General features: G+C 36.2%; 234 protein-coding genes, 6 riboswitches and 1 other annotated feature (2 of these 241 only partly in view). Of the genes, 70 read left to right on the top strand and 164 right to left on the bottom strand.

Going from position 1 to position 230,686, the window contains the following annotated elements:
* Both LCM23_RS02625 and LCM23_RS02620 read left to right on the top strand, forming a co-directional pair.
* Positions 1-1,700 carry the 3' portion of a DNA topoisomerase III gene (locus LCM23_RS02625; RefSeq protein WP_224935430.1) on the top strand. The gene continues 394 nt to the left of window position 1, outside the view, so the window shows 1,700 of its 2,094 coding nt (coding positions 395-2,094); its start codon lies off the left edge, out of view; the stop codon is at positions 1,698-1,700.
* Between the two features lie 199 nt (positions 1,701-1,899).
* On the top strand, positions 1,900-3,132 hold the full coding sequence (locus LCM23_RS02620; RefSeq protein WP_224935426.1) for an aminopeptidase: 1,233 nt from the start codon (positions 1,900-1,902) through the stop codon (positions 3,130-3,132).
* 192 nt (positions 3,133-3,324) lie between these two features.
* Here the strand turns inward: LCM23_RS02620 and LCM23_RS02615 are convergent, their stop codons facing one another.
* On the bottom strand, positions 3,325-4,245 hold the full coding sequence (locus tag LCM23_RS02615; RefSeq protein ID WP_224935423.1) for a hypothetical protein: 921 nt from the start codon (positions 4,243-4,245) through the stop codon (positions 3,325-3,327).
* A 65-nt stretch (positions 4,246-4,310) separates the two neighbouring features.
* Entirely contained in the window at positions 4,311-5,390 is a 1,080-nt protein-coding gene (locus tag LCM23_RS02610) for a hypothetical protein (protein ID WP_224935421.1), read from the bottom strand.
* A 295-nt stretch (positions 5,391-5,685) separates the two neighbouring features.
* Here LCM23_RS02610 and mscL point away from each other — a divergent pair, with 295 nt between their 5' ends.
* The 6 genes from mscL to tatC all read left to right on the top strand — a co-directional run bounded on the left by mscL (position 5,686) and on the right by tatC (position 10,461).
* On the top strand, positions 5,686-6,117 hold the full coding sequence (gene mscL / locus LCM23_RS02605) for a large conductance mechanosensitive channel protein MscL (protein WP_224935419.1): 432 nt from the start codon (positions 5,686-5,688) through the stop codon (positions 6,115-6,117).
* A 123-nt stretch (positions 6,118-6,240) separates the two neighbouring features.
* Positions 6,241-6,876 carry a Bax inhibitor-1/YccA family protein gene (locus LCM23_RS02600; protein WP_224935416.1) on the top strand — a complete coding sequence of 212 codons (636 nt, stop codon included), beginning with the start codon at positions 6,241-6,243 and terminating at the stop codon, positions 6,874-6,876.
* Positions 6,877-6,996: 120 nt separating this feature from the next.
* Positions 6,997-7,746, top strand: a complete 750-nt coding sequence (locus LCM23_RS02595; protein ID WP_224935411.1) for a gluconate 2-dehydrogenase subunit 3 family protein — start codon at positions 6,997-6,999, stop codon at positions 7,744-7,746.
* A 24-nt stretch (positions 7,747-7,770) separates the two neighbouring features.
* Positions 7,771-9,480, top strand: a complete 1,710-nt coding sequence (locus LCM23_RS02590) for a GMC family oxidoreductase (RefSeq protein ID WP_224935408.1) — start codon at positions 7,771-7,773, stop codon at positions 9,478-9,480.
* Positions 9,481-9,505: 25 nt separating this feature from the next.
* Positions 9,506-9,712, top strand: coding sequence for a twin-arginine translocase TatA/TatE family subunit (gene tatA, locus LCM23_RS02585; protein WP_224935406.1), 207 nt, complete (start codon positions 9,506-9,508; stop codon positions 9,710-9,712).
* A gap of 23 nt (positions 9,713-9,735) precedes the next feature.
* Complete coding sequence (gene tatC, locus LCM23_RS02580) at positions 9,736-10,461, top strand: twin-arginine translocase subunit TatC (RefSeq protein WP_224935404.1); 726 nt, start codon at positions 9,736-9,738, stop codon at positions 10,459-10,461.
* A gap of 112 nt (positions 10,462-10,573) precedes the next feature.
* Here the strand turns inward: tatC and LCM23_RS02575 are convergent, their stop codons facing one another.
* Together LCM23_RS02575 and cls are read right to left on the bottom strand one after the other, a co-directional pair.
* Complete coding sequence (locus LCM23_RS02575; RefSeq protein WP_224935400.1) at positions 10,574-10,858, bottom strand: hypothetical protein; 285 nt, start codon at positions 10,856-10,858, stop codon at positions 10,574-10,576.
* A 297-nt stretch (positions 10,859-11,155) separates the two neighbouring features.
* Positions 11,156-12,673, bottom strand: coding sequence for a cardiolipin synthase (gene cls, locus LCM23_RS02570; RefSeq protein ID WP_224935729.1), 1,518 nt, complete (start codon positions 12,671-12,673; stop codon positions 11,156-11,158).
* 105 nt (positions 12,674-12,778) lie between these two features.
* Between cls and LCM23_RS02565 the strand changes: the two genes are divergently transcribed.
* Positions 12,779-13,279, top strand: a complete 501-nt coding sequence (locus LCM23_RS02565; protein ID WP_224935397.1) for a GNAT family N-acetyltransferase — start codon at positions 12,779-12,781, stop codon at positions 13,277-13,279.
* Between the two features lie 47 nt (positions 13,280-13,326).
* Here the strand turns inward: LCM23_RS02565 and LCM23_RS02560 are convergent, their stop codons facing one another.
* From LCM23_RS02560 to LCM23_RS02550, 3 genes are all read right to left on the bottom strand, one after another.
* A complete protein-coding gene (locus LCM23_RS02560) occupies positions 13,327-13,659 on the bottom strand; it encodes an SCP2 sterol-binding domain-containing protein (protein ID WP_095370103.1) in 333 nt (110 codons plus the stop codon).
* A gap of 352 nt (positions 13,660-14,011) precedes the next feature.
* Entirely contained in the window at positions 14,012-14,530 is a 519-nt protein-coding gene (locus LCM23_RS02555; RefSeq protein WP_224935394.1) for an acyl-CoA thioesterase, read from the bottom strand.
* A gap of 61 nt (positions 14,531-14,591) precedes the next feature.
* On the bottom strand, positions 14,592-15,506 hold the full coding sequence (locus LCM23_RS02550; protein ID WP_224935392.1) for a magnesium transporter CorA family protein: 915 nt from the start codon (positions 15,504-15,506) through the stop codon (positions 14,592-14,594).
* Positions 15,507-15,638: 132 nt separating this feature from the next.
* Here LCM23_RS02550 and LCM23_RS02545 point away from each other — a divergent pair, with 132 nt between their 5' ends.
* Positions 15,639-15,896, top strand: a complete 258-nt coding sequence (locus tag LCM23_RS02545; protein ID WP_224935388.1) for a hypothetical protein — start codon at positions 15,639-15,641, stop codon at positions 15,894-15,896.
* A 20-nt stretch (positions 15,897-15,916) separates the two neighbouring features.
* Here the strand turns inward: LCM23_RS02545 and LCM23_RS02540 are convergent, their stop codons facing one another.
* The 9 genes from LCM23_RS02540 to LCM23_RS02500 all read right to left on the bottom strand — a co-directional run bounded on the left by LCM23_RS02540 (position 15,917) and on the right by LCM23_RS02500 (position 24,692).
* Positions 15,917-16,432 carry an RNA polymerase sigma factor gene (locus LCM23_RS02540; RefSeq protein WP_224935386.1) on the bottom strand — a complete coding sequence of 172 codons (516 nt, stop codon included), beginning with the start codon at positions 16,430-16,432 and terminating at the stop codon, positions 15,917-15,919.
* Positions 16,433-16,529: 97 nt separating this feature from the next.
* Positions 16,530-17,855, bottom strand: coding sequence for an oligosaccharide flippase family protein (locus LCM23_RS02535; protein WP_224935383.1), 1,326 nt, complete (start codon positions 17,853-17,855; stop codon positions 16,530-16,532).
* A gap of 608 nt (positions 17,856-18,463) precedes the next feature.
* On the bottom strand, positions 18,464-20,350 hold the full coding sequence (abc-f, locus tag LCM23_RS02530) for a ribosomal protection-like ABC-F family protein (RefSeq protein WP_224935380.1): 1,887 nt from the start codon (positions 20,348-20,350) through the stop codon (positions 18,464-18,466).
* 207 nt (positions 20,351-20,557) lie between these two features.
* The gene (locus LCM23_RS02525; protein ID WP_224935376.1) at positions 20,558-20,725 is read right to left on the bottom strand and encodes an RAxF-45 family protein; all 168 of its coding nucleotides are present in this window, start codon (positions 20,723-20,725) and stop codon (positions 20,558-20,560) included.
* A gap of 455 nt (positions 20,726-21,180) precedes the next feature.
* Positions 21,181-21,816: a response regulator transcription factor gene (locus LCM23_RS02520; protein WP_095370110.1), complete on the bottom strand. Its 636-nt coding sequence runs from the start codon at positions 21,814-21,816 to the stop codon at positions 21,181-21,183.
* Complete coding sequence (locus LCM23_RS02515; protein WP_224935374.1) at positions 21,813-22,856, bottom strand: sensor histidine kinase; 1,044 nt, start codon at positions 22,854-22,856, stop codon at positions 21,813-21,815. The genes LCM23_RS02520 and LCM23_RS02515 overlap by 4 nt, the downstream gene beginning before the upstream one ends.
* On the bottom strand, positions 22,853-23,584 hold the full coding sequence (gene liaF, locus LCM23_RS02510) for a cell wall-active antibiotics response protein LiaF (RefSeq protein WP_095370112.1): 732 nt from the start codon (positions 23,582-23,584) through the stop codon (positions 22,853-22,855). The genes LCM23_RS02515 and liaF overlap by 4 nt, the downstream gene beginning before the upstream one ends.
* Positions 23,585-23,682: 98 nt before the next feature.
* The gene (locus tag LCM23_RS02505; protein WP_224935371.1) at positions 23,683-24,327 is read right to left on the bottom strand and encodes a PspA/IM30 family protein; all 645 of its coding nucleotides are present in this window, start codon (positions 24,325-24,327) and stop codon (positions 23,683-23,685) included.
* Between the two features lie 26 nt (positions 24,328-24,353).
* Positions 24,354-24,692: a lmo0954 family membrane protein gene (locus LCM23_RS02500; protein ID WP_224935367.1), complete on the bottom strand. Its 339-nt coding sequence runs from the start codon at positions 24,690-24,692 to the stop codon at positions 24,354-24,356.
* 167 nt (positions 24,693-24,859) lie between these two features.
* On the opposite strand from LCM23_RS02500, the gene LCM23_RS02495 reads away from it, so the two are divergent.
* A complete protein-coding gene (locus LCM23_RS02495) occupies positions 24,860-25,774 on the top strand; it encodes a VanW family protein (protein ID WP_224935364.1) in 915 nt (304 codons plus the stop codon).
* 679 nt (positions 25,775-26,453) lie between these two features.
* Here the strand turns inward: LCM23_RS02495 and rraA are convergent.
* Both rraA and LCM23_RS02485 read right to left on the bottom strand, forming a co-directional pair.
* Positions 26,454-26,933, bottom strand: a complete 480-nt coding sequence (rraA, locus tag LCM23_RS02490; RefSeq protein ID WP_224935361.1) for a ribonuclease E activity regulator RraA — start codon at positions 26,931-26,933, stop codon at positions 26,454-26,456.
* Positions 26,934-27,243: 310 nt separating this feature from the next.
* Positions 27,244-28,386: a trans-sulfuration enzyme family protein gene (locus LCM23_RS02485; RefSeq protein WP_224935357.1), complete on the bottom strand. Its 1,143-nt coding sequence runs from the start codon at positions 28,384-28,386 to the stop codon at positions 27,244-27,246.
* 176 nt (positions 28,387-28,562) lie between these two features.
* Between LCM23_RS02485 and LCM23_RS02480 the strand changes: the two genes are divergently transcribed.
* Positions 28,563-30,086 carry an FAD-dependent oxidoreductase gene (locus tag LCM23_RS02480; RefSeq protein ID WP_224935354.1) on the top strand — a complete coding sequence of 508 codons (1,524 nt, stop codon included), beginning with the start codon at positions 28,563-28,565 and terminating at the stop codon, positions 30,084-30,086.
* Between the two features lie 389 nt (positions 30,087-30,475).
* Here the strand turns inward: LCM23_RS02480 and LCM23_RS02475 are convergent, their stop codons facing one another.
* Positions 30,476-31,627 (bottom strand): DEAD/DEAH box helicase, encoded by a 1,152-nt coding sequence (locus LCM23_RS02475; RefSeq protein ID WP_224935351.1) that lies wholly within the window; start codon positions 31,625-31,627, stop codon positions 30,476-30,478.
* A gap of 240 nt (positions 31,628-31,867) precedes the next feature.
* On the opposite strand from LCM23_RS02475, the gene LCM23_RS02470 reads away from it, so the two are divergent.
* Positions 31,868-33,088, top strand: coding sequence for an MFS transporter (locus tag LCM23_RS02470; RefSeq protein ID WP_224935348.1), 1,221 nt, complete (start codon positions 31,868-31,870; stop codon positions 33,086-33,088).
* Between the two features lie 48 nt (positions 33,089-33,136).
* Here LCM23_RS02470 and LCM23_RS02465 read toward each other — a convergent pair whose 3' ends face one another.
* From LCM23_RS02465 to LCM23_RS02450, 4 genes are all read right to left on the bottom strand, one after another.
* Positions 33,137-34,399 (bottom strand): S8 family peptidase, encoded by a 1,263-nt coding sequence (locus tag LCM23_RS02465; RefSeq protein WP_224935345.1) that lies wholly within the window; start codon positions 34,397-34,399, stop codon positions 33,137-33,139.
* A gap of 439 nt (positions 34,400-34,838) precedes the next feature.
* The gene (locus LCM23_RS02460) at positions 34,839-35,831 is read right to left on the bottom strand and encodes a zinc-binding dehydrogenase (RefSeq protein WP_224935341.1); all 993 of its coding nucleotides are present in this window, start codon (positions 35,829-35,831) and stop codon (positions 34,839-34,841) included.
* A 241-nt stretch (positions 35,832-36,072) separates the two neighbouring features.
* Positions 36,073-36,816, bottom strand: coding sequence for a type I methionyl aminopeptidase (map, locus tag LCM23_RS02455; protein ID WP_224935339.1), 744 nt, complete (start codon positions 36,814-36,816; stop codon positions 36,073-36,075).
* Between the two features lie 164 nt (positions 36,817-36,980).
* The gene (locus tag LCM23_RS02450; RefSeq protein WP_224935336.1) at positions 36,981-37,181 is read right to left on the bottom strand and encodes a cold-shock protein; all 201 of its coding nucleotides are present in this window, start codon (positions 37,179-37,181) and stop codon (positions 36,981-36,983) included.
* A gap of 240 nt (positions 37,182-37,421) precedes the next feature.
* Between LCM23_RS02450 and LCM23_RS02445 the strand changes: the two genes are divergently transcribed.
* The 3 genes from LCM23_RS02445 (at position 37,422) to LCM23_RS02435 (ending at position 41,511) form a co-directional block, all read left to right on the top strand.
* The gene (locus tag LCM23_RS02445) at positions 37,422-39,170 is read left to right on the top strand and encodes a sensor histidine kinase (protein WP_224935333.1); all 1,749 of its coding nucleotides are present in this window, start codon (positions 37,422-37,424) and stop codon (positions 39,168-39,170) included.
* Positions 39,154-39,885, top strand: coding sequence for a LytR/AlgR family response regulator transcription factor (locus LCM23_RS02440; protein WP_224935330.1), 732 nt, complete (start codon positions 39,154-39,156; stop codon positions 39,883-39,885). The genes LCM23_RS02445 and LCM23_RS02440 overlap by 17 nt, the downstream gene beginning before the upstream one ends.
* Positions 39,886-40,056: 171 nt before the next feature.
* Positions 40,057-41,511, top strand: a complete 1,455-nt coding sequence (locus LCM23_RS02435) for a carbon starvation CstA family protein (protein WP_224935328.1) — start codon at positions 40,057-40,059, stop codon at positions 41,509-41,511.
* A gap of 179 nt (positions 41,512-41,690) precedes the next feature.
* Here the strand turns inward: LCM23_RS02435 and LCM23_RS02430 are convergent, their stop codons facing one another.
* Positions 41,691-42,296, bottom strand: a complete 606-nt coding sequence (locus tag LCM23_RS02430; RefSeq protein WP_224935326.1) for an exonuclease domain-containing protein — start codon at positions 42,294-42,296, stop codon at positions 41,691-41,693.
* Between the two features lie 225 nt (positions 42,297-42,521).
* On the opposite strand from LCM23_RS02430, the gene LCM23_RS02425 reads away from it, so the two are divergent.
* Entirely contained in the window at positions 42,522-43,775 is a 1,254-nt protein-coding gene (locus tag LCM23_RS02425; protein ID WP_224935323.1) for a sensor histidine kinase, read from the top strand.
* An 85-nt stretch (positions 43,776-43,860) separates the two neighbouring features.
* On the opposite strand, the gene LCM23_RS02420 is transcribed toward LCM23_RS02425, so the two are convergent.
* The 14 genes from LCM23_RS02420 to LCM23_RS02355 all read right to left on the bottom strand — a co-directional run bounded on the left by LCM23_RS02420 (position 43,861) and on the right by LCM23_RS02355 (position 60,583).
* A complete protein-coding gene (locus LCM23_RS02420; protein ID WP_224935320.1) occupies positions 43,861-44,430 on the bottom strand; it encodes a TetR/AcrR family transcriptional regulator in 570 nt (189 codons plus the stop codon).
* A gap of 71 nt (positions 44,431-44,501) precedes the next feature.
* Positions 44,502-45,224: a DUF3888 domain-containing protein gene (locus tag LCM23_RS02415; protein WP_224935316.1), complete on the bottom strand. Its 723-nt coding sequence runs from the start codon at positions 45,222-45,224 to the stop codon at positions 44,502-44,504.
* Positions 45,225-45,476: 252 nt separating this feature from the next.
* Positions 45,477-46,658: an L-2-hydroxyglutarate oxidase gene (lhgO, locus tag LCM23_RS02410; RefSeq protein WP_224935315.1), complete on the bottom strand. Its 1,182-nt coding sequence runs from the start codon at positions 46,656-46,658 to the stop codon at positions 45,477-45,479.
* A 15-nt stretch (positions 46,659-46,673) separates the two neighbouring features.
* A complete protein-coding gene (locus tag LCM23_RS02405) occupies positions 46,674-47,936 on the bottom strand; it encodes a (Fe-S)-binding protein (protein WP_224935311.1) in 1,263 nt (420 codons plus the stop codon).
* Positions 47,929-49,344: an FAD-binding oxidoreductase gene (locus LCM23_RS02400; RefSeq protein ID WP_224935308.1), complete on the bottom strand. Its 1,416-nt coding sequence runs from the start codon at positions 49,342-49,344 to the stop codon at positions 47,929-47,931. The genes LCM23_RS02405 and LCM23_RS02400 overlap by 8 nt, the downstream gene beginning before the upstream one ends.
* A 17-nt stretch (positions 49,345-49,361) precedes the next feature.
* Positions 49,362-50,057 carry a FadR/GntR family transcriptional regulator gene (locus LCM23_RS02395; RefSeq protein ID WP_224935305.1) on the bottom strand — a complete coding sequence of 232 codons (696 nt, stop codon included), beginning with the start codon at positions 50,055-50,057 and terminating at the stop codon, positions 49,362-49,364.
* 13 nt (positions 50,058-50,070) lie between these two features.
* A complete protein-coding gene (locus LCM23_RS02390) occupies positions 50,071-52,044 on the bottom strand; it encodes a TRAP transporter permease (RefSeq protein WP_224935304.1) in 1,974 nt (657 codons plus the stop codon).
* Positions 52,045-52,056: 12 nt separating this feature from the next.
* Positions 52,057-53,073 (bottom strand): TAXI family TRAP transporter solute-binding subunit, encoded by a 1,017-nt coding sequence (locus tag LCM23_RS02385; RefSeq protein WP_224935301.1) that lies wholly within the window; start codon positions 53,071-53,073, stop codon positions 52,057-52,059.
* Between the two features lie 175 nt (positions 53,074-53,248).
* Complete coding sequence (locus LCM23_RS02380) at positions 53,249-54,427, bottom strand: class I SAM-dependent rRNA methyltransferase (RefSeq protein ID WP_224935299.1); 1,179 nt, start codon at positions 54,425-54,427, stop codon at positions 53,249-53,251.
* Positions 54,428-54,526: 99 nt separating this feature from the next.
* Positions 54,527-55,813, bottom strand: coding sequence for a C4-dicarboxylate transporter DctP (gene dctP / locus LCM23_RS02375; protein WP_224935296.1), 1,287 nt, complete (start codon positions 55,811-55,813; stop codon positions 54,527-54,529).
* Positions 55,814-56,118: 305 nt separating this feature from the next.
* Positions 56,119-56,634 (bottom strand): PadR family transcriptional regulator, encoded by a 516-nt coding sequence (locus tag LCM23_RS02370; RefSeq protein ID WP_224935293.1) that lies wholly within the window; start codon positions 56,632-56,634, stop codon positions 56,119-56,121.
* A 237-nt stretch (positions 56,635-56,871) separates the two neighbouring features.
* On the bottom strand, positions 56,872-58,098 hold the full coding sequence (locus LCM23_RS02365) for a cytochrome P450 (protein WP_224935290.1): 1,227 nt from the start codon (positions 58,096-58,098) through the stop codon (positions 56,872-56,874).
* Between the two features lie 214 nt (positions 58,099-58,312).
* Complete coding sequence (locus tag LCM23_RS02360) at positions 58,313-58,993, bottom strand: response regulator (protein WP_224935288.1); 681 nt, start codon at positions 58,991-58,993, stop codon at positions 58,313-58,315.
* 3 nt (positions 58,994-58,996) lie between these two features.
* Complete coding sequence (locus LCM23_RS02355; RefSeq protein WP_224935728.1) at positions 58,997-60,583, bottom strand: ATP-binding protein; 1,587 nt, start codon at positions 60,581-60,583, stop codon at positions 58,997-58,999.
* 73 nt (positions 60,584-60,656) lie between these two features.
* On the opposite strand from LCM23_RS02355, the gene LCM23_RS02350 reads away from it, so the two are divergent.
* Positions 60,657-61,733, top strand: coding sequence for a DctP family TRAP transporter solute-binding subunit (locus LCM23_RS02350; RefSeq protein ID WP_224935286.1), 1,077 nt, complete (start codon positions 60,657-60,659; stop codon positions 61,731-61,733).
* Positions 61,734-61,889: 156 nt separating this feature from the next.
* Positions 61,890-62,597: a hypothetical protein gene (locus LCM23_RS02345; RefSeq protein WP_224935283.1), complete on the top strand. Its 708-nt coding sequence runs from the start codon at positions 61,890-61,892 to the stop codon at positions 62,595-62,597.
* A gap of 88 nt (positions 62,598-62,685) precedes the next feature.
* On the opposite strand, the gene LCM23_RS02340 is transcribed toward LCM23_RS02345, so the two are convergent.
* From LCM23_RS02340 to LCM23_RS02260, 17 genes are all read right to left on the bottom strand, one after another.
* Complete coding sequence (locus LCM23_RS02340; protein WP_224935281.1) at positions 62,686-64,197, bottom strand: succinate CoA transferase; 1,512 nt, start codon at positions 64,195-64,197, stop codon at positions 62,686-62,688.
* A 191-nt stretch (positions 64,198-64,388) separates the two neighbouring features.
* A complete protein-coding gene (locus tag LCM23_RS02335) occupies positions 64,389-65,033 on the bottom strand; it encodes a LytTR family DNA-binding domain-containing protein (RefSeq protein ID WP_095370143.1) in 645 nt (214 codons plus the stop codon).
* Positions 65,034-65,143: 110 nt separating this feature from the next.
* A complete protein-coding gene (locus LCM23_RS02330; protein WP_224935279.1) occupies positions 65,144-66,454 on the bottom strand; it encodes a uracil/xanthine transporter in 1,311 nt (436 codons plus the stop codon).
* A 207-nt stretch (positions 66,455-66,661) separates the two neighbouring features.
* Complete coding sequence (locus LCM23_RS02325; protein WP_224935274.1) at positions 66,662-67,879, bottom strand: acyl-CoA dehydrogenase family protein; 1,218 nt, start codon at positions 67,877-67,879, stop codon at positions 66,662-66,664.
* A gap of 111 nt (positions 67,880-67,990) precedes the next feature.
* On the bottom strand, positions 67,991-68,656 hold the full coding sequence (locus tag LCM23_RS02320) for a methionine ABC transporter permease (protein ID WP_095370145.1): 666 nt from the start codon (positions 68,654-68,656) through the stop codon (positions 67,991-67,993).
* Positions 68,646-69,659, bottom strand: a complete 1,014-nt coding sequence (locus tag LCM23_RS02315) for a methionine ABC transporter ATP-binding protein (protein WP_224935272.1) — start codon at positions 69,657-69,659, stop codon at positions 68,646-68,648. Before LCM23_RS02315 ends, LCM23_RS02320 begins: the two co-directional genes overlap by 11 nt.
* 83 nt (positions 69,660-69,742) lie before the next feature.
* Positions 69,743-69,849: riboswitch (SAM riboswitch) on the bottom strand.
* 92 nt (positions 69,850-69,941) lie between these two features.
* Positions 69,942-71,681 carry a CotH kinase family protein gene (locus tag LCM23_RS02310; RefSeq protein WP_224935270.1) on the bottom strand — a complete coding sequence of 580 codons (1,740 nt, stop codon included), beginning with the start codon at positions 71,679-71,681 and terminating at the stop codon, positions 69,942-69,944.
* Between the two features lie 19 nt (positions 71,682-71,700).
* On the bottom strand, positions 71,701-72,384 hold the full coding sequence (locus LCM23_RS02305; protein ID WP_224935268.1) for a DUF4956 domain-containing protein: 684 nt from the start codon (positions 72,382-72,384) through the stop codon (positions 71,701-71,703).
* Between the two features lie 21 nt (positions 72,385-72,405).
* Positions 72,406-73,086 (bottom strand): polyphosphate polymerase domain-containing protein, encoded by a 681-nt coding sequence (locus tag LCM23_RS02300; protein WP_306470083.1) that lies wholly within the window; start codon positions 73,084-73,086, stop codon positions 72,406-72,408.
* A gap of 15 nt (positions 73,087-73,101) precedes the next feature.
* Positions 73,102-73,968: a peptidylprolyl isomerase gene (locus LCM23_RS02295; RefSeq protein ID WP_224935264.1), complete on the bottom strand. Its 867-nt coding sequence runs from the start codon at positions 73,966-73,968 to the stop codon at positions 73,102-73,104.
* Positions 73,955-75,193: a S1C family serine protease gene (locus LCM23_RS02290; RefSeq protein WP_224935262.1), complete on the bottom strand. Its 1,239-nt coding sequence runs from the start codon at positions 75,191-75,193 to the stop codon at positions 73,955-73,957. The genes LCM23_RS02295 and LCM23_RS02290 overlap by 14 nt, the downstream gene beginning before the upstream one ends.
* Positions 75,194-75,312: 119 nt before the next feature.
* Positions 75,313-75,606: a spore coat protein gene (locus LCM23_RS02285; RefSeq protein ID WP_224935260.1), complete on the bottom strand. Its 294-nt coding sequence runs from the start codon at positions 75,604-75,606 to the stop codon at positions 75,313-75,315.
* Positions 75,607-75,626: 20 nt separating this feature from the next.
* Entirely contained in the window at positions 75,627-75,830 is a 204-nt protein-coding gene (locus LCM23_RS02280) for a hypothetical protein (protein ID WP_224935257.1), read from the bottom strand.
* A 75-nt stretch (positions 75,831-75,905) separates the two neighbouring features.
* Complete coding sequence (locus tag LCM23_RS02275; protein ID WP_224935254.1) at positions 75,906-76,451, bottom strand: hypothetical protein; 546 nt, start codon at positions 76,449-76,451, stop codon at positions 75,906-75,908.
* Positions 76,452-76,702: 251 nt separating this feature from the next.
* Positions 76,703-77,548: a class I SAM-dependent methyltransferase gene (locus tag LCM23_RS02270; protein WP_224935251.1), complete on the bottom strand. Its 846-nt coding sequence runs from the start codon at positions 77,546-77,548 to the stop codon at positions 76,703-76,705.
* A 16-nt stretch (positions 77,549-77,564) separates the two neighbouring features.
* Positions 77,565-78,995 carry a HAMP domain-containing sensor histidine kinase gene (locus LCM23_RS02265; protein ID WP_224935248.1) on the bottom strand — a complete coding sequence of 477 codons (1,431 nt, stop codon included), beginning with the start codon at positions 78,993-78,995 and terminating at the stop codon, positions 77,565-77,567.
* Positions 78,988-79,659 (bottom strand): response regulator transcription factor, encoded by a 672-nt coding sequence (locus LCM23_RS02260; RefSeq protein ID WP_224935727.1) that lies wholly within the window; start codon positions 79,657-79,659, stop codon positions 78,988-78,990. Before LCM23_RS02260 ends, LCM23_RS02265 begins: the two co-directional genes overlap by 8 nt.
* A gap of 161 nt (positions 79,660-79,820) precedes the next feature.
* Here LCM23_RS02260 and LCM23_RS02255 point away from each other — a divergent pair, with 161 nt between their 5' ends.
* Positions 79,821-80,753, top strand: a complete 933-nt coding sequence (locus LCM23_RS02255) for an aldo/keto reductase (protein WP_224935246.1) — start codon at positions 79,821-79,823, stop codon at positions 80,751-80,753.
* 119 nt (positions 80,754-80,872) lie between these two features.
* On the opposite strand, the gene LCM23_RS02250 is transcribed toward LCM23_RS02255, so the two are convergent.
* The 4 genes from LCM23_RS02250 to LCM23_RS02235 form a co-directional block, all read right to left on the bottom strand.
* Positions 80,873-81,259, bottom strand: coding sequence for a hypothetical protein (locus LCM23_RS02250; protein ID WP_224935244.1), 387 nt, complete (start codon positions 81,257-81,259; stop codon positions 80,873-80,875).
* 127 nt (positions 81,260-81,386) lie between these two features.
* Positions 81,387-81,572 carry a hypothetical protein gene (locus LCM23_RS02245; protein ID WP_095370157.1) on the bottom strand — a complete coding sequence of 62 codons (186 nt, stop codon included), beginning with the start codon at positions 81,570-81,572 and terminating at the stop codon, positions 81,387-81,389.
* 44 nt (positions 81,573-81,616) lie between these two features.
* The gene (locus tag LCM23_RS02240; protein WP_224935242.1) at positions 81,617-82,783 is read right to left on the bottom strand and encodes a TraB/GumN family protein; all 1,167 of its coding nucleotides are present in this window, start codon (positions 82,781-82,783) and stop codon (positions 81,617-81,619) included.
* A 345-nt stretch (positions 82,784-83,128) separates the two neighbouring features.
* Positions 83,129-84,106: a ring-cleaving dioxygenase gene (locus LCM23_RS02235; RefSeq protein WP_224935240.1), complete on the bottom strand. Its 978-nt coding sequence runs from the start codon at positions 84,104-84,106 to the stop codon at positions 83,129-83,131.
* Positions 84,107-84,398: 292 nt separating this feature from the next.
* Here LCM23_RS02235 and LCM23_RS02230 point away from each other — a divergent pair, with 292 nt between their 5' ends.
* The gene (locus tag LCM23_RS02230) at positions 84,399-84,689 is read left to right on the top strand and encodes an AbrB/MazE/SpoVT family DNA-binding domain-containing protein (RefSeq protein WP_095370159.1); all 291 of its coding nucleotides are present in this window, start codon (positions 84,399-84,401) and stop codon (positions 84,687-84,689) included.
* 46 nt (positions 84,690-84,735) lie between these two features.
* On the opposite strand, the gene LCM23_RS02225 is transcribed toward LCM23_RS02230, so the two are convergent.
* From LCM23_RS02225 to LCM23_RS02170, 12 genes are all read right to left on the bottom strand, one after another.
* On the bottom strand, positions 84,736-85,191 hold the full coding sequence (locus LCM23_RS02225; RefSeq protein WP_224935237.1) for an NUDIX hydrolase: 456 nt from the start codon (positions 85,189-85,191) through the stop codon (positions 84,736-84,738).
* A gap of 26 nt (positions 85,192-85,217) precedes the next feature.
* Positions 85,218-86,354 carry a Ger(x)C family spore germination protein gene (locus tag LCM23_RS02220; RefSeq protein ID WP_224935233.1) on the bottom strand — a complete coding sequence of 379 codons (1,137 nt, stop codon included), beginning with the start codon at positions 86,352-86,354 and terminating at the stop codon, positions 85,218-85,220.
* Complete coding sequence (locus LCM23_RS02215) at positions 86,351-87,841, bottom strand: spore germination protein (protein WP_224935230.1); 1,491 nt, start codon at positions 87,839-87,841, stop codon at positions 86,351-86,353. Before LCM23_RS02215 ends, LCM23_RS02220 begins: the two co-directional genes overlap by 4 nt.
* Positions 87,819-88,919, bottom strand: a complete 1,101-nt coding sequence (locus tag LCM23_RS02210; protein ID WP_224935228.1) for an endospore germination permease — start codon at positions 88,917-88,919, stop codon at positions 87,819-87,821. The genes LCM23_RS02215 and LCM23_RS02210 overlap by 23 nt, the downstream gene beginning before the upstream one ends.
* Positions 88,920-89,050: 131 nt before the next feature.
* Positions 89,051-89,827, bottom strand: coding sequence for an alpha/beta hydrolase (locus LCM23_RS02205; RefSeq protein ID WP_224935223.1), 777 nt, complete (start codon positions 89,825-89,827; stop codon positions 89,051-89,053).
* Positions 89,828-89,844: 17 nt separating this feature from the next.
* Positions 89,845-90,852: a FecCD family ABC transporter permease gene (locus tag LCM23_RS02200; protein ID WP_224935220.1), complete on the bottom strand. Its 1,008-nt coding sequence runs from the start codon at positions 90,850-90,852 to the stop codon at positions 89,845-89,847.
* Positions 90,845-91,825, bottom strand: a complete 981-nt coding sequence (locus LCM23_RS02195; RefSeq protein ID WP_224935726.1) for a FecCD family ABC transporter permease — start codon at positions 91,823-91,825, stop codon at positions 90,845-90,847. Before LCM23_RS02195 ends, LCM23_RS02200 begins: the two co-directional genes overlap by 8 nt.
* Before the next feature lie 380 nt (positions 91,826-92,205).
* Positions 92,206-92,847, bottom strand: a complete 642-nt coding sequence (locus tag LCM23_RS02190) for a FusB/FusC family EF-G-binding protein (protein ID WP_224935217.1) — start codon at positions 92,845-92,847, stop codon at positions 92,206-92,208.
* 101 nt (positions 92,848-92,948) lie between these two features.
* A complete protein-coding gene (locus LCM23_RS02185) occupies positions 92,949-93,212 on the bottom strand; it encodes a CD3324 family protein (RefSeq protein WP_224935213.1) in 264 nt (87 codons plus the stop codon).
* A 222-nt stretch (positions 93,213-93,434) separates the two neighbouring features.
* Positions 93,435-94,154 carry a YebC/PmpR family DNA-binding transcriptional regulator gene (locus tag LCM23_RS02180; RefSeq protein WP_095370167.1) on the bottom strand — a complete coding sequence of 240 codons (720 nt, stop codon included), beginning with the start codon at positions 94,152-94,154 and terminating at the stop codon, positions 93,435-93,437.
* Between the two features lie 105 nt (positions 94,155-94,259).
* Positions 94,260-94,607, bottom strand: coding sequence for a DUF3147 family protein (locus LCM23_RS02175; RefSeq protein ID WP_224935210.1), 348 nt, complete (start codon positions 94,605-94,607; stop codon positions 94,260-94,262).
* On the bottom strand, positions 94,591-95,013 hold the full coding sequence (locus tag LCM23_RS02170; protein WP_224935207.1) for a MarR family winged helix-turn-helix transcriptional regulator: 423 nt from the start codon (positions 95,011-95,013) through the stop codon (positions 94,591-94,593). Before LCM23_RS02170 ends, LCM23_RS02175 begins: the two co-directional genes overlap by 17 nt.
* A 175-nt stretch (positions 95,014-95,188) precedes the next feature.
* Here LCM23_RS02170 and LCM23_RS02165 point away from each other — a divergent pair, with 175 nt between their 5' ends.
* Positions 95,189-95,698 (top strand): DUF6241 domain-containing protein, encoded by a 510-nt coding sequence (locus tag LCM23_RS02165; RefSeq protein ID WP_224935203.1) that lies wholly within the window; start codon positions 95,189-95,191, stop codon positions 95,696-95,698.
* 7 nt (positions 95,699-95,705) lie between these two features.
* Here the strand turns inward: LCM23_RS02165 and LCM23_RS02160 are convergent, their stop codons facing one another.
* Both LCM23_RS02160 and LCM23_RS02155 read right to left on the bottom strand, forming a co-directional pair.
* Entirely contained in the window at positions 95,706-95,972 is a 267-nt protein-coding gene (locus LCM23_RS02160; protein WP_224935200.1) for a hypothetical protein, read from the bottom strand.
* Between the two features lie 145 nt (positions 95,973-96,117).
* The gene (locus tag LCM23_RS02155) at positions 96,118-97,209 is read right to left on the bottom strand and encodes a citrate synthase/methylcitrate synthase (RefSeq protein ID WP_281202765.1); all 1,092 of its coding nucleotides are present in this window, start codon (positions 97,207-97,209) and stop codon (positions 96,118-96,120) included.
* Between the two features lie 105 nt (positions 97,210-97,314).
* On the opposite strand from LCM23_RS02155, the gene LCM23_RS02150 reads away from it, so the two are divergent.
* The 3 genes from LCM23_RS02150 (at position 97,315) to LCM23_RS26040 (ending at position 100,650) form a co-directional block, all read left to right on the top strand.
* Positions 97,315-98,193: a LysR family transcriptional regulator gene (locus LCM23_RS02150; protein ID WP_224935194.1), complete on the top strand. Its 879-nt coding sequence runs from the start codon at positions 97,315-97,317 to the stop codon at positions 98,191-98,193.
* Between the two features lie 125 nt (positions 98,194-98,318).
* Entirely contained in the window at positions 98,319-99,779 is a 1,461-nt protein-coding gene (locus tag LCM23_RS02145; RefSeq protein ID WP_224935191.1) for an aldehyde dehydrogenase family protein, read from the top strand.
* A 19-nt stretch (positions 99,780-99,798) separates the two neighbouring features.
* Positions 99,799-100,650 carry a methyl-accepting chemotaxis protein gene (locus LCM23_RS26040; protein WP_095370175.1) on the top strand — a complete coding sequence of 284 codons (852 nt, stop codon included), beginning with the start codon at positions 99,799-99,801 and terminating at the stop codon, positions 100,648-100,650.
* 85 nt (positions 100,651-100,735) lie between these two features.
* Here the strand turns inward: LCM23_RS26040 and aspS are convergent, their stop codons facing one another.
* From aspS to pruA, 7 genes are all read right to left on the bottom strand, one after another.
* A complete protein-coding gene (aspS, locus tag LCM23_RS02135; protein WP_373370946.1) occupies positions 100,736-102,052 on the bottom strand; it encodes an aspartate--tRNA(Asn) ligase in 1,317 nt (438 codons plus the stop codon).
* Positions 102,053-102,156: 104 nt separating this feature from the next.
* Positions 102,157-102,389, bottom strand: a binding site (T-box leader).
* Between the two features lie 37 nt (positions 102,390-102,426).
* Positions 102,427-103,149 (bottom strand): GNAT family N-acetyltransferase, encoded by a 723-nt coding sequence (locus LCM23_RS02130; RefSeq protein ID WP_373370945.1) that lies wholly within the window; start codon positions 103,147-103,149, stop codon positions 102,427-102,429.
* Between the two features lie 5 nt (positions 103,150-103,154).
* A complete protein-coding gene (locus LCM23_RS02125) occupies positions 103,155-104,270 on the bottom strand; it encodes a mandelate racemase/muconate lactonizing enzyme family protein (protein WP_224935189.1) in 1,116 nt (371 codons plus the stop codon).
* 67 nt (positions 104,271-104,337) lie between these two features.
* Entirely contained in the window at positions 104,338-105,765 is a 1,428-nt protein-coding gene (gene nhaC / locus LCM23_RS02120) for a Na+/H+ antiporter NhaC (protein WP_224935187.1), read from the bottom strand.
* Positions 105,766-105,797: 32 nt separating this feature from the next.
* Positions 105,798-106,886: an amidohydrolase gene (locus LCM23_RS02115; protein ID WP_224935185.1), complete on the bottom strand. Its 1,089-nt coding sequence runs from the start codon at positions 106,884-106,886 to the stop codon at positions 105,798-105,800.
* 405 nt (positions 106,887-107,291) lie between these two features.
* On the bottom strand, positions 107,292-108,491 hold the full coding sequence (locus LCM23_RS02110) for an ornithine--oxo-acid transaminase (protein WP_224935182.1): 1,200 nt from the start codon (positions 108,489-108,491) through the stop codon (positions 107,292-107,294).
* Between the two features lie 77 nt (positions 108,492-108,568).
* A complete protein-coding gene (gene pruA / locus LCM23_RS02105) occupies positions 108,569-110,116 on the bottom strand; it encodes an L-glutamate gamma-semialdehyde dehydrogenase (protein WP_224935178.1) in 1,548 nt (515 codons plus the stop codon).
* Positions 110,117-110,334: 218 nt separating this feature from the next.
* On the opposite strand from pruA, the gene LCM23_RS02100 reads away from it, so the two are divergent.
* Positions 110,335-111,738, top strand: a complete 1,404-nt coding sequence (locus LCM23_RS02100) for a sigma-54 interaction domain-containing protein (RefSeq protein WP_224935175.1) — start codon at positions 110,335-110,337, stop codon at positions 111,736-111,738.
* Positions 111,739-111,900: 162 nt separating this feature from the next.
* Here LCM23_RS02100 and LCM23_RS02095 read toward each other — a convergent pair whose 3' ends face one another.
* From LCM23_RS02095 to LCM23_RS02080, 4 genes are all read right to left on the bottom strand, one after another.
* On the bottom strand, positions 111,901-113,712 hold the full coding sequence (locus tag LCM23_RS02095; protein WP_224935172.1) for an ABC transporter ATP-binding protein: 1,812 nt from the start codon (positions 113,710-113,712) through the stop codon (positions 111,901-111,903).
* The gene (locus tag LCM23_RS02090; RefSeq protein ID WP_224935169.1) at positions 113,705-115,429 is read right to left on the bottom strand and encodes an ABC transporter ATP-binding protein; all 1,725 of its coding nucleotides are present in this window, start codon (positions 115,427-115,429) and stop codon (positions 113,705-113,707) included. Before LCM23_RS02090 ends, LCM23_RS02095 begins: the two co-directional genes overlap by 8 nt.
* Positions 115,430-115,587: 158 nt before the next feature.
* Complete coding sequence (locus LCM23_RS02085; RefSeq protein WP_224935166.1) at positions 115,588-116,478, bottom strand: cation diffusion facilitator family transporter; 891 nt, start codon at positions 116,476-116,478, stop codon at positions 115,588-115,590.
* A 578-nt stretch (positions 116,479-117,056) separates the two neighbouring features.
* Positions 117,057-117,353 carry a hypothetical protein gene (locus LCM23_RS02080; protein WP_095370186.1) on the bottom strand — a complete coding sequence of 99 codons (297 nt, stop codon included), beginning with the start codon at positions 117,351-117,353 and terminating at the stop codon, positions 117,057-117,059.
* Positions 117,354-117,404: 51 nt separating this feature from the next.
* On the opposite strand from LCM23_RS02080, the gene LCM23_RS02075 reads away from it, so the two are divergent.
* The 3 genes from LCM23_RS02075 to LCM23_RS02065 all read left to right on the top strand — a co-directional run bounded on the left by LCM23_RS02075 (position 117,405) and on the right by LCM23_RS02065 (position 120,106).
* Entirely contained in the window at positions 117,405-118,781 is a 1,377-nt protein-coding gene (locus LCM23_RS02075) for a HAMP domain-containing sensor histidine kinase (RefSeq protein ID WP_224935163.1), read from the top strand.
* Positions 118,756-119,427 (top strand): response regulator transcription factor, encoded by a 672-nt coding sequence (locus LCM23_RS02070; protein ID WP_095370188.1) that lies wholly within the window; start codon positions 118,756-118,758, stop codon positions 119,425-119,427. Before LCM23_RS02075 ends, LCM23_RS02070 begins: the two co-directional genes overlap by 26 nt.
* Before the next feature lie 100 nt (positions 119,428-119,527).
* On the top strand, positions 119,528-120,106 hold the full coding sequence (locus tag LCM23_RS02065; protein ID WP_224935160.1) for a YdhK family protein: 579 nt from the start codon (positions 119,528-119,530) through the stop codon (positions 120,104-120,106).
* Positions 120,107-120,375: 269 nt separating this feature from the next.
* Here LCM23_RS02065 and LCM23_RS02060 read toward each other — a convergent pair whose 3' ends face one another.
* On the bottom strand, positions 120,376-120,861 hold the full coding sequence (locus LCM23_RS02060; RefSeq protein WP_224935157.1) for a GNAT family N-acetyltransferase: 486 nt from the start codon (positions 120,859-120,861) through the stop codon (positions 120,376-120,378).
* A 27-nt stretch (positions 120,862-120,888) separates the two neighbouring features.
* Positions 120,889-121,512 carry a Type 1 glutamine amidotransferase-like domain-containing protein gene (locus LCM23_RS02055; RefSeq protein WP_224935154.1) on the bottom strand — a complete coding sequence of 208 codons (624 nt, stop codon included), beginning with the start codon at positions 121,510-121,512 and terminating at the stop codon, positions 120,889-120,891.
* A 168-nt stretch (positions 121,513-121,680) separates the two neighbouring features.
* Between LCM23_RS02055 and LCM23_RS02050 the strand changes: the two genes are divergently transcribed.
* The 4 genes from LCM23_RS02050 to LCM23_RS02035 all read left to right on the top strand — a co-directional run bounded on the left by LCM23_RS02050 (position 121,681) and on the right by LCM23_RS02035 (position 126,863).
* The gene (locus LCM23_RS02050) at positions 121,681-122,175 is read left to right on the top strand and encodes a sigma-70 family RNA polymerase sigma factor (RefSeq protein ID WP_095370192.1); all 495 of its coding nucleotides are present in this window, start codon (positions 121,681-121,683) and stop codon (positions 122,173-122,175) included.
* Positions 122,168-123,010: a DUF3298 and DUF4163 domain-containing protein gene (locus LCM23_RS02045; protein ID WP_224935150.1), complete on the top strand. Its 843-nt coding sequence runs from the start codon at positions 122,168-122,170 to the stop codon at positions 123,008-123,010. Before LCM23_RS02050 ends, LCM23_RS02045 begins: the two co-directional genes overlap by 8 nt.
* Positions 123,011-123,433: 423 nt before the next feature.
* On the top strand, positions 123,434-125,347 hold the full coding sequence (locus tag LCM23_RS02040; RefSeq protein ID WP_224935147.1) for an acyltransferase family protein: 1,914 nt from the start codon (positions 123,434-123,436) through the stop codon (positions 125,345-125,347).
* A 361-nt stretch (positions 125,348-125,708) separates the two neighbouring features.
* Positions 125,709-126,863 carry a hypothetical protein gene (locus LCM23_RS02035; RefSeq protein ID WP_224935144.1) on the top strand — a complete coding sequence of 385 codons (1,155 nt, stop codon included), beginning with the start codon at positions 125,709-125,711 and terminating at the stop codon, positions 126,861-126,863.
* Between the two features lie 105 nt (positions 126,864-126,968).
* On the opposite strand, the gene LCM23_RS02030 is transcribed toward LCM23_RS02035, so the two are convergent.
* From LCM23_RS02030 to mtnK, 5 genes are all read right to left on the bottom strand, one after another.
* Positions 126,969-127,967, bottom strand: coding sequence for an ABC transporter permease (locus tag LCM23_RS02030; protein ID WP_224935141.1), 999 nt, complete (start codon positions 127,965-127,967; stop codon positions 126,969-126,971).
* Complete coding sequence (locus LCM23_RS02025; RefSeq protein WP_224935139.1) at positions 127,936-129,474, bottom strand: sugar ABC transporter ATP-binding protein; 1,539 nt, start codon at positions 129,472-129,474, stop codon at positions 127,936-127,938. Before LCM23_RS02025 ends, LCM23_RS02030 begins: the two co-directional genes overlap by 32 nt.
* 74 nt (positions 129,475-129,548) lie before the next feature.
* Positions 129,549-130,625: a sugar ABC transporter substrate-binding protein gene (locus tag LCM23_RS02020; RefSeq protein WP_095370200.1), complete on the bottom strand. Its 1,077-nt coding sequence runs from the start codon at positions 130,623-130,625 to the stop codon at positions 129,549-129,551.
* A complete protein-coding gene (gene mtnA / locus LCM23_RS02015; RefSeq protein ID WP_224935136.1) occupies positions 130,622-131,674 on the bottom strand; it encodes an S-methyl-5-thioribose-1-phosphate isomerase in 1,053 nt (350 codons plus the stop codon). Before mtnA ends, LCM23_RS02020 begins: the two co-directional genes overlap by 4 nt.
* On the bottom strand, positions 131,671-132,855 hold the full coding sequence (gene mtnK / locus LCM23_RS02010) for an S-methyl-5-thioribose kinase (protein WP_224935134.1): 1,185 nt from the start codon (positions 132,853-132,855) through the stop codon (positions 131,671-131,673). Before mtnK ends, mtnA begins: the two co-directional genes overlap by 4 nt.
* A gap of 145 nt (positions 132,856-133,000) precedes the next feature.
* A riboswitch (SAM riboswitch) is annotated at positions 133,001-133,154 on the bottom strand.
* Between the two features lie 202 nt (positions 133,155-133,356).
* Positions 133,357-133,460: riboswitch (SAM riboswitch) on the top strand.
* Between the two features lie 98 nt (positions 133,461-133,558).
* On the opposite strand from mtnK, the gene LCM23_RS02005 reads away from it, so the two are divergent.
* From LCM23_RS02005 to LCM23_RS01990, 4 genes are read left to right on the top strand one after another with little or no spacing between them, the layout of a single operon-like run.
* Entirely contained in the window at positions 133,559-134,773 is a 1,215-nt protein-coding gene (locus LCM23_RS02005) for a 2,3-diketo-5-methylthiopentyl-1-phosphate enolase (RefSeq protein WP_224935132.1), read from the top strand.
* Between the two features lie 3 nt (positions 134,774-134,776).
* A complete protein-coding gene (locus tag LCM23_RS02000) occupies positions 134,777-135,442 on the top strand; it encodes a 2-hydroxy-3-keto-5-methylthiopentenyl-1-phosphate phosphatase (RefSeq protein ID WP_224935130.1) in 666 nt (221 codons plus the stop codon).
* Positions 135,439-136,068 (top strand): methylthioribulose 1-phosphate dehydratase, encoded by a 630-nt coding sequence (locus LCM23_RS01995; RefSeq protein ID WP_224935127.1) that lies wholly within the window; start codon positions 135,439-135,441, stop codon positions 136,066-136,068. The genes LCM23_RS02000 and LCM23_RS01995 overlap by 4 nt, the downstream gene beginning before the upstream one ends.
* Positions 136,055-136,588, top strand: coding sequence for a 1,2-dihydroxy-3-keto-5-methylthiopentene dioxygenase (locus LCM23_RS01990; RefSeq protein WP_224935125.1), 534 nt, complete (start codon positions 136,055-136,057; stop codon positions 136,586-136,588). Before LCM23_RS01995 ends, LCM23_RS01990 begins: the two co-directional genes overlap by 14 nt.
* Positions 136,589-136,623: 35 nt before the next feature.
* Here LCM23_RS01990 and LCM23_RS01985 read toward each other — a convergent pair whose 3' ends face one another.
* The 3 genes from LCM23_RS01985 to LCM23_RS01975 form a co-directional block, all read right to left on the bottom strand.
* A complete protein-coding gene (locus tag LCM23_RS01985) occupies positions 136,624-137,163 on the bottom strand; it encodes a GNAT family N-acetyltransferase (protein WP_224935122.1) in 540 nt (179 codons plus the stop codon).
* Positions 137,164-137,223: 60 nt separating this feature from the next.
* On the bottom strand, positions 137,224-138,210 hold the full coding sequence (locus LCM23_RS01980) for an acrylyl-CoA reductase family protein (protein ID WP_224935119.1): 987 nt from the start codon (positions 138,208-138,210) through the stop codon (positions 137,224-137,226).
* 389 nt (positions 138,211-138,599) lie between these two features.
* Positions 138,600-139,451 (bottom strand): SDR family oxidoreductase, encoded by an 852-nt coding sequence (locus LCM23_RS01975; protein ID WP_224935116.1) that lies wholly within the window; start codon positions 139,449-139,451, stop codon positions 138,600-138,602.
* A gap of 127 nt (positions 139,452-139,578) precedes the next feature.
* Between LCM23_RS01975 and LCM23_RS01970 the strand changes: the two genes are divergently transcribed.
* Positions 139,579-140,508: an AEC family transporter gene (locus LCM23_RS01970; protein ID WP_224935113.1), complete on the top strand. Its 930-nt coding sequence runs from the start codon at positions 139,579-139,581 to the stop codon at positions 140,506-140,508.
* 165 nt (positions 140,509-140,673) lie between these two features.
* Here the strand turns inward: LCM23_RS01970 and LCM23_RS01965 are convergent, their stop codons facing one another.
* The 7 genes from LCM23_RS01965 to LCM23_RS01935 form a co-directional block, all read right to left on the bottom strand.
* Positions 140,674-143,043, bottom strand: coding sequence for a penicillin acylase family protein (locus tag LCM23_RS01965; RefSeq protein ID WP_224935110.1), 2,370 nt, complete (start codon positions 143,041-143,043; stop codon positions 140,674-140,676).
* Positions 143,044-143,170: 127 nt separating this feature from the next.
* On the bottom strand, positions 143,171-143,710 hold the full coding sequence (locus tag LCM23_RS01960) for a GNAT family N-acetyltransferase (RefSeq protein ID WP_224935107.1): 540 nt from the start codon (positions 143,708-143,710) through the stop codon (positions 143,171-143,173).
* Positions 143,711-143,735: 25 nt separating this feature from the next.
* Positions 143,736-144,779 (bottom strand): ArsR/SmtB family transcription factor, encoded by a 1,044-nt coding sequence (locus LCM23_RS01955; protein ID WP_224935722.1) that lies wholly within the window; start codon positions 144,777-144,779, stop codon positions 143,736-143,738.
* A 197-nt stretch (positions 144,780-144,976) separates the two neighbouring features.
* Positions 144,977-145,429 carry a GNAT family N-acetyltransferase gene (locus LCM23_RS01950; protein WP_224935105.1) on the bottom strand — a complete coding sequence of 151 codons (453 nt, stop codon included), beginning with the start codon at positions 145,427-145,429 and terminating at the stop codon, positions 144,977-144,979.
* Positions 145,430-145,948, bottom strand: coding sequence for a YfiT family bacillithiol transferase (locus LCM23_RS01945; RefSeq protein ID WP_224935102.1), 519 nt, complete (start codon positions 145,946-145,948; stop codon positions 145,430-145,432).
* Positions 145,949-145,981: 33 nt separating this feature from the next.
* Positions 145,982-146,641 (bottom strand): HAD family hydrolase, encoded by a 660-nt coding sequence (locus LCM23_RS01940; RefSeq protein WP_224935099.1) that lies wholly within the window; start codon positions 146,639-146,641, stop codon positions 145,982-145,984.
* Between the two features lie 37 nt (positions 146,642-146,678).
* Entirely contained in the window at positions 146,679-146,843 is a 165-nt protein-coding gene (locus tag LCM23_RS01935) for a hypothetical protein (RefSeq protein ID WP_224935096.1), read from the bottom strand.
* A gap of 304 nt (positions 146,844-147,147) precedes the next feature.
* Between LCM23_RS01935 and LCM23_RS01930 the strand changes: the two genes are divergently transcribed.
* Both LCM23_RS01930 and LCM23_RS01925 read left to right on the top strand, forming a co-directional pair.
* The gene (locus LCM23_RS01930; RefSeq protein ID WP_224935093.1) at positions 147,148-147,774 is read left to right on the top strand and encodes a metal-dependent hydrolase; all 627 of its coding nucleotides are present in this window, start codon (positions 147,148-147,150) and stop codon (positions 147,772-147,774) included.
* A gap of 60 nt (positions 147,775-147,834) precedes the next feature.
* Positions 147,835-148,068, top strand: a complete 234-nt coding sequence (locus tag LCM23_RS01925; RefSeq protein WP_095370216.1) for a DUF2651 family protein — start codon at positions 147,835-147,837, stop codon at positions 148,066-148,068.
* A 123-nt stretch (positions 148,069-148,191) separates the two neighbouring features.
* Here the strand turns inward: LCM23_RS01925 and LCM23_RS01920 are convergent, their stop codons facing one another.
* From LCM23_RS01920 to LCM23_RS01895, 6 genes are all read right to left on the bottom strand, one after another.
* On the bottom strand, positions 148,192-148,584 hold the full coding sequence (locus LCM23_RS01920) for a thiol-disulfide oxidoreductase DCC family protein (protein WP_224935090.1): 393 nt from the start codon (positions 148,582-148,584) through the stop codon (positions 148,192-148,194).
* A gap of 75 nt (positions 148,585-148,659) precedes the next feature.
* Positions 148,660-148,986 carry a DnaJ family domain-containing protein gene (locus tag LCM23_RS01915; RefSeq protein WP_224935087.1) on the bottom strand — a complete coding sequence of 109 codons (327 nt, stop codon included), beginning with the start codon at positions 148,984-148,986 and terminating at the stop codon, positions 148,660-148,662.
* Positions 148,987-149,074: 88 nt separating this feature from the next.
* Positions 149,075-149,638, bottom strand: a complete 564-nt coding sequence (locus LCM23_RS01910) for a DJ-1/PfpI family protein (RefSeq protein WP_224935085.1) — start codon at positions 149,636-149,638, stop codon at positions 149,075-149,077.
* A 3-nt stretch (positions 149,639-149,641) separates the two neighbouring features.
* Positions 149,642-150,277 carry an HAD family hydrolase gene (locus tag LCM23_RS01905; RefSeq protein WP_224935082.1) on the bottom strand — a complete coding sequence of 212 codons (636 nt, stop codon included), beginning with the start codon at positions 150,275-150,277 and terminating at the stop codon, positions 149,642-149,644.
* Positions 150,278-150,283: 6 nt separating this feature from the next.
* Positions 150,284-150,634, bottom strand: coding sequence for a YunG family protein (locus LCM23_RS01900; RefSeq protein WP_224935080.1), 351 nt, complete (start codon positions 150,632-150,634; stop codon positions 150,284-150,286).
* 199 nt (positions 150,635-150,833) lie between these two features.
* On the bottom strand, positions 150,834-151,703 hold the full coding sequence (locus LCM23_RS01895; RefSeq protein WP_224935078.1) for a R2-like ligand-binding oxidase: 870 nt from the start codon (positions 151,701-151,703) through the stop codon (positions 150,834-150,836).
* 124 nt (positions 151,704-151,827) lie between these two features.
* On the opposite strand from LCM23_RS01895, the gene LCM23_RS01890 reads away from it, so the two are divergent.
* Positions 151,828-152,310 (top strand): GNAT family N-acetyltransferase, encoded by a 483-nt coding sequence (locus tag LCM23_RS01890; protein WP_224935076.1) that lies wholly within the window; start codon positions 151,828-151,830, stop codon positions 152,308-152,310.
* A gap of 192 nt (positions 152,311-152,502) precedes the next feature.
* Here the strand turns inward: LCM23_RS01890 and LCM23_RS01885 are convergent, their stop codons facing one another.
* The 3 genes from LCM23_RS01885 to LCM23_RS01875 form a co-directional block, all read right to left on the bottom strand.
* Complete coding sequence (locus tag LCM23_RS01885) at positions 152,503-152,790, bottom strand: hypothetical protein (RefSeq protein ID WP_224935074.1); 288 nt, start codon at positions 152,788-152,790, stop codon at positions 152,503-152,505.
* A 223-nt stretch (positions 152,791-153,013) separates the two neighbouring features.
* Complete coding sequence (locus LCM23_RS01880) at positions 153,014-153,187, bottom strand: hypothetical protein (protein ID WP_224935070.1); 174 nt, start codon at positions 153,185-153,187, stop codon at positions 153,014-153,016.
* A gap of 144 nt (positions 153,188-153,331) precedes the next feature.
* A complete protein-coding gene (locus LCM23_RS01875; protein ID WP_224935067.1) occupies positions 153,332-153,955 on the bottom strand; it encodes a DedA family protein in 624 nt (207 codons plus the stop codon).
* Between the two features lie 618 nt (positions 153,956-154,573).
* Here LCM23_RS01875 and LCM23_RS01870 point away from each other — a divergent pair.
* Both LCM23_RS01870 and LCM23_RS01865 read left to right on the top strand, forming a co-directional pair.
* Positions 154,574-156,112, top strand: coding sequence for an AbgT family transporter (locus tag LCM23_RS01870; protein WP_224935064.1), 1,539 nt, complete (start codon positions 154,574-154,576; stop codon positions 156,110-156,112).
* A 48-nt stretch (positions 156,113-156,160) separates the two neighbouring features.
* A complete protein-coding gene (locus tag LCM23_RS01865; RefSeq protein WP_224935061.1) occupies positions 156,161-157,369 on the top strand; it encodes a M20 family metallopeptidase in 1,209 nt (402 codons plus the stop codon).
* A 47-nt stretch (positions 157,370-157,416) separates the two neighbouring features.
* Here LCM23_RS01865 and LCM23_RS01860 read toward each other — a convergent pair whose 3' ends face one another.
* The 4 genes from LCM23_RS01860 to LCM23_RS01845 all read right to left on the bottom strand — a co-directional run bounded on the left by LCM23_RS01860 (position 157,417) and on the right by LCM23_RS01845 (position 160,459).
* Positions 157,417-157,791, bottom strand: coding sequence for a VOC family protein (locus LCM23_RS01860; protein WP_224935058.1), 375 nt, complete (start codon positions 157,789-157,791; stop codon positions 157,417-157,419).
* A gap of 51 nt (positions 157,792-157,842) precedes the next feature.
* Positions 157,843-158,076 (bottom strand): hypothetical protein, encoded by a 234-nt coding sequence (locus tag LCM23_RS01855; protein WP_224935055.1) that lies wholly within the window; start codon positions 158,074-158,076, stop codon positions 157,843-157,845.
* 350 nt (positions 158,077-158,426) lie between these two features.
* Positions 158,427-159,665, bottom strand: a complete 1,239-nt coding sequence (locus LCM23_RS01850; RefSeq protein WP_224935052.1) for an MFS transporter — start codon at positions 159,663-159,665, stop codon at positions 158,427-158,429.
* Positions 159,666-160,036: 371 nt separating this feature from the next.
* A complete protein-coding gene (locus tag LCM23_RS01845) occupies positions 160,037-160,459 on the bottom strand; it encodes an Lrp/AsnC family transcriptional regulator (RefSeq protein WP_224935049.1) in 423 nt (140 codons plus the stop codon).
* Between the two features lie 162 nt (positions 160,460-160,621).
* Here LCM23_RS01845 and LCM23_RS01840 point away from each other — a divergent pair, with 162 nt between their 5' ends.
* From LCM23_RS01840 to queE, 4 genes are all read left to right on the top strand, one after another.
* Positions 160,622-160,822, top strand: a complete 201-nt coding sequence (locus LCM23_RS01840) for a DUF1272 domain-containing protein (protein ID WP_224935046.1) — start codon at positions 160,622-160,624, stop codon at positions 160,820-160,822.
* A gap of 342 nt (positions 160,823-161,164) precedes the next feature.
* Positions 161,165-161,209, top strand: a riboswitch (PreQ1 riboswitch).
* Positions 161,210-161,261: 52 nt separating this feature from the next.
* Entirely contained in the window at positions 161,262-161,921 is a 660-nt protein-coding gene (gene queC / locus LCM23_RS01835) for a 7-cyano-7-deazaguanine synthase QueC (RefSeq protein WP_224935043.1), read from the top strand.
* Positions 161,918-162,394, top strand: coding sequence for a 6-carboxytetrahydropterin synthase QueD (gene queD, locus LCM23_RS01830; protein ID WP_224935040.1), 477 nt, complete (start codon positions 161,918-161,920; stop codon positions 162,392-162,394). The genes queC and queD overlap by 4 nt, the downstream gene beginning before the upstream one ends.
* Positions 162,387-163,103, top strand: coding sequence for a 7-carboxy-7-deazaguanine synthase QueE (queE, locus tag LCM23_RS01825; protein WP_224935038.1), 717 nt, complete (start codon positions 162,387-162,389; stop codon positions 163,101-163,103). The genes queD and queE overlap by 8 nt, the downstream gene beginning before the upstream one ends.
* Before the next feature lie 420 nt (positions 163,104-163,523).
* Here the strand turns inward: queE and LCM23_RS01820 are convergent, their stop codons facing one another.
* The gene (locus tag LCM23_RS01820; protein ID WP_224935036.1) at positions 163,524-165,266 is read right to left on the bottom strand and encodes a helix-turn-helix domain-containing protein; all 1,743 of its coding nucleotides are present in this window, start codon (positions 165,264-165,266) and stop codon (positions 163,524-163,526) included.
* 109 nt (positions 165,267-165,375) lie between these two features.
* On the opposite strand from LCM23_RS01820, the gene LCM23_RS01815 reads away from it, so the two are divergent.
* Entirely contained in the window at positions 165,376-165,987 is a 612-nt protein-coding gene (locus LCM23_RS01815) for a DUF3298 and DUF4163 domain-containing protein (RefSeq protein WP_224935034.1), read from the top strand.
* 69 nt (positions 165,988-166,056) lie between these two features.
* On the opposite strand, the gene LCM23_RS01810 is transcribed toward LCM23_RS01815, so the two are convergent.
* Positions 166,057-166,839, bottom strand: a complete 783-nt coding sequence (locus LCM23_RS01810) for a sulfotransferase family 2 domain-containing protein (protein WP_224935032.1) — start codon at positions 166,837-166,839, stop codon at positions 166,057-166,059.
* Between the two features lie 158 nt (positions 166,840-166,997).
* Here LCM23_RS01810 and cysC point away from each other — a divergent pair, with 158 nt between their 5' ends.
* Positions 166,998-167,594: an adenylyl-sulfate kinase gene (gene cysC / locus LCM23_RS01805; protein ID WP_224935030.1), complete on the top strand. Its 597-nt coding sequence runs from the start codon at positions 166,998-167,000 to the stop codon at positions 167,592-167,594.
* 16 nt (positions 167,595-167,610) lie between these two features.
* Entirely contained in the window at positions 167,611-168,753 is a 1,143-nt protein-coding gene (sat, locus tag LCM23_RS01800) for a sulfate adenylyltransferase (RefSeq protein ID WP_224935028.1), read from the top strand.
* A 243-nt stretch (positions 168,754-168,996) separates the two neighbouring features.
* Here sat and LCM23_RS01795 read toward each other — a convergent pair whose 3' ends face one another.
* The gene (locus LCM23_RS01795; protein WP_224935026.1) at positions 168,997-169,917 is read right to left on the bottom strand and encodes a LysR family transcriptional regulator; all 921 of its coding nucleotides are present in this window, start codon (positions 169,915-169,917) and stop codon (positions 168,997-168,999) included.
* 128 nt (positions 169,918-170,045) lie between these two features.
* Here LCM23_RS01795 and LCM23_RS01790 point away from each other — a divergent pair, with 128 nt between their 5' ends.
* Together LCM23_RS01790 and LCM23_RS01785 are read left to right on the top strand one after the other, a co-directional pair.
* Positions 170,046-171,092 carry a 2,3-butanediol dehydrogenase gene (locus tag LCM23_RS01790; protein ID WP_224935024.1) on the top strand — a complete coding sequence of 349 codons (1,047 nt, stop codon included), beginning with the start codon at positions 170,046-170,048 and terminating at the stop codon, positions 171,090-171,092.
* A gap of 199 nt (positions 171,093-171,291) precedes the next feature.
* Positions 171,292-172,158 carry a sulfite exporter TauE/SafE family protein gene (locus tag LCM23_RS01785; RefSeq protein ID WP_224935022.1) on the top strand — a complete coding sequence of 289 codons (867 nt, stop codon included), beginning with the start codon at positions 171,292-171,294 and terminating at the stop codon, positions 172,156-172,158.
* Positions 172,159-172,205: 47 nt separating this feature from the next.
* Here the strand turns inward: LCM23_RS01785 and LCM23_RS01780 are convergent, their stop codons facing one another.
* Positions 172,206-172,967, bottom strand: a complete 762-nt coding sequence (locus LCM23_RS01780; protein WP_095370241.1) for a kanamycin nucleotidyltransferase C-terminal domain-containing protein — start codon at positions 172,965-172,967, stop codon at positions 172,206-172,208.
* A 667-nt stretch (positions 172,968-173,634) separates the two neighbouring features.
* On the opposite strand from LCM23_RS01780, the gene erm reads away from it, so the two are divergent.
* Positions 173,635-174,492: a 23S ribosomal RNA methyltransferase Erm gene (gene erm / locus LCM23_RS01775; RefSeq protein WP_224935020.1), complete on the top strand. Its 858-nt coding sequence runs from the start codon at positions 173,635-173,637 to the stop codon at positions 174,490-174,492.
* 266 nt (positions 174,493-174,758) lie between these two features.
* Here erm and LCM23_RS25810 read toward each other — a convergent pair whose 3' ends face one another.
* From LCM23_RS25810 to LCM23_RS01745, 7 genes are all read right to left on the bottom strand, one after another.
* Positions 174,759-174,887, bottom strand: a complete 129-nt coding sequence (locus tag LCM23_RS25810) for a hypothetical protein (protein ID WP_263624095.1) — start codon at positions 174,885-174,887, stop codon at positions 174,759-174,761.
* Between the two features lie 87 nt (positions 174,888-174,974).
* Positions 174,975-175,430, bottom strand: coding sequence for an N-acetyltransferase (locus tag LCM23_RS01770; RefSeq protein WP_224935017.1), 456 nt, complete (start codon positions 175,428-175,430; stop codon positions 174,975-174,977).
* Positions 175,431-175,566: 136 nt separating this feature from the next.
* Complete coding sequence (locus LCM23_RS01765) at positions 175,567-176,022, bottom strand: DinB family protein (RefSeq protein ID WP_224935015.1); 456 nt, start codon at positions 176,020-176,022, stop codon at positions 175,567-175,569.
* Positions 176,023-176,048: 26 nt separating this feature from the next.
* Positions 176,049-176,744, bottom strand: a complete 696-nt coding sequence (locus LCM23_RS01760) for a DsbA family oxidoreductase (protein WP_224935013.1) — start codon at positions 176,742-176,744, stop codon at positions 176,049-176,051.
* Between the two features lie 15 nt (positions 176,745-176,759).
* Positions 176,760-177,341: a TetR/AcrR family transcriptional regulator gene (locus LCM23_RS01755; protein ID WP_224935011.1), complete on the bottom strand. Its 582-nt coding sequence runs from the start codon at positions 177,339-177,341 to the stop codon at positions 176,760-176,762.
* Positions 177,342-177,586: 245 nt separating this feature from the next.
* Positions 177,587-178,513, bottom strand: coding sequence for an AEC family transporter (locus LCM23_RS01750; protein ID WP_224935008.1), 927 nt, complete (start codon positions 178,511-178,513; stop codon positions 177,587-177,589).
* A gap of 88 nt (positions 178,514-178,601) precedes the next feature.
* Complete coding sequence (locus LCM23_RS01745; protein WP_095370250.1) at positions 178,602-179,498, bottom strand: LysR family transcriptional regulator; 897 nt, start codon at positions 179,496-179,498, stop codon at positions 178,602-178,604.
* A gap of 124 nt (positions 179,499-179,622) precedes the next feature.
* Between LCM23_RS01745 and LCM23_RS01740 the strand changes: the two genes are divergently transcribed.
* Positions 179,623-180,303, top strand: a complete 681-nt coding sequence (locus LCM23_RS01740) for an O-methyltransferase (protein WP_224935006.1) — start codon at positions 179,623-179,625, stop codon at positions 180,301-180,303.
* A 66-nt stretch (positions 180,304-180,369) separates the two neighbouring features.
* Here LCM23_RS01740 and coaA read toward each other — a convergent pair whose 3' ends face one another.
* From coaA to LCM23_RS01710, 6 genes are all read right to left on the bottom strand, one after another.
* Positions 180,370-181,320, bottom strand: a complete 951-nt coding sequence (gene coaA / locus LCM23_RS01735) for a type I pantothenate kinase (protein WP_224935004.1) — start codon at positions 181,318-181,320, stop codon at positions 180,370-180,372.
* Between the two features lie 356 nt (positions 181,321-181,676).
* The gene (locus tag LCM23_RS01730) at positions 181,677-182,393 is read right to left on the bottom strand and encodes a hypothetical protein (RefSeq protein ID WP_224935002.1); all 717 of its coding nucleotides are present in this window, start codon (positions 182,391-182,393) and stop codon (positions 181,677-181,679) included.
* A gap of 1 nt (position 182,394) precedes the next feature.
* On the bottom strand, positions 182,395-183,270 hold the full coding sequence (locus LCM23_RS01725) for an ABC transporter ATP-binding protein (RefSeq protein WP_224935000.1): 876 nt from the start codon (positions 183,268-183,270) through the stop codon (positions 182,395-182,397).
* Positions 183,263-183,631 carry a GntR family transcriptional regulator gene (locus tag LCM23_RS01720; protein ID WP_224934998.1) on the bottom strand — a complete coding sequence of 123 codons (369 nt, stop codon included), beginning with the start codon at positions 183,629-183,631 and terminating at the stop codon, positions 183,263-183,265. Before LCM23_RS01720 ends, LCM23_RS01725 begins: the two co-directional genes overlap by 8 nt.
* Before the next feature lie 176 nt (positions 183,632-183,807).
* The gene (locus tag LCM23_RS01715; RefSeq protein WP_224934996.1) at positions 183,808-184,245 is read right to left on the bottom strand and encodes a CotD family spore coat protein; all 438 of its coding nucleotides are present in this window, start codon (positions 184,243-184,245) and stop codon (positions 183,808-183,810) included.
* 108 nt (positions 184,246-184,353) lie between these two features.
* Positions 184,354-185,184, bottom strand: a complete 831-nt coding sequence (locus tag LCM23_RS01710) for a class I SAM-dependent methyltransferase (protein WP_224934994.1) — start codon at positions 185,182-185,184, stop codon at positions 184,354-184,356.
* Positions 185,185-185,272: 88 nt separating this feature from the next.
* Here LCM23_RS01710 and LCM23_RS01705 point away from each other — a divergent pair, with 88 nt between their 5' ends.
* Positions 185,273-185,854: an LOG family protein gene (locus LCM23_RS01705; RefSeq protein ID WP_224934992.1), complete on the top strand. Its 582-nt coding sequence runs from the start codon at positions 185,273-185,275 to the stop codon at positions 185,852-185,854.
* A gap of 99 nt (positions 185,855-185,953) precedes the next feature.
* The gene (locus LCM23_RS01700) at positions 185,954-186,388 is read left to right on the top strand and encodes an organic hydroperoxide resistance protein (protein WP_224934991.1); all 435 of its coding nucleotides are present in this window, start codon (positions 185,954-185,956) and stop codon (positions 186,386-186,388) included.
* A gap of 36 nt (positions 186,389-186,424) precedes the next feature.
* On the opposite strand, the gene LCM23_RS01695 is transcribed toward LCM23_RS01700, so the two are convergent.
* From LCM23_RS01695 to LCM23_RS01685, 3 genes are all read right to left on the bottom strand, one after another.
* Entirely contained in the window at positions 186,425-187,870 is a 1,446-nt protein-coding gene (locus LCM23_RS01695) for an MDR family MFS transporter (RefSeq protein WP_224934989.1), read from the bottom strand.
* A gap of 345 nt (positions 187,871-188,215) precedes the next feature.
* Complete coding sequence (locus tag LCM23_RS01690) at positions 188,216-189,055, bottom strand: YitT family protein (protein WP_224934987.1); 840 nt, start codon at positions 189,053-189,055, stop codon at positions 188,216-188,218.
* Positions 189,056-189,305: 250 nt separating this feature from the next.
* Positions 189,306-190,763 (bottom strand): SulP family inorganic anion transporter, encoded by a 1,458-nt coding sequence (locus LCM23_RS01685; RefSeq protein WP_224934985.1) that lies wholly within the window; start codon positions 190,761-190,763, stop codon positions 189,306-189,308.
* Between the two features lie 121 nt (positions 190,764-190,884).
* Here LCM23_RS01685 and LCM23_RS01680 point away from each other — a divergent pair, with 121 nt between their 5' ends.
* Both LCM23_RS01680 and LCM23_RS01675 read left to right on the top strand, forming a co-directional pair.
* On the top strand, positions 190,885-191,493 hold the full coding sequence (locus LCM23_RS01680; RefSeq protein ID WP_224934983.1) for a recombinase family protein: 609 nt from the start codon (positions 190,885-190,887) through the stop codon (positions 191,491-191,493).
* Positions 191,494-191,573: 80 nt separating this feature from the next.
* Positions 191,574-191,900 carry a hydrolase gene (locus LCM23_RS01675; protein ID WP_224934981.1) on the top strand — a complete coding sequence of 109 codons (327 nt, stop codon included), beginning with the start codon at positions 191,574-191,576 and terminating at the stop codon, positions 191,898-191,900.
* Positions 191,901-191,939: 39 nt separating this feature from the next.
* Here the strand turns inward: LCM23_RS01675 and LCM23_RS01670 are convergent, their stop codons facing one another.
* The 3 genes from LCM23_RS01670 to LCM23_RS01660 are packed head-to-tail and all read right to left on the bottom strand — an operon-like array spanning position 191,940 to position 194,415.
* Entirely contained in the window at positions 191,940-193,016 is a 1,077-nt protein-coding gene (locus tag LCM23_RS01670) for an LLM class flavin-dependent oxidoreductase (RefSeq protein ID WP_224934979.1), read from the bottom strand.
* Positions 193,016-193,960 (bottom strand): ring-cleaving dioxygenase, encoded by a 945-nt coding sequence (locus LCM23_RS01665; RefSeq protein WP_224934977.1) that lies wholly within the window; start codon positions 193,958-193,960, stop codon positions 193,016-193,018. Before LCM23_RS01665 ends, LCM23_RS01670 begins: the two co-directional genes overlap by 1 nt.
* 11 nt (positions 193,961-193,971) lie before the next feature.
* On the bottom strand, positions 193,972-194,415 hold the full coding sequence (locus LCM23_RS01660; RefSeq protein WP_224934975.1) for a MarR family winged helix-turn-helix transcriptional regulator: 444 nt from the start codon (positions 194,413-194,415) through the stop codon (positions 193,972-193,974).
* Positions 194,416-194,568: 153 nt separating this feature from the next.
* On the opposite strand from LCM23_RS01660, the gene LCM23_RS01655 reads away from it, so the two are divergent.
* The gene (locus LCM23_RS01655; protein ID WP_224934973.1) at positions 194,569-195,456 is read left to right on the top strand and encodes a diacylglycerol/lipid kinase family protein; all 888 of its coding nucleotides are present in this window, start codon (positions 194,569-194,571) and stop codon (positions 195,454-195,456) included.
* A gap of 70 nt (positions 195,457-195,526) precedes the next feature.
* Here the strand turns inward: LCM23_RS01655 and LCM23_RS01650 are convergent, their stop codons facing one another.
* Positions 195,527-196,123, bottom strand: a complete 597-nt coding sequence (locus LCM23_RS01650; RefSeq protein ID WP_224934971.1) for an isochorismatase family protein — start codon at positions 196,121-196,123, stop codon at positions 195,527-195,529.
* A gap of 270 nt (positions 196,124-196,393) precedes the next feature.
* Here LCM23_RS01650 and LCM23_RS01645 point away from each other — a divergent pair, with 270 nt between their 5' ends.
* On the top strand, positions 196,394-196,555 hold the full coding sequence (locus tag LCM23_RS01645) for a hypothetical protein (RefSeq protein ID WP_224934970.1): 162 nt from the start codon (positions 196,394-196,396) through the stop codon (positions 196,553-196,555).
* 393 nt (positions 196,556-196,948) lie between these two features.
* Here the strand turns inward: LCM23_RS01645 and LCM23_RS01640 are convergent, their stop codons facing one another.
* From LCM23_RS01640 to LCM23_RS01625, 4 genes are all read right to left on the bottom strand, one after another.
* Positions 196,949-198,163 (bottom strand): Bcr/CflA family efflux MFS transporter, encoded by a 1,215-nt coding sequence (locus LCM23_RS01640; RefSeq protein WP_224934968.1) that lies wholly within the window; start codon positions 198,161-198,163, stop codon positions 196,949-196,951.
* A complete protein-coding gene (locus LCM23_RS01635) occupies positions 198,153-198,860 on the bottom strand; it encodes a YjjG family noncanonical pyrimidine nucleotidase (RefSeq protein WP_224934966.1) in 708 nt (235 codons plus the stop codon). Before LCM23_RS01635 ends, LCM23_RS01640 begins: the two co-directional genes overlap by 11 nt.
* A 20-nt stretch (positions 198,861-198,880) precedes the next feature.
* The gene (locus LCM23_RS01630; protein WP_224935721.1) at positions 198,881-199,567 is read right to left on the bottom strand and encodes a Crp/Fnr family transcriptional regulator; all 687 of its coding nucleotides are present in this window, start codon (positions 199,565-199,567) and stop codon (positions 198,881-198,883) included.
* A gap of 210 nt (positions 199,568-199,777) precedes the next feature.
* Positions 199,778-200,677 (bottom strand): NAD(P)/FAD-dependent oxidoreductase, encoded by a 900-nt coding sequence (locus LCM23_RS01625; RefSeq protein WP_224934964.1) that lies wholly within the window; start codon positions 200,675-200,677, stop codon positions 199,778-199,780.
* Positions 200,678-201,094: 417 nt separating this feature from the next.
* On the opposite strand from LCM23_RS01625, the gene LCM23_RS01620 reads away from it, so the two are divergent.
* Together LCM23_RS01620 and LCM23_RS01615 are read left to right on the top strand one after the other, a co-directional pair.
* Positions 201,095-203,059 (top strand): bifunctional 2',3'-cyclic-nucleotide 2'-phosphodiesterase/3'-nucleotidase, encoded by a 1,965-nt coding sequence (locus LCM23_RS01620; RefSeq protein WP_224934962.1) that lies wholly within the window; start codon positions 201,095-201,097, stop codon positions 203,057-203,059.
* 91 nt (positions 203,060-203,150) lie between these two features.
* Entirely contained in the window at positions 203,151-204,203 is a 1,053-nt protein-coding gene (locus LCM23_RS01615; RefSeq protein WP_224934960.1) for an ATP-binding protein, read from the top strand.
* Between the two features lie 37 nt (positions 204,204-204,240).
* Here the strand turns inward: LCM23_RS01615 and LCM23_RS01610 are convergent, their stop codons facing one another.
* From LCM23_RS01610 to LCM23_RS01590, 5 genes are all read right to left on the bottom strand, one after another.
* Positions 204,241-204,537, bottom strand: coding sequence for a MazG-like family protein (locus LCM23_RS01610; RefSeq protein ID WP_224934958.1), 297 nt, complete (start codon positions 204,535-204,537; stop codon positions 204,241-204,243).
* 11 nt (positions 204,538-204,548) lie between these two features.
* A complete protein-coding gene (locus LCM23_RS01605) occupies positions 204,549-205,031 on the bottom strand; it encodes a tetratricopeptide repeat protein (protein WP_224934956.1) in 483 nt (160 codons plus the stop codon).
* 83 nt (positions 205,032-205,114) lie between these two features.
* Complete coding sequence (locus LCM23_RS01600; protein ID WP_263624093.1) at positions 205,115-205,972, bottom strand: putative RNA methyltransferase; 858 nt, start codon at positions 205,970-205,972, stop codon at positions 205,115-205,117.
* A 35-nt stretch (positions 205,973-206,007) separates the two neighbouring features.
* Positions 206,008-206,640, bottom strand: a complete 633-nt coding sequence (locus LCM23_RS01595) for a class I SAM-dependent methyltransferase (protein ID WP_224934952.1) — start codon at positions 206,638-206,640, stop codon at positions 206,008-206,010.
* 396 nt (positions 206,641-207,036) lie between these two features.
* Complete coding sequence (locus LCM23_RS01590) at positions 207,037-207,798, bottom strand: SDR family oxidoreductase (RefSeq protein ID WP_224934950.1); 762 nt, start codon at positions 207,796-207,798, stop codon at positions 207,037-207,039.
* Between the two features lie 189 nt (positions 207,799-207,987).
* Between LCM23_RS01590 and LCM23_RS01585 the strand changes: the two genes are divergently transcribed.
* Positions 207,988-208,593 (top strand): TetR/AcrR family transcriptional regulator, encoded by a 606-nt coding sequence (locus LCM23_RS01585; protein WP_224934948.1) that lies wholly within the window; start codon positions 207,988-207,990, stop codon positions 208,591-208,593.
* A 973-nt stretch (positions 208,594-209,566) separates the two neighbouring features.
* On the opposite strand, the gene cyoE is transcribed toward LCM23_RS01585, so the two are convergent.
* On the bottom strand, positions 209,567-210,487 hold the full coding sequence (gene cyoE, locus LCM23_RS01580; protein ID WP_224934946.1) for a heme o synthase: 921 nt from the start codon (positions 210,485-210,487) through the stop codon (positions 209,567-209,569).
* Positions 210,488-210,719: 232 nt separating this feature from the next.
* On the opposite strand from cyoE, the gene LCM23_RS01575 reads away from it, so the two are divergent.
* Both LCM23_RS01575 and LCM23_RS01570 read left to right on the top strand, forming a co-directional pair.
* The gene (locus LCM23_RS01575; protein WP_191815185.1) at positions 210,720-210,911 is read left to right on the top strand and encodes a hypothetical protein; all 192 of its coding nucleotides are present in this window, start codon (positions 210,720-210,722) and stop codon (positions 210,909-210,911) included.
* 23 nt (positions 210,912-210,934) lie between these two features.
* Positions 210,935-212,119, top strand: a complete 1,185-nt coding sequence (locus LCM23_RS01570) for a hypothetical protein (protein ID WP_224934944.1) — start codon at positions 210,935-210,937, stop codon at positions 212,117-212,119.
* Positions 212,120-212,496: 377 nt separating this feature from the next.
* On the opposite strand, the gene LCM23_RS01565 is transcribed toward LCM23_RS01570, so the two are convergent.
* From LCM23_RS01565 to LCM23_RS01555, 3 genes are all read right to left on the bottom strand, one after another.
* Positions 212,497-213,597, bottom strand: coding sequence for an NAD(P)/FAD-dependent oxidoreductase (locus LCM23_RS01565; RefSeq protein ID WP_318247522.1), 1,101 nt, complete (start codon positions 213,595-213,597; stop codon positions 212,497-212,499).
* A gap of 399 nt (positions 213,598-213,996) precedes the next feature.
* The gene (locus tag LCM23_RS01560) at positions 213,997-215,067 is read right to left on the bottom strand and encodes a threonine aldolase family protein (protein ID WP_224934942.1); all 1,071 of its coding nucleotides are present in this window, start codon (positions 215,065-215,067) and stop codon (positions 213,997-213,999) included.
* A gap of 132 nt (positions 215,068-215,199) precedes the next feature.
* Positions 215,200-216,153, bottom strand: coding sequence for an NADP-dependent oxidoreductase (locus LCM23_RS01555; protein ID WP_224934940.1), 954 nt, complete (start codon positions 216,151-216,153; stop codon positions 215,200-215,202).
* A gap of 100 nt (positions 216,154-216,253) precedes the next feature.
* On the opposite strand from LCM23_RS01555, the gene LCM23_RS01550 reads away from it, so the two are divergent.
* A complete protein-coding gene (locus LCM23_RS01550) occupies positions 216,254-216,757 on the top strand; it encodes a hypothetical protein (RefSeq protein ID WP_224934938.1) in 504 nt (167 codons plus the stop codon).
* 30 nt (positions 216,758-216,787) lie between these two features.
* Here the strand turns inward: LCM23_RS01550 and LCM23_RS01545 are convergent, their stop codons facing one another.
* From LCM23_RS01545 to LCM23_RS01525, 5 genes are all read right to left on the bottom strand, one after another.
* Entirely contained in the window at positions 216,788-217,198 is a 411-nt protein-coding gene (locus tag LCM23_RS01545) for a MarR family transcriptional regulator (protein ID WP_224934937.1), read from the bottom strand.
* An 82-nt stretch (positions 217,199-217,280) separates the two neighbouring features.
* The gene (gene prpB / locus LCM23_RS01540) at positions 217,281-218,186 is read right to left on the bottom strand and encodes a methylisocitrate lyase (protein WP_224934934.1); all 906 of its coding nucleotides are present in this window, start codon (positions 218,184-218,186) and stop codon (positions 217,281-217,283) included.
* Positions 218,187-218,199: 13 nt separating this feature from the next.
* Complete coding sequence (gene prpD, locus LCM23_RS01535) at positions 218,200-219,639, bottom strand: 2-methylcitrate dehydratase (protein WP_224934932.1); 1,440 nt, start codon at positions 219,637-219,639, stop codon at positions 218,200-218,202.
* 16 nt (positions 219,640-219,655) lie between these two features.
* Positions 219,656-220,777: a citrate synthase gene (gene mmgD, locus LCM23_RS01530; RefSeq protein WP_224935719.1), complete on the bottom strand. Its 1,122-nt coding sequence runs from the start codon at positions 220,775-220,777 to the stop codon at positions 219,656-219,658.
* A complete protein-coding gene (locus tag LCM23_RS01525) occupies positions 220,722-220,997 on the bottom strand; it encodes a hypothetical protein (RefSeq protein WP_095370286.1) in 276 nt (91 codons plus the stop codon). Before LCM23_RS01525 ends, mmgD begins: the two co-directional genes overlap by 56 nt.
* A gap of 163 nt (positions 220,998-221,160) precedes the next feature.
* A riboswitch (cobalamin riboswitch) is annotated at positions 221,161-221,363 on the bottom strand.
* 242 nt (positions 221,364-221,605) lie between these two features.
* On the opposite strand from LCM23_RS01525, the gene LCM23_RS01520 reads away from it, so the two are divergent.
* Both LCM23_RS01520 and LCM23_RS01515 read left to right on the top strand, forming a co-directional pair.
* On the top strand, positions 221,606-222,049 hold the full coding sequence (locus LCM23_RS01520; protein ID WP_224934930.1) for a MarR family winged helix-turn-helix transcriptional regulator: 444 nt from the start codon (positions 221,606-221,608) through the stop codon (positions 222,047-222,049).
* Between the two features lie 17 nt (positions 222,050-222,066).
* A complete protein-coding gene (locus LCM23_RS01515) occupies positions 222,067-223,278 on the top strand; it encodes an MFS transporter (RefSeq protein WP_224934928.1) in 1,212 nt (403 codons plus the stop codon).
* A gap of 59 nt (positions 223,279-223,337) precedes the next feature.
* Here the strand turns inward: LCM23_RS01515 and LCM23_RS01510 are convergent, their stop codons facing one another.
* The gene (locus tag LCM23_RS01510; protein ID WP_224934926.1) at positions 223,338-223,523 is read right to left on the bottom strand and encodes a hypothetical protein; all 186 of its coding nucleotides are present in this window, start codon (positions 223,521-223,523) and stop codon (positions 223,338-223,340) included.
* Positions 223,524-223,612: 89 nt separating this feature from the next.
* Between LCM23_RS01510 and LCM23_RS01505 the strand changes: the two genes are divergently transcribed.
* The gene (locus LCM23_RS01505) at positions 223,613-224,482 is read left to right on the top strand and encodes an aminoglycoside phosphotransferase family protein (protein ID WP_224934924.1); all 870 of its coding nucleotides are present in this window, start codon (positions 223,613-223,615) and stop codon (positions 224,480-224,482) included.
* A 76-nt stretch (positions 224,483-224,558) separates the two neighbouring features.
* On the opposite strand, the gene LCM23_RS01500 is transcribed toward LCM23_RS01505, so the two are convergent.
* A complete protein-coding gene (locus LCM23_RS01500; protein ID WP_224934922.1) occupies positions 224,559-225,383 on the bottom strand; it encodes a MetQ/NlpA family ABC transporter substrate-binding protein in 825 nt (274 codons plus the stop codon).
* Positions 225,384-225,472: 89 nt separating this feature from the next.
* A riboswitch (SAM riboswitch) is annotated at positions 225,473-225,582 on the bottom strand.
* A 241-nt stretch (positions 225,583-225,823) separates the two neighbouring features.
* Here LCM23_RS01500 and LCM23_RS01495 point away from each other — a divergent pair.
* Positions 225,824-226,987 carry a pyridoxal phosphate-dependent aminotransferase gene (locus tag LCM23_RS01495; RefSeq protein ID WP_224934920.1) on the top strand — a complete coding sequence of 388 codons (1,164 nt, stop codon included), beginning with the start codon at positions 225,824-225,826 and terminating at the stop codon, positions 226,985-226,987.
* 278 nt (positions 226,988-227,265) lie between these two features.
* Here the strand turns inward: LCM23_RS01495 and LCM23_RS01490 are convergent, their stop codons facing one another.
* From LCM23_RS01490 to LCM23_RS01465, 6 genes are all read right to left on the bottom strand, one after another.
* A complete protein-coding gene (locus tag LCM23_RS01490) occupies positions 227,266-228,039 on the bottom strand; it encodes an STAS domain-containing protein (RefSeq protein ID WP_224934918.1) in 774 nt (257 codons plus the stop codon).
* The gene (locus LCM23_RS26035) at positions 228,026-228,676 is read right to left on the bottom strand and encodes a cobalamin B12-binding domain-containing protein (protein ID WP_224934916.1); all 651 of its coding nucleotides are present in this window, start codon (positions 228,674-228,676) and stop codon (positions 228,026-228,028) included. Before LCM23_RS26035 ends, LCM23_RS01490 begins: the two co-directional genes overlap by 14 nt.
* Positions 228,673-229,044, bottom strand: a complete 372-nt coding sequence (locus LCM23_RS01480; protein ID WP_224934914.1) for a hypothetical protein — start codon at positions 229,042-229,044, stop codon at positions 228,673-228,675. Before LCM23_RS01480 ends, LCM23_RS26035 begins: the two co-directional genes overlap by 4 nt.
* The gene (locus tag LCM23_RS01475) at positions 229,041-229,346 is read right to left on the bottom strand and encodes an antibiotic biosynthesis monooxygenase family protein (protein ID WP_224934911.1); all 306 of its coding nucleotides are present in this window, start codon (positions 229,344-229,346) and stop codon (positions 229,041-229,043) included. Before LCM23_RS01475 ends, LCM23_RS01480 begins: the two co-directional genes overlap by 4 nt.
* 9 nt (positions 229,347-229,355) lie before the next feature.
* Positions 229,356-229,853, bottom strand: a complete 498-nt coding sequence (locus LCM23_RS01470) for a GNAT family N-acetyltransferase (RefSeq protein ID WP_224934908.1) — start codon at positions 229,851-229,853, stop codon at positions 229,356-229,358.
* Positions 229,854-230,416: 563 nt separating this feature from the next.
* Positions 230,417-230,686, bottom strand: partial view of a TetR/AcrR family transcriptional regulator gene (locus LCM23_RS01465; protein WP_224934906.1) — the 3' portion only. 336 nt of this gene lie beyond the right edge of the window; the window shows 270 of its 606 coding nt (coding positions 337-606); the start codon falls outside the window, past its right edge — the gene reads right to left on this strand; it ends in the stop codon at positions 230,417-230,419.

Genomic DNA, 230,686 nt, shown 5'->3' with positions numbered 1-230,686 from the left:
CATCTGTCACCGATCGAGCAATACAACAAGGATTTAAAAACCTTAAACCAGGGAAAGACTTTTTAAATTTATATGATTCTGCTGTTTGCAGAGCTGAAGCAGATTGGCTCATTGGATTAAATATTTCACGTGCATTAACAACGAAGTATCAAGAACCTCTTTCTGCTGGTAGAGTGCAAACTCCAACGCTTTCCCTTATTATGGATCGTGAGAAGCAAATCCAGAAATTCACCCCACAGGATTATTGGATGATTCATGCAAAAGTAGGCGTATTAGAAACAGAATGGGAAAACAATGGTGAGAAACGAATTTTTCATAGTGATCAAGCTGAAACGATTAAAAAACAAACAACAAAAGCCAAAGCAACAGTGCAATCGATTACTCGGAAAGAAAGAAGTGAAGCACAACCACTTCCATATGATTTAACTGAGCTACAACGTGATGCCAATAAAAAATTCGGCTTCTCAGCTAAAAAAACATCATCTGTACTGCAAAAATTGTACGAACAACATAAAATCGTAACGTATCCACGTACAGACTCTCGTTATTTAACAAGCGATATGGAAAGTACAATGATGGAAAGATTAGAGGCAATTGCTGGTGCTTATAGTACAGAAGTAAAACCTTTGCTTGCGAAAAAGGGTAAGGTACTTGCCAAAAAGGTATTTAATAATAGTAAAGTGACGGATCATCATGCTATCATACCAACAGAACAAAGAGTACATCTCAGTGATTTATCAACAGATGAGAAAAAATTATTTGATATCATTGCTAAGCGATTCCTTGCTTTATTTTATCCGCCATATCAATATGAGAGTATACTATTAAAGTTAGATATAGCTGGTGAAACGTTCGTAGCTAAAGAAACCCATATCATTGACTTAGGGTTTAAAACGCTCCATTCATCTACGAATGAACAAAATTCAAAGACTGCGTTGAATCAGTTACAACAAGGGAAACAGCTGCAAGTTCATACAGTCGAGACGGTAAAAAAATTAACAGAGCCCCCTGCTCGCTTAAGTGAAGCCGATCTGTTACAAGGGATGGAGAAATTCGGTTTAGGTACACCTGCAACGCGTGCCGAAATTATCGAAAGGCTTATCTCATCAGAAGTAGTGGAAAGACAAAACGGGCGCTTTCATTCCACCCAAAAAGGAAAGCAGTTAATGGATCTTGTAAATGATGAATTAACATCCCCAGCATTAACAGCTAAATGGGAAAAAGAACTTGAAGCAATCGCACATGGAAAAGCAAAACGTGATGACTTTCTAAAGAAAATTAGACAACAAACGAAGCAAATTGTATCCGAAGTAAAGAAAAGTGATAAGTCTTACCGCGCCCATAACTTAACCGGATCGAAATGTCCTGAATGCGGCTCTTTCTTAAAAGAACGGAATACGAAAGATGGAAAAATCCTCGTTTGTTCGAGTCTTGATTGTAACTTCAGAAAAAGAAAAGATCCAAAGCTTTCTAATCGTCGTTGTCCTCAATGTCATAAAAAGATGGAAGTTCACAACGGGAAAGCCGGCACCTACTTCCAATGTCGCAAATGTAATGTGGTTGAAAAAGCGGCAGATAAGAAACAAAAAGTCAATAAACGTGAAGAAAGAAAGCTTGTTCAGAAATACTCTGCTAAAAATGATCAATTCGGTACGAGCCTTGGTGACTTGTTAAAACAAGCAATGGAAGATAAAGAGTAAACATAACACTGTCAATCCAGTAAGAATCTTGCTGTTTTGGCAGTTTTTTTGTTATATCATGAGCAACTTCTTGCATATGTTTTACCATGTAAACCGTGTAGTTCTTCCCTCTATTTTGTCATGAAGATAAAAAGTTTCTTTTTTCCTATAGAAAAGTTACAATAAGTAAGAAGTTTTTGACAAAGGGAGTGTACATAGTATGAGTACTTTTGAAGAAAAGCTCGACAAATATGCAGAATTAGCAGTTAGAGTGGGTGTCAATATTCAAAAAGGTCAATCATTAGTCATCAATACTTCTATTGATTCTGCCCAATTGGTTCGAAAAATTGTAAAAAATGCTTATGAAGCTGGTGCTGATCAAGTTATTGTGAACTGGAATGATGATATTGTTTCTCGTACAAAGTATGAATTAGCACCGATTGATTCCTTTAAAGAGTATCCGAAATGGCGTGCGCGTGAAACGGAAGAATTAGCTGAAAACGGAGCAGCTTTTATTGCGATTGTCTCTTCTAGCCCTGACTTACTGAAAGGAATTGACCCTGAGAAAATCAGCACATTCCAAAAAGCATCAGGTCAAGCATTAGCAAAATATCGTAAAGCTGTGCAAACAGATAAAGTAAGCTGGACAGTAATATCCGCACCTTCTCAAGCTTGGGCGAATATGGTGTTCCCTGACGCAAAAGAAGAGGAACGAGTCAACTTACTCTGGGATGCTATCTTTAAAGCAACACGAACTGATTTAGATGATCCTATCCAAGCATGGAAAGATCATGATCAAATATTACACGAAAAAGTAGAATACTTAAACGAAAAACGTTATAAAAAATTACATTACACCGCACCAGGAACAGATTTGACGATTGAATTACCAGAAAAACATTTATGGATTGGTGCTGGAAGCGTCAATGAAAACGGTCATGAATTCATGGCAAACATGCCAACAGAGGAAGTGTTCACAGTGCCACATAAATATGGTGTAAATGGCACTGTCGCAAGCACAAAACCACTTAGTTATGGTGGTAACATTATTGACCGCTTCTCCATTACTTTTAAAGATGGAAGAATAGTTGATTATAAAGCTGAGGAAGGCGAAGCAATTTTAAAACAACTAGTTGAGACAGATGAGGGCTCTCATTATCTGGGTGAAGTCGCGCTTGTACCATTTCAATCACCAATTTCTCAATCAAACCTTCTTTTCTATAACACATTATTTGATGAAAATGCATCGAATCACCTCGCTATCGGCAGCGCCTACGCCTTCTGTGTAGAAGGTGGCAAAAAAATGAATAGTGAAGAGCTAGAAACAAACGGATTAAACGAAAGTATCACCCATGTAGACTTTATGGTCGGTTCCTCTGAAATGGATATTGACGGTATCCTTGAAGATGGTACAACAGAGCCTGTATTCCGTAAAGGGGATTGGGCATTTTAACAATGAATGACCAAATATTACGTAAGCACTAGACTAGAATAAATATGTTAAGCCTCTTATAGACCTAAACTCTATCGTTTAGGTCTACTTTTCGTGTTTTTTTGTGAATACATTATCTTTTGTGAACGTGTAAGCACGCCCCCTGAGCATTCTGTTTTTTGTGAATCATACTTTATTGTTATTCCTACTACTCTAAGTAATATTGCTATTTGAGGAACAGATTATTGCGGAGCGCTCATGCTCTGGTTTCTCTCTGAGTGACTTGCTGATCCCTTTTGCAAAGCGCTCACTCTCTGCTTTCTTGCTGAGTGACCTGCTAACTCCTTTTGCAAAGCGCTCACTCTCTGCTTTCTTGCTGAGTGACCTGCTAACTCCTTTTGCAAAGCGCTCACTCTCTAGTTTCTCTCTGAGTGACTTGCAAACTCCTTTTGCAAAGCGCTCAGTTCTTGTTTTCTTGCTGAGTGACCTGCTAACTCCTTTTGCGAAGCCCTCTCTCTCTGCTTTCTCTCTGAGTGACTTGCTGATCCCTTTTGCAAAGCGCTCACTCTCTGCTTTCTCTCTGAGTGACTTGCTAACTCCTTTTGCAAAGCGCTCACTCTCTGCTTTCTTGCTGAGTGACCTGCTAACTCCTTTTGCAAAGCGCTCACTCTCTGCTTTCTCTCTGAGTGACTTGCTGATCTCTTTTGCAAAGCGCTCAGTTCTTGTTTTCTTGCTGAGTGACTTGCTAACTCCTTTTGCAAAGCGTTCACTCTCTGCTTTCTCTCTGAGTGACTTGCTAACTCCTTTTGCGTGGCGCTCAGTTCTTGTTTTCTTGCTGAGTGACCTGCAAATTCCTTTTACGCAGCGCTCACTCTCTGCTTTCTCTCTGAGTGATTTGCTAATCCCTTTTGCAAAGCGCTCAGTTCTTGTTTTCTTGCTGAGTGACCTGCAAACTCCTTTTGCGAAGCGCTCACTCTCTGCTTTCTTGCTGAGTGATCTGCAAACTCCTTTTGCAAAGCGCTCACTCTCTAGTTTCTCTCTGAGTGATTTGCTGATCCCTTTTGCAAAGCGCTCAGTTCTGTTTTTCTTGCTGAGCGAATTGCCATGCGAGAATCCTTTGAATTTAGGCAGCACAAATAGGCTGCTACTATCTTGTTTTTAAAAATTTCGCAGCCTACCTATGATCAAAATCTAATGTTTTATTGCTTGCTTAATGAGATTTGCTTGATCTCTCCTGATTCATTCGTATAGGTTTTAAGAACATATTTATCTGCAAGAAATTCAGAATAGATTAAACCGTTCTCCTCTTCTTGTTTAACTGGATCTCCTAATAACTTCTTGAGATCTGCTAATGAAGATTGTAATCTTTCCCCTGGGATGGCAACAGTAGATACAGCCCCATCTTCTCTGTTATAGTAGTAGATTGTTTCTGGATACATTAAATACTGTTGACCATGAAGTATTCCCTCTTGAATGTAATAAGGATTAGATTTTTTTATGTCTTCTATGTTCGTACCAATTGGATAAGGGCCACCCATAGGTATACCCATTTTCGCTCTTTCAATCACTTCTTTAGTCAATTCGATATTTTCATAAGGATAAAACACTTCTTCCGTCTCGCTCCAAATATCCATCCAAGACTGATCTAATAAAGTTTGATAAGCACCAGAATCTTCAGTTACCGTTGCTTCATCATAAAGGGAAAGGACTAATGGATCTTTTTGTAATTCCCAGCTGCGAAAAATCGATTCATTTTGATTAACTGGATAGGCTGATTGAAGGATATTTTGACTTAAGGATTTAAGTTTTCTATCTGTTAAGTTAAGCAATTCTCCGCCTTCAATCGGTACCTCTCTCAATATCCCTTGGTCCATTGAAATAACACGAAGTGACGATACTTCCTCACTCTTTTCAAGCGATAATATAATAAGCGTTTGTTTATTTGTATTCAGTGAATAGATATTATTCTTATTGAATTTCTCATAGGCAAGCTCTTGGCTATATGCCAGTTTACCATTCTCTTCAGCAACAAAAAATGAATATTGATTGCTATCATCTTGATTTGAGGAAATATATACTTCATAACTTTTATCCCCATCCACCATTGTTGTTTCGTAAATGGCATTTTCTTTAAGGACCGCCACCTGTTGTTTTTCTACTTCATCTGCTTCATGAGCAACAGTTGAACTTGGTTCCATTTCTTGTTTATTCACCTTTGACTCATTCATGCAACCAGACATGAGCGTAGTTAACATTAATATATATAAATATTTCTTCATTTAAATCTCCCTATCAACAAAAATCACTTGGCCCTTGCCAAGTGCTTAATATTCTAAGTAAAGTCCTTTTTTATGAAAGACTAGTTGTCAATTTTATTTTTAAGCTATCATACATTTCTTTATTGACATTCTAAATTGTAACAAATCTGAAACAATACTACAAACAGAATAAATAATCGTAAAGTAAACTTAATGTCCTGAATTCTCCCGTTTACTATGTTTAAATATTTATATACAATGTTTCTTAAAGAATTCAACATAAGAACTACTTTTTGATTTGGAGGGATTTTTTACTATGTTACAAGAATTTAAGAAATTTGCTATGAAAGGGAATGTGTTAGACCTGGCAATCGGGGTCATTATTGGGGCAGCATTTGGAAAAATTGTTACTTCTCTAGTGAATGATCTGATTATGCCTATTCTTGGAATTTTTATCGGTGGAGTCGATTTCACAAAACTCTCTTATTCCCCTCCATTTGGGGAATCTGTTATACTATATGGACAATTTATTCAAACCGTTTTCGACTTTTTGATTGTCGCTTTTTCCATATTTCTTTTTGTCCAATTTATGAACAAAAGAATTAGGAAAAAAGAAGAAGAAGAGACTACGCCTGAACCGCCAGAAAAAGATGCAAAAGAAGAATTACTAATCGAAATTCGTGACTTGTTGCAAAGACAAGAGCAGAACTCACTTGATATAAGCAAAAAACAAAATCATGAGTCCTAAATAAAAATATGAAAGAACAAATGATAGACATCTCATCATATCATTTGTTCTTTTTCCTATTTCCCACATAAATGCTCCTGCATCTAAACACACAGGTAATCTTATATAGAAAGAAGTGGTCCAATGCCATCATCTATTCAAAAACAATATTTTCGTCGTGTTATTATTATTTTTATGATTTCTCTTGCTATTGCCACTATTGGGGTCTTTCTTGGTACAGTTGTTCCAAGTCAGTATTTTCTTCCGATCAAGATAATTGAAGTAATTATGTTAATCATCGCTTTTTTTCTTAGACGAAAAAAGGGGATTTCCTACTTTTTCTTATTCTTATTTACCTTTATATCTGGCTTGTCTATTTATCCCATTCTATATCAATATGTGTCTTCAATAGGTATGCAAACGATACTAATGACGCTCATAGCAACAACTATCATTTTTATTTTTATTGCGAGCTATGCCACTATTACAAATAAAGATTTTAGTTTTTTAGGCGGTATATTATCAATTGCCTTACTTGCCTTTATCATCATGGCTATCATACGAATCTTTTGGCCATTAGATGACACTTCACTACTCATTTATTCATTTATAGGTGTCCTTATATTCAGTGGCTATATTCTATATGACTTTAATCGTTTGAAAAGATACGGTATTAAAAAAAGTCAAATCCCAACTTACACTTTGAATTTGTATTTAGATTTTATTAATCTCTTCCTAAACTTACTTAGACTAATTGGTTTACTGAAAGATAGAAAATAACAAGTAACATGATAAAAATGACAGAATACTTCTGTCGTTTTTTTTATGCCCAAAAATGAATAAATCTGGATAATCGGAACACTTTATAAACATAATACGAAAAAAGGAGGTTTTTTACGAATGGCAGAACAACACTCTGAAAAGAAAATGTCAAGAAGGCGCTTTATTAGAAACTCTGGTTACGTAGCAGGTGGACTTGTCGGTGGAGGAATCATCGGTGGGCTCATTGGTGCCAATATGAATGATGAGCAAGAAGGTACAAATACACAAGGGGAACATCAAGGAACCAGCTTTCTACAAGCACCTCTTTATTTTACAAACCCTGAAATGTTTGCCGTTTTAGTCGCTGCTTCTGAAAGAATTTTCCCAAGCGATGATAACGGTCCAGGAGCTGATGAATTAGGCGTTGCCTATTATATAGATCACTCGCTCGCTGGTTCTTGGGGGAACAATGCTCGTGAATATATGCAAGGGCCTTTCTTTCCAGGATCTAACTTCCAAGGTTATCAATCCCCTCTTAAGAGACATGAAGTATTTGATACAGGAATAAAGGCATTGCAAAAAGTGGCCAATGACAAACACGATAAGAATTTCCCTGACTTGGAAGGCGAACAACAAGATGCTATCTTAACTTCCTTCCAAAATGATGAGGTTGAGCTCAAAGGAGTAACATCCAAAACCTTTTTTAATATTCTCAGAGCAGCCACGATTGAAGGCGTATATGCTGACCCTGCATATGGAGGAAATATTAATATGGAAGGCTGGAAAATGAAAAACTATCCTGGGCATCAAATGAGTTATTACGACAAAATTGAATCAGATGAATTTATGGAAATTGAACCACAAGCCCTACATTCTTATACAAAATAAGTGGATTGAACAGGAGGAAATACAATGGCTGAAAAATTACCTAAAACCGATGTCGTCATCGTCGGTATGGGCTGGGCTGGTAGCATTATTGCTGCCGAGCTTGGTAAGGAAGGATTAAAGGTTGTTGGATTAGAACGAGGTAAAGAAAGAGGCTTGAAAGATTATTATGTCGTACACGATGAGCTTCGTTATGCTATTCGTTATGAATTAATGCAAGATTTATCAAAGGAAAGTTTGACTTTCCGTAATAATCAAAAGGAAAGAGCCCTTCCAATGCGTCAACTTGGTTCTTTCCTATTAGGTGAAGGTTCTGGTGGTTCTGGTGTTCACTGGAACGGCCAATCCTTCCGTTTTTTGCCTTATGATTTTGAAATTCGATCAAAAACAATTGAAAAATATGGTGAAAGTAAAATCAAAGGATTACAAATTCAGGATTGGGGCATTACATACGACGAATTGGAACCATATTTTGATAAATATGAGAAGGTCGCTGGTATTAGTGGTGAAGAAGCTCATTTTGGACCGGAACGTTCCAATCCATATCCGACACCACCGATGAAAGAGACACCATTAACCAAACGGTTTAAAGATGCAACAAACTCATTAGGTATGCATCCATACCATATGCCTTCAGCTAATTTAAGTGAACCATATGAGAACATGTACGGTGCAAAGATTGCTAACTGTCAATATTGTGCATTTTGCGAACGCTTTGGTTGTGAATACGGTGCAAAGGCAGATCCAACTGTTGCCGTCATTCCTTATGCTAAGGAAACAGGCAATGTAGATATACGCAATTTTGCTAATGTAACTGAAATCATCCATGAAGGTGGAAAAGCAACCGGTGTGAAATTCGTAGATGTATTAACGAAAGAAGAATTCATTCAACCGGCTGATACAGTCGTGCTTACGAGCTATGTCATGAATAATACGAAACTACTTCTCCATTCAAAAATAGGCAAAGCCTATAACCCAGAAAACGGGACTGGTGTGATTGGTAAAAACTATTGTTATCAGATTCTCCCTGGCTCTACAGGCTTTTTTGAAGAAGAACGCTTTAACACTTTTATGGGGGCAGGAGCATTAGGTGCAACAATTGATGATTATAATGGTGATAACTTTGATCACTCAGATCTAAACTTTATCCATGGCGGCTCTATCTCCATTAATCAATCAGGTAAACGACCGATTGGCTCAAATACCGTTCCATCTGGTACACCAAACTGGGGAGCTGAGTTTAAGGCACAATCCATTAAGTATTTTACAAGATCACTCAATATTGGAACACAAGGTGCTTCCATGCCTGTACAACATAATTTTATGGACCTTGATCCGACGTACAAAGACGCTTATGGTCTACCATTGCTTCGTTTAACTTATGACTTTACAGAACAAGATAAAGAGCTTTATAACTATATCGGCAAAATTGCAGATCAAATTATGCTTGAAATGGGCGCAGATAAAGTAAATGAACGTTCGAATCTTGAAAGTTATGATATTGTGCCATATCAAACAACCCATAATACAGGTGGTGTCATTATGGGCGCTGAACCGGAAACATCTGCTGTTAATAATTTTCTGCAAATGTGGGATGCTGAGAATGTATTTGTTGTAGGTGCCTCTGCTTTTGCGCATAATGGGGGCTATAACCCAACGGCAACTGTTGGTGCACTCGCATTCAGAGCAGCAGAAGGTATCCTCAAATATAGCAAAGAAGGTGGCATGCTCGCCTAATTAGTAGGAAAGGGGTTGATTTGTAATGGGTTTAACAAATATCGGAATACCAGGTTTAATCATTATCCTTGTCATCACCTTAATTATATTTGGACCAAAAAAACTACCTGAAATTGGTTCAGCTTTCGGAAAAACATTAGCTGAATTTAAAAGATCGACAAGAGAAATTATGGACGATAATGAGAAGGAAACTTTGACAGTGGCTGCTAAAAATGAAGAGGAATCTAAATAACATCTGTGATGGGGGCTGTAAAGATGGAGAATAATGACCAAACACTAGTGGAGCATTTAACTGATTTAAGAAAAGTGCTCATTCGATCGATTGTCTTCTTTACCTTTTGTTTTATCCTTTGCTTAGTGTTTATTAACCACCTTATTCCCATTCTAGCTAATGACTATGATCTCGTCATGCTAGGGCCATTAGATGTCATTAGACTATACACAGGGATTGCCGGTAGCATTAGCCTCGGCATTTCCCTTCCCTTCATTGCTTTTCAAGCATGGCTATTTATTAGACCTGCATTAAATGATAAAGAAGCAAAAATCTCAATCATGTTCATTCCAGGAATTATTTGTAGCTTCGCCATTGGCTTATCATTTGGTTTATTCATTGTATTCCCAACCATTTATGGTTTTCTCATGCACCTTGGCGAAAGTAATTTTTCTATGATGATTACTGCTCGAGAATATTTCTCATTTTTATTGATTTCTACTATTCCGTTTGGGTTTCTATTTGAAGTTCCATTATTACTAGTCTTTCTCACAAATATCGGGGTCGTATCCCCAGAAATGCTAAAGTCAGTAAGAAAATACGCATATGTGGTGCTTGCTGTTGTTTCTGCGCTCATTACGCCACCAGACTTTTTCTCACAAATACTCGTACTCTTTCCATTAATTGGACTATATGAACTCGGACTGTTTCTTTCAAAGATCAGCTATAGAAAACGATTGGTCATGGAAGCAGAGTTAAATAAAGGGTAGTTTACTGATAGTGAAGACGATAGTATTCTCGTGGACATCTTTAAAATAGGTAAATGAAGAAATACAATCTCTAATAATAACAAGGATCGTATGAAGAGAAATCCAATCTTAGTCATTTTTTAATTAGATTTCGATATTGCTCTATAAAATGCTTAGGTACATCTTTCATATAAAAAGGATATACACCACGATTAGTATGTAAATACAATGTACCTAGCTTTTTTTTCGATTCTCTAAATGAAATATCAAACACAGCATGTATATCTATTTCGTCTTCACTCCATATAATTTTCTTATCGAAGAGTTTAATTTCACTTTCTATTTCCTCATACTTCTGGACATTCCAATCAATTTTACGCACAACTTTTATATAAGTAAGACTAGCTATAAGTTCCAATGGCGAACCCCCAATATTTAATATCTCCATTCTATGGGATTGTTAGTGAAAACGATAATGATTTGCTTAAAAGTAAAGAAGCCATGTTAGCAACGTTAAAAATGCTACTATTATTGTTCAATTCAAGCAGATACCTACTCCCCTATGTGACTTCTTAAATAAATCTTAACTGTATACTAGCCAGTAAAACTTAAGATCAAAAGCAAAGAAAGAATGGATGCTCTTCTTTTTGCATTTAAGAACCAGCTTCCGATTCTTTCATATGGTTACGAACAGTTCAAAACAATGTTCCGAACTTTAAAGTACACCAGAAAATAATCTCGCAAATGACTCTTTTGTTCTTTCAAATAACCCTCTTTTGTAAAACTGTACCGGACTTATTTTAAAACTATCTTTCATATCATCTTCATAATGAGCAACTAAATCTCTAATAGAACTTGTCCCGTATAGAAAAACATTTACCTCGAAGTTCAAATGGAAACTTCTCATATCCATATTAGCAGTACCAATACTGGCTAAATTCCCATCAATAATAATTATTTTTTGATGAAGAAAACCTTTTTTATATGAATAGATCTCTACTCCATAGCGAAGAAGTTCAGAAAAATAAGAACGGCTAGCATATTGCGTAAAAAAACTATCATTAATTTCAGGGACGAGAATTCTCACTTCAACCCCTTTTGCCGCAGCTACTCTTAATGCCGTACGAATGGCTTCATCTGGTACAAAGTAAGGGGTAGCAATCCAAATAGAATAATCAGCAGACGAAATCATCGAATAATAAAAATCCCCCATAATTCCCTGTTGCGTATCTGGTCCACTGGCAACGACCTGAAGCGCTCCGTCTACCACATCATCTTTTTTATGTATAGGCTTCCTATCATTACGATATTTATCCAGTACCTCTTCATTAGCAACATATTCCCAATCTAATAAAAATATCGTGTGTAGTATATAGACAGCTTCACCTTTTAATAAAAGATGGGTATCTCGCCAAAATCCAATTTGCTTATCTTCTCCCAAATATTCATTTCCAACATTCAATCCACCCGTAAAGCCGATCTCTCCATCAATGATGATAATCTTACGGTGATTTCTAAAATTAAATTTCTGATTAAAAAAACCATACTTTAAAGGCGAGAATGGTTTTACTCGGATGCCAGCATCCAACATCTGGTTGATATCTTCCGTATGCAGTGTTAAGCTCCCAGCTGCATCGTAAATAAATAACACTTCTACTCCTTGCTTGGCTTTATCCATCAATATCTTCATTATTTCTTTTCCTAAGCGATCAGAACGAAAAATGTAATATTCCATATGAATGAATTTTTTTGCCTGTAACAGCCTTCTCTTTATTTCAAAAAAAGTTTCATCACCGTTTTTTAAAATGGTTGCTTTAGATTTCGTACTAATCGGAGTTAATGATGAATGATTAGCAAATTCCGCAAATCGAAGCTGGCCATCTTGGAGGAATGATATATCTTGTTCCTCTTCTCTATGCATTAAGCGTTTCCATTCATCTCTATCTCTGCTACGTTTACTTTTAAATAAATACCCTTTCATATATAATTGCCCTGAAAATAAATAAAATAAATATCCAAACACCGGAAAGAATACGATTACATACATCCATAATAATGTATGCTGTGGGGTTCGATCTTCCAGCATAATGGAATAGCATATCACTAATATTGCCAAACTATAAAATACAAGGCACATTATCGTAGTCATTATACTTGTTGCCATAAAAAGTCCGATATATAATGTAACCATCAGAATGAATACAAATAAAAACTCTACTCTTCTTCTACCTATCATTACCATGCCCCATCCCGTAAGTTGCTGTTATTATTAGTACCCTAATTTCCATTTAAAGAAACGAGCTCTATCATAATTTTTATAAACGTTGAGGAGAATAAAATGAAAGTCATACCTTTACATAATGAACATGCCGAAAGTTTCAAACAAATACGTCTAGTTGGACTTAAACAACATCCAGAAAGTTTTGCCTCTAGTTTTGAAGAAGAAGTACAGCAATCAATACAGGATATCGAAAAGAGATTGCACTCTAGTCAAGCAATCACTTACGGTGCTTTTCATGAAGGTAAATTAGGCGGTATCATCACTTTGTTATATGAAAGTAAATTAAAAATGCGCCATAAAGGACATATCGTTGGTTTATTTGTACGAGAGGAATTTAGAGGGCTCGGAATGGCAAAACAATTAATGAACACGGTCATAGAAAAAGCACAAGTTAGTACGACTATCGAACAATTACATTTAACTGTCATGGCAGATAATCAACCTGCAATAAAATTATACAAAAAACTAGGTTTCCGCTCATATGCTCACGAACCTCGTGCTTTAAAAGTGGAAGGACATTATTATGATGAAATTCATATGGTCTTACAATTAAAATGAGTTTAAGGCAGGTGTTTACTTGAACGCCTGCCTTAACACATTACCTCTTATAAAGATTGATATTTTTTTAATATTTCCTGAAGCTTCAATGCTAACCCAACATTACCTTCAACCTTTAAACCACCTGTCATAAAGGCTACCGTCGTGTTTAAATCACCTTTTAATAGACTAGAAAAGTGGCTATCACTCATTCTTAATTTAACCGCAGGATCGTCAGCTTCCCCTTCAATTACACTTACCTTTCCATCGCATAAAACAATTTGAATGGGGCCACTTTCTTTTAAATCCACTTGAAACACTCTATTTTTTTCATTTACAATATACTCTGGTTGATTATTCATTTTATCCGTCATTTCTTCAAGCTCAAGTAATACAGACATGTTAAGCCTCCCTTTTATCAATAAAATACCTTAAGCTGTAGCAAGGACATGGAAATGCAAACATAAAATAGAAAGAAATTCGTTACTCTAAAATTCACATGATTTTTCAATAGGATTACAGTATAGCGGTAATGATTTCAGTATATAATTGTCCTCGAAATCTTTCATTTCATCGCAGTAACTTTATTAATATTCTATGTGGTAAATGAATCTTCCTGCCTAAAATGAATAATTATTCATTTTTCTTATTTTACATGAGGAAGTTCTTTTCAAATAAAAATAACTCGCCCATTGGCAAGCTATTTTTAGTACTCATTCATATAACCCCTGTTATTACACTTAAGAAAGGAATCTATTCTCTCCACGGAAGTTCAGTTCCAAAGCTTTGTGCCCTTTTTTCACTATCCTTCCTTCTGCGCTTTCTATGTTCCGCTCTTTCTTTCGCACTTTCATATAGGCTCATTTCTTCGTCAGTCACGGGTACAACTTTAGGAATGGGCGCTGGTTTCCCATCTTCACCAAGCGCTACCATTGTAAGGAAAGATAGAGCACAAATATTTCTATCTCCTGTTAAGAGATCTTCTGATATAACCTTTACAAATATCTCCATTGAAGACCTGCCTGTATATGTAACAAATGCTTCTAAGCAAACCGCATTACCAGCGTAAATAGGGTGTAAAAAATCAACTGAATCAGTTGACGCTGTTACAACCGCTTTTCTTGAATGCCTCATAGCTGCAATCCCAGCAATATCATCTATATAAGCCATTAACTTCCCACCAAACAGCGTTCCATGTCCATTTGTATCTGGTGGTTGAACAATACTTGTTTTTACAACATATGATTCTTTACAAAACTTTGATTCACTCACACTATTTTCTCCCTTCATAAAAGTATCAAAGGATACCTTTATATATCATACCTCATTACCGTTATTTAAAAAATGAATTCTTCTTTTTTGGCCTGAGTGTGTCCCCTGTCCATCCTTTTTTCACCAGTAACATATAGACAGCTACAGTAGATAGAATAATAATGACCAATGCACCTGCGTATCCCCATTTCTCATCTAATTCTGGCATAAATGAGAAATTCATCCCCCAAAGAGCTCCCCATGCACTAATTGGTGTAAATAATGTCGTAATAACTGTTAAAGTTTTTATAACTTCATTTCCTCGATGGGAGGATACCATTTCTTCAAAATGTACAAGGTGATCAATTTCTTCAATATACTCTTTCGTTAACATATTTCCTCTTTCTAACCTTTTTCTCATATTTTTAAAATGCTTTGTCTCAACAATTTCCCTTGAAAATGCTTCTTCCAAGCCAAACGATAATTCTATAATTGGAATCATAAAGTTTTTCCAAACTAACACTTCATGTCTTAGCTGAAAAATTTCTTCTAATCGATCAATACTGTTCTTTTGTTTGATTTCCCAAAGTAAATCGTTTAATTTCAACTCAAAATCATCAATTCTTTTAATACTATTCTTTAAAATCTCCGCTAAAAGAATAGAGAAACCCGCAACTGCATTTTCAGCTTCCAACATATCATCATTTATATGACTATCCTGTTCAAATTCACTCGTTATCAGTACATGTTCTGTTAGAAAATAATGGAGAAGCTTATATTCTTTTTGTTGATTAAGCTTTTGTTCATAGATGAGCGATCCACAAATGTAGCTTTTCCCTTCCGTTGATCGCAAATGGAGATGATTTGATTCTTGAGAAGATATATGCTCGATCCACATTTCAATTTCTTCTTTATAAAAAGGGAATGCTAAATGTTTGTTTGCTTCTGGTTCAAAAAAATTAAGCCAACGCCAATTATTCATCTCTTTTGTATCCATTCATTCTCACCCTCCTACTTTAACATTCCCTGAAAATGAACATAACAAAACCATATGTTTATATTTAAATGAAACGGGTAATTATAATACATGCAAGAAATAAACTTTCCATAAAATGAAGGAGGAGTTAATATGAAATCTCGTCCAAAGAACTTTATTATTGCAGGAGTTGGCGTAACAAGTTTACTATTACTTGCTAAGAAGGAAAATCGTGAAAAGTTACAGACACTCACACATAAAATGAAAAGTTATCTTCCAACTAATAGTGAGGATCAATATGAAATGAAAGCCGGACATCCCGATCCACAAGACACCCGCGATAATGAAATGGTCAGTGAAGGTGCTATGACTTCCGTTAATTATTATAATAATCAACAAGAAGAAAAATAACCTAGGGATTTTTCCTTAGGTTATTTTTCTTCTACAATCATTGGATGAAGTTTAGCTTTTCCTCTCCTCAACCTTGTCTTAATTGTCGAGAGAGGTAGCTTTGTTGCTTCACTTATTTCCTTTAATGACATTTGTTCGAAGTAATAAAGATATAGTGGTTCTTTATATTTTTCAGGTAGACAAAAGATAATCTTCTCTACTTCTTCTCGATTACTTTTTTTAACAAACAATTCATCGGCCCCTGGAGATTTGGCTTCCTCATATAGAGTAGGTAGCCTCTCTTCTAAAAATTGTCGTTCACTTTGTTGTTTTCTCCATTGATCCCTACATTTGTTTAATGCAATTTTATATAACCAATTTTTAATATTCGTTTCTTCTTTCAAGGAAGGGAAAGCTAAATAAGCTGAAATCAAGGCTTCTTGGAGTAAATCCTCCGCTCTTTGGGGATGTTTAATTAAAGAATAAATGTATCTGTATAATGATTGAGCATACTCGCTCACATAATTTTCGAATGTGTAATTAATTGTTGCTTCCATACTTCATCTGGGTCTATTACCCTTTCCTCCTTTATATCTTTTCTTACCCTAATAGACGAATGATAGACCTTCTTCCCCTACAGTGTTTTTTATTTTTTTAATAAAAACTTGTTTGTTTTGTAAGAAACCAAGTAACACCAATCTTCTTACATATCGTCATGTAATGCATGAACATTAATAAAATGGCTCCCATATTAATGCCTAAAATTACGCCATGCATTTGCAGACTTTCCATTGATCCAAATACATACATCGCAACAAAAGATATAAGTGTTGACCACACAGCATGATAAAAGGCATCTTTCATAAGACCCAAACCAATAAGAAATGCTTGCATAGGGAAAATAAAAAAGTGTAACAGAAAGAATGGCCACAGTAATTGCACATATATACTTGCTTCTATTGAGTGGAAAAATGTACTAGTTAAAGGTTCGGCAAAGAAATAAAAAATGGTAACAGATGGAACACCATACAAGAAGGTGATAAAAAATACTTGTTGAAGTAACCGCCGTAAGTAATTATGCTTCTCTTCAGCATATGCTCTTGAAACAGTAGGAATGAGCATAACCATAAAGGAATGAGCAATAAAAGCAGGAAACATTCCAATTGTCATTGCTACACCTGCAACCATCCCAAAATGTTCAGTGGCAATATCCGTACTGATTCCAGACTTTAGCAATGCCGCTTTTATTAAAAATGGTTGGATCGCATGGGTTAAAGCATGAAATATCCGTAGACCAGTTGTAGGGATAGACACCCCCATCAAGTTTTTCCACACACTCATACCAGACATCTGCTCAAACGGCAATTTCTTCATCCTTTGATACTGGATGACAAATAAATGAATGAAGTAAGCAAAAATCGCTATTTCACTGCCAACAAATGTACAAACAGCTATAAAAACTGCCGTTTCCGTTTCAAAGCGAAACAAATGAAAAAGTAGAATCAGCAATGAAAGCTGAATGAATTTTCTCAAAAAATTGGCAGAAGCAATCTTCCCCATTTGTTCGTTGCCCATAAAATAACCTCTAGCAATAGAAGAAAATGAAATAATCGGTATGAGAATTATAGCCATCCACCTTAATAGTGGATGATAATCATCAAAAACAGTAATAAATGGGAGAATCGCTGATGCTAACGGGATTAATATAAGTGAAAAGATAATCGTCATTCTAATCACATGATTGAGCATACTATAGTGATATTTTCTATCCTTTTCCGCAATAAATTTAGAGATGGAAACAGGCATTTCAAAACTTGCTAATAAAACAATCAAAAAAATGGTTGGTAGAATAGACATATAAAGCCCTAAACCATGTTCACCTAACTGCCTAGCAAGCACCATATTAATCAGAAATTCAATACATTCACCTGCAAAAGCCGCTAGAATTAATAAAAGCAATCCCTTGAAGAACTTGTTCATTTCGCCTCTCCTTTTTGTCCCCACAAATAAATAATCTCTTCTATCCTATGAGACAACCCTAAAAATTATTAACCTAGTTGAATATTTGTTTACTGATCACTTCACTCTATTTTTGTTTTTTTCTAACCTAAAAAGGGATATACGTATGGAACAATGGATGGTAGATAAAGTCGATATAGCCCCTGCAGGGCCGGTTCACTTGCATTTGCTAGAGAGCGGATATTTGTCTTTCATCAAATATTAATGAAGAAAAAGGGTAAGAAACCGTATATATAATTTTGGGAATTGATCACCTCATTTTTGGTATCTTTGTTATATACCAAGGCTTTGAAAAGAGTAAAAGGGTTGCCTAAAAGTCGAAGAAGTGACTTTTGGGCAACCCTTTTTACTGTGCTATTCTGTTTGCTCATCCATCAACTGCCTGCACACCAAAAATGAAAGATGGATGTGTGGGGATGTTTCATTTGTCAACACTTCTTGCGGATTTTTATATCCATTTGCACAGATATAGACAGTCTGATTTTCCGTTCCTATTTTTAGCTTGCATGCTACCCATTTATAGCTGGCACAGATAGTAGCGACCCATTTTTCAATTCTCACTTTTCTATCTATTCTTCCAATAAAGATGCTGACCACTTCTTATATAGGTAATCTAGCTCTCTTTGACATTGTTCCTTTTCACATTGTAAGTCTTGCAGCATGCTCAAGGCTTCACCAGTCATCATCTTTCTTTCTATTATCTGTAATTTTTCTTCTAGCTCTTCCATTTCCTCTTCTATACCATCTGTTTGATGAATATTTTGCTTTACTGTACTTTCCCTTTCAACCTTTTTTATCGCTTCCTTAATTGGAGGTGCCATCTGTTGAATTTGGTTGCACCACTTTTCCCATGCATATGTGAATGATCCATTAAAATAGGAAAGCCTTCTCTGATTCAATATATACGTTTGGTTGAATAATAGCTCGATGAAATAACGATCGTGAGAAACAGCTAAGATCGTTCCTTGAAATTCCTGCAGTGCCTGTTCAAGCACTTCTCTCGATTCAATATCGAGATGATTTGTGGGTTCATCAAGGATAAGAAAATTCACATTTTGATACATGAGTTGTGCTAAACGCAGTCGCATGCGCTCACCACCACTTAACTGTTTCACCTTCTTATAGACGGCATAACCATAGAAAAGAAAATTTGCTAGAATCCCTCTCGCTTCTCCCTCCGCTACAGCATGTATGTCCCTGAACATTTGTAGTACGGTTTTTTCTTGGTTTTCGCTCTCTGTAAATACTTGTTGTGCTAAGTAGCCAATTTGACAATTACTACCTATTTGCACTTCTCCTTCATCTGGAAGTAAATGATGTAAAATTAATTTTATTAATGTCGTTTTACCGCTGCCGTTTTCTCCAACAAGCACTGCACGATCTTGAAAACGTAAATGCATGTCAATACTTTCTAACACAATCTCTCCACTAAAAGACTTTGTCATATTTTCTATAACTAACGTGTCTTTCCCACTTCTCTCTTCTGCTGCCAAATTCAAATGTATTTTGCGATGAGAAACGGGTTTTTTTACCTTTTCCATCCGATTTAGTGCCTTTTCCATACTACTTGCTTTTTTATGGAGCCCGGCATTAGGTGGGTTGGCTTGATTTGCCCACTCTCTTAACCTTTTTATCGATTCTTTCATCTTTTTTATTTTCTTCTGTTGATCTTCATACTTTTGAAATTCCTGTAATAGTCGACTTTCCTTTTCTTTTACATAATCAGAATAATTGGTATGATAATTCGTTAATCCTTCATCTTCTAAATCCATAATCATCGACACGGTTTGATCAAGAAAGTACCGATCATGTGAAACCATAACAATTGTCCCCTCATAATCTTTAATAAAACTTGTTAACCAATCAACAGCTTGGAGATCAAGATGATTTGTCGGTTCATCCAATAATAATAAATCTGGTTTCTTAAGTAGCTCTTTGGCTAAGCAAACTTTTGTTTTCTCACCACCACTAAGCATTTGAAACTTTTTCTCCATTAATGCTTCTATACCAAGCCCATTAATGACTGTTTTTATTTTTCCCTCTATTTCATAGCCTCCGTCATTCATAAAATAATCTTGTAACTTCCCATATTCATTGAGTAGATGTTCCACCCCATTCGAGGTTTGTGATTGAGCTAATTTTTGTTCCATATCTGTTAGTTTTCTTTTCACCTCAAGTAAATTAGAAAAGGCTTCCTCCACTACATCCAAAGCAATAACCGATTCATTATATTCTGGTATTTGATGTAAATAGCCAATCACAATATGTTTACGCCAATGTATTTGACCTTGGTCAGGCTGTTCTATCCCAGCCATGATTTTTAACAACGTCGACTTTCCACTACCATTTCTTCCAACAATACCTACTCGCGAGTGGTTCCGTATGTCAAAACTAATATTAGTGAAGACTGTATCACCACCGTACAATTTCGTTATATTTTGTCCGCTCGTTATCATTTCATTTTCCTCCATATAAGAATAGCTCATTTCGTCACTTGTCAGCGTTAAAGCTCTTTTTTTCCTACCACCGCAAGCAACATGAGCTAGACAGAAATTTGATTAGGTGAAAAAAAAGGGCCACAGAGAATAAACTTCTCCTGTGACCCTTTTCTCATTTAAATATAAATACTCACCTGTATCCATACAAGTAAATATTCAGTATTATCATTGTGCTCTTTGACGGGTGTAAAGAGATGTTTGACTGCTTATTTTAGCTATGCAATGGTTATAAAAGGACAGACGTATCCCGTTAACAGTCATTGCGCCAAAAATTGCACAGAAAATAGTTATATGTTCAAGCCATTTTCCACGCGTTAAAACAGTTCCACTCATCTCTTCTACACCTCCTTTTTCCATTCAATTACTACTAGTTTAAATGAAATATTCTAAAATAACAATCATTTTCAAATATATATTTTTATCGTTTTTTTGATTTCTATGCTGTGGGAAAAGACTAATATACCCGATATATTGATGCGCACTCTACAATGCCTATTTTGAAATTTCTAAATATCATAATAATCTACTCACTGTTTCTGAATGTAGGCTTATTATAAATTGGGTGGTTAATACCCTTGCTCCTTTATTCTGAGTAAAATTTTCTAAGTTAACTATCCTCTTAAGCATCCCCAGTAAATAGCAGTGCAAAAGCTATATCAATATCCCTTTCCCTTGATTAATTGACTAAAAGGACATCAACATTTGACATAGAGTTAAGGTAAATGCATCTCTACACCAATCGGTTAAGGCCAAAAAAAAGAGAGCTTCATCACAAAACTCTCTCTAAACTATTCTTTGACTATATGATTCTTAAATGCATAGATTACGGCTTGAGTGCGATCTTGGACATCAAGTTTACTTAAGATATTACTTACATGTGTTTTAACGGTTTTTAAAGCAATGTATAGTTCATCAGCAATCTCTTGATTAGTTTTTCCTTGCGTCATATGAAGTAGAATTTCCATTTCTCTACTGGTTAATTCTTCATGGAGAGGTTGTTCTTTTTTTCCTCTCATCTTTAACATCATTTTTCCAGTGACCTCAGGTTCTAAGACAGATTCTCCTTGTTGTGTTCTGCGTATCGCGTGTGCAATTTCACTTGCTTTTGATGTTTTTAACATATAGCTAGTAGCTCCTGCCTCAAGTGCGGGATAAACCTTTTCATCATCTAAGAAGCTCGTTACAATTATTATTTTTGCTTCTGGCCATTGCTCAACAATTTGCTTTGTCGCTTCAATCCCATCCATTTCTTTCATCACTAGATCCATTAGAATAATATCTGGTCGTAATTCCATTGCCAGCTCGATCGCTTGTTTACCGTTATCCGCCTCGCCAATTACTTCTATATCAGGTTGAGCTGATAAATAAGCGGTCACACCAATCCTCACCATCTCATGGTCATCTACAAATAATACGCGTATCATTTTTCATCGCCCCCTTCACCTTCAATAATGGGTACTTTTACTTCTAATCTTGTTCCTTTATTAGGAAGGCTGATCATTTTTAATGTACCACCAATCTCTAGTGCTCTTTCATACATATTTTGAATACCGTATGAACCTGCTTTTGCCTTATCTACATTAAAACCGATACCATCATCAATAATACGTAGAATAGCAAATCCGTCACGTTGAATAAGTAATACATCTAAGGTGTCTGCTTTTGCATGACGCAAAGTATTGGAAACAGATTCTTGTAGAATGCGAAAAAGGTGATCCTCAATCCCTTTATCTAAATAAAAGTCCTCTGCTCTCCATTTGATATTCATGGTGACTTTTTGTTTTAACTCAAGCAGCAGTTCCTCGATTCCTTCTATTAGCTTTTTTCCTTTTAAGGCAACAGGGCGTAGGTGAAGCAATAAAGCACGCATTTCTAGCTGGGATTGATGGATCATCCCTTCTACTAACTGCAATTGCTTGACCTCATTGGCCGATTTTTCCTCTGTTTGTTCCATAATCGCTGACATTAACATAGAAGCAGCAAATAATTGTTGACTTACTGAATCGTGTAATTCTCTTGCCAAACGATTTCTTTCTTCATAAATAATTTCTTGCATACGATTATCAATATCTTTCGCTTTTTCATTTGCGAGCCGTTGCGTATACTTGGCCTGTTCTGATATTTGCTTCTGTATTTTGATTATTCTTTGGTATATGTTTTGAACATCAGCACTTACTTCTTCATGATTAACCGTGAGTACTCTTCCTTCTTCTACCTCATGAAGCCAGCCTTCCATCTCTTTCAGTTGCTTCTGCCATCTATAACCAGATAATAACCCATAAAAAACACCTAATAAGATGCTTATCATTGGTGCAAACAATGCAAAGGGAATATCAACGACTTTAAAATGCCAGAAATCAATCAGGCGAATAGGGAAAACAAAATAAAACGACAACATCATGCTGATAAGTAATAGTAGTGAAAGAAGCACTCCATATAAGATCTGACGTTGAGCCATATTCATGAGCGCTTCACCTCTATATCACCCACAATTAAAGAGGTGACGATTTTCACCTTTTGTTCAGTTTGGTTATAATTTTCCGTCTCAAAAATATAATTGCGGTTAAAAGCTCTTTTTTCTACCAAATCGAAAATCTGGCTAGAGCCAACAATAACAGAATGATTGATTGACACCTCTACATCATAAGGAATATATATGCGTACATTTCCAATAAGGTTTTTAATAAAGATGATATTCTCTTGATTAGGTAATACCGTATAGCTCAAATCAATCTCAGTATCCCCTAAGCCACATTGGATATTTATATCTCCCCATTCATATACCTCTTCAGAAGTATTTTGGTGCCCACTGATTTTATTCGTTAATAAATTCTTCTTCTGAACCACAGCCTCTTTTCGCTCATCTGCTTTTCGCTGTTCTGCTCTAGGCTGAACCTTCTTTGGTTTCTTTTTCGTTAAGTAAAATTGATAACCAAAATGAACAATAAGTGCAAGGATTAACAACTTGAATGCCATCATATTAAATATAGTAATCGCAAAAAGTAAAATTCCTAGCCAAAAAAGGACCTTGCCCCTAGTTTTCGGCATCCATTTACGACCAATATAGATCATACCAATTTCAATGATAATTGAGAAGATGAGCCCATGATTAAAAAAGAACATTTCTAAAATAATCATTGCTAAGGCAATGAATATCCACATTTTATAGTCCTCATTCCATTTTTCAAACATGTGACATCCCTCCTAATCATGTTGTTTAAAAGGCGCAAGTCGGCCTTACGCCTTTCAATGCTTGTTTCTCGGTCAATTATCTTTAGCATACCATGTTTTTATGACTGCAAGGAATCATCCTTTTTCATTTTCAATTCTAAATCAGCAATTTTTTTATCAATATGATTATGGAAGTATTGATTTTGCACTTTTTGTTCTAACTCTGAAATATATTTCTCCATATCATTAAACTTATCATAAGCAGTTTGGTAGGAGTGTTCTTCTCCTAATACTTTATTCATTTTTACTTGAGCACGAGTTACATTTTCTCTCCCCATTAATTGCATGCGGCGAATTTGCATATCCTTTAGTTTATGCTTCATTTCTTCATACTGTCTTTCTAACTTTCCAAGCTCCTCTGATGCTTCTGCCACCATCGTTTGTAATTTATCTGCTCTTTCAGAAAAGTACTGTGTTTCTGTCTTCGCAAATGTTGCTAGCTCCTCTTCACCTGCTCGTTCTGCAACTTCCGCTTGTCCTTTTCTTTTAGTTGCCATATCCATGGCATGGGCAAGTTCTTTACGAAATTCTTCTCTCAGTTTAAATTGTCTTTCTATATATTTTTTCACTTTTTCTGTTTCTTGCTCACTTTGCCTCAAATACTGATTTAATATTGCTATGGGATTTTTACTTTCTTTTTTATCGAGCACCTCATTGATATCTGTTACAATCGTGTTTTTAATTCTTGTTAATAGATTTACCATAATGTCTCCTCCTATTGTTTCCATGATTATTTATGAAGATCGGACCATTGCTTCTCAAAGTTCACAAATGGATCATCGCTTTGTTTTGTCTTTGGCTTTTCTTTATTCCAATTTTTATAAATCAGGTAAATGACATAAAGAGCTAGAACAGCTAAAATTGCTGGGATATTACTGATAGAGAACAATAGTAATACGACACCTACAGTACCCCAAGCTACTTTTTCCCAACCATCTGTTTTGATAAATTGTTTAAATACTAAATAAAGTAATGCAGCTGTAATCGCTAATGCGATAAGTGAACCTAAATTCGCCAATACAACTATTGCCGCAATTCCCCCTGCTATGATTAAAAGAAATTTTTTCATTTCTCTGCCTCCTTTCACTATTTATCTTACCTATTTATAAGATCGTACATAACGTGCCACAGCTTGATTTTGCTCTAAGACTTAAGTCTGAACGAGAGCTGAGCCCCCATTTTATTCTATACATGTAAAACTAATTTAAGTTCATACTACAATTGGGAGGTGTGACAATGTCTCATTCTTGGTTGCTTTCATTTTTGTTAATGATTTCACCTATCAATGATGATTCCATATTCACAATTGAAAAAGAAGATAAAGTAATCACACAAATACAAAGAGAAGACTTTGCTATTCCACAGTCCAATTTACCGTTTATTGAAATGAAAAAATTCGAGACATTTTTGGAGGATCTCGATAAAAAAACATTTATTGCCCCTAAAGACGCTTATATAAAAGGAAATATGATTATCTCAGAAATTGAAGGTAAGCGTTTATACCGTAAAGAATTCAAGAATCAATTTTTTCGCTATTATTTCTCCAAAGGAGTCTCAACTATCCAGCTTCCTCTTATTTCTGTACCAGCAAGAGTGGATAAAGACTTAATCAGTCAAATCAATGTGAAAACAATTGGACAGTATGTCACTTACTTTAATAGCAATAATCAAAATCGCTCTCATAATATTTCTTTAGCTACCGAGGCCATTAATAATTATGTCATTTTCCCTGAAGAAACATTTTCTTTTAATGAGGTTGTTGGGAGAAGAACGAAGGATAAAGGATACCTACGTGCGCCCGTAATTGTAAGAGGGGAACTGTCTGAAGATATTGGTGGCGGGATATGCCAGGTGTCTTCCACACTATTTAATGCCGTCGATCGTGCCGGTGTTGAGATCGGCGAGAGATTCTCGCATAGCAAAAGAGTCCCTTATGTACCAAAAGGAAGAGACGCAACGGTAAGTTGGTATGGACCAGACTTTACCTTTACAAACCCTTATGAGTTTCCTTTACTTATAAGCGCACACGTTTATGGTGGCCAAATGATTGTTGTAATCAAATCTTCAGACGAAATTGAGACTTCACCACGCCATGTTCCCAATGCTTCAAAAATATTACCAAAAGAAATACGTGCAAACGGGAATACTTAAAAAGTAGAATTATATCGGACCTTATTTTAATGACCATCTGGGCATTAAAAGTGACAGCCTTAGTTCTTAAATAACGAATGTTCATGTCCCCTTCAAGTAGACATAAAAAAACCTTCATGATTCCATGAAGAAAAGAATACTACTTGGAGGATTTTTTCTATGCCAAAGAAATCTAAAAGGGCCGTCTCCTTATTACAGATGATTTAGATGAATATGGGTGCTAAATTAATTACTCTGATAATGACAGCAATGCACATACCACTTATCATTCGAAAGCTAGCCAACAGAAATGAATTGAACTTATATATAAAACGGTAGCAAAATAGGCAAGAGAAACATAGTTAGCCGTTCTCCGTTTTAGATCAAGTCTCCGAATATAACTTAAAGCTATTCAGCTGCCGATTAGGGGTATATATGAAATTAAGAGCAGCCACTCACGCAAAGGAAAGCTGTATAGGATTACTCTTTCACTTCACCCTACCGCATAGCAGTATATAAGTAATTGGAAGGCAGAAGACAAACTACTCGAGGATTACATTTACCATTACGATTACAAACGGAGACAAACGGAGATAAAAAACGCGTGCCTATTAAATATTATGACACGCGTTCATTGCTTAGCTTTTTATGTTGACTACTTGAAAGGGGCAAGACCAAGGATCATTTTTATTATTCCCTTTTATAACAATGGCTTTTCTGAAACAATGACACCATCTTCATCAGCGTATACATATTCGTCTGGCAACCAATCAAGCCCCCCAAATGTCACGATCGTATTCCTATCTCCTTTGCCAGCTTTTCTACTTTTTAATGGACTACTACCAATTGCTAATACTCCAATATCCATTGATGCTATATCTGCTGTATCTCGCACACAACCATATATAATGACACCCGCCAACCCGCGCGTTTCTGCAATTTTTGCTAATCGATCGCCCATAAGTGCACATCGCCTTGACCCACCACCATCAACAACAAGCACATGACCTTCTGGGATACTTTCCAGTGCTTCAAGTACAAGTACATTATCTTCAAAAACCTTAACTGTTGAAACTTTACCATGGAATCTCTTTTTCTTACCGTATGAATAGAATACTTCTTGATTTACCTTTACATATTCATGATGGTCGTCACATAAATCTGCTGTTTTAAAAGACATGATATCCCTCCTCACTCTACTAATTAATTTCGTCATCCGATGAAAAGTTTCCTTTGTCTAATGGAAAGAAAAAGTGATAACTTGCATATAAGTGTAATGAAAGGGGTGGATCATTATCGCTTATTTATGGATAACAACAAGCGCTTATTTACTCATCGTTGGTTTGGCTGCTGGCGTTTTTGTTTACACATTAAGGTACGCGCTTCATTCAAAAGATTCTACCCAAATAGATGAAAAAAAAGAAGAGATAGATGACCTCTTAAATTAAATATTTTAAGGCTGTGACCACCTTCCGTCACAGCCTTTCTTTTTACTTATTTATTGCTTGCTCAATAGCCATGGAAATCTGCGAAATAATATCTTCGTAATGTTCAATACCAATGGAGATTCTAATCAAATGCTCATTAATGCCTAACGCCTCACAAGTTTCTTTTGGTACCGCACGATGCGAAGTTGTAATTGGATGTGAAACAGAAGATTCAACACCAGCTAAAGTAGGTACAATTTTTATCCACCCTAGTGAACGGAAAAAAGTTGATACATCAGCTTGTTGTTTTAGTTCGATCGTGACCATTGCCCCATATCCATATGCTCCATTTTGTTCGAAAGGATAATAAACTTTCTCCACTCCCTCATGAATAAGTAAAGCTTCTGCTACTTTTTTCGCATGATAAGATTGTTCCTTCATCCTTAATGCTAATGTCTTTGCCCCCCTTACTGTTAACCATGCCTCAAAAGGACTTAAGTTCACACCAAGATTTACGACTTTTGCTGAAGCCAGTTCGATTAACTCTTTACTACCAACAATGACACCAGCAGTGACATCACTATGCCCACCAATATATTTGGTCGCACTATGAACAACCATGTCTACCCCAAGCTCAATCGGCTGACAATGAAACGGTGAAGCAAAGGTATTATCAATCAATGTCTTCAGATTGTATTTTTTCGCCAATGATACAACAGCTTTAAGATCTTCTACTCTTAATAATGGATTCGTAATTGATTCTGTATATAAAAGCTTCGTGTTCTCTTTGATTGCCACTTCGACTTGCGTCATATCGCTAAAAGGAACAATTGTTACGTCTATACCAAATTGCGTGAGCTCTTCCACAATAAGATGAAAGCTTCCTCCATACACATCATCAGTAGCAATAATATGATCACCACTTTTAGCCACTGCTAATATTCCTACCATAATGGCACCTAAACCTGATGCAGCTGCAACTCCTGCTGCTGCACCTTCTAATCTGGCGACAACTTCTCCCAACTCATCGGTGTTAGGATTGCCTGATCTCGTATACAAGTAGTTGCCGTTTCCACTATAAAAACCCTCTAGTTCTTCTAAACTTTTAAAAGTAAATGCAGAGGTTTGATAAATCGGTGTTGCTTTACTTTGAATTGTGCGCTTTTCTTTTTTGTCTCCATGTAATAAAGCCGTCTCAAATTTCATTCTACTGAATCTCCTTTTTATACGCTAAAAGTATAAATCACCTTATTTTATTTTCATAAATTTCTTAATTCTATCATTATAGCTCACTGTACTTTTTTACGTCAATTGAGGAAAGAAGTATAAGAAACACCCATAAGGCTATATTAAACGGAGATATATATTTTAGAGGTGATTGTATGAATAATGAAAAAAATAAGATGCCGAAATACCCTCAATCGTATTGGTTGGAAGCAAAACAACTCCAATATCAATCATTGGACGGTAACACTAAAACAGATGTAGTTATCATTGGCTCTGGTATAACAGGGATTACTTCAGCCTACTTATTGGCAAAAGAAGGCTTGAAAGTGATTTTATTAGACGCCGGGGAAGTGTTAGCAGGAACGACTGGTCATACAACGGCAAAAGTGACCGCACAGCATGGTTTAATATATGACGAGTTGATTGAACATTTCGGCATAGAGCAAGCAAGACTGTATTATGAAGCCCAAGCTGATGCAATAAAAATGATTGAAAAAGAAGCTGCAAATATAAATTGCGATTTTAGTAATGAAAGCTCTTTTATCTATGCAACCAATGATCAATACAGTGAAAAATTAACTTTTGAATATGACGCCTATAAAAGATTGGGGATTATAGGGCAATTAAAAGAGAGTATCCCATTCTCCATTCCAACTACAGGTGTGCTTGAAATGAACAATCAAGCACAATTTCATCCGGTTAAATATTTAGAAGGCTTACTTCAGCGTTTCATCGACTTAGGAGGTACTGTTTATGAACATACAACGGTCGTTGATATCGAGGAAGGTAAACAACCTGTTGTCATAACGAATAAAGGGCATCGTATTTTATGTAATTATGTTGTGATGGCATCCCATAGCCCATTTTTAAAATGGAAAGGATTATATTTCTCCAGGCTTTTACCTGAACGGTCCTATGTAATTGCTATCGAAAGTGACGACGATTTTGAAGGAAACATGTACTATTGTGCCAATAACCCTGTCCGTTCGATCCGTGCTACAACTTCAGAGGAGACTGGGAAGAAACTTATTCTTATTGGCGGAGAGGGTCATAAAACAGGAAAAGGCATTAACACTTTTCAGCATTACGAGGCATTACAGGCTTTCTCTAATGAGGTCTTCGGGGAAAAACCAATCACCTTTCGCTGGTCTGCACAAGATTTAACTTCATTAGATAAAATACCTTATATTGGTCCTATCACATCTGATGAAAATAATATCTTCGTGGCTACTGGTTATCGCAAATGGGGTATGACAAACGGTACAGCTGCCGGAATTTTGTTAAAAGATTTGATAACTGAACAGCATACACCTTATCAGGAACTTTTTAACCCATCGAGATTTCATGCGAACCCTAGTATTAAAAACTTTATCACTTATAATGCAGATGTTGCAGGACAATTAATTAAAGGGAAACTCGAGCCAGAATTTAAGCACCCTGAGGATCTAGCAAATAATGAAGGCGGCCTGGTGAAAGTGGATGGAAAACGCCGAGGCTGTTACCGCGATGATGATGGCCAACTTCATATTGTTGACACGACTTGTACTCATCTAGGTTGTGAGACAGAATGGAATGCCGGCGAGCGCACTTGGGATTGTCCATGTCATGGATCACGTTTTTCATATGATGGCGAGGTCATTGAAGGTCCAGCAACTGAACCTTTGGAAAAGATGGATTAATGCATATGACCTTAAAGGTCAGCTAAGTTTTATCTGGTAAGCGATTAGAGCGGCTTCCAAATAGAATAATGTCACATAAGTGGTTGGAAAAATAGGAGAAGGTATGTTTACGCACATAATGTAGAGGATAGAAGCAGAGAACTGCCTGTAAGTCGTCTTTACGTACAAATCATAATAAAACGGATGAAGTATGGGTATTCAATCCCCGTACATATAGATGTTTTTGTCCATTCTTAATTAATCAAAATCGGCATCGATAGATTGAAGTTGTTTCCATTTCCATCTTGAAGGATAGCGATATAGAACAAAAAGGTAAAAAATCCGCAACCATCAAACCTTGTTGCGGATTTTCTATGATTTCTTATTGTAGCGTCTTACACCATTACTCCTTAGCGTCTTTTTTCGTTTGATTGACGTTCTGGATTGACAATTTTTCCACCGTGCATAATTTTCTCTTCTAATTGAAGATTTAATTCTTTAGCAAAGCGCTTTAAATCTCTTTCTTCATTCATGGTAACAAGTGATACCACTGTTCCATCTGCACCAAAACGTCCTGTTCTCCCTGAGCGATGGATATACTGCGTTTTCTCACGCGGTAAGTCAAAATGGATGACATGGGTAATTCCCTTAATATCTAAACCTCTCGCTGCTACATCTGTTGATAAAAGTAAGCGAGCATCCTTTTTCCTAAAGCCATTCAAATTTTTAGATCTTTCGAATTTATTTAAATCACTGTGAAGTACATTTACGTGAATATGGTTATACTCTAGCTTTTCTTTCATAATCATGATATTGGGGATATCCTTAACAAATACCAGCGCCTTCAAATGATCCATTCGAGAAAGCTTTTCCAATAATTTAACTTTTTCCCGTTGTTCCACGTTAAAGTAAATATGCTTCACATCACCTGCTGTAATCGTCTCATCTTTTTCAATGGTGATAATCTCTGGTGATTTCATCCAACTTTTAGCTTCCACTTCTATTGTTTTAGGTAAAGTAGCAGAAAACAGCACTACTTGTCTTTCCTTTAAAGTTGCCTTTATTATACTTTTCACATGTTCTAGATGTTCGGGAATGAGAAGCTGATCACCTTCATCAAGGACAACTGTTTTTACCGCATGCATTTTTAATTTCTTTTGCTTAATCAATTCAAGTATTCTACCTGGGGTACCCAAAACGATATGTGGACGTTGTTTTAATTTTTCTAACTGTCGCTTTACATTCGCACCACCGATAAACGATGCACTACGGATATTACTATCTCTTCCCCACTTTTGTGCTTCACTTAAGATTTGCATAATTAACTCTTGAGATGATGCGAGAATAACTACCTGCACATCCTTGCTTTCTGGTTGAATCTTTTCTAAAACAGGTAATAAATACGCTAACGTTTTTCCGGTACCTGTTGGGGATTGAGCAATAAGATCTTTTCCCTCTAATACAACAGGAATCGCCTCTTGCTGTATATTTGTTGGTTGTTTAAATTGCGATTGTTCCCATACTTTTTTAATAAACGGCTTTAGTTCGCCAATAACTTCCATAGATGATATAACTCCTTTATTTAACGATAAACAGTTTAAAACGACTTCATACAGATGAAATACGTTTATAATACATAATATAAAGGTATCCTGTTCAAATAACAATGGCTCATGTTAAATCGACTTTCGTTATTTATAAGGTAATGTCGTGTAAAAACCTTTTCCTTTTTATTTTGGTTGAGTTCGTTTATGATAAATTTAGTGTTACGAAATGTTTAAATGAGAAAGAAGTGTTCGTTCATGATCCATCCACAAGTAAAGACAAATATAAAAATTATGTGGTTTGCCAACTTCTTTGTTTCAGCTAGTATGACGATGGTCTTGCCCTTTATATCATTATATATTGAAACCTTTGGTCAATTTTCCGACGCTTATATTCAAAGATGGTCGGGTTGGATTTTTGCCATTACATTCGTTACTGCCTTTATTGTAGCTCCAATTTGGGGAAGAATTGGTGATTTGTATGGAAAGAAAAAGGTGTTAATCATTTCTGCTTCTGGAATGGCCCTTTGTATTTTCCTATTAGGTTTTGCGACAAGCGTATGGCATTTGTTTTATCTAAGGCTATTTATGGGTATCTTCACAGGTTTTATTCCCCTTTCACAAGCTTTTATTTCTACACAAACACCAAAAAGAATGGCAGGACAAGTGCTTGGCACCTTACAAACAGGTAGTATAACAGGCTCACTTTTAGGACCTTTAATCGGTGGTGCACTAGCTGACATGGTCGGTTTTTCTTCTACTTTCAATTGGACATCATTAGCCATTTTTGTTTCTGCAATTCTCGTTATCTTCACGAAAGAATTTCAAATCAATGAAGTGAAGAAATCAGAGAAGCAGAATTATACGAGTAAAGAAGTATTAAAACATATACTTACAAACCCTGTCCTTGTGACTGTTTTAATCTTATCGATGTTGATTCAAGTCGCTCATTTTAGTATTCAACCGATTCTGTCCCTTTATGTCAGCGAAATACATGGCCCAGAAAATTTAGCTCTATATGCAGGTATTGCTTTTTCCGCAGCAGGTGTAGGTAACTTAATGATGTCAAAAACTTGGGGAAAGCTGGGGGACAATTATGGTTATATTAAAATATTAATGGCCTTATTGTTTTTAGCTGGTATCGTCTATTTTCCAGGTGGATTTGTCACTGAAATGTGGCAGCTTATTATCATTCGTTTTGCACTCGGGGTAACTATTGGAGGAATTATTCCTGTGCGTATTGCCTATATTAGACAGGCTGCACCTATAGCCATGCAAGGAGAGGTATTGGGATATAATACCAGTTTAAGATTTCTAGGAAATGTCATCGGACCTGTTATGGGAGGATTGGTTGCTGGGGCCTTTGGATTTACTGCCGTTTTTATTACTACCAGTCTATTACTCATTGCAAGCGGGGTTATTCTTCTCGTTTCGGTTATGAAAAATCCTAGGTATTTAAAGAATTCTAGCACGTCATAATCATATATAAAAGAGGTTGCTACTTCAATATAGCAACCCCTATTTTAATTATTTTACTCTAGGGTAACCAAATCCTGATGCATAGTCATCGCCTGTTGTTGCACCAACGCCACCTTTAATATCATAAACCTTGGCACGATTTTGTAATTCTGTTCTTAAAGTAGATTTACTCCATGAAGGATTCGCAGCCCAAATCTTTGCTGCTAAACCAGCTACATGTGGTGTAGCCATAGAAGTACCACTAATTGTGTTATAACCGCCATTATACCAAGTGGATTCCACTGCTGCACCTGGGGCAGACACTTCAATATCACGCTCTTGGATGACATAATCTCCATCAGTTGATGGGTTACCTCTTGATGAGAAATTCGCTACGCGATAAGTCCCATTTTGTTGCACATTCTCTAAAGCTGCAACGGCAACGGCATTGACCAATGCTCCTGGATAACCAATTGTATTACTACCTGAACCACTGTTTCCTGCCGCAGCAACAACTAATACACCTTTATTGTATGCATAGTCTACTGCACTTGAGATGAGTGAATCTTTACCAGAAGACCCAAGAGACATATTAATAACTACTTTAGAGCCTGTGCTAGTTGCTTGATCTGCTACATGTCTAATCGCTGCAGCAATATCATCTGAATAACCAGAACCGTTATCACCTAACACTTTATATGCCCATAGCTTCGCATCAGGAGCTACACCGTAAACACCTTGTCCATCACTACCTCCATGTGCTAAAACAGTTCCTGCTACATGTGTACCATGACCTTGACGATCAGTACAAGAGCCATTTACTAGTGGGCTTGATTGTGTAAAGTCTTTACACTGTTCTGCTGATCCTGCTAAATCAATATGATTTGTATAAACTCCTGTATCAAGCACAGCTACTTTAATACCATTACCACCTGATGTTGCTGTTAAAGATTGATTATTATAAATTGATTTTATTCCCCAAGGTGTTTGTGAACTTGGCACAGCTGTTACTTCTGCTTTGGACACTTCTCCTGTTACAGTTGCTATACTCATTTCATTTACCTTTTGTACTTCGACATTTTTTGTCGCTTGTAATGTTTGTAACTCCTTAGCATTCACATCTGCAGTGAAACCTTCTTTACCAAAGTCCCATCGTTTTTCATACTTTGTTTCTAATGCATTAACAGAATTGCTAGGGGCTTGTATCAATACGCGATATGTTTCACTCCCCTTTGCTTCATCTGAAACTTGTGCGGAAATACCTGATGTAAAGACGGACATCCCTAACGTAAGACTAAGTAGTGCAGCTGCTACTGTTTTCTTTTTCGTCATTTACTTGTTCCTCCCCAAATTTTAATGTCTTACTTAGGGGTTATTATATTTCAAAAATTCAGACTACAACAATGTGTAAAATTCAGCATTTATTTATTTGTAAAAAACAGTAAATTTGACATATTATTTTCCAAGTAGCAGGCCATCAGACATTTTTTTCAACATTAAATCAGGTATTTTTTTCCACAAAATCAATATTCATGATAATTACCCTTTTTATTACTCGGAATTAAAAGTGAATTTAGGTCTCTAGAAAGGTATTAAAGTGTAATATTACATTATTATTTTCCATGAATTTGAAGGAAAAGGTGCTTTTTGAGCACCTCCCTCTAAGAAAAGCACTCATTTTTTTAGCGGATACAATATCCGACACTTTTTTATGTTGGATAATAGAAAAGAGTGAACGAAGTTTTTTCATTTCTTCGTTCACCCTCATTACTCATTTACCTATTTGAAACACGATTTTCCCTAATTGTTTTGCTTGTTCTAATCTAGCAAATGCCTTTTGATAATCTGCTAACTGATAAACTTGATCCATAACCGGCTTGATTTTATGATTATTCATAAATGTAAGCATTTCTTTGTATTCTTCAGCACTTCCCATTGTGCTGCCAAGAATGTTTTGCTGTGCGTAAAAGAATTGTCGAAGATTTACTGTCACCTCGTCTCCTGTAGATGAACCGAAAATCACTAGTGTGCCTCCTTTACGAAGAACAGCTAAGGATTGGTTGAAAGTTGCTGCTCCAACTGATTCGATGACTAGATCCATCTCGCCCCCAATTTGCGCTTGCCAATCTGCCCCACTATCAAGAGCTTCTTTAGCACCTAATGATAAAGCTTTTTCTCGCTTTTCTTCTGAGCGAGAACTAACGTATACTTCCGCACCAGCTGCTACAGCGAATTGTAAAAGAGAAGTAGCCACTCCTCCACCAATGCCAGGGATAAATACTTTCATCCCAGACTTTACTTGCCCTCTTGTAAATAGGGCACGATAAGCAGTTAAACCTGCTAAGGAAAACACGCCAGCCTCTTCCCATGACATATGTGGAGGTTTAGGGAAAGCATTCATGGCAGGAATAACAATATGATCGGCAAAAGTACCGTGATATGGAAAGCCAACAATTTCAAACCCCTCTGGCGGTGCGTCACTATTTTTTTCCCAACCTAATCCTGGATTAATGACGACCTCATCTCCGACTTTAATATCCGTCACCTCTGCACCAATTTCCACCACGACACCCGCACCATCAGAACCTAATACAAGTGCTGGTTCAGTTGATTGATGTCGATGAAGAATAAATAAATCTCTATGATTTAATCCTGCCGCCTTTAATTGAACTTTTACTTCTTTATCACCAACAGGAAAATCATTTATTTCCTGATAACCCGTTCCATTCATTCCTGCTTCACCTTTATGTATCACTGCTTTCATTCGTTCCCACACTCCTTTTTTATATCTATCATAAGGGTAATTTATTGTTGTGAAAAGTGAAAAACCTTAAGAAATTGCAAATCTCATCCAGTCATCTTCAACATACACAGGGAGATTCTGATTACAATTAAATCCTTACCCCTTTTTCCTGTTCAGCCGAGGCTATAAATTCAATAGCATACTTTCTTAAAAAACAAAAAAGAACGGTACGACTAGATATCGCTACCGCTCTTCATTTGATTTACTTCGTAATAATAATCGGGCCTTCCTTAGACACGATAACTGTATGTTCACATTGCGCAACAAAACTTTTATTAGGTGTAATGAAAGTCCAGCCATCACTTTGTTCACGAACTTCTTCATCTCCAGTGGAAATAAAGGGTTCGAAAGCGATAACCATCCCTTCACGTAATAATTGATTATCCCAGTTATCAAAATAATTAAGAATATGATCTGGCTTTTCATGTAAAGAACGACCAATTCCATGGCCAGTTAAATTCATAATAACATTAAAACCATTATTTTTTGCTGTTTGGTAGACAGATTTTCCGATACGATTAAGTTTCGCACCTGGTTTTATTTTTTTAAGGCCCTCATCGAAAGCTTTTTGCGCTGTTTCACATAAAGACTCTAGTTTCTCATCCGCATCACCTACAACGATTGATAAACCTGTATCAGCGAAATAACCATTTTTTGATCCAGATACGTCAATATTAACTAAATCTCCATCTTTAATGACTCTATTTCCAGGGATACCGTGTGCTACTTCCTCGTTTACACTAATACAAGTATATCCTGGAAAGTCATACTCACCCTTTGGACCAGATAATGCCCCATGCTCTTCAAACATTTTTCCAGCTATCTCATCCAGTTCTTTTGTTGTGACGCCAGGCTTTGTTTGAGCAATCATTTCATCCCTAATTGAAGCAACAATTTTCCCAATTTCCTTTAAACCCGCTAAATCTTCTTCAGTTTTTACGATCATAACGATTCCTACCTTTATTTAGTCTCTATTTATATTATAGTCTATTTATCATTAAGAAAAAAAGGATTCCAGTAAGTTTGTAATTGTACTATTTTTTAGAAAACAACAGCTTGTTTTCGCCAAAAAAAATACAAGCCCTTTATTAGGCTTGTATTTCAAGCATATTATAGTTTAACTACATTAGAAGCTTGTGGGCCACGTTGACCTTCTTCTACTTCAAATGTTACGCTTTGTCCTTCATCAAGCGTTTTGAAACCATCAGTTTGGATAGCTGAATAATGTACGAACACATCTTGTCCTTCTTGTGTTTCAATGAAACCAAAACCTTTTTCTGCATTAAACCATTTCACTTTTCCTTCTGCCATGAATAAATCCTCCTTATGTATAACACATAAATTATGACTATTCTTGTGGAACATACATGAAGCAAACGTATACAAACGCATCCTACTTACATTCCGAACAAAAATAATTTCTTTCATAATAGCAGAAAGTGGAAAAGAATGCAAAGGTAAAAGCGGGAATTTTTCGAAAATTTTTATGATACTTAGATATTTTACCCTTTTAATGTATGATAGATGTATATGTTACGAAGGAGTTTTCTTATGTTTGAATTGTTCATTACTATGTTAGAGAGGCTGGGTATTATTGTTACCATAGCCTTTATTTTAACACGGTTCCAATTTTTTCGAGATATGATTTATAAGGAAAATGTAAAAAAAGATCTACAATTAAAAGCGATCTTATTTTTTGGTTTTTTCGGAATAATCGGTACATACACAGGTTTATCTTTAAATGCTGAGACATTTAATATAAACAGATGGGCATCTAATTTAACAAGTGAAGAAGCAATTGCTAACTCACGCGTAATAGGTGTTGTTTTAGCTGGGCTTTTCGGTGGTTATAAAGTTGGTTTAGGAGCTGGGCTCATTGCCGGAATCCATCGTTTTACACTAGGTGGTTTTACTGCCTTCTCATGTGGATTAGCAACCATTATATCTGGACTAATAGCAGGCTATTTTCATAAGAAAAAAGACCATGTAAAGCTATCTTCTGCCTTTTTTATAGGAGCTACCGCAGAAGCCGTTCAAATGCTTCTTATTCTCCTTCTTTCGAGGCCGTTTGAAAAGGCCGTCTCTTTAGTTGAAGTAATTGGTGTTCCAATGATTATTGCAAACGGTGTAGGATCAGCCTTATTCCTCCTTATCATTAAAAATGTAGTGAATGAAGAAGAAAAGGCAGGAGCACTACAAGCGCAAAAGTCATTACGAATCGCTGATCAAACTTTATCACATCTTAGGAAGGGAATGACACAAGTCTCCACTAAGGCGGTGTGTACCATATTATTAAGAGAGATACATGCAAAGGCAGTAGCAATCACAAATAAACATGTGATTCTTGCCCATGTTGGATCAGGTGATGATCATCACCGAGTAGACCACCCCATCCAAACAGAAATCACAAAAGAAGTAATTAATAATGGTAAACTAATAGTAGTAGGTAATGAAGAAATACAATGTCAAAATGAGCATTGTCCACTTGGAGCCGCTGTCATTGCTCCCCTTAAGCAACGCGGGCAAATCATCGGTACTTTAAAGGTATATTTCACCTCTGAGAAAGAAGTGACTAATTTAGAAATTGAGTTGATCTCAGGGTTAAGTGTGTTACTAAGTAATCAGCTAGAAATAGCCGAAGCAGATAAAGCATTTCAATTGGCTAAAGAAGCAGAAATTAAAGCTTTGCAAGCGCAAATTAGTCCCCATTTCCTTTTTAACACATTAAATACCATTGTCTCTCTCGTCCGTATTGATGCCGATAAAGCAAGAAAACTGCTTATTACTTTGTCTCAATTTCTAAGGCAAAACTTAAATGCAACAACCGCAAACCGTATCACATTGGAACAAGATATTCTCCATATGAAAGCCTATTTAATGATAGAACAAACGAGATTTGAAAACAGAATACAAGTCGATTATTATATTGAAAATGAAGTTCTTAATAGTAAGATTCCACCGCTCACCTTACAGCCAATTGTAGAAAATGCAATTAAACATGCATTTAAGCAAATGAACAAAAATTGTATGATTAAAGTACAAATTAAACAAATGAACAATGAAGTTGCTATATCTATTAAAGATAATGGCCGTGGTATTGATCATGATCGATTAAAGCAAATTGGGAAAGAACCAATCGCATCAAAAATAGGCACAGGTCTTGGATTATACAATGTAAATAGAAGGTTAATCATGACATTTGGGGAGAACGCCCGATTACACATAAATAGTGAAGAAAACAATGGAACGGAAATAACTTTTAATATACCAGTGGGGGAAAAAAATGAAGACAAAGATTAAAGTGCTCGTTGTAGATGACGAACCGTACAGCCGGGAAGAATTAAAGCACTTGTTATCAATATTTGACTCTATTCATATTGTTGGCGAAGCTGATTCTGGAGAAGATGCCATCATACAAACGATTCAATTACAGCCAGATATCGTTTTTCTTGATATCGAAATGCCCAAAATGGATGGCATGCAAACAGCTAAAAGTTTAATGGAATTCAAAAATCCACCTAAAATCATATTCGCAACAGCTTACCCTCAGTTTGCTGTAGAAGCTTTTCGCTATGAAGCGATTGATTACTTACTAAAACCATATGATGAAGAGCAAATTTCTGAAACGGTCAGCCGGATCATCAAATTTTTAAAGCCAATAAATCTGCCTAAGCAAAGTAAATTAGCTGGAAAGCTAGCAATCGAAGACAATGGAGAAATTATTTACATCGAACCTAAAGATATTATTTATGTTTATAAGGAAGATAAATTCTCACGAATCATAACTGTTGATAATGCTTACGAGACAAAAGCATCATTAAAAGAGCTAGAAAATCGACTATCTACGTATTCTTTCTGTAGAATACATAAAAGCTATTTTGTTAATTTAAGATATATTAATAAACTTTCTCCTTGGTTCAATGGGGCATTTCAGTTAGAGCTAAAAGGATCAAATGAAAAACTTTCTGTCAGCAGAAATTATGTAAAAGATTTAAGAACAAAACTAGAAATATAGGTCATGGAGCTCAATTAATTATCAGACTATTTACACTAAAAAATGCATCTTAATTTAATATAAGGACCTCTTACTCACGGATTTATACATGTTATGCTCAAAATACTCAACCTTGAATCATAGTCATTTATAATAAATGAAAACGTATACATGAACAAAGGGGGCAATGCTATGATTACATTTTTTTCTTGTATTATCTTATTAGTTATTGGGTATTTCACCTATGGTAAGTATGTTGAGAAAGTTTTTGGGGTGAAAGGAGCTAGAGCAACACCTGCATTCACACACAAAGATAATGTCGACTATTTACCTATGAGTACACCTAAAAACTCACTTATTCAATTACTTAATATTGCTGGTACAGGTCCAATTTTCGGTCCAATTTTAGGTGCATTATATGGACCAGTCGCGTTTGTTTGGATCGTTATCGGTTGTATCTTCGCAGGTGCTGTACATGACTACTTAACAGGTATGATTTCTATAAGAAATCGCGGAGCTCACTTACCTGAGTTAGCTAGCAAATTTTTAGGAAAAGTTATGAAGCATGTCGTAAATGCTTTTGCAATACTATTGTTATTATTAGTAGGTACAGTCTTTGTTTCTACTCCTGCTAGTTTATTACACCTTTTAATGGACGGAAAAGTCGCACTAGGTATTATTATCGGATTTATTTTTCTTTACTATATTTTAGCAACACTTTTGCCTGTTGATAAAATCATTGGTCGTCTGTATCCTTATTTTGGTGCGTTACTTATCATTAGTGCACTGGGAGTAGGAATTGGTCTTTTAGTGACAGGAGCACCTATTCCTGAGCTTTCGTTTCAGAATTTCCACCCTGATAATGCACCACTACTACCTTTACTATTCTTTACCATTTCTTGTGGGGCACTATCTGGATTTCACGCTACCCAAACACCCATCATCTCTAGAACGACTCAAAATGAGACGCAAGGCAGAAAGATTTTCTATGGAATGATGATTTCTGAAGGTATTATTGCCATGATTTGGGCCGCAGCTGCAATGAGCTTATTTAATGGTTATGGTGGCTTAAATGAAATGCTTGCTGCCGGTGGTCCTGGCGCAGTAGTTAGTGAAGTATCTACCACTTTACTTGGAGCAATCGGTGGTACATTAGCTGTTTTAGGGGTAGTCGTACTTCCTATCACTTCAGGCGATACAGCATTTAGAAGTGCTCGAATGATTATTGCCGACTATATTAAGTTTCCTCAAGTTAAGTTCTCTAGTCGATTATGGATTGCTGTACCGTTATTCGCAATTTCCATGGTACTTACCCAAGTCGATTTTAATGTGTTATGGAGATACTTCAACTGGGCAAACCAATCAACAGCTGTAATCGCATTGTTTGTCGGTGCCATGTACTTGTATATTGCTAAAAAGAATTACTTTATCGCCTTAATCCCAGGTAGTTTTATGTTAGTGATGGTAATCACGTATATCTTAAATGCACAAATCGGCTTTGGTCTCTCTATGACTACTTCTTGGATAGGTGGAGCTATAGGCGCTATCGTTTTAATTACAATATTCTTTATTGCTGCACGGAAAGCAAGAGCTAATAAAATACCATTGGAAGAAGACGTATCTAATTGGAATAATAGTGTAGCTTAATGTTCCATATCTTTATATGAGTCTCTGATTAGCAATCAGAGACTTTATCGTTAGTCATATCAGTTATATACTATTACAATTTAAATGGACATAGGCTCATAGTAAAAAGGTGCTTTCACAACGATCATTTACAGTGAAAACACCTTTTTATACGATAGATTTGATACTATTAATGGAAATCAAATATACTTTTTGACTTTAGGTTGATACTTACGCATTGGACCTTTCCTTAATACATCCTTTAAATATGATTCTCCATTTGGATTTTTGTTTTTCAGTAATGCTAGTAAATATGTAATATCATCCATTGCTCTATGATTTTGATAGTTTGTGATTTGGTGTCCTTTTAAAAGGGTCAATAATTTACTGTTATAAAAACCATATTCTTTCCACGGAACCCCTCTCATCGTACAATACCATTTCAGTTCATTTACATCATTAGGGTACATTTGATAGAGAAAGCTTCTATCAAATGATGCATTATGAGCAAGTACGATATCCGCATAGGCGAACATCTTCTTTATTTCACGATCATCAAAGCTTTTCCCCACCACTTCTTCAAAAGGGATTCCGTGAACTTTATAAGCTTGATTATAATTTCTTAATGCACTGGTGGTTTCCGGCTCTCTTAAATAGCTTCGTTCGTCTTTTATGGTAAGAATATCACCTGTCTGTTGATCAAATGAAAATAACTTTAAGGCGATTTCAATTACTTCATCATTAATTGGCGACAAGCCCGTTGTCTCTACGTCAAGAACAAGCCCTAACCCCTCATGTATTTGCACACTAACCCTCCATTCTCTTTTTTTGTTTAGCATATAATAGAAAAATAAAAATTGCTAGGAGAAAAAGAAAGGAAATCTTTATTCTTTATCTGATTCATATTCATTATGGTTTTGAGAAAATAGTAGGCATCACCTATTATATTTTTCTTAATTTTCCGCATTTTTATTGTCAGATGCAAGGAAAACATATAAAATTTTCCTATACACTAAAAGGGATGTGAAAAAATGGTCATTACCACTCATTTTTTCCTTAATCTATCACTGTTAATTGTCATCCTATTTTTTCTGCTTGTATGGACTGAAAAAAATCTTGGTTTTCATTTTTCAAAAACATCGGCAACTATTAGTCTGGCATTGATGATTGGTATTTGTTATATTTTTTCATTTGAACCAGAGCCTGGTTTAATGATGGACCTAAGGATTATACCTGTTATTTTAGGTGGATTGTATGTTGGTGTCGGCCCTTTACTCATAATTATCGTTATTGCTGTAAGATGGTTTTACGGAATTAATTTAGGATTCTATGTAACTATGTTTGAATATCTTTTGCTAGGATGTTTGTTTTTATATTTATACCCAAGATTTAAACAGATTTCTGCTAATAAAAGAATTATACTAGCTGTTCTTATTACTTTTATCTCTAGTATCGTTTCACTAATTTTATATGAATTATATGTACCACAATTAAACTCACTTGATTTATGGTTTGCCCTTCTTACCATTCCAGCTCTTGGTGTAGGAATGGCAGTATATATTATTGAATTTGTCTTCAAAACAATCGATATGCAGAAAAAGCTTATCATTGCAGAAAAATTAGAAGCCGTTGAGCAAATGGGGGCAGCGATTTCACATGAAATTAGGAATCCACTCACAGCTGCTGCAGGATTTGTTCAATTATTAAAAGAACAAACACTTTCCCCTTCAAAAAGAAATGAATACTTAGAAATCGTCCAACATGAACTGGCATCAGCAGAACGTGTCATTCAGAACTATCTTACATTTTCTAAACCTGGACTAGACAAAATTGAAACAATGAACGTAAAGAAAGAACTAGGTCATGTCATTAGTATACTACGTCCGATAGCTAATCAAAATTCGGTAGAAATAACAACTAATTTTTCTATCATAGGTGACATCGAAGGCGATCGACAAAAATTTCAGCAATGCTTCTTAAATGTTATTAAAAACGCCATAGAATCAATGCCAAGAGGTGGCCAACTATACATAAGCTCTAATTATTCCTCTACGCACATTAGAATCGAAGTTCAAGATACAGGGCTTGGTATGACAGAAGATCAAATTCGTCGTCTAGGAGAGCCTTATTATTCCACAAAAGGAGCAAAAGGGACTGGATTAGGAATGATGGTTGTTTTTAGCATCGCCAGAGCAATGAAAGGAACAATAAAAGTACAAAGTAAAATTAATGAAGGAACCGTATTCATCTTTACTTTTCCATCCGTCCATCCTCATTCTTCCTAACTTCAGTCTAATAATAAGAGCAGGGAATCCTAGCATAGCTAGTAAATCCCCTGCTCTTAGTGCTTCAATATTTGTTGACTTTTATTTATGATAAACCCTTTAGAACGAACCAAGCATGTGACTCTGCATAAGATCGAACTTCTTCAAAGTCTTTAACATAGCCTTTATGGTGTTGAATAAAACCATGTAGGGCAATGAAGGCAGAATAAATAAGTGATTCTTCAGTTTGTTGATCTTTTAATTGTAAAACAGCATATTCAAACCGGTAATAAGTTTTTTGGGCCATTTCTGTAATCGAATGCTTATCGTTGCTTGTATAAAAAGCAAATAACCCATCGTAACGGTGATGAAGGTTTATACCAAATTCCATGAAAGTAATTAAGATTTGTTTAAGCTTATCTATTTTATTATCATCACCATATTGAATAGTGACTAACATCTGCGTGAGATCATTAAAGTCTTCCTCAATTATTCGATATAATAAAACATCAATATGATTAAAATGAACCGTCACCGCCTTTACTTGGCATCTCAATTTCACAGCAATATCTTCTAAAGTAATATTCTGAAATGCATTATCAGTGAAAAGCTCTTTAGCAACAGCCACTATTTTATCCGCAGATATGTTTTGATCATGGAAATGATTTGATGGCATATGTACACCCCCAACCCTATCAAATAGTAATTAAATTTTAGCATCAGGGTTGGTAAGAAACAATCATTAATCTACATATAAGATAATATTTGCTCTGTCATTTTCTTTCCTTGTTTCTGTTCTCTTTCATCTACTACCCACCCATCGCCTAAATGTTTTAAAGTAATCATCTCATTCATTCCTATTTTATTTTTATAGAGAATTAAGATTTCCTCTTGATTAAAATAGATGAGTGGTTGAATGGTATTTTTATACTTTGATGTTGCTTCTTCATTAATATCCTTAACTAATTGCGTTACTGGTCCAAGACGATCATGCCAACCATTGTTGCTAGCTAGAAATTGAAACTGGTTAAATCGTGTTTGACGATAACTGCGCCATCTTTTTTTGAAGCTATGTTCAATGTCCTTTGCAGCTTTCCGATAGAAGTGATTAACCTTTTTCTCCTCCGCGTCTCCTTTATGTTTATAGGTAATGACCTCTGCTCCTAAAGGTGTTAAGTCCAGTACAAGAGTATCTTGCCCATAAGGAGGTAAATACTCTTTTTCATAGGTAGTTACTTCAAGTTTGACAATAATATGATACCCTTTTCGATTACTTTTGAGTTTCTTTATCTCCGTGTCATACAAATTGTATTGTTTTTCATACCCATAAAATTGATAAATTTCTTCGGTAAGCACAGGAGCGAGAGATGTTAAAAGTGCCTCGGATACGATGGAAGAATCTTCATTAGCTAATATGCTATTAGGAAAAAGAATGAAAATAAGTAATAAAATCATGACTGTTTTCTTCATGTGCAAACACACTCCTTTATCTTTTATCCTCTCCCGCATTTGTATAAGTAACGGCTGTAATTTCTTCCTATTTACTGTTTGACATTAATCTCCTTCGACCACTTATTTTCCGGGAAATTTTTAAAAATAAAATAGAAAAAAGGCGATTAATGTCAATCCCCTAAGCTCTTTTTGTCTCATTCACCTTAAAACAAAAAGAAAAAAGCTATAGAAAAAAGTCTATAGCTCTCAATCTCCAAAAAAATTTAGTTTTTATATCAGTTTTCTGACAATTTCCTTACCAATCTCAATTGACGCCGTTGCAGCAGGAGATGGTGCATTTAATACATGAATCGCACGCTTGCTCGGCAGTATGTAAAAATCATCCACTAATGAGCCGTCATCCTTCAATGCTTGTGCTCTTACTCCTGCTGGTCCAGTTTTCAAGTCTGAAGCTTGTATTTCTGGCATAAGTTTTTGTACATTCTTTAAGAAAAGCTGTTTAGAGGCTGAACGGATCATTTCCTCAATCCCTTCCTTCATATAACCACTTGCCAGCTTCCAAAAGCCCTTATATGCTAACACTTCAAATAAATCCGGTAAATGAATATCTGTCTTCCGGTAACCTTCGCGTTTGAAGCCCAATACTGCATTTGGACCGACATCGATCGCACCGCCAATCATTCTCGTAAAATGAACGCCAAGGAAAGGGAACTTTGGATTGGGAACAGGATAAATTAAATGCTTCACTAGATGACGTTTTTCCTCAACCAGCTGATAGTATTCACCACGAAAGGGGACAATTTTCATATCAGTTAATAATTTTGCCTTTTTCGCAATCCGATCGGAGTGTAGACCACCACAGTTGATATAAAATTGACCTTTTATATCTCCTTGATCAGTGATAACAACGACTTCATTATTATCCTCTTGAATGGCCACAACTTCATGATTAAGGAGAATATCTCCACCTTTATGGCGAATGATATCCGCCATTTTTTCAGACACTTGTCTATAGTTAACAATTCCTGCCATTGGTACATGGATGGCTCTTTTCCCATTTACATGTGGTTCTCTTTCCAATAGTTCTTCTTTTTCCATTAAATGAATATCAAGTCCGTTCTGTAGCCCTCTTTTATAAAGATTATTTAATAGTGGCAACTCTTCTTCTTCACTAGCGACAATTACTTTACCGCAAATATCATATTCGATATCATTACTTTCACAAAAATCCTTCATGGATTGTCCGCCGATTTTAGCTAATCTCGCTTTTTCACTACCTGGCTTATAATATATACCAGAATGAATAACACCACTATTATGCCCTGTCTGATGTGCTGCTACATGGCTTTCTTTTTCAACGATAGCAATCTTTAGTGCCGGTTTTTGTTCTAGTAGTTCTAACCCAACGGACAGACCAACAATTCCTCCACCAATAATAATATAATCATACATCCTATTCACCTTCTATCAGTTCTTTAAACCACATGCTTCTGCTAGTATCTCGACAATATGAACGACTTCAACCTTACTTTCTAATCCTTCACGCTTCACACCCATACACATCTGCAAATGACAACCAGGATTGGAAGTGACAATTACTTCTGGAATCGTTTCTTTTACATAAGACATTTTTTCATCTAATATTTCCATTGATTCTTGATAATGAAATACATTGTACGTACCTGCTGAGCCACAACACCTATCCATTTCCGGAAGGGGAATATACGTTGTTCCTGGTATACGATAAATTAACTCTAATGGCGATTTTTTTACTTTTTGCACATTTGATAAATGGCATGAGGGTTGATATGTAATTCTCTTTTCAACCTTCTTCGTAAATTCAATATCCAACTCTGCTAAAATCACACTAATGTCTTTACTTTTTTCAGCAAATCCTTTTGCTCGTTCAACCCATTCTGGTTCAGACTGAAGCAGTTGATCATATTCAACTAACATCGCACCACATCCACCAATACTATTAACAATATAATCATAGTGCTCTTTTTCAAATGCAACGATGTTTTCTTTTGCTAATTGTTTGGTGGTCTCGCTATCACCCTCATGATGCTGTAACGCTCCACAACAAGTTTGGTTTTTTATTACGGTTACTTCACATCCAGCATGCTGAAGCAACTTTATACTTAGATCATTGATTTTAGCAAAAAACACATCCATGATACATCCAGTAAAAAAGGCGACTTTTAGTTTTGTTTCAGTATCTGGGATAAGTGTCCCTTTTCTAAGTTCCTTATCAGGCTTTGTTATATTAGGTATAATGGCTTCAAATGCACGCAAATTCTCAGGTAGTACCTGAATCCCTTTTGTGACTTTGCCTAATTTTTCAATGCCGGATTGTTGATAAAACCTCAAGGAAAGATTCATTGTATTCAACATGCTTTTATTCGCAAGACCTTTTTTCATCGCCAAGCGATTAATAAGTGAACTACCTTCCTGCTCCATTTTCACTTCTTTATAAGAAGATAAAATTTTTCCGTATTGAACATTGGTCGGACAAGCGGTCTCACATGCTCTGCAGCCAAGGCATAATTCCATCGAATCTTCTATTTCTTGAATCGAAATTTTACCCTCAGAAGCCATCTGTACTAAATTAATTCTTCCTCTAGGCGAATGCCTTTCTTTTCCCATTGTCGTATAAGTCGGGCAGGCAGGTAAGCAATACCCACATTGGACACAATCAAATGTTTCTTCGTATGCTAATTGATTATTCATCGACTAATACGAGCCTTTGATTTTCATTTTCGGGAAAAACCTTACCAGGATTCATGATATTTTTAGGATCCCATGCGCTCTTCATTCTTTTCATCATATCTAATCCAGCCTCCCCTAGCTCCATTTTCATAAACGGTGTCTTCATTGTGCCGATGCCATGTTCCCCTGATAAAGTTCCACCTAATTGTATAGCTGTTTCGAATATCTCAGCTACAGCAAGTTCGACTCTCTTCATTTCCTCTTTATCCCGTTTATCAGTAATAATATTTGGATGGAGATTACCATCACCTGCATGCCCGAATACTACTAAATCTATATTGTATTTTTCTTTAATTTGTTTTAGCCGTTTAAACATTTCTGGGATTTTACTTCTTGGGATTGTCGCATCCTCAGAAATTTTCGTTGGTTTTTTTCTCACAATCGCTGGGGAGACAAGTTTCCTCGCTTTCCAGAGTTTCGCTGCAGCCACATCATTCGCTGCTATCTGAACTTCTCGTGCTCCTACCATTAAGCAAACTTGCTCTACTTGTTTACACTCATCAGCAATCGCCACTGGATGACCATCTAATTCTATAAGAATAATGGCATCAACATCGGTCGGAAGTCCGACTGATTCATATTCTTCAACAGCTATAATAGAAGCTTGATCCATAATCTCCATCTTAGAAGGTAATATCCCAGAAGTGAGAACTTTTGATATGGCTCTTCCTGCATCGACAATATCATCGAAAATAACCATCATCGTTCCAGTTGCTTGTGGCCGTGGAACTAGTTGTAGTGTTGCTTCAGTAATAATTCCTAAAGTACCTTCAGATCCGACTATCAGCTTAGTTAAGTCATAGCCAGTAACATTTTTAATTGTACGACCACCTGTTTTAATGACCTCTCCCTCAGGTGTAACGACTTCTAACCCCAACACATAATCCTTTGTTACCCCATACTTTAAACCTCTTGGTCCACCAGCATTTTCAGCTAAGTTACCACCTATCGTTGACACATGCGCACTACTCGGATCAGGAGGATACATCAGCCCATATTTTTTCGCTGCTTTGTCTATTTCAGCTGTCAATACTCCTGGCGAAACAACAGCAATTGTATCATCACTATCTATTTCTAATTTTTGATTCCACTGTGAAAAGTCCAGGACCACTCCGCCATGAACAGGCAACGGCCCACCACTTAGACTAGTTCCTCGACCTCTTGGGTATAAAGGGACTCTATATTGATTGGCCACCTTTACGATAGACACAACTTCCTGTGTTGACATTGGCTGTATGACTAATTCAGGTAAATAAGTACCGAACGACCCATCATATGAATAAGAGACTAAATCCGCTTTTTCTTTTAACATTCTCGTTGGAGATTTTATGGCATTTTGAAATTGTTCGACCATCTCATCTGTCAACATGATGGCACCTTCTTCCTTTACTTTTCTTCCCTTAATTTCTTCCGTACATTTTGTAGATGATTCTTCATTGCCTTTCTTGCATTTTCTTCATCTTGACTTTCAATCGCTTTATATATCGCTTCATGCTCAAGATAAACGCTTTCTCTTTTTCTTTGTAATCCTAAGTTCTTCTTTAATGAAAAAGCGACAGCCTTACGGTAAAGGTCACCGATATTATCCATGACCCCTACCATAAAGCTATTCTTAGTTGCTTCAATCATATATTTATGAAAATCTAAATCAGCTTGAAGGCCCACTTCATCAGGGTTTGTAAGTGTCTCCTCTAGCCCTTTTAACGCGTTCTTTATTTTCTCTAAGTCGGAAGAATTACGACGATTAGCAGCTAGAGCAGCGGCCTCTGTTTCCATTATCATCCTTAATTCCAATAACTCAAAAACCTCTTCTAATGAAATATATTGCAATGTTAAGCGGTCCATCATATCGACAAGATGTAATTCTTTAACATAACTTCGGCCACCTTGTCTTGATTCAATAATCCCACTTGCTGATAAGACACTGAGTGCCTCCCTAACAGGAGGGCGGCTTACACCAAATAATTTCGCCAATTCATTCTCAGAAGGTAATGGTTGGTTGGGCGGAAACTCTTTACTTTTAATTTTTTCATTTAATTGCTCTAATACTTGTGCCGATATCTTCTTCCGTTCAATTTTCATTTATTAATCTCCTTTACATATTCACCTCTACACCCTTACTTGTCTCCTTTCTTGTACGAATTAAATGAATACTGAATACAAGTGCACATAAAGCCAGACCAGAAACATCAGTAATAATACCTGGTTTAATGAGCATCAATGCACCGAAAAATAATAAAATTCTTTCAATTACATGTAAGTAAGTATTCAAGTAATTCCCCATAGAAACAGCTAGCGCATAGACTCCTAGAGTACTAGTAATTAATACTAGTATAACAGAAAGAATTTCCACACTACCGCCATCCGGTGATTGGAGTAATAGTATTGGATTGTATGCAATCATAAACGGAATAATAAATCCTGCTAATGAAAGTCTTAAAGCTTCCCATGACGTTTTCATTGCATTTGCTCCGGCAATCCCTGCTGCCGTATAAGATGCAAGCGCTACTGGTGGTGTAATATTTGAAAGAGCACCGAACCAGAATACAAAGAAATGAGCTGCAATTGGTTGTACACCAGCCTCTACTAATGCAGGTGCAGCAGTTACAGCAACAACAATGTATAGTGCGGTAGATGGTAATCCCATACTTAGCACAATACAAGTTAGCATAACGACAATAAGGATTAACCAAAGCTGTCCACCGGTTAAATCAACAATATTAAAAGCTAGTGTTGAACCTATACCTGTCATAGTAACAACACAAATAATAATACCGATTGCGGCACAAGCGATACCTACTTGTATTGTCCCTTTCCCTCCATCGATAAATGCTTCAATCATTTTCTTAATTGTGATTCTATTAGACTTATCTTTCGTTAACCAACTGGCAACAATAACGGAACCGATACCTGCAAAACCTGCAAATAATGCTGTTTTACCAATCAGTAATGTTCCTATAACCACTATAATAGGAACAATCAGTACGCCTCTTTCCTTTAACACTTGTAAAACATTTGGTATATTCTCCTTACTGATCCCTTTTAACCCTTGTTTTTTCGCTTCTATATCAATCGCAAAGATGAGAGCGATATAATATAAGAAACTTGGGATAATTGCTGCGAGAATAACAGTAGTATAGGAAACACCTAAGAATCCAGCCATGATAAAAGCTGCTGCACCCATGATTGGTGGCATAATCATTCCACCAGTAGATGCTGCTGCTTCAACTGCGCCAGCAAATTTTGGTTTTAAACCAATTGATTTCATTAACGGGATCGTAAAAGCTCCTGTTGTGGCAACATTTGCTACAGCACTCCCACTTAATGACCCTGTTAAAGCACTAGATATAACAGCTACCTGTGCAGGCCCACCTCTTTTTCTACCTGCAATAGCTAACGCTAAATCGTTAAATAGTTGTGTTGCACCACTTGCAGATAAAAAGGCACCGAATAAGATAAACATAACGATAAAGGTTGATGCAGTTGATAATGTAAGACCTAAGACGCCTTCAGTGGTCATATATAAACGGTATAGCAAACGTTCTAAAGAGAACCCAGCATGGCCAAATATCCACGGAAAAATCGTCCCAAATAAGGCATAGATAACAGAAATACCACAAAGGATCGGGATAAATAGACCTACAGCTCTTCTTGCTGCTTCAAACAATACAATAATAGTAATAGCACCGAAAATATAATCAATTAAAATTGGCTGTGAGCCGCGATCAACATGAATGGTTGTATAATTGATAATTAAATAACCTACACCCAAGATTGCTAATGCAACAAACAAATAATCAGCTAATGTAAAACGCCCACTTTTTGATGAAGACCTTGCGGGATATAATAAAAATGTTAAAACGAGAATAAAACCTAGAAATATTAAATTTCTATAAATCTCCTGAATATTTGAAAGCCCATTTGAATAAATGGAAAATATAGATAATAAAATAGCTAATATCGCTACAACCTTGGCATACGAACCATGCAATACGCGCATACCTCCGCCAGCCTCTTTATCTAAGCCTTGTTGATTTGCTGTTACGGCATCCCCTTTTACATTCGACATTTTCTAACCTCCTTATTTTGCCTCTGGCGGAATTAATTCTTCAGGAATCTCTAAACCAACTTCTTTAAAGTATTTGTAAGCACCTGCATGTAAAGGTACAGTCACCCCATCAAGTGCTGTCTCTAAAGTAATTTCTTTTGCAGAATTATGCACTTCATACATTTTGTCTAGATTCTCATAAAGCGTTTTTGTTAACGTATAAATTGTCTCTTCGTCAATATCTTTTGTTGTAGATAAAAGGTTAGGCTGTGCAATGGTTTGGATATCCTCCTCTACACGAGGATAAGTTCCTCCAGGAATCGTATAAGGGTACCAAGTGTTTGAAACAGCGTTAATTTTATCTAACTGTTCATCTGTTACTTCAAGAATACTAGCTTTGACATTACTAGCAAACATATCCGTAATTGCTGAGATTGGGATGCCGGCTGGTAAGGATCCACCGTCTAATCTACCATCTCTCATTGCAGAAACCGTATCGTTATAACCAAGATACTCTGGTGATATATTAGCTTTAGTTAATTCCAACCCTTCCATCATTACAACAGTTGATTGTTCAGTTCCGCTTGCTTGGGGACCAACGGAAAAACGAGTGCCATCAATGTCTGAAATGTTACCGGTTTCAATAGCATTATCCATTAACACAAAATGTTCTACATTGGGCCATAACATAGCCACAGTACGTAAGTCTTTATAAGGCTTACCTGCAAAACCATCATCTCCAGCATAAGCTTGGGATGAAATTAACCCTTGAAGAATAGCTAAATGGGCTTCTCCCTCTCTTAAAAGCTCGATATTTTCAATCGAACCAGCAGAAGATTGTCCACTTGCTTGAATTTTCTTATCCTTTAATTCATAACTCCATATATTGGCCATACCCACTCCAATCGGATAATAGGTACCACCTGTTGAAGCTGTCGCTACGGATAAAAAGGTTTTATCTTCATTATCAGCAGCCGTCTTAATACCAAAAATGGTAAGAAAAATAATGGCAGCGATCGAGATTGTAATTTTTATTCTTTTACCTTTCATAATTCTCCCCCTTTCAACAAATGAAAACGTTTTAATTCCAATCTTGTATTACAAGTATACAAGAAAAAATTAAAAAAACAACAATTATTCTAAAAATTTATTCTACAAAAATAATTAACAATTATTTGCAAAAAAAGCTACAGGATACTGTAGTGCTGTACCCTGTAGCTTTTTATTAATCTTTCTTTATAAATAAAACTTTAAGATAGTCTCCTTCGGGAAAAGAAGAAATCGTTTTAAAATCAATAGGTAATGAATATTCTTCAAGAATCTTATACTTTTCATTGCTTGTTGCAAATGCTTTTGAGACAAATGTTTTAAACTTTTTCATCGGCACATTACTTGCATTAGATGAAGCAACAATGATCCCTCCTTGATTAGTAATCGCGATAGCTTCTTCTAATAAAGCAGCATAATCTTTTGCAACACTAAAAGTATGTTTTTTTGATCGTGCAAAACTAGGTGGATCTAAAATGACAAGATCGAATGATAAATTTTTTCTCACCGCATATTTAAAGTATTTGAATACATCTTCAACAATGATATCCTGTTCTTCATAATCAATCCCATTTACACTAAACATTTCGATTGTCTTCGCTTTACTCCGATTAGCCAAATCGACACTCGTTGTTTTCACTGCACCGCCCAATGCAGCTGCTGCCGAAAAAGCTCCCGTATATGAGAATGTATTCAAGATTGTTTTACCATCAGCATATTGATCTCTTATTTTTTTCCTTACTTCTCTTTGATCTAGGAAAACCCCAACCATAGCGCCATCATTAAGATAGATTGGATAGTTTATCCCGTTTTCCTTAACGATAATAGGAAATGTCGGCTTTTCTCCACAAACAAAATCATCATCTTCTACATACTGCCCTTTATGATTAAATCTTTTCTTTTCATAAATGGCCTTCACTGGCATACATTGCTCTAATGCCCTAATAATCTCCTGTTTGAATTGATAGATACCTTCACTATACCAACTAATGCAATAATACGTATCATAGTAATCTATTGTAACGCCTCCAACACCATCGCCTTCTCCATTAAATATTCTAAAAGCAGTCGTTTCTGGGTCGTTAAAAAGTTTTTGTCTATGATTTACTGCTGCCTTCAGCTTTTCCATAAAAAAGGCTTGGTCTATTCGTTCATGCTGGTTTTTCGTTAATACCCAACCTCTACCTTTATTTTGAATTCCATAGTAACCTTTACAGAGAAACTGCCCCTTTTCATTCACTAGCTCAACAATCGTTCCTTCTGTCATTTGAGGAATTCGTTCAACAGATTGTTCATTTATTAATGGAAAACCTTCCTTATACTTCTTTATGTATGACGGTTTTACTGTTAACTTCATATACGCTCCACCTTACCAATCAATGATTTATTTATCGTACCACAAATAGCATCTTACAGACAAAGCCCTCTCAGGTTTATCTTGAGAGGGCTTTACCGTTTAACTTGCTTTATTCACTTCTTGAGAAATTTCTTTCATATTCGAAATTGCATGTTGATATTTTTCTTCATCAAATTCATTCTCACTTTTCGCCACGGCGATTGTCGCGATTCCGTTACCAATCATATTCGTAATGGCACGACCTTCACTCATAAAGCGGTCAACACCGAGTAAGAGTGCTAAACCTTCTAACGGAATAACTTGAATAGCTGCTAATGTCGAAGCCAACACGATAAATCCACTTCCCGTTACCCCAGCAGCTCCCTTTGAAGTAAGCATGAGAATTAAGATTATCGTAATTTGTTGACCAATAGATAAATCGACACCAAATACTTGAGCTAAGAATACGGTGGCCATAGAAAGATAGATTGAAGTTCCATCAAGGTTAAAGGAATATCCTGTTGGAATGACTAGACCAACGACAGATTTGGAAGCACCGAATCTTTCCATTTTGTCCATCATTCTTGGTAGAACAGATTCAGAAGAACTCGTTCCTAATACGATAAGTAACTCATCTTTTATAAACCGTAAATATTTAAACAGACTAAAACCATAATATTTACAGATTAAGTTTAGAACAATAAAGATGAATAAAAACATGGTAATATACACACTCATCATTAACTTAGCGAGCGGTGCTAAAGAACCTAAGCCGAAATGTCCAATCGTATATGCCATTGCACCAAATGCACCGATTGGCGCAGCTTTCATGACATAACCGATAATCTTAAAGAACACATGGGATAACCGGTCAAGAAAATCAGTAATAACTTCTCCCCGTTTACCTAAAGAAGCAAGAGCAACACCAAATAGAATGGAAAAGAATAAAACTTGAAGGATATCTCCCTCCGCAAAAGCATTCACCATATTTGATGGTACGATATGTGTAACGAATTCGATCCAATCAATGCCTTCTTCAGCATTGGTTGTATATTGAGATACGTCACCTTGTTCAAGCTCATTAAAATTTAAGCCGTCACCTGGTTTTACAATATTAACGACTAATAATCCAATAACGAGAGCAAGCGTGGTAACAACTTCAAAATAGATAAAAGCTTTCCCACCAACCTTACCAACTTTTTTCATATCTCCCATTTTTGCGATTCCTAAAACAATTGTTAAGAAAATAATTGGGGCAATAACCATCTTCACTGCATTAATGAAAGTAGTTCCTAACGGCTGTAATTCTTTACCTATATCTGGCCAAATTAAACCTACTAACACACCAAGTGCGATCGCTGTTAACACTTGAACGGTTAAGTTCTTAAAAATTCTTAAAAATCCCACATTAATCATCTCCTGTCACACTATCTATCTGACTATTCTTTGTAATTAGAATGATAGCGTTTTCAGAAAATGAAAAGAAGTTTATGGTCATAGTGAACATTTTGTTCATTTTGGTCTTATTAGTTGAGACAGTAAAAACGATTGACATGTATGGACTACTGCCAAGTTACATAATTTTAACCAGTAAGGAGGAGAGTCCCCGATTACTCTTACCATAAGCATCTAAGTGAAATTTAAGGTCAAATTAGGCATAAATTAGACGAAAGAGAGCCACAATTTATTTAAGCTCTCTTTCGTCTAGTTATTTATTTTATGAATTCTAGTACTCTCTCTAACCATTTAATATTAAATTCAGCTTTATCAAATGCATGAGAAGCTATTAATTGACTTGAGTCAGAGACTGTGTCATATTTTTCCTTTTCTTCTTTTTTCGTTTTTAATGTATCCCACTTTTCTTTTTCTTTTTGAATGGTTTGTTTCAAAATAGAAGCGGCTTCTTCTTTATTAATATAATTTAAGAAATGAATGGCAATATACAAATCTGCCACTTCCGTATATTTTTGAAAACAAAGATAGAGTTCTTCTACCAGATGGCCACGTCCCTCATTAGTTATCCGATAAAGTGTTTTTTCTGGGCGACTTCCTTCTTGTAGCTTTTGTACAGGCTCTATCCAGTTCTTCTTATGTAATGCTTCAAAATCATAATAAAACTTTCCCTCACTAATCTTTATGAAAGGCTGTGCATTCATTAGTTTTTTGCGGATATTATAAGGATAGTCTACTGAATGTGCTAACATACCTAAAATATATATTCTAATCATTCACCCGTTCACCTCCAAAAACGTATATAGCTATCTTAACTTATACTGGGAGATAAACGCATCTGATTCTTTCATTATGGTTTCAAATAATAAGAGCGTGTTCGTCAATTAATCGGTAAAATCGGTATACTTATAAATAAAAATACGAACCTATTCATTAGAATTTGTTCGTATTTTCCGAGAAACTATTCATTGTTCATTCTTTTAATTTTACCTTGAATTTTCACTCTATTTATTTCAAGAAAGTTTAAGAGGCAATGAGGTTAACGTTTGACCCGTCGCAGAATCAGTTAAGTTGGGCTCTAGTTCAAATGATTCGATAGGTTCGATTTTGGAAAAACGCTTAACTAAGTTTTCTAAAATGAGCTTCAACTCAAGTCTTGCTAATGGTGCACCTAAACAAAAATGAGGTCCATTTCCAAATGTAAGATGTTTCTTATTATTTTTTCTATGAATATTTAATTGAAATGGCTCTTCAAACATTTCCTCATCCATATTAGCCGCACTCATCCAGGCAACAACAACATCTCCCTTTTTCAAATCTACCCCTAAAATATTGTTATCCTTCTTCACCGTACGATCTCTTCGACTCATATGAAAACGATATCGTAACATCTCTTCGACCGTTCGATCAATATATTCTGGGTGAGCTTTTAATTCTGAAAATAACTCGTTGTCATCATATAAAAGGGCATAAAAGCTTGTTGAAATCATATGACTCGTTGTTTCTACGCCTGCACCTAATATAGCCATTGTCATTTCAATAATTTCAAAGTCCGTTAGTCTTTCCCCATCTACCTCTGCCCTAATGAGATCAGAAATGATATCATCTTGTAACTGCTGTCGCTTTTCAATGATGACTGGTTGCAAATAAGTAAAGAACTCTTTAATTGCCTGATTTTTTTGGTTATCGATTACATCCTTTTTGCTCTTATCATATGGAAGAAATAATATATCGACCCATTTCTTAAATTTAATTACATCGGGCTTCGGAATCCCTAATAAGTCTGACATCACCATTGCAGGCATAGGGTTGGCTAATGCCGCTACGATATCTTCCGTCTTGCCCTTTTCTATTTGTGTAATTAAATTTTCAGCAATTTGATTAATTCGCGGTTTCCAATTTTCTAAACTTCTTGGTGTAAATGCTGATGCTAATAGGGATCTTCCTTTTCTGTTATGTGGAGGATCCATTTTCAAGAAGTTTACTTTACTATTCATTTGCTTATCATCTTCACTAAACTTTACAGAAATCGTTGTTCGGTCTCCTTCACTGGAGAAATGTTCATAGTCGCTTAAAACGGTCTTTACGGCATCATACTTAAATGCATTCCAAGTATCAGAATTCTCATTATAACTAATAGACCCACTTTCAAGCATCGATTTGTACCATTCTAACGGTTGGAATTGTTCCGATCTTGAATCAAAATGTTTAATGTCTTGTAATGAGATAATCTCTTTCATCTAACATTTCCTCCTCTTTGATCATTTGGAGATAGAATATATACTTTAATTAAAGTATATATTCTATCGTAAATTTTCTCCCTTTCATCGTCAATGCATGGAAAGTAGTAGTTTTACTATAGGGGCAAATGAACTAAAAAGAACTGTTGAATAGCTTTTACTCAACAGTTCTTTTTAGTTCACGATTATGTGATTATTATTCTATATTTCATCACTACGCTTTAATCATATACCGATTCACAGGCCTCCCTACCCCACCATATTGTATATCCAGTACAATTACACCTTTTTTCTCTAAATAATCAAGATATCTCCGAGCTGTCACCCTTGCAATCCCAATACCGCTAGCCACTTCTCCAGCTGCTTGCGGTTGTTGTTGAATGGTTAGATAATTAATGACTTCTTTCAATGTAAATTCATTTAGCCCTTTAGGTAAATCTGCCTCTACTTTCGTTACTTGTTCTGCATAAAGCAATTGATCCAGTTGCTCTTGTGACATTGTTCCTTCATTTCTTAAGCTTTCGCGATACTGACGAAACTTCTCAAGTGCCTGCTTCATCCTATCAAATTTAAACGGCTTCATTATATAATCGATTGCTCCATTTTGTAGCATCATTTTAATGGTATCCTTATCTTTGGCTGCCGAGATTACAATTACTTCTGCATTAAGCTTTTGTTTCCTCAATTCGTATATAACTTTTAATCCATCTTTTTTCGGCATAAACACATCAAGCAATATTAAATCTGGTGAGAAATCTTTAGCAAGTCTAATGCCCTCTTCTCCGTTATTGGCAATGGCTTTTACATGAAACCCCTTTACCTTAGATATAAAACCTTTATTAACTTCTTGTACCATTGGATCATCTTCAATTAATAGTACTTGAATATCATTCATAAGTTAAACCTCCCCAAAGGTAATTAGAAAAGAAGTACCTTCATTTACCTTAGAAGTGACAGTTATTTGCCCTTCACCTTTATCCACAATTTGTTTGACCAAATATAATCCGTAACCAGTCCCATTTTCTTTTCCTTCCGTGAATCCTTTTGTAAAAACTTTTTCTAAATTAGATTCTTCTATACCTATCCCATTGTCTTCTACAAGGATGGAACAAATGTAGTCATCTTGTTCGATACTTATATCTATCATTTTCTCTTCCTGATCGAGTTGTTCGAAGGAGCCGAAAGCATTCTCAACCAAATTACCTAATAATAGAACAAAATCATGATGATCTAAATGAGGGGGGAAGTGATCCAAATTACTATTAGTATCAACTGTCACGATAATATCCAATTCCTTCCCTCTTCTGATTTTGCTAATTAGGAGTCCAGCTACCGCATCGTCCTTAAGTATTTCATGAAGAAATAAAGAAATACTTTCTTGTTCTTCTGAAGCAGCAAATGCAAGTTGAAATGCCTTTTCTGGCTTTCCTAATTGGATAAGCCCAGCAATTGTATGCAATTTATTCATATGCTCATGATTTTGCACACGCAGTGCCTCAACAAAACTCCTTACACCAGTAAGTTCCTCTGCTAATTTTGCTACCTCCGTTCTATCTTGGAAAATAGCAACGGCACCAATTAATTGGCCATCTTTATTAATAGGAATTCTCGTACTCAAGATGCTTTTTCCACTCACCATAATTTGTTCATTATAAACCGGTTCATTTCTCTCAACAATTTCTGGTAAACGTGTATCTTCTAAAACGGAACGAATCGATAATCCCGTTACTTCTCCATTCACATTAAATATTTTTTTTGCTTTTTCATTAAAGATCGTAATTTTCTCATGATAATCGATCGCAATTACCCCTTCATTGATGGAATGAAAGGTTGCTGTTCTCTCTTCAAACATTCGTTTAATTTCAAACGGTTCTAAATCAAACATTTGCTTCTTAATATGATTGGCTAATATATATGAGGCAATAAACCCTACAATTAAAGTGAGGAAAACAATAAATAGGATTTCTTTAGAAAAGCCAGAGACGATTTCCTTGAAAGTTGGAATTTTATTACCAACCATTACGACACCTATTTGGTTTAGTTGTTCATCTTTTAATACTGGAATAAACGCTCTTAAATATGTACCATCTTCTCCCCTGGCCTTAGAAAAATAAATATGTTCGGCAAATGCAGGATCCTCATCACTACCAGTTGATACATGACCTATCATACTTCTAACTGGGTGTGAGAAACGGACTCTATCCATATTCATTACTACAATATAATCCGTATTATTAATGACCCTTATTTCTTCAACAATGGGGTTAATAATCTTCCAGCCTTCATCTTCCTCAAGTCCATCTTTTATATCTGCAAGCTCTGCTACAGTCCTAGCCGTACTCATTGATTCGCCTCTTAAGTCCAATTCTTCTTGTTGTTGCATATTTGCGATAACAACAAGCCCGCAAATAAGTAGTAAAAAGATAACAACCCCATATGATAGCAACGTTATTTTCCAACGAATAGGTATTTCCTTCAAACAAATCTTCCTTTCATTGCCACCTACACTTGACCTTTAATCTGAAAATAATGATACTATTTAGTATGAGGTGAAGGTGATGAAAAGTAAATATAGCATCATACTATTAACCATTATTATAACGCTTGCACTTTTTTTTAGTTTTAAACAATATATTCTCACAGAAGACCTTCCTTATGATGATGAGCAAGAAGGGCTCAATGATCAAATCGTTTTAACGTTTAGTCATGTTGTCTCCAATAATACGCCAAAGGGAATGGCCGCTGATAAATTTGCTGAAATTGTTGCTGAAAAATCAGACGGAAATATTAAAATTGTTGTCTTCTCTAACGGCTCTCTCTACTCTGATATAGAAGAAATACGAGCGGTTCAAGAAGGCAATGTTGATATTATTGCTCCCTCCACATCAAAACTTGGCATGTTAAACCCTGCATGGGGGGTACTCGATTTGCCGTTTATTTTCCCTTCCTATGAAGCCATTAACGAAGGGTTAGACGGGTTTATCGGGCAAACACTATTATCTAGTGTAAAGGGGGATGGACTCATCGGTTTAGCTCATTGGAGTAATGGATTTAAGCAATTCACATCCAATGATGGTCCAATTATTTATCCGCAAGATATAGCTGGACAAACATTCCGAATCATGCAAAGTGATGTCCTCTCATCACAATTTCTTGAATTGAATGCAAATTCAGTAAAAGAATCTTTTAATTCTACATACGACTTGTTAGATAGTGGGAAAGTAGACGGCGAAGAGAACACTATCTCTAATATTTATTCGAAAAAGTTTTATAACTTACAAAAGTATATGACAATAAGCAATCATGGCTATCTCGGTTATGCCGTCTTAATGAATGAGAATGTTTGGAATAAGCAATCAAGTGAAACAAAAAGAATCTTAACTGAGGCTATGTCTGAAGTCACGCAATGGAATCGAAAACAAGCTGTCCAGATGAATGAAAATCAACTCAAAGAAATAAGAAAAGTGAGTTCAATCCACATTCACGAACTTACCAATGAAGAAAAAAACAGTTGGAAAAAAGTCCTAGATCCAGTCTACACTCAATTTAAAAATGAAATTGGCAGTACGCTGATTGACAAAGCTTTAAAGCTCAGAGATAAATACGAAAACGAAACAACTGATGAAAGGGACTGAGTGAGGCAATTACCCTTGAATATTTAATCAAATTTTTGCCCGGGCTCCCTTTTTTAGACTCGTTTCCGCTTGAATCCAATCAAATTCTTGCCCGGGCCCGCTTTTTTGACTCATTTCCGCTTGAATCCAACCAAATTTTTACCCGGGCCGCTTTTTTTGACTCGTTTCCGTTTGTATCCAATCAAACTTTTGTCTGGGCCCGCTTTTTTGACTCATTTCCGCTTGAATCCAACCAAATTTTTACCCGGGCTCGCTTTTTTTGACTCGTTTCCGTTTGAATCCAACCAAATTTTTGCCCGGGCTCCCTTTTTTGACTCGTTTCCGTTTGTATCCAATCAAATTTTTGCCCGGGCTCGCTTTTTTGACTCGTTTCTGCTTGAATCCAATCAAACTTTTGCCCGGGCTCCCTTTTTTGACTCGTTTCTGCTTAAATCCAATCAAACTTTTGCCCGGGCCCGCTTTTTTGACTCGTTTCTGCTTGAATCCAATCAAATTTTGCCGCGGACTCGCTTTTTTGACTCGTTTCCGTTTGAATCCAATCAAATTTTGCCGCGGGCTCGCTTTTTTGACTCGTTTCCGTTTGAATCCAACCAAATTTTTGCCCGGGCCCGCTTTTTTGACTCGTTCCCGTTTGTATCCGTTCAAATTTTTACTCGGGCTCGCTTTTTTGACTCGTTTCCGCTTGAATCCAATCAAATTTTTGCCCGGGCTCGCTTTTTTGACTCGTTTCTGCTTGAATCCAATCAAATTTTTGCCCGGGCTCCCTTTTTTGACTCGTTTCTGCTTGAATCCAATCAAACTTTGCCTGGGCTCGCTTTTTTGACTCGTTTCCGACTCAGTCTCTTTCCTTTCCAGTATATATAGACAAAGGCAATGGTGAGACACGACAAAAAGCAACCTGAGTATTAACTTAGGTTACTTTTCTAACTCGTCTATAATTTGTATTTGTCCTTTATACATCCACTTTCTCGGAAGCTAACATTGTGCCATTCTCCACATAGTTAATGTGCCAAGAAAAAGCTTTTGCTAGAATATGTGGGGTTTGGCCACCTGCTGATAATGCTTCATAATAGTAATCTCTCAGTTGATCCTTGTATAACGGATGCGCACAATTTTCAATGATTAGCTCAACTCGTTCACGAGGAGCCAATCCCCTTAAATCTGCGTAGCCTTGTTCTGTGACAATAACGTCAACATCATGTTCTGTATGATCAATATGTGAAGCAAAAGGTACAATACTTGAAACTTTACCATCTTTAGCAATTGATTTTGTCACGAATATAGCTAACCTTGCGTTTCTTGCAAAATCCCCTGATCCACCAATACCATTCATCATCTTAGTTCCTTGAACATGAGTAGAATTCACATTACCATAGATATCTAGTTCTAATGCAGTATTGATAGAGATTAATCCTAAACGGCGAATTAATTCCGGATGATTAGTGATTTCTTGTGGTCTTAACAATAACTTATCGCGATATTGATCGAAATGAGCAAACACTTCTTTCATCTTTTCTTCTGAAAGTGTAATGGAACAACCTGACGCAAACTTTACTTTCCCAGCATCAATTAAATCAAATACTGCATCTTGAAGTACTTCTGAATACACTTCTAAGTCTGTGAATTCAGAGTCAATCATGCCATGCAAAACAGCATTTGCTACCGAACCAATGCCTGATTGTAATGGGGCAAGTTTTTCATCTAATCTACCTTCTGCAATTTCATTGCGAAGAAAATTGGTTAAATGTTGCGCCATCATAACTGTTTCCTCATCTGGCTGAACAATAGTTGATGGTGAATCGCCTTGTTCAGTAAACACAATCGCTTTAATTTTCTCCGGATTCACTTTAATACCTATCTCACCCACACGATCGGCTACATTTGTAATGGGAATTGGACCACGCTCACCTTGTTTATCTGGACTATAAATATCATGTAACCCTTTTAGCGATGGTAATTGGGCCATATTAATTTCAACAATTACACTTTGGGCATGTTCGGCAAAAGACAGTGAGTTACCAACTGATGTTGTAGGTACAATTGTTCCGTCTTCTTCAATCGAAACCGCTTCCAAAATAGCTACATCTACATGTAATACCCCTGAACGGATGAGTTCTGCTGTGTGAGATAAATGTTGATCAACAAATAAGAAGTCCCCTTTATTAATGCCTTTTCTCATTGTTGAGTCAGCTTGAAATGGTAATCTCTTATTTAAAATACCAGCTTCCGCAAACAACTTATCAACATCCGAACCAAGAGATGCACCTGTATACACATTGACTTTAAAATCTTCTGTTTTTGCTCTGTCTGCTAATGCTACAGGAACCGCTTTCACATCTCCCGCACGAGTAAATCCACTTAACCCCAATGTCATGCCATCTTTAATCATTTCTGCAGCCCCTTCTGCAGTCATGATATTGTTCTGAAGTGTCTGAATTTTAACTCTCCCAAGTTTATTATCCATATTCCCATCCCTCTTTCTGTAAAGAATACTTAATAACTATTTTACTAATAAATCAGAATGGGATTATTTTTTTAGTATAATTAATGAAAAATTTTGATAAAACAGCAAAATCTGCCGATAAGCCAGCAGATTTTTTCAGATAATCAGAAAATATTGAGTTAAATGGTTATTCATCCATTTATGCCTTTGATTTAGAAGCCGAGCAACTTACGAAAATAACTAGAATAGGATTGACTTACAGGCACTTTTGCACCATTTCTCATTAATAATAAAAAAGTAGAATGAGAGTCAGGAAATATCTCTTGTATTTGATTAACATTCACCAAGAATGACCTGTGACAGCGAATAAAGTTTTCCTTTGGTAAAATATACTCAAACTCCTGTAGCGTATTTTTATGCGTACCAGAAGAGTAAATAGCATGAACATGAGTTTTACGATCTTTAGCTTCCAAGAAATATACTTCATTAAATGGAACTGGTACCCAACCATCGCTTGTCTTTAATGTAACGACAGATTTCCCCTCTGTCAATGTTGGAAAAATAGCAGTCACACAACCTTCAATTTTCCCATTATTTTTAAATGGAACAGCCATCCCGTGATAAGGTACACCAAATACATCCCTATTAATAAACTCTGACACCTTTTGTTCAGCCTTAAGCGCTTTATCAGCAATACTTCCTTCTTTTACAATATCCCCTGGCCGAATTTTCAAGTCAACACGTTTACTTGGACGATAGTAAATATACTCTGTTGTATTTGAAACTACAATTGACACTTCATCTGAAAATAATTCCCCAATTACATCTAGCAATGAACTCAGTGTAATTCCTTCCATCACAAAAATCCCCTTTTTTTGATTCGCTACTATTCTATCTTACGTGTTTTATTTTCATTTGCCTAGTTAAGAAACGTGCAAGAATATGTCTTATACCAAAGAAGGAAACATCAACTGGCTTTTCCTCTTTTAATAGGTTGATCTTCGTATTTAACCCAGTTCACTGCTTTTTCTAATATAATTGAGATAATAACACCCATTATTAACCCATTTGCAAAAAATGGTTGAATGAGGACAGGTAATTCCGAAAAGATAGCAGGTGAAATATTCATAATACTAATACCAATTAATACAGGTGCTGCTAACCTAAATATCGTATTAGAATTAAACGTCTTTCCATTTAAACTACTGAATGCAGTACCAAATAATTGCATATACGCAACAAACAAGACTGCGTTTCCAACGGTAACAGGTAACATTGAAAGAAATGAGCCTAAAATTGGAACAATACCAATGATCGTAAGTAAAGCACCACCGATAAAGAATGGCTTTCTTTCATAAATTCTCGTACTTTGCAAGAAACCAATCGTTGATGTAAATGGTGTATAGGGAACAAGTCCGAAACCGGATCCAATAATGGTAGAAATTGAAGTAATGATCATTGAGCCTTTAAACTCTTTTTTGGCTGCTCTCCTTTGTAGAAGTTTTTCTGCAGCGTTAATAGAAGCAAATGTATTACTTAAGTTTAATAATACGGCAACAAACGTGACTACGACAATTCCCATTTCAAGATTAGGAGCCCCTAACGGAAAAAGTTGGAAAGGCGCAGATGTTGTCATACCAGCCCCATCATTACCAAACAATAGGACATAACCGAGCCAGCCCCCTAAAAGGCCAATTAAAATAGAAAAATTGCTAATAAGTTGATTACCTTTCATTTTTAATGTAGCGACGATCAGCGCGAGTACTACAGAATAAAGACTTATACCTATGTCAATGACGCCAGTCGAAGTCATCTTTAACATACCTTCAAAGAAGATAAACATTAATTGAAAAGTAAGCAAAAATAAATATACAGTCATTACCATCGGACTAAAGATGGATTGCAATAATGAAAAACCCCCACAAGCAATCAGCAAAATGGTCACTAGACTAGCTAAAACAATACCAGTAACAATCCCACCACCAATACGTTCTAATCCAATATTAAGCGCTTGTGCTGAAAGCCCAAGATTAAGGATAATTCCCCATAATAACCCTGAATGCCCTTCCATAATCGGGAAACGATGACCTTTCCATCCTTGTAGTATACAAGTAATACCCGTAAGTATGAGTGATGCTCTAATCATCATTGCCATCGTTTCACTTGATAGCTCAAATACATTGGCAATGGAAATCGGAATGACAACAGTATTGGCAAAGATAAAAAAGACCCATTGTACGGAAGAAACCATTGTCATTGATGAAATAAACTTTTTCAATCTGTACACCACTTTCTACGTTATTCATTTTCACATCTACTAGTATAATTCATTTTTAAAAGGAAAGAAGCCTTTAAAAAAAGAATTATGAAAAACGAAATATTTTGAAGCCTGATAAATAAATAAAAATTGGAGCTAATCTATATGCCTATACAAATAATAACCCTCTCCAAATAGGAAGAGGGGCATGTGATTTAAATAGTTCTATTAATCATTGTTATTTTGAAATGATAGTGCTTTTTTCGCTAAATTTGTGATTACTACATCATCCATAGGCGGATTATGGAGCGCAGCTCGCACATCACGGTAATAACGCTGCAAAGGATTTCTTTGTTGCAAGCTTTGTGCACCAACTATTCTCATTGCCCAATCGACCACTTTATTAGCACTGTTAGAAACAAGGTGTTTGATGGCTCCAAGTTCAGCTCCTAATTCTCCTCGTTTATTCGGTTCATTATCCCAGCGATCCGCTATAGAATAGAGTGCTGTTCGCGCTTTTAGTAGCTCGAGTTCCATTTCCCCAATTTTACGTTGCACTTCTGGTACTTCACTAATTGGACCAGGCAGGCTATTAGGTTGATATTCAGAAGCAAAAATAATGGCATAGTTCCGAGCTGCAATAGCAACGCCAATAAAGCAAGCAGCTGAATGTAGTAACCATGCATTAGGAATCGCATAAAAATGAACACCTTCTATTTCAACTAATGCTGTTTCTTCTACAATTACATTCTCTAACACGAGATCGTCACTACGTGTGCCCCGCATCCCTAGCATATTCCAATTTGATTCCACTTTTAAACCAGGGTTCTCATGCGGTACAAGGAATATACCAATTTCTCCTGAAGCTTCTATCGTTGCTGTAATAAGAGAAAAATCTAAGCCTGGTGCCATCGAAGCAAAAGATTTTCTTCCATTCAAGATCCATTGTGTTCCTTTTTTCACCGCAGTAGTCGCTGGTAGTCCACCACGGGTTGGACTGCCGGTTGCTGCCTCTGTTGCACAGCGGTTAATCAATTTATTATCTTTGATAACCGTTTCGCATAACTTGGCAAACTGTTCTTCCTTCCATTTCCGTTTAACCCTTAAATCATAGATAACACCTAAGTGCCAACCAATACATAAAGCCGTAGATGCATCACCTTGGGCAATCCTTTCTTGTATTAAGAAATATTCATATAAGGAAATCTCTTTACCACCATATTCTTTCGGAATCGTCAAACTTAAATAATTTGATTGTTTTAATTCTTCAAAATTCTCAAAAGGGAACTCTGCATTTTCATCAATCTTTTGCGCCCTCTTACTAAATCCTTCTGCTAATATCGTAGCTTTATGAAATAATTCTTCTTGTTGAGCCGTCTTAATAAATGGTCGAGCGAGTTGTTCAGCTAAATACGCTTCCTTAGATGAAGCTGTTATCGTGCTCATAGAATCCTTCCTCCCCGTCTGTTTCCATCTTCTCTTTAATACTCATTCATTAGGATAAATAAATATAGTAAAGGCTCCATTCCCCTTTACTATATCTATTATTTGAATTTATTATCTCTTATCTACATATTTAGTTAATTTATCCCCACCAATTTGAATAATTTGCACCAATACAACGAGGACAATGACTGTCGTAATCATAATGACATTATCATAGCGATAGTAACCGAAACGTATCGCTAAATCACCAATACCCCCGCCGCCAATAATACCTGCCATTGCGGAATAACCGATTAAACTAATAGTCGTAATCGTTAAACCTTGAACAATTCCAGGTTTCGCTTCTGGGACAAGGATTTCCTTAATTATCATCCAAGGGGAAGCGCCTACTGCTACTGCAGATTCAATGACTCCTTTATCTATTTCTCTTAAGGATGTTTCAACCAATCTTGCAAAAAATGGAATCGCTGCTACAGATAATGAAACAGAAGCCGCTGTAGGACCAATAGTTGAACCTGCAATTAATTTTGTTAACGGCAATAGAGCTACTAACAAAATAATATAAGGAATAGAGCGGATCAAATTGACAATCCAACCAGTAACGGCATTTACAAATCTATTCTTTAAGAACAATCCTTCGTCTGTAACGAATAATAAGATGCCTAGTGGAAGACCTAGTATAAGTGCCGCAACTAAAGAAATGGCGACCATATAAATCGTTTGTAATACAGCTGTATTTAGTTCAGGAAGTAACGCCTGAATGGACTCAAGCAACATGTTCAACTACCTCCAAATTCTGTGTTCTATCTTGAATATATTGTATAGCTCTTTCTATTTCAGGTATTTCACCAGTTAACTCCATAATAAAAATACCAAGAGGTACTTCTTGAATATATTCAATCTTGCCGTGAAGAATATTTCCTTTTACTTTGAATGTTTGGAACAGTTCAGAAACAACAGATTCTTCTGCTATTGCACCTTTAAATTGGATTTTAATGATTGTTCCCTTCCTGTTTTCAATCAATTGTTGTGGTAAGTCAAATTGAAGAATACTCTGAATAAAATCTCTTGTAAGTGGTTCAATTGGATTCGCAAATATATCATACACCGGTCCCTCTTCTATGACCTTTCCATCTTGCATAACAGCTAACCTATGACAAATCTCTTTGACTACTTCCATCTCATGAGTGATAAGTACGATGGTTAATCCCAGCTTTTTATTAATTGATTTTAATAAGTTCAGGATTGATTTTGTTGTTTTAGGGTCTAGGGCTGAAGTGGCTTCATCGCAAAGTAAAACCTTTGGATCATTAGCAAGTGCTCTGGCTATTCCTACCCTTTGCTTTTGACCACCACTTAATTGCGTGGGATACTGATGAATTTTATCTGCTAAACCCACTAATTCTAATAGTTCTTTCACCCTGATATCTATTTCTTTCGGACTTTTACCTGCCGCTTTTAAAGCAAAGGCAATATTCTCATACACTGTCTTCGAACTCGCTAAATAAAAATGCTGAAAAATCATACCTATCTTCTGCCTTGCTTTTCTTAATTCTTTACTTGTTAAAGTCGTTAAATCAACGCCATCAATTTTCACTTCACCAGATGTCGGTCTCTCCAATAAATTTAGACAGCGTAATAAAGAACTTTTCCCTGCTCCACTATAGCCAATAATCCCGTATATTTCCCCTTCTTTAATAGAAAGAGATACATTGTCAACGCCTATTACTTGCTTCTTTTTGCTTTTATAAATTTTCACTAAATGATTGACTTCAATCATTTACCTCACCCTCCCTAAATCCTCTACAACATAAAATGAGCCTCTTTCACTTTGAAAGAGGCTCAACAAATGATTGTTATTAAACCTTATCTTTCAGAATGAAATCATTCTGCAGGATTTAGCACCTTCCCTTTAAAAGGAGGTTGCCGGACATCTTCGGGCCTGGTCCCTCAGTCTCTCTCGATAAGAATCATATTCAATTTATTGTGTTGCTTTGATAAAGGAAATTTTATCGGGTATTGAATTAATTGTCAATAGTATTTTGATTATTTATGCATTTACTTATCTTCCTCTTCGTTTAAACAGGAAGATAAAAAAAGTTGTTCCTAATAAAGCTGTGATTAGGCCCACATACAAGATGATTGCTGACGTTTTGAACTTTACTGTACTAGGTTGCTCTCCTTGTCCTTGTCCATGTCCCTCACCACCAGGCATACCTTCAAACCCTTCAGGTGGCTCAAAATTTCCTCCCTGCGGAAAATCTCCGTTGCTTTGCGGACGTTCAGGCATTTCACCATCAGCGTTTCCTTTATTTCCATTTGGCGGTTGAAATCCTTCTCCTCCTTCTTGACCTTCCTGGTCATCACCACCCGCTCGGCCAGGGAACATGTTATTAACTTCAGAAGCTTGTGATTCTACTTCTAATTCACCTGAGAGCTGAGCAAGTATCGATTCTGATCTCGCCTCAGCAAATGCTGGTAAACTCTCATCACCCTGCACCGCTTCGAGAAATGCTTCTGTTGTATAAAACTTGGTAGGATCCTGTTCGACATAAGGAAGAATCAATGCACTAATTTGTGTAGTTGTATTTTGGTAAGACTCTTTTGTCATATATTCTTCGGCTATCTGTTTAAGATACGCTTCATATTGTTTTTTATATTCTTCATTAGATAATAGTGCATTAAGTAACGGTCTTTCTTCTAAGGTAGTACCAGCTATAGGTTCAGATATACTGAAATTAATCGTATCTTCACTCAATAAATCACTATTTCCGATGCCACCGGTGAAGTTGTCCATTCCGCCTTGTGGTGCTTGGTCTTGTTTGTCTTCACCTTGGTTTTTTTCAGCAGCTGAGAAATCTCCATTCATTTGTCCACCAAATGCCATACCAACTCCAAAGCCACCAAATGCCATATTATAGTCCCACGGAATAACTGAGAACTTACCATCATTTTCATATAAATAATAGTTATGCTTCATTTGTCCTTGGTAACTATCCATGCTAACAACAGCCGTATTTACTGCAAAATATCGTAATACTTGATCCACATCTAAGGTTTCTTCTAAATCGCCACCATTATTGATACTATCTAACATATCTATTAACGCTTGTTCATCTTGCTCCTCTGATTTCAAGTTTAAACCTGAGTAATCATCAATATCATCACTTACCCATTTCAAGTCACTATTTGTACCATCTGGCTTGTACAATGATCCATATGGATTTTCAAAATATCTTCCAAGCATCACTTCGTCTACTTGTTCAACACCTAAATATAATCCCCATTCCTGACCATTAATGATCACATACATATAAGAATAAGCAGGTGTGGGTAACCCCATATTCTCCATTAATTGATACGATAAATATTCTCGCATTTGCGTAGCATCACTAAATTGGTTATTTAGATTCAACTTTTTCAATCCATATAAAGTTTGATCAGTATAGTAATCAAAATCTATTTTGAAGCTATAACGATCAGAATCTTCCATTCTAGCAACTGAAGAAAGGGAAGAATTCCCCTTTGTCCGAACAGCTACTTGGTTCAATTTAGTTCCATTTATCGTCACATTTGCCATCTTATATTCTTCTTCCGTCGGATTCTCTAATACATCTTCCCAATCATCTTCTGCAAGGGTTAACTCAACTTGAGTCACTTTATTTTTATTGAATACTTTTGAAACGTAAGAGTGATCAACTACTTCCCCTTTTGGAAGTAAATGAGGTAGAAAGAATAGAATACCAACAAATAAAACAGCCAACATTAGAAAAACGAGAACGACATATTTGCGTTTAATCATATTCCTTTCTCCTGTTCATTTACGCTGTGAAATTACCGTCATAGCTTAACATTACAGCCGATTCTACCCCGCTAAGGTTCGTTACATTATTTACCACTTGAGATTGATCTTTTATCATTCTTACTTCATAAGTAATTTCTACTTGATTACCATTCATGATAGATTTGGATTTCATCATATGTTTATTAGTGACCTTAGATAATAGCGATTCAAGTTGAGATTCCACACCTTCACCCCCATATTTTACAATGAGTAAGTAAGGGTTCTGAATCGTAATTTTGTTAACGAACAATACAAGTACGAGACCGATCAATAAACTACCAATAATCACTAATGGAATAAAGCCTGCTCCGCAAAGAATACCGGCAACAATCGCCCAAAAAAGATAAACAAGATCCATTGGGTCTTTAATTGGTGTACGAAAACGGACAATGGACAAAGCACCAACCATACCTAGTGATAACAGGACATTTGAGGAAATTCCCATAATAATTAATGCTGTAGCCATGGTCATTATGATGAGGGATATATTAAAAGTATGTGAATAAATCACACCTGAAAATGTCTTCTTATAAACTGCATAAATAAATAGTCCAATCGCAAAGGCCATGAATAAACCAATCAGGGAGTCTATAATTGAAAAACTCTCCGTTTTTTCTAAAAAGCTTGATTTAAATATATCTGAAAAATTCACACTTTCCATTCTTCTCTTCTCCTATTCTCACTATAATCCATACATTCTACTTAATTGATATTTTGAATACGTACCCTTCCTGCGATCAAGCATTTGTAGAAGCATCTTAATGACATCGGGAATGTATTCATCATACTTGACTTCAAGTATCATCAATTGATGATCAAGGGATGGTACCATAGGCATTGTTGTATTTAAAAAGTCAGGATTCCTTAAGCTTGTACGAATATTGCTATCAAAAGTTAAACGGACATTACCATATGGATAGATATAAACATCCCTCTCATAATCGACAACCGTTACTGGCTTCAATTGATAACGAACCATGTTATGGAAAAGTTCCCTCATTAATGGTCTGGTATCATTCTCCATCCATAAAATATCGCCAGCTCTAATAAGCTCATATTCTTCTGCTGTCATCCTACATTTCTCTTTATAGGTCAGATTATTCTTCTTACTTTTCTTTTCTAGATTAATTGTGTCAAAATCATCATTATATGTGCGAACCCTATATTTTGCACGGTTCATATAGCCTTCTTTTTTTTCTATTAAAGCTTTGTTTTCAAAGTTATCAAAGTATACGCTACGAACATTATATCCCCCACTCCCATTTGAATGAGGGTCCGTATTCATAAAGTAACTTAAGCGTTTTTTAAGTAAAACCCCATCCATTTTTGAGATTTCATGTTTAAGCTCTTTCCTTCCTTTCAAAATCGAACACATCCTTTAGATATACGTTTTAATCTCATATTCTTCGTACTTCTCATTTAGCCATTCCGTATATTCACTTGAAAGCTTAGACTCTATTAAAGTCTCTTTTATTTCTTCTTTCACTTCTTCGTAATTGGCTTCTTTCGCTTCTTTATGATCTGTTACTTTTATAATGTGATAACCATAATCTGTTTTAACTGGATCACTCACTTCGTCCACTTCCATAGCAAAAGCCACTTCTTCAAATGCTTCTACCATTTCACCTTCTCCAAAATACCCCAATTCACCGCCATTATCTTTATTTGAATCATCGGTTGAATAAGAAGCTGCTAATTCTGAGAAATCGTCACCATCATCGAGTTTTTGTTTTACTTCTTTGGCAGTATCCTCATCTTCCACTAGGATATGACTTGCTTCTATCTCTTCTGCCTGAGCATAACTTTCTTTATTTTCTTCAAAGTATGTTTCCATCTCATCATCAGTAATTTCAATTCCTGGTGTGATCAATTTCTTTGAGCCTAAATAGATTTCGATATTATGTTCTATAGAGTCATAGGATACCCCGTTTTCATCTAACACTTCTTTAAATGCCTCTTCTCCCCCATATTGCTCCATATAGGCATCCATTTCTTCAGCCACTTCTTCTTCAGTTACAGTTACCTTCTCCTTATCCATTTCTTGAAGAACAATTTGATCAGATATTAATGTATCTAGAACAGAAGTGCCATATTGAGACATTAACGCTTCATTCAAATCATCTTTGCTTATATTTTCTCCATTGACTGTCGCTGCTTTTGAATGACTATTGTATAAAACAACAGCAACTACGACAGCAGCAACAAACATACAACCAGTGGCAATCAATAATTTATTCTGTTTCAACTTGCTTTTCCCCATTTCCTTGTAACGTTACTTCTACTGTTTTCTTTTCCCCATCACGATAAAAACCTATTTTAACCTTATCGCCAATCGAAAGATCTTTATAAAGAGATTCTTTTAAGTCATTAGCGGTTGTAATAGTTTGATCACCAATTGAAACTAAAATATCCTCAGCTTGCAACCCCGCCTTTTCTGCTGTCGAACCTTCCTCTACTTGGGTAATAATGGCACCTTCTTCTACATTTTTCGGTAATTGTTCTTGATAAAACTGCGGTACTTGATTTAAGTCCATCAAACCAACACCTAGATAAGGTCGAATGATTTTACCATCCTTCATTAACTGATCAATAATGCTCTCGACATCATTACTTGGAATGGCAAAGCCTAACCCTTCTACGCCACTATCAGCTATTTTCAAACTATTAATACCAACCAAATTCCCATTTGAGTCAATAAGTGCTCCACCACTATTCCCAGGGTTTATTGCTGCATCTGTTTGAATGACATTTAAATCCCATTCTCCGGCTGAGGTAGAGACTTCAATTGATCGATCCACTGCACTTACAATTCCTTGAGTTACTGTTCTGGATAAATCTAAGCCTAGTGGATTGCCTATCGCTAACACTTGATCGCCGGCACGAAGGTTTGAAGAATCAGTAAAGGAAAGGACTTCAGCGTCTACTTTTTCATTCACTTTTAACACGGCAATATCTGTTAATGAATCTGTTCCAACAAGTTCAGCTTGAAGCTTTTCACCATTATGCAGAGAAACCTGAATATTAGATGCTCCTTCAATGACGTGATTGTTTGTCACAATATACGTTTCGTTGTCTGTTTGCTTGAAAATAACACCAGAGCCAGTACCACTTTCAACTGCTTCCCCACTTTGTGTGTTGCCTGTGGAATGACTAAAAGGGTTTGCTTGTTGCTCTTGCATGTTGACAACGCCCACTATTGCTTTAGAGGCTTTTTCTACTATATCTGCAATCGACCCATCACTCGTAGTTGATACCGTTTCAGCATTAACTTTGGAAACATTAGTTTCTGATTGCTCCTGTACAACCTCCGTAGACTGTTTTATTTCATTAGGAAAATAATTGATTGCACCCAAAGTTAGGGCTGAGCCCATTACTCCACTTGCTACAGTCATTGTTACACTTTTAAACCAAGTATTTTTTCGCTTCGCTTGATACTCGCGATTATCTTCAAAATGATTGAATTCATTCATTAAAAATCCCTTCTTTCATTTGATTGGCTTGCCTATGTTTTATAATTTAATCAGTGAATGTGTCAGGCATATGTCAAAAGAATTTTTTATGTAAAAAAAGAAATAAAAACCTCCGAATATTATTCGGAGGGAGATGGGTTTAAATTATTTTGCATGAAGTTTTGTACATTTTCGATTTCTTCTACTGTAGCGAGTTGCGTTTCATACCATCCCTTCTTTTCCATTAATTGAAAGATTCCCCTTTGGGCTTCTGCACTTGTTTTTAAGCACCCCTCATAAATATCTCTCAATTCATCATGAGTAGTTTCCATTAATGTGTGGCTAATAGCGGGAACTCTTCCTTTTGCTAATTCTAAACATAATTGCATCATTTCTCGTTCTGTTAATCCACGACCATTGATATTATTCGGCAATGAAACCACCTCCATTAAAATTAATGTAATTTCCTCGCTCGGTTGAAATAGGTTGATAATTCAGCAATCCTTAACTGATGTTCCTCTGCTAATTTTTCCAATGATACCCTTACTTCTTCGTCCTCACAAAGAGAAGCACACCAGTTAAACGTCTTCGCTGTTATTTCCTCCGCACGAATTTCATCTTCAATTGCCGACAATTCTTTCGTCGTTAACTGATACATTACGCCACCTCCCATACTCCTTTTTGTTAGTATGAAACATAAATGTATGTTTATTCCATAAGACGGTTATTTCTTTTATCTCCGCGGTTGGTTCCACCTTGGGTTAATTCTCGTTTTCGGTTTTGGTAACGTACTCTCTAACACCTTTTGCGAAGCTTTCGTTTCTGTTTTTCCTTTTGAATGACTTGCAAACGGCTTTTGCGAAGCATTCATTTCCGCTTTTCCTTCTGAATGACTTGCAAACAACTTTTGCGAAGCGTTCATTTCCGCTTTTCCTTTTGAATGACTTGCAAATACCTTTTGCGAAGCGTTCATTTCCGCTTTTCCTTTTGAATGATGTACAAATACCTTTTGCGAAGCGTTCATTTCCGCTTTTCCTTCTGAATGACTTGCAAACAGCTTTTGCGAAGCGTTCATTTCCGCTTTTCCTTCTGAATGACTTGCAAATACCTTTTGCGAAGCGTTCATTTCCGCTTTTCCTTTCGAATGACTTGCAAACAGCTTTTGCGAAGCGTTCGATTCCGCTTTTCCTTTTGAATGACTTGCAAATACCTTTTGCAAAGCGTTCATTTCTGCTTTTCCTTTTGAATGACTTGCAAATAGCTTTTGCGAAGCGTTCATTTCCGCTTTTCCTTTTGAATGATGTACAAATACCTTTTGCGAAGCGTTCGATTCCGCTTTTCCTTCTTAATGACGCGCTAACGTCTTATCCTCGGCTTTCAGTTCTATCTCGTTTTGACATAATACTCTTCCAAAGCACACAGCTCAATCGCCGAGTATCCAAGAACGAAAAAACCCGCAAACTTTCAGGTATAATCTGAAATTGCGGGTTTAATGTGAATAGATTTCTTATAATAAGTAGGAGGAATCTTCTAAATCGTTGCTACAATAAAATCTTCTCCGCTTTGCAGCATCAATTGATCTGTACGTTCACGAAAATACTTCTCTTTTAAGTCTATAGATGATAGATGAATTACATCTTTTAGCCCTGCCTCTCCAGCTAGTGCTAGCATTTCTGAAGGGGTGAAAAAACTGATAAAGGGCGTTCCACCTGCTTTTGCTCCTTTTTCTGCTTCATCCACTTCTTTCCGTTCATCTTGTTTTTTTATTTTTTCAAATGGGAGCAGGAAAGTCAGCGCCAACTTTGAGCCCTCTGCTAACTTACTAAACATTTTCAATGTATCCATAATCGCATCTATAGTTAAATATTGAGTCACGCCTGTTGAAACAACAACGGCAGGCTTTGTATCATCAAAACCCTTCTTCTTTAATTGATCTAACCACCCTTGTTTCTCTTCAAAATTTACGGACACAAATTTTAAACAATCAGGAATGGGGTACCCTGTTTCTTCCAGTCTTCTTTTCTTCCATAACTGTGTATCAACTTGATCGATTTCATAAATGGTCAACTGAGGGCATAATTCTTGATGCCTTTGTGCAAAAGTGTCAAGCCCCGCACCAAGAATCACATATTGATCTACCCCTTTTTCACATTGTTCAACAACTAAATCATCAACAAAACGAGAGCGAGCAACAATTGATGCTCTAAAAGCACTTGTATTTGCTACATCCATATCGGGGCGTTTCTGCCAATCATCATTTGGAGAAATAAGTTTTAAACCGATATTATCATGAAAAATATAAGGTTTTTCATCAACAATTAAGTGTAATGCTCGCCATAAAGACACTCTTACAGCAGTATGATCAGGTTCTTTCACTTTGGTCAATCCTTCCTTAACTGCGTTTTTGATAAGGTAATTCGATCATAAATTCAGTACCACACTCAGATGTCTTAACTAAAATTAAATCACCATTCATTGATTGTGCTATCAATTTACTGAACGGTAGGCCAAGACCTAATCCTCTTACACGAAGCTTCTTTTCTTGTCCACGAAAGAAACGCTCAAAAATGTATGGTACTTCTTCGTCAGGTATTCCCTTTCCACTATCCTTAACTTTTATAGAGATATTCTTCGGTCCCTCGTCTATTTTAACCTCGATTTCCCCTTTTCCATCCATTGCCTGGAAGGCATTATTAAGTAAATTAATTAGAATTTGTTGTAATCTTATCTGATCAATTTGCACAAATAAAGGCGTGCTCGCTTGGTGCACAACAAGTTGAAAATCCTGACTTACTTCATGCGTAATTTCCCATTGATAGACTGATTCTTTAATTAATTGATTGATTTCATATTCTTGTAGTTGAACTGGCATCACATTCGTCGCATAAGTGTTAAAAGCTAATAGATCCTCCACCATTTTTTTCATTTTTTCAGTTTCTAATATGGACAGTTTGATAAACTCTTTTGCCTCTTCACCTTCCACCACTCCTTCATGAACAGCCTGCAATAACCCGTCAATAGACGTTACCGGCGTCTTTAATTCATGAGTCACACCTGCTAACAGCTCCGTACGTAAGGTTTCTAATTTCTCTAACCGTTTAGACATTTCTTTAAAAGAATGAACAAGCTCATATAATTCCTGTTCTTGGTATGAATCCTTTAAATCAATTTGATAATTCCCCGCTTGAATTTCCCTAGCTGCCTCTGCTACTTCTTGAATAGGTTTAGACAATCTCTTCGACAAGAAGTAAATCGCTGTCCATCCAATTAATGCCAAACCAATAATCATCATAGCTAATAATCGATATTCTTGGTTTACTTCTGCTAAATTTGCTTTCGATTCTAGCATAACTACCCAGCCTACAGTCGCATCTTGATAAGTAATCGGTACTTTTACAACATAAAAAGCTTCTTTCGTTGCATCATTATTTAATTCTTGAACAGTCTTCTCCTCATTCAAGAGAACTTCGGAAAATTGTAACATTCGATCTTGAGGCCGATTGGTTGTTAAAGTATTTCCATACGTATCAACAATTGAAATAAGTGGATCACTTTCTAAATCCATAAAACGTCCTCTATCATTTAAATACCCTGGGACATCTCCTTTGGGAATTGGCTGTCCTTCACTCATTTCCACAAAACGGTCAGCAATTTCTTCCGCCATTAGCTCCATAATATTGAGGCGGTTTTCTACTGTGGTATGTCTAATCCATAAGACAGAAAAAAAAGCGATAATGAGGAGTCCGACACAAAGTGCAAGTAAATAGCGAGTCGTCCAATAACGAAGTAGAGAGTCTCTAGGTTTACTTTGTTGATTAGACACTTAATTGATACCCCAATCCACGTAAAGTCTTGATTTCGCCTTCTTCTGTAGACCATGAATGCAATGCTTTTCTAATTCGTTTAATCGCTAAGTCAACCGCTCGATCACTTCCCTCATATTCCCAACCCCAAACATGTTCAATTAATTGTTCCCTAGTAAATGTTTGATTCGGATGCTCTGCTAAAAAAATGAGCAAAGCAAGATCTCTAGGCGTTAGCTCAATGACTACACTATTTAATGTAATTTTATGAGACCTAATATCAATTATCAGACCACCGTACTTCTTGATTTTTTCATCACTTTTACCAGTCCTTCTTAAGACCGCTTGCACTCTAGCTACAACTTCTTCTGCATTAAATGGTTTAGCGATATAATCATCTGCTCCTTCATTTAATCCATTTAAGCGATATTGGACGTCTCCTAGAGCGGTTAACATAATAATAGGCGTACTCATTTGCGCTCTGATTTCCTTTAGAATTGACCATCCATCCCGATCTGGCAACATAACATCCAATAAAACAAGTGATGGATGATATTCATTTAATTTTTGGATTGCTTCTGTTCCATTAAATGCTTGGACAGTTTGAAAGTTTGCCTTTTGTAAATAAACTTTTAACACTTGGCTAATGGGTAATTCATCTTCCACTATTAAAACAGTTCTCATTTCACTCACCATACTCTCCTCACGTATGTTTTACTATTTATTATCGTTCTGTTTCATGTCAAGTAAATGTCAACTTAAAAGAAAGAATGACAAACGTATTTCTTTGTTATCTTAACATTATTTGTTATGATCAGATTAACTTAAAAGAAGGAGTGAAGTAAATGAAGTCGCAACAACAATTAGGTAAATCTGGACTTTTTGTTAATCCTATTGGTCTTGGAACAAATGCAGTGGGTGGACATAATTTATACTCCAACCTTGATGAAGCACAAGGAAAAAAACTGGTTCATGAAGCATTGAATAATGGCGTAAACCTTCTAGACACTGCCTTTATTTACGGGCCCGAGCGGTCAGAGGAACTCATTGGGGAAGTTTTACAAGAAAGAGGCAAACGTGAAGAAGCTGTAATCGCGACCAAGGGCGCACATAAATTCGTTAAAGAAGATGTGGTGATGGATAATAGTCCCAGTTTCTTAAAACAATCTGTAGACGATAGCTTACGTAGACTCCAAACTGACTATATTGACCTTTATTACATCCATTTTCCTGATGAATCCACACCAAAAGACGAAGCAGTTGGAGCATTGAAAGAACTGAAAGACGCGGGAAAAATAAGAGCTATTGGCGTATCTAATTTTTCTATTGATCAATTAAAAGAAGCCAATAAAGATGGTTATGTAGATGTATACCAAGGGGAATATAATTTATTACAGAGAAACGCCGAAGCAGACCTACTTCCTTATACAAAAGAAAACAATATTTCATTCATACCTTATTTTCCACTAGCATCTGGCTTATTAGCAGGGAAATACGATAAAAATACAACATTCAGTGACTTGCGTGCTAACTCCCCACATTTTCAAAAAGAGGTTTTTGAAGATAACTTAGCAAAAGTAGATGAATTAAGAGGTATTGCCCAAGCGAAAAATGTGGAAGTCGCCCATATAGTTTTAGCCTGGTATTTAACAAAAGACAGCATCGACGCCATTATCCCAGGTGCTAAAAGAGCCGAGCAAGTGTTGAATAATTTAAAAACATTAGAAGTGCAACTTTCTGGAGAAGAAATAGAGCAAATTTCTACCATCTTCAAATAAGACAAGCCGGTTCAAAAAATAGTCAGAACAATACCAAATACACGAACAAATTCAAAAAATGGATTTGTTCGTGTAAATACATACTTTAAACTATCCTAAATCCCATCTATTTTTTCTCCTCATACCTTTGCTTTAACGACAATCACCTTCGTATATTGTGTTGTTTTACAGCCAGATAAATCTTTATCATCGATAATTTCTAAATCTAGTGCAGACTGAATTTTCTTCTCATCTGGTATTTTTTGAATAAGTTGATGCTGATTAATAGATTCTAATTTGTTTACTGTCTTCTCTCTATCGTACTGCTCTTTCACTCTAATTTGACGCTGTAATTTATATTGGGAGAGGATGAGTTCACCTTTTTCGTTTCTCCCTACCGATTGATCAAAGTATTCATTGAATACTTTTTTCATAGCACCTAACTCTTCATCAATTTGTTTTTTTAATCTGCTGAGCTCCGCATAGCGTACAAGTACTTCATTGGTAATCACCCTATTCGTATTCATGCTGTCCCCTCTTTCATTCGTTGTTATTTCATTGTATTGACCAACCTCAACTGTTATGACAAAAAGAGAACATCACAATTAAAGCCCATATAAAAAAGCGCCTTTCATAAGAAAAGGCGCTTTTACATTACTTTTTATCTTTTTTATCAAGTGTTAAAAGAATCCACATAATGGTTCCGGACAATACACCTGCACCAGCTGAAATCAACGTTCGATCACGTAATACTAATTCTGCTGAATCAGCTTCCAGCATATTAAACGCTATTATCGCAACTACAATAGCAACAATAATAATTGTTGGAAATTTCTTCAAACGTCATACTTCCTTTCAATAAACATAACTAATTCTAGTATAACTTATAAATGATCAATAAATAAACGAATGACATCTGCTCCACCAATAAAAGTTCCTAATGAGCTACCCAGGTTGGATAGTACAATAATGAGGAGAATCCTAGTTACTTTATTATTCCAAAACCCTTTCAATGTAAATACATCTTCCGAGAGGTTTTCGAAATCGCGAACGTTCGGACGCTTAATAAATGCTTGGACAAATCCGGCGATCCAACCTACAGCTAACAACGGACTTAATGAGGTAAACGGCGCGGCAATGAATGCTGTTAATATTGTAAGAGGATGTCCAAATGCAATAGCAGCCCCTAAAGCAGCGAGTCCTCCATTCCAAAGGGCCCAACTAATTGTTTGTTGTACTCCAGCAGTTGGATTCATTAGAAAAGTAAGAACAATAAGGACTAAAATTGCTACTGGAATCATCCAGCCAATGACTTTTGGCGCTTTTGATTTTGGTGGTACTTCCGTTAATTTCTTGAGATCATGTTTTTTTTCAAATTCTCTTTTGATACCTGGAACATGAGCTGCTCCTAATACAGCAACAACCTTTTCACCTGGCGCATTCTTTATTTTTTCTGTCAAATATTGATCACGTTCATCAATTAAAGGGACTTTTAATTGTGGGAATACCTCAGTAAAATCATTTAATATCGAATCAATTGAGTCTTGATTTTTCATTTTTTCTAATTCTTCTTCTGTAATCGTTTCATTGCTAAATATACCGGCAAATACTTGCGAAAGTAACATTGCTTTTCCCTTAAAACCCAGTCCTCTCCAGATACGAGAAAACGTAATTTGGATATTTCTATCAGCTAACACAAGCTTTGCTCCGGTTTCCTTAGCAGATTCAATGCCTTGGATCATCTCTTGTCCTGCTTTAATTCCAAATTGTTTAGCCATACGATTTTGAAAAGAGGAGATAGCAAGATTCATTAATAAAAGTGTTGCTTTCTTTTCTTTAATCACCTTAAAAATATCCATGTCTTTCCATTTGTTACCTTCTGTAATAGACTCATATCTACCTTTATCTAATTCAATACATACGGAGTCAGGCTGCTCTCTTTCAATCACTTCTTTTACTTGCTCCGCACTATTTTTGGATATATGTGCTGTACCAATAAGGATATATTCTTTATCATACATATGTATTCTCGTGATATTTTCTTCTGACATGCAACGATCTTCCCCTTCATCTAACCTAGCCGTACTTTTTTATACATATAACCATACTAAACTAGAAAATGCAAAATGAAAATTGATTTCTCTTATTTCTTTGAAAAAACACTGCTCCAAGTTATTCCCTTATTCCTTTCTGTTATACATATTGTATTCACACAAATTAGATAAAGCATATAGAATAGTATCCCTATTAATTGGTGGGTGTTATGTATCATCTTGAAAAATAATCAACTCAGATAAGTATGTATTGTTTTAAGCATAATTAATTTTAACGAAATTAAAAAACGCGATCAAATGAGATCGCGTTTGTTTAATCCTAATTAATACGCATAGAGTTCTTCATTCTTTTTTAAAATCAATTGTGCTTCGAATTGTATCGATTGGTCTGACTAGGCCCTCAATTTGTTCTCTTTTAGATTCAAAGAATGGTGGCAGTGATAACGATTCACCTAGTGTCTCATATGGTTCATCTCCCATAAACCCTGGACCGTCTGTAGCCAGCTCAAATAGAATTTGCGGTGCCACTCTTGTATACAAAGAGCCGAAGAAGAAACGGTCAATAAAACCTGATGATTGATAGCCAAATTGCGCCATTCTCCCAGTCCAATGATCAATTGCTTCCCTATCTTCCACTCTAAAAGCAGCATGATGAACGGTACCGTATCCTTGGCGTGCCATCGGTAAAACGGTATTATACTCAACAATTACTTGTGCACCATTACCACCTTCGCCAACTTCAAATAAGTACAAGTCATCTTCTTGGGCAATTTCTCTAAACTCTAATACTTTCATCAGCATTTCTTTAAAATAATCAATATTAGATACACGGACAAAGACCGGACCAAGGCCAGTAATCGCATACTCTAAAGGAATGGGGCCATTTTGCCACGGTGTCCCAGCTTCGACACCTTTATTATTTTCATCGGAAATAAGCTGATACTGCTGATCATCAAAATCAACAAACGGCAAAACTCTTTTGCCAAATTGCTCTTGGATACCGCTATGGGCAACATTTAATCGGTCAAACCTTTTCACCCAATAATCCAATGCCTGATCACTAGGTACACGGAAAGATGTTTGATAAATTTCATTTGTACCATGAACACCTTTGGGTATATTAGGGAAATCGAAGAAAGTCATATCTGTTCCAGGACTTCCTTTATCATCTGCGAAAAACAAATGATATGTTTGAATATCATCTTGATTGACAGTCTTTTTCACTAATCTCATCCCTAAAGTATAGGTGAAAAATTGATAATTCTTTTCTGCACTACTAGTAATCGCAGTTACATGATGAACGCCTTTTATACCGAACATCGAATCATTCCCTTCTCAAATTAATATCTACATAATTATTTAAAAGTATTTAAATATCTTGAATTAAAATATCTTTAACTTGAGATAAAATTATCACGAATTCGATTTTCTGTCAACCTATTATCATCATTGCTCTATGCCATTTTACAGAAAAAAACTTTTATGACAAAAACGATAAAAATAGTAATATAAATGTAACCGGTTTAATAAAGGATTTTTGCTAACATTGTATAATATTTAACTATTAAAAAAAATAAGTGGAATCCACAACCATTAATAGGAGGTAGTCATTTTGAAAAGCACAGGCATTGTTCGTAAAGTTGATGAATTAGGGAGAATAGTCATTCCAAAGGAACTAAGAAATACTTTAGAAATTTATGAGAAGGATCCACTTGAAATATTCGTTGAAAACGATCGAATTATATTACAAAAGTATAATGCCAGTAAAGCTTGTCAAATAACGGGTGAAATCGAGAATGATAATTTAGTGCTAGCTGACGGGAAAATTGTACTTAGTAGAAAAGCCGCAGAGTCACTCATAACAGAAATTAGAAACAAACAATCACTGTTACATTTTAAATAGGCGATTAAGAAACTAGGCTCCTCAAGTATAATGAGAGCCTTGTTTTTTATGGTTGCTTTAATAATTGTTTAACTGGTTCTATATACTTTTGATAATTCTCGATTAATTCACTTGGAAGCTGATCAATAGGAAAGAATTGTGCAGACAAGGTTTCATCACTATTTGTAGTTAATTCCCCACTATAGTCATTTGTCATATAAACCGCAGTAATGGCATAAAACTGATCACCGTTTTTTGTACGTACAAAGAATTCCTTACCTGAAAACAACTGAACAAACGAAAGATTCTCGACAACAAGCCCCGTTTCCTCTCTTACTTCCCTTTTCGCTACTTCCTCCATACTTTCACCTAAGTCCATTAATCCTCCGGGTAAGCCCCAAAGAGACTCCGGCCTTTGTTGTAGTAAAATCTCATTTCGGTCATTCACGATAACAACAACAGCTCCAGGTAAAAGTAATGGCTCCTTACCTACAAACTCTCTTATCTTTTTATAGTATTCCATTTCTTCTTGCTTCCCCTCTCCAAATCTTAATAAGAAAATTGATAATCGTACTCTCCTGTTTTCGTAATAGTAATATCTATATTTATATTCGCAATAGAATTTTCTGTTAGGGTAAACCTTCCTTTGTAATCATGCTTCCAACGGTCATAATCTTTTCTATACACAAGTTCTTCAAGATTATATATATCCGCCTTTATATTTAAAGCATTCTCATAGGTCTCTCTAATTTCCTTCTCCATTTTTTCGATAATTTTTTCCTTCAGAATGGGTAACGAAATTTCTTTTTGAACCTCAATGATCCCTCCATTTGCATTAATATCGATATCAAATGTATCTTTGTCTAACTTATTTATTTTCAAATGCGGGTCTAATTGGGTAATAATGATATTTACTTCATCATTATTTTCCAATTTGATTCTTAACGGAGACCTTTTTGTTGTCTTTGTTACCCAACGTAAGCCTCTAAATCGACTTATGGGTAAACTACCTAAATATTTCTTCTCCTTTAAAAGGAAGACTCCAGAGCTTTTAGCTGAATCATTTGTTGCTCCCTTAGTTTTCCAAACATCCTCTTTTACTGATATCATCGGTAGTTTTGTGGTGGTAGCTTTCTCAGTAAAATCTGAATAGAACCGATGCATTCTGATAGGTGAAATGATAGAGTGTACATGATAAGCTTCCTCTGGATTAAAAAGTGTTGTTTGAACCGCGGAGCTAAAGAGACTTGTTACTAGTAGGATATCCTCAATCGAATCTTTCGTGCCATACATCCAGTTAGTTTCCCGTATCTGTTGAAAACGAGCCAAACTATCACTTATTTGATCAATCCCATGTTGCAGTAATCGTTCATGAAAAATAATGATTCCTATATGTGCCCAGTATACTATTTGATTGGATTTATCGTAAATCATATTTATAGCAGCTTCCATTGATTTTCCTTGACCTTTAGCAACCCAGACCTTCGACGGCACTGTTTCTGCTTGCTCCGACTTTGCTACACCTGCAAAAGATACTACCTGTGCGTACAATATATAATCGTCTTTTTCCTTATCATAATCAATGCCAATGGCGGTTATATATTGCATTTCCACAATGTCCTTTTCATCCCAACAACCACTTAATAGAAGAGCAGATACGATAATAGGTATAAGGATTTTTTTCATTTTAGCCTACCCTTCGTGTCATCCTTAGGTCGCATAGTACTTGACCTTTTTTTTCGTAAAAGATAAGGTTTTTCTAAAATACTTGCAAATGTATCTTTAAATGACAAAGGAGAAAGTGGAGCTAAATAAGGCAAACCAAACATCTCTAGTCTAGATAAATATAATATCACTGAAAAAATACTGATAAAAAAGCCAAATAAACCGAGCACCGCTGAGAAAAGCAAGATAAAGAAACGTACAAGGCTTAAGGAGGCACCGAGTGACTGGTTAACAAGGGTATATGCAGCAACAGAAGTGACACCAGCAATAACAAGCATGGTGGGAGCTGTTAAACCACCCCTTATTGCTGCATCACCAATGATTAGCCCCCCTACGACCGTTAATGTTTGTCCGATAGCCCTAGGAAGAGTATTACCTGCTTCCTTAAATAACTCAAATAAAGCTAAGACTAAAAATGCCTCTAACGGTGGTGATAATGGTAATCCCATTCGCGAAACTGTGATAGTCGCCAAAAATGGGAAAGGCAATTGATCCATATGAAAGGAAATCATAGCAACATAAAATCCTGGCAAAATACTTGATATGACAAGACCAGTTAACCTAAAAAACATTTGCATATTCGTATAATAATATTCTGTGAAGCGATCTTCCGGTGTTTTTAATACTGAAAATAATGTAGTTGGACCAACCATTACAGTAGGACAACCATCCACAATAATGACAAATCTACCTAAATCTAGATTAGCAACTACGTTATCAGGGCGTCCGGTATAATTAAACAAGGGAAAAAGAGTATAGTACTTACCTGACAACACCTCTTCTAAATCGGTCGTACTAATGATCACATCTGTTTCTATTTTTGCTAGCTGACTTTTTAAATCAATAACATATTGCTCCTTTATTATATCTTTCACATATAATAAACTAATTTTTGTTTTCCCTCGTACCCCTATCTCAATTGCTTCATTTACTAAGGTTGAGGTTTTATACCGTTTTCTTATTAACGCAAGGTTAATATGCAAGTCTTCCACAAATCCATCTCTTGGTCCACGAAAAGATAATTCCGAATTGGACTCTTCTGGTGAACGATTAGGAATTTGAGGCAGTTCAAATTTGAACATTTTATCTAATTCTTCTACTAGGACAAAAACCATGCCAGAATAAATATCTTCTGCTATTGATTCTTTATCTTCTTCCTCAACATTCACTTGATACATAAGTAATTGCTCATTCTCTTCTCTTTTTTCTTCTAGGCGCCTGTCTTCTAAAAAACTTTCTTCTAACCTACCTAAAGCCTCACTTAATTTACCTTTATCGATCATTACTTCAGAAAAGAGCACAACCACTTTCCCTGGTTGTGGATAATATTGAAACGAATAATTAACAAATTGCACGTCGCCATTGATTGCGAATTGCTGCCTTAAGTATTGCTCATCCAATTTATCAGTTTTCGGCAGTCTTTTCTTATTGTTTAATCGCGTTTTCATTTTTTTCCACTCTTCCTTTAATGAATAGGATTAGATGAATACTGAGCGTCACAAGTAGAATCCCAATAACTGTAATAGAAAAAAAGTAATGATCAATCATGATTTTATAAGTCGGTCCATCAATTGGTAAAGATAGGCCGATTATTAAAAAAAGACACACACTAATTAATAAAATCACTTTCCTTTTTTGCGTCTTAAAATGAAATAAATCCCCAATGATAAAGATAGACAAGCTAATACGAATAAACGCACCAGAAAGCCATTGATAAATAGAAAGGAAATCTAACTTATTCAAAAATTTCCCTAAAGTAATTAAACGCCATTGTGCATAAGCAGGGTGCACTAATTCTGATGCTTGTGCTGGACCAAATTCAGTAATTGCACCAATTAAAGGGCCAAAATTAACAAAGACGAAGAAAATACATATCGGAATGAAAAATTTTAAAGAGATGTTATCACGAATATGATGCTGTAATAAAACTAACAAAAAAACCTCCAAAAGCCCTCCTGATAAAATAACAACACCTATTAGAATAGGAGCCCATCCCTCTTCAAAAATGGGAAAAAGTAACGAATAATCTTTAAACTTAAAATTGGCTATCATAATAAAAAAACCAAGAAAACAAACGATAGGAAATAGAATTCCACTAGCAATCGTAATAGCTTTTATACCTGAGAGTGCAGCTAATAAACAAAGAATGATTAAAATGATAAATAAAACATACTTAGGTGTTTGTATCATATAATTAGTATTCACCCACGAAAAAGTTGTATATAATGTAACAAATACATTGATGAATAAAAGAAATAAAATCAGTGCTCGAATGGCATTATACGCAATTGGAGGACTGTTGGATTTTAACCAGTTCATCAGGTTTTGTTGCCCTGTTTTCTTTATTATTATGTAAATGAGAGGAATCCAAATAATATAAAGACTTCCAGCTATCATTAAACTAATCCAAGCGCTACGTCCTGCCACGCTTAAGACAGAGGGCAATACAATTACATGGGTCATCAAACCAATGGCAAGGCCCAAAACAGGAAATGAATTTAAAGCGGTAATACTTCGAACCATCATCTCTTACCTCCCTTTTTCTTAATATGAGGGAAGAAGTTGGTTTTTATTCCAAAACATATTTGACTTTACAACCGTAACAATTTAAAAAGGGGTTTTGTGATAAAGACATCACAAAACCCCTTTTTATAGAATTACCGAAGAAATCTCAAACCCGTACTCAATACTGTTGGTATAATAGAAGCGTGATTTTCTCCTTCTATTTCCTTATAGATAACTGACAGTTGTTCCATTTCCTTGATTTTCTCATAATACTTTCTAACAGCTATCAATAAATGTTCCTTCTCGTCCCCACCTGCTGCCAGAAAAAGGCGGATATCGCGATTCTCCTGCCTTTGTTCAAATTCTTCCATAAAAGCTGGCACTTCTTGCATGAGAGCTTCACCATTCCACCAAATCGAAGGGCTACAAGCGAAATACGCGTGATAAGAAGTTGGATTATTCATCATCGTCATTAATGTGAATAACCCACCTAAAGAATGACCAAATAAGGATTGATTCTCTTGATTAACCGGAAACTCTTTATTAATAGCTGGTTTTAACTCATTTTCTATAAAGTCATTAAACTGTTCGGCTCCGCCAGTATCTCCCCAAGCACTACCATCTGGTCGTAGTGGTAAATGATCACTTTCTGCAGGTGGGGTAAAATCAAAGACCCTCCTTGAATGAAAATCTTTAGCTCCATATCCTATACCTACAATAATCACTTCAGATACGCCTGTTTTAGCAGACCGTTTCGCCTGCAGCCGAATAACTTCCTTTATCAACTGAAAATAGGCATCTCCATCAAGTACATAAAGAACACCATAGCCTTCAGATGGGGGTGGATTCTCTGGCATATGAATTGATATGACATAGTCTTGCTTTGTTTTAGAATGTACTGTCCATTGTTGTATTTCTCCATGTAACACTTTCCCATCCCCTATCATTATCTTTTTTGCTTGACTAATAAATATAAGAAATATGGTACACCAATCATTGATATGACAATTCCTACCGGCAATTCGACTGGCGTGAACACATTTTTGGCAACAAAATCAGCAATGACCACAAGAAGCATACCAATCAAGCCCGAAATCGGTAAAATAAATTGATGCTTCATCCCTACCAATTGTCGTGCAATATGTGGTGCCATTAAACCAATGAAACTAATATTTCCTGAAACAGATACACAAGCACTAATTAACCCAATGCTTAAAATAATGAGTTTAATCTTTTCACGTTCAACAGGTACTCCTACACCCTTCGAACTAATGTCAGATAGTCGGAAAAGATCTAATAAATAACTTTTCCGGATGATTAATGGAATAAGAATAACTAGCCAAGGTATCATTGAAATAATATAAATCCAATTCGCATTATAAATACTCCCAGATACCCAAACAGCAGCCATTTCATAATCAGAAGAATTCATTTTTAAAGAGATATACATAGAAAGCGCACCAAAACCAGAACTAATGGCAATACCAGTTAGAATTAACCGACCTGTATCAAATGTCCCCTTTTGCCAAGAGAAGAAAAAGATAATAACCGCTGCAAGTAGTCCACCAATCAATCCAAAAATCGGCATAATCATGATCGATAGCCAACCAGTTAAATCCAGCTGCCCTTGGAAAAACAACATAAATATAACAATTGCAGCCCCTGCTCCAGCATTGATTCCTAGAATTCCGGAATCAGCCAATCCATTCCTTGTTACACCTTGAATGACCGTACCTGCTATACCTAAACCAAATCCAACAAGTGCTCCAATGACAATTCGAGGCAAGCGAAAATCAAAAATAACTAAATCAAGCTGATCAGACGGATCAATACGGAATAAAGTATTGATGACATCAGTAAAATTTACATTTATAACTCCATAAACTAAGCTGACATAAGCACTCACTAAAATAAGAATAGATAAAACAATCGCAATAAGAACGGTTTTACGCATGCTTTTCTCCCCCTCTCTTATAAATCAGGTAGAGGAAGAATGGCACTCCTATGAGTGCTGTCACAACACCAATTGGTGTCTCGAACGGATGATTGACAAACCGACTAATGATATCACATACTGCTAGAAATATCGCCCCAATTATTGCGGAAGATGGAATGAGCCATCTATAATCCACACCAACTAAAAATCTTGCAATATGAGGAATAATTAACCCTACAAAACCAACCTTACCAACGAGGGCTACTGCTGTCCCAGTCAGACAAATGACTGCCAATAAAGCAAGTGCTTTCACCCATTTCGTCTTTTGCCCCAAAGTAACAGCAATTTCTTCTCCTAGAGAAAGAATGGTAATATGTCCAGACGTGATGAGAGCGATAATCAAACCAATGACACCAAATGGAATGGCCAAAAGAAATGTATCTACATCTACTTGATGAAGTTTGGCATTATACCAAAAACTAACATCTTGTGAAATTTGAAAATAAGATGCTAATGCAGCAGAAGTACTTGATAAAAAGGTACCTATGACGGTTCCAATAATCGCTAATCGAACGGGTGTTAAACCTTTTGGTATTAAAGAACCAAACCCATAGACAATTCCTGCACCTAATGCGGAGCCAACCATTGAAAACAGTATCATTTCAATAGAAGTCATATTCGGCAATACAATCATGCAAATAGTAATAACAAAAGCAGAACCATCTGTTACACCCATAATGGAAGGAGAAGCTAAATAATTCCTTGTCATTCCTTGCATAATCGCACCTGACACAGCTAAAAATGCACCAACTAACATGGCCGTTAATACCCTTGGCAACCTTGAGGTAATAATAATCGCATGATCCGTATTACCTTCATCGTATGCAGTAAAAGCTTCCCAAATCGTTGAAAAAGATATCCCTTTAGTTCCGTAAATAACAGATAAAATAGTTGTTATTATCATAAGTATAGGTGATATCAATATAATCATTTTTGCTAATCTTGTTTTATTCTTCACAATCCCCACAACTCTTTTTATTTATTTTTCTATTAAAATGTATAGAAATAGTCAAGATACTACCGTCTTTGTTTCTATGTAAAAAATCCACTTCAACTCTTAACGAAAATGATAATCGTTATCATTTACTATAATAAAACATCTCCCGATTGACAAGAGAAAAAGAGAAAAAAATGAATCTTCTCATATCTTAAAGTAACAAACACATACCGTTAGCCTATACAAGCCTTCAGCATGTGCGCTTATTACTAGACAATTATATTTTCTCAACCAAAAGAAAAACGGCAACTTCATCGCTGAAGTGCCGCTTAAAAATCAAATCAATATCCACTTAAGTATTTCGCTACATTTATCTATTTTCCTGTTATATGTCGAATAAATTTTGACAAATGAAGCAAAGTTTCTACATGATGATTACAATCTTTCATATCTTTACACACCGTATTACCTCTTTTGGTAAAGGTACCAACGACTTCACCCTTTGTCTCGACTATGAACATGCCTATATCTGTAAAACGGTGACAAATATGACAAAGCCCTTTTTGTTCAGAAGGTTGGAAAGTTCCTCTTAAACCAATATAGCTTTGTTCGTATGGGGCAACAATCATTCGGTACTGACTACCCTTTTCATCCCAAGATAGATAGGTCATTGTTTGATAATCTTCTGCATCAATTAATGGGAACTTCAGCTTCTTCACCTTTGGAAATAACTTCCTTAATTTCGTTTCTGACAGAGCTGGGAAGGGGATAACATAGGGCTTTAATTCATGAAAGAATTTATCTGCAGTTAATCGATCGTCAACCAATTGCATTTGTCCCAGTAAGGAAGCCTCCTCCTCCGCCATATCAGGTAATGATTGCTGAACCGCTTCCCATGCCAATGTTTTTACTGTTTTTAAGATCGTTGGATCATTGACAGAGGACTTGGCATTTATTATTTTATTCACCTGTTTTTTCACAAGATTATACTGTTCATTGGTCATAAAGGCTATCATTATTTTCACTCCTGCCTTAGTTTCTTCCTTCTTAATTTACCCTATATGTAAACATAAAAAAATGCCGAATTTAAATAAAAATTAAAGTCGGCATAAATCATTTATTTTGTGTAAATAATTTTCCTTATTGTCTCGTGAGCTAAAAAGTATTCATCGCTTAGCTCATCCATTGTTTTTCCCATACTATAGGAAGCTCTAATCTCTTCATTTCTTTGACTGATTTTGAGTCTTGCACCTGATTTCATTCCCCAACCATCCTTATTGTGAGGGGGTTTAGGGATATAAATCGATTCACCTTGAATATATTTTTGTATCTCTTTTAATAATTCAGGTGGCAACACATTCTTTGCTTTTTGATATCTCATCTTACGCTCGCTCCTTATTGTTTGTAGATAATAAGGACGCAAAGCCTAATGAAGAGACATGGCGATTGCATTTATTCTACCTCACACAAAGTATCGCCTTCTCTATAGGCTTCGCGTGAGCTGTTTCATTATTTAGCAAAAAGGTGATTTGCATGTTGTGACCACCTCCTAAAAATAGAATAAAATGGATGCGAAACAAAAAATCGCATCCATCATTTATATTTATTCACTCATGTCTACATTATGGTAAACACGTTGTACATCATCTAAATCTTCTAGGGCATCAATTAATTTGTCAAATTGCGCAAGTTGTTCTTCCTCTAAGTTCACTTCTGTTTGTGGTAACATTGTTTGTTCTGCAACTGTAAACTCTTCAATGCCAGCACCTTTTAGCGCCTCTTGCACAGCATGGAATTGGTCAGGTTCTGCATAAACAATCACTGATTCTTCTTCTTCAAGAAGGTCACGCACATCAATATCCGCTTCCATCAATATTTCTAACACTTCATCCGCTGTTTTTCCTTCTAAACCAAAAACAGCTGTTGCATCAAACATATAAGAAACAGAGCCACTTACACCCATATTTCCACCATTCTTACCAAATGCAGCGCGCACATTTGATGCTGTGCGATTGACATTATTGGTAAGGGCATCAACAATAATCATACTACCTCCAGGACCAAATCCTTCGTAACGAAGCTCATCATACTTTTCTTCCCCGCCACCCTTCGCTTTATCAATCGCGCGGTCGATAATATTTCTCGGTACATTATATGTTTTTGCACGTTCCAATACTTGTTTTAATGCCTGATTCGATTCAGGATCAGGTTCCCCTTGTCTTGCCACTACATAGATTTCAAGGGCAAATTTCGTATAAATACGGCTATTATTGGCGTCCTTTGCCGCTTTCTTATCTTTTATATTATTCCATTTACGGCCCATATGTCCCACTCTCTTTCAACTTTTATCTACTCATCATTTTTTTAGATGCACTAAATATTCATTGATTATTATAACGCAAACCGCTAAGAGAAAAAAGCTCGTTGATTAATTAATGTTTTTCCATAGGTTAAGTAAGACAAATTGTGCCCCGAGAAAAACTGCCCAACCAATGACACCGAAAAGAATAGAAACAGTGAAAGAAAGAGCAGCCTTTAGCGAAAAAAAGACAATAGCCAAAAGCACTATCGTACTTGGTAAACCTAAAAGAACCCCAAGTGTGAATTCACTCATCACTCCTGTATCATTTTTTTCTACCCAGAGCCAAATAAGGCTTAATAAACTGACAAGTGGCAATGCAGCAATGACACCACCATATGTAGGAAAACGTTTAGCCATTTCTGTAACAACGCCAATAATGATTGCTGAAAGAAGTATTTTAACTATTAGTTGCATTTTTCGCTCGCTCACTTAATAAGTGTAAGGCAGAATCAATGATTTGTTTCTCCGAAGGCGTCATACTAGCGAGAATTTGCGCTAATTTTCCTTCGTCAAGATTCGCATTTCTCTTTAGTACTTGCCTCCCTTGTTCAGTTAGCCTTAATATAACCATTCTCTCATCTACTGTTGATCTTTCTTTATGTATCCATGACTTATGAATCAATCTCTTCACATGTTCAGACGCAGTATTGTGTGAGACGTCAATATTCTTCGCTACTTCTTTTATTCCAATATGTTCACACTTATCTAAAAGCTGCAAAATCCTTACACCTTGATGGGATATCTTATCCTCGTTTTGATTTTGATAACGTAAGTAAAAATAGATGTCTGTCCAGTATTTATTTAGTTCAGTTGGATTCATATAATCAACCTCATTCTTTTTCATCTTATAATAAGATTATATCGTATAATACGATAAATATACAAATGTTTTTAAGTTATGGTAAAATATTCACAATAATCTGTATTACAATCAATTCTCTAAGAAAGTTTCCACATTCACAAACCTTCCTACTTTGAAAGGGGATCAAATTAATATGAAAAAATGGCTCGTAATTATTATAATAAGTGGCTTTGTGATTATTAGCGGAGGCTGGTTTACTGCAAGTTATCTCAGTAATGATTCTCTTTCAGTAGCTAATCTTCAGGGTGATACTTCAAATAAAGCATCAAGAAAAGCTAGTATAGATGGGGATATGAATGCCTATACGGAAAACACTGGATTAAGTACAAATTCGACTCAAAGTGAAGTAATTGATGTGATGCATAAAATGACACATCAAAAAGTCAAGGCAAGTGAAAAGTGGGGTTCTGTTCGAATGTCAGAACAAGCAATTGAAGAAGTGAAAAAAACGATTGAAAACAATCAATTTGAACATGAAGAAGAGCTTTTAACTATTTTAGATAAATGGAGCAAAGGGGATTTCTCTAATGTAGATAATGACCACAATTATTTCTGGTCATTGCAAAATGGCACAATTGGTAAGGCAACTGGAATCTTATCCCCAGAAGAAGAAGAAGCTTTTATTGAGAAGTATTTTGAATAAATCGTAACTACTTACTTTTCCTCTTTTTTCTATACAGAGTAAATATAATCATCATAAAGCAGAGAAAAGCATAATAGGGATAGCCTGAAACTTTAAATGCATACAACGCTTGATCCACCACAGTAGGTGTTCCATCTAGTACAGTTGGAAAAATAAGATGATCCTTATACAACTCATCACCAATAAGATAACTACCTACAATGCTTGTAGCAACTAAATAAAAATACATGAACAAAACCAATATAAACACACTAAAAGAATAAATATACTTCATCCCTTCCCTCCCATCCATCATTTTCAAGATTACATACGCTTAATATACTTTATTCTAAATCATTAATATATGGGTAACAATGTAAAATTACACAAAAATAGTTGCCCATTTTCCTGGCAACTATTTTGTCATTTCCATACAGAGATTATTTTTCCGATCCAACATACGTCGATTGTGGTCTAAAAATGACATTATCTTCAGCTTGTTCAAGAATATGTGCTGTCCAGCCTACCATTCTAGCAGCAGTGAAGGTGGGAGTAAAAAGAGTAGAATCCATTGAGAGCGCTCTCATAATTGCTGTTGCGTAAAATTCAACATTGGTATATAGTTTTCTATCAGGTTTTAACTCAGCAAGTATTGTAACCACTTCTTTTTCAACTTCAATTGCAAAATGAAGCCAAGAATCCTCTACTTGCATCGCTAGTAACTTTTCTTTTAAAGCCTCGGCTCTTGGATCAACCGTTTTATATACACGATGGCCAAACCCCATTAATTTTTCACCACTTAGTATCTTATGTTTAATCGTTTTCTTTCTATCGTTACTAACCTTCAATTCTTCTAATAATGCGATAACACCTGTAGGCGCACCACCATGTAATGGTCCTTTCATTGTACCAATTGCTGTTACAATACTAGAAACGATATCTGACTCAGTAGAAGCGGTCACACGAGCGGCAAATGTTGATGCGTTCATACCGTGTTCCATCGTTAAAATCATATACGTCTCTAATGCCTGAACATGAGCTATTAACGGTTTTTTTCCAGTAAGCATATATAAATAGTTTTCAACATGTGACAATTGTAGCTCTGGATGGACCACATCTTTGTTTGCTAATAGTCTCGTACGGTGAGCAATAATCGTAGGAATTACCGCTGTTAGCTTGATGGCTTGTTCCACTGTAGGGGGACCGCTGTAAGTTTGGTCACCTTCTAATGAAATAAGCGTTCGAATGACATCCATTAAACTCATATCTCTTGGTAATGCCTGCAGCACTTCCCATTGCAAAGGACTTAATGCTCTATTATCTTTGATCTTTTGAATGCACTCCTTCACTTCCCTATCCGTTGGCAATTCCCCATACCACAGTAGAGAGGCTGCTTCTTCAAATGTTAATGTTTTCGTTAATTCTCCAACGTCATAACCTCGATAAGTTAATCTTCCTTTTTCTCCATCTACAGAAGCCACTTTTGTTTCAACCGCAACAATACCCTTTAAGCCTTTCCTGAACATTTTCATTCTCCTCTCTTCTTTTTTTTAGTATACGCTCGTTGTATAATTAAGAAAATTAAATATTTTTTATCAATTCATTTAATAATATTAATTGATAGGATGGTGAAGAAATTGGAGTTCCAATGGTTAAAAACCTTTATTACAGCAGCAAACTATTTAAACTATAGACAAACAGCAGAAGCTCTTTATATTTCGCAACCGTCAGTTACTGTTCATATCCGTCATTTAGAAAAAGCATTAGCAACCACTCTTTTCAAGAAAGAGGGACGTTCCATGCGTTTAACAAAGGCCGGGAAACAATTTCTTCCGTATGCTAAACAAATTCTAGCAAGTTTTGAAGACGGTAAAAAAGCACTTAGTCATTATACGCAAGGATATACTTCCTCGCTAAGCATAGGAATTTCTCCTATTATCGCAGATACGATTCTACCTTTCGCATTAAAAAATTATATGCGCAAGCATCCATTTGTTGAAGTAGCTGTACATGTACTAGAATCCGAGGAAATGGAAAAAGCGCTCTTCGAAGAGGATATTGATATCGGCTTGAGCTGTAATCTGCCTAATTCAAGAGAGGTGCAATATCAAATACTATACTCTGAAGATGTTAAATTAATCATCGCGCATGATGGAAAAGATGCTGAGAGCGCACCACCATTGGAAGAGGAAGATATTTTATTTCATCATCTTTTAATAACCGACAATCATCCCATATACTGGTCTAAACTAAAAAATGATCTTCACTATCAGTATGCCTTTATCAAAACAATGAAAGTATCGCAAATACACATTTCTAAACGGTTCATTATTGAGGGATTGGGTGTTTCCTATTTACCGCTGTCCACTGTAAGAAGAGAATTAATGGAAGGATGGTTATTAGAAGTCCCCCAATCAAATATTACATTACCCCAAGCCCATACGTACGCTTGGATGAAAAAAGAAAATAACCAACAAATGGATTTCATGAAATATTTACAAAACTACCGTTTGTGACAATTCAACGAAACATGAACAACATTAGATATAATTACCTATATATTTTACATTTACTAACTATCATTTTCGACTCTTATAGTCGATAAACATCTTAGATTCATATATTCTAAGGAGGTTTTTCCATGAGTTTTCAATTATCAGTATTAAATAAGCAGTTTATAAATGGAGAATGGCGCCAAGGAAAAAGTCAAACTCTCTTACAAAATATTAATCCATTTAATGAAGACATCCTTGCAGAAGTAAATGGTGCTACATTAGAAGATATTGATGAAGCATATCAAGCAAGTGCTAAGGCAAAGCTAGAATGGGATCGTGTCAACCCCTATAAAAAACGAGACATATTAGAAAAAGCGGTAGCCATTATCGACTCACATGAAGAAGAGATTGTTCAGTTAATTATTGCTGAACTTGGAGGTACTCGATTAAAAGCGGCTTTTGAAATTGGCCTTGTAAAAAATATGATTAAAGAGGCAGCCACTTACCCACTTCGTATGGAAGGTAAAATTCTGCCGTCTACAGAAGACCATAAAGAAAACAGATTGTATCGTGTTCCAGCTGGTGTGGTTGGTGTCATTAGTCCATTTAACTTCCCTTTCTTCCTTTCTATGAAATCAGTTGCTCCTGCACTTGGCGCGGGATGTGGAGTAGTCCTCAAACCTCATGAAGATTCAATGGTAACTGGTGGTACATTAATAGGAAAGATATTTGAAGAAGCTGGTGTCCCTAAAGGATTACTAAATGTTGTATTATGTGAAATTAAGGAAATTGGCGATGGCTTTGTAGAACATCCGATTCCAAGAATCATTTCTTTTACCGGTTCTACTACAGTAGGTAGTTACATCGGTCAAGTAGCAGTGAAGAACTTTAAAAAACCTTTACTAGAGTTAGGCGGTAATAGTGCTTTTATCGTCATGGAAGATGCAGATATTGATTATGCCGTTAATGCAGCAACATTTAGCCGTTTCACACACCAAGGACAAATTTGTATGTCTGCGAATCGTATTCTCGTTCAAAAATCAATTTACCCAACGTTTATGAACAAATTTAAAGAAAAGGTAGCAGCACTTAAAGTCGGGGATCCTAGCGACCCTGAAACCGTTATCGGTCCTGTTATTAACAAACGACAAGCATCAACATTAGAGGATTTAATTCATACGGGCATTCAAGAAGGTGCAGAACCTATCCTATTAGGAGAAATTAGCGGGAATTTAGTTGCACCAACGATTTTAACAAATGTGACACCTGAAATGACAGTCGCACAAAAAGAACTCTTCGGTCCTGTTGTTTGTATTATGACTTTTGATACAGAAGAAGATGCCATTAATATTGCCAACAATACACAACTCGGATTAAGCGGGGCGCTTCATACTGCCAATGTAGAACGCGGTGTTGAAATGGCAAAAAGAATTCACACGGGTATGATTCATGTAAATGATGTTACGATTAACGATGAGCCTATTGTTGCTTTTGGTGGTGAAAAACAATCCGGACTTGGTCGATTAAATGGAGATTGGAGTTTAGATGAGTTTACAACAATGAAATGGATTTCTGTTAATTATAGTCAAAGACAATTGCCATATTAATAATTAGGGAGATAAAAAGATGATTGAAACAGAACAGCAATCAATAAACGTAATGGACGCTTTTCTAAAGGTAGCACCTTACTTAAATACATTAATTCATGATGATATCACTATTGGTATATATGATACAGAGAAATTAATTATTAATTATCCAGGAAAGACATTTTCATTAAATGTCTCTCCAGGGGACCCTCTAATTGACGGTGACATTATTACAGAATCCATACGTACAAATAGCACTAAAACATCGATGGTACCAAAAGAATTATTCGGTTTTCCCCTTATTGCAAAAGCCATCCCCCTTCATAATGAGAAGGGTGAAGTAATCGGTGGAGTAGGTATTGGAATTAGTTTAGAAAAGTCCAATCAGCTCTTCGATGTAGCAGAAAGTCTTTCAGCAGTATCAGAACAAACAGCTGCAGCCATTGAAGAGATAAGTAAATCAGTGACTATTCTTGCAGATAAAGTGACTGATATGTCTTCACAAATGGGGACTGTTAGCCATAGTGCAGATGAAATCGGAAAAATATCCACTGCTGTAAAAAGTATTTCTGATCAAAGTAACCTTTTAGGTTTAAATGCAGCAATTGAAGCAGCACGAGCTGGGGACGCTGGAAGAGGATTCTCTGTAGTAGCGGAAGAGATTCGTAAGCTTGCAAGTAATAGTAAAGACCATGTTTCGCAAATAGATCAAATTACGAAAAGTATAGCGGGGTTACTCACTGAGCTTAATCAATCTTTCTCACAAATTCATCAATTAACAGATACCCAAGCAGCCTCCATTCAGGAGTTTTCAGCGACGATTCAAGAAATTAGTCGCAACGCTCAACATTTAGTGGAGATGGCTGATACGACAGTAGATAGCGATTGATATTCTTTCTGTCATGTCATAGCTTGCCTTCTATAAAGAAGCACGAACAAATACTTATACCATTAGCATTTGTTCGTGCATTTTCTTATGGGGTTAATCGATGCCGATCTCGCGGGAATGCTGACGCAAAGCGGACATTAGGTCGATTCATTATTTTAGCTGTCAGTCGCTCTAACCCTATTGCAAGACCGCCATGTGGTGGCATACCGTACTTAAAAACATTCGTATAACTTTCAAAATCTGCCACTTTTAAGTGATTTTCTTCTATTGAAGAGATTAATTCTTGATAATCATGAATCCTCAAGCCGCCAGTTGTAATCTCTATTCCTTTAAACAATAAATCAAAAGAATCTGTGTATAAGGAGTGATTTTCTAATGGCTTGGCATACATAGGTCTAACTGCCTTTGGATAATGTGTGATAAAAACTAATTCACTGTTTTCCTTTTCAGAAAAATACTGACAAATTAAGCGTTCTCCTTCAGGATCCAAATCTTCCATCTCACTAGTGGATTTATGATATTCTTGAGCTAAAATTTGCTTTGCTTCATGAAGTGATATACTGGGTATTCTTTCAATTAAAGGAATTGTTACACCAACTTCTTGCAGCTCTTTTTGATAACGATCCCGAATGGTGTTAAAAATAAAACGTAATAGATTCTCCTCTAATTCCATCAACTCTTTGCTCGAAAATACAAAACCCATCTCTAAATCAAGGGAAATGTATTCATTTAAATGTCTAGATGTCGCATGTTCTTCCGCTCGATAAACAGGAGCTACTTCAAATACTCGTTCATATCCTGCTGCTACCATCATTTGCTTATAAAATTGTGGTGATTGCCCTAAATAAGCAGGTTGATTAAAATAGTCTATTGAGAAAAGGTTCGCCCCTCCTTCCGCACCCGCTGCTACAATTTTCGGCGTGAAAATTTGGATAAAATCCTCATTTCGTAAAAAAGATGAAAAGGCGTCAACAATTGCTGACTTTATATTAAACATCAGATGCTCTTTATGGTTCCGTAGTGATAAAACACGATTATTCAATAATGTGTCCATGTGGACATCTAATTCTTTTTGATTTAATTCAATTGGTAAGGGTGCATTAGCAGTGTTTAATAACTGAAGCTTATCAACAATTACCTCTACACCCGTATCGGTTTTCATTGTCTTTACAACAAGACCCTGTACAGAAATAACTGACTCTAATGAAAGTTTCATTTCAGCCAATTCATTCTCTAATACACATTGAATGATGCCACTACGATCCCGTAACTGTAAGAAAGTAATTCTTCCTAAATGTCTAACACGGTGAACCCACCCACATAGTGTAATCTTTCTGTTCACATGTTTCATTACATCGGAGCAATTCACACGGCTTATTCCATCATTGATCTTGACCATCATCATTCACACTCCTTATTATTTTGTTTGTATCGTCGTTATCGTCATCATCACTATCCATGTGAATCACCCCTTTCTTATCACACAAAAAAACCGAGCTTCATCCCAGAAGGGACGAGGCTCGGTTCTCGCGGTACCACCCTAATTATTACATCATTCAATGTAATCTCTTATATGCCCGTTAACGGTGGCCACCGTCCACGCCTACTTAGTAAAAACTTTTCAGATGGAACTCATTGGTGTCTTTCATCTAACTCCTTATCGCCACTCTTTCAGCTAAAATAAGCAGCTCTCTTATAGATAAGGGTGTCAGACTACTCCTCCAACTCAACGCTCTCGAATATTATAATTTAAGATACATCGCTTCACCCTAAATGTCAAACTATTTCGTTTATAAAATCTACCTCATTAAAACGGGCGTAAACCACTTTTGTCTCCTGTTCTGCTATGGTCATTTTCACCCCGCGCCAACCAGACTGTAAATATTGCTGTTGTTTGGTGATATCATCCATCTTTATTTCAATCACTTCTCCTTGTTGGACAACTTTAGCAGCTTGCAAATCTTTCATAAAAACATAGCGAAGGCTACCCCCATATTTCTCCTTAAGATCAATGATTTGCATATCTTGGGCAAACTTATCCTTAAGTGAAGGGTAATTAAAAGGAGCGACTGTACAACAAACATATCTATACTGATGTGATTCTTTTTTCAATTGTTCCATTAAAATTTGAGCAAGCTTTTGCTGTAATTTATTCCCTCTATACATAGGATCTACATTAGATATTTCTTGATAGATAACCGTGGATAAATCCGTTACACCAGCATCTAGACCAAGGTGCTCAGGATCATTTTCAGGTGGAACTAGCAATGCGCGAAAGGCAATTAATTGCTCTTTGACCCAAGCACCAACCATTTTTCCATTTCCCCTTAAAATATTGAGGAACTCCTCTTTCGCTAAAGGCTGTAATACTTTTTTATCCGGAAGGGCATGGATAACCTTTTGTTGCAATTGTAAAATTTGTTCAATATGCTGTTCTTCTAGATTTGTAACTTCATAAGATGGGCCTTGCTTTATCATTTCTCTCATGATTACATTCAATCTCTTCAACTCTCCTTTAATACATCTTCAAATACAGTCAATTCTTTTAGAATCTCTTCATCAATATTTACGCCTAATCCAGGTTGATCTTTTAAAGAAATATGAGGAATATCATAATGTAAGTCACCGATATCCTTAGAGAACTTCAGTGGTCCGGTTAATTCTACACTTGTAATATTCTTTTTAGAAAATGACACATGAAAACCTGCACTTGAAGCAATCGATGATTCTACCATTGATCCGACCTGGCACTCAATCCCGGCTAGTTCTGCCTGATATGCAAGCTTAACTGCTGGCAATATACCACCACACTTCATCAACTTAATGTTTATACGATCACAGGCATTTTTCTGAATAATCTCTTTCAACTCTCTTGCTCCCTTTAATCCTTCATCAATCATAAGGGAAACTGTTGAATGAGACCTAATAAATGCCATCCCATCAATATCATCTGCTCTTACCGGTTGCTCTAGCCAATCTATATCTACCGTTTCTAATGCCTTAATTCCTTTTAAAGTAGCAGCCGCTGTTTGCCAACCTTGGTTAACATCCACTCGTATAACGGCTTTGTCTTTAACGCTATCAGCAACTGCCTTAATTCTTGCTACGTCCCCATTCACATCTCTACCTACTTTGATTTTAAATGATGTATAACCTTTAGAGACTTGTTCCATTGCTTCTGTCGCCATCTTTTCTGGCTCACCAATACTTAACACATGCGTGATGGGAAATTGCTCATGGTAACGTCCACCGATGAGCTGATACACGGGCACTTGTAGTTTTTTACCGATTAAGTCGTAACAAGCAATATCGATCGCAGCTTTAGCAGCAGGTGCTTGATAAATGAGCTTGTCCATGATTTCATGTACCTTTTCAATTTCCATTGGATTGATACCTAATATGGCAGGTCCAAGCGTATGTTTAATTACTTGATAAGTGCCTTCCCATGTTTCTCCTGTCACATGCTCATCAGGTACTGCTTCTCCGTAGCCTATGAGCCCTTCATCCGTTTCCACTTTTACGATTATGGATGGCATATCTTTATATGTATGATAACTGATGACAAACGGTTGTTTTAATGGTAGACGAATCGCATAGATAGCGATGGATGTAATCTTCATATTTCTCTCTCCTTATCAATAAAAGAAGAAAGCCGAAGAAAAAACTCGGCTCCCTCTTTCATTATGTTTATGCATTTAATGATGCTTCTTCTTCTTTTTCCAATGCCCTTTTCTCTTCATCAGTGATTTTAACAATGGTAAAACCTATAAAAGCATAAATGATAGAAATAATCGGAACGATGAAATTCAGGATAGCATAGGGTGCATACTCTAATGCACCTATTCCGAGTGTGGCAAGAATAAACACTCCACATGTATTCCAGGGTATAAATACAGAGGTTAAAGTTCCCCCGTCTTCTAGTGCTCTTGATAGGTTCTTTGAATGCAGATTTTTATCGCGATATGCTTTAGAAAACATCCTTGCAGGAACAACAATTGAAATATATTGCTCTGATGCCGTCGCATTTGTTGCAAAGGCAGACACAATAGTGGTTGCAACAAGACTACCTGCTGACTTAGCTAGCTTTAAGATTTGATTGACTATCGCTTGTAGCATACCTGTATTTTCTAATATTCCACCAAACGTCATGGCCACAATCGTCATGGAGACGGTGTACATCATCGAATCGAGACCTCCTCTATTAAAGAGACCATCAACCATCTCATTTCCACTTTCAATTTTGTAACCGGATTGTAAAGCTGATACTGCCTCAGATAGCGAACCACCTTGTACAAAGATTTGACAAAGAACACCTAGGAGGATACCTACAATTAATGCGGGTACTGCCGGAACTTTTCTTGCTACCATAATAATAACTACAAGGGGAACAAGTAATAACCATGGTGAAATAACAAAAGAATCTTGTAAGGCAAGAATCGTTTGATTAATTTCTGCTGGATTGGCTCCTCCTTTACCAAAGTCTTTTCCTAAGAACCAATAAACTCCTAATGCAATGATAATACCAGGAACGGTCGTAAATAACATATGTTTGATATGATCAAATAAATCAGTGCCTGTTAAGCCGGATGCTAAATTTGTTGTGTCTGATAACGGAGACATCTTATCACCAAAGTAAGAGCCTGAAATAATCGCACCAGCTATCATCGGAGCTGGGATGCCCATACTCATGCCTATGCCCATTCCCGCTACACCAATCGTTCCCATTGTCGACCAAGAGCTGCCAATAGATAAAGAAACGATTGCACATATAATCGTAATAGAGACGAGGAACAAAGATGGGGTGATGATCTTTAATCCATAGTAAATCATTGTCGCGACAATACCGCCACCAAGCCAAGAGCCGATGACTAAACCAACTAACATAATAATTATAACTGCAGGTAATGCCAGTTTAATCCCCTTATACATCGATTCCTCAATATGTTTCCAATTATATCCTGCTTTCCAAGCAACTAATGCAGCCGTAATTGTTCCAATAATTAATGGAATATGAGGTCCTTGTTCTAAATAAATAACTGCAATCATCATTGTTACTATCATGACAACTAATGGAATTAGCGCCATACCGAATGTCATTTTCTGATCCTTTTTCATAGAAATCCTCCCATTTATATTTTTCACTTTAATTACGCTTTCAATAAGGCTGCTACTATTCGAGCACCCTGGTCCAATACTGTATGGTTAAAATTCATTTGCGGGTGGTGTAATCCCGGCTTTAAGTCAGCACCTAAACCAATCATTGTTGCATGGACATTTGGATGTTTGATTGTATAAAAATGAAAGTCATCACTTCCCGGGGTAATGAGTGGGGGAGCCACCCCTTCTGAACCTAATACCTCTGTTATTGCCCGTATTGCCATCTCCTCTGCTTGTTCAGAGACGACTGCACCAGGGGTATAATCTTTCCAATTAAAAGAAATATCGACATCAAACAATGCCGCAATATCGCCTAACCCTTTACTCACTTTTGTTTGTATCTCTTTTAATTGTTCATTTTTTTGCGCTCTTATATCGATACCAAAGGTGGCATGACCTGGAATGATATTTAAGCTTTCTCCACCTGTTTGAATGTTAGTTAATTTGACAGAATACGCATCAAACGGAGACAAATAGATATTCTTTAAAAATTGATAAATCGTAGCAATTACATCAATTGCGCTTCTTCCTTGATGAGGCCTGGCGCCATGGGCATCTTCACCACTAATTTTCCCTTCTAATGTGACACATGCTCCGTGATGGATGGATGGTGATACTTGTCCTAAAGATAATTCTTCATGTGGTCTGAGATGGATGCCAAACAAATGTGTGACATCTTCCATCGCGCCATGCTTAATCATTTCTAGAGATCCATTTCCTTTTTCTTCAGCTGGTTGAAAAATAAAACGTATGCGCTTACTTAAAGCTTGCTTATCCAAATAAAGAATACTACCTAAAACAATAGCCATATGTGCATCATGCCCACATGAGTGATTAGCACGATACATACCATCTACTTGCTGCCAGAGGGCATCTATATCCGCCCTTACAGCAATTACATCATCTCCACTTCCCACCTCTGCTATTACACCAGTTAAATCCCCAAAAGTTTGATAATCAACCTTTAAATCACTCAGTATAGATACAATTTTTTTGGTTGTCTCATACTCTTTAAAACTAGGTTCTGGATGGTTATGAAATTCATTAAACCATTCTTGAATTTGATCTTTATAGATCATAAAATCATCCCTTTTAGATTTTAGAAAATTTTACAAAAATTCACCTTTGACTGACTCTATAGATACACAAAAAGCCTTGTACATATGTACAAGGACTTCTCACGAATGAACAGTATGGCCAGTTCTTCTTTGGTGAGAAATCTCTAGCTGAATTTGTTTGCAATAAGTTATATTACTATCATGTTTTATTAATGAATACTCTTTACCAATAAACAAATGCGATCAGGATTTTTCTAAAAAAAGAAAGCGTTTACGTTTTTAAAAGTTTGATAACTTCCATGAAATAAAGGTTTAGGAGAAAGATAAAAGTGATTAATTGTATCTTTCTCCTCTACAGCATTAAAGTGATTATTAAGATAATATCATATATAGAAAAATTATTCTAATAATTTATTAAAAACTGTCTTATCCTAAAACTTTTACTATTTTTTCAATTGCCCAATCAAGATCTTCTTTAGAAATAATAAGTGGCGGTGCAAAACGAATAACCGTATCATGTGTTTCTTTACAAAGAAGCCCTTCTTCTTTCAACGCTTCACAATATTTACGTGCGGGTTCAGTAAGCTCAACCCCGATAAACAACCCACGTCCACGCACTTCTTTAATCATTGGATTTTTAATTTCCTTCAATTGATCAACAAAATAGTTACCTAGCTCTAAAGAGCGCTCTACAAGTTTCTCTTCTTTAATTACTTCAATGGAAGCCATAGAAACCGCACATGCCATCGGGTTCCCACCAAATGTTGAACCGTGTGAGCCCGGATTGAAGACACCCAAAACTTCCTTGCTTGAAACAACACAAGAAATAGGGAAGACCCCACCACCTAAAGCTTTACCTAGAATGTACATATCAGGACTTACGCCTTCCCATTCGCAAGCAAACATTTTTCCAGAGCGTGCAAGCCCAGCTTGAATCTCATCGGCAATGAACAAGACATTCTTCTCTTTACATAATTCACGCGCTTCTTTTAGGAACCCTTCTGGAGGAATAACAATTCCAGCTTCCCCTTGAATCGGTTCAATTAAAAATGCAGCCGTATTTTCCGTAATAGCAGCTTTTAACGCAGCAATATCTCCATAAGGAACTAGCTTAATTCCTGGAAGCATCGGGCCAAAACCTTTTTGGTATTCTTCTTCTGAAGAAAGGGAGACAGCTGTCATCGTTCTGCCGTGAAAGTTTCCTACACAAGCGATGATTTCTGCTTGGTTCTCAGCAACTCCTTTTACATCATAAGCCCATCGACGAGCTGCTTTTATAGCTGTCTCCACTGCTTCAGCACCTGTGTTCATTGGCAAAGCCATATCCATGTTTGTTAACTCACAAATCATTTCATACCAAGGACCCAATTGATCATTATGGAAAGCTCTTGATGTTAATGTCACGCGTTCTGCTTGATCTTTCAACGCTTGAATAATCTTCGGATGGCGATGTCCTTGGTTAACTGCTGAATAAGCACTTAACATATCCATGTATTTGTTACCCTCAGGATCTTTTACCCAGACCCCTTCAGCTTCACTAATTACGATTGGTAGTGGATGATAGTTATTCGCACCAAATTTTTCAGATTGTTCGATCAGGTGTTTTGTTTGTACTGTATTTTTCATCTTTATCGACATCCTTCCAGTTTTGATTAATAGATTGCTAGAAAGGGATAATCATCCCTTTCTAACCTTGATTGACTTTAATACATTTCAGACGTTGTTTTTGCTTGCATATGAAGCATAATATAATCTGGTCCGCCTGCTTTTGAATCTGTACCTGACATATTAAAACCACCAAATGGCTGATAACCAACAATTGCACCCGTACAACCACGATTAAAGTAGAGATTACCCACATGGAAATCTTCTCTTGCTTGTTGGATATGTTCACGATTATTCGTGAGAACAGCTCCGGTTAAGCCATATTCTGTATTGTTTGCAATCTCGATTGCATGATTAAAGTCTTTTGCCTTTGTAAAACCGACTACTGGACCAAAAATCTCTTCCTGCATGATACGCGCTTGTGGGTCTAGGTCCGCAAATATCGTTGGTTGAATGAAATAACCTTTAGAATCATCGCCTTCACCACCGAGCATAAGCTTTCCTTCTTCTTTTCCAATTTCAATATAACTCATAATTTTATTAAACGCTGATTGATCAATAACCGGCCCTGTAAAGTTACTTCGATCTTCAGGATTACCCGCTTGTTTATCTTTCGCGATTTCTACTGCTCTTGCTAGTACTTGATCATAAACATCTTCTACAATGACTGCTCGCGAACAGGCCGAGCATTTTTGTCCAGAAAATCCGAAAGCAGAAGCGACGATTGATTGAGCAGCAAGCTCTAAATCAGCATCTTTATCAACAACAATCGTATCTTTACCGCCCATTTCAGCAATCACACGTTTAATCCAGATTTGCCCCTCATTTAGTTTCGATGCACGTTCGTTAATTCGAAGACCAACATCCCTTGAGCCTGTAAATGAAATAAAACGAGTATCCTTATGGTCCACTAAATAGTCACCGACCTCTGCACCACTTCCTGGTACAAAGTTAAGTACGCCTTTAGGTAATCCAGCTTCTTCTAATACCTCTACAAATTTAGCCGCAATGATTGGTGTAGTTGAAGCTGGCTTTAAAAGCACTGTATTACCCGCCACAATTGCAGCGACTGTTGTACCAGCCATGATGGCAAACGGGAAGTTCCAAGGAGAAATAATAACTCCTACCCCAAGTGGAATATAGTCATAACGATTGTATTCATTCGGTCGGCTATTGACAGGAACACCATCTTTAATCGCTAGCATTTGTCGTGCATAATATTCTAAGAAATCGATGGCTTCTGCTGTATCAGCATCTGCCTCATTCCAAGGCTTACCCGCTTCTTTTGTCATTAGAGCAGAAAACTCATGTTTACGTCTTCTAATAATTGCAGCTGCTTTAAACAAAACATCGGCACGCGTTTCAGGCTTTACTTTACGCCAAGATTGGAATGCCCTCACAGCCGATTGCATTGCTTTTTCTGCTAATGCTTGATTGGCTTTTGACACACGACCAATGACTTCTTCTTTATTTGCTGGATTGATAGATACGATTTTCTCATCTGTAGCGATTCTTTCTCCATCAATTAATAAATCATAATCTTGACCTAAATAGGATTTAACCGTTTCGAGTCCTTTTAAATAATCGGCTTGATTACTTTCTACGCTAAAATCAGTAAATGGTTCATGTTTATATGGCTGTACCATTCGAAATTCCTCCTACTCTATATTGTATTTCTCTTATTCTATTTTTTATCGTTCCCCATTATTATTGCAAATAACGTGCCAATTACTAAAAATGCGAATTAACAATATTTTTATCCTATTAGGTGCAAAAATATTTTTCTTTTCGCAAAAATATTTTTCTATCTCCTGCAAAATATTTTTGCGAATGTGTATAATAAATAATTACAGGAGGGACATTCATGAACAACTTTCTAAAACGAATGAATTACTATTATGATAAAGTCTTAGATGAAATTGACGCTGGTGTCCACGTCGTTGATGAAGGCGGAAATACGGTCATTTATAACCGGAAAATGGCTGAAATTGAAGGGATGGCTAAAGCCGACGTACTATATAAAAACTTACATGATGTCTTTTCATTTGAACATAATGAAGAAAGTCGTTTACTTGAAGCTGTTGAAAAAGGCATTAAAATCGAGAACGCAAAGCAAAGTTATTACAATAATCAAGGACTAGAAATTACTACGGTTAACCATACTTTACCTATTTTCTACGAAAACGAGCGTATTGGCGCAATGGAGATTGCCCGTGATATTACAAAATTAGAAAAGTTAATCAGGGAGAATAGACAACAAAGAGAAGAAACTCGCTTTACTTTCCAAAGTATCATTGGCCATAGCCCAGCCATAAGTGATGTGATCGAAGCAAGTAAAAGAGCAACGCGAACGGATTCTTCTATCTTAATCATCGGTGACACAGGTACAGGAAAAGAACTATTTGCTCAGAGTATTCACAACGCAAGTGAGCGGGCACATAAACCATTTATTTCGCAAAACTGTGCAGCCATTCCAGATAATTTAATAGAAGGCTTGCTTTTTGGCACAAAAAAAGGGGCATTTACCGGCGCAATCGAAAGGCCTGGATTATTTGAAGAAGCAGAAGGTGGTACACTTCTACTAGACGAAATTAATTCTTTAAATATACACTTACAAGCAAAATTATTGAGAGTTCTACAAGAGAAAAAAGTAAGGCGGGTGGGAGATACACGAGACCGATCATTTAATGTCCGTATTATTGCTACAATCAATGAGGATCCGATTGAAGCCATTACGAATGGACATTTAAGAAAAGATTTATATTATCGGTTAGGTGTTGTTTCTTTATCCATCCCTCCGTTAAAAGAGCGAAGAGAAGACATAGAGGAACTGGCATACCATTTCATTCATAAATACAATGAGAAGTTTGCAATGGGCGTAAAAGATATTGATCCATCCCTTTTATCAAATTTTTTTCATTACGAATGGCCAGGTAATGTCAGAGAGCTAGAGCATCTTATTGAAGGCGCAATGAACTTAATCGAATATGAAGAATCGATTACCTATCATCACTTACCTTTTCATTATCGACATCGATTACAATCTCAACCATTCTTAAAAAAAGAGAAAGTATTCGATCACCCTGTCGACAGTAATAAGCATGAACACATTGGCCACACTTTAAATGACTATTTAACAAAAGCCGAGCGCCATTTTATTCAACAAGCACTTATAAGAAACCAGCACCATATTACCAATACGGCAAAAGAACTTGGGATGAGTAGACAAAATCTACAATACAGGATAAAAAAACACCGTTTAACATGACTAATAGCATGTTCTAAATAAAACAGAGGATGTTGGTCCTCCTTTGGACGAACAATCCTCTCTATATAAGATATTGATTAAGGTGAACAATATGGATTAATAACACCAGTTAATCATTTGTGCTCGTTTAATCCTTCACCTTATTATTGTGTATATATAACATCACTGACTTAAAAACTGCTGGTTATACATTTCTGCATAAACACCTTTTTCATTATACAAATGCTGATGAGTCCCTTGTTCAGCGATTTCTCCATCCTTAATGACCATAATATGATTGGCATTCTCAATTGTTTTGAGGCGATGGGCAATGACAAATGTCGTTTTCCCCTTCGTTAATTGTGCTAACCCCTTTTGAATTTGAATTTCGGTTTGTGTATCAATACTCGATGTGGCTTCATCTAGAATTAGAATATTGGGATTCGAAAGCATAGCTCTTGCGATAGAAAGAAGCTGCCTTTGACCTTGACTTAAATTGCTGCCGCCACTTGCTATTACCGTATCATATCCTTTAGGGAGATGTTTTATAAAGGCATGAGCTGACGCAAGCTTGGCTGCCTCTATAACATCTGTATCTTTTGCTTTAAGCTTCCCATAACGAATATTCTCCATAACTGTTCCAGAAAATAAATAAGAATCTTGTAGGACGATTCCGATATTTGTACGAAGTAGACGGATTTCATAGTCTCTTATGTCTGCACCATCAATAAAGATTGCACCCTTTGTAACATCATAAAAACGAGCGAGTAATTGAATGATTGTTGTTTTACCCGAACCAGTTGGACCAACGATGGCGATGGTCTCTCCAGCTTTCACACTAAAATTAAGCGATGATAAAACCTCTTTCTTCTCATAAGCAAAAGAAACATTCCTAAATTCAACATTTCCTACCAATGCAGACACCTTCAGAGCTTTGGGTCTATCAACTATATCAGTTTTTTCATCTAAAACTTCAAATACACGCTCTGCACCAGCAATGGCTGATTGGAAGGTGGTAATCAAATTTGACAACTGATTAATTGGACGGTAGAAATTACGAGAATACGTCACAAATGATGCAATCATCCCTATAGAAGCCATATTTACAATCGCTAGTAACGCGCCTGTAAATATAATAAAGGCCAACCCCAAGTTATTCATAAAGTTATTCACTGGGCCAAGAAACCCTGAAGATATTTCAGCACGAATAGAAGAAGTTCGTAACGCTTCATTTTGATGATTAAAAGAAGTAAGGACATCATCCTCTTTGCCATATAATGAAATGATCTCCAATCCAGAGATTGACTCCTCCACTTTCGCATTCACTTCGCCAAGATCTCGCTGTCTCGCAGAAAAATAATGACTGCTATAAGACACAATCGCTTTAGTTGCTAAAAACATAAGTGGAATCACCAAGAATGCCACAATGGCCATCACACCATTTAAAGCAATCATCGCTATCGCTACCCCGGTAATGGTTAAAACGGATGAAACTATTTGAATCACACTTTGACTAAGTGCTGCATGTAATTGATCAATATCATTTGTTACTCGACTCATTAGTTCGCCATAAGAACGCTTATCGAAAAATTTCAATGATAAACTTTGGAGCTGATCAAATAATTCCTGGCGGATTTTTTTTATTGTTAATAATGACACATTTACCATTATGAGCGCTTGTGCCCATGTGGTAATAGATATAAGGATATATATACATGCAAGTATGGCGGACATGACAATGGTACCTGTAATATCACCTTTTAAAATATAATCATCAATAGTGACACCGATTAAATAAGGACCAGCTAATGTAAATAAAGTTGATAATAACACCATAAAAACAACAAGTATCATTCTTAACTTTTGTTGTTTCATATACTGCCATATACGTAGCAATGTCCCTGTAAATTTTTTCGGTGTTGCACCTTTCCCATTCATGCGGCTAGGTCCTCGGCCAAAATCTAGTGTTTTTTGTTCTTTTGGTTGATTATTCATGGCCGGCTCCCCCTTGTGTTTGGTAAATCTCCTTGTACACTCCACTTTCTTCTAACAACATATCATGATTACCTTTAGCCACAACCTCACCCTCATGAAGAACAAGAATCTCATCAGCTTCTCTTATGGAAGATATCTTTGATGAAATAATAATTTTCGTCGAATGACGCTGCTTTAATGCTTGTTGAATTTTCTTTTCAGATAGTGCATCAACGGCAGAGGTTGAGTCATCAAGAATGAGCAAGTCTGGCTCCCTAATAAATGCTCTAGCAATGGAAAGTCTTTGCCTTTGACCACCGGAAAAATTCTTCCCTCCTTGCGCCACTTCATACTCATAACCTTCATCCAATTTATCAATGAACTCGACTGCACATGCATCATTTGCCGCTTGTTTCATTTCTTCTAGTAATGCATCGGTTTTCCCATCTTTTAAATTGTTTGCAATAGTACCAGAAAATAATAGTGCACGTTGGCTGACAAAACCGATTTGTTTCCGTAACGTTTCTTTGGTGTAATTTTTTATATCAACACCGTTCAAAAAGATTTGCCCATGATCGACATCATACAATCGAGGAATTAGTTTGGCTATCGTTGTCTTTCCACTACCAGTTGGACCGATGATGCCTAATGTCTTACCTCGTTGAATAGTGAAGTTCAAATTTTTCAGCACATACTCCCCATTTTTGCTATAACTAAAAGCAACATCTTTAAATAGTAAATGATCCTCTTTTTGATTAACAATGGTATATTCACCGTCAACCATATCTTGCTCAACCGTGAGTACTTCTTGTATGCGATTAGCTGAAGGGAAAGCTCTTGTTATCAACATCAACACATGGCTACTGGACATCAAGCCATTCATAATAATTGTCATATAGTTTATAAAAGCAAGGATTGCTCCCACTTCAATTGCTCCTCCATCAACCTTTATTACACCAAGCCATAAAGCAGCCACAATGCCTAAATTCACAATAAAAAGCAACAATGGCATCATGAGAGCAATCAATTGTTCTGCAGAAATATTGACCTTCGTTAACATGCTGTTTTTTTCGGCAAAGCGCTCCTTTTCATAGTTTTCCCTTCCGAATGCTTTAACAACGCGAATGCCGGCTAAATTTTCTTGTAAGCGCGTATTGATGACATCGATTGCTTCTTGCACTTTTTTAAATAAAGCTGCTGATTTTCTTGTGAAATAAATAATAATAATAAATAAAATCGGCACAGCAATCATCACAATTGGAAAAAGTTCTCTTGCAGTAAAAAAGACGATTAGGACACTGCCTATGAACAATAATGGCCCCCTTACAAAAACTTTTAACGTCATTAATATCGCACGCTGTAAAACACTGATATCATTACTTACAATCGTTATGAGCTTGCCCGAACCATATCGATCCACGTCCCTACTTGAAAATTGGACAATACGATTAAATACATCCTTTCTTATGTCTGTTGAAAAATGGACAGCAGCTTTTGTGCTGAAAATAGAACAACCAATCCCACCAATTAATCCGATGATGGCGACAATGATCATAGAAATACCAAGCTGAATCGTCAGCTCCGTGTTATTATTAGCAATTGCGTCATCAATCATATGTTGCATGATTGTGGGCTGAAGTAAATCCATACTTACTTCAATAAACATTAATAAAGGGCCCAAACAAGCAAAAAACCAATATGGCTTTATGTAATTTAATAATTTTCCAAATGATTGCATCCATTCTCTCCTCTATTTCTTGTTGTTCTAACTTAATTATTTTAACGCTTACTGACTGTATTTGGTCAATTAGAATTTCCCCTTTTGTAAATTGTTTTGTTCTACAATAGTAAAAAAGCTCACCCGAATTTATTCAGATGAGCTTCTTTTATTTACGATTAGCCCCCATCTTCACAAGTTTCATGAGGCTCAACGTGAACATGGACATCATAAACATGATGATTCTCGATTAATTCTTTTTCAACTAATGTAGCAAGATCATGGGCAAGATTAATATCCATCGTTCCTTCTACACAAATAATCACATCTACAACGATATTATTTCCATACAAACGCCCTTTGATTTCCTTTATTTCTTTCACACCTTCAATCGCATGAATGGCATTTTCATATTCCTCAATCTTATCCTCATCAAAGCCGTCTGTTAATTGATGTGTAGAGTCCCTGAAGATCTCCCAAGCTGTTTTCACAATCAAACACCCAACTATTACAGCTGTCACAGTATCTAACCAAGGTAATCCAAGTTGAGATCCAAATATACCAATTGCAGCACCAATACTAACAAGAGCATCAGAGCGATTATCCATTGCCACTGCATATAGTGATTTACTATCAATGCTTTTTGCTAACTTTTGGTTGTAAGTAGACACAACAAACATAATTGCAGCAGCTAATAAAGCCACATATCCAGCAATCGCATGAGGAACTTCGGAAGTTTGATTTACTAAAGAGGAAAACGCTCCAATAATTACTTCTGCACCGACAGCAAACATAATAAAAGCAGCAATCAAGGAGGCAATTGCTTCACTCTTCCAATGTCCGTATTTATGATCTTTATCTGGAGGCCGTTGTGAAATTCTTAAGCCCACCAATACGGCAATACTCGCAATAATATCTGTCACATTATTTAATCCATCTGCTTTTAGCGCAGCTGAGTTTGTCATATAGGCAACGGTCAACTTAAAAACCGATAGTATGATGTAGACAATAATACTTAACTTTGCACCTTTTTCACCAATTTTTAAATTCTTATATTTTTGTTCATCCACTAAAAAACACACCCTTCAATAGCTATATTTATCATAGCAATCACTAGTCGAGTGGGTCTATAGCAACCTTTTTGGCTAATTGAATTTAAATAGGGATAATAAAAAAATGTTGAAAGAGGCAAACATTTTATCGGTAATCCAAACATATCTACAATCCTCCTAGCCCCTGCATCGTATTCACATAATGTCTCCAGAATCACACCTTTCATACATAGATTGAACCCCTTATAATTGTTGAAGATTAATTTATATCTACACAAAAAAGGCTTCCAACTAGATATTTGGAAGCCTCTAAGTATGGCAAGACAAAATCTTGCTTTGTATTAGATTAGATATGCATATGATACACCACGTATCATGTCGTACATTCCTTTTCTCGTGTGCCAATATGCTAAAACTTCTAGCTATTTTTCTCTTCTTGAGTTCTGAACAAATTCAAACCCTTTTGAGTAAATCTCCGTTACTTATTCTCCATGCCAATCTTCAACCAGCATATGATAAAGTATGCAAGGACAATAAAAGGAACTTAGGCATACAGGAAGTACGTAAATTTTTAAACTTGAATTACCTCTCCCTTTCTATCGTCTTTTACCAAATGAATTTCCCTTTATATATAGAACAACAATGGCAGTAATGATAAACCCCGTGATTACAAATGTCCCAATTCCTGCTCGATATACGATATAGACATCGGTATGCTTAAATACATTCATAATTAAATATATCATTAGTGTTAAAGCAAGCACGATAATAATTGAGGTGAATTTATTTTTACCACGGTACATCATTTCACAACCTTCCACTCCGAAAGTGACTATTCTTTTGCTTTCTGCTCTATACTTATGTACGAAACAAGCTAAGATATGACAAGTCACTCTGCACACATTCTCCACAACTATTCTCTATAATATGCGATAGGTGATGCTATGAAGAATTTATCCGTAAAACTAGGACTTATATTTTTCTTGATTATATTTACTTTAGAACTTTTTCTATTTTTCTTTCTTCACTCTTCCTTAGTTGAGTCGCGAGTGGAAGAGGAACTTTTTTCCTTACAATCTAGAGGAGACGCTCATAGAGACACGTTAAAGACCAGTTTTGAAGCAGATACAATTGAGCATGTAGCCCTGATGGAAAAGGAAGCCAATACGGATGTGATGGTTACAAACTTAAAGGGAAGTGTACTTGCTTCCTCACTTTCAATTGATATGAAAAAAATAATTTCATCAGGAATGAAGCTACAAAACGGTGTCGTAGAAAATGATTGGAAAAATCAACCTTATATTGTAACTGTAAGCTCTATACCTAATCAAGGATACGTTTTCATGTTTCAAAACACTGATTCTATTCAAACACTGATTGATCGCTTAAATAATCATTTTTTTATTACCGGATTAATCACAGCTATCTTAACGATTGTGATTATAATATTGCTTTCTATCGCTTTAGTTCGACCGCTTAATAAGATGAAAGAAGCCACGATACAAATAAAAAGTGGCGATTTCTCCATATCTCTACCTGATATAGGAAATGATGAACTTGGTAAACTGGCAAAAACCATCAACCTACTTGCAGGTGAGTTAAAGCATTTAAAGGAAGAACGCAGTCAATTTTTAGCTACAATTTCTCATGAATTAAGAACACCGCTCACTTACCTTAAAGGATATGCGGACATTGTTCAAAGAAAGAATCTCTCCATTGAAGAACGTGATAAATATTTGTCCATCATTCAGGAAGAAGCCAAAAGAATAAATACGCTAGTAGAAGACTTATTTGAATTAGCTAAAATAGATCAATACGGCTTTGAAATGAAGAAACAAACCATTCAGTTAAGCGACTTCATAGCCCATTTACATCATAAATTTGAACCAGCTTTCTTGCATCAATCCATGAAATTACATGTGGAAATGCCCCAAAAAGATATTAATGTGAATATCGATTCTGCTAGAGTAGAACAAATGCTTTATAACCTTTTGGATAATTCTTTGAAATATAGTCAAACAGGTACGGAAACGACATTAAAGATATGGACACATACAAAAGATTTATATTTAAGAATGATTGATAACGGGAGCGGCATTCAAGAAAAAGACCTTCCACATATCTTTAAACGCTTTTATCGTGGGACATATAGTAACGATTCATGTAAAGGAGGTTCTGGTCTTGGTCTTTCGATTGTGAAAGAATTAGTCAACGCCCATAATGGTGAGATTACGGTCAAAAGCAACACAAAAACCGGGACAGCTTTTACTATCATGTTAAAAGGAGCGGTATTAAATGAGAAAGATACTTTTAGTAGATGACGAAATGCGGATGCTTGATCTATTAGACCTATATTTATCACAGAACGGCTTTTCTTGTATAAAAAAAACTTCCGGTGCATGTGCGCTTAATTATATGGAAGATCACGCTATTGAACTAGTTATCATTGATGTAATGATGCCTGATATGGACGGGTGGGATCTATGTCAATTGATCAAACAGCAAAGTGATGTGCCGATTATTATGTTAACAGCGAAAGGAAGTAAACCAGATGTAGTTAAGGGGCTAACCATTGGTGCCGACGATTATATTGCTAAACCATTTGATGAAGAAGAACTTATTGCAAGAATCGAAGCTGTCTTAAGAAGGACAAAATCAACTGGCAGTGAAATCATATTTAAAGAACTACAGTTAAATAAGGAATCCTATGATTTTTACTATCAAAAGAAAAAAATCCCTGTCACGCAAAAAGAATTTGTGTTACTTGAGCTTTTTTTATCTCATCAAAATCATGTTTTCTCTCGCGAACATCTTATTACGAAAATTTGGGGATACGGTGTATATATCGAAGATCGAACAGTGGATTCACATATACGAAATATAAGAGAAAAGCTACGTGAAGTTGACTTCCCTATTGATCAGCATTTACAAACCGTATGGGGAATTGGATATAAATGGGTATCATAATCTTTCCTTTTGTTCAGAATGAAGAAGACAATATTCCTTCATATAATCTGCAAATTTACGATTTATAATAATTGCAAATCCATTAAAGGAGATGACCTAAATGAAAAAGCAACTAACCTTTGGAATAATTGCCTTGTTGGCAATGGTATTTTTAGCTGCTTGTACTAACAACAATGATCCATCACCAACTAATGATGAAACGAACGAACAAGAAGAAATGAATCATGAAGAGATGGACCATGAAGGAATGGATCATTCTAGTGATGGTGAAATCCCGGAAGGCCTAGAAAAAGCGGATGAACCCACTTACGCTGTGGGATCTACAGTTACAATAAAAAATGGACATATGGAAGGCATGGAAGGTGCGGAGGCAAAGATTGTTGGCGCTTATAATACAACCGCTTATGCCGTAAACTATACCCCTACTTCTGGTGGTGACCCTGTGAAAAATCACAAATGGATTATTCATGAAGAGCTTGAAGAGCCAGGTGAAGCACCATTACGAGAGGGAGAAACCGCTGTGACTACCGCTGATCATATGGAAGGTATGAAGGGCGCCGAAGTAGACATCGCTTCAAGTGAAGACACAACCGTTTATATGATTGACTATACGCCAACCAATGGTGTGGAAAAAGTCAAAAACCATAAATGGGTTACGGAAGCTGAACTAGAAAGATAAGGGTGAGCAAATCGGTTCTAGTATAATCTAAAGTGGAATCATAGCATAATATCTTGTCCACATACCTTTTAGCAATCGCCAAGAGTTATGTGGACTTGCTCATTCTATTCTGGTGTATCCACTTGAGTGGATATTTTCTATTTACCTATCCCTTATGTTTTCACGTGTCCTATATTATATTAGTTTGAGTTCTATCATCTGCCTTTATAGACATCCCTTAAAAACAGGGTTTTAAAAAAAATAGATTGTTCTGTTTTTATTCAATTCTTTTAAAATAATTTCCCCATATAATACTCATCATAATATTCCCCGTCCATTAATAACGATCTTCGTTTCACCCCTTCTACTTCAAAACCTATTTTTTTGTATAGCGCTAGTGCTGCTTCATTTTCTGATACTACTGTCAATTCAATCCGCATGATAGCTTCTTGATTGGCCCATGCCAGTACCGCCTGTAATAATTGTCCTCCAACTCCCATTCCTCTGTAATCTTTATGAACACCGACAACAATACTCGCACAATGTTTTTTCCTTCGTACCGTTTCTTTGATCACAAGTGTATACCCAATCAATCGTTCTCCATCTTCGGCACCAATAACCGTTATATGATCTCTATTAATAATGGCCTCTGCCCCTTCAACTGTTAAAGTTCTTTCCCCTGCTTCCATCAACATATAAGGACTGCTTGCCTCTACATCCTTCATTAATTGTACAAGTTGTTTCGCATCATCTACGGAAAGCTCTTTGATTATCATTCAAAACTCCACCCTTTCTCGATATAACTAGTCAAGAATATGTACATTCTTACCTTCTAACGATTCAATATGGCCATTTTTCAAATAAACACTTGCTTCATCATCCAAGCCCAACCCCTTCTCTGTCTTCGTTTCAGTCATCACAGCAAGTAGGTTCTGCTTTTCATTCCATTTTGTATAATGAGCAGCGATAATATAATCTTGTAAGATACCTAAGCCATTTAAAACCATCAGCTTATCTCCTTTATAATCGCTCGGGGAAACCATACAATATTCTGAGCAGATCAAAGCACCGGCAGAAAAGCCTGCGATTGGCACTCCTTCTTGAAAGAGTTGCTTTATTTCCTCCCCTACCCTTTTAGTTACGATATAGTGATGATAGGAAAGTGTGTCACCGCCACATATAATAATGCCAGTTATTTTTTCACTACGGATTGATTTCGTCTCTTCTAATAAATAATAGCGAAAATCAGTTACACCTTCTTCTTCTAAAATATGCTGATATTTAGGCATATAAGTTTGCCAGCCTTTACGATTTAAACAAAATATCGCCACATGTCCATTTTTTTGATTACAGAGACTAGCAAACTGCTTTCCATGAATTCTTCCAAAGGGCGGACTTCCACCAAATAAAAATAAATGTTGATCCATAAACACTCCCCCCCCGTTTCTTCAACTTTTCTTTTACATTACGAATTCTATTCTTAAGCAAACATTAGCATAATGAATAAATAAAAAGTTTTTTTCCGCACAAACTTTTTCTATGAGATCAATCGTCTATCCATTGTACAAAGTTTTTTAAAAGGAGCTCCTTGAAAGATGAATAACCAAAATTTGTTTGTACAAATGATTGAAGAGCATAAACAAGATTACTACCGGCTTGCTTATAGTTATGTTAGAAACCAAGCAGATGCCTTAGATATTGTCAGTGAATCCATTAAAAAAGGATTGCTTTCAATGAATAAATTAGAAAATGTAGATGCATTAAGAAGTTGGTTCTATAAGATTATCGTACGTACATCGCTCGACTTCTTAAAAAAGCATAAACGCATGACTGTATCAGATCATGACACAATCACCTATTTGCAAAGTGGAGAACATGATGATTATATGCATTTTGACTTACATGATGCATTGGCACAATTGCCCTTACAATATAAAACGGTCATTTTACTACGCTATTTTGAAGACTTAAAGATTCAAGAAATTGCTACTGTAATAGATGAAAATGTCAATACAGTCAAGACACGATTATATCGCGGCTTAAAATTATTAAAGCTTGAACTGACAGAAGGAGATGAAATGGATGAGTAACCGACTGAAAGAATGGCGTAGACAATATAATGATATACCTATACCAACAGAATTAGATGATATTATAGAAAGTGCACTAACTGGTCACACTCCACAAAAGCATATGAAAAAGCGTTGGATATGGCCAACTAGTATTGTGGCAGCTGCGAGTATTTTTACAGCAACAGTAAACTTTAGCCCTCAAGCGGCAAAAGCAATGTCAGAAGTACCTATTTTAAAACAAATTATTGAGGTTATTACCATTGATAAAATACACGAGGAACAAGAAAGTAAATCCATTGATGTAGAGATACCAGAAATCTCTGGTCTAGAAAATCACCAACTAGAAACTCATTTAAATCAAGCTTTTCTTGAAAAAGGAAAGCAATTATATCAAGAATATACGGATAGTAACGGTCATCTAGCTATTCAAAGTGATTACTCCATTGTGAATGAAAATAATCAGATACTTTCTATTGAACTTAATACGTTTAAAGCTGAAGCATCTGGATACGAACAAAAAGATTACCTTACGATTGATAAAAAATTACAAACCGTTATTACTTTACCTAGTTTATTTACTTCAGAAGCATATGTAGAGGTAATAAGTGAAGAAATTAAAAAGCAAATGAAGCAGAATATGGCCAATGATGAAAATCTTATTTATTGGCTAGATGATGTCGAATCATTTACAACTATTAATCGCGATCAACCATTCTTTATCAACGAAGATAACCACCTGATCATCTCTTTTGATGAATATGAAGTGGCACCTGGTTATATGGGCGTTGTTCAGTTTGAAATACCAACTGAAATCATCAATGAAATACTAGTAAGTGACCGTTATATAAACTAAGTATGATTTGAATAAATAGAAATGAGGCCTCTCCTACTTATAAAAGAGGGGTCTTACTTTTTGGGAAGAAGCCATAATTGTAAACTTGAATTTCAAATGACCATTTCAAGCTTCTTTTCTCCTGTTAACTGCTTATTTTTCCCTATTAAACAGGACTTTTCCCCCTTATAATATATCATTCTTTCCACCTATCCAAATCATTACATAATAAGAGTAAAATGAATAATTGTAGTGCTTTTTTATCGCTATTCTGCAAATTTTTTTACAAGCTTTTTGAAACTAATTACGACATAATCATCGTCTATTTTATATACATGAAGTTTAATAGAAAATAAGTAAATAATTTATAGGTTCACTTTAAAACGGAGGAAGATTCCCTCCGTCAGCTAGAGTTTAATTGCATCAAAAATGGAGGACGTACATATGAAAAAAAAGACACACACACATTATATTACCGGGCTCGACGGACTGAGAGCGATTGCAGTCTTAGCCGTCATCGCCTATCACTTTCGCTTTGATTGGGCAGAAGGTGGATTTTTAGGCGTTAGCCTTTTCTTTGTTCTATCTGGCTACCTTATTACTTCCACTCTATTACCGGATCAAAACAAAAGCATGAAATTAGATTTGAAGAAGTTCTGGGTTGGCCGTGCTCGCCGCTTATTACCCGCTTCTTATGCAATGATTTTTATTACCTTTGTGTGGGTCGTTCTTTTTCATCAAAACTTGTTATCCGTTATGCGTGGCGATGCGCTAGCTTCTATATTTTATGTAAGTAACTGGTGGTTTATTTTCCACGAGGTTTCCTATTTTGATAGTTTTGCAGCTCCATCTCCAATAAAAAACCTATGGTCACTGGCGATTGAAGAACAATTCTATCTATTATGGCCACTTGCCCTAACGGCTCTAATTTATATTTTCAAGCACCGAGCAACTGTTTCAAAGATTATCTTTTTAGGCGCTTTATTATCTTGTTTATGGATGTCATTACAATATGATCCCAATGGTGATCCTAGCAGAGTTTATTATGGGACTGATACACGTTCATTTGAATTATTAATTGGTTGTTGGCTAGCACTTGTTTGGCCAATGAAAAGGCTATCAGCTAAGAAGCTATCACCCCAACTAAAACAAACGCTTAATGTAACTAGTGTCGGTGCGCTAGTGATTTTGTTACTATGCATGTTCACCATTAATGAATATAATCCGTTTCTTTATGTTGGGGGCTTGTTCCTTATTGCCCTCCTATCAGCGGTTGTTATTGCTTGTGTCTGTCACCCATCAAGTATATTAAGCAAGTGGCTATCATGGAAGCCACTTAGGTGGATTGGTACACGCTCATATGGTATTTATTTATGGCATTATCCAATTATTATTTTAACAACGCCTCTCGACCAAATAGCGGCACCGCAGTTATGGAGAGTGCTATTACAGCTCATCGCTATTTTTGCAATAGCAGAAGTTTCCTACCGATTCTTAGAGCAACCGATTAGAAAGTATGGTTTTAGAGCATTCTTTAAAAATTTCAAGAAAATAAATCCGCTCAAATGGAAAAGTTTAAATGTACAGTGTAGAGTTGGTGCAGCTTTTGTTCCATTAGTAGCTATTATCTTTATTGCTGGTATGACGGGCGTTGTCAAGGGCGAAGAGCAAGAAGAGAAACCAACAGAGTTAGTTATTTCCCAAGAAAACAGTGAAGATCAACCGAAAGAAGAAACGAAAGAAGAAGCTTCGAATGTTCCAGAGAAAAATGACTCCTCTGAAGAAGCTCCAGAGGAGAAGACAGAAGATACGGAAGAAGTTGAGAATGAAGCAGAAAAACAGGCAGAGCCACTCCCTGCCGCTGAGCATTATAACCAAATTCTGGCCATTGGTGATTCATTAATGCTTGATGTTGCACCAAGTCTACAGCTACGCTTTCCTGCTATTACGATTGATGCAAAGGTAGGGCGTCAAGTTCATCAAGCAGTCGATGTTAGCCAGCAATACACTTCCTTTAACCAAAAAGGAAATGCAATCATTTTCATGCTTGGTACAAACGGCTTTTTCCGTGAAAAGCATTTAGATGAACTGGTTGATTTATTTAGTGAAGCAGATATTTACCTTGTAAATACAAAGGTACCACGTTCATGGGAAGAAGATGTAAATAAAGCTTTATTGGAAAAAGCGGAAGTTGAAGACCATGTCACACTAGTCGATTGGCACAAACTCGGAGAAAATCATCCCGAATACTTCGGAGGTGATGGCGTCCATGTAGGAAAAACAGGGGCAGAATCACTAGCTGAGCTAATCGAAACAGAAATGAATAACTATATTGGAGCATCCAAAGAAGAAAAATAATCAACAAAGTGTCGCTGAACCTAAAAATGTTCAGCGGCCTTTTTATATCAGTTGCATGCTAATTGTTGAACCATTGTGGAGAGTGAAATTCCGAGAAAAAATATAGAAGTGTTTTTTCGGGTGCCTATTCTAAAATGGTGAGCTATGGTAACCCGTTTGCTCGTTCACCTGGTGGAGAATCTTCAAAGTAAATATCTGCATCTATTGAGAGAGGTAACAAGAAAAAGTTGCTCCAGTTAAAACTAGGCAAATACTTACCTCCAGCGAACTCCTATCTATTCTCACCTCTATGTTTGTCCTATCTGTTTTCCTATTTCAAGCACCGGTTTCCGGTCAACGTAATGTGTAAATCACTTTTGCTTTGCTTTCGTTTACTATTTCTCGTCTGAGTGAATCGCCATACCCTTTTGCTCAGCTTTCATTTCCTGTTTTCTGTCTCAGTGACTCGCAAACACCATTTGCTCTCCTCTCGTTTCCTATTTCTCATCTGAGCGACTTGCTGACGCTATTTGCTCACCTCTCGTCTCCTGTTTTCCACCTGAACGACTTGCAAACACCATTTGTTCACCTCTCGTTTCCTGTTTTCCATCTGAGCGACTCGCAAACACCATTTGCTCTCCTCTCGTTTCCTGTTTTCCACCTGAGCGACTTGCTGACGCTTTTTGCTCTCCTCTCGTTTCCTATTTTCCATCTGAGCGACTCGCAAACACCATTTGCTCTCCTCTCGTTTCCTATTTTCCATCTGAGCGACTTGCTGACGCTTTTTGCTCACCTCTCGTCTCCTGTTTTCCACCTGAGCGACTCGCAAACACCATTTGCTCTCCTCTCGTTTCCTATTTTCCATCTGAGCGACTCGCAAACACCATTTGTTCACCTCTCGTTTCCTGTTTTCCATCTGAGCGACTCGCAAACACCATTTGCTCTCCTCTCGTTTCCTGTTTTCCACCTGAGCGACTTGCTGACGCTATTTGCTCACCTCTCGTTTCCTATTTTCCACCTCAGCGACTCGCAAACACCATTTGTTCACCTCTCGTTTCCTATTTTCCATCTGAGCGACTCGCAATCGCTATTTGCTCACCTCTCGTTTCCTGTTTTCCATCTGAGCGACTCGCAAACACCATTTGCTCACCTCTCGTTTCCTATTTTCCATCTGAGCGACTCGCAAACACCATTTGCTCTCCTCTCGTCTCCTGTTTTCCACCTGAGTGACTCGCAAACACCATTTGCTCTCCTCTCGTTTCCTGTTTTCCATCTGAGCGACTCGCAAACACCATTTGCTCTCCTCTCGTTTCCTGTTTTCCACCTGAGCGACTTGCTGACGCTTTTTGCTCTCCTCTCGTTTCCTGTTTTCCACCTGAGCGACTCGCAAACGCTATTTGCTCACCTCTCGTTTCCTGTTTTCCACCTGAGCGACTCGCAAACACCATTTGCTCACCTCTCGTTTCCTATTTTCCATCTGAGCGACTCGCAAACACCATTTGCTAAAGCTTTCATCCCTATTTCTCTTTTTAAATGAGACACAAACCACTTTTGCCTTATCAACTAAAATATACATGTGTATCTTCCAATGGAAGCGATTAGCCTACCTGCAACTACAAAAGTGCCTCACCCACTACTACTTCTATAAGCTATTTGTTGAGAACTTATTTTTCGCATACATATAAGTCACTGCCAATGCTAAAACGAGTACAGTTCCTTTAATAATATCAAAAGCATAATAGGGTAGATTCAAGATAGTTAAACCATTTAATAATACGCCAATGACTGCTGCGCCAAAAAATGTACCTAACGCATTTGGTTTTCCAGCCCCTAGTACCGAGTAGCCAACAAATACAGCTGCAACAGCTTCCATCAGGAGTGGTGCACCTGCATCGATTTGCCCTGATCCTACCCTAGAAGTAAATAAAATGCCTGCTATGCTAGCAAAAATTCCTGAAATCACATAAGCCATGCATTTGATTTTCTTTACTTTTACACCAGATAAGGTCGCAGCTTCGGCATTCCCCCCAGTCATATAAAAAATTCTGCCCCATCTCGTATAATTTAAAAAACAGTAGGACGCTAACACTAGAATAATCATGATCCATACAGGTACGGGGATACCTAATAAATGGCCTTGACCAATCCATAGAAAGGCATTAGAAAACTCACCAATTGCTGTCCCACCAGATGTCAGTGGCATATGGTTATAAATAGAGTATCCTTCTGTATAAGTCCGATATAATCCCGCTACGATGTACATACTGCTCAATGTTGCTAATAAATCGGGAATACCTATCACAACAATTAAGAACGAATTAAATAATCCAACTAAAACTCCAACGATAATTGGTAATAGTAGAACTAACCATAGAGGTAAATCATACCAAACCATCAATGAAGCAGTAAAAACAGTTGCTAATGACATCGTGGAGCCAACAGATAAATCAAAGCCGTCAACTACTAATGTAAATGTGACCCCGAGCGCGAGCACAGTGACAATCGAAATGGAACGTAATATATCTGAAAAATTATCATAGGTTAAAAAGAATGGGCTCACACTTGTAAAATAGAAAATAATAAGAATAAGTAAAGTAATTGCCCCGTATTTAAATAGAAATGCGATCAATTGGTCCTTCATGATTGACTTCCTTTCCACCACTTGCATATAACAGAATCTTTTCTTGCGTTGCCTCTTTTTGCGCAAACTCTTTCACGATTTTGCCATCATACATCACTAATACTCTATGGCAAACTGTTAATAATTCTTGGATTTCACTACTAAAATACAAAATGGCCTTGCCTTCCTTTGCAAGCTGTTGAATTAGTTTAAGAATCTCTCTTTTCGCACCGATGTCCACACCCTTAGTAGGCTCATCAAATAAATAAACCTTCGCTTCACTTGATAACCACTTACCGATAACGATCTTTTGCTGATTTCCCCCACTTAAATGATTCACCTCTACGTCCACATCATTTGCTTTCACCTGCAAAGTTGAAATTACTTCTTCAGTCGCTTTTCTCTCAGCCTTTCTGTTAATAAATCCCCCTTTTACGTACTTTTTTAGTTGTGGGAATGTTACATTCTTCGATATCGTTTCATTAATGAATAGACCTTCTTTCCGCCTTTCTTCAGGAATATGAGTGATACCACAAGCGATAGCAGTTTTTGGATGCTTCACTTGTATCTTCTTACCAGAGACTCTGATTTCTCCTGACGCGGCTGGTGTATTTCCAAATATTGTTTTTGCTAGTTCCGTCTTTCCCGCACCTACTAATCCCGCAATTCCTACAACTTCACCTTCATATACATTTAAACTAATATTTTGTAACTTTCCTAGATTGAGATTCTTAAGTGCTAAAACCTCTTCCCCTCGTTTATAACTGTGCAGAACGTTTCTTTCCTCATGCCATACTTCTCCAAGCATTTGTTCAATCACCATTTCCTGCGTTATCTGAGCAATTGGTACGGTTGAAATCCGACATCCGTCTCTCATAACCGTTACCACATCTGCAATGGCGAATACTTCAGGTAATCGATGTGTAATAAAAATACAACCAATTCCTTTTACTCTCAGTTGCCTAATTACATGAAATAGTTTCTCTGCTTCTCTATGTGATAATGGAGCGGTTGGCTCATCAAAAATAATGACTTTAGTCGTTTGAACTAACGCCCGAGCTATGAGAACCAATTGCTTTTTAGCAAGACTTAGCTTTGAAGCTGCTTGGTTTAGATCAATATCATTCACATCGAGTAATGTTAATGCTTCCTGCGCCTGACGATGTAGATCCTTACGAGAGAAGTACCACCCTTTCTCTTGTGAAAAGCGATCAAGCATAATATTTTCTGCTACAGTAAGCTGTGGAACAATGGCTGTATCAACCTCCTGATAAACGCAAAATATTCCTTTTTCTTTCGCGTCACTAGGGTGTTGAAAAGTTGCTTTTTCGTGGTTAATCAAAATTTCTCCTTGGTCTTGTCTATATACCCCAGAGAGAATCTTCATTAATGTACTTTTCCCAGCTCCATTTGCTCCAAGCAAGGCATGTATTTCTCCTTTATGAACCACTAATTCCCCGTTCTTTAATGCCGTAACTTTTCCAAAACTTTTACTCATCTTTTTCATTTCCAAAACAACTTCACTCATTTAAAGGAGACCCCCTCCATAGATAGGAAAACCGACTCTCTAAAAGTCGGTTGACTAGCTACAAACCATTTCATTCAATTGCCCTCAAGTGCTTTTAGTTCTTCCGTATAGCCTTGTTCACTTTCTCCCCAACCATCTATATATTCATGCAGTTCATTTGTTGTAATGGCCTCATCAGGTAATTGACTTTTCTCTACAAAAACAGGATCAAGGATAACTTTTTCTTTTGGAGAATCACCATTTAATTTTTGGTACAAATATCGAACTTGAATACGACCAATATCTTTTGGATCAACGGCAGCTGTCGCTTCCCATGAACTGTTTTCTTTTTGTATCAGTTGCAGATCCTCGTCACTCATATCAATCCCGTAGACTTTAATATCTTCTCTTCCTGCCTGCTCTAGCGCTCTGACAGCTCCTTTAGCAAACTCATCCCACGCTGCCCAAACTGCTGTTATTTCACCTTCATTTGGATATTGTTTTAGGATTGCTTCCATTTGTGCTTGAGTATCTAATGCTGTATTGTCGGTGGCAGCACCAAATGCTGCTACTTCCTTAATATCTGTATTCTCTTTTAAAAATTGTTCGTAAGCTACTTGTCTTCTTTCCATCGGTGCAAATCCAGCTACCCAAATCTTAACAATATTCGCTTTTCCTCCTGCATCTGCAGCAAGCTTGGTTAATGTCAACTTCGCCATTTCTTCATCGCCTTGTTGAAGTACAGTTACATCTTTCACTGCAATATCAGCATCAAAGACCACTACAGGTATATTTTGCGCAGCCGCTTTTTCTACTCCTTGCGTTAACGCTTCCTTCGTTCCATGATCAATTAATATTCCATCAAATTTTTGATTAATCGCTGCATCTAAATTGGAAGCCATTTTTGCTAAGTCACCTTCAGAAGTAAATACTTGAACGGTTCCACCAAACTTTTCTACCTGTTCTTTTACCCCTTCAATATATTGTGCAGAAAAAGTTCCTAAATTAATTTGCATGATTAGTGCGATTTTTTTATTAGCTAACGGATGTACACTATTCTCTTTAGTTGATGCAGTTGCTTCACTACTTGAATTGCTTCCTTTTGGCTGGCAGCCTGCCAAGATTAAAATAAAAATAATAAGAAACGCTAATAGTATACGATTGTTCTTCATGCCCTAACTCCCTCTTCTGCTTTATTCAATTGTGCCAATTTGTTTCGATCAGCTTCAAAAATACCTTTTTCAGTAATGATTGCAGTGATTAAATTAGCAGTTGTCACATCAAACGCCGGATTAAACACTTTCGTTCCTTCTGGTGTGATTTGGTTTGGTCCTAGATGAGTCACCTCTTCTGGCAACCTCTCCTCAATCGGAATATCTGCCCCTGATGCAATAGAAAAGTCAAATGTTGACAATGGCGCAGCTACATAGAAAGGAATTTGAAAGTAGTTTGCTAGAATAGCTAGTTGCCATGTACCGATTTTATTCGCTGTATCTCCATTGCTGGCAATACGATCTGCCCCGACTATAATCGCTTCAATCCCCTTTGTTGCTATTGTATGAGCAGCCATATTATCAGTAATGACTGTTACATCCACATTGGACTGTTGAAGTTCCCAAGCAGTTAGGCGCGCTCCCTGAAGAACCGGTCTCGTTTCACAAGCATATACTTGAAAGTCAACACCCTTTTCCTTACCTAAATGAAACGGCGCTAGCGCTGTACCATATTTTCCCGTAGCAATCGTCCCCGCATTGCAAATCGTTAATACCTTTTTCCTTCCATTCAATAGACTTAGTGCATTTTCGCCAATTTGCCGACAAATCTCCTCGTCTTCTTGATGTATTTGCTTTGCTTCTTGCTCCAAACTGATAATTGTCTCCTCTGTTGAATACAACGTTTCTATTACTTTCATCATTCGATCCAAAGCCCAGAACAAATTAACAGCTGTCGGTCTTGAACCCGCTAGATAAAGATAATCTTCATGAATTCTAAGATGGAAAGTTTCGATGTCGACACCTTCGTATTTTTTTGCAGCAATCGCTAAACCATAAGCAGCAGTTATTCCAATAGCTGGCGCCCCTCTCACTCTCAACTGAATAATTGCCTCAAAGACATCTTCAATGGTTTCGAGTTCTATCCATCTTGTTTGATGGGGTAATAAGGTTTGATCAAGAATTTTCAATCTACCATCTTGCCATTCAATTGGTGTTGGTATACTCATGATGTATACGCCTCCAGTTCCTTAAGAAGTTGCGAGATTGTTCCTATGTTTTTGCGATTAATAATCAAGGATGAACCTAATTGAATCGTTGCCTTTTTCACATATAATCTAATTGAACTATCTTCTATTCCATCAAGATCCTTCACATGAGACAATCCGATTGTTCTCCGAATTAATTCACATCCCACTACTCCGATAGCATCTTTAAATACTTTAGCTAGAAAAGATTCTAGAGCGCCTGGTACTTTCGTAAAAGGATTAACAACAGAATTTTCCCAAGCTTCTGAAAAATATTGAGAAAACACATCCCATACTTCTTCAATCTGTTGACGAATAACGATTCTATCGTTTCCGTTTCGTACAAGTACTTGGAAAATGAGATGGGCAATATATTGACCGACATCAAATCCAATCGGACCATAAAAGCCGAACTCAGGATCAATCACCTTCGTCTCACTCTTACTCGCAAATATACTCCCTGTATGTAGGTCACCATGTAGTAAGCTCTCTGCTTCTGTGAGAAAAGCATATTTTATTTTGGCTACTTCAAGCTTCAACTTGTCATTAGCCCATAGTTGCTGAACCACTTCAGCCAACTCAGCTTCAAAATCATTCGTTTCCACATCAAAAAATGGATCGGTGAATACTAAATCCTCAGTGATTTTACATAGTTCCGGATTTGAAAATTTAGCGACCAATTTCTTTTTCTCAAACGGATGAAGAGCAAAATCTGAAGTTGAAAACAATGTCTTTGCTAGGTACTCCCCAATATGAGCTGATAACTTCGGATAATGATCCCCTTGAATCAATCCGTCTCTTACAATTGTCAGATGGGAAAGATCCTCCATCACAGTTAATGCTAGCTCTTCATCTGTTGCTAGTACTGCTGGGAGGAGGTGAGGAACGAATTCACCATGCTTCTTAAGGACTTCTGCCTCCAGTTTTGCTCGTTTAAGTGTTAGTGGCCAGCTTTCCCCGACTACTTTTGCATAAGGGAGTGCTTGCTTAATAATTACACTTTTACGATTAGAAGTAATACGGTAAACATAATTCAAATTACCATCACCAATCTCTTCCACCGTTATTTTTTCATCCGGTAAAAACAGCTTTAAACTCTTCACGTATTCACACGCAGATTCCTCTGTCAAAGCGCGGTAACCTATATTTTCTAAAACAGCCATATCTCTTCCCCCTTATTTCTTTATTATCTGTGGCACAAAACAGGGGTGACTACATGAAGAGATGTAGTCGGACCTGCTTTGTCACTACAGAAACAGAAATGCCCCTTTCCAGTACAGAAAGAGGCATTCGTCATGACGATTTTGCCTCTCATCTTTCAGAATAACTTCTGAATGGAATTAGCACCGTGCCTTACATTAGGCGCAGAAATTCTCTAGCTGCGCCTCGTTTCACAACGATATTACGGTCGGTTGCTGGGTTTCATCGGGCCATATTTCCCTCCACCTGCTCTTGATAAGAGTATAAAAGATTCATTTTTTGAAATATCTTGAGCAAATACTAGCACCGATTATAAAAAAGTGTCAATCTTTTTTTAAAAAACTTTTCATCTTTTTAAAGATAAAGGAATTTTGTCATATAACGTAAAAAATTCTCTGTTGACAGATAAAACACCTGGTGACATAATACAATTGTGCAAAAATTTAAAACGATAATCATAAATTTTCTTATCAAGAGCAGGCGGAGGGACGAGCCCGATGAAGCCCGGCAACCGATTCTAAATGAACACGGTGCTAATTCTTGCAGCAATCATGCTGACAGATAAGGAGAAGGTTCTATCACTGCGAACTAACCCTCTTCTTATTGATTAAGAAGAGGGTTTTTTATTGTCAATGTAAATTCGAAACCATCAGGGAGGGTTCTCATATGGGAGATGTAATTGCAACTTATCAAGTATACGCAAGACCCGGTTCATTAGAGAAAAAAGCAGAGGGTATCGCTTTAGGATTAACGATAGGCTCGTGGACAGCGTTACCATTACTTGAGCAAGAACAATTACTAAAACATAAAGGCAGAGTCACTGCACTACAAGAGTTTTATGATGATGAACATCCCAATCGATTCGGTGAAGTAAGGTGCGAAATTAGTATCGCCTACCCTACATATAATTTCACATTTGATATTCCAGCAATCTTAACAACCGTATTTGGAAAGTTATCTCTAGATGGTGAAGTAAAATTATTAAACCTAGAATTTGATAATGAGGATCTTTCCCGTTTTCCAGGACCAAAATTCGGTATAAAAAATATAAGATCGAAACTAAATACTCAAGACCGCCCATTACTTATGAGTATATTTAAAGGCATCATCGGCAGGGATATTCACTTCTTAAGAGAACAGTTAAGAGACCAGGCTATGGGAGGCGTTGATATTGTAAAAGATGATGAAATTCTTTTTGATGTCAACATCTCTTTTGAAGACAGAATTATCGCAGGTAAAGAAATACTAGATGAAGTCTATGAAAAGACTGGAAAAAGGACACATTATGCAGTCAATTTATCTGGGAGAACAATGGATTTAGTAGATAAAGCAAAACATGCGACCGAATTAGGGGCGGACGCATTATTATTCAATGTTCACACTTACGGTCTAGATATGCTCCAAACACTAGCTGAAAACAGTGAAGTGCAGTTACCTATCATGGCACATCCTGCATATAGTGGGGCCTATACTTCTTCAAACTTCTATGGTGTGGCTCCTGACTTATTACTCGGTAATCTTACTCGCTTAGCAGGCGCAGATTTCTCTTTATTTCCTTCTCCATATGGTTCTGTTGCCATGGAAAAAGAAAAAACCTTAGCTATCGCTAGACAGTTAACCGAAGAAAATGGCTTGAATCAGGCATTCCCGGTCCCCTCAGCAGGCATTCATCCAGGTTTAGTTCCGTTGCTTTATCATGATTTTGGCAATGATTGTATAATTAATGCGGGCGGAGGGGTCCATGGTCATCCTGAAGGAGCAGCAGCTGGCGTGAGAGCCTTTAGGCAAGCCATTGACCACGTCATACAACAAAGTACTCATCGTGCAACAAAAGCGCAAGAATTGGAAGCAGCATTAACAAAATGGGGAGGTACGTCGTAAAAGATGACAAAACCAATGATTTTTTGTGATTTTGATGGAACAATTACGAATAACGATAACATCGTAAAGATTATGGAGCATTTCGGTCCTATTGAGGCAAAACAGATCAAGGAAGATATTTTAGCTCAAAATATCTCTATCCAAGAGGGTGTTAAAAATCTCTTCTCACTTTTACCAACAAGTAAAAAAGAAGAGATTATCCATTTTGTATTAAATAGTGCAGAAATTCGTGAAGGATTTTCAGCTTTTGTTAGATATACACACGAAAACGATATCCCTCTTTATATTGTTAGTGGTGGAATTGACTTTTTTTTAGAACCAGTACTTGAACCTTATGGGCCATTTACGAAAGTATTTTGCAATCAGGCAAGCTTTGCTTTAGAAACGATAGATATTCACTATCCACACGAGTGTGATGAACTATGTTCTTCACAAGGTTGCGGCTGTTGTAAACCAACCATTATTAGAAAACACTCATCTCCAGAACACTTTAATATTCTTATTGGCGATTCGATTACAGACTTTGAAGCAGCCAAAATAGCAGATGCCGTACTTGCTAGAGATTTCTTAATTCAAAAATGTGAAGAAACTGGTATTTCTTATACACCTTTCGAAACCTTCCATGATTGCATTGAATACCTCGATGAACTAGTTGGTGCGAAATCATGACAACGTATGAAACAGAGTGGGATACATTAGCTGATATTAAAGATGAGTTAGCGGCTAGAGATTGGTTTATGGGTACTAGTGGTAATTTATCCATTCGCGTAGATGAAAACAGCTTTTTAGTCACTTCAAGTGGACTTGATAAAAGAAAGAGAACAGCCAATGATTTTTTATTAGTAGACTTAGAAGGAAGACCCCTAGAAAACACGTCATCTAAACCTTCAGCTGAGACTTTATTACATTGTGAAATCTATAAGAAAACGTCATCAGGAGCAAGTCTTCATGTTCATACAGTTGCTAATAATGTTATTTCTGAGCTTTTCTATCAAGAAGGTGTAGTAACTTTTCAGCATCAAGAGTTAATTAAAGCATTTGGATTATGGGGAGAAGATGATATACTCACCATCCCGATCATTCGCAATGATGCGGATATCCCTACATTAGCGGACCACTTTTCTGCTTACGTCAGCAAAGAGAAAGGTGCAGTCTTAATTCACAACCACGGGATTACTGTTTGGGGAGTCGATGGGTTTGAAGCAAAAAAATTATTAGAAGCTTGCGAATTTTTATTTCAATATAAATTATCTCTTATTCAATTAAAAGGAGGCGTTTTACATGGCCACTATTAAATTTAAAAACGAAGAAAAAGTGATTACTGATGAACAAGAGGTATCTACATTTTTAACTGCTCAAGAAGTCATCTATGAAAATTGGAACATTGAGCAATTAGAAGTGACATTACACGAAAAATACGATTTATCTGATGATGAAAAGCAAGCCATACTAGATGCATTTTCAACTGAAATCAAAACCATTTCTGAAAAGCGCGGCTACAAAGCTGCAGATGTTATTTCACTTTCAGACAGTACGCCAAATTTGGATGAATTATTAATTAACTTTCAAAGAGAGCACCATCATACCGATGATGAAGTCCGCTTCATCGTAAGTGGGCATGGGGTCTTTATTATCCAAGGAAAAGATGAATCGTTTTTTGAAGTCCATTTAGATCCAGGTGATTTAATTTCTGTACCCGTAAACACGCGTCACTATTTTACTTTAGCTGATGATCGGAAAGTTGTTGCTATTCGCCTCTTTGTTACACCAGAAGGTTGGGTACCTGTTTACGAAAAAGAAAAATTGAACGCTTAATATTAGGGAGGCTCCTACATAAGTGGAGCCTCTCCTTATTTCTCTATATAATAGATAAAAAATTCGCTCCATTCTCCACTATCAAATGAGAATTGAGACTGTTTCTCTTCATAATTAAAACCAATAGATTCTGCTAAATGAATGGAGGCAAGGTTATCACTATCAATATGTAATTCTATTCTTTCAGGTTGTAAATATTCAAAAATAAAAGGAATAATCGTGACTACGCTTTCTTTTCCATATCCTTTTCGCCAATATTGATTGTGAATAGCATAACCAAGTAGTACTAACTCCTTGCCATTCCTCTGTGTTCGATACATTTCTATCTTTCCTATATGTGCACCATCATTTACTCTAAATATACCAAACTCAGATAATTGCCAAGCATCATCTTGCTTACTCCATTGCTCGATTTTCTTCTTGAATTTTTCTTTAGTATAAGCAGATAAATCTTGTGGGCGTCCTTCATCATGACGTGATTGCGAAACTAAACGGTTCTTTAATCCCTCTATCCAAGCTTCGTAATCTTCATACATATACGAACGAATGACGAGACGGTTACTTTTCAACTGCATGTCTTTCGCTCCATTCTATCGGAAATTAGGCCGCCTTTTATCAGTTATTGTGTGTAGTTACTATATGTGTACAAGTACTCTTCCTCTCGTTTCTCCTTTTAAAAGCAACGGCAAGGCATGCTCAACTTCACTCAATGAAACTTCTTGAAAAATAAACTGATCAAACGGAAGTTTATCACTTTCTTCCGCTAATAGTTCCCAAGCTTCTTTCCTCATCTCCATTGGACAAAAAACGGAATCAACTCCCAAGAGACTCACCCCACGTAAAATAAATGGAAAAACCGTCGTAGGTACATTCGTTCCAGCTGTTAAACCACTGACCGCTACGGCACCCCCATATTGAATTTGGCTTAACAAGGATGCTAATGGCTCTCCACCGACAGGATCAACCGCTGCTATCCATTTTTGCTTGCTTAATGCGCTTATCTTTCCATCATACACTTCTTCTCTTGTAATCACTGAAGAAGCTCCTAAGTTCATTAAATAATCACGTTCATTCTTCTTTCCAGTGCTTGCAACAACCTCATAGCCACGGTTAGCTAACAAGGCAACGGCAAAACTCCCGACACCACCAGTAGCCCCAGTAACTAATACCTTCCCACTATTTTCAGTTAGACCATTCTGTTCTAATTTTAATATGGAAAGTGCCGCTGTTAATCCAGCTGTGCCAATCGTCATTGCCTTCTTTAACGTAAGTCCTTTTGGAAGTGGTAGTACCCATTGTGCAGGTACTTGTGCATATTCACTATACCCCCCGTATCTGGATACACCAATTTCATAACTCGTAGCAATGACTTCATCTCCTTCAGAAAAATCAGGATGTTGAGATGAAACAACGATACCCGCTAAGTCAATGCCCGGTACCATTGGATAGTCTTTAACGATATTTCCATTAGGTATACTAGCTAAACTGTCCTTATAATTTACTCCGGAGTATTTTACTTGAATTAGTACTTCTCCTGCAGGTAAATCCTTTACCTCAAGTTGACGCAACTGGATAGAAAAATCTTTATCATCTTTATCTACAACTAATGCTTTAAAACTCATTACTCTTCCTCCACCCTTCCCTTTAACTTCTCAAATAGGCTTCATTGACCTTTATTCATTTCTACTACTTCCTACATGGCAATCGCTTTTTATCAATGCTTCTAAATGCTTATCAACGTAAATTTATTCCTCAACTTTTGTTTATGCGCCACCATGAAATCTACTTTTTCAGACATGGCATCATCCTCTCTTTTGCCGTTCTTCCAAACTCATTCCCGTTCCTTTAAGCATGAAACCATTCAAATTATTTTTATTTGTATGTTTACACCCTTCTTCCTTGTCCTACAAGAGATTCACTTCATATTATTTTAATTCCAAAACTGATATACGGCGTACTTCTTCAATCTCACCTATTGAAGACAAATTTCACCCCACTGTTAACTTTTTTATCAGATGTTATCATTAATGGTCGTCTGTTCTATGCTCCATCTCCAGAAGTGCTCGATTAGTTGGGAATCACTCGCCCTTTTAGAGACATGGGCTTTTTTCTTGTCAATATAGTACTCACCTGATATCCCTTCTACATCCGCACTCGTGGCTAAATAGATGGTCGTTTCCGCCCCTTGCTCTGCTGTTTTAAAAAATGGCACCAGTAATTTTACCACTTTGCCACCAAATCCTGTTTCTCTATCCACACCTATGTTTGTTGCAACAGCTCCTGGATGAAGTGCATTCACTGTCACATTTGTGTGTGCTAATCTTTCATGTAAACCTTTCATAAATAATAAATTGGCTAGCTTCGATCTTCCATAACCTTTTGCTACATTAAAACCCTTTTTAAAAAACGGATCTGCAAAATCAATCTTCCCCCATTTATGAGCACCGGAAGATACAATGACAATTCTTGCAGTAGCCGAAGCCTTCAAAGCTTCTAATAATTGATTGGTTAAATGGAAATGACCGAGATGGTTTACCCCTAACATCATCTCAAATCCATCAACTGTTTCTTGCCTTTTTATTGTCACTACACCTGCATTATTAATTAAAAGATCTAAATGATGATACTTACTAAAAAAGGTTGCCACAAAATCATCGATGCTTTTGATAGAACTTAGATCACAGAGCATTAAATCTACATTTTCTTTTCCTGTAATGGCTTTCACTTTTTGTAGCGCGGCTTCACCTCTTATTTTACTTCTACAGAGCATGATTACTTTTATATTTTTATTTACAAGACCGATTGTCGTTTCTAAGCCCATTCCTGAATTCGCTCCTGTTACTATCGCTACTTTAGCAACCACTGCTACCCACACCTTTCTTATTGTCGTTAAGTATAAATGGTCCAATGATATTTTTATAGTTTTCTGCTTTTATGAACTATAAAAATATAAGAATTTTCAGTATAATTTATACTGAAAGGAGTGTCATATGGAAGTCACCTCTGTTATTCTTGCGATTTCAACAATGGGTATAATCATTGTTTTCGGGGCACTAATCGCCTTAAAGATATCAATCACAGCAGAAATGAAAAATATATTAATGATGATTATTTTACATCTAGCTGTTCCCTTTATTATATTGAATGGTGTTTTCAATACTAAGATTACGGACGTCATTTTCCAACAAGTCTTTCTCGTATTTGGGATATCCGTTGTGTTTAATGCTGGAGGTATTATCCTTACATTAGTTCTAGGCCGCCTTTTACATCTTAATCAGCCTAAACAATTGGCTTTACTAGCCGCCCTAGGTAATACAGGTTTCATCGGCATCCCTCTTAGTGCTACATTATTTGGGCCTCTCGGTGGATTATTAGCCGCTGTATTTGATGCGGGGTTAGATGTCGTGCTTTTTTCATTAGGTATCTACTTATTACAAAGCAATCAAAAATTCCAATTTAAACAATTAAAAGCTTTATTAAACTTACCTTTACTAGCCATTAGTTTGGGGTTGTTATATGTAATCAGTGGATGGGAAGCACCGCTCATATTTAAGCAACTGGCTTCAATGCTATCTAACTTAGCTGCGCCATTAGCTATGTTATATATAGGCTTTCTGCTTCCAACTTTCTTTCAAGTTGGACGGCGTTTTTACTTTCAAGGCTTATGGTTTCCCTTATTAATGAAATTGATGATTTTACCACTTTTCGCCATCATTTGTTTACGTTTTACGTCACTACAAACAGATTTAATTTTCTTATTAGTTATTTTAACAAGTATGCCCACCTTCATGCTGGCCTCAGTATTGTTTTCCCGCTACACAAAAGAAGAAAACGAAGCTATTATGGTAACCATATATAGCACGTTAATTTCTATCTTAACCATTCCTTTGATTTCGTGGATAGCGAGCTTTCTTTTGTAATCATTTAATTACATTTTTTAGCCAGCCAAAAAATTTTTTTCAGCTGGCTATTTCTCTTCTCATTCACCTGTCTCTAATCCGTACATATTAAAAGGGTAAAATATTAATCGATTAAAAAGATGCGTTGGATTTATTTCTTTCATAATCTCAAAATTTCATAGATAATCATTCTTCTGGTGTTAAGAGAAGTCTCTTCCCTTCAGGCTCTTCTATAGTGGTCTTATGATAATCACCCTCTACCCAGTCCGCCATTTGATTTTGATACCAGTCACTCGATACATGCCCAGATTGACCTGGTCCGACGATATGATAAGCCTGCATTGGATTGTTCATATCCATAACAAATCGCCATGATGCTCCGTGATTCACCGTCCCATCATTTTTAAATGCAGCTGCCTTAACAGTGACAGCACTTCCTCCTGTTGCCATACTACCTTGATAATTAAATAAATAATTTAAAGGAGCTACGCTAGATAACGGGTGTGTAAAGGAAACTTGGTGATAATCTCCCCATTTCCAATTTGCCATATCCCTGCCTTCATCTTCCTCTATTTGTGAAAGTGTTTCTGTTAACGATGCAACTAATAATTCATTAATGCCCCCTACATCCTTCACCCATGGCCCCGGGTTACCTGCAAATGCATTACGTAGAAGCTGATCAACAGCCGATCTTTTACCACCAAATAATTCTAACGTTTCTTTCGGAATCTGCTCTTCAAATAATGCTTCTCCAATTTCAACCATCCAGCGATTAAAAATATAAGGAGCAGCAAGATCTTGATGATCTTGATAGTCCCATTTCGATAAGATATCAAGGGCCGATTGGATGTGTTCACCTTTTTCGTTTGCTAATTGCTTAAGCATCACAGGCACAAATTCTTCTGCCTGAAGGTTCTTTTCATCCATTTGTAGTTCCATCATATTTTCTGCTGTTAATTGATTGCTTCCACTTAATACTTCTTGAATGCGCATTTGTCTATATGGTTGTGCCCAATTGTGACTGATATGATAAGGGTAATCATCTCCTACCACCTTATTATTGGCTGTAGAAATAAAACCTTCTTCTGGATTGACGATAGTTGGTAACTCGTCATAAGGAATCGCACCTTCCCAAGCATACTCATCTGTCCATCCCGGTACAGGTAATAGCCCATTTCCTTTTTTCCTGATAGGAATTTTGCCATTCGCTTTATAAGCAATATTTCCTTCTCGATCTGTAAAAACAAAATTTTGTGCTGGTGCTTCAAAAGCAGCTAATGCCTCTTCGAATTCTTTCCAATTTTCAGCGTGATTCATATTTAAAATCGCCTCTAGTTCTGTCGTTGCTTCTAATGCAGTCCACTGTAATGAAAGTGCCGTTTCACTAGTAGCAGCATCAGCGGCAAACTCTGAAATAATAGGCCCATGTCTTGTCTCTATGACTTCATAATCAATCGTTTCACTATCCTTTACCTTTATAGGCTCAGCTATCACTTGCGCCTTTTCCCATTTGTCGTTATAAAGAAACAAGTGAGGATCTTCTGGATTTCTTTTTTCAATATAAAGATCTTGCACATCAGGACCAGTATTAGTCACACCCCATGCGATGGTTTCGTTATGTCCTAAAATAATTCCAGGGACTCCGGCAAATATCACTCCACCTACATTCACTTCATCAGACTGTAAGTGCATTTGATACCATACAGAAGGAGTCGCCAACCCTAAATGGGGATCATCTGCTAAAAGACTTTTGCCAGTTGCCGTTTTATCTCCGCTTACCACCCAATTGTTACTCCCATTGAATTCATGTGGGATAACAGCTTGAGCAAAGGCGGTTGAAAAATCTAATTGTTCTTTAGTAATAATAGTTGGTGCCTCTTCTGGATAGGTCGGAAATAAATCATATGCTTTTTCTTCAGGAAATGCTTGCAACAGATACTGTCTAAAAGCTTGATCTTTCCAATGTCCGCCCAAATCAAAGGCCATATACTTACCAATTGTTAATGAGTCAATTGGTTTCCATGCTTCTGGTTTATAGCCAAGTATCGTAAATTCTGTTGGCCACTTTCCAGTGGTATGTAATTCCTCTATATAGGCATTTACTCCGTCTGCAAATGCATTTAATACCCGCATCCCCTCATCTGAATATTCAGCTACTGATTCTTCTGCTGCTCTTCTTAAGCCCAAGGTACGGAAATACTTATCAGTATCTACTGTCGATTCACCAATTACTTCACTTAATCTCCCAGATGCCTGCCGCCTACTTAAGTCCATTTGAAATAAACGATCTTGCGCCTGTACATATCCTTGGGAAAAGTAAAGGTCATATTCATTCGTTGCTTCTATATGAGGAACACCCATTTCATCTCGGACCACCTCAACAGCTTGTTGTAACCCATTCAGTTGAATATCACCATTAACTTGAGGTAACGGGCGATTCAAGAAATAATAAGCGCCAATGATTACAAGTAGAATGAGCCCAAGAAGACTCCCTCCCATCCATAATAGCAAGCGCTTCCATCTTACATTTTTCTTTGCCTCTGTTTTAATTTCCATCTCTCATCCTCCACCCACTTTCTATCTTTAATAAGATTCTAGAAGTAAACCCTTTTTCCTACTCTATTCATAAAGAAAAGAACAAATTCTTTTGAATAGAATTTGTTCTTGCAGCAATAGTAGCTCATCACTTATATTCTCTTTTCAACAAACCATAAATAACTGTGTCAACATAATAATGATAGAGCCATTCGCCATCTCTAATCGTTCCTTCATATACAAAACCAAGTTTTTCAGGTATACGGCGACTTTTACTGTTTTTAACTGCAGCATGAATTTCTACTTTATTTAAATTAAGCTGAGTAAATCCGTAGGAAATCATCGCTTGCACAGCTTTTGTCATCACACCTTTACCTTCTGCATGCTGTGCAAGCCAATACCCGATTGTACCTATCCGATTGGCATGATTCAACTTATTAAAGCCAATGATGCCGATTAACTTTCCCTTTTCCCTAATACCAGCGGTTAAGCCAGTATTTTGATCCATTTGATCAACTGTATGGTCAATAAACGCTTTCGAATCTTGAACAGATTTTGTTCCATCTACCCATGGAAGCCATTCGCGTAAGTATGTACGATTTTCATTAATAAGCGCAAATAGTTCATCCGCCTCTTCTAACTTAAAACCCTTCAATTCTAACTCATTGTTAATCTTTAATCTTATCATTATCGTTCCTCACCTGACTTCAACATTATTGTGAAAGATAGATGCCCATTTCCTCATTCATCCATTGGAGTGCTTGTTGTTTTAATTTATATTTAGATGTTTCAGTATCGACTAGTTTTGCTGTTTTTAAAATTTTTAAATGGTGATGAGCTGTTGTTTTCCCAAGTGCTAATCGCTCCGTTATTTCTTGTAAGCTACATTCGCCTTCAGAAAGTAATTTCACCATTCTCATTCTTGTTTCATCACCTAATGCCTTGTATCTAAGAACTAATGATGGATTAACTGCATAGGGCTTCGTATCTCTTATACTCTCATCCGATACTGAGTAATAGAATACTTTTGTTTCTTCTATATCAGCTTCAATATTCCATGGCCTGTATGTATATTGGGGAATGAGCATCACATTCTTTACACTTGGTTCGGGATGATAAATGATGCCTCCTGTCGCCCATTCAACTAATTCTTCAGCTGTCATCTTTTTATACATAGACTCTTTTAGTTTTTTATCTTTTTCGAGAATGTTTTGTAGCTGCTTTTCTTCAGGTTTGATAATTGCTTCATACCATCCTGTCATAACTGTAACCAAATGCCTTTTCAAAAAATCTGCATCTGCAGAGCTAATATATTCAACGTATTTTGGAAAGAAAGAATTGTTTTCCGTTACTTCCTGCATATCTTTTATCGCTGTTTCATCTGTTGTTGAAGCATCACACCTTAATTGTTGGAAATCCGATCCGATATAAGGTAAACATATAAAGCGTAACGTTCTATCTGATAAATGATTAATATAATCAACAAACATATGTAAACTATCAAATTCTTTTTGATGTAATAATTGTAGCAACGCCTTCCATGTATTGTGCTTTTGGACGATCTCTAGTTCATTTAGGAGCTCGTTTGATAATTTATTTTTAATATTATCCCATTCCTCCATCGGCTTTTCCATATGTGAAATTAAACGCGTATTTGTCACGGCTGCGATTCCGAGGGCACACTCCCATAATAACGATGACTCTATCTTCACTTCATATGTTTCTCTTGCACGAATGGTATGTCTAATCAGTTCCATTTTCATGTGACACCCCTTTTCTATTTCTATAATTAAACATTTTATCGATTTCATCTTTATAATTCAATATTTTTAGAATATTGTTTTAATAATAATGGTAATTTACCATGCTAAAAGAACTAGTTAATGTATAGAAAAGCATCTCAACATGTAAATAGTAACCTTTTCACAAACGATTACACCTTTCTAAAGAACGATTAATAAGGAACTTTCCTTACCCTTTGCAATAACAAATCAGGTGATTCAACTGTTTCAAAACCAAATCTTTCGTATAACGAATGGGCATCCTTTGTTGCCAACATAAATTTACGAATATCATGTAAATCTGGATGCCAAATGATTGTTTCGACCAACCATTTTGAAAGGCCGTTTCCTCTGTATTGAGGTAAAATAAATACATCACATAGATAAGCAAATGTAGATAAATCTGTGACTGCCCTTGCAAACCCTACCTGCTCAAAATCACCGTCGAACCTTCCCCTATATAGCCCAAAAACTAGCTTACTTTCATCAATCGATTTCATCACAACTTCTCTAGGAATATTGATTGACCAATACGCTTCATTATGTAAAAACTGATAAATTAACTCTCTATCTAAATATGATTTATTAAGAGAAATCGTAAATTCTCCCCATTTTTTATCCTTCATTCATTTCTCACCTTTATGCTTAGACGTAATATGAGCGAGGTGATGACGCCCATGCCATGCATACATTCCAATTGCTTTCCCAATGGAAAGTTGACCCGATTCAGGATGAACAAACGTGCGCTCCCAATCATGAATAGACAAACTTTTTAGCACAACCGTCCAACGCAAATGAACGGTTTCTATCATACTTAAAGACACTTCAATTGGTAGATGATAGTCTTCTAAACGTGCCCATTGATCTTGTTGATAATCCTTGATCATCGGATTTTCTTCTGTTAACGCTAACTTTACCCTTAAATAAGCATTTAAATGGCTATCTGCTAAATGGTGAATGAGCTGCCGTACTGTCCATCCCTCTGTTCTATAGGGTATATTTAGTTCATCTTCAGTAAGCTCTTCTACAACTTTGCGGAGTAGGCGCGGAAATTTCTCTATTTCCATTATCCAAGTATTAATCTTGTTCTCATTAATGTCCTCTTCACATACAGAAAATTCGCCTATTGGATATTGAATACTCATGCTTCTTTGCCCCCTATTCATCTATTTATTTTGTTAACTCTCGTGTAAAGCACCTAATTTTAAAAATTCCAAAAATTCATCCACCGTTATAAAAGCTGAATCTGGTATCACCTTAAATTCAGTTGTCTTTCCATCAGGTAGCCAATGCACACCCGCTGTATAAATATTCGCCTTTAACCCTGCTTCGATATCACAATTGCTATCCCCTAAAAAAATTACCTCGGATGCCGGTACATCTAGCATGGATAAGGCTAGAGTGATACCTTCTGGATCAGGTTCTGCTTGCACTACATCATCTCCCGTAACTATACAGTCAAAAATGGTTGTCATATGCAGACATTCTAAAGAAATCTGCAAACTTCTTCTCCCTTTCCCTGTAACGATCGCCAGCTTAATTCCTTCCTCTTTCAAATAGGACAATAAATGGTCAATTTCTCTATTATTATCTACTAACCTTGAATGATTGTTCTTGTACACCTTATAATAATATTCAATTGCCTCTAATTTCTGATTGCTTATTAAATGCTCTTCTATAATCTTCTTTTCCGAATTTCCTAACCACTCTTTCGCTTCTTTCACAGCTAATTCTCGCTGATCAAATTTAAGAAACACTTCCTGTAATGAATAAATGCACAGTGGCAATGTATTAGCTAATGTCCCGTCAAAATCAAATAAAACCGCTTGTATCGTCATCACCCTCTTAGTAGGAATATAAATTCATAGTTCCTTGTCATATATGTTTTCTTTTTGCCTTCTTAAAAATCAATAATGAGAATATCAAACCGATGATGAATCCACCCAACGCCAATAATAAGGAGATGCTTAATGAATCATTCATAAAATAAGACGCCCAGAAAGCTAATACTGCCAGTGCAAATGGATGTGTCCAGTTCATTGTCCCTCTCCTCTTTTTTTGAATCTTAAACATAAAAACGATAGTCATTCGTTTAAATATTCTTGTGACCATAAACCTTTTATTCCGCTTATTTCAATGTATTTACCCATAAAAAGGGTCGTACCTAACCTTCTTTATGGCAAAATCGTTTTAAAAGATGAAAAAAAGAGAGATTGATTCCCATTAATCAAAGTATTTAACATAAATTCTTGTTCATTTGACATTTTTCCTGCAAAAAGGATAAACAGAACAGATGTTTTATTGTAGAATAGAAAAAGACAACTTAGAAAAAGGTGGAATTAAAGTGAATGGTACCGCTCATGCGAGTATTGGTGCTGTTGCAGGTTTTGTGACCGCAAATACACTCCAAGCAACGCCATCGGCCACATTAGCGCTTATTGGTATTGGCACAATATCTGCACTTTTACCAGATTTAGATATCGACGGTAAACTGAGAAATAGAATCACCCTCTCTCACAAATTTATTAAAGCAACTGCGCAAATGATTGGATTATTAATTATTTTTTATAGTTTTTATGAAGCTACAGCCGTAGATCAATGGGTAAGCATGGGGATTGGACTTGCGATGTTTCTTTTATCTTCCTATATAAAGCAGCGACATATGCTTATCATTACTGGTATAGGAGTCATTGTGTGCGGAATATTATTACAAGAAGTTTGGCTTATGCTCATGGGCTGCTATATTCTTATAGCATCATTTGTCCCACATAGGAGTTACACTCATTCTATTTTAGGTGTAGTATTCTTTCATTTTATTGCTGATTTTTTTCAATTATCGACGGGCATAAATGGCGCTTATATTGCTTGTATGACGGGATATATTAGTCATCTTGCGCTTGACTCCAAACTCCTTCCTTTTAATCGTAGGGGTATTAAATTATTTCTTCCTATCTCCCAAAAAGAATTTTAAAGAACCGAAAATGGTTCTTTTTTTATTTTTCGGGTATAGAGATAATGGAGGCGATTTAAAATGACACTCGTATTAACAATACTTATCTATCCAACTATTGTATTAGCCGCTTCTATTCTTGTGGCTTGGAAAAAACGGAATATGTATCTCGTTCCTTTATTAACAGCAATTATCTTTACTTTACTCTCCTTTACAATCTATAATGGAACCTTTATGATTTGGACAGTATTGTACACAGTTCTTGCAATTTTAACTTCCTTTACAACAAAGTATTTTAATAAACCAACTGCTTAAAAAAAACAGAAGATAACCTTCTGTTTTTTTTTGTAGATTGAACGTGTCTTTTAACAACTAAATCACAATATATGTTATTAAAATGAAATGTATGCCTATTGTTTTGATTACCAATCAATCAGATTAATCAAGAAATCTTTTTCGAATTTCCGGTGAGGGTAAACGGCAACTTTCCTTTTTACCGAACCACTTATATCTCCGCTTAGCAATAAATTGATACATCTTATCTCTGATCGGTTTTGGAATGATACGGAAGACAGCTATTAGTTTCCACATTCCCCTTAATTGTTGCAATACTTTAATTGCAGCAGTTGATTGATCATAGGCACGATCGTCTTCTATATATATAAAACTATCAGTTGCCGGATCTATTTCGTGTTTTTTTAATAGAGATTGCCCGTTTTCACCTTGTAAGGAGGCAAAATAAAACTCACCCTGATGGTCCCTCTTCAATATAAACTGCACACTCTGATCACAGAAATTGCATTCCCCATCGAATAATATAATTTTATTCAAAATGATCGCCTCCTTTTTTGCAAGTATAACAGGCTGACTATCAAACGAATAAGAATCTGTTCGAGTAGACTTTTTTTACCATAGTGTTTTTGCTTTTTCTAGCCCCTCTAGACTAATTGGGTAGCGCTGCATTTGTGGTGGACAAATCGAATTGTATTTTTTAATTTTTTCATTAATGTTGGCAATATCTTGTTTACTTTGTGCTTGATGTACAAGCAATGCGATTTCCTTTTGAAGTGTTAACCATGTAGGTAAGTAACCAGCATCCTTGGCAACTTTTTGGAAGTTTTGAAAAATATCCCTCTGTAGATAGCCTTTAGGAAGTGGTTTACCTTGTCCTGGCAGTGGCGTAGATTTTTTACCTTTTAACATATCACCAATTAAATCATTACGTTCATCCAAAAATAACACACCCCTTGTGCTTTTTCTTTCAAAACCAATATATAAGTGATTACTAGTTTCTTCTGATTTACTTCATATCAAATAAATACTATGTTATCATGCAAAACTGGCGCCATTTTTCCCACTCTTGGTCAGTGAGTTCTACCCCAGTTAGTTTAAGCGTGGCAATAGCAAAAGCAGCAAATGATGTTCCTTTAGCCGTAATTATGCGATTATTTACTTCAATTGGTTGTCCTGTATAGAAGCTTGATTCGAAAAGTGATTGATACTTATCATAAGTATGTGCTAAACAAGTGAAATGCTCACCAGACAATATACCTGCTTTTCCTAGAATTAATGCCGATGCACAGATGGATGCAATCGGAATACGTGATTGGAATGCTGATTGAATTTGTTGAATTAACCATTTATTATTCATCAGCTCGTTATCAATTCCATCACCACCGGGGATTAAAATAAAATGGTAATCATTTATATTCAGATTTTCTAATGAGACATCAATTGCTGTTTTTAATCCACCAATACTAGTTACTGGCGATCCATCAACCGTTGCAGTAACAATTTCCATTTTTGCGACTTTTCGAAGTAAAAATAAACTATGACTAATTTCAAAATCAGCGTATGCGGGGAATAATATGACCAATGCTTTCATAAGCTATCCCCTCTCTAGCCTCATATGTAGTAGGTCTTGAAATTGTTCAATTATATGATCTTTGTCTATCACTTCTCCAAAACCGTAACTCGCATACACAAAAGGTATCCCGGCATATTTTGCAGCTTCTCTATCTCCATCTGTGTCGCCAATATAAATGGGAGACTGTAGATTGTTTCTCTTTATTATGAGTTGTATATTTTCCCCTTTAGATAATCCAGTTCTTCCTGGGTTTTCAAAGTCCTGAAAATATTTTTCCAATCCATGTGCTTCGTAGAACGCTTCAATATAACCTTCTTGGCAATTACTTACGATGAACAATTGATAGGTCTTAGCCAACTCTGACAAGGTTTCCTCTACTTTTGGGTATAGTGTCCCTCCATAGTTCCGGATATGTCCTAGTTCCTCTTTGCTTAGCTCTTCTAATAATGATTCTCTTTTCTCCTTACTTAAATAAGGGAACAGTCTTTCCATAATTTCATGCATTCTTAGCCCCATTGTTGCTTTTAAATCTGCTACTGTTAATTCTTTCTTCACTTCTGCATCTTTTCGAATAACGATATTCCATGAATCAGCAACTGTTTTTCTAGAATCCCATAACGTGCCATCTAAATCAAAAATAAGGCTATCTACCATCATTTCTTCCTACCTCTCTAAGGAGTAATAAAGTCGATTGTTCATTTCCTTTGTTAAATAACGATACTGAATGATATTGGTATCCTCAAATGCTTCCTGTCTGTTAGAAACAACAGGCTTATAATCAATGGCAGTATCGAATTGACTGGCTGTAAAATCTATATAGTTATCTCCAATTTTATTATAGAAATGCCACATCTCGCCGATAAATGTTTTTACAATTTCTCCACCTAAATATTCTTGAACAACTAATGCTGTGACACCACATTGTCCTGAAGCAGGATTCTCCATCTTCCATTTTGTGCTCGTTTCAATCCCCCATGACTCTACCAGTGCTAATCCTAAATAAGATATATCCATAATGACCTCGCTATATTGACTCATTCTTTATTTTAACACTACTCAACAATCCATTTCCATTCATATCCAACCTCTATTTATATAAAGCGAGCTATAGAAAACATGTCACTAAATTCAATATTAAGAAAGGGGAAATGGACTTTACTTTTTTCAAAATAAAAAGCCATTCTTTTTGAACGGCTTAAAAGAACAGCATATCCTACTCTACAACAAGTTCCATTTTATAAATTTCTTCTAAGGTTTTACCTTTCGCTCTACGTAAAACTTCTATTCTTGCATGTAACTGCTTCAGCATAAAAGCTCGGCTATCTGCTAATTTCACCCCAAATGGGTTAACTTCTTCAGGCATTTGATTAATTGCCTCGGCAATTGGCATGAGATGATGAAGTTTATTCATAATATAATCAAACATAGAGTCATCTTCAGTAATAAGACGTTGTAGCAAAAAAGTTCCGAAGCCAATATGTCTCGACTCATCTCTTTTAATATAAGATATCCCTTCAAGTAAGCCTGGTAATTTTTTTAAGTCTTTTAGGTTTTCATAGAAATTCCAATACCCCGTTTCCGCCAATATACCTTCAACAAACATATTGTATACAACTGCTGCATCAGCTATTGTTTGTGGAGTCTGATCTACCAATAGCTTTTCCATCGTTTGCGGAAGGATTTCATCAAACACATTTAAATATGCTTCTGAATGATAATTATTCAAATCTGTTTCTATACCTACTTCCTTTAAAAACAAATGAAAGAAATCTGTATGTTTTGCTTCCTCAAAAAGAAAGGTCGTTAAATACATTTCTTCTTCAAATTGACCTTGTTTTGATATCGCATAAATCAATGGCAGAATATCTTTTGTTACAGCCTCTTCAGCGCTATAGAACAAGGCAACTAGTCTGAGTATCGAATCCTGTTGTTCTTTTGATAAACTGTGCCAATCTTTCTTATCTTGACTAAAGTCAATGTCACGAGGGTCCCACACACCAAATTTCTTTGCCTTCTCGTACAATTTAAACGGGAGAGATTCACGATTAATACCTCGCTTACTTTTCGATACATAACTCCTCATTTATACTCCTCCTTAGAAATGATTGATATCTTTTTCTAATAAGAGATATTACACTATTAACAATTATCTCCTTTGATAAAAAGACATTTTATGAAAAATAGGAGATATAGAGGAGAGAATAGCTATGAAAATCGAATCATTAGTAGTTGAAGATTGGGAATCAGTAAAAGAGATCTACCAACAAGGGATAGATAGCGGCTTAGCTACTTTCGAGCAGGAAACACCAAACTGGCATAACTGGCATGAGAAACATTTACCTTATGCTCGTTTAGTTGCTAAAAATGGACAGCAAGTGGTTGGCTGGGCTGCCCTAACCCCTTATTCGAATAGAGAGGTATATAAGGGGGTTGCGGAAATAAGTATTTATATTCTCAATGGATATCAAGGAACAGGGATTGGCTCAATATTATTATCAAATTTAATCATTGAAAGTGAGAAGCATGGGATCTGGACATTGCAAGCCAGTATCTTTCCACAAAACCATGCAAGTCTCTCTTTACATAAAAAACACGGATTTCGCCAAGTAGGAATCCGTGAGAAAATCGCCAAGCATGTAGACGGATGGAGAGATGTGATGCTTTTAGAAAGAAGAAAGAAAGATAAGTGAAATTCGACTGCTTATGAAAAAAAATTAAATTAGACAGAATCCTTCTGTCGATCTAGCTCCTTTTAAAACCCTCAAGCTATCGATATACATTTTATTTATGCCCATAGCATCCTCTACTTTGCTTGTAATCTTGGCATATAAACACGACTTGTGCGCGTATTCACTACTTGTGCGCAGTTCTCTGCCCTTTTCTTATGACTTGGGCGCGTAAACACTATTTGCACGCAGTTTCCTCCATTTTTCTTTTGTCTTTTGCGCGTATTCACTACTTGCGCGCAATTCCCTCCATTTTTCTTTTGTCTTTTGCGCGTATTCACTACTTGCGCGCAATTCCCTGCCTTTTTCTTTTGTCTTTTTGCGCGTATTCACTACTTGCGCGCAATTCTCTCCATTTTTCTTTTGTCTTTTGCGCGTATTCACTACTTGCGCGCAATCCCCTGCCTTTTTCTTATGACTTGTGCGCGTAAACACTATTTGCACGCAGTTTCCTCCATTTTTCTTTTGTCTTTTGCGCGTATTCACTACTTACACGCAATTCTTTGCCTTTTTCTTATGACTTGGGCGCGTATTCACTACTTGCGCGCAATTCCCTGCCTTTTTCTTTTAACTTGTGCGCGTATTCACTACTTGCGCGCAATTCTCTCCCTTTTTCTTTTGTCTTTTGCGCGTATTCACTACTTGTGCGCAGTTCTCTGCCCTTTTCTTATGACTTGGGCGCGTATTCACTACTTGCACGCAATTCCCTGCCCTTTTCTTTTGTCTTTTGCGCGTATTCACTACTTGCGCGCAATTCCCTGTCTTTTTCTTTTGTCTTTTTGCGCGTATTCAATACTTGCGCGCAGTTCCCTCTCTTTTCCTTATTACCCTTATGAAACAAATATTTGTCTCCTTGTGTGCCTGCCAATTTGATTGGTAACATCCTGCAAATAACTGTTCAACTATTAAATTTCAAGATTTTTGCTATTAAAATAAAAAAGCCATGACCTCACTAATCTATCAGTGAGGTCATGGCTTTTCATTTTTATTTTTTTCCAAAGAAATCTGAAAGTGATTCTGCTTTTTGATTTTTCCTTCTTTTAATCAATAAATAAATGACAAACAATATAACGAGTACTATACCAATTGGAACAAGATATTGATTTAGTATTGGTTTTACATCTGACCAATTTTCGCCTAATTGTACACCTAAGTAAACATAAAAGAATGTAATCGGGGTCATCGCTAATAATGTATATAGTGAGAAAACCCAAGGATTCATTTTTGCCATCCCACAAGGGACAGAAATCACTGTTCTCACCCCTGGAAGAAAACGAGCAGAGAAAGCAACAAATGCCCCGTGTTTAGCAAAAAACGCATCCGCCTTCTCTAAATTCTCTGGGGACATAAAAAAATACTTGCCGTACTTTTCTAATATAGGTCTACCACCGTAACGACCCACTGCATATAATGTAAGCGGGCCGACAACACCACCTAAAGAGCCAGCAATGACTACACCCCAGAACAACATGTCTCCTTCAGACACCCAAAAACCAGCCAACGGCAAAACAACTTCAGCCGGAATAAATTCAATACAAAGAGCAAGAAAAATACCTATATATGATAAATCTTTAAACCAATTTACAAGATCTAATATCAATTGTTCCATCCTATACCTACCTTTTATTTATAAACTGTTTATCATGCTGTAAACAATGTCCTATTCTTTTCACCAATACCATATTATAAGAAAAAAGAAAGAAAGGGAAGTAAGAACCTTATTCCTTAATTAGAAATAAAGAAATGGTAGGTTTTCCTTCCAAGAAAAAATAAAGCTCTTAATGGCCACAATAGAATCTCAGGGATCCACAAGACGATTTCAAATAAAACATCCCAAATGGATTCTTTCTTCTTTTTGCTCTTTTTTCTTTTGATCAACCTCATTAATTAAACACCCTCCCATCATAATGATGTACGAATCCCACAAGTTAAAGTTTCAACTTCTAACCATTTATTACAATTTTCACAAAAAAATCCTTATTACTTACTATTTAATTCTCATAGTCTTATATTTTTCACCACTTAAATTCATTAGTGAGATAAAGTATTAGAAATTACATATTCCCTTTGATATATGTAGGTTTGTCCACTTCATTCAATCATCAGAAAGTGTATAATTTTGTAGTATGATCTAAATAAATATATTTTTTTTAGAGTTCATCACATAGTTTTTTCCTCGTAATACCCTTATAATTTTCAAAAAAGTTAATCAACAAGGAGGGTATATATGAGCGCAATTCCAAAACAGCAAGCACCTTTACCGACTAAAAAGAAATTAACTGATCGATTCCTCGATAGCATTGAAAGAGCAGGAAATAAATTACCAGACCCTATTACACTATTTGTAATCATGTCAGGTATGATACTTATTTTATCTTTTTTACTTGCTAAGATTGGTGTTTCTGCTACTGACCCTAGTTCTGGAGAACCGATAGAAGTGATTAATCTCCTCAACCGAGCAGGGATTGAACAGATTCTCACTAATATGGTTAGCAATTTCACCTCCTTCGCTCCACTCGGACTAGTACTTGTCACTATGCTTGGTGTAGGCGTTGCAGAAGCCACTGGTCTTATACAACTTGTTATGAAAAAATCAGTGTTAAGTGCACCTAAGAAGCTCATCCTTCCAGTCGTTCTTTTTACAGCAATTGTAGGTGGAGTAGCTGCTGATGCAGCATTTATTGTATTCCCACCTATCGCTGCACTTATCTTTATGAGTGTCGGCAGAAGCCCGCTAGTAGGTTTAATTGCTACGTATGCTGCAGTTGGTGGTGGTTTTTCAGCTAATATTCTACTAAATTCACTAGATGTATTGTTAGCTGGTATTACCGAACAAGCTGCAAAAATGGTCGATCCTAATTATATTGGCAATCCGACAATGAACTATTATTTCTTGATTGCCTCAACCTTTCTACTCGTTGGACTAGCTACGTGGGTAACCGTTAAGTTTGTCGAACCACGATTTAGTAAATACGATGGTAAAGTAGAAGCGATTGCAGAAATTACAAGCGCTGAAAAACGGGGGTTAAAATGGGCTGGTATCACAGTTTTTGCTTATATCGCCATTTTACTTATCGCTGTTATTCCTGAAAATGGATGGTTAAGAGATGCTGAAACAGGTTCTTTTATCAATAGTCCATTTATGTCAGGTATTGTACCGATTATGCTATTCTTATTCTTACTACCAGCTATTGCTTTCGGCATTGGAGCAAAGACGATCAAATCTGATAAAGATGTCGCAGATAAAATGTTCAAATCCATTGCTGATTTAGCTCCATTTATTGTATTGGCGTTTGTCGCAGCGCAAATGATTGCTTTCTTTAATTGGAGTAACATTGGTCCTATTCTTGCTATTAAAGGCGCTGAGCTCTTACAAGCAATGAATTTCACAGGATTACCAATGTTAATTGGTTTTATTATTATTTGTGCATTTATTAATCTTTTAATTGCCAGTGCATCAGCCAAATGGGCACTTTTAGCCACTATTTTTGTACCGATGTTTATGTATTTAGGTTATAGTCCAGCATTTACACAAATGGCTTACCGTATTGGTGACTCTATAACAAACCCGATTACGCCGATGCTCGCCTACTTTGCTATTTTATTATCTTTCGCTAGAAAGCATGATAAATCAATTGGGATTGGAACATTAATCTCTGCCTTATTACCTTACTCAATTTGTTTTGCCATCGGATGGATTATTCTGTTCTCCCTATGGTACCTTCTTGGATTACCAGTTGGACCTGGAGACTCAATTTTCTTATAATTATACTATTCAATTATTTAAATCTTTTTGAAAAGAGGCGTTCACGTAATGGAAAAATTATTTGCTTTATTAAAAGAGTACGAAGAAGAAATGATTTCTATCCGCCGGTTTCTTCATGAATATCCTGAAATCTCGTATCAAGAAGTGAAAACACCTGCTTATATAGCTGACTATCACGAAAAGCTCGGTCATGACGTTCGCACCGGTGTAGGTGGCAGGGGTGTTGTCGCTACGCTTCGTGGTGGAAAACCAGGGAAAACAGTTGCGCTTCGGGCTGATTTCGACGCATTAGCCATTCAAGAAGAAAATGACCTTCCATATAAATCAAAAATCGATGGTGCGATGCATGCTTGTGGCCATGACGGACATACAGCAACTTTACTCGTTTTAGCTAAAGCACTTAATAAAATCCAGGAAGATATTGAAGGAACAATTGTTTTTATTCACCAATTCGCTGAAGAAATTGCCCCTGGTGGTGCAATTTCTATGATTGAAGATGGTTGCTTAGATGGTGTTGACGCCATATTTGGGACACATATTTGGTCAACCTTCCCTCTTGGCACGATACAAGTCAAAGAAGGACCTATTATGGCTGCAGCTGACCAATTCAATATTCTCATTCAAGGACAAGGTGGTCATGGCTCTGAACCGCATTTAACAAAAGATGCAGTGATGGTTGGCTCCCAATTTGTCGCAAGTGCACAGCAAATTGTTTCTCGCCGAGCGAACCCTCTTCATCCAGCTGTCGTCTCAGTTGGTCATTTTGAAGCATTAAACCCTTTTAATGTCATTGCTGATACAGCTAAACTAATCGGTACAGTAAGAACCTTTGATGAGGATACACGTGATTTAATAGAAAAAGAGCTTGATAACTATTTAAGTTCAACATGCCAGTTATTTGGGGCAACCTATGATTACCAATACAAACGGGGCTACCCCGCTGTTGTTAACCATCCAGAAGAGGCTGCATTTATTGCAAATATCTCTAAGGAAATTGAAGAAGTAACAGAAGTAGTAGAATGTGACCCGCTTATGGGTGGAGAAGATTTCGCTTATTATCTCCAACATGTAAAAGGAGCATTCTTCTTTACAGGGGCACAGGATCCTAATTGGCAAATTACCTATCCTCATCATCACCCACGATTTAATATCGATGAGCGCTCCCTTCTTATCGCAGCTAAAACACTAGGTACAGCTGCTTTAAAGTTTCTTGAAGGAGCAAAAACAGAAACAATTGAAGATTCACTAACCAAATAAAAAAATGAACCCAGTCCGCTTCTTTTTTGCGAACTGGGTTCATTTTTTTACTTATTGCATAGCATCAATACATTTTCATCAGGGTCAGCAATGAGAAAATAAGCCAAATCACCTACCCATTCTATTTCTTTTACTATTTTTATATCATTCGAGATGACAAATTGATAAGCCTTATCAATATCACGGGTATACAAATTAAACATCGCATGTGAAGCCGGTTTAAAAACAAAGCTAGGGTCTTTTGTATGATCATCAAGGGTCAATCCTGTTTCACCTGTAACAGGTAGGTTAAATACAGGAGATTGAATTTTTTCCTGATCAATTGTTAACCCCATTAAAGTTGCATACCATGTGGCTGAGTACTTTAAGTTCGAGACATGAATAAAAACATTATTTATCTTACTATCAATCGTTAAACTCATTAGAAACACCTCCATCTTCATACGAGCATTCGTTTTACTAAAGATCATTTCTTATTGTGAGAAATAATCTACCATTATACCAACAAATATAATCAACACACCAAATGAAAAATGAACCTTCTGATTGTTAATGCCTGTTCGTTCCAATATAAAAATCACTCCACCTGTTAGGAAGATATAGAGTAAACTATTGAAAAAGGAACCATTACCTATGAATAGTTGATAGAGTTTAGACGTTAGCCCCATCGTCAATAGGATTAAAGGAATTCTAAGCTTCCACCTCATTCCTTTACACCTTCTTTCAAGAAACAATCTTAAAGCCATTTCTTAACTTTTTAGTAGACTTTTACTGAATACATTACTTCTCTTCTCTCCTTAAAAACTCCTTCCTTTTATTCATGAACCACCTCAGAATAGATTAAGAATAGCGTTGACCTTTTTATCCCTTCTGCTTTTTAAATCGTAAAAATTGTTGCTTTTACGTAGAAATACTTTAGTATCAACAGGAAATTGTTAAAATGACAAAAGAAATAAGCAAGTAAAAAAGAATCCTCATGGTTTTAAATTATAGAAATTTTTAAACACGGTACCTTAAGGTAGTATTTGCATTATTTATTGATCTATCGCGGCAGCTTTTAGATTTCAGCGTCTTCTATTCGAGCTTTTCTCATTGATGAAAGACTAAACCATAATCCGCATAAAATGAGGCCAGCTATCGAAATCCATAAAGCTGTTTTGAAACCTAGTCCGTCAGCGAGAGTACCTCCTAGTGGAGCGCCGATAACGACTGCACTACGGTTGATGGATCGTAGTGTGGCATTCATGCGCCCTTGGAAGTGGGATGGCGTGACATATTGTCGATATCCCATTTCAAGAGGACCTTCGATTCCCATAGCAAAGCCATAAAAGAGCTGGCCTACAATCACAAAAATGAGAGCTATGTACGGCGAATCTGAGTTGTTAGCTGCTGGAGCTAGAGCCATCAAGATTACTGCTGGGCCATAAAGAATTCGAGAAAAAGCCATTGCACGCCCGACACCAAAGCGCACCCCGGCTCGAGAAGATAGTGAGGTTCCTGCGACAGCACCAACACCTGCAGCGGCGAGGACACACCCAAGGAGTAAGGCATCGAAGCCAAGTTCAATTAAAAACATGGATACTAGGATTGTCATCGTCATGCTATGAAAGAGAAACCAGGCGTGCGTGTTTAAAGCGAGGGGACGAAGGTATTGGTGTTGATAGACCCATCGCAAACCTTCCTTGATTTGCTGACCAAGTGATCCAGTCTTCACTTTTTTTGAGGTCTGGTGTTTAATCGATGCCATTAATACACCTGAAAACAAATACGATAAGGCATCAAAAAGAAGGGCAAATGGTGCACCAATCAATGAGACAAGTCCGCCCCCAATGGCTGGACCGCTCGTTTCAGCAACCGCTGAGCTTTGTTCCAACCGTGCATTTGCACGTGTTAATAAAGGACGAGGGACTAATTGTGGCACAAAGGACTGGTGGGCAGAATCATTAAAAAGAGACAAAGTACCAAAGAGCACCAGCAGGAACATGAGTAAGCCAATACTGATTACTCCTGTAATAGACATAAAGCAAATGAAGGTAAGTATCATGCCGCGTCCTATATCTGTTACCACCAATACAGTCTTTCGATGAAAACGATCAACCAAAACCCCCGCTATTAATCCCAATAGTACATACGGAAGCCATCTAGATGCTGAAACCCAGCCAACATCAACAGCACTGCCTCCCATATTACCAACCACTAATACCTGAAGAGCCAGAGTTGTAATATATGTGCCAAAGCTTGAAGTTGTCGATGCAATCCAAAAACGAACAAAGCTTTTATGCTCCCTTAATTTCATCGGGACTTCACCTCTTTTGCAAATTATCCATCTTATAAATATAGTAATCTATTCTCGACTCTATTCTCGACTTTCAAAAAAGTGTAAACATAGAGTTTTATATGGGACGGACCTTGGGGGAATGATGCGTTGCTCTTTTTTCTTATGGAACAAAAAGTAGGTTAGCTGAAGAAGAAATGCTAAAAAAGCAATATCATTTATAAGGTTTGCTATTTTTAATATGATTTTTGTATTCCCTTTTTATTCTCACTACAAGAGGTATATGACCTTGCGATGATGACTTACAAGAGCCTTTAGAAATATATCATTTTCAAAACAAATACATTGGAAAAGATGATTAATAATACAGCACTTTTTCTCATCAAAAAGTCTTACTGTATTAATCTACTATCAACAGGTGAAGAGAGTCTAATCAATGTGGAGGGCTGTCCAAATGACATGGAAGCATCAATAAAGCTTTCCAAAGATTGGACAGAATCAGTTAAAACTTTAATTAAATAATTATATGATCCAGCCAGTCGATGACATTCAATAACACTAGAATGATTTTTGCAAAACTCTACAAATTGTTCACACTTGGTATTGTCGTATAGTATAAAAGCCATTATGGGTTTTTCTACTTTTTCTGGATTAATGATTGCTTTATAGCCAACTATTATCCCTTTTTCTTCAAGCTTCTTAATTCTCTCATTAACAGCAGGAGTAGATAATCCAACCTTCTTTCCTAATTCAGTGAAAGATGTTCGAGCATTTTCCTGTAAGTGCAATAATATATTTTGATCAATTGCATCCATATTTTTACCTCCTCATTAAAATTTTAAGTCAAACAAACTTTTTTAGTTAAAAAGAAAGATATTTTATAAAATCACAATAAGATTAATATGTAAAAATAGCAACCAATTTATTAGAATTAAACTAGAAAGTTTCCAAAATTATGATAATAAAGGAGATTAAATATGTCTTTAGAAATGAGGAGTAATTGCGAAAAATGTAACAAGGGACTTAATAAAAATTCTTTAGCGTATATTTGTACACATGAATGTACTATTTGCAAGGAATGCACAGTGCATATGAATTATGTATGCCCTAACTGCGGAGGAGAACTCGTGAAAAGGCCAAGAAGTGAAATTTCATTTAGTTGTCCTATTAGTACATAAGTGTTGAGTACATTTTTAGAAATTACATGTATTTACGAAGGTAGTAAGTATTATAGAGAATATGTCTAGCATATTTCCACCAGTAAAAGGGGAAAATCATTTGAAACAAACTTTTTTAATTATTGATGCTCAACATGAAATAATTGAAGGGAATAACAAATACAATCACTCCATAAAGGAATGGTTGTTTTTTTATACCTTACAATCGGAAATTTCCAGTATTACTAAGTGAATATTTGCTGGACAACAACAATCTATGCGAAAAAGAGCCTAAAAAAAGACGAATACTGCTCATTATTTATGTTATAATGACTAGCGACAACTTAAGTCAAATTCCGCTTAGCGGTAGAGGTTCTAGCTAAACCCTCTCAAAAAAACTAAGGAAAAACAGCGCCATTTTCTTAGTGGTGCTGTTTTTCTGTTTAAAAGGAGATTAATTATGAAAAAGAATGAAAAAGCCATTGTCGTATTTAGTGGCGGGCAAGACAGTACTACTTGTTTATTCTGGGCTTTGGAACATTTCTCTGAAGTAGTCGCTGTAACGTTTGATTACAACCAAAGGCATGCAATTGAGATTGACTGTGCCAAAGCAATTACAGCTGATTTACAAATTGAACATCATATTTTAGATATGACACTGCTAAACCAATTAGCGCCTAATGCGTTGACACGATCAAATATCGATGTCAAGAATGGTGAAGATGGGGCATTACCTTCAACCTTCGTACCAGGTAGAAATTTATTATTTCTATCCTTCGCTGGCATTCTCGCTTACCAAATAGGGGCAAGGCATATCATTACAGGTGTATGCGAAACAGATTTTAGTGGTTATCCGGATTGTCGTGATCAATTTATTAAATCATTAAATGTCACTTTAAATTTATCTATGGAAAGGCCATTTGTCATACATACGCCCCTTATGTGGCTAAACAAAGCAGAAACATGGGCGATGGCTGATGATTTTGGCAAACTTGATTATGTTAGAAATAAAACACTCACTTGTTACAATGGTGTCATTGCAGACGGATGTGGCGAATGTCCTGCTTGTGAGCTTCGAATGCAAGGCTTGACTCAGTATTTGCAGGTGAAAATGTCATGAAGGATTTATATGGCTTTCGTATAGTTGAGGAACTTCAGAAAATAGATGAGCATATTCAGAAAGACCAATTAAAATATCATCATAAAAGGGTGCTCGTTAGTAAATCCTTTACATTTGATGCGGCCCATCATCTTCATGCTTATGAAGGGAAATGTAAAAATCTACATGGTCATACCTATGAAGTCATATTCGGTATTAGTGGCTATACTGATGATCGTGGAATCGTTGTTGATTTCGCAAATATTAAGCAACTTTGGAAAGAAGAAATTGAAATTCACCTCGATCACAAGTATATTAATGAAACACTACCACCCATGAATACAACAGCAGAAAACATCGTTGTATGGGTTTACGAAAAAATGAAAGAAGCGCTAGTAGAGAGCCCGCAACAACTTAGAGTGGAATATGTCAAACTCTATGAAACTCCTACAAGCTTTGCTGAAGTAAGAAGGGAGTGGATGGAAGATGAGTAAAATACCTGTAATGGAAATCTTCGGACCAACCATTCAAGGTGAAGGCATTGTTATTGGCCAGAAAACGATGTTCGTTCGTACTGCTGGATGTGATTACGCTTGTACTTGGTGCGACTCTTCTTTTACTTGGGATGGTTCTAGTAAACATTTAATAAAACAAATGACAGCGACAGAAATTTGGCATGAGTTAAAAAACATCGGTGGAGATCACTTTGATTTTGTGACTATTTCTGGAGGCAATCCAGCATTACTAAAAAACCTAGGTGAATTAGTGACGCTTCTCAAAGACAAAAAAGTGCAAACAGCTTTGGAAACACAAGGTAGCAAGTGGCAAGATTGGTTTAAGGATATCGATTTTCTGACATTATCCCCGAAACCACCAAGCTCACAAATGGAAACCGATTTCAATAAGCTAGATGAAATTATTGCTCAACTTGAAGAAAAGCAACCCAATTTAAAAGTTGTGGTCTTTAATGAAGAAGATTTAGCTTATGCAAAAAAAGTCCACTTACGCTATCCAAGACTTTCCTTCTGCTTACAAGTTGGCAACGATGACAGCATGACAGTCAATAACGATGTGCTAAGAAGTAACCTACTAGCTAAATATGAATGGTTAGTAGAGAAAACAATGCATGATAGTGAATTTAAAAGTATAAGAGTTCTCCCTCAATTACACACATATATATGGGGAAATAAGCGCGGCGTTTAACGATTGTTTTTCTCCTATTTCATATTGGTTCATCTGATGACCCATATGAAATAATGAGGCGAATCCAATGACCAAACAAATCATAAAAGGTATCTACCTCGCTTCTATGGTTACACATATACCCTGGCGCCGGTTAGGTATATATCTGGTGGGGCTACCAGGACCTTGACCTCCTGGATGGACTTCTTGGCCTTTAGCCCTCATAAATTACAATTAATTAGACATATACTTTTTTCACCTTAAAATCAAACACGAATGCATTCTACTTAGGGAGCATGTTTTTGCATACCGAACATAGAATGACATTCGTGTTTATTTTTCATTACTATCCTAGCATCACTTTTTCTGCAGCAGACATACACCTTTCTTGCCATTGCTAACGTAAATCTTCACTATCTAGAGCTTCCATTTATTTTTATTTTACAAATGCTTTAGTTGATAAAGATCAAGTGCTATTCTTACATTCATACAATCCTCCAATGAATCAAGATTAATATTAAGCTTCTCTTCTATTTGCTGAATGCGGTAATAGACTGTATTAGGGTGTAGATGCATCTCTTCGGCTGTTTTCACTGCGTTTTTATCTGTTTGTAAGTATGCGTTAAGCGTTTTTAGCCAATCATTTTTATTTGCTTGTACAATCCCTTCTAAGAATATCATCACAAAAGCAGTAGCATCATCATCTGATACATCGTTTAAGTATCTTCTATACCCTATCTCTCTAAACACTATGACTTTACTGGAATTTTTTCCTTGCTCAACTAAAAAATCAGGCATGATTTGTACATCTTTAAATGAAATGTCAGCTTGTCTTAATGAATCGACAGGTCGTCCTATATATATTAAATTCGGATGATAATATCGTTGAAGTCTCTCTGACCTCGTTTTTAATTCTTCTTCCCTATTCAATATAGAATCTTTAGAAGCGAGCATCACATAAACCATATCCCTACCTGGAAAACAAATAGTTAGAAAGCGATCCTGAAAGACTCTTTTCACCTGATTTTCTATTGAAATAAAACTCTCTAATGCTTCATCATTCATCAACCGTTCGATACCCATAAAGATACATTTGTCTTCGATACTAATCCCATATCTCTTCAAAGCTCTTTGTACTTCTTGAGTAAAGTTATTTTTTAATATATCTTTTAATAATTCTTCTTTTTCCGTGAGTTGATGCTTCATTTGTTCTTGCTGTTTCATTTGTTCAATGGCCATAATAGATGCTGCGTGCTTAAAAGCCAATTCACCAATTAAATTTAATTCCTTCTCCTGTTCAGTTACCACCAAAAAACCAATTGTACCGAAAGAAGACATCACCCCAATTGCTTGACCTACCCATTCTTCTTTTTTATAGATATCAAGCAATCTTGGAATACTTAATTTCTTTGCATTTTTCTTTAACCATTCTTTTATATAGAAATGATGATCTTCAGAAGGAGGATAAGATGTTTTCAAGCGGTAAAGTGAATCAAAGTAAAGAATCGATCCGCTGAACTTTTCCGCTAGCTTCTTTACTAAAGAAAATGTACCGTCCCCTTTTAAAGCCACATGATTCAACTCATTATGTAAAGACAAAATGGTTTCTAATTCTTTTGTTTGTTTTTCCTTTTCTTGAAAAGCTCTAGCATTTACTATAGAAATTGCAATTTGGTGACCGATGGCTTCTAAAAACGCTAAGTCCTCATCGCTAAAAAAACCATCGTTCTTAAAATTATCTATCGTTAAAACACCGATTTTTTTATTTTGATGAATCAATGGCACAGACATACAACTTACAGGTATGGCTGCATGTACCGTTGACTCTAAATAATAATGCAAAGTTTGATTACGCATATTTCCCATTGCCTCTTTAATCTTCTCTGCCGTATGAATCATTTTGCTACAACCATCTTCAAAAACAGAGCCACTAATACCTTCCCCTGCTAAAAGCTTATTTTGTAAATACATCTCCTCTTTAAAGTTGTAAGCTCCTTCTATTTCTAAATATTCCATCTCTTCATTCCATAAAAGAAAGAAGCCTGCATCGGCCTTGTCTATTGATTCAATCACGGCCTCTATAATTTCTTGTACTAATTTTGTTAAACTCGTATTCGATGTAATATTTCTTGAGACATTGATAAATGTATTTAATCTTTGTTTTATTTTTTCATTTTCATACACAGTTATCATCCTAAATTATTGTCATCATTTTATTATCATATATAAAACTTGTCATCGCAACATAACGATTCGTTCCACTTCATATGTTAGTTTCTAGGAGGTGTATGTGATGAATACATTTAAATTACCAGTTGGTATTCAACCGATCCATATCAAGCATAATCGTATAGATATTTTTAAACCGCAGGTAACTTCTTACACGCCCCCAGCTGCCCAACAAAAAATGAATCATGCCATATCAGATAGCCTAAATCAATTAATGAAAGATCAAGGTTACGGACAACCACAAACTGAATTAACTGGTGGATTTGACTTAAAAAACAACCAAAAAGGTGTCTTAAGTTTATCTCTTACAGTTTATTCATACTCAGGGGGTGCACATGGCCTTACTTTTACACGCGGGTTAACATTTAACAGTTTGACTGGTAAGCAATATACACTTGGAGAACTCTTTAAAAAGGATAGTAATTACAAAGTAAGGCTTAACACTCTAATCAAACAGCAGTTGCAGGAAAGAGGTTTAACCACCGACCTTCTCGTACCCTATCCCGGAATCACAGATACCCAATCCTTTTATACCGCTGACCTCACATTGGTCATAATCTTTGATGTGTATAGCTTACTTCCATATGTTTATGGGACAATTTATTTCCCAATTTCACTTTATTCTTTGCAAGATATGATTAATGATGAGGGTCCCTTAGGTAAAATGTTTTCTTAAATACGAAAGGATCCTCAGATGTACTTTTTCTTACAACTGAGGACCCGCTTCATTTGATAGCAAAAAAAGTCAATATTCCCCTAGCTTATATCCGTAAAAATGCAGATCCACAGCAAAGATTTCCTCTACTAGTGCCTTCGTTTCTTCGTTAAATAAACTATTAGCTGTAGGTAAATCCGGCAAATCCTCCTCATCATTGGCAAAATTGATTACTCGGTTTGCATAATCACCCTCTAGCTTCATTCTCGATGAAAAATGATGAGAGGATCTTGCTATCTCATTCATTGGTGAAGCTTTTAGTCCCGCAAGCCTTTCTAACTTTATTAATTCTTGTTGTAAATTCTCTAATTTCACATAACAAATAGGTGCTTGTTCTTCCCCAATTGTATATTGAGGCGCAATATGTTTATCTAATACATGTATGCTTTCGCCGAATGATTTCAATTTGAAGAGATAGTCTTTAAAAGACATACCTTCTGTAATGGTACTTCCTAATTGTGTTAAAAGCCACTCTCCGCTCAATGCATGATAAAAGGAACTAACCGCTCTTCTATAAGGGTTTCTCACGATTTTCACAATCGTTTTTTCACCATTTATTAATTCCTCTTTTAATTCATCCTCGTACCCTGAGCGTTTCCGAAGGACAAAGTCACGATAGTTATGCGTCATTTCGACATTCAACTGAGACAAATCCCCAGCCGCACCGATATGGTACATAAACCATTTATTCACAATTGTGCACCCATTTTTCGGAACCCATAAGAGAACGTATGGAAAATCGGTGGAAAAAAGCGGGATATAAGAAGACATCATCATGTTTTTAACTACTATTTCATTCATTCTTTTTGTCACTGTACGTCGAACTCCTTTCTCCTACTTATAGAATATGAGAAAGGGAATAAGCGGTTACGAATTTGGTGATTTACAGGCAAATGACCTGTACAAGCTGACCTGAAAATACATATGCATAATAATAAGTGAGACAAATATAAGATTGGAGGTTATTTTGTATGGATAGTAGAAAACACATCACTTGGTCTCAATCACAAGTCTCAAAAGAAAATCGGCAAAAATTACACAATCATAAAAGTTGTATGGTTTGGTTAACTGGTTTATCAGGTTCTGGTAAATCAACCATAGCAAACATTGTACAAACTAAATTATACGAATTAAATATGAGTACTTATCTATTAGATGGTGATAACTTACGGCACGGGATCAATAAAAACTTAGGATTTAGTAGTGAAGATAGAAAAGAGAATATTCGCCGTACAGCTGAAATAGGCAAATTATTTGTAGATGCAGGCATTGTTGTTTTGGCAGCACTGATTTCCCCGTTCGAGGAAGATCGAAAGCTAGCCCGCTTTCTTTTTACCGAAGATGAGTTTATTGAAATATATGTGGAATGTTCTTTAGAAGAATGTGAATTGCGAGATCCTAAAGGACTTTACAAGAAAGCCCGTTTAGGAGAAATCAAAAATTTTACTGGCATCGATCAAATATATGAACCTCCCCAGTCTCCAGACCTTGTTATTTCGACCAACTCGAAATCAGCTGAAGAGTGTGCAAATGAACTCGTAAACTACTTAATTGAGCGACTTAAGTGAAGGAGGAATAATGGAAATGACAAACTCTATTCCACATGGTGGACATTTAATTAATAGAAAAAACATAAATGCAAACACGAGTCATATCACTAAGCAGATCAAACTCGATGGTACCTCTTTATCTGACCTTGAACTAATTAGTAATGGTGCTTATAGCCCTTTAGAAGGTTTTCTAACTTCAACTGACTATTATTCTGTCCTTCATGAAATGAGACTAGCCAATCACCTTATCTGGAGCATTCCAATTACTTTACCTCTATCAAAAAAAGAAGCCGAGTTACTAAAAATCAATGATAAAGCGAATTTAGTCTATGATGGTTGTGTTTATGGATATATTGAAATTAGCGATATTTTTCTGCCAGATAAACAAAAAGAAGCCAGTATAATTTATCAAACACTTGACCGCAATCACCCAGGTGTCGACAAACTTTTTAATCGTGGTGAAGTTTATGTTGGCGGCCATGTCACATTAACAAAAGAAATCAAAAAACCACCTTTTCTTGAAGGGTTTCAATTAGAACCAGCAGAAGTAAGAAAATATATTGCTACCCAAGGGTGGGAGACGGTTGTGGGATTTCAAACAAGAAACCCCGTTCATCGCGCACATGAATATATTCAAAAATTAGCATTAGAATTAGTTGATGGCTTACTGCTTCATCCCCTTGTTGGCGAAACAAAAAAAGATGATATTCCAGCAGAAACAAGAATGAAAAGCTATCAAGTTTTACTAGCACATTATTATCCGCAAGAAAGAGTTTTATTGTCATCTTATCCACAGGCAATGAGGTACGCTGGCCCAAGAGAAGCACTTCATCATGCGATTGCACGAAAAAATTATGGATGTACACATTTTATTGTTGGCAGAGACCATGCTGGTGTTGGTGATTATTATGGCACATATGATGCCCAGAAGATATTTTCAACATTCCCTAAGGAAGAACTAGGAATAACCATATTACCTTTTGAACACACCTTTTATTGCATTAAATGTGATGGCATGGCCTCACATAAAACATGTCCCCATGATACTTCTTTACACCTTCATCTTTCAGGAACAAAGGTAAGGGAAATGTTAAAACAAGGAACTACTCTCCCGAAGCAATTTAGTAGGCCAGAGGTTATTGAAATAATTATGGATGCTATGAAAAAGAAGGATTAAAGAATGTTTTGGATTTTTCCATTCCTCATGGAGATAACTTCGTCTCAAATATAATTCTGTAGACCCTTTCATACATGCATTTGCTATTGGTACCTTGTCCTTATAAGCCAGGAATTAAAATCTCAACCAACTCTAAATAGTTATCATGTATATAGTATTTATCTAAGGGTTCCTGGCTGATTTCAAACAATTAGTACCATCGCCTTTGAGCAAATACCTCCTTCATCTTTACCTATGCTGCCATTAATCAATCCGCTTATCTGGAGGATTTGTTCTTAGCTTATTGGACATCCTCTTAATAAACTCCCTTAAAATTCTTGAAAGCCCATTATTCTTATGATAAATATAACCAAATGCATACGTATTATTAAGCGGGGGAGCGAAATCGACAATAACAAACTCACTACTTTTTGATAAACCGACATCTGTCTTAAAAGCATAATCAAATCCAATGTTGATTGCTGTATTGTTCTCTAGTGAATTCTTAATCGTATCAATATTATTTGTTATAAGACGAATATCTAAAGCGGGTAAATTAAACCTTTTCATAAAATCAGATATATAAATATCATCATACAAGATGATTGGTTGTCCTTTAAGCATTTCTTCAGTAATTTGGCTGTATTTTGTTAGTTGAGAATTCTTATTTATTGCAGCTACCATATGTCCATCCAATAACTTATTAAAGATCAACGTACGATATTTATGTTCTTCCTTCTCGTTATAAGTAATAAGGCCAACATCAACCTCACCATCTTGAACTTTTTTAATAATTGCTTCTGTACTATTCTCATAAACAGCCGTTTTAATATCCGGATAATCCATTTTTAGTTTTGAAATAACTTCCACCAAAATGCCCATGGGGCCAGGGTAAGTAGCAACTCTTATTTCCCCACTCATTGTATTTGTATAAGCTTCTGCTTCATCAATAAAATCTTGGTATGCTAATAGGACATACTTTGCTTTTTCGATAAGTTTATGCCCTTCCTCAGTAGGTACAGATCCCCTTCGTGAACGATGAAACAAAGTAATATTTAATTCACTTTCTAAACTTTTAATCGATTGACTTAATGCAGGTAAAGTCAAATGTAATTCATCTGCTGCTTGTTTTAAAGAACCTGTTCTAGCTATCACAACAATATATTTCAATTGTTCAATATTCATAAGAAGCATCCTCTTTAGTTAAGTTTTGATTAACCTTAGTTAATAATAACTAAATTTATCATAAGGTAAATTAGTTGTATACTTTTAATCGTAACAAATTATACAAAATATTTAGGGGATGTAATGATATGAAAGCATTAAGATGGCATAACCAAAAAGACATTCGTCTAGAAGATATTGACGAACCTATCGTTCAATCAGGGCAAGTAAAAATAAAAGTCAAATGGTGCGGTATTTGCGGAAGCGATTTACATGAATATCTAGGCGGACCTATTTTTATACCTGTTGATAAGCCACATCCATTAACAAATGAAACAGCTCCGATTACACTAGGACATGAATTCTCTGGAGAGATTGTCGAAATTGGCGACAGTGTAAGTAAGCTCAAAGTTGGTGACCGAGTAGTAGTAGAACCAATTTTTGCGACACACGGACACCAAGGTGCTTATAACTTAGACGAACAAATGGGATTTTTAGGCCTAGCAGGAGGTGGCGGTGGTTTTAGTGAATACGTAGCCGTTGATGAAGAGCTACTTTTTAAACTGCCAGATGATCTCTCTTTTGAACAAGGAGCCCTTGTCGAACCTGCTGCAGTAGCTCTCTATGCAGTACGATCTAGTAAAGTAAAAGCTGGAGATAAGGTAGCTGTATTTGGCTGCGGCCCAATCGGTTTACTTGTAATAGAAGCTTTAAAAGCCGCTGGCGCAACAGATATTTATGCTGTTGAACTTTCACCTGAACGACAAGCAAAAGCAAGAGAATTAGGGGCAACTATAATAAACCCAGCCGAAGTAGATGACACTGTTGCGGAAATTGCTAGATTAACTAATGGTGGTGTGAATGTCTCTTTTGAAGTTACTGGCGTACCAGTTGTACTTAAACAAGCAATTCAATCTACTGGAATTGGTGGGGAAACAATTATCGTAAGCATTTGGGAAAAAGGGGCAGAGATCCTTCCAAATGATATTGTAATGAAAGAACGGACTGTTAAAGGAATCATCGGATATCGTGATGTTTTCCCTGCCGTATTATCACTTATGCAAAAAGGCTACTTCCAAGCCAGCCAACTCGTTACGAAGAAGATTACCTTAGACGAGGTAATTGAAGAAGGTTTTGAAACATTGGTTAAAGAAAAAGCACAGGTCAAAATTTTAGTAAAATCTGAACAATCATGACATTACCACCCTAGCCAGCTATTTTAGCTGGCTACTTTTATATGAATTTAGATTCATTTCTCTTTAGCAAAATCCTCTATATCATTTCCCCATAAATGAGGTATTCCATTTGAGAAACACCTCATCTCATACACTTTCCATGCACTCTTGTACAAAAAAATCATATGTTAAATTAGATTACTTTTAAAGGGGAAGGACTATGAGGAAACTAATTATTTTTGCCTTTATTGGTTTTTTTGCACAGTTAATAGATGGCTCCCTTGGCATGGCGTATGGTGTAACTTCATCAACTCTTTTACTTACTTTTGGAATCGCTCCTGCTGTCGCCTCAGCATCTGTCCATTTAGCCGAAGTTGTAACGACTGCTGCCTCAGGTGCATCACACATAAAGTTTGGCAATGTTGACAAACAAGCGGTTTTTCGTTTAATTATTCCGGGATCAATTGGTGCATTTATAGGAGCTTGCTTCTTAAGTCAACTACCTGGTGATGTGGTTAAACCTTATATTGCTGGATTTCTACTTCTTTTAGGTTTATTTGTTTTTTTTCGGTTTCTTTTCCAATACGAAGTAAAAAGACAAAAACAAACTTTACATTTATCGCGAAAGCAAGCAATTCCACTTGGACTTATTGCCGGCTTTGCAGATGCAACAGGTGGTGGTGGATGGGGACCAATTGCCACACCTGTTTTACTATCCAAAAAAGGGATATCTGCTAGAAAAGTAATTGGCACAGTGGATACTAGTGAATTCGCCATTGCACTGTCTGCTAGCGTTGGTTTTTTCATTGCTTTAGGCTGGGAGGAACTGAATTGGACTTGGGTCATTGCTTTAATGATCGGTGGCATTATTGCTGCTCCTATTGCAGCTTGGTTAGTTAAAGTGTTGCCACCATATCTATTAGGAGTACTCGTTGGTGGATTTATTGTCCTTACTAACGCCAGGACGATCTTATTGACCTTCCAAACGCCTGATATATGGATTTATCTAATCTATGTCGTTATTTTCTTACTATGGATGAGTGGTATTATTTTTGTCATCAGCAAGAATAAAAGAAATAAGAACTAGTCTCCATTACAAAAAAAGTCATCTTCTCTCGTTTTGGAAGATGACTTTTAAAATGGAAAAGAATGTGAGCGATAGTTAATTCCAAGTTCATTGAACCACTGATTGATTCCAGTCCAAAGATGCTCACAAGCTTCATATACAATTTCACTAATGTCCCAATCTCTTTGAAGAATAAGTTTCACTAATTGTTCATAGCCATGAGGTTTGGTGGCAATTCCTAATGATTCTTCAAGCATCCTTGTTTTTGAACGAAAATAATAACGATTAGCTAAGCCAATTAACTTAGCACCTTGTTCACAAAACTCCACTGCATTTAACAACAATGATGTTTCATCCTGAAGGAGCCTTAAGTTTCTTATTTTAGCCATCTTCACGTACAACTCTTCAATCATACACTTTTTCATTACATCTTTTATCTCGTAGCTAGATATTTGCAGGGGGATGCTTTTCATTTTTGAGAAAAACATAATCGGATCATAGATAGGCATCGTATGTATGAAACGTGCAACGTTTAATGACCAATCTGAATTTATTTCTTTCGCAGACGTTATGTATTGCTGTTTTTGCAGCGACTCAATGGTCACCTTAAACGGCGGATAAATAAACTGAAAATCATCGATTCGTTGTCCATCAAAAACAATCACTTGAAAATTTATATCTGAATAAGGACCATCCTCATCAAGGGCAAATGAGCCATAGACACCGATAGCCATGATTTTCTCATCATATACTTTTAATAAACGTTCCTTCACAATATCGATGAATCTGTCTTTTTCGATTCGAGATGTTGGTTGTGGAAGTAAAAACATGATATCACTGCTTTCGTTGACTGAAGATTTCCTTTAGAAAATGATAATAGGATAGGCATTCACAATATAGGATGATATTAACCGGTATACTTCTCTTCTATTATCGGTTAAATTTGAAAATAAGTCATCATTTTTGCAGAAAACTTCCTTTGTCAGTTTGGCTCTTTTTACTCTATGGCTCTATGAAGGTATATATTGATAGTGAAGTAAAAATACAACTTCCATAAAAACTTTGCACGGTAAAAAAATTCAAAATATTTTGATTTATTTTGAAGAACGAGTTATAATAAACAATGTATCATTAAATTATTATAAGGAGGATTATTAAAAATGGGTCATTCATATGTCAGACTTCGTATCTCAACTTTGAACTCATAAATTTAATACGTTCAAAGGCTCTGTTTTGTGTATACAGAGTAAACGGGATTAGTCTGCCCTTTTTAAATAATCTTCATTTCCTACAAAAAATATGTAATGTGAAGAAAGGCTGAGTTATGCTTTTCTTTTTTTACGTATGATTACCTTTCTTTTTTAGAAAAAAAGTAGGTTTATTTGGTTGCGACTATCTAGGATTTCCCCTTATCTTATGAAGATAGGCTTTCTTCCCTCTACTCTGAATCACAGGCAGATCCCTTTGATTTATTAATTTTCGAAGGGAAGAGATAGTATGACGAGGAAGAGTAAGAAGACCCATAAATACTGTGAAAAAAAATTAAAAAGTATGAAGTTCCCCAATTTTTCTGGCCAGCATCTGATGAGTAATAAGAAATTACTTAATGAAATTATTGAAAGAGCAAATATAAATAGTAGTGATATAGTTTTAGAATTAGGAGCTGGGAAAGGAGCTTTAACCTCATTATTAGCGAACAGTGCAGGAAAGGTCCTTGCAGTAGAATATGATTTGAAGTATGTCGAAATTCTAAAGAAAAAAACGGCACAGAATATTAACACGCAAATTATCCATAAGGACATTATGAAGGTTTTTTTACCCAATGAGCATTTTGTCGTTGTCTCGAATATACCCTACTCCATTACAACTCCGATCATGAAGATGCTTTTAAATAATCCATCAAGTGGATTTCAAAAAGGGGTCATTGTAATGGAGAAAGGGGCTGCAAAACGCTTTACCTCAAAGTCAGTCAAAGATTCTTATGTGTTAGCTTGGAGAATGTGGTTTGATATACACTATATCAAAGACATCTCAAGAAATAATTTTTCTCCCCCACCCAAAGTAGATTCTGCAATGGTTCTAATAACTAGAAGGAAAGAACCCATTGTCCAGAAAAAATATTATTTAGCTTTCCTTGGACTGGCACAATATGCCCTAAAGCAATCTAATGCCCCTTTAGATATTGCTTTGCGAGGAATATTTACACTTCCACAGTTAAAACATATAAAAAAAAGCTTAGGTATTTCAAATGGAACACCCATTGGTTCTTTAACAAATACGCAATGGGGGATTGTGTTCAATACGATGATTAATTATGTTCAACGACCTTTATGGCCAAAAGTTAAAAAGAAGTAACTGGCTGAGGAAGAAACGAGTTATCTCTCTAATTCAAAGAAATGATTGAAAATTGAAATGTAATTATTGTACACCTATGTCAATAATTAGACCCATAAACCTGATGTTCTTCGTTTTAGTTATTTTGTACTCTAAGGAATGTCTAACTTTTGTAGACATTCCTTAGATCAATCTAATAATATTTTCCCCTTCTAAAACAAACCCGCACCCTGCTTAAGTACGATGTTTCACAATGTGTTCATGTAATGTTTAAATTAAAGAGTTTCTTATGAGTCGCTTAGTACAATTTTTTTAGCAGATTGGTTTTTATTGAGGGATGGCTTTAGCTCAGCAATTAAGATTGCAATCATAATTAATACCGCACCCGTAACGGGTTTCAATAGAGAATTGTGCATTCCGCACATCCTATAATGTGTAAACCCGACTAGCAGACTAAAAAAAAACTACTACAGGAGCTAGTGACAGCAGCATTTACATTAAATTTAAGCAATAAAACGAATCATCGCAATCTCATCACAAGCATCATTTTTAGGGCATGACATACAATCTACCCAGACCTTCTCTGGTAGTGAATGGCGAGACACTACAGTAAAATCACATTTAGCAAAGAATTCTTGCTCATAGGTTAATGAGATAAGCCTTTGTATCCCTAATTTCACAGCTTCTTCTGCCACTTTATTGACTAGCAGGCGGCCGATTCCATTACCCGCATATTGATCATCTACAACAAGGGAGCGGATTTCAGCTAGGTCTTCTCCCAATACATGTAAACCTGCAACGCCGACAATCTTCTCCTCTTCTTTCATTACATATAAACATTGTAAATGTTGATAGAGTGATAGATATGACCTTGGTAGGACAATGCCCTTATCAGCGTAAACTTTGATTAATTGATGAATTTGTTTCACATCCGTACTAACTGCATTAAAAATTTCCATTGCCGTGAACCCCTTTTATATGTAATATAATAAAAATACATCATAACGGATTTTTATTCAATATAATAATATGAAAAAAGGGAAAATTCAAATAAAAAAATACAGATAGCTAAAAAGCTATCTGCAACTTGTATTATTATTTTTCAACTATGCGCTTCATTGTATGAATTTGACCTTGATGATTTGCTTCATGATAAGCAGACAACATTGCTAGTTGGCCTACAGTTTTTTGCCCTAATATGGCTTCAGGTAATTCTTGATTGAATACATCATTGGGGATTTTATTTATTCGAACGATTTGATTTTGTAGTTGATCAATTAGAAAATTTACAGACGGGACTTCTCCTGTCCAATCACTCGGCTTTGTGCCGTAACCAAATAACTGCAAATAATTCTCAGAAAGATGATCTGTGTTGTTTGGATAATTCATTATGAATTGCTCAGTCACTGTTAGGACATGTCCAATATGCCAATGGATTGTATTATTGAAGCCTTCAGGTTGAACATCTAATAAATCTTGCGGGATGTTTTTTACTTCTCTTAATAGATTGTTTCTTGTTAATTCTAGTTGATACTTGATTGCTTCACTCATTTGTTAAACACTCCTTAAAATAAAATTTAACAGCTGCCATCTGTGCAAGCATCGCCTTGTTTAATTACATTCAATGGTTGGCTTTGCTTTTCCTCTTCGATTACTTTTGTTAATACTTCAGAAAAAACATTTGAAGGTTGAGCCCCTGAAACGGCATACTTGCGATTAAAGACAAAGAATGGCACACCTTGCACACCTAACTGCACACCCTCTTGCATATCTGCCTCTACTTCTTTTTTATATTGATCAGAAGCTAGAACAGATGTTACCTCTTCTTTATCTAATCCTACAGCTGCTGCGATATCAACTAATGATTCTATTTCCCCTACATGTTTTCCTTCGACAAAATAACTTTTAAGTAATTGCTCTTTCATTTCGCTCATCTTACCTTTCTCTTTCGCTAGGTGGATTAGGCGATGAGCATCTAAGGTATTTGTCATTTTAGCATCGTTTAGATGATAATCTAAGCCTACCTCATTCGCTTGTGCCGTTACTTGTTTTTGCATTTGTTCAACTTGCTCAACAGACTGGCCGTATTTCTTTGCCAGCATTTGATTCATCGTTTCTGTAGTATTTTGTGGAGCATTTGGATCCAATTGAAAGCTTTTATACACCACTTCTACCTCATCTTTTTGATCGAAGCCAACAAGGGCATGTTCAAACTTTCTTTTGCCAATATAACAGAAAGGGCAAGCAATATCTGACCAAATTTCTACTTTCATTCTATTCCCTACTTTCTATAAACCTTTTAGTATTTGTTTAGTGACTGATAATGCATCCATTACACGATCACTATTTGTTTTCGTACTGCTCATTACATTTATACCTTGAATGATCACCATAAGAAACCGTGCCAACAACAAGTTGTCAGTTTGCGAAGTAATTGATCGATCTTTCTTTCCTCTTTCAATAGCACTAATAAATACTTCTTCTATTTCTTGAAATTGCTCATTAATAAGCTGACAAAACGCTTGATCATGTGGACCCATTTCAATCGCTTCATTGCTTGTCATGCACCCACATGGTAAACCATCCTCTGCATGAACCATTTTTAATAAGAAGGTTTCTATTGCCTCATAACCATTATCGCCATTTTGTATGATGTCCTGAAGTTGTTTGAGCTGTTCCTCATGATACATACGAAAGGCGGCTATAAATAAGTCATATTTATTACCATACGCTTGATAAATACTACTTTTGCTTAAACCGGTGACTTCTTGTAGATCAGAGAGAGACGTTGCATGATATCCTTTTTTCCAAAACAAAATCATGACAGCTTTTAATTTTAATTGCGGATTAAAATTTAATGGACGAGCCAAAATGTCCTCCCTCCTTAATAAATGTAGTATACCAATTAAGAACCGATTAGTCCAAAACTAAAGTTACGAACTAGGTAGGTGTGTACCAAAAAAGTTCCTTATAGCAAAAAGTTGATATTAAATGAACCGCAATGAAAATATAATAATTACAATTTTAGGAGAAGACGCCATTCTTCTAAAAAATTGAAGCAGCAAAAAGGGCCAATAAATGCTATAACCAATAATTGTTGATTGAGACCCTCATATTATACATATAAAAGAAAAGATAAATAGATAACTAAAGATACAGTGAGACTGCTTAATAATGTAGAATAGAGCACAATTTGAGCAGTCAACTGAGGTTCCACGTTATATTCAAGAGCAATTGTAGCTGTATTTCTTGAAGTAGGAAAAGCACTGGCAATAAATAATGATTGTGCTAAAACCCCTTCAATTCCAAGAAGGGTAATAATAAGAAATGAAAGAGCTGGCCCTAACAATAAACGTCCAATTAAGCTCCACGTAATCACACGATGAAACATTTTTAATTGTATTTGTGATAACTGCGCACCTAATAATAATAAAGCTAAACCAATAAAACCAGCTGCCAGTTGATCTAAAGGAATCTCTATAAAAGTGGGAAGAGGGATGTTGAATAATAAGAAGAGATATCCTAATAGAAGGGCATGAATCACAGGCAATTTTACGAGCGACAATACAAGTGAACCAATCGATCGGCTAGTTGAAAGAAGATTATACATACCATATGTAAAGGTTAAAATATTTTGCACTACAATTATAATAATTTGTACGGATACACCTAGTGGATTAACAGTAAAAACAAGTTGACTCACAGGCAAACCATAATTATTAGAATTCATTAAGGAAATACTATTTTTTAACGTGGCTGCCTCTCCCTTATTTAAAGATAAACACTTCGCCATGATTTGCCCGATAATCATTAAAGCCACTGTAAAAATAAACAAATAACTCAACAGTTGGCCTAATAAACTCGCATCAAAAGATGAGCGATAAATATGTAAAAAGATAGCTGCTGGCATAAAACAATTGGTTACTAACGTAGATAGTTGCTTCAATTGAAAAGAAAACTTTCTTTGCAAGAAAGCACCTAATGCCAATAAAAGAAGAATAGGGAAAATAATTTGCAAGAATATCTCAATAAAAAATGTCATATAGAAAAAACACCTTTCCTTTATAAACCTTCTATTCTTAGCTTAAGCAACACTAGGCCATAAGTAAATTCAATATTTATTATGTTTTTCAATAATTTTTTCTAATGTTTTGTTTACACTTCTCAATAAATTGTTTGACAAGGATGGATTGTTCCTCGTTTTTACGTGTACAAATGGCAATTCTATGTTGTACAGAAACGCCCTCTACATAAACCCTTGCTAGTTGCCCATTTTTGATATGATCTTTGACAACGAGTGAGGAAATAAAATTGGCTCCATATCCGGAAATGACCGTAGAAATTGTCTCACTTAGTCCATCAAATTGCAGGGCAACCTTCGGCGGATTTAGTTGATTAGCATAACAAAGTGAGACTAAATGCTCACGCATGGAACTGCCTTCTTCTCGCATAATGAATGGCTCTTTGACCATTTCTTCGAGTTTAATCGTTTGATTGGCTAATCGATGATTTGCCCCTACAACAAACCATAGTTCATCTTCTAATAATTCGTACCAATCAACATTCTCAGGGCGTTCACCAATTCCACCATATATAGCAATATCTGCTTTATAATGTTGCAGTTGATCAAAAGCATCTTTCGTATTACTTGTAGAAATGACCAAATTGACCTTTTCATGTTCACGTTTAAAACTGGCTGCTAACTTAGGTAATAATAAGTTCGCAGGTAAGTAGGTCGTAGCAATCCTTATCGTTCCTTCCTCACCATTACGATAATCATCTATAAATGCTTCAATTTGCTTTTCTAATGAAAACAAATGCTCAGCTTTACCAGCCAAAGCTATACCAAATTCAGTAAGAACAGCTTTTCTACCATTTTGTTGAAATAAAGGCACACCAATTTCATGTTCGAATTTCTTAATTTGGCTAGAAACAGCCGGTTGGCTAATATTTAATTGCTCAGCCGCTTTAGTGAAACTGCCGATTTTTGCCACTTGATAAAATAGTCTTAACCCATGTGTATTCATTCAATCACCCTTTATTATAATTATTATTTATAAAACTATAAAAATAATATATTTTCTTTATTATAAATCATAACATATACTTAAAATAAAGAAACATACATTTTTCATAAAAGGGGAGATAATGATGGAAGATAAAATTGTGTGGTCTGATGTGGATGATTACTTAATCGACAAATTAATTACAATTGATAGTGAGCTCGAAGATATACTACGAGCAAATGAGGAAGCAGACTTACCTGCCATTGATGTATCACCAACTCAAGGAAAGCTTCTTTACTTAATCACAAAGTTACGTTCCCCTAAAAACATTCTAGAAATTGGCACCCTTGGAGGCTGCACCCTTGGAGGCTATAGTAGTCTTTGGTTTGCAAAAGCACTTAATAAAGGGGCTAAAATTTATACATTAGAAGCTAATTCAAAATATGCCAATGTTGCTCGTAAAAACATTGAACAGACTCCATTTTCAGATCAAGTTGAAATCATTGAAGGTAAAGCTTTAGAAACATTACCTATTCTTGCGGAAAAAGAAGTGCCATTTGATTTAATATTTATCGATGCTGATAAAGAGAATAATCCAGCATACTTAAATTGGGCCTTAAAATTAGCTAATAAGGGAGCAGTAATTATTGCCGACAATATCGTTAGAAATGGAGAAATCATTGAAGAACATAGTACGGACCCTCGCATACAGGGTGTACGCTCCTTCTTCGATCTTCTTGAGAATCATCCCCAAGTAGAATCAACAGCTATACAAACAGTTGGTCAAAAAGGTTACGATGGATTTGTATTAGCCATTGTTAAATAGAGAAAAAAACTGAGTGATGATTATCACTCAGTTTTTTTATTAGTACAGGTATTGTCGGGATTCTTTTTATAGCTTTCTAACTTTTACTTCTGTCACACGATGGCCTTCGCCTTTTTCAATAATTAAATCAGCACGGTTCTTCGTAGGCAATATATTCTTCTTTAAATTTGTATGATTCGTTTCCTTCCAAATACGGTCAGCAATTGCTAAAGCTTCCCCTTCACTCATTTTGGCAAATTTATTAAAATAAGATTTTGGATTCTTAAAAGCAGTACTCCTAAGTAGCTGGAATCTTTCTTTGTACCATTTCTCAACATTCGCTTCCTCAGCGTCGATATAAATAGAGAAGTCAAAGAAGTCTGAGATAAAGGGCTTATCTTTACCTCTCACATTTTTAGGTGGCTGTAAGACATTAATACCTTCTACAATGACAATATCAGGCTCCGTAAGCGTTTGCATCTCATCACGAACAATATTATACGTTAAATGTGAATAGACAGGTGCCTGCACAACTGATTGACCCGATTTTAATTCAGAAAGAAACTTGAAGAGCTTACTGATATCATAACTTTCCGGGAAGCCTTTCTTCTTCATAAGTCCCTTTGATTCTAATATTTCATTTGGGTAGAGAAATCCATCCGTTGTTACTAGGTCTACCTTAGGCTGTTCAGGCCACTCCGAAATCAAATATTGAATCATTCTAGCCGTCGTACTTTTACCAACTGCCACACTTCCTGCAATACCAATAATATAAGGAACCTTCTTTGTTTCCATCTGTAAGAAATGATTGCTATCTTTATGCATGTTTTTTGCATTTAAATAGTACAAATTCAAAAGTTGGGAAATAGGCTGATATACTTCTGTTACTTCTGACAATGATAATCGGTCATTTACCCCTTGTAATGACTGCAAATCCAAATCCTCTAAAGGAATGGTTGATCTCCTACTGAGTGCTGACCATTCACTTCGATTAAAAGTTAAATAGGGTGAGTAATCCTTTGTTAATTGTTTATTCAACTTTTTGTCCTCACTAACCTTAACATTTTCAATTCTTGAGTTTATTTTAACATATCATACAGTTTTTTCAGCTTTTTTATTTTTCCAAATGGCAAAAATCGATTTTTCTAGCATTTATCTTTTTTTCCGTACTTCAATTCACTACGCTTCTTACTTTACTGAAACATAAGATTTGAATCATGTTGTCATTACTTTCCCCATTCTTTCACTCCACATTCCAATTACCCTAATTTTCTTCTGTCTCTTACATGTCTGACTTGGTTCCTCCCCTCCTTCTCATTGTTGTTAGGTGTTCACTATATATCCTCGAAAAAAAAAGCACTGCGACATGCAGTACCTTTTTCAATATATAATTGTTAATTATTCTTTAATCTTATCCCTACTAAATGGCCACCTCTTTCCAATGGGCCGTTTCGCATAATCAAGTAGGATAAAGCCATACCGCATAAACCAGCGAATCCTAATATGTGAATGAATGTTAGTAAATGATTAATAAATAAGTCAATTATTTTACCCATTCCTTCATTTGTAAACCAAACAACCAATATGCCACCGAAAATCGTTATCCCAATTAATAGCCTAATTGTACCTAAATAAAACCATAGACTATTGACTAATAATAAGACACCAAACAAAAACACACACAGTACAACATCAGCCCACCAATAAAGAACTGGATTATCACTTTGAAATAATAAGCCAACATGTTGCAGATGAACTGGATTACCATTGTTCTCTGATAAATATAAATTTAACTGATACATCACATTAAGAAAAGCCGTATTAATAAAGATAAATAAAACTGTATTAATTATTGTACTTAAAAGATACTGCCGCCTTGTTCCTCCAAGTGAAAGAACATACTTATATGTTTTATTATAGAGTAAAAACGGATAAATGAGAAAAAATCCATATATAGGTCCAAAAATCGCACCAGTGAAATTCTCACCAATTAAATAGCCACTAATAGAAAATAGAATAAGTATGCTCACAGTAATAGAGAGAATAATAATTGTCTGTTTCTTCAAATCTTCGAACATTAATTTAAACGGTCCATTAAATGTAGAGAACATGCTAATCTCTCCCTTCCTGCGTCATTGTTTTTTGCACGAGATAGTCTTGCAACGAAACATTTTCTAGACGAACCTTATTCGCATTCGCGATTGTGTGCCATTCATCAGTTATTACATCATCAATCATTACTTGCATTTGGTTACGTAACTTTTTCTGTTGAAGTATTTGGTGGTGACTCTGCACGAGCTTTTGTACTTCTTCTACAGGCCCAGTTAACATGAGCCCCCTTCGCTTTAACTCTTCCGTATCGGTATAACTAGCTAATGTTTTGTTATGAATAACAGCTATTTTCTCACATAGTGGTTCAATTTCCTCTATATGATGGGAGGAAAGTATAAACAAACGTGGATGGTCTTCATATGTCTCTAACAATACATCATAGAATTGTTTTCTTCTAAATGCGTCTAACCCATTTGTCGGTTCATCCATAATTGTTACTGGCGCCTTACTAGCTAAGCCAATGACGATTTTTATCATTGTTTGCATCCCTTTAGAAAATTTCCTTATCAGCTTCTTCTTAGGTAATTCAAACAATTCCACCAGCTCTTCAGCATATTGCTGATCCCAATTTGGATTGAAATATGCTCCAAACATTAATGCATCTTTCACATTCCAAAACTCAGAAAACGGATGATTTTCCTGCATATAAGCAATATACTTCATCCCTTCTGAATGATTGTAGGGCGAGATTCCATGAATATCAATGACGCCATTTTTTGGTTTTTCCAAACCTGCTAACAGCTTCATTAATGTCGTTTTACCTGCTCCATTCCGACCCCAAAGTCCCATAATAATGGGCTCTTCTTCTACTAAGTTTACATTCTTTAAAGCAAGTGTGGATCCGTAGTTAAAATCGAGCCCTTGAATCTTAATCATCATTCTCCCCCCTTATAAGTCGAAGAATTTCTTCTTCATTTAAATGGATGCGTTTCGCTTCATCTAACATAGGTAGCACATATTGTTTATAGAAATCTGCTTGCCTTTCTTTTAATAACAACGCCTTCGCTCCTTTCGCTACAAACATGCCAACACCTCGCTGTTTAAATACCAGCTCTTTATCTACAAGAAGCCCTAAACCTTTTTGTGCTGTTGCTCGATTGATTTGATAAAACTGAGAAAGCTCTGTCGTCGAAGGTACTTGATCTCCCTCTTTTAAGTGACCATCAACAATATCATCTGCTATCGTTTCTGCCAATTGTTGAAATATTGGCTTAGAATCATCAAAGACTGATTTCACTTTTAACCCCTTCCTACCTAGTTGATAGGTTGATTACTCGTGTAACCAACTATACATCATTTTATGTACCTTGTAAAGTCAACGTGAAAACTTTTTGTAATTAACCTTTGATCACTATCAAAAAAATATAAGAAAAATAAAAAAGAACTGCCATTAAAGACAGTTCTCAAAGAAATTTACCAAGGTCTTTTAGGACCCCAACCGCCTGTTTGACAAGGGTTGTAAGGCTTACCACACATGATATGTTGTTCTTTACACTCATTTACAACGGATTCAGTGTGTGGAAAATAATGTTTGTGTGTAATACAATGTTTATTAACATTTGTAGTATGACTAGGGTGTACATGATTGATATTCGTATTTGAATAATTCGGCTTTACATATTGCTGAGTTGGAGAAACTTGAGTCGGACCTTGTTGTGCTGGTGACTGAGATGGGGATAAGAATTGCGGTTGACCACCCCATGGACCAGTTTGAGCACCTGCTACTTGGTGAGGCAATTGTGCACCTGTTTGCGCACCTGCCACTTGATGAGGCATTTGTGCACCTGCCACTTGATGGGGCAATTGGGCACCTGCCACCTGATTTGGGTTATTCCATTGTTTATAGCTCACGCTAAGACCTCCATTCTGTTTTATTCCTTAATAAGGTATGTTGGAAGGTGATAAGTTGTCTAATACAAACACCTATATTAAGTACAGAAATTTCATTTGGTCCAATGGCTATTTAGCTGTAAACGCATAAACAGATAATGGCGTGATTTCATTTGTCACGCGAAAATCTTCTAACATGGACATTTGGGAAAAGATAAGCGACTTTAACTTTTCAGGTATTTCTCCTAATTGCTCTAACTCAGTATGCAAGTCCCTTACTAATTTAGTCACTTCCCATTTTGCATCTTGCAACTCTGGAGAAAAAATAATATGTTCTTTCTCTATATCCCAGCCTGCCTCCCTCACCACTTTTTGTATATCAAAAGGGGTAAACAATGTACGAATATTAGCGTCACTCTCTTTTTTGAAAGACTCGTATTGTGCCTGAATGAGAACTGATAATAAATGTGGATACTGTTCAACTACACTTATTCTCGTATCCCACTCAGCGAAACATAGGTTCTTTCCCCATTTTTTCACTTTTTTCATTAATGCGGCAAACTCCTCAATTGAGTTCATATACCATGCACAATGTGAAAAAACGATATGATCAAAAGATTTTTCCAAAAACTCAATTTGGTCAGATAATAAATCCATATGGAAATCGATATGAATTTGTTTGCCAATTTTTGAATTTAACAAATAAGAAATGGATTCACCAAGTGTAATAGGTGTTCCATAAGTTGGAGAAGCAATATCAATACCGTGAACAAACCCCTCCTCACCGACTAAATAAGCTAATACTGCTGTGGTGTCACCTTGGCCGCTGCCTATTTCTAAAACACGATCGCCTTCTTTAATGCCCCAAAATTCTGCCAATTTCAACCGATGTACTGTTTGTACCTTTTGTATTTCAAAATTTGTCGCCATACAATCTGTAATGATGTCGACACCATTCATAGGTCCACCTGCCGCTTCAAATTTTATAAGAATATTTGCTATACTTTAGATAAGTATACTTCATTAAATAAAAAGGGGGTAGAAAAATTTGCAAGCACTCGCAGTCTTTTGTGGTTCAAGCCAAGGGGCACATCCCTCCTATATGAAAGGTGCACAAATTTTAGGAGAGCAATTAGCTAAAAGAAGCATCACACTCATATATGGCGGTTCAAGTATTGGTTTAATGGGCGCAGTAGCAGATAGTACATTAGCCAACGGTGGAAAAGTAATTGGTGTCATTCCTAAATTCCTTCAAGATAAAGAAATTGCCCATCCGAACTTAAGTGATCTAGTCATCGTTGATTCTATGCATGAAAGAAAACATAAAATGGAAGAACTTGCCGATGGATTTATTATGCTTCCAGGTGGCTGCGGAACATTAGAAGAATTTTTTGAGGTGTTTACTTGGGGGCAGTTAGGGTTACATCAAAAACCTATTGGTATCCTCAATATTGATCACTATTTTGACCTCTTAATCTCACTGATTACTCATATGAATGAACAACAATTCTTACAAGACAAATTTTTGAAAATGGCACTAGTTAGCGAGAGTCCTGCTGATTTAATTCAGCAATTTTATACTTATACGCCTCCTGAAGTCAAAACATTTATTAGAAAGAGCCAAACGTAAACCCTCATTTTTTTGAATAGATTTTAAAAAAAATGTGTAACTCATCAAAAAAAGGTTATATATATAGTACAATCTATTTCTAAAAAGGAGACGATCCAAATGGCTAAGAAATTATTTACAGCAACTGTTACAGTAAGTGGTGGACGAGAAGGTACAGCGGTATCAGAGGATGGTAACTTTAATGTCGCAATAGCAATGCCAGGAACACCTAGAGCGAAAGAAATGCCCGAAGCGACAAATCCAGAACAATTATTCGCTGCAGGATATGCAGCTTGCTTTGAAAGTGCCCTGCAAGGTGTATCTAAAATGGATCGGACACCGATAGATACGGAAGTAATTGGCAATGTCAGTCTCTTTAAGGATGAAAAAGAAGGCTATAGCTTACAAGTGAAATTAAATATTAAAGCAAAAGGGACCGATCAGGAGACATTAGAAAAACTGGTTCATAAAGCGCATGAAACTTGTCCGTATTCTAAAGCTGTACGCAATAACATCGAAGTCATCTTAGAGCCACATGCAGTAGAACAATTATAGTAAATCATAGTTAAAAAACTCGCCAAATGGCGAGTTTTATTTTGTTTCATTCTCAACATATACTCTTTTTACAAAGAAAGATAAAATCAGTCCGATGATAGAAGCAATTAGCCCAAGATAAAACGCTGTTTGAACACCGGTTGTTAGTGCTTCAGCTGCGATAGCTGTATTTGCCATACCTTCTTTAGGTATATAGCTGGATTGGCCTGCTGCCATTAAACTAATAGCAACCGCAGTACCAATGGCACCAGCAATTTGCGATAGTGTATTCATAATCGCTGACCCATCGGGATAATGCCTTTTTGACAGCTGATTTAATCCATTCGTTTGAGCTGGCATCATAATCATCGCCACGCCGATTAACATCACCGTATGAAGGAAAATAATCAAAGCTGAACTCGTTTCCGTTGTTACTCTAGTAAATAAAAAGGTCATAATTGTTGTTAAAACGAAACCAGGTATAATTAAATACCTTGGACCAAACCGGTCAAAAAGCCGCCCTGTAACTGGAGACATTAAACCGTTAATTAATCCACCTGGTAGCAACACAAGACCTGCTGCTAGTGCAGTTAGTAATAATCCACCTTTTAAGTAGAGTGGTAATAGGATAGCAGACGACAAAATCATCATCATACATAAGAAAACCATAATCGTTCCTAAAGAAAACATTGGATGAGCGAAAACACGTAAATCGAGCATTGGCTCTGGACTACGTAACTGGCGGATAGAGAATAACAATAAACTAATTACTCCAATTACAATTGGGAAGAGTACTAAAGGACTGGCCCACGACCCATTTCCCTCTCCCGCACTGCTAAATCCGTATACAACGCCACCAAAACCAATCGTCGATAATAACAATGAAACAAAATCAATTCGGGGCTTCGTAATGGTAGAAACATTTTGCATAAAAGCCATTCCAATAACTAAAGTAATGATTAATATAGGTAATGATAACCAAAATATAGAATGCCATCCCCATTGATCAATCAATAATCCTGAAATGGTTGGGCCAATAGCAGGTGCACACATAATGACTAAGCCCATAAGGCCCATCACACTTCCACGCTTATTCGCAGGGAAAATAAGTAGAATCACATTCGTCATTAATGGTAATAACAATGCTGTCCCTATCGCTTGGATCACACGACATATTAATAACATAGGAAAACTAATTGATAACGCACCAATCAATGTACCAATAATTGAGAATATAAGGGAAGCAGCGAATAATTGCCTTGTACTGAACCATTGAATAAGTAACCCTGAAACTGGTACTAAAACACCAAGTACTAATAAAAACCCTGTTGTCAGCCACTGAACCGCATGTGGTTCAATCTGATAGTCCACCATAATATTCGTAAAAGCCATGTTAAGTGCCGTTTCACTAAATAATCCAATAAAAGCAGCAATCATTAACACAATTGCAATCGGCAAAGGCTTGATCTGGACTTGTTGTAAATCATTTATCTTCTCTGTCATTTTCTTTCTCCTTCTATAAATATCTCGAATAAAACACCATCCCTCCTATTCTACATGATTTACGCCATATTTGCCTATCAGTTAGCTCATCTATTCAATGCGCAATTATATGCCACTTTCGTCTCTATAGAAAGTCAATATCCTTTTAGTGTTCTAAATTGCGCTAAGCTCTGCTGTTTTTCAACAAGTCTGACTTCCTAACTTCTTTTAAGCCACTTGAGGTAACTACGCTTCTCCAATGAGCGGCGGTCTCTCCTTTTTTGAAAATCACATTCTAAATAGTTACACTCTAATACTTCAAACTTTTACATTTCCAAAAGAAAAAGCCAGCTCATCGCCGGCTTCTCATCCTTTTGACATATCTCCAAACCCCTCACCAAACACATCGCGTACATCATGTATGGCAACGAAGGCTGTGTGATCCGTTGCTAAAACAATTTTTTTCAATTTCATAATTTCTTGCTTACTAATAACAATATATAGGACTTCCTTTGCTTGCTTTGTATAATATCCTCTTCCGTTCATTACTGTTACTCCACGGTCGAGTTTTTGATTGATTTGTTGGGCAATCGTGTCTGACTCTTTCGATATAATTGTGACAGCCTTTTTAGGATTTAATCCTTCAATAATGAGCTCCATCACTTTTGTACCGACATATAACATAATGAGTGTAATCATTACTTTCTCTGCACCAATAATGAAATAAGAACTTAGGACAACAAGAATATCAAAAAATAATAAGCTATAACTAATACTCCATCCTAAAAACTTATTTGTCATCTTCGCAAGAATGGTTGTTCCAGCTGTAGTACCACCAACACGAATAATTAATCCAATGCCAACTCCAGAGAATATTCCTCCAAAAATGGCATTAACTAATATCTCATTCGAATCAATTCTCCACCCTTCAGTTAAATGTAAGGAAAGAGAAAGCGAAATAACAGCGATAATCGTATATATAACGGTTTGTTTCGTTAAAAATTTATAACCTGCAATCAATAAAATGGCATTTAATATGAAACTCACTAACCCTGGAGACCATTCAAAAAGATAATAGAATATAATTGTCAATCCAGTAACTCCGCCTTCACTAAGTTCACTCGGGATGACAAACAGATTAATAGCTAATGCAAAAAGAAACGCACCAAAGACAATGACAATACTATCCCATATATATTTTTTCATGGCTTCTATCCTCCATCATTCAATTCGCTCTCCATTTGAGGCACCACTGCATTTTATCATGGGGTGATTAGTGACGACAATAGATTTTAGAAATAATGAATGAAAATCATTCATTAAAAAAGAATTATGAATTATCTTTTAACTCAAAGGTAAGGGAAAAAAACTTATCATTACTTTCTACAATTAAAAAGTTGCGAGTGCCGAGCATCTCGCAACTTTTTTACACATCTTAAATGATGATATCGTTTACCTAACTCTTTTGTATCTCATGTTGACTGACAGCTAATCGCTTAACTATTTGTTCACTATCATCGTTTAAACCTCGAACTCTAACGGAATTTCCGTTTTCTTTGAGCTTCAAGATCGCTTTATCCAACGCACCAACACCTGAATCATCCCAAATATGAGCTTGAGTGAAATCCAATATAATCGTCTCTTTTTTTACGTCAAAATCTATTTTTTCTAAAAAAGCATCAACAGAGACAAAGAATATTTGCCCTTGAACCTGATAATTTGTTAAACAATTTGTGTGGTCGATTGTCTTTGTTATTTTCACCTTTGATATTTTCGCTGCGAAGCATATAGCACTTAATATGACACCAGCAATAACACCTTTAGATAAGTCATGTGTGTACACAACGATCCCGACTGTAACTAACATCACTAACGAATCAGATAATGGTGCCTTTTTCAAATAAGCAAAAGAAGACCAATCAAAGGTACCTATAGAGACCATAACCATAATACCTACTAACACAGGCATTGGAATCTGGACAACGACTCCTCCTAACACAAGGATCAAAAACATTAATACAAGTCCAGCTACAAGTGTTGATAGACGTCCTCGACCACCCGACTTCACATTGATAACGGATTGTCCAATCATAGCACAACCTGCCATTCCTCCAAAGAATCCCGTTACAAAGTTAGCAATCCCTTGCCCTCTTGCTTCTTTATTCTTATCTCCAACAGTATCAGTCATATCGTCTACAATTTGAGTAGTTAATAATGACTCGAGCAACCCAACAATTGCCAAAGAAACAGAAAAGGGGAGTATAATCATCAACGTTTCTAAATTAAATGGGACATTCGGTAGGAAGAAGCTTGGTAATGTTTGTGAAATCGCTCCTAAATCCCCGACCGTTTTCATATCAGCTTGAAAAAAAATAGCGGCTGCTGAAAGGAAAACAATCGCAATGAGTGGAGCCGGTATGACCTTGATAAACCTTGGTACAATATAAATAATTAAAAGAGTAATAGCTAAAAAGATGAAAGTCATATAAGACTCTCCTAAAATATGAGGCACCTGTGCCATAAAAATGAGAATGGCCAGTGCATTAACAAACCCCATCATGACAGCTCTCGGGATAAATTTCATTACCTTAGCTATTTTAAATACACCAAATAAAAATTGAATGACTCCAGTTAAAATAGTTGCAGCAAGTAAATAATTCAAACCGTATTCTTTTACTAGAGGAACCATTAAGAGTGCCATTGCTCCCGTTGCTGCAGATATCATTCCGGGTCTCCCACCTGTAAAAGAGATAATAATAGCAATACAAACAGATGCATATAACCCTACCATTGGATCAACACCAGCTATAATAGAAAAGGCGATCGCCTCTGGGATAAGTGCAAGTGCAACTACAATGCCTGATAAAATATCTCCTCTAATATTTGAAAACCACTGATCTTTCCATGTGATCAATCCTAAACACCTCATTCACGTCTTTTTTTAGGCAATGAGAAGATTTTAACACAAAAAGTTTCATAAAGGAACGTTTTTGGGATTAATTATGGCATATCAAGAAATTTTCAGGTGATGTGATATGATATCTTTAATTACGTTTGCAACTATTAGTTCTTATTTCATTTTAAGAAGAAAAGGAGCAATGATTATGTTCGCGGGATATCTACGACCTCTACATGATTTAGATATAGATGAGCAATATACCTACTTAAAAGATTGCGATATATACTTTCAAGAAGCACATACCTCACCAAAAAGAAGAAATAAATTAAAGGATTTATTAAACCACTTGCAAAAAGGTGATAAGGTGATTGTCGCTAGACTGAACGTATTGGCTGACTCCACGAATCATCTCGCTGAATTATTAAATGAGTTAGATGAGCGAAAAATTTATTTCAAAGCAATACATGAAGAAATCGATACAAGTGATGAAACGGGTAAGCATTTCTTACCCATGTTAAATAAGCTTATTTCCTTTCAAAGTGACGTAATCAGTGAAAATACCAGAAGAGGATTAACAAAAGCAAAAGAACAAGGAAAATCGAGTGGTAGGCCAAAAAAGCCTGATGAGAATGTTAAAAAAGCGATCGAAATGTATCAAACAAAAAATTTCACTTTATTAGAAATTAAAGAACAAACAGGGATCAGCAAATCTACATTATACCGATATTTAGAACAATTAAGTTAAAAACAACTGATTCAATAGTTTGTTTATCTACGAGTCCAACAGGGAATAATATGACTATCCGAGAAAAAGGAGAGGTTTAAATGGACGGTAATAGAGAAGCTTACTATATCAACCTTGAAAACGGTACAATACTTGACACAATGGATGGTCATGATTGGCAGTTTAGAGTATATGCAACAGGTGCTGAAATTGCTGAGCTAAACCGCTTTTTAGATGAGAACTATAATGCCGAGTTAAAAACCTTTGCTAGAGCTCAAGTTCCTTTTCTTGAGTATCATAAAAAATCGCCTAACCCTGAATATGATCAAATTTTGATGCGTCTCTATGAGATGATTTATCAATTAGGTGATCAAGAGGCAAAAAATCATATAAAAGAAATGAATATTATCGATACTGAAAAGATATAAAAAGAAGCCACCTTCAATAGGGTGGCTTCTTTGCTTCTATTAAATTTCGGACGACTTCTCTTCTCTTGTATATTTCTTCACTGCTGGAATAATGTGATTCCCAATAATCTCTATATTTTTCATTACATCGGCGAAAGGTACTCCACCAAAATCGATTTGTGCTAAAAACCTTTGCATCCCAAATAATTCATATTGATAGAGAATTTTCTCAATAATTTGTTGCTTACTCCCAACCATTAAAGCATCCCTTACATCGGGCGCTTGTGTGAATTGCTGAATAGGGTAACCCCCTCCACCTCTAATCGCTTGAAAGCCACCATTTAGATAAGGATACATTCCTTCGAGCGCTTCTCGAGTTGTATCTGCAACATAAAATAAACTCGTAGTTGCAATTGGATATTGGTTGGCTTGGAATCCATTCTCCTCTAACGTCTGGCGATAAGCATCTACAGATATTTTGAAATTATCTGCTGGACCACCTAAGGTTGTTAATACCATTGGAATGCCCATTTTACCTGCTTTAACGGCACTAGCTGGTGGACCGCCAACACCTCTCCAAATAGGAAGTGAACCATTCAGAGGCCGTGGAAGCACTTCAGCATTATCTAATGGCGCACGGAATCTTCCCGACCATGTCACCCTTTCTTCCTCATTCAGTTGCTTTAATAAAGCCAACTTTTCCTCAAAGATATCTTCATAATGAGCCAAGTCTATACCCAATAATTGATAAGCTCCTACTCTAGAACCTCGACCCGCGACAATTTCAGCACGGCCACCTGAAAGCAAGTCAATTGTAGCAAAATCCTCATATACCCTAACAGGATCAGATACACTTAATACTGTTGCTGAACTTGATAATTTTATTTTTTTCGTTGCCTGGGCAATCGCACCAAGTACAACGGTATGTGCTTGAGTTGTAAAATAAGTTTGATGGCTCTCACCTAGGCCAAATACATCAATACCTGCTTCTTCAGCTAATTGACTTGCCTCGATGATTTCATTTAGTCTCTTTTGCGCGGATATTCGTTTGCCTGTTTTAGCATTAGGAATGTGATCACCCAATGAGTACAAGCCGAACTCCAGACCATTCTCTTTATTTATCCGGTATTTTTCCATTATTCATTCTCCTCTATAGGTTTAAGCATCTTTTCTATTTCTTCTCGGCGTTCTTCGAGGAATGGCGGAAGATCTAAAGTTTCTCCTAAATGCACGAGATCGGTATCAATTGTGAACCCGGGACCATCTGTCGCAATTTCAAAAAGGATACCATTAGATTCTCTAAAGTATAGGCTTTTAAAATAATAGCGATCGATAATACCATTTGTTAAAAAACCTTTTTCTCTTACTTTACTTTCCCAATATTTCAGTTCCTCTTCGTCTTTTACTCGGATTGCTAAATGATGAACACTGCCTCGTCCTGGTCTCTCATCTGGTCCATCTTTTTCAATCACCACAATTTCACCGAACGGTTCTCCTGCTAATGATTGATAGACCGTTAATTTTTCTTCTTGATAAGAAATAGAGTAGCCAAACATATTCACTAGCGTGTCCTGTAACTTCTCGGGTCTTCTCACTGTCATTTCAACTGGGCCCATGCCCATAATTTGATGCTCCTTAGGGATAAGTGATTGAGACCAACCTCTCCAAAATGACAGGCTTTGCTCAGAGACAATAAGCACTAATTGCAAGCCATCGGGATCTTCAAATGATAGACTGGGGCGTTGCGTATATTCTGTAATTTCTCCATGTTTTACTTTTAATTGCTTAAAACGTTCAGACCAAAACAGTAAACTCTCATAGGATGGAACAAGTAATCCAATGCGGGTAATACTATTTGTTCCTTTATGGGTTCTACCTGCCATCGGTATTTCAAAAAATGTTAATTCTGTGCCTGGACTTCCGATTTCATCTCCGAAAAACAGATGATACATAGAGGGATCATCCTGATTTACAGTCATCTTAACCCGTCTTAAACCAAGTATATTCTTATAAAAGTGATTATTTTTATTCGCATCCTTTGTAATCATAGATGTATGATGATGACCTGCAATGTACGTCATTTAATCCTCTCCTATATAATGGATTTTTTCTTCTGATCACTATTTTTTTGTAGTTTTGATAATAACTGATAAAGAATCTTCTGCTCATCCTGTGAGAGTGATTCATCAAAAAAGGAAGTTTGAAAATGTAATTGGGCCTCATATGCAGCAGCTAGTTTAGTCTTCCCTTTTGCTGTGAGAGAAATTTTTTTCGTTTTCCATTTTACTGCTTTTATAATCAATCCTTCTTTTTCTAGTTTTGAAAGCATTCTAGATACCCCCCCTTGGCTTACCGTTAATTTATCAGCTAGCTCTTGTTGGGTAATGGGTTCGTAAGCTGCTATCTGTGTAAGAACATCAAACTGGGAAGCAGTTAATTGATATTTTTTTAAAAACTCATTAGATAATAAGTTACTTTGATGTGTAAATCTAGCTATCCTCATCCATAATAAAGACCCTAAAGTATGCTTTTTCATTTTTAAAGTCACCTCGTTATATTTATCACTTTACCACTCAATTGATTTATCTTCAAGTAAAATATCTCGAATTAATAATATATTTTTTTCAAATTCATGCTACATTTACAAATAAAACGGGAAGTATGTACTTATGAAAGGGGGAATAGAGTCATGAATACTGTAGCGATTATTTTAAATCCTAATGCAGGGAACAAGAAATTATTAAATCAAATCGAAGAAATTGAAACAGAATTAAAAGAAACTTTTACAAATGTGAAAATATATCAAACAAAACAGGAGGGTGATGGCGCTAAATACGTGGAAAAACTTGCGTCTTCAGTGGATTTAATTATCGGCGCTGGCGGAGATGGAACAATCTTTGAACTAGTCAATGCATTAGCACCATTGCAAGTGAGACCAGCATTTGCTATCTTACCTGGAGGCACATGTAATGATTTTTCAAGAACCATTGGCATAAATCAAGAACCAAGATTAGCCGCCAAACAGATTAAAGAAAAAAAGATAAAACAAATAGATATCGGTACTTTTAATCATCAATACTTTTTGAACTTCTGGGGAATTGGCTTAATTTCAAAAGTATCAGAGCAAATGGATAATAATAGTAAAAGACTTGGTAAAATGTCTTACTATATCCAAGCGTCTAAGCTTATTTTTCAAAACGAAGTCTTCCATTTAAAAATCGAAAGTGATCATTGCACCTATGATGATGATGCTGTCATGGTCGTAATAGGAAATGGCTCTTATTTAGGTGGGATGCAATCCTTCTTTCCTCAAGCAAATATCCAAGATGGCTTACTTGATGTGTTAATTATTAAACAAGCGAGTATGCAAAATTTTTGGACGTGGCTCCAATCACAAGTAAATGACGATTATCCAGATAAAAATAATGATGAAATCGTCTATTTTCGTACAAAATCATTAAAGATAGAAGCACAACCAATTCAAAAAATTGATTGTGATGGAGAATTAATTGACGAAACACCCTCTACAATTTCTATCTTACCTCAACATTTGACAATGTTAGTCGGTGATGTTTGACTAGGAGAGTCTGCTCAACATATATTTAGGAGGGCAGACTCTCTTGTCAACTTCAGTAAGGATAAGTTTCTTACTTGGGTTGCTCTAACTCAACTGCCCACTCTTTCCGGTATTCATTGTGAGGTGGGATAAAGACCGCTTCATGACTACCCCTTACGACTGAAAAATGATCAACATTATAGTGACCATGAAGGGTTTGATTATGGTGAGCAATGATTTTCTCAGCAGGTAAAACGGTTGAATCAATTGTCGAGTGTCCATCTTTGATTAAAGTAACATCGAAACCATTAACAGTTGCATATCGAACAGCTGTATCAATACAATACTCCGTTTGACATCCTGCAATAATTAGATGTTGAACACTCCTCTCTTTTAAGTAATTTAATAAACCAGTTTCGTAAAAAGCATTCGTCGCAAGTTTATTAAACATTTTTTCAGAAGATTTTTTAGGTACCTTAATTAAATGATGTACTTGAAAGCCAGCTCCACTTCCACCGCCAACATCTAGATCTCTTACAAATATAACGTCAATATCATTTTTTTCCGCTTGTTCAATTAATATATTTATTGTAGTAATCAGCTGCTCTTTTTGATAGACCGGCTTTTGACCGTTTTCCCCCTCAATTAAAGCTTCTTGTGCATCAATTATTAATAAAACTTGATTCACTTCTACATCTTCCTCTCTATTATTACTTAAACTATACTCATTCCTGCTCTTATTGAAATACTCCTTCTTTGCTTAAAGAAAAAATGAAAAATTAAATGAAGTTCTCTTTCGTCACTACCAATCAGGAAATTTGCACTGTATCTAGGAAAAAAATATAGGTATAATAATAAAGGTGGCAATAATGTAATGTATATAATAGACTGCCATGCATATAATAATAGAAAGAAGGGACAACCTCTATTATTTTTCATTAAAAAGGAGTTTTCACATATGCTTGATTCAATAGAAAGACAATTGATGGAAAGAGAATTGCATTTTTTGCAAGATATGAAAAAACATATAACTAACCCCCAAGATCCAAGAAATCATATTATCGATGAACATATCTCTCTTTTGCAAGAAGTGATCGATACTGATCAAGTTGTCGAGTAAATGTGGTGGTTTCCCAATGTCAAAAAAACTTTCTAGCATTCATAATCTTTTAAAAACTTTTCCTTTTATTGCTTGAGCGAGCCATTTATTTGATCCATAGATGTTTCTATGATAAGGAAAACTTCTAATTTCCTATGCCCCAAACCTACTTAACTCCTCCATTACCTACCCACTTGATACCTTTCGTAACTGTTGATTAATCAATACAAGCTCAATCAGTACAGATTTTTCATGACTTTTTAATTAGGTGCAAAAATTTTTAGTAAAAAGCGTTCCCCTCCTTATTCTTCCTATCATTTGCCCATAAAGAAACTGCACCTCCATTTGTTAGATTGTTTTCTAACAATTGAGATGCAGTCCAATTTGTTCAGATGAATGATTCATCCTATGCTTCTACACATTTATTTGTGGCTTTTCCTCACGATTGGCAAAAGTGAAAAAGAGGGTAAAACCAATAAAGGATGTAACGAACAAAATAGCTCCCATCGGTATAGCTGTTGATTCATTCAACCCTACTAATGGAGAAACCGTCGCTCCTACCACAAGAGGAAGCATTCCTAAAATGGCACTTGCACTGCCTGCTCGATGTCCTTGGAATTCCATTGCTAATGTAAACGAACTTGTCAAAACCATTCCCATTGAGAGCATATAAATAAAGATTGGAATGACGATTAATGCAAGCGGTCCTTTTATAATCGTCATCAAAAGTAAGAATAATGTCGACGATGCAGCAACTGTGACTGCTATTTTTAACAATTTTTTCTCTGTCACTTTTCCGCCTAAACGACCTACGATGGAGCTCCCAGTTATAATTGCAAGTCCATTTATGCCAAATAGAATACTAAATACTTGCGGTGAGACACCATAAATCCCTTGATAAACAAACGGCGTACCTGAAACATATGCAAAACTTCCTCCATGAACAAATCCAACGATTAAAGCATAGCTAATAAAAGAACGGTCTGTACTCAACTCTGCCATTGTCCGAAACGTGGATCTTAAAGAGCTTGGTCTACGCTTCTCTACAGGTAAGGATTCCTTAAGTTTTAAAAATACAATTAGAAAAATGATTAACCCTATGATTCCTAAGCTTATAAATATCCAATGCCAACTCGCAGAAGGAAAAAGCAAAATGCCTCCCCCTGCAATGGGAGCGACTAACGGAGCAACCGCATTAATGACCATCAATAACGCAAAAAATTTCGTTAGTTCTCTTCCACTAAATGTGTCTCTTACAACCGCTCTCGATAAGACAACTCCCGCAGAGGCAGTAGCTCCTTGCAAAAATCTTGCAATAACAAGGGTTGTAATATTAGGGGCAACCGCACATAAAAAAGAGGCACCAGCAAAAAGTAGAATAGAAATTAAAAGTGGTTTTCTCCTTCCTTTTGCGTCACTAATCGGACCAATCACCAATTGTCCAACAGCCAAACCAATTAAACAAGCCGTTAAACTCAATTGGACCATAGAAGCCGATGTCTCTAAGTCCGAAGCAATGCTCGGAAAGCTTGGTAAATACATATCTATATTTAATGGTCCTAATGTCGCTAGCATCCCTAAAAGTAATGCTAGTATCAATCGTTCTTTCCCTTTTGGATTATGAGTCAATGCACTCCCTCCTTTCTAATATAGGTAAGAGCTCAACTAGCTTATTGATTTCATATGTGGGTGTAATGTCTGTATCATTAGCTACTTTTGCAACATTCATCCAACAGGCATCCATTCCCGCAGCAAGACCACCTTTTATATCAGCTACTAAAGAATCACCAATGATGAGTGCTTTTCCACAATTAAACTGATCTATACGCTGGAAACAATAATCGAAGTATGCTTTCATAGGCTTATGAAAACCAGTTTCTTCTGAGATAAAGATATTTTTAAAATAAGGAAACAACCCGGAATCACGTAACCTGCGATTTTGCGTTTGCGCTACACCATTCGTCATAATAAAAAGTTCATATTGCGTCGATAGTTGTTGAATAAGCGAGAGCGCACCATCTAATTGTTCATGTCCTTCGGATAAGAAATTGCGGTAACTCCGTTCCATTGTTAAGCCGTCTACTTGCTTTCCATAAAGTCGGAAGAACTCGGTAAATCTCGTGTTTAAAAGTTCCTCTTTGCCAATCTCTCCCCGTTCATGCGCATGCCATAACCCTTTATTAAACCGGTGATAATCCCCTTTTAACTCATCAGTTAATACGATATTTTCTTGTTCAAACAAACGCTCTAATGCTCTTTTTTCCGTATGTCTAAAATCTAATAATGTGTCGTCCACATCAAAAAATAAATATTGATACTTTTTCATATATAGCCTCTCCTGTTGTTTCATTCATATAGGGACGAACCAGCCATTTCCTTCAGGCCCTCCCAATCTTTAATCTGAATCCATTTGTCTTTTCTTTCAATTAAACCAAGTTCACTAAACTGTTGAATCACTCGATTTAAGTGGCGATAACTCGTTCCAATGAGATTAGCCGTATCTTTTAAATTTTTTGTACTATGCATACCCGTTACTAATGAGTGTTCCTCATCAAATGAATGCGATAATAAATAGCTAGCTAGTCTGACTTCTACTGGATAAAGCACATTCAATTTTAAAAAATTTGACTTTGCATTAAATTTATCCGTAATAACCTTTAGCAAAAACATGAGAAACGGTGAATATTGTTCGCAATGTTTACGGAGAAATTTATAAGGGATTTTTATAACTGTTACTGAGGATACCGCTTCAACCGTATTGATAATATCAATGTTTTGGATATATTCAATATCCCCGATCAACTCAATCGGTGTTTGAAATGAAAGTACAAGTGTTTTTCCTTCCATAGATGTCGTAAATACTTTTGCTTTCCCTTTTACTACGATGTACAATGCCTTCGCCTGTTCTCCTTGTCTACAAAGCTGCTCTCCCTTTTCTACAGTATGCAAGCTCAGATGAGGATACAGCCTTTCCGGTAACACCTTGTGCAGATTATATTTATCCATATAAAACTGAACGTCCACTCGACTCATGTCCAACACCCATCTCCTCTTCATTCCTTTTCTTATTTAAAGATAACAAACATTTTTTGAAAAGGACATATGTCCCAATCATTCGTACTTTAATAAAAAAATAACAATGAAGAATGTAAGGAATTGATTATTTTTTATGAAGAAAATTGTGGGAGGATGTGAAAGGGGGAACAAACAATAACCTACAAAAAACGTGAGCCAAATGAAATTCTATTTAAAATCCTCATTTGCCAAATCACCTGAAACGGTTATAGCCGTACGCGAACCATCGCCAACAGCAATCGCTACTTGAGAAGGAGATATAAATGCAGCGTCACCAGTCGCATACACACCAAATATAGTCGTCCGATTATGAATATCACGAACTACTCTACCATTTACATCTTTCTTGCAGCCTAATCCATATAAAATGGTGCCATTATGTTCCCATCTTGGACTGACAAAAAGGGAATCAACCCTTTCAGTTCTACCATTTGTAAAGAGAATAGCAGAAAGACTTCCTGCTTCTCCAACTAATTCCTTAATCGGAAAATCTATGATAAGGATTTGTTTACTTTGTAACTGATCCCTTGTTCTACTATCTATCGGAAAACCATTGGTACATACTACTATGTGTTTAGTTATTTGGTGAATAAGTTTGATCAAATGAAGCGAACCAAGATGATCGTATAAAACAGCAATTTTCTTCTCTCTCAACTCCCAACCATCACAATAAAAACAATTATGCACACTTTTTCCATACAAGGGGGTTAATCCTTTAATTTGGGGTAGTCTTTCTCTAATTCCGGTTGAAACGATGATTTTTCTTCCTTCGAATACTTCTTTATCTAACGTCACTATAACGAAAGATTGGTCATTTTTCCTTGCATGGATTACTTCATGATTTTTTATTGTAACAGAAGGGTAATGCATGATTTCCTCATAAGCTGTCTGTCTAAACTGTTCTACTTCTATGCCATCACGTGTCAAAAAACCATGTGAATAGGTGGTAAATCGGTTCCTCGGACGATGATGATCAAGTATCAGTACAGTTCTATTTGCTCGACCTAATACTAAAGCTGCGCTTAACCCCGCCGGACCACCGCCTATAATGATACAATCATACATCATGCTCGTCCAACCCCCTTATATATCATTCAGTAAAAGCTACTTTACCATCCTATGCAACGGCATTTTAAAATATCCTCTCCTTTTACTTAGAATCATATTTTGCATTCGGACATCGTTAATATCAATAACTAAACTTAATTCCATCAAAAAAATCTAAGTAATCGTGATGATGCAATGAAAAAGAAATGAAGAAAACATTTGAACTATTTTTTTGGAAATACTCACGATAAAAGTCCCCCATTATACAAGAATTCTTGTTCTTCCTTGTTATTCTAAGGAAATTCTTCAACAAAAACCCTTCTTTTCTCCTCTATCAAAAAAAATAGAAAATAGTTACTATTATGTTGAAAAATAGATTATTTATTAGATGGTTCCGAGCGAAGGTTAAAAAATGAATACAGAGGAGTTGTGTCGATTTTGATAAGGAAAATTACTTTTTTATGTCTTACTATTATCCTCGTTATTTCTTCTTTACCAAGAATTTATCATGCAGAGGCAGCAGAAACGAATCATTTTCCAAGTCCTTTTAAAAGCAAAGTAGATATTCGCTTATTGGGGACGACTGATATCCACACCCACCTTTCCAAATACGATTATTATCAAGACAAAGAAGTGGAGGATTTCGGACTGGCAAAAACAGCCACATTAATTAAAGAAGCAAGGGCAGAGGAGAGTAATAGCTTTCTTTTCGATAATGGTGATCTGATTCAAGGGAATCCTCTTGGGGATTATAAAGCTAAAATCAATCCAATCAAACCGGGAGAATTACATCCGGTATTCCAAGCTATGAAGCTTCTAGATTATGATGCTGCTACTGTAGGGAATCATGAATTTAATTATGGATTATCATTTTTAAATGAAACATTAAATGATGCCCCCTTCCCTTATGTGAACAGCAATGTCTATCACGTAAAAAAAGGGAAAGGGAAGGAAAAGCAGTATTTCCAGCCATACAAAATCATTAGAAAAATAGTAAGAGATGAGAGGGGATTTCCTCACTTATTAAATATCGGTGTAACTGGTGTTGTGACACCACAAATAACTGAATGGGATAGAGCGAATTTAGAAGGGAAAGTCTATACGAAAGATATCGTCCAATCTGTTAAAGAAACCATTCCTAAAATGAAAAGAGCCGGTGCCGATCTAGTTATTGTCCTCGCTCATTCTGGAATGGGAACGGAAAATTATACAGAGATGGATGAAGATGCTACATATGCGCTAACAAAAGTAAAAGGAATCGATGCTATTATTTCTGGTCATAACCATAAGCTCTTTCCAGGAGACTTTTCAGACTTACCGGGAGTGAATGAAGAGAAAGGGACAATTAATGGTGTACCCGTTGTTATGCCTGGTAACTGGGGTAATCATTTAGGTGTCATTGATTTATCACTTACCACTTCCTTTGGACATTGGAAAGTAAACAATGTCCAGTCTGAATTGCGAAGCGTATATAATTCAGAAAGCGAAACCAATACAATTGCCGATCCAGACATACTCGATGCCATCCAACTTTCTCATGAACAAACGTTAGAATATGTAAGACAACCTGTTGGCAATACGACTGCCAATATTCATAGTTACTTTGCATTAATAAAAGATGATCCCTCCATTCAAATTGTTACAAATGCACAGAAATGGTATTTAGAAAAACAACTAGCTGGCACACCAGAAGAGGGTACTCCGATTTTATCTGCTGGAGCTCCTTTTAAAGCTGGCGGACGTAATGGAGCAAATTATTATACTTATATACCTGAAGGAACGATAGCGATTAAAAATGTCGCTGATTTATATTTGTATCCAAACACGGTTGCAGCCATTAAAGTCACCGGCGCTGATATAAAAGAATGGTTAGAAATGTCTGCTGGTCAGTTTAATCAAATCTTACCTGGTGAGGAACAAACACAACCTTTAATAAATGAGCAATTTCCAACATATAACTTTGATGTGATAGACGGAGTCACTTATGAAATTGATGTAACAGAGCCTGCCAAATATGATACTGAAGGAAAATTGATCAATGAAAATGCGAATAGAATCAAAGGTTTAAGCTATAATGGTTCACCGATTAATCTTGAGCAAAACTTCATTGTAGCGACTAATAATTATCGCGCAAGTGGGCAGTTCCCAGGTGTAAGAAACCAACAATCAGTTACTATGTATCCAGATGAAAACAGACAAGTAATCATTGATTACATTCTTGAGCAAGGCACCATCGATCCTACGGCAGATAATAACTGGACATTCACGTCTGTTTTAAATACACCAAACATTCAATTTGAATCGTCCATAGAGGCTAAAGATTTACTTAATGAAAATAGCCCCATTCAATATATTGGGCCAAGTAATAATGGATTTGGTCTATACTCCATCACAATAGAATAGAGAAGTATTGTTTTTATAAAGAGGCTTCGAGCAAACCTCTTAGCCTCTTTATTAAACTAACAATCATTTGAGAGGAGTGAGTTTACATCAGATGACTACGACCAAGAACTTTTCTATCTTACCCGAAGAGAATCGATTAAATAATATGCACCTCCACCAGATACTCCTAAATATTTCTGATGGCTGCTATTATTTAAACAAGGATATGCAACTTTTATTTGTTAATCGTTCAGCAGAAAATATGTTTAATATCGTAAAAGACGAAATACTAGGCAGAAATATTAGTGAGGCTATTCCAGATTTATGTAGGAAAGTATGTAAACAATTATATCAATCATACAAGAAGCAAAAAGGGATTAGCTTTGACCTTTCATATGCAAATACTAATTATTTTAAAGTGAAAACAATACCCGATACAAAAGGTCTTCTAGTTATTATGCAGGATATAACAGAGACGAAGAAAGAAAATGAAAGAAGAGCTTACTATGAAAAATTACGGTTAATTGGGGAAATGGCAGCTGGTGTAGCCCATGAAGTACGTAATCCATTAACAACTGTGAAAGGCTTTCTTCAGTTAGTAGAAAAAAATGAAGATTTACTAAAATACCAAGAAATTTTTCTATTAATGATTAATGAAATTGATCGTGTCAATTCCATTATTAGTGAGTTTCTAGATATGGCCAAGAATAAGCCTAGTCGAAAAGAGAAGGAACATCTCAACGAAATTATTCAATCTATCTACCCATTGCTAGAGACGAGAGCCATTAAAGAAAATAAAAAAATCCATCTTCAGCTGCACCCTTTACCACTATTAAATTTAGATCAAAACGAAATCCGTCAGTTAATCATTAATATGGTAAATAATTCTTTAGATGCAATGAATGCGAAAGCATCTATACATATCCGTACATACTTAGATCGTGGTCAAGTCGTATTATCTATAACAGACGAAGGTGCAGGAATTGCCCCTGAAGTAATGAACAAGATTTCTACCCCCTTTTTCACAACAAAAGAAAAGGGAACTGGTCTTGGGTTAGCTATCTCGTTTGCCATTGCCAAAAGAAACAATGCTAATATTGATTTTACTACAGACTCTTCTGGGACAACCTTTTCCATTCGTTTCAAGATTCAAGATCATTACTAATTATTCAAAGGGGTTGATTTTCATTCAACCACTTTTTTTATTCCCAAGTTCTGCTGCGATTAATTTCACTCTTTTGTACAAAAGCTTTCTCTAAATCTATATCTAATTTATTCGCTAGCTCGCACACATTCCATACTACATCATATAGCTCTAAACCTAGGCGTTCTTTCACCACTTCCTTATCCTCTTCCCATGAAAGTGATAATACTTCCTTTGCCACTTCACCTACCTCCGTCATTAGAAAGAGTGCACGAGCCTCCACGCTGTTTTTATCAAAGCCTTTTTTCTTACTAAATTGTCCAACCTCTTTTTGTAACTCTGCTATATTAATCATTCGACGCTTACCTACTCCCATGTTTTATTCAATTGCTCGCGATAAAAATGAATTGCTTTTTGATAAGCAGAAACTGATTCATCCCTTGAAGTATTAGCCAATAATCTCAACAAATGATTCATCGCTAATTCATGTTCCTCTAAGTTATATAAAGTCATCGCTAAAAATGTTACTAGTGCACCGTTATGGGGAAATTGATTGATTCCTTCCTCTAATATTGCTTTAGATTTTTCATATTCCCCTAACGTTCTAAGTGTACTTCCTAAACCAATATAAGCCCCTTCCAATCCCTCTTTTAATCCCTTTTGAATGGCCTTTTCATAAAGGGGCACAGCCTTTCTTTCTTCACCGAGCAAGTCGTAACTCCAAGCACTTTGATATAAAAGGTTTGCATCATCGGGGAAAGATTCCAACATCTTTAAAAATCGCTGATTAGATAATAACCATTGACCTTCTTTTCTTAACCTTAGCGCTTCTATTATCTCTTCTTGCATACTTGCCTCCTCCCTTCATTTATACACGAGGCAGAATGTATAAATAAATCCAGGGATTATGATGTATGTCCCCAGCTTCACTTCTATTTTAATTTACCGACAATCACTTCAAGGTCAATCGTGATTTCATTAAGATCACCTTCAACAAATAACCTCTTCGTATTTTCTTGTCCACTCCATGTGAGGGGTGTCATCTTCACAAGTTGTTTCTTCTCCTCACCACTAAGTTCAACAGTGTAATGCAAACTTTTTTGACTGATAACATGAAAATGTTCTTTAAACAGTTGTAGTATCTCTTGATTATCATAGTGATTATTTTTCGATAACACACTTCTTAACTCAAATAAATAATTAGGTCGAGGCACAACTTTAATTACGATGCCACCCTTTCGTAACACCCTTTTAAACTCCTGATAATTAGAAGGTGATAGAATATTTAATAGCACATCTACAGAATGGTCCGTGAAAGGTAGATTCGCCAAATCCCCAACAAGCCATATCCACTCATCATCATTGCCAGCTGCCATTTTAACTGCTTCTTTAGCAATATCTAAACCGACTCCTACATACTTTTGCTCAGTTACATTTAGCTTTTCTAAGATCATATGTAAATGCGAGCCTTCACCGCAACCAGCATCAGCAATCATCTGTCCTGGACTAAGCTCCTTTATATGCGAAATGATTAATTGTTGTAACGGATTGTATAGTTTTGTTTTTGTGATGATTTGTTTTCTTGCTTCAAATAACTCCTTATCATAATGACTGTTTACTTTATGCGTTAAGACGTTGATATAGCCCTGCTTTGTAATATCAAAACTATGACGATGGCTACAGATTAGTCGACTATTGTCTTCCACCTTCAAATCTCCCTTACAAATAGGACATCTTAATGGTGAATGCAAACGTGTTATTTGCTCAATTCTCTTCTGCTTTTTATTCATGGTTCATTCCTTTCTCACTTTAGTGGGTCTTATAGTTAACGTCGGACGAATAATACGCCTCCACAATGAGAGATTTGCTTATAATCTACTTTAAACTTTAATGCTACTAATTCTTCCTTTATTTCCTCATAGACGGTATAAAATTCACTATGATCCCAATCCTCATAACTTCTGTTTTTACATTGATCATGCGCACTTCTTGTTTCAAAGGCAATATCTCCAATAATAATTGACCCTCCTTCATGCAACGAAAAGGATAGCTGTTGAATCCATTCAATTTTTTTTCTATCTGTTACATGATGAAGTGCATAGGTAGAGATAATGGCATGAAATTTTTCCTTCTCAAATTCGAATGGAAGACCTTCTTCCATATTTCTTTGAAAAAGATAAGCGTTTGGCATTTTTTCCTTTGCAATGGCTATCATTTCTTTTGAGAAATCAATTCCATAGATGCTATGACCGTCATCGTACAATCGCTTTGTTAAGGTCCCCGTGCCAAACCCTACATCTAAAATGGTTGATGACGGGTGATGTCCTGCCATATGATATACAAGATTAATTACGTCTTGATAACCAGCAAAAGGATAAGCCTCTTTTCCCTCAGATAATTTTACGGATTGATCATACTCCTTCGCCCATTCATCGAACCCTCTATGATTTAATACCAATTAAACATCCCCCCGTACCTCTATTTTTTTATCACCTGCACATTGTTCTATTTAATAAGTACTTCCTGTTTCATCTCGAACACTTCTCTCCATTTTGATTATATTTAGTTTATCACAAGCAATGGGAGCAATGGGATGCCGTATGATGAAATTGCTTTCATTGTTGTAGTTTAGGTGGAAACTTTGATTCCCTTTCATCTAAAGGCGGCTGTAAAACAAACACGTTTTAAGTCATGATCAGTTCATATACCATTAAAAGAGAATCACTAAATAAGAACCTAAAAAAATATCACAGGAACCAAGAGATTGAGATAATTTATCAATAAAAAAACCCAAACAAGTTAAGTTTGGGTTTCATTTACATATGGAATTATAACTGCAAGTATAAATAGTATATTAAAATGCTGCTGTCCAACCAGCGTCAGCTGTAATGACCGTACCATTCACGAAGCTCGATTCATCAGAAGCTAAAAATAAAGCCACTTTCGCAATTTCTTCCGGTGTTCCGACACGTGGCATCACCGCTGATGCTAGTTGCGTACGGCTCATACCAAATTCATTCGGTTGTTTTAATGCAGCCCCAATATTTGTAGCCACCCCACCAGGAGCAATAGCATTACAACGAATTCCTTCTTTTGCATACATAAAACCAGTGTTTTTTGTTAAGCCAACAACTGCATGCTTAGATGCTCCATATGCTGCCCCAGCATGCGCACCGTTTAAACCGCCTGTTGAAGCTGTGTTTACAATCACGCCTTTTCCTTTTTCAAGGAAAATCGGGATAGCTTTGCGCATAGCTCGCATCACACCTTTTGTATTGATATCAAAGATAAGATCCCATTTTTCATCTGTAATGTCTCCTACAGGTTCCATTGCATCCATAATACCTGCATTATTCACTAAGATATCTAATGTACCGTATTCTTCTACAGCAGCATCAATCATCCCTTCAACTTCATCTAATTTAGCAATATTTACTCCAAGAGCTAGTGCTTGTCCACCACTCGTTTTAATAGCTTCAACAACCGCTTCTACACCTGCTTTATTTAAGTCGACAGCAACCACTTTTGCACCTTCTTTTGCGTATAACTCAGCAATTGCTTTTCCCATACCAGATGCCGCACCTGTTACAATGGCTACTTGATCTTTTAGTTTCATAGAAAATTACCCCTTTCATTTATGCACCTTCATTAAAGCGCTATCAAAATAGTTTGTACTCTTTCAGTTTAATCTTCTATAATTTAAGTAACAATATGCAAAACAGATAGCATTTGTTCAATAATAAATACATTGGGTATTACTTGTATATTAATAAAAGTTAATCAACAAAGGGAAGGTGAATTGTTGATGAAAAATGATCGAAGAATTCATAAATCTAAAAAAGGGCTAAAAGATGCTCTTATTACTTTAATGGCTGAAAAAGAGTTTGAAAAAATTACAGTAACTGACCTTGTACAAAAAGCGGATTTAAATCGCGGCACCTTTTATAAGCATTTTCAGACGAAAGAAGAATTACTAGAAGAATTAACCAACGATATATTTGATGACCTTATTCGGAGCTATCGCGAACCATATATCGGCATTGGAAAATTACATATTGAAGATTTAACAACATCAAGTGTAAAGATTTTTGAACATGTATATCAATACGGAAGTTTCTATTCAGTAATGATACATTCTCACGCACTCTCTGGATTTCAAGATAAGATTATTTCCGTTTTAACACAGCTTTCCTATGATGAAATTGGCTTTGATCACATCCCAAATGCCATTAATCATGAATTATTAACAAACTATCATGTATATGGCCTCTATGGACTTATTATTTCCTGGGTAAAAGGAGGTTTTAAATATAGTCCGACGCATATGACCGAACAATTGATAGAAATGCTGAATTATACCTCTAAGCTGCCAATCGTTAATATTAAACAAAAGGAAGCAAGAAAACCTTAAAAACATTCGGAAGGCAGGGCGCTACTTTTCTTATGCCATTAACCATGTATTAATGAATAAAATTCAATTCGCTCACGAGAAGGATCCGGTAGCATCTGATCTACTTAATGGTTAAAGTAAATAACTCGGCGACTTGACACTGCTTTTAGTCGCCTCCTCGTCAGGTATCTAATCAAATTTTTCTCCCGCCATGGATTTTTGACGCGTTTGTTAACTTATCCAATCAAATTTTTCTCCCGCTACGCGTTTTTGACGCGTTTCTTGCCTTTTCCAATCAAATTTTTCTCCCGCCACGAATTTTTGACGCGTTTCTTACCTTTTCCTATCAATTTTTACCCTCGTCACGAATTTCTGACGCGTTTCTTACCTTTTCCTATCAAATTTTACCCTCACCACGGATTTTTGACGCGTTTCTTGCCTTTTCCTATCAAATCTTACCCTCGCCACTGATTTTTGACGCGTTTCTTACCTTTTCCTATCAATTTTTAACCTCACCACGTATTTTTGACGCGTTTCTTGCCTTTCCCTTTCAAATCTTACCCTCGCCACGGATTTCTGACGCGTTTCTTACCTTTTCCTATCAATTTTTACCCTCGCCACGTATTTTTGACGCGTTTCTTACCTTTTCCTATCAAATCTTACCCTCGCCACGGATTTTTGACGCGTTTCTTACCTTTTCCTATCAATTTTTACCCTCGCCACGGATTTTTGACGCGTTTCTTACCTTTTCCTATCAATTTTTACCCTCACCACGTATTTTTGACGCGTTTCTTGCCTTTTCCTATCAATTTTTACCCTCGCCACGGATTTTTGATGCGATGCGTTACCCCCTATTCTGATCACCATCACATGCACTTCATGCGAACTGGCAAGAACGAACATCGAACTGTCCACTGCCCAACTTGCTCACCAAATAAAAAAACTCGAACACTGTATTGTTCGAGTTCAAATGATGCTAAGATCGCATACTTAATTACTTCAAATTAAAAATAATCCCAACTAAAGAATAAATAATCACAGTTGAAAAAAGGACTGTCATATGGATAAGTGAATAGGCGAATAAAGCGTTTGCCCATTTCTTCGGATCCATCTTCTTATAACCATAGATACTAAGAATTAACCAACCAATACCAAGTAACAATGATACGAGTGTTAACCCTGGGCTTAATGGCCAAAATAAAAAGCTTGTTAAAATTAACAAAACAAGATAGACATTTGTTTGTAAATAGGTGCGACGTATTCCTTTTACAACAGGTAACATCGGTACATTTGCCGCTTTATAGTCATCATGTTTACGAATGGCAATCGCATAAAAATGTGGCATTTGCCAAATAACTTGAATGACGAATAGACCTAATATTGCCGGGTGTAAAATATCTGGATGAATAGCAGCCCATCCGATTAAAGGAGGCATCGCTCCCGAGATACTCCCAACTTCCGTATTATAAATGGTTCTTCTTTTTGTCCACATAGTATAAGGTACAACATAAAAAAACCAACCTAAAAAACCGAGCAATCCTGCTAGCGGAGTTGCTAATGATAACAAAATAATACCTACTAATCCCATCACTGTCGCTAAAATTAACACTGATTTAGTAGTGATATCTCCTGTTACTGTAGGTCTAGTCTTCGTACGCTCCATAATAGAGTCAATATCTCTATCATAAATATTATTGAAGGCACCGGCAGAGCCGATAATAAAAATAGAACCAAATAAGGCAAATAATATTGCTGGTATCTTGTCTAAAATACCATAATCATACGTATATAAGGCGAGCGTTAACCCTGCGAACATTGGAAACAAATTGGATTTAATAATCCCTGTTTTAATGGTAGCAGCTAGAATTTTTGTAATTGGTTGACGCTTTTCAAGTTGCTGCATTGAATTATTCATGCTAATACCTTTCTCCATAACAAGAGGAACTTTCCCTTCCATAAGAAATTTCAATTATATTGTAACACTAAAAAAGTATTTATAACTTTTTAAGTAAACCTTTTCACAATATCTTCAAAAAGAAGTGACAATTTATAGCTATAAAAATACAACCTCTTCCATTATAATCATAAGAAAGACATTTGACTAGATACCCCTTGTTGATTGAAAAGTATGAGAAAAGGAGAACCTCATGACTGTATTATACGGCATTATTATCTTTTTACTCATTGCTGCTATTGTTGGTACTTTATTATTGACAAGTCGCAGTGATGACAATTACCGATCTTCTACAAAGAAAAACAGTAGAAACCTTTCACTTATATATATTATCCTGATTATCCTATCTATTATTGCACTAGGTTTATATATTATCATTTACTAATACTTCTGATGAAGGAGATGATTATGATTAACCAACAATTAACTGAAGTGACTACCATTCATACAATACTCCCAAACTATTGGCCACATTTTATCGCTTCACCTTATGCCTATTATAATCATGAATCTGTTTATTTATATCAGCATCCTCAATTTAATGGTCAAGAAGTCATTCTCCCATGGAACAATCAATTTACGGGCTCTACCTCAATAATTTTCGAAAATGAAGCAACAGCCGTTGTCGACATAAATAATCTTAATAAAGAGGAAGTATACGCCACCCTTATTCATGAGCTTTTTCATTGCCATCAATATCATATGAAAGAAAAGCGTTTTCCCAATGAATTAGTAGGGATTGCTTATCCTCTTGAAAGAGAAAATATTCAATGGAGAATCCAAGAAAGAGAGTGTCTTAACCGCGCATTAAGTATTAAGAATATCAATAAACAAAGAGAAGCGATTCAAGCCTTCATATATTGGAGAGAAAAAAGAAAAGAGCAGTACTATGAGTTGGTTCAGTATGAAAGCCATATTGAAACAATTGAAGGACCGGCGTTTTTTATCGAATTCCTTGCATATAAAGATATCGTCAATCAAACAGATGAACTGGTACTTGAGCGTTATTTAAAGTCATTAACAGACTACTCTATTATGACAAATAGTATAAGACATAGTTGCTATCCCTCAGGTTTAGCTATTTGTTTATTACTTGAGAAATTCTCTCCAAAATGGAAAGAAGAATTATTCGAACATCAACTAACTATTTATGAAATCTTACAAAAAGAATTTGAACCAATAGCTAGAGCACCAAAGAAAATGCATCTGGCTTCCTTAGACGATCTTATTCGGGAAGCTGAAATGAATAAAGAAATTGAAATTAGCAGTTTTAAAAAAACAAATGGGTTGCTTCTTACATTGATAGGCAAAGGCAGGATTCAACAATTTGATCCTATGAATATCATACAATCGCATAAAAACTTCCTTCATAAAAACGGTATGACCATACGTCTTCAAGAGCAGTCCATATATTTTTCACAACCTGTATTAGCCTTAACAGAAAATGGATTAAACGATGTTTTACAGCTACAATTTGTCATTGATCATCCTCCGGAACAGACAATAGATGGCATTTTTATAGAAGGGATTGGCCATTTTTTGGGAGAGATCAAGCAAGTGGGTAATAACATCCATATCATATTAAGTAATTAACCTATGAATCAATATCGAACAAATTTTGGGGAATTTTCTTCCCCTTATCCCCTATCATCTTTAGCGCGTTTTTCCTTAGCGAATGACGCCTAATTCTTTTTCCGCTCGGATTCCATCCTCTTTTTAGGCAATTCTCCCGTTTACTTTTACTTCTTAAGCTACACATACCATAAGTTTTATATTTTCACGCAATCAATTTCCACTTACAATGAACGGCAGATTACATGGAGATTATTTCAAGCGAAAATTCTACTCTTCCGTCCATTCCATTTTCACTTCTATAACCTGACCCTTTATCTCTTTTTTATAAATCACAAACCTCATCCTTTCCAAAAATAATTGCCTTGGTAACAATGACCAAGGCAAAACATCATTCATTATCTTAAGGGGTCATAAGGAGTAAGATCAAATGGTAAAGTATGATTCAAAGCGATTTCACTAGCTACTACGCCTATGTAAGGACCCATTGTTATCCCTGACGGCCCCAAGCCTGTTGCTATAGTGACATTAGGATGTCCTTCCAGTTTACCTAATAACGGAAGGGTGTCGGGTCCCATTGGTCTAAAACCCACACGCATCTCGGAAATTGAACTATTTTCTAATGATGCCGCCATCTCCAGTCCTGCTTCAATCACTTCTTTCACTCCTCCAGCTGTCAATCGATAGTCAAATCCTGCCCCCGTTTCTCTCGTTGCACCTACAACGATTCTTTGATCATCAAAGGCAAGCATATAGTAACTAGAATCCGGTATAACAACTGGCCAGTCTGAAGTAATATGTTCCTTCACACCGAAATGGATAATTTGTCCACGTTGCGGTTTAATAGCAATAGAATAATGAAGGGGTGAAAGCAACTCATTTGTCCATGCGCCAGTCGTTACAATGATCTGATCACACGCATATAATTTCCCATTTACCTCTGCCCCGACTACATGCCCATTCTTTAGAGTAAGACTTGCTTTGCCTTCTACAAATTGAGCCCCATGTAAGGAAGAGGCTCTGTGCATCGCTTGACAAAGTAAATGTGCATCTACCCTAGCTCCCCCACTCACATAAAGTGCTTGATACTCTCTATTCAATAGTGGGAATAAACCTCGTGCTTCCTCCCCTGATAAGCGCTTAATATCTCCTACCTCAGGCGTACCTGCAGCCCGTTTGCTCATTGCCTCCGCTTGAAATTGTTTTATTACCTCATCCTCTTTGCTTATCGCCAGTGCACCAACCTGTTTATATCCGATATCCCATTCACCATCATGTTCCAATTCTTTAATGAGCTCTCCATAATACAAAGCTCCCCTTCGAGCCAATGTATACCAATCTGGATGTTTATGATGAGTAATCCATGGACAAACAATGCCAGCTCCTGCAGCAGATGCCCTACCTTCATGGTTCGCATCAATTACTGTAACATCGATGCCGTTTCTACTTAAATGATAAGCAGCACTCGCTCCAACTATGCCTGATCCGATAATGATCACCTTAATTGTTAACATCTCCTTATTATCAAACTGTGATATTTGCCGTTTTTTGATGAACGGTACCCTTTTTTTGAGAAGATTCATTATGTATACATATACTAATATAAAGGCTACTTCAGAGATCCATTACAAATTTTATAGAAGGAGGAATGTCCATTGATATCATTTAAAGTTCTACTTATCCTTCTCATCTTTTTATTTTCAATCTTGATAAGCTTACTTTTCAGAAAACTCACCTTTCAGTACATTGATAGCATTGTCTTTCTTCTCATATCTATCGCCTCTTGCATTTCTATATTTTTCCTAAAAGGGAGTCATCAATATTTCTTCCTAATAGCCTGCATAAGCAGCTTTTTGCTTTCCTGTATATATTTTTTTCTCTCATTCTATGAATAAGAATTATATATTTTGTTTGATTGTTAAAAACATTTTTTCTATTACTGTTTCTGGTATAACCGTAACTGCATCACCAAAACTAATTTCAGCAAAATACTCGTTATCTTTCTCTTGAATTCTAGATGTGATACCCACACCACATTCCTCATACACCATTTTCAACAATTGTTCTATATCCTCGATGTCTTTTTCAAAATAAAGATGGAACATATTTGATTGGGGTACTTTTGGTTTTGTATGTAAACCAGTTATTTGATTAAATCGCTCAGCGAAAAATCGTGATATTTCATAATATCGCTTCATTTTATCTTTTCTTTTTTCATAATAATAGTCTGCTGGAATGATATAAGGGTAAAGACTAATGAGGTCTCCGCCGAACCTTCTTTTCCAAACCTTTGCTTCTTCAATAAGAGACTTATCACCGGCTAAAATTGCTCCAGCGATCCCACCTACACCTTTATAAAAAGAAAGATATACACTGTCAAATAATGCACTTACTTCTTCAGCACTCTTTTCATAATATGGCAGCACTTCTAATAATCTCGCACCATCTAAATGTAGTTTAATATTATTTTCGCGGCAATGATCCGCCATTTGCAGAAGTTCTGAAAATGGGGGCACGGACCCACCTATTTCTCTCTGCGGCAACTCTAATAACAATGCAGCGAATGAATCATCTAAGTGACTAATCTCTTCATAGCCTACAGGTCTACTTTCTTCACTGACGAATGTTACATCAAATTGATGCAGCATCTGAGGGCCATCTTGTTCATGAATTTCTAGGTGGCATAATGGAAGATAGGCAATTTTTTTTGATTGTTTTTTATCACTCCAGATTCTCAGAGCAATTTGTTGCGCCATTGTTCCACTCGGAAAGAAGACTGCTTTTTCTTTTCCTAATAATGTTGCCATCTTTTTTTCAAATTCTGCAATGATTTGACCTTCGCCGTAAATATCGCTTGTAACATCTTCCTGGATATGTCGGAAGGCTTCTTTAAGCACTTCCACTTGTCGTACTCCATGACCGCTTAAAGTGTAGAGTGATTTTTGATAAATATCTTGCAATAGTGTCAAAGGTAGCGACCCCCTTATTCTGAATTTTCATGAATTATTATAACATGCCTAGAGGTGTTTGATAGTTAGAGAACTTCGCGTTACGAAATGATTGTAGTTATTTTATCAAACTCCAAAAAATCTTAACTACTTTTATCCTCTATGGCAGACAACCACTTCCCCCTGACAGTGACCATATTGTTTTTTTATGTGGGCTTTTTGTATACCTTCAATGTTCAGCGGATACACATGTGCCAAAACTGGAGTTAGTTTACCTTTTTCTACTAATTGTTTTATCTGTTCTAACCCCTTCTTAATTGAGTATGTAGTAATATATCTTATTGACAAACATTCTTTATCAACGACTTGATATTTCGGTTTTGTGAATTTTATCACTTCTGCTTCTGGCTTCAACCACCTTAACGCACTTAAATATGGATAGCTTTGTCCAATTGTATCAATGAGTAGATCAAAGCGTCGTTGCTTATAAATAGGATCCAGACAATCCCCATCAATATGGATTACATCTTTCTGCTTTACATCTTCATAAAGTATGCCTACCACTGTTCCCATTGCCTTTAATATTTGAATGAGCATCAAAGCTACATTCGTTTGGCTACCTAAAATTAGAACATGGCTTCCTTCTCTCACCCTCCCCTCTACTGTTGCTTGCCATGCCGCTATACTACTTTCTAATAGAGCAGCCGATTCAATGAATGTTAAATTATGAGGCATGAGACAAACATGAGATGATGGGACTATCGTTTCGTTGGCATATGTACCATATGCAGAAATAGTTGTTAGAAAGAAAACTTTGTCACCAATTTTAAACTGGGAGACGTCCTTTCCAATTGCTTTAATGATTCCTGCTCCGGAACTTCCTAGAATGATCGGTAAGTTAAGATTGTCGCTCAAACATTGCCCAGACCTTAATTGCCAATCACTCTCTAACACTCCACTCGCTTTTATTTGAATTAATATCTCGTCATCACCAACTGGTGGTGTTACTAATACAATGTCACGTAATTGGTGAATATCGCCAAATTGATGAATGCCAATTCCCTTGATAGAATGCCTCCGCTTATTATTTCTTTTTATATTGTTCATTTTTACCAACTAGATATATTCTTAAAAATACATCTTGCACACATAATTTTATTGATGTATCACATTCTAATGATAATAATGTTTTTAGAGGAGGGTAAACTTGAGTGCAGCTAATTTCTTTCGTGTATTTAATGCCATCATCTTATGGGGAACGATGTTTTTTATTCCTGGTAAATCAATTAAAAGGTTTCTTCCTGTTACTTTATTTTGCTCTTGCATCCTTTTAATTGAAACATTATTATCGTTTGTTTTTAAATGGTGGAGAGTAAAGGGCGGAAAGAAATATATGGTTTATGATTCAATTGCCTTTATATTGGGGCCATTTTTTACAATTAATATTTGGGTGTTCCATTTAACATACGGAAAGTTTTTTCGATATGTCGGGCTTAATCTAATTATTGACCTTTTGTTTGCCTATCCTTTCAATGCTTTCTTTCAAAAAATTGGTCATTATAAACTGTACAAATTCACATCATTTTCATTATTTATTTCTGCTTTCGCCTATGCATTAATTAATTACGGCTTTCAATTATTATATGAACGATATCCGAAAGATCATATAAAAATGGATAAGGTGAGTAAAACAGAACTTACTGTTAAATGACCTTATCCTCTTTTATTCGGGAAAAAACCATTAGATAATTTTTGCTATTTTTTCAAGAGAAGTATTAATGGAAGATACTTGCTGTTGAAGAGAACATAATTGTTCATACGAATAGGCATTAAATAAGGCATTAATATAGAACGCTCCCTCTTGTGTTAAACGAACACTAACAATTCGACGGTCATTATGTGCTCTACTTTTAGTTACATAGCCAAGTGCCTTTAATTTATCACTCATATTCGTTGCAGCTGCTGGGGACATATAGAAATCTGTAGAGATATCCGTGATTTTCATTTCACCACGTTTTTTCAACTTCATCATAAGCCAAATAAGGTTATCATTGAGCGTTTCTTTTTTATGCAATAACACATTAATAAAGTATTTATTGCTGGCCATTTCCCCAATAAGATGCTGTATAATCATTTCATTCCTTGCGTTCATTTTTTCATTTCTCCTAATCTTTTATGAAGTAAAATAATTAAGGAAGATTGACGCTCGGCTGTATAACCGAACGCCTAGACAATTATTCTTCTGTCAATATTGTTTTTGCTAATGTATCATCTAATTCTTCAAAATCATCATAGCTGATTGTTTGATATAGTTCTTTTCTTGTTTGCATATTAGCAAGCGCATCTTTTTGTGAACCTGTTTCTTTAATGATATTAAAAACGTTTTCATATGCCTTCGCTGCCACTCTTAATGAAGTAACAGGGTAGATAACCATTTGAAAGCCCATTTGTGAAAATTCATCCGCTGAGTAGTAGGGAGTCTGACCAAATTCAGTCATATTTGCTAGTAAAGGAATGGAAATCGCTTGTGAAAATAGACTAAACTCTTCTTCCGTTTTTAATGCTTCCGGGAAAATAGCGTCCGCTCCAGCTTCTGCATATGCTTTCGCTCGTTCAATCGCTTCATCAAGTCCTTCCACCGCTCGTGCATCTGTTCTTGCTATTATCATTAGATGAGGGGCAACTTCTTTAATCACTCTAATTTTTTGTATCATTTCTTCTGATGTTACTAGCTGTTTTCCATTTAAATGGCCACATTTTTTCGGTAACTTTTGATCCTCTATCTGCACAGCAGCCACTCCAGCTTCTTGCATTTCCACAGCTGTTCTTGCCGCATTTAATATCCCACCGAACCCCGTATCAATATCAACAAGTAATGGTAAATTAGTTGCTCGAATAATTTCTTTCGCCCTCTCTGCCATCTCAGCAGATGTAACCATACCTAAGTCTGGCAGTCCTTTACTTGCCGTATATGCAGCGCCTGATAAATACAAAGCATGAAAGCCTGCTTGTTTGGCCATTAAGCCTGCCATTGCATCATGTGCCCCAGGTATTTGCAATATATTCTTATCTAGCATTTTTGAACGAAATTGCTCAGCTAAATCTTGTTGAGTCACAGGTTTATGAACAATCCATGCCATCTTGCATCCCCTCCTAGATTAAGAATAAATTCATAAATTCATTCACTGGCATCTCTTTTAACGTTTCTTGATCGGAAACAGCTCCAGCAATGCTTGTTTGTGCCTTGTTAGAAAAATGAGTTTTAATATTATACTCAAACTTCTGCAATACTTTTGGAATCGCTTCGTCACGGCGGAATCGGTGACCTAATGGATATTCACATTCAATCTTCTCAGAAGAAGTTCCATCTTTATAATGGATTTGAACAGCATTAGCGATTGAGCGCTTGTTCGGATCTAAATAATCCTTCGAGTATTGCAGATCTTCCACAACCTCCATCTTCTCTCGTAAGCTGTCTACTCGGGGGTCGCTAGCTACATCATCCTCATAATCCTCAGCGCGAATATTTCCTTTTAATAAACCAATAGCTGTAATGTACTGAATACAGTGATCGCGGTCAGCTGGATTATGTAATGGACCTGTTTTATCGATAATCCTAATCGCTGATTCATGTGTGGTAATCGTAATTCGATCGATATCGCTTAAATCACCCACATCGCCATTTTGATGAAGTGAAACGGCACACTCCGCTGCAGTTTGCGCGTGAAATTCTGCCGGATAAGAAACTTTGAATAACACATTTTCCATTACATAAGCACTTAACTCTCTTTGTAGGGTAAGTTTTTGCCCTTTAAACAGAACGTCTTCAAATCCCCAGTTAGGTGCAGATAAGACACTGTTATAGCCCATTTCACCTTTCACAGCCATCATAGCTAACTGAACACCCCTACTTGTCGCATCTCCAGCAGCCCATGATTTTCTTGAGCCCGTATTTGGCGCATGACGATATGTCCTTAATGCAGAATTATCCACCCATGCAAGTGATAATGCATGAATCACCTCTTCTTTTGTTGCACCAAGCATCTTTGCCGTAACAGCAGTTGTTGCCACTTTAACAAACAGTACATGATCTAAACCCACGCGATTTAAACTATTATCTAGCGCTAATATTCCTTGAATTTCATGAGCCTTGATCATCATTTCCAGGACTTCAATCATTTTAACTGGCTCTTTACCAACTGAAAGACGTTGCCTACTTAAATAATCTGCAACTGCCAAAATGCCACCAAGGTTGTCAGAAGGATGCCCCCATTCAGCAGCTAACCATGTATCATTGTAATCCAGCCAGCGAATCATACAGCCAATATTAAATGCACCTCTAATGGGGTCTAATTCAAATGATGTACCAGGGACTCTTGTTCCATTAGGTACAACCGTTCCTGGCACAACAGGACCAAGTAGTTTTGTACATTCAGGATAATCAAGCGCTAATATTCCACAACCAATTGTATCGAGCAAGATATAATGTGCCGTGCGATAAGCCTCTTCACTTGTTATTTCATAATCCAATACATAATCAGCAATTTCCGTTAAAATAACATCGGTTTCAACCTTTTCATTCGTTTTCAGCATTTACTCGTACTCCTCCTCAATTTGGTAAGGTATGACGTGCACCTGAATAAATGACCCGCGGTCTAAATAAGCGGTTGTTTTCATGCTGTTCAATGACATGGGCACATAAACCAACCGTTCTTGCACTAAAGAAAATCGGTGTGTAAAGTGGGATAGGAATTCCTAACATGCCATAAACCGGTGCGGCATAATAATCTAAATTAGGGTATAGCCCTTTCTCAACTTCCATGATTCTTTCTCCTGCTTCACATTTTCGAAGCAACGAATCATCTCCATTTTGTATGGATAACTCCTGTAGAGCTTCCTTCATCATTAATGCTCTTGGGTCCATTTTTTTCATATAAACTCTATGACCAAAGCCCATAATCTTTTCTTTTTTAAATAGTTTTTTATAGAAGAGGCCTTCCAAGCCAGCGACACTTTCCGCTTCATTCAACATGTACATAACCGCTTCATTCGCACCCCCATGCAAGCTACCTTTTAAACTTGCAACTGCACCCGTTAACGCTCCAAATAGATCGGATTGTGTAGAAGCAATTACTCTTGCTGTAAATGTTGAGTTTGGCATTTCATGTTCACTATATAAAAGTAATGACTGGTCAAATACTCTTTCTTCTAAATCGGAAGGTACTCTACCAGTTAACATATAGAAAAAGTTGGCACTATACGATAGGGATTTATCCGGTTCAATTCTCTCCAGACCTTGTAATATACGATAACTGTTAGCTACAATTGTCGGAACTCCTCCAAGTAGGCGATAAGCTCTTTCTTTATTTGCTTGCTTCGACCTATCTTCTAAGGTCGTATCATATCCAGCCAAGCTTGAGATGCCAGTGCGGAGCCCATCCATTGGATGTGTTCCTTTTGGTAAATGAGTAAAAACCTCCATGACGGCCGTCGGTATTTCATAATAGGACTTTAACGTATTAGCTAATGAAGTTTTTTCCTCGTCTGTTGGTAATTGATCTTCTAGAAGTAAATGGATAATATCTAAATAGCTTTTCGTTTTTGAAAGTTGAATTAAGTCATAACCTTTTATGACAATCTCTCCATGAACAGTATCTAAAAATGAGATGCCGGTCTCAGAAGCTATGATTCCCTCTAACCCTGGTATATACTTCTCCTCCATGCTCACAATCATTTTCCTCCCATCCAATTACATCATGCCTGACAATGCTGTAAGCCCTTTCAGCATTCCTTAAATATATTTGGATCTTCTCTTCTTCTACAGAGAGTGTTCGGATGTCTTCTTTATACTGATCTAATACTTTTCTTAAACTATAACTCTCCGCAGAATAGCTGTTCATCATGATCGTTGATTTCATTATGTTCACATAATAAGGAACGGTTCCAAACAAAGCTTTTTCCTCCGTTCTTGCTCACCTTTTTACCATATCAATCCATTAAAAAAACAACTTCTAGAAAGAAGTTGTTAAGTTCAAACGAATACTAAAATAAACATGCGACCTTGGCATGTATTCATTACCCGTACTTAACACCTCCTATATCCACGTAGGAATTGATGTTTACACTAAACAGGCAGGTCTCCTGGCTTATGGTCAACATGATACGAAACCTTCCCATCTCCAATTTTAGGAAACAGTGGTATCTTTCATATCACTCGCAAATACAGTTGCGGGACAGCGACGGAATCCAACCGTACTTCCCTTTTAAGTAAATAGACAAGCTAGCATTCTATTTACACCTATTTTTGAAAATATTAAGTTGTTCTATTTAAATATATCAACATTTTAGAAAATTGACAATTGTTTTCTTAATCGCACTACTTTTCACTTTTAAATTAACACTTTTAAATTAACACTTTTTATTATAACAATTTAAATGTAGCCTACAAACATATCTTAAAAGAAATACAATTTTAACATAACATTTACCATTTTACAGAAAAAAAGCTATCGCCCATAGACAGACAAGACGGCTTTTTGTTATAGTATATTAGTTACCATTGATAACTATTTTAAATGAGGTGAACATTATTATTGCTAGCCAAAGGTTCTTTCATCACTTTATGATGCTTTATCGCCCTTTTGAGAATAGACTGAACAGCTTATTAACGAAACATCAATTACAACGGGCACAGTGGACAATCCTCTATTATCTCTACCATTTTGGTCCAACAACTTTAGTAGAGATTGCTGCGTATCAAGGTGTTGAAAAGCCAACAGTCACGAGGACAATAAATCAGCTTGAGGAATATGGATATGTAGAAAAAATCCCAAGCATGGATAAACGTGAAAAGAAAATGAAAATAACGAACGAAGGTGAGCGTATATACAAAAAAATCCGCATTCCGATTGATCAGTTCGAAATGGAAATATTAGAGGGAATCACACCTGAAGAACAAGAAGAATGTATTCGTATTTTTGATAGTATTAAAAGCAATTTGTAAGGAGGAAGAAAAAGAAAATGAGTTCAACAAAAGAAAAATTATGGACCAAGGACTTTATCACCGTTTCTTCCGTAAACTTTTTTCTAACATTAGTGTTTTATTTATTAATGGTTACGATTGCCGTGTATGCCGTTGAAGCACATCATGCAACCGCCAGCCAAGCTGGCTTAGTTACTGGCATATTTATTATAGGAACATTGGTAGGAAGATTGTTTATAGGTAAATATATTGATCGTATTGGACGGAAGAAGACTTTAATCATTGGCTTACTATTATTTAGTTTATCAACAAGTCTTTATTTTATTGAAATTGATGTCAATTTCTTACTTATTACCCGCTTTATCCACGGTTTAACATTAGGGATGGCAAGTACAGCAAGTGGTACAATTGTCACTTCAATTATTCCGCAAACAAGGAAAGGTGAAGGAATCGGCTATTTTAGTATGAGTAATACTTTAGCTACAGCAATAGGACCTTTTATCGGTATGTTAATGAGTCAATACACAACTTTTCATACGATTTTCATTTTTTGTTTGATTCTTGGTATTATTGGCCTACTTATCGGGTTAACGGTGAATGTGAAAGAGTTAACTGAAGATCAGAAAGCTCAATTTCACTCATCTGGTTTTCAATTATCTAGCTTTATTGAACCAAAGGCACTTCCAATTGCACTCGTCACATTAACAGTCGCATTTTGTTATTCAAGCGTCTTGTCTTTTATTAACTTTTATGCAATTGAAAAGGACTTAGTAAGTGCTGCTAGCTTTTTCTTCTTTGTCTATGCCATTGCTGTCTTACTATCCCGTCCTTTCACTGGTAGGTTAATGGACAGCAAAGGGGCAAATTATGTGATGTATCCAGCGTTCATTTTATTTGGCGTAGGTCTATTTTTACTTAGTAATTCAGCAAATGGTGTTATGCTATTAGTGGCGGGGGCTTTGATTGGCTTAGGCTTTGGTAATATGCAGTCTTGTACACAAGCGATTGCGGTCAAATTAACGCCACCCCATCGCATGGGGCTAGCTACTTCTACCTTCTTTATCTTTCTCGATGGTGGTTTAGGTTTTGGACCCTATTTATTAGGTTTACTGATTCCTATTACAGGCTACAGTATGTTATACATTTACATGGGGATTGTGTCGATTGCTTCAATTATTCTTTACTTTTTAGTTTATGGACGAATCGAACACAATGGGAGTAAACAAGCACATCAAACAGCATCAATGTAAAATAAGGTATGCTATAATTAAAGAAGAGACTCCAAGTAATGGAAGTCTCTTCTTTCTAATTAAAATGGTTTATTCGGTTCATATGTCGGTTGTTGATTCTTCACTTCATATTCATAACTTTTCTCCATTGCGGCTTGTACTTCTTCTGACTGTTCTAATTCTGTATCCATTTGATTGTATTGTTGAGCTTCATTTTGAGCAGCAATAATTTTCTCATCCACTTGATTATCATACTTTTTTTCCATTGCATTCACTCCCCTTTTATAAGATGTCTCGCCTATTTTCCCCCTCAAAAAAACGATTTATACAAAATAATAAAAAAGGAGACTGTTCCATGAAGGAATTAATTAAAAACCATCTCCCGCATCTTCAGGAAATACAGATTGAAAGCAATCATTCTGGTTGGGATCATCATATCTATATTGTCAATCAAACATATGTCATCCGAATACCAAAAACCAAACAAGTATTAGTGAAAATAAAAAAGGAAATAAAGCTAATTCACCAGCTCACATATCTTTCTTCAATTATTGAAATACCAAATTATCTTCCATTTTATAATAAAGACGGACAAATGATTGGTGTTTTTTACCACTTTATTAAAGGACAAGCATTATCTCATTCATTGATTACTCCTCCTTTATATGAAGCCAAACGGCTAGGAACATTTCTTACAGAATTACATCGTCTGGATATAGATGAAGCAAAGAAATGTAATATAGAAGAACTACATAGTGAAAATTATTGGGCGCAATTACATGAAGACCTGATTAAAAAAATATTTCCGTTCTTAAAAGACGCAGAAAAAGAAGAAATTGATAAAATGTTTTTAGCGGTGTCAAAATTTAAAGAAGCAAAAGTCGTGATTCATGGTGATCTAACAAGTGCCAATATCCTTTATCTTCCAAGAAAAAAGGAGATATCAGGAATTATAGACTTTACAGATACGCAAATAGGGGACCCGGCGTTTGACTTTGCAGGGCTATATTGGGATTTCGGAGATCAATTCACTAAAGAAGCTCTTGCATCTTATCAAACAAAATTCAATAAAGATGAAATGTATAGAAGAGTCACTTCCTTTTATGGCTTACAACCAATATTTCACGAATGGTTGAAAAACGTCAATGACCAGGATGAAAAAGCTGTTCGACAATCCATAAATATAGGAATGACCAAAATACAAATTATGCACAGATCAGTTTAACAGTATTCTACAACGATGATTAGAAACCGAACAAATCCATATAAATTTGTCCGGTTTCTTGCTTGTTATTACTTCGTTATTCCATCCACGTTGGCTTTCCAAATCCTTGAAACTCTTCGTCGATAATTTTTTCAAATTCTGCAGACTCAACCACTTCTTTTAAGTCTTTCGCATATTTTTTATCTTCAAAGTCCGCTTTAACTGCAACCACATTGCGATAATCATCAAGCATATTTTCTAGTGTTAATGCACTTAATAAGTCCATATCGGCTGCCAACGCAAAGTTACCTGGAACTGCAGCTAGATCCACACCCTCTAGAGATCTTGGTAATTGTCCTGCTTCAATCGGTTGAAAAACTAAATTCTTTTTATTCTCCTTCACATCTTTTTCAGATACTGTTAGTGGATCGGCGTTTTCATCAATCGTAATTAAACCTTCGTCATTTAACGTATTTAAAGCGCGTGCTGCATTCGTTGGGTCATTTGGAATGGCAATGGTTGCACCGTCTTTAATCTCATCAATTGAATTAAACACATTCGAGTAAATCCCCATTGGGGCTGTTGGTACAATAATTAATGGTGTTAAGTCCATGTTATTTTCTTTCTCGAAATTCTCCAAATAAATGGTATGTTGGAAAAGGTTAGCTTGTATATCATCTTCATTTAAAGCTTTGTTAGGTTGGATATAATCACTAAACTCTACGACAGTTACTTTATATCCCTTTTCCTCTAGACCAGGTACAATAGCTTTCTTCAACATATCACTATAAGGACCGGCAGTAGCGCCAATTTTTAGTTCTTTCGTTTCATCCACCTTTTCTCCACTCGTGTCTGAACCTCCGCCACATGCTGTTAGTAAACAAATAGTTGCAATGAATAAAACAATTAGCCACTTTCTCATTATGTTTCCTCCCCATAGCTGTAACCAGAATTTTAACCAATAAAAAAAGCCACTATTCATCATCTGAAAGAGGCATTGATTTATATTCCGCCTTATCTTTCAGAATGAATGGATACATTCTGCAGGAATTGGCACCTTCCCAATATTGGGGGTTGCCGGACGTCATAGGGCCTAGTCCCTCAGTCACTCTGGATAAGCTTTTCATTTAATTTTTATGATATGATATTACTACTCTCTTTTATTTTTGTCAATGTTCGAAATAATGTTACATCCAATCTCCCTAGAAAACGAGTTTAGTAATCCAACTATCTCTCCTTTATTCTTTTAAAACAAAAAAGGAAAGCGAATATTTCCTTTTGTATAAAATTAACTGGACAATTTGTCTTTTTGGTTATAAAATGCGTTCGTATATAGATTAAATGAATGAAGGTGGATTAAAAATGGAATTATCGCATCGTTTGAAGCAATTACCTCAACAATTTTTTGCTTCCCTTGTTCAAAAAGTTGCTGCTGCAAAACTTGAAGGCAGAGACGTTATTAACCTAGGACAAGGCAATCCCGACCAGCCAACACCTGCACATATTGTACAATCACTTCAGCAAGCCGCAGAAGACCCAATGACACATAAATATTCTCCTTTTCGAGGAATTAATGAATTAAAGAAGGCCGCTGCTTCCTTTTATAAGCGTGAATATGGGGTAGAAATTGATCCTGAAAAAGAAGTAGCTATCCTTTTTGGCGCAAAAGCAGGTTTAGTAGAAATCCCATTATGCCTACTCAATGAGGGAGATCTAATGCTCTTACCAGATCCAGGTTACCCTGATTATGAATCTGGTGCGGTTTTGGCAAATGTAAAATACGAAACCTTTCCTTTAAAAGAAGCCAATCAGTTTCTACCTGATTACTCACAATTTACAGAAAAACAAAAAAAGGATGCCCGCCTACTATTTTTGAATTATCCTAATAATCCAACAGGCGCGACAGCTGATTCCACATTTTTTGAAGAAACTGTTGCTTTTGCTAAAGAAAACAACATGACCATCTTGCATGATTTTGCTTATGGTGCTATCGGCTTTGATGGGAAGAAACCTGAAAGTTTCTTAGCCACAGCCGGAGCGAAGGACGTTGGTATTGAAATGTATACATTATCAAAAACATATAATATGGCTGGGTGGAGAATTGGATTTGCGGTTGGAAATGAACAAATCATTGAAGCCATCAACCTTCTTCAAGACCATATGTATGTAAGCTTATTCCCTGCCATACAAAAAGCTGCAGCCGATGCATTAAATGGGGATCAAACAAGTGTAGACGAACTTGTTGCTCGATATGAGAGACGTAGAAATGCATTCATGAACGCTTGTGAAAAGGTTGGCTGGCACGGCAAGTCTCCTTCAGGATCGTTTTTTGCTTGGATGCCAGTGCCTGAAGGATACAATAGTGAAGAATTTGCTGACTACTTACTGGAAAAAGCAGATGTAGCTGTTGCCGCTGGAAAAGGCTTTGGGACCTTTGGAGAAGGTTATGTTCGGGTTGGATTACTTGTCGATGAAGAACGATTAATTGAAGCAGTAGAAAGAATTGGTGAACTCAAATTATTTTAATATAAGAGGTATAGCAACTACAAACCTAGCCCATAGAAACATGTTAACTTAAGTTCCAATGGGCTAGGTTGTTTTATTAACGATCTCAATCTCCATATTCTCTTCCTTTTAAATTCGCATTCCCGTTACAAAGGATCATCTTCATTGTTCCCATATGTCTTTACTTAGATTTTTCAAAACATGTCGTTATCCGGCAATCTTTTCTTTTAACAAAGCCAACCCATAAACACCGCGCACCCCAATACATTTTCCACGTACCCTCTCAGGTTAATCAATGTTTATATAGCATGATTATTTATCACTGATTGAAGAAAACTTTGTAACGATTGTTCCGTATGAACAACATTTCTTAATTGATAAGGTTGAAGTGCTTTTGCTAGCCTCGGATTTATACCAATGAGCCTCACTTCTCCACCTGTCATTAGAAGAATGCTCTTGATTAAAACCTCTAAACCGCTCGTTCCCTCATTATATACTTTAGCAACCGCTGTTAAATCAATCAGTATCCACCTGTAGTCATGATCTGACAGACGGGCAAGCGTTTGTTCCATAATCGTTGTAAATTTATCGCCCGTCATATCACCAAACAAAGGGATATAACATATCTCTTTTGTTAAAGAGATAAAAGGACCTGATAATTCATCCAACCTTTGCAATGTTTGTTCTAATGTTTCCTTCTGCTCATAAAGTTCAAAATCTGTCTTTGCTAATCTGTTTTGAAGTGCTTGTAATTTCTCCATTAATGGTTCATTATCATCATCTTTGTATAAAAATTGCATGGACGCATTACCTTGAAAATCCCAGCTGATATGAATATCAAATAGTGCTATCGGTATACTTCTTGTTTTTAAATTAGCTTCAAATCTCATGCTTTTTTCTGGTATGGCAGCTACCCTTTCAAACTTGGAGATACTCCCTTCATCAACTATACTTTTAATCGTACCTTCTGATAAATCAAAGACTTCATCCGCTTTAGATGTATAGCTAATGATTTCACCATTCTTATTAGCCAGTATATACGGTATCGGCAAATGTAGATCAATTAATCGCATTTTTCCTCCCCTTCGTATTAAAAGCAGTGATCCATTTATCTACAGCATATAAGTTTGAAATAATTTCCGGTTTTATAGCAGTAAAAGAAGCTAAATCATATAAATTCGTCAATCTTCCACCTAATAGAACCCTAGGTTTCTTTGGTAAATAAGAAAAAGCTTCCATATATTCCGTAAGTGTCGGTAAATGAGTAGCAATCGAAACTGATAAGCCAATTACATCTGGTTTCCAATCCTTCGCAGCCTGCAAAGCATATTGTACAGGTAAATTTGCTCCTAAAAACTTGGTTCTCCAGCCATTCTCTTCAAATATACTTGCTACCATCTTTAATCCCAAATAATGTTGCTCTCCTGATAAACAAAGAAACATGGCGGTCGGTGCAGCCGTGACAGGTTTAAGCTTGTGCTTTGCAGCTAATCTTGAAAGAATGAAATCGCAAACTCCCGATGCCAAATGTTCATCTGCAACTGTAATCTCAAAATTTTCCCATTTAAGACCAATCTTAACCATAGCTGGTGTAATAATATCTTGATATATTTCTACATTGGTCAAATAATCGAATTGCTCAATATATTCCCAAGCATCAGCAACAGCTCCAGATAAAAGGATTTCTGCTAGTTCTTCTCCTCTCGTCACTGTGCCTCGCCTCCTTGAACATCTCTTAAAATAGAGACAGCCTCTCCTAACAAACCAATATATGCAGAACTAATTTCACTTTCTACCATCATACATTTCTCTAATTCCTCTTCTAAAAAAAGAAAATTATCAATCAAGGTTTGCGTCGTCATACCATGTTTAATTAAGATACCTCTTAACCAAAGGGCATAGTCAGTGAAAATCTTTGACGTATTTAATTCCATTGCCGTCTTTAAATAATCTAAGTGGTGCATATTATCAATAAATGTTTGATTTCTCCCACGTTCACCATATCGTTCAATTAATGTAGGGTCCTCTTGAAATATCCTTTTTGTTACCTCTTCTGCGATCATTTCATATTTACTCACTTTACCACAACCTTAAATTGCGACACTTTTGGAATGACTGCTGCTAATTCTTTATCTGGATACTTCTTTTCAAGATCATGAATTCGTTGAAAATCTTTACTTCTTACCCATCGCAAATAATCTTCCTTTGTTTCAAAAATTAACTGTACTGTCAATTCTCCTTTACGTTTATCATTCTGGAGCAACATAAAGTCGACGAACCCATCTGCTTTATCAACTAGACGTGAACGATTCTTATATATTTCAATCACTTCATCTGCTTTACTTTCATTTACATCAAAAGTTGAGAATACGGTATACATAACTTCCCCCTACACATTTGGACTTGTGTTACTTCTCCATTCCATTACAATGGTTGGAATACTAAATCCGAAAATGGAATCATTCATTTCTCCTAGTTGTTTAAACCCTTTTGAATGATAAAAATCCAAAGCAGAATCATTTCGCATAACAACAGAAACCGTAATTTTATTGACATCATAAAAATATTCAAACATCGCTTTTAGTAGGGCTGTACCAATACCTCGGCGGTGGAAACTCGGCAAAATATATAAAGCACCTAATTCGATTTCTTTCTTAATATTTATTAATGAAAAATGAACGAAACCAATCACTTCTCCTTCTTCTTCAGCTACCAATAAAACCGAAGTAGATATACTTTCCATTAAAGCGTCTTCAGTATATACAGATAATAAAAAATCAACCTGTGTTCGCTCGGGAATTAAGCCTTCATATGCATAACGCCAACTCTCCCTAGCAACAGATTGGATTTGTGTACTATCTTTTCTTGAGAATAATCTAATTTTCATGTTCGATACCCACTAAAAGGAAGGAAATTCCCTTAAACGTATTTTATCTATAATTGTAACAGGAAATGAAGTTTAGAAAAAGGCAAAGGCAAGAATGGTCTGTTTCATAAAATAAACAAACGTAAGTTTTTGCTCAAAGCTTGTTCCAAAAAATCATTCTATTGTATAATAGGACTAGATAAAGGCATATATTAGAAAAGATCGGTGGTGCGGCAACACCGTCCGATCTCGCAATAGCATTAGCCAATGAACAATTGACACCATCCACCTATACATGAGGTGGATTATTTTTTATCATCGTTTTTGAATTGTAGCACAGCCATTATTAAACTTGTAAATGTACAAGCAAACACCAATGCCTCAAAAACTGACAAAGCAACACCCCCCTTCTACGGGGAATAATGGCTATATTGACTATTGCTATTCTTATTATAGCACCACTATGTATATTTTTGGAATTTTGTGAAAAAATCACATAGATGCGATCTTTCAGTAGCAATTCAGCAAAAAAAGAGTTGAAACGAAAGAATAAATTTTCATTCCAACTACTACTCATTTCATCATTATTTTTTAAGTCCCCGTTTTAAGAGAGTGATTTCTAACTTAAAATTTCTTAGTGCATCTTCCTTCGATTGATCCTTAGAAAATGTTTCAATAATACTCCGTAGTAAAACAGAAGTAAGTATTTTCATTAAATACTTAAACTCGTCCTGATTTGAGATATGCAATATTTCTTTATTTACCTTTGATTCAAATTGGACAAACTGCTGATTCGTTTCATATCCCTTGAAACTTCGACCAAATTCATGTTCTACTTCATATGTCATATTTAA

The sequence above is a fragment of the Cytobacillus kochii genome, from assembly GCF_020171845.1.
GTDB classification, from domain to species: Bacteria; Bacillota; Bacilli; order Bacillales; family Cytobacillaceae; genus Cytobacillus; species Cytobacillus kochii.
Note: the sequence above shows the minus strand (reverse complement) of the source record. Positions and strands in the feature narration are given on the sequence as shown.

Excerpts from the sequence above, each read along its gene's own strand:
- LCM23_RS02620 (WP_224935426.1), top strand. The coding sequence starts at position 1,900 with ATGAGTACTTTTGAAGAAAAGCTCGACAAATATGCAGAATTAGCAGTT.
- LCM23_RS02610 (WP_224935421.1), bottom strand. The coding sequence starts at position 5,390 with ATGAAGAAATATTTATATATATTAATGTTAACTACGCTCATGTCTGGT.
- mscL (WP_224935419.1), top strand. The coding sequence starts at position 5,686 with ATGTTACAAGAATTTAAGAAATTTGCTATGAAAGGGAATGTGTTAGAC.
- LCM23_RS02600 (WP_224935416.1), top strand. The coding sequence starts at position 6,241 with ATGCCATCATCTATTCAAAAACAATATTTTCGTCGTGTTATTATTATT.
- LCM23_RS02595 (WP_224935411.1), top strand. The coding sequence starts at position 6,997 with ATGGCAGAACAACACTCTGAAAAGAAAATGTCAAGAAGGCGCTTTATT.
- LCM23_RS02590 (WP_224935408.1), top strand. The coding sequence starts at position 7,771 with ATGGCTGAAAAATTACCTAAAACCGATGTCGTCATCGTCGGTATGGGC.
- tatA (WP_224935406.1), top strand. The coding sequence starts at position 9,506 with ATGGGTTTAACAAATATCGGAATACCAGGTTTAATCATTATCCTTGTC.
- tatC (WP_224935404.1), top strand. The coding sequence starts at position 9,736 with ATGGAGAATAATGACCAAACACTAGTGGAGCATTTAACTGATTTAAGA.
- LCM23_RS02565 (WP_224935397.1), top strand. The coding sequence starts at position 12,779 with ATGAAAGTCATACCTTTACATAATGAACATGCCGAAAGTTTCAAACAA.
- LCM23_RS02560 (WP_095370103.1), bottom strand. The coding sequence starts at position 13,659 with ATGTCTGTATTACTTGAGCTTGAAGAAATGACGGATAAAATGAATAAT.
- LCM23_RS02550 (WP_224935392.1), bottom strand. The coding sequence starts at position 15,506 with ATGGATACAAAAGAGATGAATAATTGGCGTTGGCTTAATTTTTTTGAA.
- LCM23_RS02545 (WP_224935388.1), top strand. The coding sequence starts at position 15,639 with ATGAAATCTCGTCCAAAGAACTTTATTATTGCAGGAGTTGGCGTAACA.
- LCM23_RS02540 (WP_224935386.1), bottom strand. The coding sequence starts at position 16,432 with ATGGAAGCAACAATTAATTACACATTCGAAAATTATGTGAGCGAGTAT.
- LCM23_RS02535 (WP_224935383.1), bottom strand. The coding sequence starts at position 17,855 with ATGAACAAGTTCTTCAAGGGATTGCTTTTATTAATTCTAGCGGCTTTT.
- abc-f (WP_224935380.1), bottom strand. The coding sequence starts at position 20,350 with ATGATAACGAGCGGACAAAATATAACGAAATTGTACGGTGGTGATACA.
- LCM23_RS02525 (WP_224935376.1), bottom strand. The coding sequence starts at position 20,725 with ATGAGTGGAACTGTTTTAACGCGTGGAAAATGGCTTGAACATATAACT.
- LCM23_RS02520 (WP_095370110.1), bottom strand. The coding sequence starts at position 21,816 with ATGATACGCGTATTATTTGTAGATGACCATGAGATGGTGAGGATTGGT.
- LCM23_RS02515 (WP_224935374.1), bottom strand. The coding sequence starts at position 22,856 with ATGAATATGGCTCAACGTCAGATCTTATATGGAGTGCTTCTTTCACTA.
- liaF (WP_095370112.1), bottom strand. The coding sequence starts at position 23,584 with ATGTTTGAAAAATGGAATGAGGACTATAAAATGTGGATATTCATTGCC.
- LCM23_RS02505 (WP_224935371.1), bottom strand. The coding sequence starts at position 24,327 with ATGGTAAATCTATTAACAAGAATTAAAAACACGATTGTAACAGATATC.
- LCM23_RS02500 (WP_224935367.1), bottom strand. The coding sequence starts at position 24,692 with ATGAAAAAATTTCTTTTAATCATAGCAGGGGGAATTGCGGCAATAGTT.
- LCM23_RS02495 (WP_224935364.1), top strand. The coding sequence starts at position 24,860 with ATGTCTCATTCTTGGTTGCTTTCATTTTTGTTAATGATTTCACCTATC.
- rraA (WP_224935361.1), bottom strand. The coding sequence starts at position 26,933 with ATGTCTTTTAAAACAGCAGATTTATGTGACGACCATCATGAATATGTA.
- LCM23_RS02485 (WP_224935357.1), bottom strand. The coding sequence starts at position 28,386 with ATGAAATTTGAGACGGCTTTATTACATGGAGACAAAAAAGAAAAGCGC.
- LCM23_RS02480 (WP_224935354.1), top strand. The coding sequence starts at position 28,563 with ATGAATAATGAAAAAAATAAGATGCCGAAATACCCTCAATCGTATTGG.
- LCM23_RS02475 (WP_224935351.1), bottom strand. The coding sequence starts at position 31,627 with ATGGAAGTTATTGGCGAACTAAAGCCGTTTATTAAAAAAGTATGGGAA.
- LCM23_RS02470 (WP_224935348.1), top strand. The coding sequence starts at position 31,868 with ATGATCCATCCACAAGTAAAGACAAATATAAAAATTATGTGGTTTGCC.
- LCM23_RS02465 (WP_224935345.1), bottom strand. The coding sequence starts at position 34,399 with ATGACGAAAAAGAAAACAGTAGCAGCTGCACTACTTAGTCTTACGTTA.
- LCM23_RS02460 (WP_224935341.1), bottom strand. The coding sequence starts at position 35,831 with ATGAAAGCAGTGATACATAAAGGTGAAGCAGGAATGAATGGAACGGGT.
- map (WP_224935339.1), bottom strand. The coding sequence starts at position 36,816 with ATGATCGTAAAAACTGAAGAAGATTTAGCGGGTTTAAAGGAAATTGGG.
- LCM23_RS02450 (WP_224935336.1), bottom strand. The coding sequence starts at position 37,181 with ATGGCAGAAGGAAAAGTGAAATGGTTTAATGCAGAAAAAGGTTTTGGT.
- LCM23_RS02445 (WP_224935333.1), top strand. The coding sequence starts at position 37,422 with ATGTTTGAATTGTTCATTACTATGTTAGAGAGGCTGGGTATTATTGTT.
- LCM23_RS02440 (WP_224935330.1), top strand. The coding sequence starts at position 39,154 with ATGAAGACAAAGATTAAAGTGCTCGTTGTAGATGACGAACCGTACAGC.
- LCM23_RS02435 (WP_224935328.1), top strand. The coding sequence starts at position 40,057 with ATGATTACATTTTTTTCTTGTATTATCTTATTAGTTATTGGGTATTTC.
- LCM23_RS02425 (WP_224935323.1), top strand. The coding sequence starts at position 42,522 with ATGGTCATTACCACTCATTTTTTCCTTAATCTATCACTGTTAATTGTC.
- LCM23_RS02420 (WP_224935320.1), bottom strand. The coding sequence starts at position 44,430 with ATGCCATCAAATCATTTCCATGATCAAAACATATCTGCGGATAAAATA.
- LCM23_RS02415 (WP_224935316.1), bottom strand. The coding sequence starts at position 45,224 with ATGAAGAAAACAGTCATGATTTTATTACTTATTTTCATTCTTTTTCCT.
- lhgO (WP_224935315.1), bottom strand. The coding sequence starts at position 46,658 with ATGTATGATTATATTATTATTGGTGGAGGAATTGTTGGTCTGTCCGTT.
- LCM23_RS02405 (WP_224935311.1), bottom strand. The coding sequence starts at position 47,936 with ATGAATAATCAATTAGCATACGAAGAAACATTTGATTGTGTCCAATGT.
- LCM23_RS02400 (WP_224935308.1), bottom strand. The coding sequence starts at position 49,344 with ATGTTGACAGATGAGATGGTCGAACAATTTCAAAATGCCATAAAATCT.
- LCM23_RS02395 (WP_224935305.1), bottom strand. The coding sequence starts at position 50,057 with ATGAAAATTGAACGGAAGAAGATATCGGCACAAGTATTAGAGCAATTA.
- LCM23_RS02390 (WP_224935304.1), bottom strand. The coding sequence starts at position 52,044 with ATGTCGAATGTAAAAGGGGATGCCGTAACAGCAAATCAACAAGGCTTA.
- LCM23_RS02385 (WP_224935301.1), bottom strand. The coding sequence starts at position 53,073 with ATGAAAGGTAAAAGAATAAAAATTACAATCTCGATCGCTGCCATTATT.
- LCM23_RS02380 (WP_224935299.1), bottom strand. The coding sequence starts at position 54,427 with ATGAAGTTAACAGTAAAACCGTCATACATAAAGAAGTATAAGGAAGGT.
- LCM23_RS02370 (WP_224935293.1), bottom strand. The coding sequence starts at position 56,634 with ATGATTAGAATATATATTTTAGGTATGTTAGCACATTCAGTAGACTAT.
- LCM23_RS02365 (WP_224935290.1), bottom strand. The coding sequence starts at position 58,098 with ATGAAAGAGATTATCTCATTACAAGACATTAAACATTTTGATTCAAGA.
- LCM23_RS02360 (WP_224935288.1), bottom strand. The coding sequence starts at position 58,993 with ATGAATGATATTCAAGTACTATTAATTGAAGATGATCCAATGGTACAA.
- LCM23_RS02350 (WP_224935286.1), top strand. The coding sequence starts at position 60,657 with ATGAAAAGTAAATATAGCATCATACTATTAACCATTATTATAACGCTT.
- LCM23_RS02340 (WP_224935281.1), bottom strand. The coding sequence starts at position 64,197 with ATGGATAATAAACTTGGGAGAGTTAAAATTCAGACACTTCAGAACAAT.
- LCM23_RS02335 (WP_095370143.1), bottom strand. The coding sequence starts at position 65,033 with ATGGAAGGAATTACACTGAGTTCATTGCTAGATGTAATTGGGGAATTA.
- LCM23_RS02325 (WP_224935274.1), bottom strand. The coding sequence starts at position 67,879 with ATGAGCACGATAACAGCTTCATCTAAGGAAGCGTATTTAGCTGAACAA.
- LCM23_RS02320 (WP_095370145.1), bottom strand. The coding sequence starts at position 68,656 with ATGTTGCTTGAGTCCATTCAGGCGTTACTTCCTGAACTAAATACAGCT.
- LCM23_RS02315 (WP_224935272.1), bottom strand. The coding sequence starts at position 69,659 with ATGATTGAAGTCAATCATTTAGTGAAAATTTATAAAAGCAAAAAGAAG.
- LCM23_RS02310 (WP_224935270.1), bottom strand. The coding sequence starts at position 71,681 with ATGATTAAACGCAAATATGTCGTTCTCGTTTTTCTAATGTTGGCTGTT.
- LCM23_RS02305 (WP_224935268.1), bottom strand. The coding sequence starts at position 72,384 with ATGGAAAGTGTGAATTTTTCAGATATATTTAAATCAAGCTTTTTAGAA.
- LCM23_RS02290 (WP_224935262.1), bottom strand. The coding sequence starts at position 75,193 with ATGAATGAATTCAATCATTTTGAAGATAATCGCGAGTATCAAGCGAAG.
- LCM23_RS02280 (WP_224935257.1), bottom strand. The coding sequence starts at position 75,830 with ATGTATCAGTTAACGACGAAAGAATTGTCGGCAATTGAAGATGAAATT.
- LCM23_RS02275 (WP_224935254.1), bottom strand. The coding sequence starts at position 76,451 with ATGAACGCTTCGCAAAAGCTATTTGCAAGTCATTCAAAAGGAAAAGCA.
- LCM23_RS02260 (WP_224935727.1), bottom strand. The coding sequence starts at position 79,659 with ATGAGAACTGTTTTAATAGTGGAAGATGAATTACCCATTAGCCAAGTG.
- LCM23_RS02255 (WP_224935246.1), top strand. The coding sequence starts at position 79,821 with ATGAAGTCGCAACAACAATTAGGTAAATCTGGACTTTTTGTTAATCCT.
- LCM23_RS02250 (WP_224935244.1), bottom strand. The coding sequence starts at position 81,259 with ATGAATACGAATAGGGTGATTACCAATGAAGTACTTGTACGCTATGCG.
- LCM23_RS02240 (WP_224935242.1), bottom strand. The coding sequence starts at position 82,783 with ATGTCAGAAGAAAATATCACGAGAATACATATGTATGATAAAGAATAT.
- LCM23_RS02235 (WP_224935240.1), bottom strand. The coding sequence starts at position 84,106 with ATGTTCGGTATAAAAGGCGTTCATCATGTAACTGCGATTACTAGTAGT.
- LCM23_RS02225 (WP_224935237.1), bottom strand. The coding sequence starts at position 85,191 with ATGGAATACTATAAAAAGATAAGAGAGTTTGTAGGTAAGGAGCCATTA.
- LCM23_RS02220 (WP_224935233.1), bottom strand. The coding sequence starts at position 86,354 with ATGAAAAAAATCCTTATACCTATTATCGTATCTGCTCTTCTATTAAGT.
- LCM23_RS02215 (WP_224935230.1), bottom strand. The coding sequence starts at position 87,841 with ATGAAAACGCGATTAAACAATAAGAAAAGACTGCCGAAAACTGATAAA.
- LCM23_RS02210 (WP_224935228.1), bottom strand. The coding sequence starts at position 88,919 with ATGATGGTTCGAAGTATTACCGCTTTAAATTCATTTCCTGTTTTGGGC.
- LCM23_RS02200 (WP_224935220.1), bottom strand. The coding sequence starts at position 90,852 with ATGCGTAAAACCGTTCTTATTGCGATTGTTTTATCTATTCTTATTTTA.
- LCM23_RS02195 (WP_224935726.1), bottom strand. The coding sequence starts at position 91,825 with ATGATTATATTGATATCACCTATACTTATGATAATAACAACTATTTTA.
- LCM23_RS02190 (WP_224935217.1), bottom strand. The coding sequence starts at position 92,847 with ATGATAGCCTTTATGACCAATGAACAGTATAATCTTGTGAAAAAACAG.
- LCM23_RS02185 (WP_224935213.1), bottom strand. The coding sequence starts at position 93,212 with ATGAGATATCAAAAAGCAAAGAATGTGTTGCCACCTGAATTATTAAAA.
- LCM23_RS02180 (WP_095370167.1), bottom strand. The coding sequence starts at position 94,154 with ATGGGCCGTAAATGGAATAATATAAAAGATAAGAAAGCGGCAAAGGAC.
- LCM23_RS02175 (WP_224935210.1), bottom strand. The coding sequence starts at position 94,607 with ATGCAACTAATAGTTAAAATACTTCTTTCAGCAATCATTATTGGCGTT.
- LCM23_RS02170 (WP_224935207.1), bottom strand. The coding sequence starts at position 95,013 with ATGAATCCAACTGAACTAAATAAATACTGGACAGACATCTATTTTTAC.
- LCM23_RS02165 (WP_224935203.1), top strand. The coding sequence starts at position 95,189 with ATGAAAAAATGGCTCGTAATTATTATAATAAGTGGCTTTGTGATTATT.
- LCM23_RS02160 (WP_224935200.1), bottom strand. The coding sequence starts at position 95,972 with ATGAAGTATATTTATTCTTTTAGTGTGTTTATATTGGTTTTGTTCATG.
- LCM23_RS02155 (WP_281202765.1), bottom strand. The coding sequence starts at position 97,209 with ATGAAAATGTTCAGGAAAGGCTTAAAGGGTATTGTTGCGGTTGAAACA.
- LCM23_RS02145 (WP_224935191.1), top strand. The coding sequence starts at position 98,319 with ATGAGTTTTCAATTATCAGTATTAAATAAGCAGTTTATAAATGGAGAA.
- LCM23_RS26040 (WP_095370175.1), top strand. The coding sequence starts at position 99,799 with ATGATTGAAACAGAACAGCAATCAATAAACGTAATGGACGCTTTTCTA.
- aspS (WP_373370946.1), bottom strand. The coding sequence starts at position 102,052 with ATGATGGTCAAGATCAATGATGGAATAAGCCGTGTGAATTGCTCCGAT.
- LCM23_RS02125 (WP_224935189.1), bottom strand. The coding sequence starts at position 104,270 with ATGAAGATTACATCCATCGCTATCTATGCGATTCGTCTACCATTAAAA.
- nhaC (WP_224935187.1), bottom strand. The coding sequence starts at position 105,765 with ATGAAAAAGGATCAGAAAATGACATTCGGTATGGCGCTAATTCCATTA.
- LCM23_RS02115 (WP_224935185.1), bottom strand. The coding sequence starts at position 106,886 with ATGATCTATAAAGATCAAATTCAAGAATGGTTTAATGAATTTCATAAC.
- LCM23_RS02110 (WP_224935182.1), bottom strand. The coding sequence starts at position 108,491 with ATGAAAAATACAGTACAAACAAAACACCTGATCGAACAATCTGAAAAA.
- pruA (WP_224935178.1), bottom strand. The coding sequence starts at position 110,116 with ATGGTACAGCCATATAAACATGAACCATTTACTGATTTTAGCGTAGAA.
- LCM23_RS02100 (WP_224935175.1), top strand. The coding sequence starts at position 110,335 with ATGAACAACTTTCTAAAACGAATGAATTACTATTATGATAAAGTCTTA.
- LCM23_RS02095 (WP_224935172.1), bottom strand. The coding sequence starts at position 113,712 with ATGAATAATCAACCAAAAGAACAAAAAACACTAGATTTTGGCCGAGGA.
- LCM23_RS02090 (WP_224935169.1), bottom strand. The coding sequence starts at position 115,429 with ATGCAATCATTTGGAAAATTATTAAATTACATAAAGCCATATTGGTTT.
- LCM23_RS02075 (WP_224935163.1), top strand. The coding sequence starts at position 117,405 with ATGAAGAATTTATCCGTAAAACTAGGACTTATATTTTTCTTGATTATA.
- LCM23_RS02070 (WP_095370188.1), top strand. The coding sequence starts at position 118,756 with ATGAGAAAGATACTTTTAGTAGATGACGAAATGCGGATGCTTGATCTA.
- LCM23_RS02065 (WP_224935160.1), top strand. The coding sequence starts at position 119,528 with ATGAAAAAGCAACTAACCTTTGGAATAATTGCCTTGTTGGCAATGGTA.
- LCM23_RS02060 (WP_224935157.1), bottom strand. The coding sequence starts at position 120,861 with ATGATAATCAAAGAGCTTTCCGTAGATGATGCGAAACAACTTGTACAA.
- LCM23_RS02055 (WP_224935154.1), bottom strand. The coding sequence starts at position 121,512 with ATGGATCAACATTTATTTTTATTTGGTGGAAGTCCGCCCTTTGGAAGA.
- LCM23_RS02050 (WP_095370192.1), top strand. The coding sequence starts at position 121,681 with ATGAATAACCAAAATTTGTTTGTACAAATGATTGAAGAGCATAAACAA.
- LCM23_RS02045 (WP_224935150.1), top strand. The coding sequence starts at position 122,168 with ATGAGTAACCGACTGAAAGAATGGCGTAGACAATATAATGATATACCT.
- LCM23_RS02040 (WP_224935147.1), top strand. The coding sequence starts at position 123,434 with ATGAAAAAAAAGACACACACACATTATATTACCGGGCTCGACGGACTG.
- LCM23_RS02030 (WP_224935141.1), bottom strand. The coding sequence starts at position 127,967 with ATGAAGGACCAATTGATCGCATTTCTATTTAAATACGGGGCAATTACT.
- LCM23_RS02025 (WP_224935139.1), bottom strand. The coding sequence starts at position 129,474 with ATGAGTGAAGTTGTTTTGGAAATGAAAAAGATGAGTAAAAGTTTTGGA.
- LCM23_RS02020 (WP_095370200.1), bottom strand. The coding sequence starts at position 130,625 with ATGAAGAACAATCGTATACTATTAGCGTTTCTTATTATTTTTATTTTA.
- mtnA (WP_224935136.1), bottom strand. The coding sequence starts at position 131,674 with ATGAGTATACCAACACCAATTGAATGGCAAGATGGTAGATTGAAAATT.
- mtnK (WP_224935134.1), bottom strand. The coding sequence starts at position 132,855 with ATGGCTGTTTTAGAAAATATAGGTTACCGCGCTTTGACAGAGGAATCT.
- LCM23_RS02005 (WP_224935132.1), top strand. The coding sequence starts at position 133,559 with ATGGGAGATGTAATTGCAACTTATCAAGTATACGCAAGACCCGGTTCA.
- LCM23_RS02000 (WP_224935130.1), top strand. The coding sequence starts at position 134,777 with ATGACAAAACCAATGATTTTTTGTGATTTTGATGGAACAATTACGAAT.
- LCM23_RS01995 (WP_224935127.1), top strand. The coding sequence starts at position 135,439 with ATGACAACGTATGAAACAGAGTGGGATACATTAGCTGATATTAAAGAT.
- LCM23_RS01990 (WP_224935125.1), top strand. The coding sequence starts at position 136,055 with ATGGCCACTATTAAATTTAAAAACGAAGAAAAAGTGATTACTGATGAA.
- LCM23_RS01985 (WP_224935122.1), bottom strand. The coding sequence starts at position 137,163 with ATGCAGTTGAAAAGTAACCGTCTCGTCATTCGTTCGTATATGTATGAA.
- LCM23_RS01980 (WP_224935119.1), bottom strand. The coding sequence starts at position 138,210 with ATGAGTTTTAAAGCATTAGTTGTAGATAAAGATGATAAAGATTTTTCT.
- LCM23_RS01970 (WP_224935113.1), top strand. The coding sequence starts at position 139,579 with ATGGAAGTCACCTCTGTTATTCTTGCGATTTCAACAATGGGTATAATC.
- LCM23_RS01965 (WP_224935110.1), bottom strand. The coding sequence starts at position 143,043 with ATGGAAATTAAAACAGAGGCAAAGAAAAATGTAAGATGGAAGCGCTTG.
- LCM23_RS01960 (WP_224935107.1), bottom strand. The coding sequence starts at position 143,710 with ATGATAAGATTAAAGATTAACAATGAGTTAGAATTGAAGGGTTTTAAG.
- LCM23_RS01955 (WP_224935722.1), bottom strand. The coding sequence starts at position 144,779 with ATGGAACTGATTAGACATACCATTCGTGCAAGAGAAACATATGAAGTG.
- LCM23_RS01950 (WP_224935105.1), bottom strand. The coding sequence starts at position 145,429 with ATGAAGGATAAAAAATGGGGAGAATTTACGATTTCTCTTAATAAATCA.
- LCM23_RS01945 (WP_224935102.1), bottom strand. The coding sequence starts at position 145,948 with ATGAGTATTCAATATCCAATAGGCGAATTTTCTGTATGTGAAGAGGAC.
- LCM23_RS01940 (WP_224935099.1), bottom strand. The coding sequence starts at position 146,641 with ATGACGATACAAGCGGTTTTATTTGATTTTGACGGGACATTAGCTAAT.
- LCM23_RS01935 (WP_224935096.1), bottom strand. The coding sequence starts at position 146,843 with ATGAACTGGACACATCCATTTGCACTGGCAGTATTAGCTTTCTGGGCG.
- LCM23_RS01925 (WP_095370216.1), top strand. The coding sequence starts at position 147,835 with ATGACACTCGTATTAACAATACTTATCTATCCAACTATTGTATTAGCC.
- LCM23_RS01910 (WP_224935085.1), bottom strand. The coding sequence starts at position 149,638 with ATGAAAGCATTGGTCATATTATTCCCCGCATACGCTGATTTTGAAATT.
- LCM23_RS01905 (WP_224935082.1), bottom strand. The coding sequence starts at position 150,277 with ATGATGGTAGATAGCCTTATTTTTGATTTAGATGGCACGTTATGGGAT.
- LCM23_RS01900 (WP_224935080.1), bottom strand. The coding sequence starts at position 150,634 with ATGGATATATCTTATTTAGGATTAGCACTGGTAGAGTCATGGGGGATT.
- LCM23_RS01895 (WP_224935078.1), bottom strand. The coding sequence starts at position 151,703 with ATGAGGAGTTATGTATCGAAAAGTAAGCGAGGTATTAATCGTGAATCT.
- LCM23_RS01890 (WP_224935076.1), top strand. The coding sequence starts at position 151,828 with ATGAAAATCGAATCATTAGTAGTTGAAGATTGGGAATCAGTAAAAGAG.
- LCM23_RS01875 (WP_224935067.1), bottom strand. The coding sequence starts at position 153,955 with ATGGAACAATTGATATTAGATCTTGTAAATTGGTTTAAAGATTTATCA.
- LCM23_RS01870 (WP_224935064.1), top strand. The coding sequence starts at position 154,574 with ATGAGCGCAATTCCAAAACAGCAAGCACCTTTACCGACTAAAAAGAAA.
- LCM23_RS01865 (WP_224935061.1), top strand. The coding sequence starts at position 156,161 with ATGGAAAAATTATTTGCTTTATTAAAAGAGTACGAAGAAGAAATGATT.
- LCM23_RS01860 (WP_224935058.1), bottom strand. The coding sequence starts at position 157,791 with ATGAGTTTAACGATTGATAGTAAGATAAATAATGTTTTTATTCATGTC.
- LCM23_RS01855 (WP_224935055.1), bottom strand. The coding sequence starts at position 158,076 with ATGAGGTGGAAGCTTAGAATTCCTTTAATCCTATTGACGATGGGGCTA.
- LCM23_RS01850 (WP_224935052.1), bottom strand. The coding sequence starts at position 159,665 with ATGAAATTAAGGGAGCATAAAAGCTTTGTTCGTTTTTGGATTGCATCG.
- LCM23_RS01845 (WP_224935049.1), bottom strand. The coding sequence starts at position 160,459 with ATGGATGCAATTGATCAAAATATATTATTGCACTTACAGGAAAATGCT.
- LCM23_RS01840 (WP_224935046.1), top strand. The coding sequence starts at position 160,622 with ATGTCTTTAGAAATGAGGAGTAATTGCGAAAAATGTAACAAGGGACTT.
- queC (WP_224935043.1), top strand. The coding sequence starts at position 161,262 with ATGAAAAAGAATGAAAAAGCCATTGTCGTATTTAGTGGCGGGCAAGAC.
- queD (WP_224935040.1), top strand. The coding sequence starts at position 161,918 with ATGAAGGATTTATATGGCTTTCGTATAGTTGAGGAACTTCAGAAAATA.
- queE (WP_224935038.1), top strand. The coding sequence starts at position 162,387 with ATGAGTAAAATACCTGTAATGGAAATCTTCGGACCAACCATTCAAGGT.
- LCM23_RS01815 (WP_224935034.1), top strand. The coding sequence starts at position 165,376 with ATGAATACATTTAAATTACCAGTTGGTATTCAACCGATCCATATCAAG.
- cysC (WP_224935030.1), top strand. The coding sequence starts at position 166,998 with ATGGATAGTAGAAAACACATCACTTGGTCTCAATCACAAGTCTCAAAA.
- sat (WP_224935028.1), top strand. The coding sequence starts at position 167,611 with ATGACAAACTCTATTCCACATGGTGGACATTTAATTAATAGAAAAAAC.
- LCM23_RS01795 (WP_224935026.1), bottom strand. The coding sequence starts at position 169,917 with ATGAATATTGAACAATTGAAATATATTGTTGTGATAGCTAGAACAGGT.
- LCM23_RS01790 (WP_224935024.1), top strand. The coding sequence starts at position 170,046 with ATGAAAGCATTAAGATGGCATAACCAAAAAGACATTCGTCTAGAAGAT.
- LCM23_RS01785 (WP_224935022.1), top strand. The coding sequence starts at position 171,292 with ATGAGGAAACTAATTATTTTTGCCTTTATTGGTTTTTTTGCACAGTTA.
- LCM23_RS01780 (WP_095370241.1), bottom strand. The coding sequence starts at position 172,967 with ATGTTTTTACTTCCACAACCAACATCTCGAATCGAAAAAGACAGATTC.
- erm (WP_224935020.1), top strand. The coding sequence starts at position 173,635 with ATGACGAGGAAGAGTAAGAAGACCCATAAATACTGTGAAAAAAAATTA.
- LCM23_RS25810 (WP_263624095.1), bottom strand. The coding sequence starts at position 174,887 with ATGCACAATTCTCTATTGAAACCCGTTACGGGTGCGGTATTAATTATG.
- LCM23_RS01770 (WP_224935017.1), bottom strand. The coding sequence starts at position 175,430 with ATGGAAATTTTTAATGCAGTTAGTACGGATGTGAAACAAATTCATCAA.
- LCM23_RS01765 (WP_224935015.1), bottom strand. The coding sequence starts at position 176,022 with ATGAGTGAAGCAATCAAGTATCAACTAGAATTAACAAGAAACAATCTA.
- LCM23_RS01760 (WP_224935013.1), bottom strand. The coding sequence starts at position 176,744 with ATGAAAGTAGAAATTTGGTCAGATATTGCTTGCCCTTTCTGTTATATT.
- LCM23_RS01750 (WP_224935008.1), bottom strand. The coding sequence starts at position 178,513 with ATGACATTTTTTATTGAGATATTCTTGCAAATTATTTTCCCTATTCTT.
- LCM23_RS01745 (WP_095370250.1), bottom strand. The coding sequence starts at position 179,498 with ATGAATACACATGGGTTAAGACTATTTTATCAAGTGGCAAAAATCGGC.
- LCM23_RS01740 (WP_224935006.1), top strand. The coding sequence starts at position 179,623 with ATGGAAGATAAAATTGTGTGGTCTGATGTGGATGATTACTTAATCGAC.
- LCM23_RS01730 (WP_224935002.1), bottom strand. The coding sequence starts at position 182,393 with ATGTTCTCTACATTTAATGGACCGTTTAAATTAATGTTCGAAGATTTG.
- LCM23_RS01725 (WP_224935000.1), bottom strand. The coding sequence starts at position 183,270 with ATGATTAAGATTCAAGGGCTCGATTTTAACTACGGATCCACACTTGCT.
- LCM23_RS01710 (WP_224934994.1), bottom strand. The coding sequence starts at position 185,184 with ATGAATGGTGTCGACATCATTACAGATTGTATGGCGACAAATTTTGAA.
- LCM23_RS01700 (WP_224934991.1), top strand. The coding sequence starts at position 185,954 with ATGGCTAAGAAATTATTTACAGCAACTGTTACAGTAAGTGGTGGACGA.
- LCM23_RS01695 (WP_224934989.1), bottom strand. The coding sequence starts at position 187,870 with ATGACAGAGAAGATAAATGATTTACAACAAGTCCAGATCAAGCCTTTG.
- LCM23_RS01690 (WP_224934987.1), bottom strand. The coding sequence starts at position 189,055 with ATGAAAAAATATATATGGGATAGTATTGTCATTGTCTTTGGTGCGTTT.
- LCM23_RS01680 (WP_224934983.1), top strand. The coding sequence starts at position 190,885 with ATGATATCTTTAATTACGTTTGCAACTATTAGTTCTTATTTCATTTTA.
- LCM23_RS01675 (WP_224934981.1), top strand. The coding sequence starts at position 191,574 with ATGGACGGTAATAGAGAAGCTTACTATATCAACCTTGAAAACGGTACA.
- LCM23_RS01670 (WP_224934979.1), bottom strand. The coding sequence starts at position 193,016 with ATGGAAAAATACCGGATAAATAAAGAGAATGGTCTGGAGTTCGGCTTG.
- LCM23_RS01665 (WP_224934977.1), bottom strand. The coding sequence starts at position 193,960 with ATGACGTACATTGCAGGTCATCATCATACATCTATGATTACAAAGGAT.
- LCM23_RS01660 (WP_224934975.1), bottom strand. The coding sequence starts at position 194,415 with ATGAAAAAGCATACTTTAGGGTCTTTATTATGGATGAGGATAGCTAGA.
- LCM23_RS01655 (WP_224934973.1), top strand. The coding sequence starts at position 194,569 with ATGAATACTGTAGCGATTATTTTAAATCCTAATGCAGGGAACAAGAAA.
- LCM23_RS01645 (WP_224934970.1), top strand. The coding sequence starts at position 196,394 with ATGCTTGATTCAATAGAAAGACAATTGATGGAAAGAGAATTGCATTTT.
- LCM23_RS01635 (WP_224934966.1), bottom strand. The coding sequence starts at position 198,860 with ATGAAAAAGTATCAATATTTATTTTTTGATGTGGACGACACATTATTA.
- LCM23_RS01630 (WP_224935721.1), bottom strand. The coding sequence starts at position 199,567 with ATGAGTCGAGTGGACGTTCAGTTTTATATGGATAAATATAATCTGCAC.
- LCM23_RS01625 (WP_224934964.1), bottom strand. The coding sequence starts at position 200,677 with ATGATGTATGATTGTATCATTATAGGCGGTGGTCCGGCGGGGTTAAGC.
- LCM23_RS01615 (WP_224934960.1), top strand. The coding sequence starts at position 203,151 with ATGACTACGACCAAGAACTTTTCTATCTTACCCGAAGAGAATCGATTA.
- LCM23_RS01610 (WP_224934958.1), bottom strand. The coding sequence starts at position 204,537 with ATGATTAATATAGCAGAGTTACAAAAAGAGGTTGGACAATTTAGTAAG.
- LCM23_RS01605 (WP_224934956.1), bottom strand. The coding sequence starts at position 205,031 with ATGCAAGAAGAGATAATAGAAGCGCTAAGGTTAAGAAAAGAAGGTCAA.
- LCM23_RS01600 (WP_263624093.1), bottom strand. The coding sequence starts at position 205,972 with ATGAATAAAAAGCAGAAGAGAATTGAGCAAATAACACGTTTGCATTCA.
- LCM23_RS01590 (WP_224934950.1), bottom strand. The coding sequence starts at position 207,798 with ATGAAACTAAAAGATCAAGTAGCCATTGTAACAGGTGCGGCATCTGGT.
- LCM23_RS01585 (WP_224934948.1), top strand. The coding sequence starts at position 207,988 with ATGAAAAATGATCGAAGAATTCATAAATCTAAAAAAGGGCTAAAAGAT.
- cyoE (WP_224934946.1), bottom strand. The coding sequence starts at position 210,487 with ATGAATAATTCAATGCAGCAACTTGAAAAGCGTCAACCAATTACAAAA.
- LCM23_RS01575 (WP_191815185.1), top strand. The coding sequence starts at position 210,720 with ATGACTGTATTATACGGCATTATTATCTTTTTACTCATTGCTGCTATT.
- LCM23_RS01570 (WP_224934944.1), top strand. The coding sequence starts at position 210,935 with ATGATTAACCAACAATTAACTGAAGTGACTACCATTCATACAATACTC.
- LCM23_RS01555 (WP_224934940.1), bottom strand. The coding sequence starts at position 216,153 with ATGAACAATATAAAAAGAAATAATAAGCGGAGGCATTCTATCAAGGGA.
- LCM23_RS01545 (WP_224934937.1), bottom strand. The coding sequence starts at position 217,198 with ATGAACGCAAGGAATGAAATGATTATACAGCATCTTATTGGGGAAATG.
- prpB (WP_224934934.1), bottom strand. The coding sequence starts at position 218,186 with ATGGCATGGATTGTTCATAAACCTGTGACTCAACAAGATTTAGCTGAG.
- prpD (WP_224934932.1), bottom strand. The coding sequence starts at position 219,639 with ATGCTGAAAACGAATGAAAAGGTTGAAACCGATGTTATTTTAACGGAA.
- LCM23_RS01515 (WP_224934928.1), top strand. The coding sequence starts at position 222,067 with ATGAGTTCAACAAAAGAAAAATTATGGACCAAGGACTTTATCACCGTT.
- LCM23_RS01510 (WP_224934926.1), bottom strand. The coding sequence starts at position 223,523 with ATGGAAAAAAAGTATGATAATCAAGTGGATGAGAAAATTATTGCTGCT.
- LCM23_RS01505 (WP_224934924.1), top strand. The coding sequence starts at position 223,613 with ATGAAGGAATTAATTAAAAACCATCTCCCGCATCTTCAGGAAATACAG.
- LCM23_RS01500 (WP_224934922.1), bottom strand. The coding sequence starts at position 225,383 with ATGAGAAAGTGGCTAATTGTTTTATTCATTGCAACTATTTGTTTACTA.
- LCM23_RS01495 (WP_224934920.1), top strand. The coding sequence starts at position 225,824 with ATGGAATTATCGCATCGTTTGAAGCAATTACCTCAACAATTTTTTGCT.
- LCM23_RS01490 (WP_224934918.1), bottom strand. The coding sequence starts at position 228,039 with ATGCGATTAATTGATCTACATTTGCCGATACCGTATATACTGGCTAAT.
- LCM23_RS01475 (WP_224934911.1), bottom strand. The coding sequence starts at position 229,346 with ATGTATACCGTATTCTCAACTTTTGATGTAAATGAAAGTAAAGCAGAT.
- LCM23_RS01470 (WP_224934908.1), bottom strand. The coding sequence starts at position 229,853 with ATGAAAATTAGATTATTCTCAAGAAAAGATAGTACACAAATCCAATCT.